The following is a 230,686-nucleotide window of genomic DNA, read 5'->3' as shown; positions in this document are numbered from 1 at the left end:
AAGATATTGATCAAAAGAATTAATCTCTGAAGTTAAAGGTTGGTTATTAGGTCCTGCATATTGATTGTAAAAAACTACGCCGTTAATTGCAATACCCATAGCTCCCAATGCTGTTGCCTCTTTTGTAGTGGCTTCTGCCGGATGTATCGGGACAGTGATGGTGATATTTTGTTCTGCAATTCTATTAGGATTTAGAGTAAAGTTCGTGTTACTACCTGTATAAGGTTCGTATAATTCTGTTTCCCATTCAGTATCCAGATAATACGGAGATTTATGATCGGGTAAGTTATTCGTAGTAAAGATCACATTATTTCCACTAATCTCATATGATAATCCTGCTGCATTAAACTTAGTTAATATCGGACTTATATCATAATCTGTAGAGGTTATGGTTCCTTCATCTCCATTATTACCTGCTATGGTATCATCATCATTAGAGCATGCAAGACATGCAAATACAAAAAGTGAAAAGAAAGTAAAAAAAATTGAAATTGATTGGGGCTTTTTCATAAATATGTAGTTTTAGTTCATTGTATTTCTCCTTTAGACTTTTATAATTACAAATAGTTTAATCGCCATATATATTGGATACATAAAGATAAGTTCATAGTAAATCAAATTGTTATGGAAACCCATAACAGTTGAAGGAATAAACTTCTAATTATTATCTGGTTCTTTTTAATATCTATTTTTATATTGCAAGTCAAATATTCACATTTATGAGTAGTACATATAAAGTTAATGTAAATACTATTTTTGATTTTGAATTTACCGAAGAAGACATTTCAAAAATAGATATCGTAAGCAATTCTAAATCAGCTCACCACATTCTTCAAAACAATAAATCTTTTCATACAGAAATTGTACAATCAGATTTCAATACCAAAAAGTATACTGTAAAGGTTAACAACAACAGCTACCAGGTTAATATTGCCAATGAACTGGATAGCCGGATTGCCGCAATGGGATTCTCTATAGGATCGTCTAAGCAGGTAAATGCGATTAAAGCTCCTATGCCAGGGCTTCTTCTTGATGTTCAGGTTGAAATAGGCCAGGAAGTAAAAGAAGATGATCCTTTACTTATTTTGGAAGCTATGAAAATGGAAAATATTATTCTATCTCCCAGAGATGGAGTTATTAAATCCATTTCTGCCACTACAGGTGATGCAGTAGATAAAGGACAATTATTAATTGAATTCGCTTAGCCTGTTATAGGCATTAAACAGAACCATGTGTTCTAATATAGTTTAATATGAAATGAGCCATAACAATTAAAGTTGATACCAACCGAGATGCTCAATGGCGAATTCCATCTGACAATTAAAAAACAACAAAAAAGAACAGATGAAAAAAATACTAGTAGCAAACAGAGGTGAGATTGCCATTAGAGTGATGACGACAGCTCGCAAAATGGGAATCAAAACCGTAGCAATCTACTCTACCGTAGACAGAAACGCTCCTCACGTAAAATTTGCAGACGAAGCTGTCTGTATTGGTGAAGCTCCTTCTAACCAATCCTACTTATTAGGATCCAAAATCATTGAAGTTGCTAAACAATTACATGTAGATGCTATACACCCGGGATATGGATTCCTTAGTGAAAATGCAGATTTTGCAGAAGAAGTAGAAAAAAATAATATCATCTTTATAGGTCCAAAATCAAAAGCCATTAAGGTTATGGGAAGCAAATTAGCAGCCAAAGATGCTGTTAAGGCCTATGATATTCCTATGGTACCCGGTATAGACGAAGCTATTACCGATGTTGCCAAAGCAAAAACTATCGCTTCAGAAATTGGGTTTCCTATTTTAATCAAAGCCTCTGCTGGTGGTGGTGGAAAAGGAATGCGAGTGGTAGAAGAAGAAAAAGATCTCGAATCACAAATGAATCGTGCCATTAGCGAAGCTACCTCGGCATTTGGAGATGGTTCTGTATTTATCGAAAAATATGTTGCTTCACCACGACACATCGAAATACAGGTAATGGCAGATAGCCATGGCAATGTAGTGCATTTATTCGAAAGAGAATGTAGTGTACAACGACGACATCAAAAAGTAGTTGAAGAAGCTCCTTCTGCTGTACTTTCTCCAGAATTACGATCCAAAATGGGGGAAGCAGCCGTAAAAGTAGCCAAAGCTTGTGACTACCTTGGTGCAGGAACTGTAGAATTTCTTTTAGATGAAAATCACAATTTCTACTTCCTCGAAATGAATACCCGACTACAAGTAGAACATCCTGTTACCGAACTCATAACAGGAACAGACCTTGTAGCATTACAAATAAAAGTAGCCCGAGGCGAAAAACTACCTATACAACAAGAAGACCTAAGCATACAAGGGCATGCCCTGGAGTTAAGAGTTTATGCAGAAGACCCGCTTAATGATTTCTTACCCAGTGTAGGACATTTAGACACCTATCAATTACCTGTTGGAGAAGGGATAAGAGTAGATAATGGTTTTGAAGAAGGTATGGATATTCCTATCTACTACGATCCCATGCTCTCTAAGCTAATTACCTACGGAAAAACTCGTGAAGAAGCGATACAGTTAATGATAAAAGCAATTGACAATTATATTATTAAAGGAGTACAAACGACATTGCCGTTTGGTAAATTCGTATGTGAGCATGAAGCTTTTAGGTCTGGTAATTTTGATACTCATTTTGTGAAGAAATATTTTATCCCAGACACCATACAATCTGCAATGGAAGAAGAAGCTAAAATTGCTGCCTTAATTGCTATGAAACAATACATCGAAGATCAAAAAACGTTACGCATACCAACACTCTAATATTATGGATTCAAAAATAAAAACATTACAAGATAAAATTGCTCAGGCAAAATTAGGTGGTGGTGAGCAACGTATTGAAAAACAACATCAAAAGAAAAAATTAACTGCCCGTGAGCGTGTAGACTATCTGCTTGATGAAGGTTCTTTTGAAGAAATTGGTATCCTGGTAACACATCGTACTACCGATTTTGGGATGGATAAAGAGATCTATTATGGCGATGGTGTAGTTACAGGATACGGAACCGTAAACGGACGATTAATCTATATTTTTGCACAAGACTTTACCGTTTTTGGTGGTGCTTTATCCGAAACTCATGCCGAGAAAATCTGTAAAGTGATGGATATGGCCGTAAAAATGGGAGCCCCAATTATAGGACTTAATGATTCTGGTGGTGCCCGAATCCAGGAAGGGGTTCGCTCTCTGGGTGGATACGCCGATATTTTTTATAAAAACGTACAAGCCTCTGGAGTAATCCCACAGATTTCTGCCATTATGGGCCCTTGTGCCGGTGGTGCTGTATATTCTCCTGCAATGACAGATTTTACAATGATGGTAGAAGATACAAGTTATATGTTTGTTACCGGGCCTAATGTTGTAAAAACAGTAACTAATGAAGAAGTAACCTCTGAAGAATTAGGAGGTGCCAGTACCCATTCTACAAAATCAGGAGTAGCACACATCACATCTTCTAATGACATAGAATGCCTCGAGGATGTAAAAAAATTACTAAGTTACCTGCCGCAAAGTAATAAAGAGCAACCTAAAAAATTAGAGTATACCCTAACCGACGAAGTAAGAGACAGCCTCTCTTCTATTGTACCTGATAATCCAAACAAACCTTATGATATGCACGAGGTAATTTCTGGGATTATTGATACAAACTCCTTCTATGAAATTCATAAAGACTATGCCGAAAATATCATAGTAGGTTTTGCCCGCCTGGGCGGAAGAAGTATTGGGATCGTAGCGAATCAACCTCAATTCCTGGCTGGAGTTTTGGATGTAAATAGTTCTAAAAAAGCTGCACGATTCACACGTTTCTGTGATTGCTTTAATATCCCTTTGTTAGTACTAGTAGATGTTCCTGGGTTCTTACCGGGAACTGATCAGGAATGGAATGGTATTATTGTACACGGAGCCAAATTGTTATATGCCTTAAGTGAAGCTACAGTACCTAAGGTAACAGTAATTACCCGTAAAGCCTATGGTGGTGCTTATGATGTGATGAATTCTAAGCATATTGGTGCCGATCTTAACTTTGCCTGGCCCTCTGCAGAAATTGCAGTAATGGGTGCCAAAGGGGCCAGTGAGATTATTTTTAGAAAAGAGATCAAAGCAGCAGATGATCCGGCAGCCAAACTTGCCGAAAAAGAAGCTGAATATGCAGAGAAATTCGCTAATCCATACCGAGCTGCACAACGTGGTTTTGTAGATGAAGTTATCTTACCTAAAAATACCCGAAGAAAACTAATTAAAGGATTCAGCATGCTCGAAAATAAAATTGTCGAGCGTCCTGATCGAAAACATGGGAATATTCCTTTGTAGATACATATACAAACCCTTCACAAGTTCAAGAACTTATGAAGGGTTTATTTTTTCTGGTATGTTTCGAATATGCAACAATATCGTCCTGATTACCCCATATTCGAAATCAGAAAAAATAAAATTATAAAGCATTCCTTCCTTATATAGATTTTTACACTTTTCTATACTAAAGACTACACTTTACCTGCTCTAATTTTAATAAAAATCTTCAAATTATCAAGCTTTTTTTCACTGAAAACAGGGGGTATTTTATGCATTAATTCATTTAATTTTACACTTTGTCCCTTTATTTTTTGTAAACAAATCTGTAGAAGAAAAAAGTTAGTTTCTACCGATTTAGTGACGTATCCCAACATTAAATGAAAAGCCAAATGAAAAAAACACTATTATTCTTACTACTTATTATCTCTATTTCTTTAACAGGCCAAACCACCTACTACGTAGCTACAAACGGAAATGATTCTAGTGGCAATGGTTCTAACGATACCCCCTGGGCAACCATCCAACATGCTCTTAATACGGTTACAGATGGCAGTACAATCTTGGTAAAACCCGGTACATACAATGGACGTGTTAGAGTTCGTGGAAGTTTTACTTCTGGTGTTTTGGTAAAATCACAAGTGTCATATATGGCAAAATTACGTAATAACACCACTGTTATTACCGCGTATAAAAGCCCTAATGGTTGCCATGGTATTACTTTTGATGGTTTTGATATAGCACATGATGCTCCCGGCGCTGCTCCTTTAGTTATTCACATTGATGGAGACGGGAATGGTGATGTGCATGATATCACATTTCAGAATTGTATTATACATGATAGTTACAATAATGATCTTGTAAAAGTAAATGCCGCCTCATACAATATCACTTTTCAGGGAAATTTATTTTTTAATCAAGCCGGATCTGATGAACATATCGATGGGAATAGCGTCGAAAACCTAATTATACAGGATAATATTTTCTTAAACGATTTTTCGAGTAGCGGCCGTACAAATAACAATGACACCAGTAGTTTTATTGTTATCAAAGATAGTGGTGGCAGTAATGATATCTACACCGGTTCGAGAAATGTTAAGATTCGTAGAAATGTATTTCTAAATTGGGAAGGAACAGTAGCTACAAACTTTGTTCTTATAGGTGAAGACAGTGAACCACATTACCAGGCCTTTGATATTATGATAGAAAATAACTTAATGCTGGGAAATAGTAGTAATCCTATGCGGGCACCTTTTGGTATTAAAGGCTGTAGAGATATTACATTTAGAAATAATACAGTAACAGGAGATTTACCTGCTAATGCGTATGCTTTTAGATTTAACAGAGAACCTACCAACCCTATTATCAACAATATTAATATTTATAATAATATATGGTCTGATCCTACCGGGACTATGAATGATTTTTCTGATTGTCCTATATCTCATACCGATACGTATACTCTAGACACTAACGTATATTGGAATAATGGTACTCCTATACCTCAGGATAGCAGTGATAAAATTAACAGTGCAGATGATGCAAATGGTATAACTGCTAATCCACTGTTAGGAGATCTAAACAATCTAATCATTCCTCATTATGATTCTTCCTTAAACCAATTTAAAGATGGTTCGGTTACGATTAGAGAAGCGTTCGAACGTATAGTAAACACATACGGAACACCCGAGACCAATAGCCCGGTCATTAATATGGCAAGGGCAGATCAGCTTCCTGCAGATGATATCTTAGGCAGGCTACGGGTAAATGCCGATATCGGTGCAGTAGCACCAGGTGCTGTAGAAAATAATGAATTAGCATTAATTCGACCAGATAATGGTTCAGAAAATATTTCCATTACTCCTACTTTAGAATGGTCAGGCTCCGCAAGTTCTTATACTTTAGAAATAACCGATTGTAGCCCTATAGATCCCCCTCCCCCTCCAAATCCTACAATCGGTTTGGGTCTGGATCAATTTAATCTTATTGAAGGTCCAAAAACGATTACGCAGATTCCTGATGATCTATCCGGATTAACTTACAACAGTACTACTAATACAATTTTTGCTGTGATTAACGATCCTCCCCGACTGTATGAATTGAACTTAGATGGTGATGTTATAAGAAGTATTCCGCTACAAGGTTTTAATGATACAGAAGGTTTGGTATGGGTTAATGGTACCGATTTTTTTGTTATTGAAGAAAAAAGAGGGCGAGCAGTTAAAATTACAGTAGAAAACACAACAACAACCATTGCTTATCCAACAGATTACATTCAACTTCCCGGTAATTGGGGAGCAAATAATGGACTGGAAGGAGTAGGCTACACCCCAGATACAAACGAATTAATCCTGGTGAAAGAAAAAAGTCCGTTGACTATATATTCTTTAGAAGTCCCCGCAGATTTATCAACCTCTCCTACTGTTACCAATCCATTCGATATTGCTACAAATAATTTTGGATTTAGAGATTTATCGGGTTTACATCATTTAGGAAACAATACAATAGGTCATAATACTCATTTTCTTGTATTAAGTCATGAATCCAGAGCATTAGTAGAAACCGATGTAACCGGAAAAGAATATAGTCGTTTAGATCTTGGCCCTAACGGTGCAAATGGTACCTTACCCGATAGAATTCGTCAGGCAGAAGGCATAACGGTAGATAACCAGGGGGCTATCTATATCGTAAGTGAACCCAATACTTTTTATAAATTTTCTAAATCAGCATCTGCAAACGCTACAAAAATGGCTCCTATATTTACGGCTTCTAATATACCTGAAGAATCGTTTGTGGTTCCAGAAAATACACTTACCCTAAATACAGAATATTGCTGGAGGATAAAAGACAATGATACAGGAGATTGGACTTCTTATTTTTCGTTTACGACAGGTAATAATGAAAATCCGCCTCCACCACCTCCTTTACCACCATTGCCTGTAGAAACGACCAATACTATCCAGGTTTTTCCTAATCCGGCAGATACCTTCCTTAGTGTTCTATTTGATTTTGAAGAGCTTCCGGAAAACATACAGGTTTTTATGTATGATATTTCGGGAAAAGAAATATTGAGGCAATCTTCTACTAGTATTGTAGATAATGCGTTGCATATTAATGTTAGTCGATTCTCTAAAGGTTGTTATTTCTTAAAAATCAAATATCCAAAAGAGGATATCGTTAAAAGTTTTATCAAAAAGTAATGTAAATAGACACTTTAAATTCGCATTTAAAAGATATCATCAACAGGTAATCTATTGCTATTACTGGTCCGCGCACAGAGTTGAGGTTTCCGCGCAGCGAGGGAGCCTTACCTTATTGCGGGGATTGGTTTTCCCCTTGCGGGGGAAGGTGCCGGTATACCGCTGGTCGATAAAAGGAGTGCGGGGAAGGGTATCCCTATTGCGCTGATCGATATACCTATACCGATGACCGATAAAAGGAGTGCGCAGAAAGGTATTCGTATTGCGAGGACTAATATACACATACCGATGATCGGTAAATATTCTGTGAGGAAGGGGGTTACTATATGAAAGAAGCGCCGCCTACTTATCCAAGTCGGTAAATTTATGGTATATATAACTCACCTGTTTCAAAAAATGAAACTCTTACCCCATAATATTGTGAATTAATACTATAAAAGAACGCTTGATATGAAAGGTTATATGTATATTTTAGAATGTAGTGATGGGAGTTACTATACCGGTAGTACAAAATATTTGGAAAGAAGAATACAGCAACATCAAAATGGAGAAGGTTCAAACCACACCAAAAAACGATTACCGGTAAAATTACTCTATTACGAACAATATAATCGTATTGACACTGCTTTCTATAGAGAAAAACAGGTACAAGGCTGGTCCAAAGCTAAGAAAAAAGCACTTATAAGAGGGGATTTGGAAGACTTACATAATCTGGCTAAATGTAAAAATGAAACGCATTATTCTGTGTATAGAGCACCGGACTTCGACTTCGCTCAGCCCTCTAATGATAACAGACATAACGATCACTAATCATAATCGAAGTGAGTGTAGTCAAAGTGAGTGCTAATTTAGTTTTCGCTCAGCCCTCTAACGATCACTCAGCAAAGTTAACGATCACTGAGCGAAGTCGAAGTGATCACATTCTTTACCCTTCTCCTATACCAAAACACCTCTACTCCTATCAACACTAGTACTATCAATGCTACCCAATACCACAGGGTGTTGCTCTCAAAAGCAATTGGTGACGAATCTCCTACCAGGTAAAACCCTCCCCAATAGAAGGGTTGTGTACGATTGATATTTGCCGTAGCCAGGTATTGCAATTTGGCCTGTTGCAATGCTTTTGCCTTATTCATCCCGGCTTTAAGGTTGGTATAGAAGTATTGCATCAATTTTGGAGTGGTTTGATCCGATACTTCCCAGCTGCTTAAGAGCAAACTTTTTGTACCCGCATATTGAAAAGCACTACCTAAACTCATAATACCTTCTCCCTTAGCAATCTTACCGGTACCCGTATAACAGGCGCTAAGTACAGTAAGTTCTGCCGGAATATCCAAAGCAAATAATTCGTGACTATATAACAGGTTATCCTCTATCGTATCTTTACTTTTGGTAAAATAGAGTCTTGAATTCTCTGGTCGCTCATTGTCTACATCCCCATGCAACGCCAGGTGAAGTATCGCATATCGTCCTGCGTTTTTCTTAAAATTAGCTTCTATGGCTTGTGATCCATAGTAATACTGCCCATCGATAATATTAGAGATCGCTTTGATCTCTTTTCGCGTTCCCGGAAGATCAATACCGGTACTTCTTAGCGCAGCCAAACTCATCGTATTGGTCGTTATCGTACTATCTGAAAACGAAAACGCCAGGCACTCTTGTCGTTGTTGTGGGGGTTGTTCACTTTTATCTTTGGCAAATAACAGGTTAGCCGCATTGGCATAGGTAATCGCATATTCTTTAAGCAAATATGATAAGTCTGCAGGGTTATTTGTTGTATCTTTTTGGGTTAGCAATAGCTCAAAATTTAAATGCCATAGCGGCCCATCGGGAATGATAATCAATTCATCACCTGCAAACGTGTCACCTTGTCGAAGAGTATTGGCAATCGGGGCCATTAATTGGTTATATAAAGCATATGCCGATGTTTTATAGGCTGCCAGATTTTGTGATGCAATCGCTTTTCGTAGTTGTTCTATAGTGATCGTAAGATTGGGAGTCGCTAATTCTTGTACTGCGATCTTATCTTTTGAAATCGTAAAAGCATAGGTAATACGCTCTGAAGTAAAAAACTCGAGTACTGTAGTATTATCGTTTAGATGACGCTGAATATCACGAACCGTAACAATAGCATTTTCATGTTTAAGCTGGTAATATTTTGGATAGTTCTGCTCTAATACTGCTGTTAGTGAATCTTGCCTATTGCTAATGTCAAATAGTGTATTCTCATAACGAACCATTTTTAGAGAATCTTTAGTACTCATCCTAGATCCACTGTAGAGTTCTGTGATTTTGGATTGATAAAACGCTTTATCAATCCTTAGTTCTTTTTCTAATGCCACAAGATCTGCTGGTAATCCTGTATAGGTCTTAGCATTGGCATCGGTAAGTAGTTCTTTTAAGGTATTGGCTTTACTTTTCTCGGCATAGTAAAACGCCTGTTCTAAAGAGGATTGCTCTTTTTTCGTATCGTATACTAGTAATTGTGCTGCTATGGCACCCTGGTAGACCGCTGCTGCTTTTTGAGCAAAACGCACCTTGTCCTGGTAGTTGGTATAGGTTTGTCTAATGGTGTTGATAAGGGCATCTGCTTTTTGGTACGTGTGGATTGCACCGTTAAGATCATCAATATCATTACTTTCTGTATATAAAGCAGTATAGGTTTTGGCTTTGCCTAATAAAGAAGTTAACAACACATCTAAGTTTAAGTAGTGATCTGTGGTAAAAGTTGCTTTGGTTTGGGCTTTAAGCTTAGTATTTGCCACTATAGATTGATCATAATGCGCTAAACTGCTTGCAAACTCTTTTTGTATAGCATATACTTTTGCAATTTTAGTATAGGATTGTGCAACTTTGGGGTGATGCTCACCAAATACATGTTGTCGTATAGCCAAGGCTTTTTGATAATGTTCTAAAGCTGTGTTATAATCTGTTTGGGCTTGATAGATATTACCAATACTTTCATAAGAATCTGCAACATCCGGATGGTTTTCTCCAAAAACAGCAATCCTGATTATTAAGGCTTTATTAGTATAGTGTAATGCTTTATCATATTCTCTTTTTAAAGCATACAACTCCCCGATATCGTTATGAGAATCAGCTATATGAGAGTTGTTTTGATAAAATAGTTGTGTTCGTATGGCTAAGGCTTTTTTATAATACAATAGAGATTGATCATACTCTTTTTTTAATCTATAGACATTACCGATATTATTATAGTTGAGGGCAACAAATAGATGGTTTTTCCCTCTAGCTTTTAAGTTCTCATGAAGTGCTTTTTTCAAATAATTCAAAGCTTTACTGTATGCTCCTTTATATTTATAAATAACACCAATATTATTATACATTGCTTGCATATATTTTTTATTATCATCAATATTCATTGCTTGATTATAATAATATAATGCTCTATCATATGCTCCTTTATTTTTATAACATATGCCTATGTGGTTGAGAGCAGTAACAATACTAGTTTTTTCATTTCTATTAACTGCGGAGGACAAATACTTTTCAAAATAAGGAAGTGCTTTATCATATGCTCCTTGATTTTTATAAACAAGGCCAATAACTCTATAACATATGGCTACATCTTTGTGATTTCTATCCAGTATATTGATTCGAATAGATAAAGCCTGATCAAAATATGGTAATGCTTTATCATAATCTTCTTTTCTATCATATGCAAGGCCAATACAAAAAATTGAATTAGCTATTGCAATATCATTTGATCCATTTATTTTTCTAATAATCAAGGATTTTTGGTAATAAAGTAATGCTTTATCATATTTACGTTGCATAAGAAAAATATTACCTATATCCAAATATGAATATGCAATATCAAGATGGTTTTCACCAAAAGCTTTAATTCGCATATCAAGAGCTTTCTCTTGATACTTCATTGCTTTGTTATAATCTTTTTTCACATAATACATATATCCTATTCGAGAATATGAATTTGCAATAGCAGGATGGTCTTTTGCATAAATTCTTGTTCTTATTTTCAACCCTTTTTCATAATAGCCTAAGGCAGTTTTATAGTCTGAATTATTAGTTTCATAATATTTCCCCATATTTTCATAAGCAATAGCCTTTTCTTCATTATGTTCCGGTAAATATGTAATACTAATTTCTAGTACTTTTTGTGCGTTTTTATAGGATTCATCATACTTTCTATTTCGCCTTTGGCTTTCAGCAATTTTATTATAACATCGGGCAACACGTTCCCAGGCGTTGGCCTTTTGGTAGATGGGTAAGGCTTTCTTAAAATATACTACAGCACTATCTAGTTTTCTTTCTGCCAGTAATACATCTGCTTTGGTAAAATGTTGTGAGGCAACTGTAGTGTCGGTTATGGTTTGGGTATAACCAAGGGTGGTGTATAAAAAGAGGATACCAATAACACAGTAAAGAAGTGCATTTTTGTATGGTATTGATTGTATAGTGATGGTCATTAAGTTTGTTTTTCAAAAACATCTCGATACACTACGCCCAAAAGCGCAGCACTCGATGTGACATTGCAATTATATTTGTTAATAACAAAGAACGTAAAAATGTTACCATTTAGATTCCACGGTTAAACTTAAATACACGATCTGTTAGTAAAATAATAGTAGTAAGGTAGACCTCACAGGTTTTAAAAACCTGTGAGGTCTCATGTCGTATAATGTTCTTATTTTCAAAAGACTATTGAATTCGTATACTGTATTACCCGATTACTCTTTATCAAAAAACCATCTTTATTTTGAATATCAAATTATAGATTTTACCTTACCCCCATAATTAATCGTATTAACCCCAAATTAAGAATAGTTGCCCTACTATGAGTAATCGACAAACTACCAAATATGCAATCTATACTGTGGCTGTCTTATCTGCTGCATTAATCAATGAGTTTATCCTAAAATATGTAAAGAAACATATCCATCAACAAGGATATCTTTTGGTACTAATAGATATGCTGGTTATCGTTTTAATTTTTGCACCTGCGTTTGCCCTGGTGACTAATTATGCAAAGAAGATTTCTAAGGCGTATCTTAAGACTTCTAAAAAATTGTCGAGTAGAAATAATGGAATCCTGTTAGGATTTATCGTTGCCATCATTATTTTGTTTATCCTTTATGCAAACATTAGACATAACATCAATGTAATCAATGATCTAAAAGCTTTGATTTCGTAATAATTATCTATTTTTTAAATCGTTAATAAGTAAACTATAACATTTATTCCCTTGTTATACTTTGGTTAATACTGTATTTTAGTACATACATTAATCAATATAAATTATGTACTCATGAAAAATTCTTTAGAAGCATTTAAAAAATTCAAAGTTTTATCCCGAGAAGAGCTAATATTAATAGGCGGAGTGGAAGAGATCAATGTACTGCAGAGCAGGTCAATAATTGCACATTTGTGCAATATTATCCAGAAGGTTCTGCAATGATGGATTGTGGAGTATATGAAGACTCTGACGGGAATGAAGAATGGATTTCGTGTGAAGCACATTTAGCGTAATCCCGGTTTAATCAAATTTCTATCCAAAACACTACATTACTCTGCATTTTTAATGTGGAGTTTTTTGATATATCATCTTACTATCCATAATTACATCATCTTCCTCTCTCATTAATTCTAAGGCCTACTATATCCCTAATCATAAAAAAGACAACCCCCAGTGGTTAACAACTCCTCTGGGGGTCTAGGCTGAAGCGAAAAAATCAAACTAACTCAACTTACACTCAATTAAATATACTTCAGCTTCTCTTCTATATCATTAAGATATGCCTTTTTATTAACATTTTCAATTTTTTATTTAAGAACTACAAACTAACCCTATAGACTAGCTTGTGTTCTCACATAATTCACATGATTTTAGAAAGTACTGTTCCCTCAAACTTCCTCTAATTTCTTTTTTATCTTGTTAAGACATAAATTATTAATACTACCACTATGGCTATGTTTTGTATTCTTTTCGGGTGTGTAACATCCCTTCTCAATATCTAATCCAATTTTTACATAGGCATCCCTAAAAGACATGCCCTGCATTACTAATTCGTTTAATGTATCTACACTAAACAGGTAATCATACTTATCATCATCTAATATATTTTTATTCACCTGTATATTCTTAAGTGCATACATAGTCATCTCCAGGGATGCTTTTAAATCCTGGATAGCAGGTACAACTCCTTCTTTAAGCAATTGTAAATCCCTGTGGTAACCACTTGGTAAATTATTGATTAGCAAATTTAATTCGTAAGGCAGTGCCTGAATTTTATTACATTTTCCTCTTATTAACTCAAAGACGTCTGGATTTTTCTTATGTGGCATAATACTGGATCCCGTTGTAAATTCTGACGGGATGCTCATAAAATCAAAATTCTGACTCATATACAAACATACATCCATTGCCAGTTTCGATAAAGTCGCAGCTACACTACTCATTGCAAAAGCAGTAGATTTTTCGGATTTCCCTCTGCTCATCTGTGCAGCAACTACATTATACTTAAGGGTTTCGAAACCTAATTCTCTTGTGGTAAATTCTCTATCTATCGGAAATGAACTACCATACCCTGCGGCGCTTCCCAATGGGTTTTGATCCACAACTTTTAAAGCAGCATTTACAAAATACAGATCATCAATAAAACTTTCTGCATAAGCAGAAAACCAAAGTCCAAATGAAGATGGCATTGCTATCTGCATATGTGTATACCCAGGAAGTAACACATCTTTATAGGTTTCTGCATGGGTAAGTAAATTCTGAGATAATTCGTTAACCAGAGATTTAATTTGAAGTAATTCTTCTTTCATATATAGATGCATCGCTACCAACACCTGATCATTACGTGATCTGGCGGTATGTATTCGCTTACCTGCATCTCCTATTCGTTGAGTTAATTCATACTCAATTTTAGAATGTATATCCTCAAACTGGTCCTCTATCACAAAAGTTCCTTTTTCTATTTCCCGCCCCAATATATTCAATTCTTTTTCAATTTCAGAAATTTCTTGGTCAGAAAGTAAATTAATCTTATACAACATCTTAGCATGAACCAAGGTTGCTTGCACATCATACCTGGCAATTACCATATCCAATTGCCTGTCATTACCGACGGTAAACCTATCTATTTTTTGATCTGTTGGTAACCCTTTATCCCAAAGTTTCATTAATTATTCTTTTGTTGAAGTGGTTTTAACTACTTCATTATTTATACTATACCTTCTAAAATTTTGATATACAATTCGATTCCTTCTTTGATTTCATCTACATAAATAAATTCATTTGCAGAATGCGACCTGGTCGAATCTCCCGGCCCCAGTTTTAATGAAGGGCAATTCAATACCGATTGATCTGACAAGGTTGGAGATCCATAGGTACTTCTTCCTAGTGCAATTCCTGATTTTACAACAGGGTGATCTATAGCAATCGACGAGGATCCTAAATCCAGGGATCTGGGTGTGACCTCAACATATTGAGGCATGTGTTGTTGTACAATATCGAGAACCTCTTCATTGGTATAGCAATCATTTACTCGTATATCTACCACCAGATCACAACTTGCGGGTACTACATTGTGTTGTTTCCCTGCATTGACCTGTGTCACTGTCGCTTTTACTTTACCCAGGTTTTCTGATGTTTTTTTAAATTCATATGTTTTAAACCATTCGATCACTTGCAACGCATTATAAATTGCATTATCATCATTAGGATGAGCAGCATGACTTGCGGTTCCTTTTACCGATATATCCAATACCAATAAGCCTTTTTCTGCCACGGCCAATTGCATTAATGTTGGTTCTCCTACAATGCCAAATGCTACATTCTTAAGGTATTTTAAGACACTTTTTAGTCCCAAAGGACCACTACTCTCTTCTTCTGCAGAAGCGACAATCACAAAGTTATATTGTAATCCTTCTCTACTGTAGAAATAGGTAAATGTAGCTAGTAAAGCAACCAGGCAACCGCCTGCATCATTACTCCCCAGGCCATATAGTTTCCCTTCTTCTACAAAAGCGTTAAAAGGATCATTTGTATAGTTTCCATTAGGTTTTACCGTATCATGATGAGAGTTTAATAAAATAGTAGGTTTAGATTCGTCAAAATACATATTGTATGCCCATATATTATTATTCTCTCTCTCAAAAGGAATATCATTTTGGATGAACCAATTCTCGATCAATTGCGCCGTTTTTTCCTCTTCAGACGAGAACGATGGTGTTTCTATTAGATGATGTAAAAGCTCAATCGCTTCACGTGTTAGTTTTTCCATTATTAGTTATAGACTCAAAGTCGTATGTTTAGTTGTGTTATCCTTTATAAAATCTGCATTAGCAATATGTACTGTACTTACTTTTTTTTGTAAAGCATCAAAGCAATTTTGAAGTTTTGGAAGCATTCCTTCTGTGATCACTTCTGCCTCTCTTAATGCTGTATATTTTTCTAAATCAATATGTTCGATTACAGAATCTTTATCTTCAATATTTTCAAGAACTCCTTTCAATTCGAAACAATAAAATAGCGATACCTCGTAATCAGCACTCATTTCAGAAGCTATTTCTGAAGCTATCGTATCGGCATTCGTATTAAACAATTGCCCTTGACTATCGTGTGTAACTGCGCAAAAAACTGGTATAATTCCCTGATTCAAAAATGCTGTTATGATATTGCCATTTACCTTAACAACATCACCAACATATCCATAATCAACAAATTGCACAGGTCTTTTCTCTGCCAAAATCACATTGGCATCTGCTCCTGTTAATCCCAAAGCATTACAATTGCGGTGCTGTAAACCTGCAACAATGGTTTTATTTAACAACCCCGCATAAGTCATCACAACGATATCCAGATTCTCTGCAGAAGTAATTCTTCGACCATCAATCATTTCGGTCTTTATTCCTAACTGATCTGCAAGTCGAGTAGCAGATTTTCCTCCGCCATGAACCAAAATCTTTGGTCCTTCTACTTTAGAAAAATCTTCTAAGAAAGAAGTCAATGCTTCTGGATCTTCTATTATATTTCCGCCAATCTTGGCTACCAACAATCTATTTTTCACATGTTCTCTCATCACATTAAGATTTTTCAAGTATTTTCTTTAAAACCAATTGTGCAGCGTATGTTCTATTATTTGCTTGTTCGATGACAATGGAGTTTTTACTATCCAGTACTGCATCATCTACAACTACATTTCTTCGTACCGGTAAGCAATGCATAAATTTTGCATCATTGGTTAGTTTCATCTTTTCGCTTGTAATTTTCCAAAAAGGGTCATTATCTATAACTTTACCGTAGTCTTGATAGGAACTCCAGTTTTTGACATACACAAAATCTGCATCTTTTAATGCATTTTCCTGGTTGTAATCAATGGGCACCTGTTTAGTAATCTGACTGGCTAACTCAAATCCCACAGGATGGGTAATTACAAAATCTGCGTCCATACGTTGCATCATCTCTACAAAAGAATTAGCAACTGCCTGTGGTAAGGCTTTTGGATGCGGTGCCCATGATAGTACAACCTTTGGTTTATCTGTTTTTTTATATTCTGAAATTGTGATAGCATCGGTTAACGCTTGTAAAGGATGTCTGGTCGCGCTTTCCATATTGATAACCGGTATTGAAGCATGATTTATAAATCCATGAAGTACTTTCTCACTGTAATCATCGTCTCTATCTTCTAATTTTGCAAAAGCTCGTATTGCAAGTACATCACAATATTGAGAAACTACCTGAGCTGCTTCTTTTACATGTTCAGAATTTCCCTGGTCCATTATGGTTCCGTCTTCATACTCGAGCGACCAGCCTTCTCCTGTAAAGTTCATGACCATGACATTCATTCCCAGGTTTAAGGCCGCTTTCTGGGTGCTCAAACGGGTACGAAGACTTGGATTAAAAAATAACAATCCTATCGTTTTATCTTTTCCCAAAGTCTTATGGGATAAAGGGTTTTTCTTTATTGCAATTGCTTCTTCTACCCAAATGGGTAAAGCGTCTATATCCTGTATCGAAAAGTAGTTATTCATTTTTATCTCTTAAATCATTGGTTTTTCTACCAATACATTTTGTAATGCTTCTATAAATTGATCTATCTGTTTTTTACTAATAGTTAGCGGGGGAAGAATTCGCAATAGTTTTTTATTCATTGCTCCTCCTGTAAAAATATGCTCCTCATAGATGAGTCTTTTTCTAAGTTCGCTAACCTCGAAATCGAACTCTAATCCTAGCATTAGTCCTTTTCCTTTTACCTTTTGTACTCCGGGAATTTGATGCGCTTTAGATTCAAAATATGCTCCTGTTATTTTTGCATTATCAATAAGGTGTTCGGTTTCAATTACTTCAAGAACCGATAATGCTGCAACGCAAGCCAGGTGATTGCCTCCAAACGTGGTTCCCAACATCCCGTAATCAGGTTTAATATGCGGGGCAATTAGTATCCCTCCTATCGGAAAACCATTTCCCATTCCTTTTGCTATAGAAATGATATCTGGTGTTATTTCATGATATTGATGTGCAAAAAATTTACCACTCCTGCCATAACCCGATTGCACCTCATCTGCAATTAAAACAACACCAAACTCATGACATAAGGTTTCTAAGGTTGTAAAAAAGGAAGTTGTCCCTTCATCAAGTCCTCCTACTCCCTGTATAGGTTCTATAATCACAGCACACACGTCACCTTTTTCTAATTCAGTTCTTACGAGCTCAATTTGGTTTAACGGCAAAAAAGTGACGTTTTGCTGAGTATTTAATGGAGCATTGATTTTGGCGTTATCTGTTGCAGCTACAGCTGCAGATGTTCGCCCGTGAAAACCATTATGAAATGCTACCACTCTTGATTTCCTTGTATAAAAAGAAGCTAATTTTAATGCATTTTCATTGGCTTCGGCACCAGAGTTACATAAAAACAGTTGATAGTCATCATATCCCGATAATGCTCCCAGTTTTTTCGCCAATTTCGTTTGCAGGCTATTTTGAACTGCATTAGAATAAAAGCCTATTTTCTCTATCTGTTCTTTTATACTTCGTACATAGTGAGGGTGCGAATGGCCTATTGAAATCACCGCATGTCCTCCGTACATATCCAAATATTCTATTCCATTTTTATCTATAACGGTAGCGTCGTAAGCTTTTACCGGCTCTACATCATATAAAGGATATACGTCAAATAATTTCATAATATTAATTGTTGGTTGTTTTTTCTATCTAAAAATTAACTTCAAGTTGTTTTGATAATAACTACTTATATTGGTTCTCGATACACCATACTATGGCATTGCACTCGAACAAACATCGGTTTCAGAATTCATACTTTGTGTTTTTACACTTTTCATTATTTAGTATTCATTATTCTTTACCAGTACATACTCATTAACTAATACCATTTGCACTTTAAACCTACTGGAATAAAATGCTCTTTTTTCATCTCAGTTTCAGAATAAAAATAAACCGTAGCCCTGCTATGCTTGATTTTTCTTCTTTACTGAAACAAAAAAATCTTAATTTTCTTTGCCAGTAAATTCAAAATACAAATGGTATAACAACCAAAAACGATCAACTATTTAATGGTATTTATTTTTTCATAAGAAGCCATCACTCCTTTTATTACCGATGAGCTTAGCCCTTGGTGCTCCATCTCATTTAAACCTTCTATAGTACATCCCTGTGGTGTTGTTACCTTATCGATCTCACGTTCGGGATGAGTTCCATTCTCTGCTACTAATGTTGCGGCTCCTATCGCAGTTTGCACTGCTATGATTTGAGCTTCATGCGGGTGAAATCCCATTTGAATCCCTCCTTGTATCATCGCTCTTAAAAATCTAAGAAAAAATGCTATTCCGCTAGCTCCCAAAACTGTAGCAGCCTGCATTAGACGCTCTTCTATAATTAGTGTTTTACCAATGGTATCAAACATCTTTTGTACTGTAGTTAATTCTTCTTTTACATCTTCATTAGCTGCAATACAGGTCATTGATAGTTTTTTGGCAGCTCCTGTATTTGGCATTACCCGTACTACTTTATTATTAGGAACTACTGCATTGATTTCGGCAATTGATGTACCAGTTACTGTAGAAATCAATATTTGATCTGCTGTTACTGTATCTTTTATTTCTTGTAGAACAGCATCCAGCTGTCTTGGCTGTACACAAAGAATTACCCATTTTGCATTTTTTATAGATGCTATTATATGTTGTGAGGTAGATACCCCTAGTTTTTCTTCAACTTCTTTTAGGTTATATTTTGATTTATCTACTACTGTAATATCTGTAGCTTCAAACAAATCACTATTAACTAATCCAGAAATTATTGATTTACCTAAGTTTCCTCCTCCTATAATTGTTATTGTATTCATATCATTTTTATACGTTTATTTCAGTATGAAATTCTTTTACTAAAACGCACTTGCTTTTAATTCTAATCCTGTTTTTTCTTTTAATCCCAACATTAAATTCATATTATGAATAGCTTGTCCAGATGCTCCCTTGATTAAGTTATCGATTACAGATGTGATGAGTAACATTCCGTTTTTCTTACTAATATGCAGTATACATTTATTAGTGTTTACCACTTGTTTTAAATGAATTTCCTCATCAGAAACCACAGTGAACTCAGCCTTTTTATAATAGGATGTATACAGTTCTTTGGCTTCTTCTTCACTACCTTCATATTGTGTATACATAGTGGCATAAATTCCTTTACTAAAATTTCCTCTATTGGGGATAAAGAAAATCGGAGCTTCAAAATCATGTTGTTCCTGTTTAAGGCTTTGTTTAATCTCTCCCAGGTGCTGGTGCGAGAATACTTTATAACTAGAAAAATTATTATCTCTCCAGCTAAAATGAGTAGTTCCTCCCGGCATCACACCTGCTCCTGTACTTCCTGTAGTAGCATTAATGTGTATTGTATCCTTAAGTTTTCCTGCAAATGCTAATGGCAGCAGCCCCAACTGGATCGCAGTAGCAAAACATCCCGGATTTGCAATATTTTTTGCCGATCTAATCTTTTCTTTTTCTAACTCTGGTAAACCATATACAAAATCTCTTCCCAGAAGCTCCTGATCATCGTTTAATCTAAAATCATTTCCCAAATCAATTACTTTGGTCATTTTTGAAAACGTATGGGTTTCTAAAAACGATCTCGACCTACCATGCCCCAGGCACAAAAACAACACATCTACATTTGGATTTATAGTATCTGTGAACTTAAGATCTATTTCTCCTATCAAATCTGGATGTTGTTTATGTATTGGTACACCAGCATTTGTTGTGCTATACACAAAATCCAGTTTTACTTCTGGGTGATGTACTAATAACCTTAAGAGTTCTCCTGCTGTATATCCCGATCCTCCTATTATTCCTACTTGTATCATGACTCACTTGGATTTACATTATGATATATCTTATTAGCATTACCGTAGATTTTTATGAAGCCTTTAGCATCATCAGAGGTCCATGAATTATTCATCTCACCATACTGTCCAAAATCTGATTTCATCATATCGAAATCTGATTCGATTCCTTCTAAAGTAAAATGATAAGGTTTCAATTTTACCTTTACCTCTCCCGTTACTGATTTTTGAGAATCTTCCATAAATACTTCTATATTTCTCATTACCGGATCCAGGTAATTTCCTTCGTGCAACAACATACCATACCAGTTGGCTAATTGTTCTTTCCAATATTGTTGCCACTTGGTTAAAACGTGTTTTTCTAAAAGGTGGTGAGCTTTAATGATTACCATTGGCGCAGCAGCTTCAAATCCTACCCTACCCTTAATACCAATAATTGTATCTCCGACATGAGTATCCCTGCCAATGGCAAAAGCACTCGCTAGTTCTTCCAGTTTTTGAATATTATTCACTGGGGTATCCTTAACTCCATCTAAACCAATGAGTTCTCCTTTTTCGAAGTGTAAAGTGATAACTTCTTCTTTTTCTTTTTGAAGTTGACTGGGGTATGCTGTATCTGGTAAAGCACTGTGAGAAGAAAGTGTTTCTTTTCCTCCTACACTAGTTCCCCAAATACCTTTATTAATAGAGTATTGTGCTTTTTCCCAACTGTAATAAACCCCATGCTTTTCTAAGTATTCTACTTCGGCCTGACGAGACAGTTTTAAATCCCTAATCGGAGTAATAATCTGGATCTCTGGAGCTAATGTCTGAAAAATCACATCAAACCTTATCTGATCGTTTCCGGCTCCTGTGCTTCCGTGTGCAATATATTTTGCTCCTACTTTTTTGGCATATTTAATCACTTCTATAGCCTGAAAAATTCGTTCTGCACTTACTGAAAGTGGATACGTGTTATTTTTTAATACATTACCATAAATCAGATACTTAATCGCTTTATCATAAAACTCGTTTAGAATAGTTTTATTTACATGAGATGAGCTTCCCAACTCATATGCTCTTTTTTCTGTCTCCTTTAGTTCTTTTTCAGAAAAACCACCTGTGTTTACCAAAATGGTATGTACATCCAAGTTTTTTTCGTGAATAAGATATTTTACGCAATACGAGGTATCCAGTCCTCCGCTATATGCTAATACTACTTTTTCCATAACAACAATTGTTTATTGCTTGCAAGCATTGTTTGTTTAATATTTTTTAATCGTTTTAGTACTTTTTTATCGTACCACTTTTCTTTTTTCTTTACTTCTTTCAAAGGATCGTACAGCATGCCGGTACACAAACACATTTTATGCTTTTTAGAAGTGAGGATATCATAATTTGTACACGTTTTGCAACCTGCCCAAAACTTAGGATCATCTGTTAATTCTGAAAAAGTAACGGGTTTATATCCCAAATCAGAATTGATTTTCATTACAGCTAATCCTGTTGTGATACCAAATACTTTGGCCATTGGGTATTTTTTTAAAGAATAATTGAATGTAAATTCTTTGATTTTTTTTGCCAGACCCTGATTTCTAAAATTGGGATGTACGATTAAACCAGAATGTGCCACGTATTTTTCGTGCCCCCAGATTTCGATATAACAAAACCCTGCAAACTGATTGCCTGATATAGCAATGACTGCATTTCTGTTTTGCATCTTTGTTTGTATATATTCTGGAGTACGTTTAGCGATACCTGTTCCTCTTACTTTGGCAGAGTCGGATATTACTTCGCATATTTCCTTTGCATAGCGAAAATGATTTTCGGTAGCAATTATTATTTTTACTTTTTCCATAAACGAATCCCGCTTATTAAAGAAGCTTTTCTATTAAAATTAGTGTTGATTTTTCTGAATCCAGGTAGGTGTGCGAATCGTATCTCGTTATGTAACGTGATACGAATTGCTACTAAATAGTTTAAATAAAGTACTAACTATTTAAAAATTCAGTTGTTCTAAAATGGATTCGATGTCTCTAGGGGAAGTAGGACGCACCTACTTCAAAAGAATATTAGACCCCCAAGGGGCGACGAAAGCGGCGTGCGGGAATAAATGTATTACCAAAATTGTTCAAATATTGAACTTTACTCTCTGTAGATATGTAATTTGCCGTTTTCATAATAGTAACTCTAAATCGTCGGCCGTAGCCCCTTTCGTTAACTAGATGGTACAATATTACATAAAATATTAATACAGAAAACAAATAAGTCGTAAAACTGATCAACTTTTATCATTTTTATAAAATTCTAAAGTTTTGACTGTTAAATTGATATTCTATATTATGAATCTCTAACAAAAAAAGACAATCTGAAAAGATTGTCTTTTTTAAATTTTTATTTCGAGTTGTTTTTATTTTCCTCCAAAAGTAAATAAAAGTCCTACATTAAATGCAAAATCACTTACTGTAGCTTTTCCATCACCTTCACCTATTTCTCCTGCATTTAGATAAGAGGCATTAACATTAAGAATACCATATTTAAAACCAAGTGCCGGGCGAAACGAAAAATTAGAAGTTCTTGCTGCAGCTGCAACTCTTGTTCCGTTTGTAGCTGCTTCGATCTGTGCAATATCAGTAATTCCTATTGCAAGACTACCATAAGGTCTAAATCCTTCTTTTTTAAAGTAGTAGCGCCCATTTACCATATAACTTCCAAAAGCGACGGTATCATAAGATAATAGACCTTTATCTGCCCCGGTTAAGAAATCTCCATGAACAAAAACAGAAACATCAATATCTTCTGTTATTCCGTATCCTAATTCAAGGTGTCCAGAAAAACCTCCGTCTGTTATATCGGCAATATCTCCAGATGGGATAGCGTAACCAACCCCAAAACCAAGTTTAACCTGTGCGTTTGTGGCCGTCAATCCTAATAAAGCGACTACAGTAAAAAGTAAAAGTTTTTTCATAATAGATTTAGTTTTCATCGTTTAAGTGTACGAATATATCGATAAAGAGCTAAATATTATGTGTTTTTGTCAAAAATAACGAAGAAAAACTATAACCTATTGACAACAAAGCTGTTGAAGATTATAAAAAACTAGACAACTTAAGAATAAGTAATGCTAATTGGATCAAATCATATTAAAAACTGAAAAAGATCGGGTTTATCATTAAGGTAATCCCCAAAGAAATTAAGGGCCTTCATCCTGGAGACCAAAGGTTCTAGATCGTTCTTGTCTTTTAGTTCAATCCCAACCACTGCCGGACCATTTTCTCTACTTGATTTTTTCGAATATTCGAAATGAGTGATATCATCATTAGGTCCCAACACTTCTCCTACAAATTGTTTTAATGCACCCGCTCGTTGCGGAAAACGAACAATGAAGTAGTGTTTTAAATCTGCATATAACAAGGCTCTTTCTTTAATCTCTGCAGTACGGGTAATGTCGTTATTACTACCACTAACAATACATACTACATTTTTACCTTTGATCTTATCTTTATAGAACTCCAGAGCTGCCAGAGTTAGTGCTCCGGCTGGTTCGACTACAATAGCATCTCTATTATATAAATCTAAAATAGTCTGGCATACCAATCCTTCGGGAACCGTATACATATCAGAAAGGTATTCTTTACAAATATCAAAATTAAGATCTCCTACTTTCTGAACTGCAGCACCATCGATAAACTTATCAATATTAAAAATTTCTGTATTCTTATTATTTTGGATAGATGACAACATAGAAGGTGCTCCCGCTGGTTCGACACCAATAATTTTTGTTTTTGGAGATAAGGCTTTCATTGCCCCGCATAATCCCGAGGCCAAACCACCGCCACCAATAGCTACAAAAATGTAATCGATTGGTACATCGGTTTGTTTAAAAATCTCAAGTCCGATTGTCCCCTGCCCTTCAATCGTTTTTGGATCCTCAAACGGGTGTACAAAGGTTTTTCCTTCAGAAGTACAGGTTTCCATCGCTGCTTTATACGAATCATCAAATGTATCGCCTTCGAGAACAATCTTTACATGATCTCCGCCAAACATCTGTGTTTGCGCTACCTTTTGTTTTGGGGTTACCGAAGGCATATACACTGTACCTTCTATTCCCAAATGATGGCAGGCAAATGCAACTCCCTGTGCATGATTACCAGCACTGGCGCAAACAACTCCCTTTTCTAGTTCTTCTTTGGTAAGTGAACTTATTTTATTAAAAGCACCTCTTATCTTATAGGAACGAACACGCTGAAGATCTTCTCGTTTCAACAAAATATTAGCATCGTATCTGCGAGAATACCGAATACTATTCATAAGAGGAGTAACCATAGCCACTTCTTTTATTGTCGAAGCTGCCTTCTGGATATCATCTAATTCAGGAAAATAGGTTGTGGTGGTTATGGTACTCATAATTTAAGTTTACGCTGGTCGTTTATTACTATTCTGCCGGCTCAGATCCATCAAAGGTTACACAATACACATCTCAAAACTCTAACAGACCTGGCCTGACAAAATTAAATGTATTATACTATAGGCTTCATTGCTGTCATCGATGCTCTTAATCGAGAACCCACAACTTCTATAGGGTGATTTCTTATTATTGCATTTACTTCTATTAGTTTAGCATTATCTACTCCGTTATCTTTTCCTTCATCGTATGCTTTTCCGATAACATCGGTATCTATTTTTTTCATAAAATCTGCTAATAAAGGTTTACAAGCATGATCAAATAAATAACAACCGTATTCTGCGGTATCAGAAATCACACGGTTCATTTCAAACAATTTCTTACGTGCAATCGTATTGGCAATAAGTGGAGTTTCGTGTAACGATTCGTAATATGCAGACTCTTCAATGATTCCAGAATCAGTCATGGCTTCAAAAGCCAATTCAACTCCTGCTCTTACCATAGCTACCATTAATACGCCATTATCATAGAATTCTTGCTCAGAAATTTCAATATCTCCTGCAGGAGTTTTCTCGAATGCAGTTTCTCCTGTTGCGGCTCGCCAGGATAATAAATTCTTATCATCATTAGCCCAGTCTTCCATCATAGTTTTAGAAAAATGCCCTTGCATGATATCATCCATATGTTTTCTAAATAACGGGCGCATGATATCTTTTAATTCTTCAGACAATTCGAATGCTTTAATCTTTGACAAATTTGATAATCGATCCATCATGTTAGTGATTCCTCCATACTTCATCCCTTCGGTAATAGTTTCCCAACCATATTGGATTAATTTAGAAGCATATCCAGCATCAATTCCTTTTTCTATCATTTTATCAAAACATAAAATAGATCCGGTCTGCAATAATCCGCAAAGGATAGTCTGCTCTCCCATAAGATCTGATTTTACTTCGGCCACAAAAGAAGATTCTAACACTCCTGCTCTATGGCCACCTGTTCCTGCTGCATAGGCTTTTGCCTGGTCTAAACCATGCCCCTGAGGGTCGTTCTCTGGGTGTACTGCTATTAATGTAGGTACTCCAAATCCTCTTTTATACTCCTCTCTCACTTCTGATCCCGGACATTTTGGTGCCACCATAATTACCGTAAGATCATCTCTTACTTCCATACCTTCTTCTACAATATTAAACCCATGTGAGTATGATAAAGTAGCTCCTTTTTTCATTAGTGGCATTACTGTATTTACCACTTGAGTATGTTGCTTATCGGGTGTCAAATTAATAACCACATCTGCATTAGGAATTAATTCTTCGTAGGTTCCAACATCGAATCCGTTATCAGATGCATTTTTGAAAGATTGTCTTTTTTCTTTGATCGCTGCTTCACGAAGCGCATACGAAATATCTAAACCAGAGTCTCTCATATTTAACCCCTGGTTAAGCCCCTGGGCTCCACACCCTACAATAACTAATTTTTTTCCTTTTAATGCATCTACACCTGCCGAAAATTCTTCAGCATCCATAAATCTGCATTTCCCTAGTTGTGTTAGTTGATCTCTTAATGATAGCGTATTAAAGTAATTTGCCATTTCTTTCTTAATTTGTTGTGATTTCCGTTAGGAAATTTGGTTTAATTTTGATTTTTAGTTGTTTTATTTTTTATGGTGTATCCCCGAGTCAAACTCAGGGCCGGGCTATTCGTTATATCTTTTATCTTCTGGATTCCTTCGAGAACCTCAGGGGTCCAGAAGATAAAAGGATGTCACTACTATCCCTTACACGGCTTCCATTCCAAAATTTTCTAATATTTTAGAGATGTGCATCTTTTCTTTGGTTATTGAGATTCTTCCAGAACGTACAAATTGCATTAAACCATACGGTTCTAATTGATCATACAATGTTTCTACATCTCTACGTCGCCCCGTTTTTTCTAATACAAAAAACTCTGGAGTTACCGTAACGATATTAGCATTACTATCCTTTATTACATTCTGGATTTTACGTTCCTCGAATAACAGTTTTGAAGCAATCTTAAACAAAGCAGTTTCCTGGTAAATCGTCTCATCATCTTTATGATAAAAAGCTTTAATCACTTCTATTTGTTTTTCAATCTGTCCGATAATCTTTTTTACCTGTTCTTCGGTTACGCTTACGACTATGGTAAAACGAAATACATCCTTAATTTCTGATACCGAAGCAGTAAAGCTCTCAAGATTGATATGACGTCTTAAAAATATTGCCGAAATCCTGTTCAACAATCCTATATTATTTTCGGTATACACCGATATGGTATAATTTTCTTTTTTCATTGTTAGTATATTGTATGATTGTATACATTCTGATTTAACATCTGTACTGATCCAGACAAACCAGAATAACAAAATCGTATTATTCTAATCTTACATCCGAAACTGATGCTCCTGTAGGAATCATCGGAAACACATTATTTTCTTTCTCTACACATACTTCTAAAAAGTAAGGTTCTTTACTTGCGATCATCTCTGCGATTGCCTCTTGTAAATTTTCTCTTTTGGTAACTCTTGTAGACTTGATATGATACCCTTCTGCTATTTTTATAAAATCTGGATTTACCATTTCTGTAGATGCATATCGTTTATCAAAAAACAGTTGTTGCCATTGGCGTACCATTCCGAGGAAGTCGTTATTTAACACTACAATCTTTACTGGTATTTTGGTCTGGAAAATCGTACCTAATTCCTGTATTGTCATTTGGTATCCACCATCTCCTATAATTGCTACGACCTCTCTCTCGGGAGCTCCCATTTTTGCTCCAATCGCTGCTGGTAATGCAAACCCCATTGTCCCTAAACCACCAGAAGTAATATTACTCTTAGACTTATTAAACTCTGCATATCGGCAAGCAATCATTTGATGCTGCCCCACATCAGATACAATAACTGCATCGCCTCCTGTTTCTTTGTTAATTCCTCTAAGTACTTCGCCCATAGAAAGCCCTTCCTTGCTAGGGAACAGTTCTTCTTTAATTACTTTATCATATTCTATGGCATCGTGATCTCTAAACGCCTGTAACCACGAATCATGAGAATTTGATTGTACCATCGGAAGTATCTGTGACAATGTATCTTTAACATCACCCATTACTGCGACATCTACTTTCACATTTTTATTTATTTCGGCCGGATCAATCTCAAAATGTACGATTTTGGCCTGCTTCGCATAGGTTTCTAAATTACCGGTAACCCGATCATCAAAACGCATTCCGATTGCTAGTAGTAAATCACATTCGTTAGTTAGCTTATTGGGTCCGTAATTACCATGCATACCAACCATTCCTACATTTAACGGGTGAGATGTTGGTAATGCAGAAAGTCCCAAAATGGTCCATGCAGATGGAGTTCCTGATTTCTCGATAAAGTTTTTCAACTCTTCCTCTGCTTCTCCCAGGATTACCCCCTGGCCAAAGACAACCATTGGTTTTTTTGCATTATTTATAAGCTTAGCCGCTTGTTCCAGGGTTTTTGGATCTGTTTTGGGTACTGGCTTATAACTACGTACTCCTTTACATGTTGAGTATGTAAAATCTAGCTCACCAAATTGCGCATCTTTTGTTATATCAATTAGTACGGGACCTGGTCGACCAGAGCGAGCAACATAAAAAGCTTTTGCCAATACTGCAGGAATATCTTCGGCTTTAGTAACCTGGTGATTCCATTTGGTGATGGGTGTAGAGATTCCTATAATATCTGTTTCCTGAAACGCATCTGATCCTAACAAATGTGATCCTACCTGGCCAGTAATACATACCATAGGTGTAGAATCTATCTGCGCATCTGCGATTCCTGTTACAAAATTAGTAGCTCCGGGCCCAGAAGTAGCAATTGCAACTCCAACTTTACCACTGGTTCTTGCATATCCTTGTGCCGCGTGGGTTGCTCCTTGTTCATGCCTGGTTAATACATGATGTAACTGATCTCTATATTTGTATAACTCATCATAGACCGGCATTATGGCTCCCCCGGGATATCCATAAATTAAATCTACTCCTTCTGCCAACAGACATCGAATTACTGCCTCTGCACCTGTCATACGCTCTGTTGATATTTTGGTTTCTTTTTTTAACGTTTGCGTTTGTGTTTCCATACACTCTTGTTTTAGAGGCTAGACTTTTAGAAACTAGAGTCTAGACTTTTTTTAGATTCTGATCTTCACCAGAATGATAATTTATCGTTTAACCAGCATCAAATGCTGTACTTTTTTAGATTTTAGCCTTTACCTGACACTTCATTTAAAACCAATGCTTTGCATTGAAATGCTTTTAGAATTCATCGGTTACGCATCCTTGTGATGCAGACGAAACTGTATGTGCATATTTGTACAATACTCCTTTATCAAACTTTAATGCCGGTTGAACCCAGGAAGCTTTTCTTTTTTCGATCTCAGCTTCACTAATATCTACAGTAATCGAATTGGTCTCTGCATCAATAGTAATGATATCTCCATCTTGTACCAAAGCAATCAAACCTCCTTCTTGTGCTTCTGGTGTGATATGTCCTACAACAAATCCATGTGTTCCTCCAGAAAACCTTCCATCTGTAATTAAGGCTACATCTTTACCTAAACCAGCTCCCATAATAGCGGCAGTAGGTTTTAACATTTCTGGCATTCCCGGTCCTCCTTTTGGGCCTTCGTATCGTATCACAACCACATCACCTTTTTCTACTTTTCCATCTCTAATACCATCATTGGCATCATATTCTCCATCAAAAACTTTGGCTTTTCCTTGAAAACGTAATCCTTCTTTACCTGTAATTTTTGCTACACATCCATCCTTAGACAGGTTACCAAACATAATTCTTAGGTGCCCTGTTGGTTTAATTGGATTTTCTATTGGTTTAATAACGTCCTGTCCTTCTGTAAGATCAGGAACATCCAATAGGTTTTCTGCAATTGTTTTTCCGGTAACGGTTAAACAATCTCCGTGTAGTAATCCTTTCTTTAAAAGGTATTTTAATACCGCAGGAATTCCTCCGACTTCATGCACATCTTCCATAAGGTATTTACCGCTTGGTTTAAGATCTGCCAAAAACGGGGTTTCGTCGCTAATTCTCTGAAAATCTGCTAATGTAAACTCTACGTCTGCAGCTCTGGCAATTGCCAGAAAGTGTAATACAGCATTCGTAGAACCACCAAGTACGGTAACTAAACGTATTGCATTTTCGAGTGATTTTCTGGTTACTATATCTTTAGGTTTGATATCCTTTTCTAATAGCGTTCGCATTGCACGACCTGCCTGGATACTTTCTTCTTCTTTATGTTTACTTATAGCCGGATTCGAAGAATTATATGGTAGAGACATCCCTAAAGCTTCGATGGCAGAGGCCATCGTATTGGCTGTATACATCCCACCGCAAGCTCCTGCTCCCGGGCATGCTTTTTCTATAACATTCTTATATTCAGATTGAGATATTGTACCGGCTACTTTTTCTCCCCAGGCTTCAAAAGCAGAAACTACATCCAGTTTTTTGCCTTCATGACATCCAGATGCTATGGTTCCTCCGTAGACTAAAACTGAAGGGCGATTTAATCGAAGCATTGCCATTAATGCCCCTGGCATATTTTTATCGCAACCAACAACAGTTACCATTCCATCATAAGACATTGCTTGTACCACGGTCTCCATAGAATCTGCAATCACATCACGAGACGGTAATGAAAAACGCATTCCTGGTGTTCCCATAGAAATCCCATCACTCACTCCGATAGTATTAAATATGAGCCCGACGACATCCTCTTCTATTGTTCCTTGTTTTACCAATTTAGCAAGATCATTAAGGTGCATGTTACATGGATTCCCTTCATAACCTGTACTGGCGATCCCGACTAAGGGTTTCTTAAAATCCTCATCGGTTAAACCAATTGCGTGAAGCATTGCCTGTGCGGCAGGTTGCGTGTCATCTTGAGTGACTTGTTTACTATACTTATTGATGCTCATTTCTTTTTTGAATATCAGTTTTTACGAATTATTTAAAATTTTAACTTTTACCCTATGATGTATGCATTAGATTGAATAAACCACAGTATAAAATTATTTTGTTGCGGCTAAACACATGTACATTATTCAATATCCTTACAATATCCAATAGTCTTTTTACACATGTTAACATTTGATTTACAACATTTTACGTTTTTACAATTTACAATCACTATTTGATCATTTTATTTAAATATTTTTTTCATATCAAAAAAAACTCCCTTCATTTCTGAAGGGAGTTTGTATTTATTTGTATACAATAATATCCCTTCATCATGGTGAAATAATCACAATAATGACAATGACATTACTAATTATGTTGCTAAATATTCTCATTTCTATTGTATAGACTTTATTTTAAATTCTAATCTTAAATCTTTTACACAAAAAAATCCCTTTACTCGAGTAAAGGGATTTTAATATCATATATATAGTATCAATACATCCCTTATCGAGGTGAAATAATCACCTCAATAATAATGACTGTATTAATATTTATGTTTCTGGTATTCATTTATGTGTCAAATATAGGAAAATATTTTTTTGAAATACAAATACTAAATTATTTTTTATGTAAGCTTTTCTTTATTTCATTAAAAACAAGACCTTTCATCAATAATGAAAGGTCCTATTTAAATCCTGATTTTTGACTACTTAGAATTCAATTTTATATTAAAACTTAACGAGCCTTAAGGTTTCTGTATGTTTATTGGCTTGTATTTTTATAAAATAATTTCCAGATGATTTCATTTGATCTCCTAATCGTATTGTACCTGGGTTTTTACTATACTTTTTATAGATCAATTCTTTTCCTAACAAATTATATACGGTTATTGTAAATGTATCACTTTCTAATCTCGATATGTCTATAGTAACGGTTTCTTCAAACGGATTAGGGTATATACTAACTATACTTTCTGAAGTTCTTTCTTTTTGTCTGGTTGGCCTTTTTGTAAGTAAACCTTGACCAGCTGTAGTATTGTATGCATAATCCTTGATTGTATATGACAATCCATCATTAGCTACTGCAGCATAAAACCATCCATAATGTGTATTTCCCCCTATTTTGAAGGTAAACCCTATATACCCCGATTTACCTCTCCAATCTGTATATGAAGATGAACTTATAACAAAACTATTAGCATTGGCTACAAAATTACTGGCTGCACCAATCTCTATGCCTTCTCCTATAAATGTAGCATTATTAGTTGTTCCTTCACAAACAAGATCTTTTCCATAAGTCACTAGTCGAAGTGAGTTATTGGTAAACCATCCTCCAAAATCATTATCATCACCAACTTCTATTCTAAAGAAATTCCAGGTACTTGAAGAGTTTGTTGTTTCATCACTCATATCTACATAGACCACAGTTCCATTAGTAGCACAAGGACTACAAGATCCTCCGCAATCAACTCCGGTTTCATTTCCATTCTGAATTCCATCATTACAGGTTGGTGTAGTTGTACCTCCAATTCTTATGGTATAATCTTCTACTTCACCCAAATAAGTATCAGTACCACAAGGTGTTATTTTTGCTTCAGATCCATATCCAACTCGAACTCTCATTCGCAACGAAGTATTAGAAACTGCACCAGAAGGAGGAGTAATATTAGCCGAATAAGGACCTGCACCATATCTGGAATACACTAACTCTCCAGTATCAGTAAAATCTCCATTATTATTCCAGTCAATCCATACACCTACCGCATTATATGTCCAGGTATTATTATTCGTGATTATCGTTAATGTCGTTGCTTGCCCGTTAGTAAGGTTTGTAGACTGGTTTGTAAAATCATTATATGCAGCATTTGCGGAACTATTATTTATAGATCCTAAGCTAACATTGGTAATGTGTAAGGTAGCATTTTGAGTAGTCGAAGCTGCACAGTAGTTTACATTTGTATTACAAGGATTACAATCAGGCCCACCACAATCAACTCCGGTTTCATTACCATTCTGAATGCCATCGTTGCATGTTGGGTCTACTGTACAAGGATCACAATCAGGCCCACCGCAATCTACACCAGTTTCATTACCATTCTGAATACCATCATTACAGGTTGGATTCGAACTTCCTCCTTTTATAAACAAAAAATAATCTTCTACCTCATCACCATTAGTTCTTGCTGTTCCGCAAGGGTTAGGGGCTGCATGTATTTTATAACGTACCCTTAACCTTGTTGCGCCACTTTTTGCAGTACTCGGAACTACAACTGTTTTTGTTATACCTCCGGCACCATTAGTTGCCAGTAAAACTTCTTCACCTGCATCTTCAAAATCCCCATCTTTATTCCAATCAATCCAAGCTCCAAAATAATTAGGGTCCCAAAAATCGATTCCTGGATTAACGGTTAAACTATAAGACTCTCCTTTAACAAGATTGGTTCCCAGATTCGTAAAATCAGAATACGAACCATTTTCACTTTTATTAATGATATCCCCAAAGATCACTTCGGCTATATAATTATTACCCTGATAACCCGCAGCACAATAATTTGTAGGCATAGGATCCAAATTTCCCTTGGTAATACTAAAATTAGCATTGGTAACATCGAAAAAGATATGATTGGTACCTCTTACCATAATTCTATTTACACCTCCTTCATTGTCAGGTATAGTAATTTGTTGAGAACCATCATTAGGTACTGCAGAAGCTAATGTTATTGGGTATGTATTTCCACCATCTGTAGATAATAAAATATCAACAGTCGCTGCATTTACCCCATTTCCTGTGGTTCCTGCTACGTCCCAGGTCACCGTTTGTGTAGAGCCTACGGGTGCATCAAACCTAGCATTTTGAGAAGTGATTACAAAAGGACCAGCAGTCCCACTTACCGTAATAACAGCATCCTTAGAATCTGTATTACCTCCTCCCGGATGGTTATCTCTTACAGTGAATCTAAAATTCATAGTTCTGGCCACAGAAGGTGTTACCTCCCATTCAGAAGAAGAATTTCCAGCTTTTATGGTAGAAAGGTCAGGCATATAACGATTTGGAGATGTTGAAGGTGGTTTATAACGGAATAAAGGACCACTAGTTGACGTAGCACGAGGAGGCATCGGAGCTATTTCTTTATCCATTTGGTTCCAGGTATATGTTAGTTGGTTGGAAGCAGTATTAGGATCAGTAGCTGATCCTTCTAATATAAATGGAGTAGATCTTGGAATCGTATAATTACCTCCTATACTAGCCACTGGCGCACTATTACCTATTGATCTTAGGGTAGCACAACTTTCAATGCTTAAAATATGATTCCACATTTCATCTATTTGTTTTGCATGAAAAAAAACATATTGCGTATTTTCTGTATTAGGAGCACAACCTGTATATGCCATGATAGTATTACCCCCTCCTGGTTCAACAGCACCTTCGTCAAGACGATTACCCCCACAGGAGTTGTTAAACGAATGGTTAGCACCAAATTGATGGCCTATTTCATGAACGAATGTGCGATAGAAATAATCTGCAACAGATGTAAAAGGATGTGCGCCAGTAGCTCCCTGGGCTTTTTTACTATCATCACACACAGCCCTTAAAGCTCCACGTCCAGTCCCATCTGAATCTAAAACATGCCCAATATCGTAGTTAGCGTTACCAATTGCGGCATCAAGAACACCTTGACCTTCATTTACCGATATTGAAGTATTGCCATGTGTAATACCATCAGTTGCTCCATCAAGAAAGATGGAATTCTCAATATTAGGTACTAATTCAAACGTAGTTCCAAGATCTCTTTCATAAACCGCATTCACTCTCGTCATCAGTGCATTCAACTCGGCAAGTACTGCGGCTTTCCTTTGTTGAGTCGAACCATTTGTAATACCTGCCTTATCAGTATAAATTTTAGACAATTCTCCTGTTACTGCTATAGCCATTCGGTAGACTCTAACACGACCATCATTAGCATCTTTTCTTGCTTTGTTTGATTTTTCAGCTTGTTTTGTACTTTTTTCTGAAAAAGTTTCGGCTGCATTATCAATTATTTGACAGTTAATTGGTTCTGATTCATCCGTTTTTGAAGTAACCATATACGTTTTACTAGTACTAGTAGAAGGTTTGATATTCGTTATTGTAGCATCAGGTTTCATAATCATAGCTCTAAAGCTATTATGCCCCAAACTAAAATGTACTACTTCGTTTTCTTCATTAACAGATGTACCTACATACGATTTAATATCTGGGAACTTTTTGGCTAAATCCGGATGTAAAACATTGGTTTCCTTTACACGGTATTCTTTAAATCTTCCGTCTTCAGTAGGAAGTATGATAATTACATTTGATTTTCCAAATGAATTGAACCTTTTTGGGCATTGAGATAAAACTTCTTTTAGTTTTTCAACACTAAGATGATATGTGTTTTGGTGTGAAGTTTCTGTATTATTCTTTATAGAAGAAATGTTTTCGTTTTCAATTGGGCTACTATTTTTTTTCCAAAAATTATGGGTTTGCGAAAATCCAAATTGGAAAACAAATAAGCCTACAAATAAGACAAGTTGATTTTTCATGATTTAATTTTTAATAGTTAATGAAGTTGTTGATAAATGGGAATCAACACCTTTTGCAGAAGCAAGCAATGAATTGGAAAACTCACTGCAACTTTTAGCAACAATACTTTCGTCGAATAGCACACATACTGCTATTCTTTACTAATGATTTTTGTGAATTCATAACCTAAACTTAATGGTGATTAAAAAATTGAAGAATTTTAACAACCTCTCTTGATTTGATTTCAAGGGGGATTGTATTAGATTAAAACCACTCGTTATGTTCTACACCTTACTGCTAAGGTCGAAAATAAACAGTCTATTTCAGTTAAGGATTATTAGACTATAATTCTTACCAAATCTATTCATTTTCCTAGCGTAACAGTTTCCAAATACAGTCCCGTATTTAATTGATTTGCATTAAACTGAACTGTTTTGGTTTGCTTCTTTTGATGTACTAAACTCTGCTGCTTTGCCAGGGTTTTGTTTTTTTTAGTAAGGCTTGTTTTTGAAGTATTTTTTCAAATTCTTTAGCTTTTTCAAAAGCCTCCGGGTTCTGTTCGTAGTATTCTTGCTGAGTTTCCTCGAATGAGCAACTCTTTTCTTTTTGGTGTTGACCCATAATCGGCCAAATTATCAACCCCATTAGAATCGATAAAAACATGTTTGTAGTTTTCATTAGATAGTTAAGTTTTGTGTTAGTGCACAAAATTAACGCTATTCTAAGCCACTGAAATATACTATACTAGCAACACTTAATACTATCTTACCAAGAATAGCGCATATTTCAATATTTTAACATTTTAACTCATTAAATACTCAATAATAACAACGTATAAATACATATTTTACATGAAAAATGTTAATTAACTCAATACTTAATATAGAATTTAAGAAGTTGAATTATTTTCTTATAAAAACCTAATCTCGATAGGTTCACTGAGCCTTTTGGTATACTCAAGACAAGCCTTGTCGAAGTGCATTTTTTTTCATTATCATTTCAAAAAATCACTCGATTTGACGTATCTAATAATCACACGGCTCTCAAATAAATACCGTAGATCAATTATAGAGTCCTTTCTATTAGTCAGCCTTTTTCATTTTCTTTGTTCGCCCAAAGAAAACGAAACAAAAGAAAAGGCGTTTTTTCCAAGGTATTTTTCAATTTTATTGAAAACCAAATTTCTTTTACTAAAACCTTTCCAAGGCTTCAAGGTTTTTTAACGCAAAATAAATCTTATACTGGTGGAAAAAAATTGAAAAGCACCGCTTTTAAACGTCAAATACCTGCGTTAGATAAAAATTATCAGGAGCATTGAAATCAGGTCTACACTAGAGTGGGTTCGACCTGCTATTTTGAATGCACTTTTCAAGCTTTTCAAAACAAAGATACCCTCTTCTCTACAATTGGATCCCAGTCTACACTGGGATTGGTTCAACCAACCATTTTGAATGCGCTTTACAAGCTTTTCAAAACAGGGTTTTACTCAATCTTAAAAAGTTTATTTTTCATGCAATAGATCACGAGACCTACCCTGGTTTTTACTTCTAGCTTCTTAAAAACCGTTTCTCTATAATTCTCTATCGTTTTAGGACTCAAGCCCATTTCTGCGGCGATACTCCTGTACGTAAGTTCTGAACATGCGTATTTTAAAAACACTCGTTCCTTATCGGTTAATTTTTCCTGTAGGTTTTTACTGCCTCCGGCTTCTTCAGAATTACGTAGTGCGGTTTCTATTTTACCCGAATAATAAAATCCTTGTTCTATCACCATCTTCATGGCAAATTCAAAATTTTCGGGGTGTATATCTTTTAGCAAGTATCCTTTGGCTCCCGCCCTAAGCATTCTAATAATGGTTTCTTCGTCATCCTCCATTGTTAGTGCCAGCACTTTTTGATCTGGTCGATTTTCTTTAAGCCATTGCATCGTTTGCACACCATCCATCACAGGCATTTTTACATCCAAAAGAATAAGATCTGGTGTCTTTCTTTTATGTAAATAATATTGAGTAAGCTCTTTTCCGTTTTTTAGAATAGCCAACACCTCATATTCTTCAAGTTTAGATATTAAACTTTCTAGTGATTGTGCAAATAAAAGATGATCATCGACAATAACTATAGTCTTCTTCTTCATCTGTTTTTTTTTATTGAAGCAATCTAAGCCTTTTTCAATTCGCTATAAAAATGCTTAAATCACTTCATTGTTTATTAATTGTCAGATCAAATTCGCCATTATACGCTTTGGATGGTATCGATATTAGTTAAGAATGGCTCCTTTTATCTGTATTACGTTTTGTACTAATTACCTATTTTTCAAATGTTTAAACTTTATAAGTATCTACATTGAAGCATTACTTCTTCTTAAGTACAAATGTATTAAATCAATCGTTAAGTTGTATAGGATATGACAAGGTAAGTATAACTCCTTTTCCTGGTGAAGAGGTATAGTCGAGTTTTGCATTTACCAAAGCCGCACGGCTTTTCATATTAAGCAAACCAGAATTTGCCTGAACCGACTTAGGATCAAACCCAACCCCATCATCCTGTACTCTAATATTGAGAGTTTCTGGAGTATACTCTAGTGCTACTTCGAGGTTTGAAGCCTCTGCATGCTTTATCGTATTAGAGAAAAATTCCTGAATGATACGATATAGGATAATCTCATCTTTGGGGTTTATATATACTTCTTCTCCTTTTACAGTAAGTGAAGGTGTTAAAAAATTAAGTTTCTCAAAACGCTTGAGCTCTACAGTAATCGATTTTTCTAACCCTACATTTTGAATCACCTCGTGATTTAAGGTTTTAGATAAGGTACGTATCTCTTGCAGGCTGTCTCCTACTAATTTTCTAACATCTTGTAGTGATTCTGATGCTGTACCCTCTATGGTGGCTCCCATAATATTAATCTGCATCACTGCCGTAGATAACAATTGCCCGATATTATCATGAAGCTCCCAGCTTACATTTTTAAGTGCCTGTTCCTGTATCTCTATACGGGACTTAAAAATCTCATCTTCAAAACGTTGCTCTGCTCTTAGTTTATCCAGCAGTAGTTTGTTTTTTCGACGTTGAAACGCTACAAAGAATATGATACCAAATACTACAAAAAACATAATAATAATGGTAAAATAGATTATTAATAAGATTTGTTCCTTCGCGAGCATACAATAAAACCAATAATATAACAAGTATACATAAAAATATTTGCTGCAGTAAGAATTATTCGATAAACCTGAACAAATTCTGGACTTTTGTCATTATTATAGTATTCCCCATATATAAAAACAGGATTAACTATAATATGAAATACCAAAGCCCCTACCGAAACATAAAACGGCATCATCTTATAAAAATCTAGAATTCTTTCACTTTGCAGTATCCTATAATAATAAATAATAATGAACAATATTAACAACAACGTTCCTGATATTAAATTATAAATCATAGGGGCTTCAAAAAATTTTCCCGAGAAAACCAAATTTAATAGTGAAGTTGTTATATATCCAATTAGTATATACACACCTGTTTTTTTTACTTTATAAGAATCAATAAAATGTATGAAAAATAATAAATAAAAAGAAAAATTAATTAAATCAAATACATTATAAGACCATTGATTATTTGAAAAAATGGTACCTTTCAAAAAGGAAAATTGCTCCGTGTAGTGAATAAGTGTTGGCAACCAACCAAATACAGTATCAACAAAAGCAGAAAACCAAAGAAAATAAACAAAGTATCGAAAAAAATGATCTTCTCGATACTTTGTTATATATATAGTTCCAACAATCGCAGCAGCGATTTCAAAAAAATTAATGACTATTAAGAACATATTAATATCCAATTGGCGGATGACCTGTCCCTCCTCTATTGTATGGTTCAATACCATAATTATTAGGTGCACTATCACCGCCTTTCCCCATCTCACCTGCTGGTGCTCCTGTTGGTGCTAAAAAGATCGTTGCATATCCTTTCTTAGTTTTACATTTAGACTCTGGGTACGCACCAAAATACATTCGAATCCCTGGATTATCAATCCCTTGTTTTTTAGATTTTTTCTTTACATACTTAAGATATTCCTGTAATTCTTCAACACTCCAATGAAATTCTCGAGCGTCCTCAAATCCTATACACTTATCTATTTCTGGTGTTCGGGTACAGCACCATACATGTTGTAGCTCTTTTGCTTCTTCTACGCTAATACATTTTTTAGGCTTTCCACCTTTTTTCCCTTTTTTTGGTAGTTCTTTTCCCATAACGTTATATAATTTTAGATTAAATTAGGTTAGACTTACGCTAATATATCCAAAAAACATACAGCAAAGCAAATACACCCTACCTTAAATTCAAAAACCACACATGCCCTAAACAGCATCAAACTCCTGTTTTTCAACACCCTAAAGCACTTAAAAAAAATATAAAAAATATTACAAGGGGCATTTACCCCTGCTACCAAAAGGGTGTTTTCCCCCTATTCACCTCGATTAATCTGAAATGCGTCAGTTTGAGTGAAATTCTGTTAAGAATTTTGTATCGACCTTTCGATAAACTCAAGATGGTAAGCATTTCAATACTAAAAACCTATTCTCGATACAAATTTTACTCATTCTAATCGTAAAATTCACTCGAATTGACGGTTTTTATACCCCTTGAAATATTAATCGAAACTCAGATTATTACTATTACTAGCCCGCGCACAGGGTTGAGCTCTCCCCACAGCGATGGAGCCTTATCTTGTTACGAGAAAAAGTATCCTTATGCTGATGATCGACAAAAAGAGTGCAGGGAAGTCTTTTCTTACTGCAAAGGGAAGGTATTCATATACTATACCTTATAAAAGATAGACTTTTACATGAAATATTCCTTCAACAGATAATCGTCAAATTGTGGATTCCAGCCTACGCTGGGATGACAAGTAACCGGAATGACAAGCTCTTCGACTCAGACTTACACTATAAAACCAAACAACATTACGAGTTAAGATGGTAGACGTTTTACTACTGTCTCGTATTTTTTCTTTTTCTCTGATACCAGAGTACACCTACACAGAATACTATCAATACTCCAAGCCCTATAACCCAATACAACATCGTATCATCTTTAAAAGGAATTGGAGACGAATCGCCAACCAAATAGAACCCTCCCCAATAAAAGGGACCTGTTCGATTGATATGTGCCGTATTGAGATATTGTATCTTAGCTTGCTGCAATGCTTTGGCTTTATGCATTCCTGCTTTAAGATTGGTATAAAAATATTTCATCAATTCGGGAGTGGTTTGATCAGATATTTCCCAACTACTCAATAATAAACTTTTAGTCCCTGCATACTGAAAAGCATTACCCAGGCTCATAATCCCTTCTCCCTTGGCTATTTTTCCCGATCCGGTATTGCAGGCACTAAGTACAGTGAGTTCTGCAGGGATATTCATAGCAAACAACTCATAGCTATACAGATAACTATCCTCTATACTATCATTACCTTTGGTAAACAGGAGTTTAGAATTTTCGGGATGTTCGTTATCTACATCACCATGCAATGCTAAATGCAGGATGTTATATTGACCGGCATTTTTCTTAAAGTTAGCTTCTATTGCTTGTGACCCGAAATAATATTGCCCATCGATAATATCTGAGATTGCTTTGATCTCTTTACGGGTTCCCGGTAAATCATAATTAGTAGCTCTTAGTGCAGCCAGGCTCATTGTATTTGTATCTATAATCTCACCATCAGAAAAAGAAAATGCAAGGCATTCTTGCCGTTTTTTGGATTGCAAATCACTTTTAAAAGGAGCAAACAACAAATTCGCAGAACTGGCGTAGCTTATAGCATATTCTCTAAGGAGGTATGATAGCGCTTTAGGATCGTATGATAAATCATTTTGAGTGAGCAACAAATCAAAATTAAGATGCCATAACGAACCATCTGGGACAACAATAAGTTGATCTCCTTTTATTTGATCTTTTACAGGAGCTATTAATTGATTGTACAACGCATAGGAAATCGTCTTAAACAGTATCGTGTTTTTAGCAACAATAGCAGCTCTTAGCGCTTCAATATCCTTGTTGAGTTCTGGGGTGTGTAGCGTCGATACTTTTATCTCTTTTTTAGAAATCGTAAATACATAGGTACTGCTATCTGACACAAAAAACTCTAACAGTGTAGTATTCTCATTTAATTTTTCCTGGATACCAACAACAGATATGATCCTGTTTTGATGTTTTAACTGGTAATATTTAGGATAGTTTTTTTCTATAACCTGGGTAAGAGAATCTTGTTTTCTATCAAGATCAAATAGTTTATTTTCATAAGTTGTTATTTTAGCAGTATCCACAATCTGTTTGGATCTTTCTTGTATCCTCTTTGAAATATAGAAAGAGCGTTCTGATTTTAGATGTTGCTCCAGATCGAGGATTGTTTTTGGTAAACCAGCAAAGCTCTTTGCATTAGAGTCTGCTAATAACTCTTTTAAGGTATTCGCCTTACTTTTTTCGGCATAATTAAAAGCCTGATGTAACGACTCTTGCTTTTGATCAATTTGATAACGTAACAATTGCACTTCTATAGCTCCTGCATATATTTTTTGAGTTTGTTTGGCAAAAGCAATTTTATCCTGATACGTATGCAATGATTCTCGTATACCCTGCATTAAATTATCTGCTTTCTGATAGACAACTATACTTTCCTTAAGATTATCTAGATTATTATCAACACTAAATCGTTCTTGCAACACCTTAGCTTTTCCATAAAAAGTACTCAACAAAATATTTAAATCCATATAATCTTCTGAATTTAAATCACCTGCATCCCTATTTTTCTTATCAGGATTAATGTTAGCAACAATGGCTTTTTCATAATATTCTATCGCCTTTTTATAATGTTTAGTTTGATGATACAGCTCTGCTATCTGGTTATACGATTTTGCAGTTCTGGGATGGTGATCGCCATCGGTTCGAAGCCTGATCACTATACTTTTTTGCAGATATTCCAGAGCCTTATCATATTTTTCTTGCTCTATATACAGGTTTGCAATTTTATCAAGAACATCACTGATATAGTAACGACTTTCTCTAAATAGTCGTTTTTGAACTCTTAACGTTTTTTGATAGAATCGTAATGCTGTTGTATAGTCTTTCTTTAAAACATAAAGATCTCCCATATCAAGATACGTATATGAGGTATCAGAATGATATTCTCCTTTTGTATCGATTCGTATAGTTAGTGCCTTTTGATAGTAACTTAACGCCAGATCGTATTCTGTTTTGGTTTTATAAACATTAGCTATGTTGTTATACGTACGAGCTACAGCACCATGGTTTTTCCCTAAGGTATCAATATAGTTGGTAATAGCCTTTTTATAATACTGTATAGCTATATTATATTCTCCTTTAGATTTATAAATGCTACCAATATTATTGTATGTTATTCCAATAAAAGGGTGTTCTTTCAGAAATACTTTTGTTATAATATCTAAGGTTTTATGGAAATAAACTAGAGATTGATCATACCATCCATTTATAAAATTAATAAGACCTATCTCAATATATATATATCTGCAACCGTAACATGCTTTTCTCCTTGTTTTTCGATAAGAATAGCTAATGCTTTATTAAAAAACTGTAAAGCCGTATCGTGCTTTCCCTTATATCTATAAATAACCCCTATACTCTCATAACAAAGCGCAACATTAGGATGATGTTTTCCAAAAACATCTGTCATAATAGCTAATGCTTTTTCCTGATTCTCTAAAGCATTATCATGTTTATCTTGATAGGCAAGAATATTCCCTATATGATTATAACAAAAAGCTGCTTCAGGGCTATTTTTCCCAAAAACAGGAGTTCTTATTGCTAAAGCACTTTGGTAGTTCTCTAACGCTACATTGTATTTTCCCAAATGATAATGAGTAGTCCCAATATCTATATAACTATCGGCTATTTTTTGGTGTTTGTCACCAAAAGTATTTATTCTAATTGTTAGCCCCTTGTTATACTGCTCCATTGCCTGATCATATTGTGCCAGTACATGATGAACAGTTCCTATATTATGATAACAATCGGCCACACGATGATCTTTATCCCCAAAAGCATCCCTCTGAATTACCGAAGCCTTTTGATAATACTCCATCGCCTCTTCGTATTGATCTTGCTGCTTAAGAATATGCCCGATACTATTATAAGAATATGCCACTTGGGGGTGGTTATCACCAAAAATTTTTAATCGTATAGCCAATGCCTTTTTAGCATATACCATCGCTTGATCAAAATTATAATTGGCCTGGTGAGCTTTTGAAATTTTATCACTACAATCTGCTACTCTTTGTTGAGTGTTTGATTGCTTATATATTGCTAATGCTTTCTCGAAATACACCAATGCACTATCTTGTTTTCTATCGACCAACCACTCTTCTCCTTTCGAGTAATACCGAGCAGCAATGATGGTATCTTGTGTAGATTGTGCATGAATAGTACCTCCGGAGATTAAACAAAGAATAAGAAAAACGATTTTGATAGAAAATAGGAATTTAAAAAAACGCATAAAAATACTCATGTTCAAGTAATTACAAAACAGAATTAGATATAACAAAATTCACATCGACTAAAGTAATTTTTGATAGAAATTTGTATTTCGAAAGGCTTGTACTGGGGCTACCGAAGGGCTCAGCAGAATTATCAAAAAACCCAATTTCGATACAATTTTTCTCCGTTTTACTACAAAAAATCACTCAATATGACGGTTTTTTTGAAATCAAACTCTTACATCAAATTCAGATCGCAAAGATCGCAAAAATGTTGTTTATGATAAACATCTGTCTTAATATTAAATCGACAAGTGTTAATACCTGTTCTTTGGTAGCTAATCTTGAAGTTGTGGATTATGGTTATTTGTCATCCCAGCGTAGGCTGGGATCCATTGTTACATTACCTATTATGGATTCTGGCCGAAGTCTATGCTAAACGTAGATGAAGTGTCGGAATGACAAACCCTTCGATTTGGCTCAGGGTGACATATTATCCTTTATAAATGTAAAACGTAGTTTACCTCAAAATTCGACTAATCTAAAAACACACTTTTCTTTCATTCGTTTTTGTGCAATTTGGTTTATGGCGGTTTCAGTTAGTTGTAAAACTCTTGGGTAGCCACCGGTAGTTTGACAGTCTCTCATCAACACAATTAAACTACCAGATGGAGTTAATTGTATTGTACCTGGTAAAACAGGTGATGTTATAATCGAAGGTAAAGTGTTAGGTATTTTTTCTTCTAACTGAATTGCCATTCGATTTATAGTATTTGAAATTGTAAAAACTGCATCTAATACTTTAGATTTTTGAACATCATTTAGCATGTCAAATTCGGGTCCTTTATACACCTCTAATGCATCTGAGTTTTCTAAAAATAAAGGTGGTGAAATTGCAGAAAAATGATCGGTATAATCACTAGTACTTTGATATGGTATTTTGTCATTTTTAGCTAATCGAAATCGAGGTGTAATTGACTTATAAAAAGATCTACTATGTAACACTTCTTCCGAAAGAAATCCATTCTTAATTCCTACATAACCATACACTCCTTTCCTACAAAAATTTATTTTAAGAATATCATTTTTTGAGACTTTAATCTCACGATACATTTCTATTTTTTCATCATTCAAAAATGCATCTGTCTCACCACCTGTTAATACAATAGTTGTGGTGTCATGAAATTTTAAAACGGGAGGTTGAATCGTCCATTCGATACATGCTGAATTTTTAGGATTACCTAATATTAAATTTGCAAACCCAAATGACACCTGATCCATTGCTCCACTTTTTGGGGCTCCATATTTTGAAAAACCAAAACGTCCTTCGTCCTGGATAGTTGTAAAAAGTCCCGGTTTAATTATTTCGACATTCGTAATCATAAGCACACAGATTCGGGTGTATAATTCTTGTTTTCAACTCTAGTTCTTATATCGTTATATTCATTTTCCTTAATCGATATAAATTGAATTTTATCTCCAGGCGAAATAAAGCAACAATCTTCTGTTTTCGGATTGAAAAAATCCAGAGGACACACACCAATCACATGCCAACCCCCAGGGCTATCTACAGGGTATATCCCTGTCTGACTTCCGCCAATTGCTACAGCACCTTTTTTGACATGTAATGAAGGGGTGATTTTTCGAGCTCTATGCAATTGATCATCGAGACCACCCAAGTACAAAAACCCAGGTAAAAAACCAATACCATATACTGTATAGAGTGGAGCAGTATGTAATCGAATTATTTCTTCTACAGTAAGTGATTTATCTTTTGCAAATACTTCTAAATCCTGCGCAAGAGAAGCAGCATAACAAACAGGAATTCTCCACAGTTTATTTTCGAGTCTTACATCTTCAAAATCTTTAGAATATAGCGATTTTAGCTCAAAAACCTCACTATAGAAATCCTCTATAGTAGACACATAATAAATTAATAACGAGTTATATGATGAGATTACTTCAACAATTAGTTTATCACAAAAAGAAAGTATCGATTTTTTAAAGGAAAGCAGGTCATGAAGGATATTTTCGTCAATTTTTGCAGGCCACTCTATTAAAATTGCTCTTTCAGAATATCTTTTGTATTGCAATTCATATTTCATAAGCTTTCTATTATAGTAAATTTAAAATCGAAAACTCTTTATATAAATACTTCAAAATCTGAACTGATTTTGGATTATCTCCATGCACACAAATCGTATCAAAAAAAATCGGAACTTCTACTCTATTTTTAGTTTTCACTTTCCCTTCAACAACCATTCTTTTTACATGACCAAAAATCTCTTTTGGATCTGTAAGCAAAGCTTCTTTTTCTTTTCTTGATACCAATGTCAAATCATCATTGTAATTCCTATCTGCAAAAGCTTCGTGTTTGACCTCAAAATCTCCTCTGGAAAGATACGATAATTTAGCATTTTTCAAAGTAATTATATATAAACTTTTATCGACATTTTTTATAGCTTCAATAATTGCCAAAGCCACTGATTCATTTTTCACTGCTTCGTTATAAAGTGCTCCATGTGGTTTTACATGGTGTAATTTCCCTCCTGCTTTTTCGGTCAAGGATTTTACCAATTGTATTTGTTCGGTTATTGTTTTTACCAAATCGCCATATGGCATCTCTATCCTTGTTCTTCCAAAATTTTCACGATCGGGGTATGATGGATGTGCTCCAATTTTTACATTATGCTGCATTGCCAATGCAATTGTTTTCTGGATTACTTCTGCACTCCCTGCATGGCTTCCGCATGCAATGTTACACCAGGAGATGTATTGCATAATTTCGGCATCAAAACCTGCCTCTTCTCCCACATCTGCATTAAGAATAACCTTATTCATATTCCTACATTTATTAGTAAAATTCCTACAAACTTTCAATCACTTTCCAAATTCCTCTAAATCCTAAAAAGCAAGTAATGATAAGAATGAAAAATCCAACCAGGTTTTGTTTCCATGAATTGGTATATTTTCCTAATATTTTTTGTTGATTCATTACCCATAAAAGGAAGATTGCAATTACAGGTAAAAGGAGTCCATTTGCGATCTGTGCAAATCGAATAATTACTATTGATTTTATCCCTAATGAAGAAAACAAAACTCCCAAAAAAAGGATGAACATCCATACTGCTCTGAAGGATTTACTTTTGAGTCCTTTTTGCCATCCCATACATCCTTTTACTACATAAGCTGCTGCAAGAGGTGCTGTAATTGCAGAAGTAATTCCAGCTGCAAATAACCCTACAGATAACACATATTTTGCCATCGAACCAAAAACCGGTTCCAGTCCTTTGGCCAGATCGGCAGCATTATTCACTTCTGCTTCTTGTATAGCTGCTCCTGCAATAATGATTGCCATTGACACAAACCCACCTAATACAATGGCCACTATAGTATCTTTTTTTGCTTCTGGCAGGTCTTCGGTAGATTTCCATTTTTCGCTAACAATAGATGCATGTAAAAAGAGGTTATAAGGCACTACTGTTGTTCCTATCAACCCTACAATAGTAAGCACGTTATCACTAGAAAAGTTAGGAACAAACCCTTTAAAGATCATAGAAATATCTGGTTTGGTAACTATTGCCGTTACTATAAAAGCTACACTCATTAATAAGACCAGAACGATTAAACTTCGTTCTAAGACTTTATAGTTACCTATGTACAATAGTATAAAGGCAATCACACCGATTACGATACTTAGGTAATTTTCTGAAACCCCGAGTGAGGATTCTAAGATTGTAGACAGCCCAAGTACTCCCCCACTGATATTACCAGCTTCGTATGCTGCATTTCCTATAAAAATTGCTGACAAGATTAATGCAATAAGGGCTCCTCTTACAATTTTGTTATCAAACTGAGACTTTAGTACTTCGCTTAATCCCTTTTGGGTGACTACACCTAATCTTGCTGCCATTTCCTGTAAAACAACACAAGCTACAATAGATAACACCAATGCCCATAGTAATGAAAATCCAAACTGTACTCCTGCTAATGTACATACAGTTACGGTACCTGGACCAATAAAAGCTGCAGTCACCCATGTTCCCGGGCCTATATTAAAAAATTTCTTCATTTATTTTGTATTAACATCTAATGTATAGATAGCAAATGATCCCAGCCAATGTCCTCCTTCATAACTATCTCCAACCAGATTTGGCAAAGAATAGTTTACATGTGTATTGGCTACCGAAAAAAGATGTTCATATTCTTTATATTGTTTGGCAAGCCCATATAACACCCAGGCTCTACTAAAATTAAGTCCATCTAAATGAACTAATTTGCCATCGGTACGATCAGACACCTCTCCCACTTTGATCGTAAAGTTTTTAACTTTAAGTTGTGGCATAAAATCAGAGATCCAGCGATCAAATTCTTCTTTGTTTAGCACTCTTCGCATTACATCAATTTCTTCAAAACAAGGCGATAGAAAATCATAACCACTGGGTTCCCAACCGATGGGACAGCCTTGATCATTAGTATAAAACTCTCTTGCTCTGGTTTCTATACTATTTTTTAGTTTTTGATCTCCAAGGGTATTTGCATAATCCAAGGCAAAGGATAATCCAAATGCAGTATTGGTATGTTCTCCTACTCGAATTGGATATTTAAGTTTTGGAAGGAAATCGATATACCGTTGTACAATAAGTGTGGTTAATGGCTGAAGGTTTTCTTCTAATTCTCTTGCCAATGGATCATCCCAGGTATGTAGCTCTTCGGCTAGTTTAAGTAACCAGGCCCAACCATAAGTTCTCTCGTATGATTTGTTATGCTTTCCTTCAAAATACTTGATTTCTTCCTCAATATTCTTCTTAGACATATTTTGAAGTAATTTGGTTTTTGCTTCCTCCTTTTTTTCCAGATCTGGAAATGTTTTTAATAACTTCACTAACGACCAATGCCCATGGACTGAAGAATGCCAATCAAAACAACCATAAAAAGTAGGATGTAATACATGAGGTTCTCCTATATTTTCTTTTCCTCCTAACGTTTGTCCCAGTTTATTGGGGTACTCTGTTTGCAAGCAAGCTAATGGCAATTCTACCAATGTATTGGCTTGTTTTAATGTGAGTTGTAAAGGTTCTTCTATTGAATTCTCTTGTAGTGGTTGTTCTTCGGTTTTTACATCCTCGGATGGTTGTTTTGATGTATCATTGTTTGTATTACACCCTAAAACAACAAGTAATGAAATCAGAAAAAATATTCGGTACATAATCAATATTTATAAGTTTAAAATATCTACTTTCTTAAAAATATCAATTTCCGGAATCATGTGTATGTGATTGTTGATAAGAACAGGAAATAGTTTATAAATTCTCATTCCAACAACATAAAGAGCATTGAAATTAATTAAGGTTAGTCATTGATATTTTACCTTTTATTTGATGCCCATCCTGAGCTTTAATAACGAAATTTGAAGACGAATGTGGTTTCATTTTCAATGTCGTCGACCTTCTTGCATATCCACTTATAAACCTTATTTCATTATATCTCACCTTACAATGGTAGCCAGAACACAAATCACATGTTTTATGACAACCCCAAATACTACTAAACAATTCAAGTTGAAGTTTACCTGAAATATAGTCATTGAGGTTTACTATAAAATCAACATTATGAGCATAATTATTCAGTTTGTTAATATTTCTTTTATGGTAATCCTTGTTTAAGGTTCCGTTAAACAATAACAAATTGGAGTTGTAATCCCCGACATAATTGACAGATGGAGCTAAAGTATTTTTTGTTGGATTATAATACTCTGAGTTATCTATGTTCTTGATTCGTACGATAAGAGAACCTTGCAACCTTGAGCAATCATTATTATGAAAGGATTCAAAAGACATATTAGAGACTCTTATTCGAATTAATTGATTTACCTTTTCTCCTTTCTCTATGGTTTTAAGTTTCCAGGCAGAGCCGTATCTTTTCCACATAACTATTCTAGTTCCATCAGTACGTTTTCCCCATTGGTTAATCATGTACGTTCCTTTCTTAGACTGAATGGAGTAGTAACCATCTCCTATATCATGAAACTTCCATTTTGTATTAGTATCTCCTTTCCCTTCCCAAAGAACAACTTTAGCATTAGAATTGGAGGAATTGTTTTCTATATGAACATATTTCTCAAGATCGGATTTGATATAAAAATATCCATTACCAGCATCCTCTAAATTAAATCGTTGAGTAATACCATTACTACCTCTACTTAGGTTTAATGGTGTACCATTTTTTGACGTATGCAATTCAACATCAAGGTATTTATCTTCGAATTCTGATTCTATATAATATTTCCCCTCAGATTGGGCATTCAAATTAGTTATAGATAGAATAAGTATTATTAACTGGACTATAAAAAGTGTTTTCATGATCTAGTAATTTACCTATATCATGCATTGAAATTTCGACTTGATCAAGAAATTTCAATGCACAATACTTAATTATAAGTTTTATTTATTTTCTGTTTTTTTTTAGAGTTTTCAACTTTATTGAAATTTCTTTTTGAGCAACCACAAGGTTTTCATTTAATTCACTCAAGACTTCTTCTACAATATTTTCTTTTTTTATTACATCAATAAGATTATAAGAATCATTCTTTCCTGGAGATTTGCTAATAAGATCATATATTCTATCATTTATTAAATCTTTGACCAGCGGACCAAATGGCCAAGGCCAAGGATTTATATCACCAGGAACAGGATAACCTATAGGATTATTATTAAATCTCCTTGAATGATTTATGCAAGGCTCTGGCCATGGAGGGCCTGACAAGCCTTCAATTCCAGATCTTACATAAAAATAATTCCTCCAACCAATGGGTCTTGGCCATGTTATTGGATAAGGCTCATCTGGATCTGGAGTATATCCTACCAGATTCCTGAGCTTTGACAGTTCTTGATTTTGTAAAAAATCCTTTAAATAAGTTCTTGCTATTGTGGTAAGTTGGTACGTACCTGGATTAAAAAAAGATTTTGGTAAATTCATTTTCTTATGTATTAAGTTAAACAATTGATAATTTTCTGACTCGATGCTAAACCATTAGAGATAATAGAAATAAATATTTGCCAGTAATTTGTATTCCAAATTTCGTGAAGCCTACTTTTTAAATCGATGACCCATTAACCCAAAACCAGGCAGTTTGTTAGCGTAAATTAATTGGGTCATTTAACCCTGTGGATTTAAGTTAGATCACCTTACTAGAAATCATCAGGTAATTGTTTCTTTGTGAGGCGTTTAAAAACAATTTTAGTAACTCAAAACACAGTATCATGAAAAAAAGAATCGTAGCTTTATCAGTATTTGTAGGAATAGTAGTTTTTATAATTTTTAGTGGTTGTAAAAAACAAAAAGTAGATCCAGCTTTTGACAAAACTATTTGTCTTAATTATACGGATGACCCAATCAGCAAAATACCAGTTGGATTGGTTCATGATATGGTAAATGGCTACAAAACTAGACAATTAGCTAAAATCAACGAAGAGTTGAAAATAGATGATGCTCGAGCTATTTGGTTTGATTTAGAAACACTTAAAAAATTTATATATCAGATTGAATCCATAACAATAGAAAATAATTCTTCGAAATCTAATGAAGATTTAGGAATTCGAATCTATTATGCAAGTTATCCATATAAAAATACCTGGGAGACAACGCCTAAATATCATGATCATTTAAAGGGGTTTAACAAACATCCAGAAACGATGCAATATGAAATAAAACATACTTTAGTAATGATACCGACCATAAAAATCGATAATATAGATGTAGATTTTAACCCATTGGACACAATAACCTATGACCATGGATTACAAGACATCACTAAATATGGTTCTACATCGGAGTTCCCTACTTTTGGTTTAAACCTAATGCCTGAATTAAAACCAAATGGTGGAGGTAGTATATTAGGTCGAAATCACGGAGGTTTGTTTCCTCCAAAAAAAGAAGAAGGTTTTGGTTTTTAATTTAAAAAAATGTTGAATTATTATCCAATCATGCACAAAATATTATTGGTATTGCAACTTTTCGCTGCCGTAGTAGGTTTTATATATATATTTAGATTGAGAAACTCGTATTGGAAATGGTTTTCGATATATTTAATTTTTATTTTTATTCAGGAATCATTTTGGACCCTTAATACTTATTCATTAGATAGTATAAACATAAAATATTATGCTTTTATCGGCATTCCTATTCAATACCTTTTTCTTTTTTGGTTGTATGCTTACAAATCTTTAAATAATAGAAAATTATTTTATATTTTTTCCTTTATTTATTTATCGACCTATCTACCAATAGAGCTTTATTTCGAAAAAATTAATTTAGTTTATTCTATAAATCTAACCGCAGGCACAATACTACTTACATTTCTTGTTGTTTTAGAATTTATTAAACAAATCAAGAACGATAATATTCTTGAGTTTACTAAAAATAAAATGTTTTATATTAATGTTGGGGTCATATTATTTTATATTGGAACATATCCATATTTTGCTTTTTATGATGTACTTTCAAAAGAGCCATATATAGAAATATGGAATGCATATTATCTGTATTTTTTAGTATCTAATTATGTCATATATTTATTATTTACAGCTTCTTTTATATGGGGGAAACATCATTTAAAATAATGTTAATCATTTTTAATGTAATTTTTATTGCCTTTATCGGGGCGATAGTCGTTTTCATTCGTGAATACCATAGAAAAAAGAAAGCACATATAAAACAAATGGAAACCATTGATATACTTCATAAAAAGGAGCTTTTAAAGACACAAATGGAAATACAGGTTCAAACAATGAAATCTATAGGTAGAGAAATACACGATAATGTAGGGCAAAAACTTACTTTATCTAGTTTGTATTTACAACAATTAACTTTTGAAAACAAAGCTCCTCAAATTAATGATAGCATTGCCAATATTAACACTATTATTAATGAGTCGCTCGATGAATTGAGGCTCCTTTCAAAATCTCTAATGGATGATACTATAGATAATAATTCAATTTCTGATTTAATAGAAAATGAATGTAGAAAAGCAAACAATTTAAAAAAATACAGAGTTCGTTTTAAGAATAACCTGGAACATATTCCTGAATTATATAAAGTTAAAAGCATTTTATTAAGAATAACACAGGAGTTTATTCAAAATAGCGTAAAACATGCCAATTGTAAAAATATAGATATCTCACTATATGAAAATGAAGGTAAATTACATTTAAAATTGCAAGATGATGGTAAAGGGTTTAATATAGAGAATTTAAAAACAAATGGTATCGGAATAAAAAATATGAAGAAGAGAACAGAAATGATTAATGGAATTTTTAAATTAGAGAGTAATATAAAAAATGGTACAGAATTAACGGTGGTAATTCCTATCTAGATGAAACATACTGTTGTAATAATTGACGATCATATTCTAATAGCCAATGCCTTAAGTGATTTTATTTCAAATTTCGATCAATTTGAAGTTTTATATGTGTGTGAAAATGGGAAAGATTTTCAGGATAAAATTAAAACAAAGCCTATTCCTGATATTGCTTTATTAGATATTAGTATGCCAATTATGGATGGTTTCGAAACATCAAAATGGCTAAAGCAAACATATCCTACAGTTCTAGTAATGGTTTTAAGTATGCAAAATGATGAGCAAAGTTTGATTAAAATGATACGGAATGGAGCTAAAGGATATATGCTTAAGAACATTCATCCTAGAGAATTGGAAAAAGCACTAAATGAATTAGTTAATAAAGGGTATTTTTTTCCAGACTGGGCTACCAGTAAAATACTTACTTCAATCAGTGACAATACAATAAGTGCTGATATAAAAACCAAGCTATCTGAGAGAGAAATAGAGTTTCTTAAATATACACCTACCGAAATGACTTATAAAGAAATTTCAGAGAAGATGTTTTGTAGTCCCAGAACCATAGAAAATTATAGAGATAGTTTATTTGAAAAATTAGAACTCAAAACCAGAGTAGGGCTTGCTGTTTATGCCTTAAAAAATGGTTACTCCAAATGAATACACACTTAAAACCAAAAAATTAACTTCAAAAAAAGTTTGTCATTTTTTTATACTATAAAACAAAAGTATTTACCCTAACCATCCATCGCGATCCAGGCTTCTATACTGTATCGCTTCAGAAATATGGTCTCCCAAGATTGATTCAGATTTTTCGAGGTCTGCAATAGTTCGGGATACTTTTAGAATACGATCGTATGCTCTGGCAGAAAGGTTTAATCGTTCCATTGCAGTTTTTAGTAATTCTTTAGAAGTACTATCCAAAACACAATATGCTCTAATTTGCTTAACTCCCATTTGCGCATTGTAATGAATGTTTTTTAGCTCTGCGAATCTTTGGGTTTGTATATTTCGCGCTTCAATTACTCGTTTTCTTATTTCAACACTAGATTCTCCTCGCCTTTCTTCACTAAGTTTATCAAAAGGTACTGGGGTTACTTCTATATGAATATCTATTCTGTCTAATAACGGACCCGAAATTTTACTAAGGTAGCGTTGCATTTCTGCAGGAGAAGAAGTTACAGGAGCATTTGGATCATTAAAATATCCTCCCGGACTAGGGTTCATACTTGCGACTAACATAAAACTTGAAGGATAGGTTACGGTAAATTTTGCTCTCGAAATAGTTACCTCTCTATCTTCAAGAGGCTGGCGCATTACTTCTAGTACTTCTCTTTTAAATTCTGGTAATTCATCTAAAAACAATACTCCATTATGGGATAGTGAGATTTCTCCGGGTTGAGGATAACTACCACCACCTACTAATGCTACATTTGATATGGTATGATGGGGACTACGAAAAGGTCGTTGCGCCATTAATCCTACGTTATCTTTAATACGTCCTACCACACTATGTATCTTGGTTGTTTCTAGCGCTTCTTGTAATGACATTGGTGGTAAAATACTAGGTAATCTTTTACTCAGCATCGTTTTACCACTTCCGGGAGGGCCTACTAATATAATATTATGTCCTCCTGCGGCAGCAATCTCCATACAACGTTTTATACTTTCCTGCCCTTTTACATCTGCAAAGTCAAACTCTGGATTATCTAGTGCTGTATAAAACTCTTTTCTGGTATCTACAATGGTTTGTTCAAGTTCTCCTTTTTCATCAAAATAGTCAATTACTTCTCTAATATTTTCTACTCCGTATACTTCTAAATGATCAACGATCGCTGCTTCTTTGGCATTTTGTTTCGGAAGTATAAACCCTTTAAACCCTTCTTCGCGCGCTTTGATTGCAATAGGTAGTGCTCCTTTAATAGGTTGCAAACTCCCATCCAAAGATAGTTCTCCCATAATCAGATATTCTGATATTGCACTTCCTTTGATTTGTGAACTTGCTGCAAGAATTCCTAAAGCCAGGGTAAGATCATATGCAGATCCTTCTTTTCTTAAGTCTGCAGGAGCCATATTAATGGTTATTTTCTTTCCTGGTAATTTGTACCCATTGTTTTGCAAAGCAGCGGCGATACGATAACTACTTTCTCGTATCGCATTGTCTGGTAACCCTACAAGGTGATACCCTATTCCTTTATCGATATTCACCTCGACTGTAATGGATGTTGCCTCAACTCCGAAAACAGCACTCCCAAAAACTTTTGTAAGCATATGTCATGTTTTACATACATGCAAACATACGTACGATGAGTTTTAAAAAATGAAACTGAGATTTTGTATTCGAAAATACTTTAGATACATATTTTATAGTCTACCATACTTAAGTAGTAAAAGATAAGAAATGAAAAGTAGGGCCCTCGCCTTACAAAGATATATTACGTATGATATAATATCCCAAGCTTATGCCCTACTTATTTTATGTATAAAATTACATAACAAACAATCATACAACTGCTTCTATCGTAGTTTGAAACAGCTTTTTATTTAAAAACTTTAGTGTCGGTATTTTGTCTTTGGTATCTACCAAAATAGATATATTATTATTGCTTCCTCCATAAGATACCATACGTACCGGAATGAAGTTTAATATTTCGAAAAGCTTATATGAATTCTTATCATTGATTACTGATTCTCCTACAATACATATGATACTATGATCTTGCTCTACAGTTATTTCTGCGTAAGTTTCTATTTCTTTTACGATTTCATCCAGGTTACTCGTATTATCAATTGTTAATGATATTGCAATCTCTGAAGTAGTGATCATATCAATTGAAGTATGATAGTTATCAAAAACTTCAAAAATTCTTCTTAAATATCCATGAGCCATCAACATTCGATTCGACTTGATTTTAATCGCTGTAATCCCATCTTTTGCAGAAATTGCTTTCAATCCTTTTTGATATGTTTTATTAGAAATTACTGTTCCCGGTGCTTCTGGATCAAACGTATTTTTAAGAAGTACTGGTATATCTTTACCTACAACAGGCGAAACGGTTTGAGGATGAAGTATTTTGGCACCAAAATATGCTAATTCTGCTGCTTCATTATACGTAAGATGAGAGATCGGGTGTGTTTCTTCTACATATCTTGGATCATTATTATGCAACCCATCGATATCGGTCCATATTTGTACTTCTGAAGCATTTAATGCTGCTCCGATAATTGTAGCAGTATAATCACTACCTCCTCTTTTTAGATGACTAATTTGCTCTACCTCGTTTCTACATACAAACCCTTGAGTTATGTATAAGGATGTATGAGGATTACACTCTATTACTTTAGTTAGTTTTTCTTCAACATTACTAATATTTGGATTTTCAACAGAACCCACATACATAAACTCTTTTGCATCTAGCAAAACATTAGATATGCCTTCAGCATTTAAGAATCCAGAAAATATATATGTCAAAATTGCTTCTCCAAAGGTAATAAGCTTAGAGTTGACAACTTCTGAATACTCCTGACTAGAGATCTCAAACATTTCTGTGATCATTGCAGACAAACCGTCTTTAAGAGTGTTTCTTATTCCCTGATCCTTAATTAATTCATCAATAACATCGCTATGTTTACTTTCTAATCGATGTAAATTTCTTGTAATGGCATCAACATCACTAAATTTCACATTTTCTACCAGACGAATTAATTGATCTGTAACACCAGACATTGCAGAACAAACTACCATTTTATCTTCTTGATCAGAGATCAAAATTTCCTTTACCTTAATAAGGTTTTCAACAGATCCTACAGAAGTTCCTCCAAACTTTAAAATTTTCATCAATCTTGCTTTTTCATTTGTTTTTAACAATGCATAGTTAATTAATAACTCACAAATAATAAATATTTTAAAAGAAAAAGCATAAATTTGCACAGAATGTTAAATATGTAACAATGAAAACAATTACAGATTGTGTACACAATATTTTAAGGCATCAGCCTTTTCTAGAGGACGCACTATCCAGGGATATCATTAATTTCAGTTCACTAGCTGTCGACCTATTACCTAAAGTGGAAAAAATTATGAAAAAACCAGTTAAACCTGGTTCTATTGTAATGGCATTAAGGCGTTATCACCCGCGAAAAATAAAACACATCGATAATTTAAGGAATCTTGGTGATATTATGGTAAGATCGGGGATAACCGAGTATACATTTTTAAACTCTAATAGTATTTTAACCAGCCAAAGTAATCTTTTAGAAAGTGTAAAAAACGAAACAAAAGCTTATTTTACATACTCTAGTAATTTTCAAGAAAGTAATATATTGGTATCTTCATCACTTAAATCTACTGTTGAGAAACATTTTAAAAATGAAGTATGTATCTCTGTTGCAGATGACTTATCTTCTATTTCTATTGCACTACCCGAAGACAATTCTAAAGTAATTGGTTTGTATTTTTATATTTTTAAGCTATTGGCTTATGAAGGCATTCCTGTTTTTGAAGTTATTTCTACTTCAAACTATTTCACCTTGTTTTTAGAAAAGGAATATGTTAATAAAGCATTTTTATTAATGAATGAAGTTAAAGAAGATCAATCTATGTAAACCAAAAAACCCTGCTCTATTGCAGGGTTTTTAACAAATTAGGTAATGTATTTTACCAAATATGTACTCGTTTTTCTGGTGCCAAATACATTTTATCTCCTTCTTTTATATCAAAAGCTTCATAAAAGGCTTTAACATTTAATAAAGGTTGGATCGCACGTGTTGTACCAGGTGAATGCGGATCTGTCTTAATTTGAGTTCTTAAAGCATCTTCGCGAATCTTTGTTCTCCATACAGTAGCCCAGGACATAAAGAAACGCTGTTCTGCAGTAAATCCATCAATATCTTCTGGTCTTCCATTTTCTGCAAAATACATCTGTAATCCATCATAAGCTCCTAATACACCTCCTAAATCTCCTATATTCTCTCCTAGTGTAAATTTACCATTTACAAACACACTATCTAACACTTCAATAGCGCTATATTGTTCTGCTAATGCATCTCCTCTTTCTGTAAAAGCTTTAAGATCATCTTCTGTCCACCAGTTTTTAAGATTTCCTTCTGCATCAAAACGAGCTCCAGAATCATCAAAAGCATGTGATATCTCATGCCCAATAACTGCTCCGATACCTCCGTAATTAACTGCTTCGTCTGCTGTATAATTATAGAACGGTGGCTGAAGTATAGCTGCCGGGAATACAATTTCATTAAGTAAAGGATTGAAATATGCATTTACGGTTTGAGGAGACATTCCCCACTCTGCTTTATCTACCGGCTTTCCTATTTCGTCGATTGACTTTTCGAATTGCCATTTTGATATTGCCATTGCATTATCAAAATTAGAATTTCCTTCTTTTACATCAAGTGCAGAGTAATCTTCCCATTTATTTGGATATCCAATCTTAACAGTAAACTTATCTAATTTTTCTATAGCTTTAGCTTTTGTGCTATCACTCATCCATTCTAATACTTCGATTCTTTTTTGATAAGCTTTGATTACATTCGCAATCATTTTCTCTGCCTTAGTTTTTGCTTCAGGAGGAAATTTAGCATCAACATACAATTGCCCAATAGCTTCTCCTACAGAACCATTTACTCTACCTAATGCACGTTCATCAAGTGGTCTTTGTTTTTTTGCACCTCTAAGTGTTTTGCTATAAAAATCCCAGTTTGCCTTTTCTATTTCTGTAGAAAGAGATCCAGTTGCGCTATTTAAAGTAGACCAACGCATTACCGTTTTAAGGTCTTCAATATCTGTTCCCGTAAGCACTCCTTGTAAAGCTTTCATATATTTTGGTTGTAAAACCATAACTGTATCCAGTTGTTGTTTAACTCCAAGATCTTTCAATAACTTATTCCAATCTACGGCTGGAGTCATTTCTGAAAGTTGAGCCATACTTCTTGGATTATTGAAGTTACGGGCATCACGACTTTGAACTTTATCTAATCTTGGTTCGGCCAATTTAGTTTCGATATCCAAAATCTTTTCTGCTGCTTTACGTGCCTGATCTTCTGTATCTCCAATAAACTGAAGCATTCTTGTAATATGATCTACATACTGCCCTCTAATTTCTTTAGATTTTTCATCCTGGTCTAAATAGTAATCGCGATCTGGTAATCCTAAACCACCAGTAGTTACATATGGAGCATTGATATCACTATTATTTAAATCTGGAAAAGAAGTAAATCCTAGAAACGGTGCAGAAGCAGCTGTTTCTGTTGCTAATACAGATTGTAAATCCTGGATATTTTTTATCGCAGCTATTTTATCTAGCGTTGGTTGTAATGGAGTTATACCTGCTTTATTTCTTGCTATTGTATCCATTATAGATTCGAAGATAACCAGAGCCTTATGCTGGTCAGTCCCTGCAGCATATTTACCACTGGATTTTGCTTCTTCCATAATCTTAAGCACATCATCATCTGTTTTCTTTCTTAAAACCCCAAAGCCTCCCCATCGTGTTCTGTCTTCAGGTATTTCAGTATTTTTCATCCAATTTCCATTAACATAACTATAGAAATCATCTTTAGGACTTATACTGGTGTCCATGTTTTCCAGAACTATGCCGGGAATCTTTTCTACTTCAGCTACTGCTTCGCTTTCGCTATCGCTTTTTTTGGTTTCGTTTTTACAACTCACGAAAGCAAAAATAAATGCAGCCAAAAAGTAAACATTTTTCATTTTTATACTCATTCTGTTATTAAATTAAGATTAGTTATTAGTAAGTATGACGTTTGAACCATAAATTCGTTACGCATATTAAGCTGGTAATTTATACAAAATGAAATATGTTGATGGATTTTGGATAGAGTTTTAACGAAAAAATAAGATTTACCCCAGGATTTTATTTTAATAACCTGGTATCAAAACAAAATGGTTCGACATCAATAAGCTTTACTTTATCAAATTTAGGATGCATTGGATTGACCAGAAGGTTTTTTTCTTTAGGAATTATAATACTAGGGACTTTAAGCCCTAAATATTGTTCTTCTGCGATCCATGGCATCGCAAAGTTTTGAATTTCGATAGGTACAGGGATTTGATTCCAATTATCTGGTATCTTTTCTATATCCATTGTGGTAATTAATGTATCAGGAACTTCTATAGTAGCAATCGACATATCATCGGGAAAATATGCTGCTGGCAAATGAGCCAGTACTTCGAGGGCAGAAAGTGCTGCTGTAGTACTAGTATACAAAACAGCAACTCCTTTAGGGTTCCATCTTCCTCCTACTGTTTTTGCTCCAATTCCGGTAAGGTCTTTTATATATTTTTGTTTAGCTATTCGATATACTCGCATTAGGCAAAAATTCCATGTTCTATTCTAACTAATTCTTCATTAAGTAACTGAAAACCAAACGTAGTATCTAATAATTCTTTTGGTTTTTTCATAGCTAATGCCACACTTGGATGTCCCATCCAATCTTTAAAACGAGAAAGGTCTCCAAAAATATTTTCTCCTTTTGCGTAAAGCTTAGCTAACTGTAATACTCTAGCGCTAGCTTCTGTTCCTAATTTTTTATTTAAATCATAACGCTGGATAGTGCGTTCTGACATATGAAGTATATGTGCCAGCTCTTTAAGATCGAAACCAATAGTTTTAGCAAGATGTAATAATGCTTTTTTATCTATCCCATTTCTTGATAGTTCAATAAAATCATACATATTACGTAAAGGGATATCTATATTTAGGTATCGTAATAAACCCTTATTTTCGAAACTATCAAAATCTAATGGAGATACTGCACTCATAGCTATATATTTTATGACAAAAATACGAAAAAAAATGACAACTGTCTTAGTTTACTGTTAAAATTGCGTCTAATTGTGGTTTTACCTTATTCAATCGTGCTTCCATAGATCTAACCGCTACAGTTGATAGGTATCGGCCTAGTGGTAAAACTGGTTTAATCATAAGAACTTCTTCTTCCTTATTTTCTGATTCTGAGAAAGAAAGCGGTATTGCTGTTGGTTGTAATTTTATGATATATTTACTCCCCAATTTTTTGATAATTTCCTGAGTATGCCCATATCTAACATTCTGCAAAGTTGTTAAAGGAGCTTTATATTGTGTTTGTGTTTTTATGATTTTACGCTCCTCACTATTAGCAATAATAATATGCTTGATATTGATCTTATCCTGTAACTCTGGAAAAGAATCTCGTAATACATTCCTAAAAACTTCTTCAACACCTTTAGACACTATCCCCCCTACATTATCATAATACCCTGCATCTGCATATTGATCAGAATATTGTTTACCTGAAACAGAAGTTGTTTTTACTTCTCCTACCGGCGTTATATAAGGAAATCCAGCATTTATGCGCATTGCAGTTGATAGTCCTATAGAACTATCGGGATAACTTTTTTGTAAATTTTCTATAAAATCTCTCATCCCCGTAAGTGGTCTTAGGTGCGCATATTTAACGGGGCTTATTACATTATAGTTTCCTGTCTGTGTATGTGTGGTATTAATAAGTAGAAGTGGCGCGGTTCTCTTTTTTTCTTTATGGGTACTATTATTATAAAAAGATAAAAACTCTTTCTGTAAGATATCTTCATCCAGCTCTTTAGAAAAGTATTTTTTGTACGTATGACTCCATTGTTCTTCTAGCAACTTTCCTCTATTTTTAAAACGAAATAAACTCGTTGTTTCTTTAAATAGGTCTCTACCTAATAGTGAAAGTAATGAAACCGATAAATAGTTTTCTTTATATACTGCACTTGCTTTATATTTTAAAGCCGGATACCCATCAGTCGACTTGGTTTTAAAACTTGCTTTTTTGTTATTATACATTGCAAGTTGTGCTTCTGCAAAAAACATAGCATTACCAACACTGCCTCCTGATGCTCCTGTTAAAGACAATAAATTTTCTTCAAAATACCTTCCATTAGACTTCTCGTATAAATAACTATGTATTAAAAAAGACCAAAGTCCAGCTCTGGACCCTCCTCCTTCTGATGAAACTAAAAGTGCGGGAAACTTTCCTTCTCTCTCTTCTATGATATCAATTCTATCTTTTATCCATTGATATAGATATTGTTCCATATTGGGTCTTTCTACTTCAGAAGGTTTTATAGTAAGCTGGTAATGATCCGAACTTTCTGAAAAAAGCCTCGAAGAAAATAAACATAAAACAACAATAATAGAAAACAAAGGTAGTTTTAGCTTTTTACCCAAAAGAATTAATACAAAACTTATCATGAATAAGCTTAATAACGATAATGTTAAAATTGATAATGGGTTTATTCTACTGGCCCATTCGGGAACAAAATTAAGCGCAAGAAAAGAAAACAATAAAATAAAGCCCGAAAAGAGAACAATCCCATAAAAGAGTTTTTGGGGAAATTCTTTTAAAAATCGATAGCTATTAAACGATAATGTAAAGAAAAACAAAGCCAGTGCGCAATTAGACAGAAAAAGATTTCCTAAATCTTTTTCTGTCTGAGTATTTAAAGTACCCAGAGATATAATAAAAACGATTAACCCTACAGATAGTAGAACGATAAAAGCATTAGTTTTGGGAATTTTATTAATAAATTCCTGCATATGACTATATATAGTAGGCTCTGATAATAGAAAAAGAAAAAAGATACAGTAGATAAGTGTATCTGTCGGTTCTAAAAAATTGGTATAGATATTATCAAGCTCAAAGAGTTCCATTGCATTAAGAATACTTAAAGCAGAAATAATTAGTAGTAAAAGTGCTAATATTCTAGGCAGCACTTTTCTCATATGTATTCTAACTAAATAATGATATCTAACCGATTTATTTCTTTCCTGAAATTTGTAATGTTGATTAGGAACAAAGCCAATTAGGTTAGAAAACGAAATATCCTTATAATTATAGTAATAGAAATACTTTGGAATATTCCAGATCAAAAACGCCGAAACCATAAGTAAGAAAAAATACAAAGGTACTTCGAACAAAAAGGCATCTGCTTGATTAAGGATTAACAATAAATCTATAGTTTGAGGAAAATGCCATAGAGCAAAATATAAAGCTAAAATAAGAAAGAGGCTAATTAGGTTATTAGATAACTCGCTTAACAGTATTTTAAACCATATACTAAATTGTTGAAAAAACAACAACAGTTTTACCATTTCTGAAATAATTTAGATTTTAAGAATAAGAATATAAATCTAATGAATAAAACGAATACTCATATCTAAAAGTATTTTAATTTAGTATTCATTAAAAACCAAACAAATATGGTGTTTGCTTTTAAAAATTGTTAAAAAAAACCAAAAAAATAATTTTATTGAACTACCCGTAATTAGAGGGGCATACGTGATTTTTAACTCCTAATCACAAATAAAAATCAATATTAAACCTAAAAAATTTACGTTTTTAGCATAAAATGTTGTATATTGTCGTTGATTTTGTGTTTTACAACGATAAAATATCATTTAAAGTAAGTTATTACTTACAAAATAGAAGTTCAACCCCAAAACCAAACTTTATGAAAAAATTTCTACCCTTATTAGCCTTGTTATTAACAAGCATGACATTTGCAAATACTAAAATTGACATTTCTTATAAGTTAATGTCGGTAACAGAAAACACTGTAGTTGATGGTTTGGACGAAAATTCTGAAGAAGGTGTTATTTTTATTACAGAAAGCCTACACCTTGAAGCTGGAGTACGTATTAAAGTAAGAAACGCTTGTTTAATAATTCTAGGTGATTTAACAGGTAATGGTATTATTGATATTGATGATACAGCTACCGTAACTCTAGAAGGAGAAGAGCAAGGAAGAATTACTTTTATCAATAGATTTTTGGCAGATGACACCTGTCAACAAACTACAGATCAAAAAACTTTTAAACATATAAAAGAGGTTCCGCAAGGACTTAAATATAGCCTATACAACATGTCTGGAAGATTACTAGACAAAGGAGAAGTAGATGATTATATTCAAAACTATATAGACCCAAAGACCTATTTAATTAAAATAGATGGATACAAATTAAAAAAGATAATTTTCAAAATGTGATTTAATCATTAAAAGTAAGGTTTAAAATCCACGGCAATCCCCTGTCGTGGATTTTTTTAAAAATACTCTAATCTCCTATGATATAAACCCATAAAACATTGCTTAATATTTCAAAAAAAAACTATATTTAGCAAGTATTCTCCCTAAGCTTCCCCCTAATACTGCCAGTTTTTTAAATAATAAAGAACGTAAGAGCTCAACCAAAATAATTATTATGGCACGAATATCATGGTTCAAATCTGAAGCTGCTAGATATACTTTTTATGGGATATCTTTTGGGTTTGCATTTCCTATTCTTGCCACAAGTATTGATATTGCAAGACTTGATCTTGAATTCTCATGGCAATCTATCACTTACGTACAAAGAAATTTTCCTATTCATTATATTATAGATACTGCTCCTCTATTTCTAGGTCTATTCGCTATGTTCGGAGGTAGAAATCTAGATAAATTAAAAGAAAAAAATCAACAAATCTTAAAAGCTTCAAAATTTAAACAAGAGTTCCTTGCTAATATGAGTCATGAAATTAGAACTCCTATGGTTGGAGTTATAGGTATGATTGATTTACTTTTTAATACTACAGAGCTTAATGATCTTCAGAAAGAATATGTTACTACAATTCATCAATCCTCTCATAATTTATTAGAAATCTTAAATCAAATTTTGGATCTATCAAAAATGGAAGAGGGAAAATTTAATTTATCCCCTACTCCCATTAATTTTAAAAAGTTAATACATCAAAATGTAGATCTCTTTTTGGCCACCGCTACAGCTAAAGAAATTAATTTAATTCCGAAATATTCTGAAGAATTACCCGAAAATATTATGGCAGATGGTAATCGTTTAACTCAGGTGATTTCTAATCTTATTGGTAATGCTATAAAATTTACTAATGGTGGAGAGATACATATACAAGTTTCTGCAGTATCTCAAAAAAATGATCTTTTAACCATTAAAGTAGAGGTGATCGACTCTGGTGTTGGTATTGGCAAAAAAGATCAGGAAGCACTTTTTAGTCGTTTCAGTCAATTTAACGAAGCATCAATTCTCTCGGGACAAGGAAGTGGACTAGGACTTTCTATATGTAAAAAACTAGTAGATCTAATGCAAGGCAAGCTTGGTGTAAAAAGTGAACTCGGAAAAGGCAGTAATTTTTGGTTTACTTTTAAAACAAATATCATCGACACATCAGTATCTATACAAGAAAATAAAGTACCTACCCGTGTAAAAAAATATAAGTATGATTTGCATGTACTGCTAGTAGAAGATTCTGAAACCAACATATTGGTATCTAAACAAATTCTGAAATATCTTGGTTGTACAGCAGATGTAGCAAAAAATGGCAGGCAGGCAGTCGACATATTTAAAGAAGATACTTATGATCTTATTTTAATGGATATCAATCTACCCGAACTTGATGGTGTTCAAACTTGTGATATAATTCGTAAAAATTACAAAAAAGTTCCCCCGGTAATTGCATTAACTTCTAATGCTCTACCAGGTGATGCAGAGCGCTTTATAGCCAAAGGTCTGGACGATTATATTACTAAGCCCTTTACTACAGAAATTTTAAATATTAAACTCAAAAACTGGTTTGGAGATCATTACAGGAATCATTAATCGTATTTGAGGTAACCAAAATTTAACAAAAGCTACTGTTTTAACGTATTGACATCGAATTTCTTCGGTAAAATTTCTTACCTTGTAATGTAGGATTAAGCTCTTTTAAAAAGAAATTACAACCAAAAAAACTCGAGCTATGAACAAAAAAAGTATTTTTTTTCACAATAGATATACCACCTTTCTATTGTTTATTTTGCTAACTATCTTATATTCTGCTCCTATACAAGCATTCACTTATTTTCAGGATAGTAGCCAAGATAATACCAATTATAATGAGTACAAAGGATATGTACTCGATAGTGAAAACAACCGGCCTCTTATATCGGCATCTATAGAGGTAAATGAAACGAATATTTCTACAGTTACAAATGATGAAGGAAAATTTTCGCTAAAGGTTCCTAAAGATATGGCTAATGGAAAAATAACAGTCTCTTATCTTGGGTATAGAGATAAAGTGATTATGTTATCTAAATTTAATGGGAAAGAGTTAAAAATAAAACTTAATATCTCTGTCACCGAATTATCCGAAGTTAATATCGATCCAAAGGATCCAAATGCTCTTATACGTGAAGTAATAAAGAGAAAAGGGAGCAATTATCTTAATGAAAACAGTATCATGACTGCTTTTTATCGAGAAACCATCAAAAAACGTAGAAGCTATGTATCGCTTTCAGAAGCTGTGGTAGATGTCTATAAAAACCCTTATGAATCAACAAAAACAGATATCATTAAGCTTTTTAAAGCTAGAAAAAGTGCCGACTACAAAAAATTAGACACATTAACATTAAAATTACAAGGAGGTCCAACCAGTACACTCTATATTGATGTGATGAAAAATCCTGAGATTCTTTTTACTGCAAATATGACCGATACTTATATTTTTAGTTTTGATAAGTCTACAAAAATTCATGATCAATATATTTATGTATTAAATTTTAAACAACGCCCATACATAAAAGAACCATTATATTATGGGAAACTGTATATAGATGCAGAAACACTGGCAATGACCAAAGCCGTCTTTAGTCTTAATATGGAAAATAAAGAAGAGGTTAGTAAAATGTTTGTTAGAAAAAAACCAAAAAAAGCAAAAGTATACCCTACCCAGGCATCTTATACAATTGATTATCGCCAAAAAGACGGAAAATGGTATTATAGCTATGGAAGAATTGACCTTGTTGTAAAAATTAACTGGAAGAAGAAGTTATTTAATTCGGTCTATAAATTAAATGTAGAAATGGCCGTGACCGATTGGAAAAAGAATATTAATAACGAAACCGTTAGGCCAAGAGATCAATTAAAATCTTCTGTGGTAATTAGTGATGAAGCATCTGGATTCTCTGATCCGGTATTCTGGGGTGAATATAATGTTATAGAACCCGAAAAATCTATAGAATCAGCAATCAAAAAAATAAAACGACAACTGCGAAAATTAAACTAAGAACAAAACAATTTACAATCTAAAAAGAGTATGTTTTTCATACTCTTTTTTTATTAAACTCATAGTCCTAAATCTAGTAACATATAAAATTCACTCAACAATTTTATTATTTTTACACCTGGGAAAACAAAAAGATTGCAACAATAAGCAATCAAAAGAAGTCAATTAAGTTATATCGTTAAAAGCATCTAATGAAAAAAATACAGTGTTTTGTACTTTTTTGCACATTCACTTGTGTACTTTATGCACAAAAACGCATGGACTCTCTTGCTGTAAGAGAAGATTTTAGGATTTTTGAAAATATTCTTAAAAAAGGGCACCCCAGTTTATATGAATATATTGATCAAGATTCTTTGGAGTATATTCTTGAAGCTACAAAAGAATCTTTGACGGCTACAGATTCTGATATAAAATTATATCAAAATATGCTGGATGTTACAGACAAAATAAAAGATGGACATCTTTCATTTTTTGCTCCTAATACTATAAAAACAGATCAATATTATTTTCCTTTGATTCTTAAATTAATAAATACAGAGTTTTATACCGATACCGATGATTTCGATATCCCTATAGGTTCAAAAATTAATCGAATTAACGGTAAAAAAGCTTACGAAATTTTACAACACTTGAAGAAATATGTACCAAGTGATGGCTATAATCTCACTCGAAAATATAGAGAAATAGAATTGAAATTTGGATTATACTTTGCCTACGAATATGGTATTGAGAAAAAATTTAGCATCGACTATACAGAACCAGATGGTACAGAAAAAAATAAAATATTATCGGCAGAATCTTTTGTAAACGTAAGACTTAGAAATACTAAACGTAATTCTTATTTTGCCAAATATCACGACCAGGAAAATGGCTTTGACTATTTTGATACATTTATTAATAACAAAAGCCCTTTTGTCTATTACAAAGAAGATCTAAATACGGCTGTTATAGTCGTCAATTCATTTAGAGGAGATCTTAGAATTTTTAAATCTAATCTAGTAAAAATCTTTAAAGAAATTAATAAAAAGAAAATTAGTAATCTTATCGTAGATGTTCGACAAAATGATGGAGGTTTTAGATCTAATGCAGTACATTTATTCTCATTCATCACCAATAGTGTATTTAAACAGATAACTAGTGAATATGTAGCTTCACTTACTATTCCCGAGAGAAAACACGTTACCAAGACTTATCTTAGTGAAAAACATTTTTTAAAAGATAAGTTTTACAACCACCCCATATATGATGGATGGAAACTGGTTTTTGATGATATGGAAGCTCTTATGGTTCCTGATAAAGATAGATTTCGAGGAAATGTATATGTACTTGCGGGGGGAACAACTTTTTCTGCTGGATCTACCTTTGCTTTAAATGTAAAAAATGACCCTAATATTATTTTGGTAGGAGAAGAAACCGGTGGTGGATATCACTTTTCTAATGGAGAGTTTCCTGTGTATTACGAATTTCCTAATTCTAAAATAATTATGGTAATGTATATGGAAAAAATCAACCATTATGTAATAGATAAAAGAGTTCCTAAAGGATCTGGTGTACTCCCAGACAGACAAACTATATTCTCTATTGATGATTTAATCTCTGGCAGAGATCCCGACCTGGATTATGTTTTAAAATTGATTCGGGGATAAGTATAATCACCCTATATATGTGTTTACACTAGTGACTAACTCACAAGAGTTATGCAACATTTGCTTAAATCTTAATGCAAGACGCTCATCGTCAAACTTCATCGCCTCGCTAATACTGTTAGACAATACCAGTTCACCGATAAGATATTCAACAAAATAACTTTGGTCATCTGTTAGAAGTACATATTCTGTCATACGATATTTATTTTCTGAACTATATGTTATGATGGCATCGCCTCATAAAGTTCGATGGTAAAAATAAGTTTAAAACCTACTCAAAAAGATAAAGGAGCAGAATACTTTTTCACATAAGTATTAACAATTTGACCCTACACCTAAGTCATAAATATATTGTACATTCTCATACAATCTTGATTGCTTATCAATTTTAAAAAATCTAAATGCTATTACTTACTACAAATATTTTAAATTTGTTACAGCACTAAAAAAAATCCTATATGTCAGTAGACAAACTAGCAAAAGCCTACATTAGTATTGATAAAGCAAATGCAGAAGACCCTAATAAGGAAAAAGTAAATGATGAATTTGTTCCCAAAGAATTAATCTATGGGCAACGAATGACAGCTACTATCGAAAAGTTTGAACCAAATGCTGCCGAAGCTCTTAAACTTGCTGCTCGATCGCAGCATATTTGCAGGTGGGAAATCCCTCGCAAAAATTATGCAATGGATCGCATTGGATATTTAAAATGGAGAGAAGAACTCAAAAAGTTTCATGCATCAAAAGCTTCAGAAATTCTCGAAGAGGTTGGTTATGATTTAGAAACGATTAACCGGGTATCTTTTTTAATTCAAAAGAAAAAATTAAAAAAAGATAAGGATACGCAAACCCTAGAAGATGTGATTTGTCTCGTTTTTCTTAATTTCTATTATGAAGATTTTCTGACTAAACATACCGATCAAAAAGTAATTGATATCCTTCAAAAAACCTGGCATAAAATGTCTGAAAAAGGCCACGAATCTGCGCTACAACTTTCCTATTCAGAAAAAGCTTTAGAGTTAATTAAACAAGCATTGAGTAAAGATTCCTGACCTATATATCAAATTTTAGCTTTTTTTTTAATGATTTCATTGCGATAGTAATCGATAATTCCATCAATTGGTCTTCTTACAATATTGCCAACTTTTAAGTGATACGGCCAGACTGCGGCTCTTATAATATCTTCGCTAAAATGAGCTATCGAACCAATAAAATGTATAGGTACATGTTGTGATTCTGGAAAACATAATACTCTGGTCTCTATAAACTCCTGAATACCTTCGGTAATAATTTTATAGAAATAACCATTGCGCTCACTGGTAAAAATAAATTCTGCAAAAGAAGCCAGATATGTATTAGGGTTTTCTCTTTTATATAGATTTTCCTTAATCGAATCTGAAGAAAGATCAAAACGTTTTTCAAACTCTGATGCTATTTCGGGAGGCATTCTTTTATAGTAATAATCACGTATCAGTTTTTTTCCAAAGTGATTTCCACTAGCCTCATCCATAAGAATATACCCCAGAGAATCTACAGACATATGAATATCTTCACCATCAAAATAGCAACTATTAGATCCTGTTCCCAGAATACATATAATCCCTGGTTCTGTCGTAGCGGCATACACTGCTGCCACCATATCTTCTTTAACGATAACTTCTGCGCCAACAAAAAAATCTTCAAAGATTTTTTTCAACATTACTGCTGGTTTTTTTGTACCGCACCCTGCTCCATAAAAATGAACAGTATCAATTTTATCTTGATAGGAAGAAAGTTTGTCGTTTTTTCTAACTCTTTCCTCTAGGAGAGATTTCTCGAATACAGCAGGATTTAACCCTTCTGTACGGGTTTTAAAAACGATTTCTCCTACATCATCCAGAAGAATCCAATCGCATTTAGTAGAACCGCCATCAGCTAATAAAATCATTTCAAAAATTTGTTATGTGGTTAGCAAATAGAATGAATACTAACATTATTCATTCTTATTGGTCTTAATATACTATCATCTCGAACGTAATCGAGAAATATTGATCTCTATTACTATTTTTCGATTACGCTCAATCGACAGTTAATACTATACTTTATAAGCTATATATTAATTTATAAATTACCTACATGCATTGATAAATCAACCAATTTCGTAGAATATCCAAATTCATTATCATACCAGGATACTAGTTTAAAGAAATTATCATTCAGTGCTATTCCTGCATTAGCATCAAACACAGAAGTTTGTGATTCTCCTACAAAATCCTGAGATACTACAGCTTCTTCTGTATATCCAAGAATGCCTTTTAATTCGTTCTCTGAAGCTTTCTTTACAACAGCTTTAAGTTCTTCGTAAGAAACTGATTTTTTAGTTTTTACAGTAAGGTCTACTACAGAAACATCTACTGTAGGTACTCTAAACGCCATACCCGTTAATTTTCCTTTTAAAGCAGGAATCACTTTGGTAACTGCTACCGCAGCTCCCGTAGTAGAAGGAATGATATTATTTAATGCGCTACGCCCTAATCTATAGTTTTTTCTAGAAGGAGAATCTACTGTAGACTGCGTAGCCGTAGAAGCGTGTACTGTGGTCATCAATCCTTCTTCTATACCAAAATTATCATCTATAACTTTTGCTAGCGGAGCTAAACAATTTGTAGTACATGAAGCATTAGAAACAATGGTATCTGAGGCTTTTACATCATTATGATTTACTCCCATTACAAACATTGGAGCATCTTTTGAAGGAGCAGAAATTACTACTTTCTTAGCTCCTGCTTTAAGATGAGCATCTGCTGTACCTAGTGTTGTGAAGATTCCTGTACAATCCATTACTACATCTACTCCTACAGCACCCCATTTTAGATCTTCTGGATTACGTTCGGCGGTTACTCGAATTTCTTTTCCATTGACTACTAGGTTACCATTTTTAACTTCGATTGTTCCATCAAATTTCCCATGTACTGAATCATATTCTAATAAATAAGCTAAATGCTCAACATCTAATAAGTCATTAATCGCTACTATCTCTACATTATCACGTTTAGAAGCAATTCTAAAAGCAATTCTCCCAATTCTACCAAAACCGTTAATTCCAATTTTTAACGTACTCATATCTAAAATTTTAGTTGTTTTATTAATTTATACTGACTGTGGTTATACTATTCAAAAAAATTATACAGAAGTGATATCTGCTACTTTTATTAATCCATCATGTTTATGAGGTCTTTTATCTAATGCAATTTTAAGAGGTACAATAGTGACTACTTTATGAACAATCCCGATCATAACTTCACTTTTACCATCTAATAGTGCTTCTACAGCTCCTACTCCAAGTTTACTGGCCAATACACGATCATAGCAACTTGGTGGTCCACCTCGTTGAATATGCCCTAATACAGATACTCTTACTTCGTAATCATTAAGATTTTCTTCGACATATTCTCCTAGTTCAAAAATATTCTTACCAGACTTATCTCCTTCTGCTACCACAATGATACTAGAGGTTTTTCCGGTTTTCTTACTTTTTCTTAGTGATTCTATAAGACGCTCTACGCCCATATCTTCTTCGGGAATTAAAATCTCCTCTGCTCCCGCTCCAATCCCTGCGTTTAAAGCAATATCCCCTGCATCGCGTCCCATTACTTCGATCAAAAACAATCGATTATGAGAACTCGCAGTATCTCTAATCTTATCAATGGCCTCTACTACTGTATTTAACGCGGTATCGTATCCTATTGTATAATCGGTACCGTTAATATCATTATCTATTGTTCCTGGGATACCAACTACCGGGAAATTATACTCTTCTGATAATTTTAAAGCTCCTGTAAAACTTCCATCACCACCAATTACAACAAGTGCGTCAATACTATTTTTAACCAGGTTGTCATATGCTTTCTTCCTACCTTCTACAGTTCTAAATTCTTTTGAACGAGCAGATTTAAGAAAAGTTCCTCCTTTATTTATAACATTACGAACAGATCGTGCATTTAATACTTCAACTTCGTTATTAATAAGGCCTTCATATCCTTTATAAATACCAAAACATTTTACATCATAATAACTACACGCCCGAACTACAGCACGGATTGCTGCATTCATTCCGGGAGCATCTCCTCCCGAAGTTAGTACGGCTATATTTTTAACTTTTTTTGTCATTGAGCCAAATCTATCGTTATTGATAGTAATAACCTAATTTGCCCAAAAACTAAAACGTTTTCGGTTAATAAATTCAGCTTTTACTGACAAAAAATGCAGTATTTTAACACATATTCCTACATTACATTAAAAATAAATTAATGTGCCTAAAATTGTAAAAAAATAAAAACGACTCGCAATAGCAAGTCGTTTTTGTAAATTAACACTACTGATTTTGATTATTCTTCAATCAAAATCTGATATTGCCATGCAGCAAATTCATATGCTGCATCAGACGATGCTTCTATGGTTTCTCCAGAAAGGTAATCTGTAAACTTACCTTCATATGCCAAAGTAAACGTTATGGGTTGTTTCGTCATATTTGCAATAAAGACTACTTTATGACCATCTTTTTCTCTTAAAAATGCTAATACATTAGTATCGTTAGAAGTTTTTATACGAGTATACGAAGCAGCATTTTTACCGCCATGCAATGCTGGGTTTGTATTTTTTAATGCTCCTAATTTTTCATATAACGGGAAAAACTTGCCTTGTTTTTTAATAATAGTATCTTTTTCAAAAAACAAAAGACGCTTATCCATATCATATTCCTGTCCAGAATAAATCAAAGGCATACCAGGTGCGAGATAGGTTAGTGCTGCAAACATTTCTTTTGCTTCTCCCATTCTTTCTTCTACAGTACCATTCCATGAGTTCTCATCATGGTTTGATGTAAAGTTCATTAAAATATCATCTTTTGCATACATGGTGTCTATCTGCGTCATTCTTTTATCCCATTCAGCAACATTAGCTTTTCCCTGGGCGATATCATTCATTTTATGATGAGTATCCCACCCATATCCTATATCAAAGGCATTTTCTAATAATTCTGGTTCCCAACCTTCTGCCAGCATAAATACAGGTTTAATCTTTTTAAACTCTGCTACGGTTCTATCCCAAAAATCTACAGGAACCATTCCCGCTACATCACATCTAAAACCATCTACACCTTCTTCTTTTAACCAATACAGCATATCATTTTTCATCTGCTCACGCATCTCCTGATTGTCATAATTAAGATCTGCCACATCGGTCCAATCTGTACCTTCGGTATGTGTGATAGCACCATTTTTATCTTTGGTATAATATTCGGGATGTTCTTTTAACCAAACATGATCCCAACCGGTGTGGTTAGCTACCCAATCCAAAATCACATAGATTCCGTTATCATGAGCTGTTTTTACCAATGCCCTAAAATCTTCGATTGTACCAAATTCTGGATTAACTTTTGTATAATCAGACACTGCATAATAACTACCTAATGATCCTTTACTTTTGGTGGTAGAGATAGGATATATAGGCATTATCCATAATACTTTAACTCCTAGCTTTTTAAGAACAGGGATATCTTTGGTAAATGCACTAAAGGTGCCTTCTTCAGAATATTGACGGATATTAGCTTCATAAATAACTGCATTTTCCATCATAACATCGTTAACTGGTGGAAGTACTTCTTCTATCACTACTTGAGTTTCAGTCTTGGTAGTGGTTTCTTCTTTTGTTGTCTTTCCGCAGGAAAATAGAATCCCAATTACTGCAAGACTTAAAATTATCTTTTTCATTTAATTAAATTTATAGGTGGTTATTTGTGGTTATATTTTATTTTAAATCCAGTATCATTGATGTTTTGGCTGGTATGCTAAAATCCTCGGTAATGTCTATATTAGAATCCGTAATAATATCGGTTCCTACACTATAGCTTTTTATCCCTTCTTTGAATCGAGTAACGTCTAATTTTTGGTCTTTTAAGCTATTATTAATAATAACCATAACACTTTTCTCTTCGTTATATCTAAAGTATACATATACATTATCAAAAGGAATAAATTGCAATAGTTTCCCGGTATGAATTACTTCTGCATGTTTTCTCCATTTTAATACTTTGCTGGTAAAAGCATGAAATGCTTCCTGGTCATTAGTTCTTCCATTTTTGATTGCTGAAGATAAAAAGGCATTTTTTGCATCTCCCGACCATCCGCCAGGAAAATCTCTGCGAATATCACCATCGCCTTTTTTATCACGATTACCCAACATACCTATTTCATCACCATAATAAATTTGAGGGATCCCACGAGTGGTAAATATCAAAGTCATTACCATTTTATAAGTATCGATATCGCCTTGATATATCTCATTAATGCGATTCGTATCATGGTTTCCGGCAAATAATAGAATATTGTTAATATCAGGATATAAAAAATCATTTGTAAAATTATCATACGCTTTGATCATTCCTTTATCCCAGGAGTTTTCGTCTTCGTTAAATAATACGGTAATAGCATCATGAAGCGTAAAATCCATTACAGATGGTAAATGAGAATTGTAGTTATCGATAGCTCCGATTTTACTATTTTTTTGCCAATACGCTATCTGTGCCTGATTGTGCATCCATACTTCTCCTACAATATTAAAGTTAGGATATTCGTCCATAATCGCTTTGGTCCATTTGGCGATCCCATCTTTATCATTATAAGAATACGTATCTACTCTAAAACCATCCAGGTCTGCATATTCTATCCACCAAATTGCATTCTGTGTAATATACGTAAGTAACAAAGGGTTACTTTGATTCATATCTGGCATGGTCGTATCAAACCACCCGTTCATACATCCTTTACTATCTATTTGTGAAGCATTATTATCAAATTGGGTAGTCATACGATAATTACTACGCCTAAAACCTTCTGGCCATTGGTGTATCCAATCTTTGGTTGGCAAATCCTGTATCATCCAATGTTTAGATCCCCAATGATTAGTTACATAATCCATAACCAATTTCATATCCTGTTTATGCATTTCTGAAGCTAATCGCTTATAATCTTCATTGGTTCCATACCTTGGATCTATCTTATACAAATCACTTTGCGCATAGGTATGATACGAATATGTTGGTTCATTATCTTCTAGCAAAGGAGTACTCCATAGCGTTGTAACTCCTAAATCTTTAAGATAATCCAAATGATCAATCACTCCCTGAATATCACCTCCATGGCGTCCGCCAGGATTAGAACGATCTGCTTTTTCTACCGTATCCTTATGAGAATCATTCTCTGGGTTGCCATTTGCAAATCGATCCGGCATGATTAAATACATCACATCACTACTATCAAAACCTTTTCTTTTTGCAGAATTTGCTCTCCTGGATTTAAATTGATAAGGTTGAGAAAAAACTACACTACCATTCTCTTTAAAATCAATTGAAACGGTACCAGTTTCAACCGCTTTGGTATCCAATGTTATAAACAGATAGTTTGGGTTTTCGGTTTTGGTAATATCGCTAATCGTTATGTCTTTACTTTCTACATTATATTTAGCAATCCCTTTTCCGTAGCACAGTATCTGAAGTTCGTCATGATGCATAGCACTCCACCAAAATGGAGGTTCTATTCTTTCTACCTGGGCTTGTGTTAAAGCAACCAGAAAAAAGAAAAACAGAACAATTAGTTTACTTTTCATTTTTATATATTTTATAGTTATAGAAATGTTTGTACAATCACTTTTTTGAAAACAATCGGTCTAGCAAAAAAGGCATTACTATTTCTATTAAGCAGAGTCGATAAAGTAGGTTTTATTCATATTAATATAGCTCGACTCTGCTCTCTAGAAAAGGTTGGGGGCAAAATTTATTACTAAAGTCTATTTCTAAGCAATAGTTTATACAGTGATCAGACTGTTGGGAGAAATTTTAAACTCCTTATTATCTACATAAATTAATAATTCCTTAGTACCTTCAAGAGTAAATGATGTTCCTTCCTGAGATACTTTTACTTTAAGAATTTGATTTCTGAAATTTACATTAAAGGTATACCCTTTCCATTCTTTAGGAATTTTAGGAGAAAAAGACAAGGTATCATTCTTAATTCTAAGTCCTCCAAATCCTTCGACAATACTCATCCATGTACCTGCCATACTAGTGATATGTAATCCTTCTTCAACTTCTTTATTATAATCATCCAGATCCAGCCTTGAAGTTCTTAAGTAAAAAGTATACGCTTGATCCATTCTATCTAATGCAGCTGCCTGAATACTATGAACGCATGGCGAAAGTGAAGATTCGTGTACTGTAAATGGTTCATAGAAATCAAAATGTCGTGTTAATTCTTCTTTGGTAAACTGATCCTCGAACATATAAAACCCCTGAAGCGTATCTGCTTGTTTTATATAAGGAGAACGCAATATTCGATCCCAACTCCACTTTTGATTAATAGGACGTTGTGACCTGTCTAAATTATCTACTGTAATCAATTCTTTATCCAAAAATCCATCTTGTTGCAAGTATACCTGGTATTTTTCTGAATACGGGAAATACATTTGATCAGCCACCTCTAACATGGCATTGATCTCTTCCTGATTTAAATTGGTTTTTTCTATAATCCATTGATAATCGCTCTTATATTGCGTTTTTATGGTATTAATATTTTCAATACAGTATTCGATACACCATTTTGCCAAGTAATTCGTATACCAATTGTTATTAACGTTGTTTTCGTATTCATTCGGTCCTGTGACACCAAGGATCACATATTTATTTTTTTCTGTAGAAAATGTTGCTCTTTGATGCCAGAAACGAGCAATCGCAATCATGACTTCTAATCCCTTTTCTGTAACATATGTATAATCACCAGTATACCTAACATAGTTATAGATAGCAAATGTCATTGCGCCATTACGATGTATTTCTTCAAAAGTGATTTCCCACTCATTATGGCATTCTTCACCATTCATAGTTACCATAGGATATAATGCAGCTCCATTGGTAAAACCAAGTTTTTCTGCATTCTCTATAGCTTTTTCGAGGTGATTATAACGATAGGTTAATAGATTACGTGCCACACCTTGATCTTTGGTAGCCATATAAAACGGAATACAATACGCCTCGGTATCCCAATATGTACTTCCGCCATACTTCTCACCTGTAAATCCTTTAGGTCCGATATTTAATCTTGCATCTTTGCCCAGGTATGTTTGGTTGAGTTGAAAAATATTAAATCGGATTCCTTGTTGTGCTTTTACATCTCCTTCGATTACAATATCGGCCATTTCCCATATGCTCGACCATGCCTTCTTTTGTAAATTCAAAAGTGTATTAAATCCAGATTCTGAAGCCTGCTTAAGTATCGCTTTACTTGTCGCTTGCAGATCTTCTTCTTTATGATTAAGAGATACTGTATAGCCTCCAAATTTTGTAAGGCCTGCTGTTTCTCCTTTACGAACCTGAAGCGTATATTTTAAATGTATATATGTGCCATTCGCTTCTACTTTGGGAGATACGTTTTTTTGTATACCATTAACAAATACCTGATTCATCATTCCTGTACACACATGATACTCTGTTTTCATGGTTTTAGATAAGATATATGCAGCATTTTCTTCGTGTGCCAGGTTATAGGTATCCCAAAACTTATCGTCCCAATTGGTATCTTCATTCATAATTCCCGAATCCAAATACGGTATTAATGCTATGGTCGCTTCCTGATTTACAGGAGTTATTTCATATTTAATTGCACCAACTTCATCCAGGTCCAGACTTAGAAAACGTGTAGAGGTAACAGATACTTCTATATTATTAGGTAAAACAGCATGAAACGAACGTTGATACCAACCTTCCTTCATATTTAATTCTCTTCTAAAATTGGTTACTGATTTACATGTATACAAATCTAATTTCTCTCCATCAACTTCTATATCGATACCGATCCAGTTTGGAGCATTAAGTACTTTGGCAAAATACTCTGGATATCCATTTTTCCACCACCCTACCCTGGTTTTATCTGGATAATATACTCCAGCGATATAACTTCCCTGAAAGGTAGGACCAGTATATGTTTCTTCAAAATTGGCTCGCTGCCCCATTGCTCCATTACCAATACTAAAAAGGCTTTCTGATGACTTAACTCGTTCTACATCAAACCCTTCTTCAATAATTGACCAGTTATCTGGTTTTATATAATCCTGATTCATCTATTCTTTTTTATTCGTTTTTAGTAATCAGACCTATACTGATATAGATCTGTCTAAAACATGCCATAAATTTTATGCTCTACATCCTTAGGACAAATTGCTATGGCTTTCTATTTTTTACTAAACTATTTTGGTCGCAACCAATTGATTTATAAATTCTTCTTTTATTTCTGTAAAATCGTTAAAAACGTAATCTGCTTCGTGTAGTACTTCTTGATTACCGATACCAATACTAATCATATTAGCAATATTTGCGGCCTTAATACCTGCAACAGAATCCTCGAATACGATACAGTTTTCTGGTGAGATCCCTAATGCTTTGGCTCCTAATAAAAATACTTCGGGATCTGGTTTGGCTTTAGAAACATTAGTACCATCTACAATAGTATTAAACTTATCATAGAGTTGTACTTTTTCTAAAATTGCCCTGGCATTCTTACTTGCAGAGCCCAAAGCTATTGCCTGGTTCTCTAAAATGAGATGTTCTAAAATTCTTGGTACATCGGGTAGGATTTCACCGGCATCCATCTTAGCTATATAAGAGAGATACTCCTCGTTTTTCTCAGACATTAGTCGACTAAATCTTTCTTCAGATATGGTTTTGTTTCCCCACTCCAGAATCTTTTCTAGCGATTGTACTCTGCTCACTCCTTTAAGCTGTTCATTCTGTTCTTCAGAAAAAGAAATCCCCAGGCTATGAGCTAATTTTTGCCAGGCCAAAAAATGATATTTTGCAGTATCAACAATAACACCATCGAGATCAAATATAAATGCTTTCTTCATTACTCTACCTCGCCTTTTGGGTTATACGTTATCGCATCTTTATTGACAATCAACAAATTACACATCCCTGCAATGATTAGACTTATTCCTGCCACCAGCATTGCATTAATGGTTTCATTTCCTATAAGTTTATAAGCAAAATTAACTCCGCCTACAGCAGCAATAATTTGAGGAATAACAATAAACATGTTAAATATCCCCATAATCACTCCCATTTTTTTAGGATCTACAGCACTTGATAACATCGCATATGGCATCGACAGAATACTTCCCCAGGCAAAGCCTACCAAAGTAAAAGAGAGAAATAACCATTCTGGCGAAGGGATAAAATACATCGATATAAAACCGAGACCTCCTAAAACCAGAGATCCCAGGTGAACCCATTTTCTATTAATTCTTTTTCTAGAAGTATAAAAAGTTAATATCAAAGCAAAAGCCATAGAGGACAATCCATAAGTTCCCATATAACGACCAACTTCGTTTGATGATTTTTGAAATGCGGTATTGGCCTTTTCGAATGCTGCAGCCGATTCTGGAACATCCATATTAAATGTGGATTCGATTGGTGCAGGAGTACTAAACACATGTTCTGTTAATGCCGGATTCGCAAGACTCCACATGGTGAAAAAAGCAAACCAACTAAAAAACTGGATAAGTCCTAGTTTTTTCATCGTAAGAGGCATACTACCGATATTGTTCAAAATATCAGGAATAAATTGGTTCTTCTTTTTCTTTTCTCGTTCAAACTCCTCCATATCTTCGGGAGGATATTCAGAAGTCGTAAAAACGGTATACAGAATACTAGCTAGAAAAACAAAAGCCCCAATAGCAAAAGCTATTTTTACCGACATGGGGATCACACCGTTTGGAGCGGCGTCACTTACCCCCATTTGAGAAATCATCCAAGGTAAATTACTAGCTACCCAGGTTCCTATACCTATAATAAGTGTTTGAGTAACAAACCCATATGACCGTTGAGATTCTGGTAACTTATCTGCTACCAAAGCTCTAAAGGGTTCCATAGAAATATTTATAGAAGCATCCAGAATCCATAAAAATCCTGCAGCTACCCACAACGCCGGAGAATGTGGTACCAAAAACAAAGCTATAGAACTTAGTACGGCTCCAATTAAGAAGTAAGGTCTGCGTCGACCCCATCTGGGGCTCCACGTACGATCACTTAAGTATCCTATAATAGGTTGAACCAAAAGACCTGTCAAAGGAGCTGCAATCCATAATAACGGGATTGCGTCTTTCTCTGCACCTAAGGTTTGGAAAATTCTAGACATAAATCCGCCTTGCAATGCAAAACCGAATTGAATTCCCAGAAAACCAAAACTCATGTTCCAAATTTCCCAGAAACTTAATTTACGCTTGTTCATCAAGTAAATGTTTAATTATTACTATGATAAGCGAAACTACTTATCAAAACTTATTTTAGTAGAAAGTGAAAATATAAGTCTTGATCGAGGTCAAAGATATTATAATTTTTTAATTAAAAGAGTCTCTCCTTATTTTTTTGTTGATTTTCTTTCAATCAGACTTGTATCAATAATTACTGTTCTATACTCCTCTGTTACAGCATCATCCCCTTCTAATTTATCGATAAGAAGTTTTGCTGCACGTATCCCCATATCCTCTCCATGTTGGCTTATCGTAGTTAAGCTGGGAATAAAATGTTTAGAAAGAATACCATCTGTAAAACCAATAATAGAAATATCATCGGGGATTTTTTTCCCCTGTCTATCAAGAACTTTGGCTGCTGTAACTGCAAACAATTCATTTACTGCAAAAACAGCATCAATATCCTTATCTAATAAAAAATCCGAAATTTCGGCTTCACAATTATCGATATCTTCTATTTTAAGAATAAGCTCTTCTTTTTCAGGAATATCATATGCTCTTAATGCTCTTAAATACCCATTAGTTCTTAGTTTACCCACACTTATATAATCTACCGTAGTAAGGATAGCTATTTTCTTACACCCTATAGAAAGCAAGTGATTCGTAGCAGTTTGAGCTCCTTTAGCGTCATCTATAATTACTTTATCACACACCACCTCATCAATAATTCTATCAAAAAGTACAACGGGCATACCCTGACTCATCGTCTCTTCGATATGATGATAATCTTTTTTAAGCTGTGTTTCTTTGGCCACAGACAGGATAAATCCGTCGGCACTACCACTGGCCAGCATTTCTAAATTAATAACCTCTTTATCAAAAGAGTTGTTAGACGAACATATGATTACATTGTATCCTTTTTCATTAGCTACCTTTTCTACCCCGCCAATTACCGTTGTAAAAAAATGATGCACAATTTCTGGAATAATAACACCAATAGTCTTTGTTTTCCTATTCTTAAGGCTTAGCGCTATATTATTAGGTTTGTAATTATACAGCTTGGCAAAAGCTTTTACCTTTTGCCTGGTATCTAAACTTATCTCTGCACTATCTTTTAATGCTTTAGATACTGTAGAAATAGAGACATCCAGCTCCTTTGCTATTTGTTTTAATGTAACTTTTCTCTTCATCTTTTTCTTGGTTATTGTTTTTATGATCAGATCTATCTGATATACACTTACATAAAATGTATTGTAAAAAACATGTTTAATACTTCTAAATCACAATGTATAGCCTTTTCATTATTCTTATCTTTTAACTAAAAACCAAATGTAAGCATCAAAATATGCCATATGACCAGAATTATACTTAAAATTTTGATAGAATTCTAAAAGTTTTCCACACGCAAACGTTTGCGTAAGGTTCGGACTACAACTTGACAAAAAATTAACACAAAATTTACATACTTTGGTTGCAGAAAGTGAAAATATAAGACGTAAAACAATCAAAAACTAATTTAATTTTTATGAAAACATTTACCAAAAGCGCATTGTTTTTATTATGGTTGATACCAATGAGCTTTTTTGCACAGTCAACTGTTAATGGGACAGTTACTGATGCTGGAAGTGGTCAGCCCATTCCTGGTGTAAATATCATTGTTCAAGGAACCACAAACGGAACAACTTCTGATTTTGATGGTCGCTATACTTTAAACAATGTTAACAATGAGGATATTATTGTATTCTCTTATGTTGGGTTTATACCTCAGGAAGTAGCATATAGTGGCCAGGCTACTATAGCTATCACATTAGAAGAAGATGCTGCAGAACTCGAGCAGGTAGTCCTGATTGGGTATGGTGCCACCAGAAAGAAAGATCTTACAGGATCTGTTGCTTTGGTTACATCAGAGGATTTTAATACGGGTAACAATGTTACTCCCGAAAACCTATTTAACGGTCGAGTTGCAGGTGTATCCATTAACACTAACGGTGGACCTGCCGCTAATTCTGAAATCAGAATCAGAGGGGGAGCTTCACTAAATGCATCTAATGATCCATTAATTGTTGTAGATGGCTTACCTCTAAATGATCCAGGAGATTTAGCCAATGGTTCAAGATCTATTCTTTCTTCAATCAACCCCAACGATATTGAATCTTTTTCTATCCTTAAAGATGCATCGGCAGCTGCTATCTATGGTAACCGTGGTGCAAATGGAGTGATCATTATCACTACCAAAAAAGGGAAAAAGAACTTACAGATCAGTTTAGATTCTAAAACCAGTGCTACTCGTGCACATGAAACAGTAGATGTTTTTTCTGCGGATGAGTATAGAGCATTTATCGCAGAAAACTTTCCTACTCGAGTTGCTGATTTAGGTACTGCAAACACAGATTGGCAGGATGAGATTTACAGAACTGCTTTTTCTACAGATCATAACTTATCTGTAAGTGGTTCTCTTATGCAAGTCTTACCTACAAGAGTTGCCATAGGAAGATCAGATCAGGAAGGGCTAAGAAAAACATCTAAATTTGAAAGAACAACTACCTCTCTTTCTTTAAACCCAAGATTATTTAATAATCACCTAAAAATAGACGTAAACGCTAACTTAAACTTTGAAAAAAACCGGTTCGCACCAGGTGTAGAAGAGGCGGCTATTACTTTTGATCCAACTCAGCCAGTCCTTGACTCAAGTTCTCCCTACGGAGGTTTTTTTGAATACCGAGATTCTAGTACTGGATTTGCCTCAAGCAACGTTCAGAGAAACCCTCTGGCTCAACTATTACAAACAAAAGAGATCGCTAATGTAAGACGGTACTTCGGAAATGTAAAACTCGATTACCAATTACACTTCTTTCCCGATATACGAGCTGTAGTAAACCTGGGAATAGATGATAGCGAAACAGACAGATTCCAGGAACGTTCTACCGAAAGTGCAACCGGTTTTAATGCTACACAAGGAGAGTTTTTAGGTTTCAAATCAGATACAGATCTATTAGTAAAAAACCGACTTCTGGATGCTTACCTTAAATATAACAAAACTCTTGGTCGATTAGACATCGAAGCTACAGGAGGATATTCATATCAAAAATTCGAACTAGATAAGTATGAAACAGGAGATCAGCGTGATCCGGGTAATGTCCCAGAGAGAACCATTGATCCAGACGAAGTATTACTGGCTTATTTCTTAAGAACTAATCTAAAATTTAATGACAGATACTTTTTAACAGCCTCTATACGTAGAGATGGTACTTCTCGATTCGGGAAAGATAACAGATGGGGATATTTTCCTTCGGCATCTTTTGGATGGCAAATAAGTGAAGAGAATTTCCTTAGAAATTCTTCTACAGTAAGTAACTTACGATTACGTTTGGGATATGGTATTACTGGTCAGCAGGATATCGATCAGGCTTATGCATATTTAGAGCGATATAGAAGAAGTAGTCCGCTTACACAATATATTCTTGATGGAGAGCTTATCAATATTGTACAGCCACAATTTAGAAATGAAGATATCGAATGGGAAAAAATAACCGAATATAACATTGGTTTAGATTACGGATTCTGGAACGATAGAATTAGTGGTGCCATCGATGTATTTAGAAAAGAATCTGATGATTTACTATCTCAAGCCCCTATCCCCGATGCAGCTAACTTTTCTAATCAAGGATTTCAGAACATCGGTAAGTTTATAACAGAAGGTATAGAGTTTTCTGTTAGTGCCGATGTTATTAGAAATAGTAATTTAAATTGGAATGTAAGCTATAATGCAACATTTATAGATAGAGAAATTGAAAGCTTGGCATTTGGTCAGGATATCTTAACCACTGGTATTGGTGGTGGTACAGGTAATACTATCCAGATACATAGACAAGGAGAGGCTCCGTTCTCGTTCTTTACCTATGCACAAATTTATGATACTAATGGTAAACCTATAGAAGGTGCATATGCAGATCTTAACGGTGATGGGATCATTAATAATAATGACCGATACATTTCTGGTAAAGGTACTCCAGATTTAATCATGGGACTTCAATCTAGTGTTAGTTATAAGAATTTTGATTTTAGTTTTAGTATGAGAGCTAATATCGGTAATGAAATATATAATAATGTTGCTTCTTCAAATGCACAACGAGGTAATATATTCAGAACTGTATTTAATAATACACCAACATCAATAGTAGATACTAATTTTCAGAATACATCAGATGTTATTCTTTCTGACTATTACGTAGAAGATGCTTCATTTCTTCGAATGGACAACATTACATTAGGATATACGATCAGAAATCTTATGAAAGGAGTATCCAGTCTTAGGTTATGGGCTGGAGTGCAAAACGCATTTGTTATTACCGATTATTCTGGGTTAGATCCAGAAATCCAAAATAATGGTGTAGACAATACTATTTTCCCTAGAGGAAGATCACTCCTACTAGGTTTAAATTATAAATACTAAAAAAACTAAGAAATGAAATGAGCCATTCAAATTGAGTTGATCCCAACCGACATGTTCAATGGCGAATTCCATCTGACAAATAAAAACAATTAAAAAAAAACAGATGAAATTATATAAGATTTTTTTATACGCATTTCTATCCATAGGTATCTTCACCTCTTGCGAAGGGGATTTGGATATCGAATTAGAAGATGATGATGATTTACTGGCGAGTGATGTATTTAATACTCGAGAAGATTACCTGAAGGCTCTTGGCGGAGTATATGCAAACTTATCATTAGTTGGTCTTGATGTAGATGCCAATGGTGACCCTAATCAATCCAACCTTGCTGGTATCGATGCCGGAACCAGTCAATATGTTCGTGGTTTGTTTAGTATGCAAGATGTATCTACAGATGAAGTAATATGGACCTACGAGAATGACCCTGGTATTCGTGAGATCCAGAGAAATACATGGGATGCCAATAATGTTATTGTTCTTGGTTTTTGGGCAAGAGCAACTTTTGAAATCTCTCTTGCAAACGAATTTTTGCGCCAAACCACAGACGCCAAATTAGATGAGAGAGGTGTATCTGCAACGCTTAGAACCGAAATTAAAACCTTTAGAGCAGAAGCCCGTGTATTAAGAGCATTAGCTTACTACCATCTTATGGACCTGTATGGCCGTGCTCCTTTTGCAACAGAAAATGATGCTGTAGGATTTATACGAGTTCAGGAAATTAAAGGTCAGGCTTTATTCGATTATATAGAAAAAGAACTTCTCGAAGCAAATGCAGATTTATTAGATGTAAACCCTGGTCAAAACTATGCACGTGCTGATAAAGGAGTGGCAAAAATGATTTTGGCTAAGATCTATCTCAATGCCGAAGTGTATTTGGGAGCAGGTAATGGTCGTTATGCAGAATGTTTACAGACAACACAGGAGATTATCAATAGTGGATATTCACTAACCCCTAATTACCTGTATAACTTTATTGCTGATAACGATGCTAATGGTGCTCAAAACGAAATCATATTTCCTATTGTTGGTGACGGTGCTAACGTAAGAAACTTTGGTGGTGCATCCATTATTATCCAGGGACAACAAAACGCAGATGGTTTTAAACCTACTCCTGCATCATTAGGAGTGCAAGGGTTTACTACACTATATAGAGCCAGAAGACAATTCTCTGAGCTATTTGTTACCGATCCGGTTTTTCAAAATGATAATAGAAATACTTTGGTGACCCAGGATATTAGTTCTGATCCTGCAAATACAGATCCTCCTGTAGACAGACCTATCGAAATAGGATCTGATTTTACAGATTTCTCTAAAGGCTATCTGGTTTCTAAATACTCTAACATAAAGTCAACCGGTGAAGCCGGACAAAGTGTAAGATTTGTTGATACCGATTTTCCTTTATTCAGGTTAGCCGATGCTTATTTAATGTATGCAGAAGCTCATCTTAGAAATGGTGGCGGTGATCGAGCTACTGCTCTGGGATATGTAAATGCGCTTAGAGAAAGAGCATTTGGAGATATGTCTGGAAATATTGCGGATGCTGAACTCACCCTGGATTTTATCCTTGACGAAAGAGCCCGGGAGTTATATTGGGAAGCTCACAGAAGACAAGATTTAATCCGATTTGGTAAGTATACCGGTGGGACGTATAACTGGAGATATAAAGGAGGAACACCTAACGGGTCTTCAATCTCAGATAATTTTAAACTATTTCCGGTTCCGGCATCCAGTAGAGCTGCTAATCCTAACCTAGGACAGAATACTGGATTCTAAAACAACGATTACAAATTTAATTTACTCAGTCATGAAAAAAATATCAATACTACTATTTGCATGCATCGCTGCACTTTGCTTCAATGCGTGTGTAGAAGATGAAGAACCAACATTTGTTATTCAAAACGAACAAACAGAAGGGCCATTAATTGTAACTGCTAATTCTACAGTTAGTCTTGTTAAAGATTTGGCAGATCAACGTGCATTTACTTTAGTTTGGGAAGATGCAGGATATAATATCAATACTCCTATCACGTATACTATAGAAGCCGGTTTGGGAGGTACAAATTTTGAAACAACCTTAGATCCTGCTGTTATTGCGACAACTACTGATCGTTTTTATAACTGGACCATCGCAGAACTTAACAACCTTGCTATCGGATTAGGAATAGAGCCTGATAAAGAAGGAGCCATAGATCTACGTGTAATCTCTTCTATCGGAACAAACGGTGGAAGCGCTATTACCTCTAATGTTACCTCTCTAACCGTTACTCCTTATGCCACTGTACTTCCTCAAAAAGATCTTTTCTTAGTGGGTAGTGCAACTGCAGCAGGATGGGATAACAATAATAACAACCCTGCATTAGTAAGAGATCCTAATAACCAGAATGTATTTAAATTCACTGGTAAATTTTTAGGTGGTGGTGATATCGCCTTCAAATTCTTAGAAGTATTAGGACAATGGCAACCACAATGGGGATTAAGCGGTGGTAGTTTGGCTAGTAGCGAAACTCTTGGTTCTGATCCCGATACATTCTCTGTTGCTGCAGAAGGTTATTATACACTCGATGTAAATATCCAGGATTTAACATATACTGTTAATGCATTTGATGCTAGTGGTGCAACTGATTATACCGCTCAGGGTATTGGTATTATCGGTGATTCTACTCCGGGAGGATGGGATAATGATACCGATCTTACACAATCTGCTTTTGATCCACACTTATGGTATATCAATGGGATTGTATTAACCAATGGTGAAGCCAAATTTAGAGCTAATAACGCCTGGGATGTAAACTGGGGTGCGGATACAGCAATAACCGGATATGCTACCGCTGGTGGGCCTAATATCCCGGTTGCTGCAGGAACCTATAACGTATGGTTCAATGATTTAGACGGAAGTTATGTTTTTATCATTCAATAATAAATTGGTATTCACTTAAAAAATTGAAATGAAGAAAATAACACAAATATCAACCAAAACCATCCTCCTTTTAGGAGGGTTGGTTCTTGGATTGACCGGTTGCTCTGATGATGACGATACTGCAAACAATGCAGCACCCATAATCACAAGTCAATCTCTAAAAATGGATTTGACAGTCCGCAAAAAAGAAAATGCTGGTGTATTTATGCAAGCTTTTTATTGGGATACAGAACCTGCAGGAGAATGGTATAATGAAGTAAGCAAAAGGATTGAAGACTATAAAGCTTCGGGAATTAACAGAATATGGCTTCCTGCACCAGGAAAAGGTGCTTCGGGAGGTTTATCTATGGGATATGACCCTTCTGATTATTTTGATGTTGGTGAGTTTGACCAGCATGGTACCATAAAAACTCGTTTTGGATCCAGGCAAGAATTAGAAGATCTTATACAAAAAGCGCATGCTAATGATATAGAGGTAATTGCCGATATCGTGATGGGACATAATTCTGGAGGAGGAAAACAAGCCAACCCATTTCGCGGGGGTACCGAAGTGTATTCCTTATTTAACGAATCAAACGGAAATGCCTCTGGTAAATTTAACCGCTCTAACGAGCATTTTCACCCTAATGATATTCATGATCATGATGAGCAGGCTTTGTTTTTTGCCGAAACAGATCTTTGCCATGATCAGCAGTATGTACAGGATTGGTTATGGGGTAGAGATGATTCTGTTGCAGAATTTTATAAAAAAACCCTTGGTTTTGATGGATGGCGTTTTGATTATGTAAAGAGTTTTGCTCCAAAATGGGTGAAATCCTGGAATGATAAAGTTGGTGGATTCTCTGTAGGAGAAAATTTTGATGGTAACCAACAGGTACTAAAAGACTGGGTAGATGCATCTGGATCACCTGCTTTTGATTTTGCATGTTTCTACAGATTAGACGAAACCCTCGACAGAGCCAATGACCTTACTGCTTTAGGCGAAGCTGATAATATGCTTAGAAAACTAGACCCAGCTAATGCTGTTACTTTTGTAGCGAATCATGATACCGAAAAAGATGTTAATCCCGAGAATAGAATAAGCTATAACAATAAGCTACTCGCCTACTCTTATATCCTTACTCATGATGGATATCCAACTATTTTTTATCTTGATTATGAAGCTTTTAAAGGGCAACTAAAAACCCTTATCCAGATCTATACTACATTAGCCGTTGGTGATGTCGAAATACTTGAAACCAATAAAGATGAATATATCATGAAAAGAAGTGGTAGCGGTGATAACCCGGGACTAATTCTATACATGAATATTAGTAAACAATCAAAACAACGCGTTGTAAAAACCAACTGGGCAAACAAAACCCTGGTTGACTATACCGATAATTCTAGAGCAACTCCTACTACAGATGCAGAAGGTAATGCCACACTACAGGCACCTGCAGGAGGATATGCTATATGGTCTGTGACCAAAGAATAATAGTACATCATTCTTTATAATTAGCCCATACATACCCATCAAAAGAGTGCTTTTCAGCACTCTTTTTTTATGTGTTTTTTTATCATCCCAATCTTCTATCACTCCAGCACTGTCATCCCGTTGAAGAACGGGATCCATACTAAAAATACAAATTGGTTCTCGATACACCACACCCAAAAGCGTGGCACTCGAACTGACGAGCGTTTGCCCTGTCATTCTGTTAAAAAACAGGGCCGGAATCCATACTAAAGTTGTTGTTTTACAATGGATCCCAGTCTTTACTCTAATTTACCTCAAATTAATGTGAGTTCAGCTTTAGAAAATTTACGTCAGTCAGAGTGATTTTCGATAGAAAATTGTATCGAAGACAAGTGAATTTTCAAGAAAAGCCTTATATCAAATTTACGTTAAGTAAGGTTAAATAACACATCAATCTATAGTATACATTCATAACCAAAACTACGCTTTACCCAATAATGGGTGATGTGTACCGTATCGTATTTCTCGTGTTTTTGCATTAATATACTGCATCCAATCTACTGGATTATCAGTTTTTCTCTTAGGGATATATGCACTTTTTAATAGTAATTTCTTTTTCATAACAATGTGTTTTTATTCAATTTTTTTGTTGTTGTTATGAATATATAACCAATCATGATGCCAAAAATGGTTTTCTCTGTTTATTGTAGTGTTTATAGGGCCTAATAGGTAGGTATTAGATCGCTATGATATAAGGGTGATATGATTCTTATGGTGTAATTTTTTGTGAATGACTTGGGGTCAAAAAAGCTATTCTCGATAGTTCTACAGAGCTTGTCGAAGTGCAATTTTTCTTCGTTTCACTATGAAAAATCACTCGAATTGACGCTTTTTTCATATTATTTGTTTTAAAATGTACAACGAGTTTCATACATAATTTTTTATCGATTATAAGGATATTCATTAATCCAATTAAAACCTCTTCCGGTAAGTAAAAAATCTTTTTTGTCTAATCTTTTTGTTTTACAATCAATCGTATCCTTCATAAAAACACCTTGGATATGCATTGTCGAATCTGTTCTACTATAGTTTAAAGTATATACTTTTGTAGAATCTTTACGATGTGCTAACTCTATTTTTTTGCGGATCGTATCGATTTTTGATTTATAATTTTTACCAGACATATCTGTTCTATATAACCGTATAGATTTTAACCATTCAATAGATACAAACCTCCATCGTATGGTATCTGTAAGAATAGGTGGTATCTCTCTAGAGTTGACTTTAAAATCGGTAACCTCATATAAGCCATACAAAGGCGGCTTAGGAGCACTAGGCCCATATTTTTTACTGGATTCTATAGCATCTGCAATAGTAGAATAAAGGAAAAAAACTACAGCGATCCATTTTACAGCATTTTTTATTTGTAGTCGTCTTTTTATCGTAAATGGCTCCTTATATTGAATAGGTATTGTTGGGGCGTTAAGAAGAATAACATTAAGTAATCGTTTTAAGTGAGGTGCCATAATAAGAAGTAGCATGATCAGTAATTCTGATGAATACAATTTTACAGGAACATCATAACAAAAATTGATCAACACAATATTTGTCAATACCGGTATTAATATCATTCCACCAAGTATCACCGTTTTTCTGTGAAAAAGCAATAGCCCTCCAATCATTTCAGCTAAACCACTAATTATAGTGTATCCTTTTGATGCTCCCATAAACGTCCAAACTAATCCCATAGGAGAAGATTCCCCATAGGGTAGTAAAAGCCTATAAAATGAAGGCTCTCGAAATTGTAAGGGAATTACTTTTACAATACCATAAGAAAGCATTACATATCCAACATAATATCGTAGAAATACCAAAAACCAATAATTAAGTTGCTCATAATCCCTTTCTTTTTTATCAAAAAATGACCATATAACGGTACCTATGGCTGCTACCACGATAAAAAATAATACTAATACATAATCATAGGTAGTATCTCCACTACCATTGGTAAACACAGTGATCTCATAATCTAATTGTAAGATATTCTTGCCTATCCAGGGAATTATAATATGATATAAATCAACAATAGGGTCTTGTACAACATCTAACTTAGGAATGATATTTATAGGAAACGGAAAGGTTAACAATCCAAAAAAGAGAAGTAAAAATCTAAGTAAAATTTTATTGTTGGTAATCATAGTTTTTATTTTTAGATAATTGCTTTGCCAATAATAGAGCATTATACGCATTTACCACTTTTTGAGAGCTCTGAGAAAGGGGCTAGTTCTTTGGCATCTTCTCTTAACACCATTTCACACCTTTTATATAGATCAGATCAAAATATAGAATCCACAAGAAAATGAGTATATACTAATTATTAAAAAGTCTTCATTATATAAATGAAGACTTTTCATAAAGTTTTTTGCTTTTTCAAAGTTACTAAACACCTTTATCCTAAACAGTTGGAGGTATACAAGAGATATCCGTATCTTCTGTAGGGGTTCCCGTAGTAGGTTCACTTCCTGCTTTTATGGAAATAAGATTATTTAATTTAGTTATATCCATTTTCTCTAGAACCAATTTTGTTTTACTTTTCTTCTTTTCTTTCATTAAAATAAAAATTATTGTTATACAAAAAATTAGTACTGTGAATTTATAAAATAATATTATGCATTTAACTTCTTAAATGAAAAACAATGTCTAAATTCATGAATTTAGACATAAAAACCTCAACACTAAAATTCTTTTATTTTTCATTTTCATTTTGGATTTTCTTTATAAAATAAGAAGGATAAATACCATTAATTTTATAGAAAGCTTTAGAAAAAGATTCAGCATTATTAAATCCTATTTCCTTACCTATTGCAGACAAAGTATAATTTCTTAGCTTTTGATTTTCTTTAAGTTTTTCAGTAATAAAATTAATCCTAAGTTCATTTATGTATACAGTAAAACTCTTTTGTTTATATACATTTACTATTTTAGATATATATCTTGAATTTGTTTTAAATTTTTTTGCTACATAACCTACCGTCACCTTTGTAGAAAGATAATCATGATTATCTTCAAATTCTTGAAGTTGTAACAAGATTGAATCTATAACCTCTTTTGATATCCCAATATCTCTCGAAAAACTTTCTCTTCTTATATTTTTTCTGCCTTCTAGCTGATTATTGGGTTGATTTGCCTTTATTAATTCCTTATATCTTCTTTTGTATTTACGATTTCTTAAATAAACTGATAGCGACACTAACAGAACTATGCAGATAATAACTATTAAAATTATTGATGTTGACTTTTTTTTATGATCCTCTTCCCTTAATTCATTTATTAATTCTTCTTTTGCTTTTAACAAATTTGGAGTATCATAATCATCTGTTATTTGTCTACTAATAGATTTAAAATTTTTAGTCAGAGTACTATCTATTTTTAAAAGTTTTTTTATATAAATAAGCTCTTTATTTTTGGTTCCATTTTCTCTATAAAACCTTACTAATTCCTTGTAACATTTTTGATATGTTATAGTGGGATATCTGCCTTTTTCAAATAAACTATCAATTTTATTCAGGTATTCCAGGAATTTTTCTTCCTTACTAATTTCTTTATAAATTTTTGCTTGATAGAAATATCCACTTATTAAAAATTCTTCAATACGTTTTTTATCATTTGCAACATAAGGCGTAGCTTTCTTTATACTATCTAATGCTTCATAATATCTTCCTTTATAATAAAGGTTTATCCCCTCATTTAGAACAAAAAAATTATATATACGGATATTTTCTTCTCTTGATAAAAGGATTCCTTTCTTGTTATAGAAAGATACGGAGTCATACATTTTCAACGATCTCAAAGTATTGGCAAAATTTAGAATAGAAAACAAATAGCTTTTGTTTGCATATTTATCCCTTTTCCTAATTGTTTCCTGATAACTTAGAACTTTCCTAAATATTTCTGCGGCCTGTTCATCTTCCCCTATTGTACGTTTAAGTAAAGCTATATTATTTTGTGTACTGTAATACAATCTTTGGTTGTCAAATTTTTCACAATATTCTATGGCTTTTAGATAACTTTGAAGTGTCTTATCCGAATCTCCTTGTCTTTTATATACTGCTGCTAAATTCAAATAAGTAATCGCAGGATAATTTTTATCTGTACTATTCTTACTTGCAGTAATTGAGCTATCAAGATAAGCAATCCTATAAGATAAGCTATCCATATAATTAAACGACATAAGTCTATATGCCTTAGCTTTTTCCAGCTTATTATGTTCTTTTTTAGACTTTTCAAGCAAGGCATTACTATATAATATTTTTTTGATTGAATCTCCTGATGATTTAACTAATAGATTTGTAATTTCTCTATAAGATTTATTTAAGATTGAGTCTGGGATTTCATCTCTTATAGTTAGTTGTGGGTACACCGAACTACAAAAAATTAAGAAGAAAAGAAAACTTAATAATTTTTGTTCTTTAATTTCATTAAACATCGAAAAACATCTGTATTTAAAAAGCATACTAAAACCTTTTTCTTTTCCATCTATTAATAATAGCACAAACCACGTAATCAGGTAAATGCGATTATCTTTATTTTTAGATGACTTATTGAGTATAAATATACTATATCATGTTTGCGCCTCTCACAAACCACACACAACAATCTTATTTATAAATAATTAAACTCTATTTATACCTCTCGACATTCATGAATATCGATACCTTCCTCTTGCACTAACGTAATTCTCCCTGTTATATTTGACTCAACAAAAAACAACCAACTATGGATTATTCAGTATATAACAGTAAATACCAGTTTATGTCTGATATCTTAAAAACGTTACACTTTACTATGGATACTTTTATATATAACCTGGCACATCATAGCCCATATGAGATGCTACTCTATCGATGGATTAATAAACTATATACCAAAGGGATATCTAGCGAAGAAGCCATACAATTGATTTATAAAGCACGCAATATACTATTGCTTAACCCCAAAAATAGTTGGTGTAGCCCCCCAATTTTATCATAAACCACCTACTTATGTTTATGCATTATGATCAACTATGTAGCACACAAAAAGCTTTGGTACATCGCAAATTAATAGCAAGAACAAAAGCTCCCCGAGAGGTCGTATATAAAGTACTTGCCCTTATTAACCCTAAGGTAAAAATAATAGACCAGGATGTGCTTATAATGTACTATATGATGAGTAAGATAGAACAGAGAATACTGGAAGAATTACGAATGAAGAATGAAGAATACTGAATAACGAATATCGAATAATGTCACACTGAGCCTGTCGAAGTGGATTGAAATATAAAAGTGAGAAGTCAGGAGTCCGAGGTTAGTTACAATCAAAACTTAGATTCTTTGAAACTTTGGAACTAAATGGAAAATGGAAAGTAAAAAATATTGAATAACGAATACTGAATAATGTCACACTGAGCCTGTCGAAGTGGATTGAAATGTGAAAGGAGTCAGAAGTCAGATGATGGGTGTTGGAAGCTAAGAAATAAAAAAGGAAAAGGTAGGAGTAATTTATATAGCTAAGCATAGTTGAGTTTGTGTAAATCCCATTTTTAATTGCTCCTACTTCTTTTTCTATAATGTAAAACTGCAAAATGATAAATGTAAAAGTTTGTGAGTCAATGAGCCAGTGAGTTTATAAGAATATCGAATACTCACATACTCAAATACTCAAGTACTATAAAAGTCGGGAGTCAGAAGTCAGGGGTCAGAAGTTAGAAATCAACACCTCGGACATCGGACATCAAACATCAGACTTAGGGCATCAGACTTCGGTCATCAAACACCGGACAACAAAAAACTATCAACAATCAACAAAATACAAACAACAAAATACAAACAACAAAACAATGAGAAACATCATTCAAGATTTATTAACACAAGAGGAAAGAGATCAGGCAGAACAATTAGTAGCACAACTAGAAGCTATGTTTACCAATAAACTAGCAGCCCTAACCGAAAAGGAACGAGGGAGCTATAAAGCCATTAATGAGACCAATAAATTATTTGTAAATAAGGTTTGGGACTACCGCCAAAACAGTAGTACGCTTAGTTCTCCAGATGTAGACTGGGAAGAGTTTGAAAAAGATTATAAAGCTCGTGTATTTGCAGAAAACTTATTGGGTCGTTTAGAAAGCCTGGCCTATCGATTAGAAAGTACAAAAATCCTGCATGATTATGATAATTACCAGGATGCACTTAATGATTATGCCTATTCGCAATATAGCAAAGGAGCAGGAAAACCCGGTTTTACCGAAAAAGTAGCTGAGCTGAAGCAGTTTTTTAATCGTACCAGAAGTATCCCAAAGTCAGACAATACAGAAGAATAGGTGAAAAAGACCTTCTGATGGGTCAAAAAGACGTTCCGTTAGGCTCGGACGTCTCAAATTTAGAGATTGGGGTCCCAAAATTGGGTGTCGTATCTCTAATTTTAGGGTACAGAGGCTCAAATTTAGACTTATGACACCCAACATTGAGCCTCGACAGTCTAAATTTTCATCAAAAAGATCCAACAGAAGGTCAAAAAGACCAAACCACTGATGAGCAGCATACAAATTTTAAGTAAAAGGGTTCAAATTTTAACCCGGGAGGTCGAAAATCCTACAGTAACCACCAAATTTTGACCTCGAGGGATTAAACAATTGCAAAAAAACAAAATAAAGGGAAAACACATTATGAACATCATTATCAAACAGATTGAACTTATAGAACGAGTTGATCAACTTATTCGCCTGCAAGCCACAGGATCACCAGATGATCTTGCGTATCGATTAGGAATCTCTAAAACCAAATTGTACCGTATTATTAATACCATGAAATCCCTGGGCGCCCCTATAGAATATGATATTGCCATACAAAGCTTTGTTTATGCAGAAGCAGTAGGGTTTACATTCGGGTTTTACCCAAGACAGCAAAAACATAAAAAGCTACATCCTTTTGTGAGCTAGAAAAATGACGCCTATAAAAGTAGAAAATATCGAATAAGGTCACACTGAGCCCTTCGGTAAACTCAGGACAGGCCTGTCGAAGTGGATTGATATATGAAAGTAAAAAACAGTAAAACGTTGATCTCAATACTAAATAAAAAATGTGAAAGCGAAAAATCAGGAGTCAGAAGCTAGAAATAACACCTCGGACATCAAACATCAGACAATAAACAACAAGACTAAAAAACACGTTGCGCAACGTATGGCGGAAACCGAAAAGCCTTTATTAGAGTAGGTATAAAATTAAAATTCTAAAAATCATGAAAAGTTTAGATGATAAATTTTTTGACTCAAAAAAAATCAACAACCTAAGAGCGATTATTGGAGGCGGAAACACTTGTTTAATGTGTAGCCACGATGGTCATATAATACATGATGGAGATCGATCTGATCCAGAAATGCAATAGTTTAATAATTCAGGCAGCATCCGAATAGCCTTTAACATAGTAGGAAAAACTAAAATTTTTAAAATCATGAAAAGTATAAATGATAAATTTTTTGATTCGCACAAAATTAATAATCTAAGAGCTATTATTGGTGGGGGAGCTACTTGTCAATATACACGTAAAGGTGATCATGTACTACATGATGGTGACATCTGTGATCCAGATCCAGTATAAACCTACATATTGTTTTTTAAACATAATAAGGTGCTGTTTTATAAGCAGCACCTTAAAAACAAAACATAAAACTATATACAAACTTTAGATCCTATCGAATATGGTTCTTATTTTAAGTAGAGAAAGCGCAGAAATAACTACAGATGTAGTCATGGACTGGTTACATTATTATGATGTGAAGTACTTTAGACTAAATGGAGAAGACTTAGTCAATGGTAAATGTATCATAAACTTTCATTTGGATGATACCAAGACAAAGTGGTATTTTACAGTTCAATATGAGGATATCTTTTTTGATAGTGATATGATCAATGCCGTATGGTTTAGAAGATCATTTGATTGGGACATCGAAAAAAGATTTTGGGAGCCTCCTTCAACTATCGAGCATTACAAATTTTTAGAAGAATTAAACAGACATCATCAATCAGAAATAAGGGCTGTTTATAATCTTATAGAAGAAGTACTAAAAGACAAATATTGGTTAAATCAACCTTCTAAGTCAGGTTCAGATAAATTTAAAGTTTTAAAAGTAGCCAAGCAAATCGGTTTTAAGATCCCTAATACACTAATAACTAACAATCTTAATCATTTAAGTGATTTTATCCACACCAACAAGAACTGTATTACAAAAGCTAGTAAAGAAGGTGGATTAATATTGGGGTCAGATTTTGGAATATCTACAATGACTAATAAGGTGACTCATGAAACTCTTCTTTCTTTATCCCAAGATTTTTTTACGCCATCACTTTTTCAAAAAGAGATTCGTAAAGAATTTGAAATCAGGGTTATTTATATTGAAAATCAAATATTTGCAACAGGCATTTTCTCTCAATCAAATGAAAAAACAAAGGTTGACTACAGACATTATGATGATGAAAAACCCAATAGATTACAATTAATTAGTTTGCCCGAAAATTTAGTACAAAAGATTATTCTATTAATGGAACGTTTACAATTGAATTTTGGTTCAATAGATATCATAAAAGATATTAACGGTCATTATTATTTTCTTGAGATTAATCCCGTAGGTCAATTTTTAGGTATTTCTGATGTTTTGGGGTTAAAAATTGAAAAAATAATTGCTCAAATTTTAAAAGAAAACGATGAAATTAAAAGAATACAAGAGGTTTAAAAATAGGAATAGTTTACTATTTGGTTTTTTAATATCTAATAAAGAAGCTATTGTAAATGTTAATAAGAATATCGAACCACCTATTGAAAGAAGATATGCAGATGAAGTAAAAAAATATAGGACTGCAAGGTTTAATTGCCAAAAAACCGGAACATTATTATCCAAATTAAAAATCAACTTATGAATTTGAATACCGATTTATATATTAATGTATATAGCACCTGTAAACTGGTTAAAGGAAAAAAAAGAGGAACTTTATCTGATTTACATAGAAGCAGAATTGAGCTTATCCCTAATGAATTAATAGATTTGGTCAATGAATTTAAAGGAAAAAAAGTATCAGATATTCTCAAAAAAAATTACGATTTCAAAGACCTAAAAGTTATAGAACAATATTTTGATTTTTTAATCGACAAAGAGGTTATTTTTTTGTCAGAAAAAATACTATCATTTATCTCTTCTGATGAAACTTATGAATCTCCAAAAAAGTTACTTTCTGCAATAATAGACATTGATACAAATTCTACTTACGATGTGCCTAACGCTATTTATAAAATCAATACTATAGGTTGTGACAATATTCAAATAAGACTATACGATTGTGATATGGATACTAATACATTAGAACATCTCGTTTCCTTATTTAAAAACACCTCATTTAGACATGTAGAAATCTTATTAAAATACAATAAAGCGTCTTTTAAAAGTTTTCATGAAATACTTAAGTATTCTAACCGCGTCTCTATGGTATATTTTCATAGTTATGATCAAAAGGATAAGGTCGAAGAGATCGATTCTATAACATACATATATACATCAGAGAAAATTGTATCTTCTGATTTTTGTGGTTATATTATGCCTTTCTATTTTGATGTTTCTCCTATAACTTATTACATAGGAGAAAATTATAATACATGTCTTTATAAAAAAATAGCAGTAGATGTTAACGGAAATATAAAAAATTGTCCCTCTATGGCTAATGATTTCGGAAAAATTGATTCTTCAGATCTTGATGAAATCTTAAGTACTCCCGACTTTAAAAAATATTGGAATATAACAAAAGATAAAATAAGTGTTTGCAAAACGTGTGAATTTAGAAAAGTCTGTACCGATTGTAGAGCTTACCTTAAAGAAAATGAACTCTATGAAAAACCTAAACATTGTGAATATGAACCCGATAGCCCGAATTGGTAAAAGAGATTGCATTACGCTACTTATAGTATGGTGTTTGTATACGCCTTCCTTTTCTCAATTAGAAGAGATCATGGCTTTATCTACAAAATCTAATAAAGAATTTGTTTCTAAAACAGGAGATATCAATTATATAGCGCCTTATCTATTACTAGAAAAGGATACTTTGGATCATCCGTTTAAGAAACAATTGCAAAATGAATATTATACTACTCTTCATTTGTTTAATAAAATAACCACCTCTCCTATCCCTAAAAAAAAGATTACCGATCTTAATGTAGTAGTAAAAGAAGCTAAGCAGGAAATTTTAAAACAGACGATCTCAAAAAAGGTAGTGATGTTTAATGAAGAACATCATAATCCATATCATAGAGTATATGTAGAAACGTTTCTTAAAGATCTAAAAAAACAAGGTTTTACTGTTTTAGCTCTAGAAACACTGGCATGGGAGGATCAAAAACTAAATAGCAGAAAATACCCTATAAGTAAATCAGGAACTTATACCAAAGAACCCTATTTTGCAAATCTGGTAAGAAAAGCACTCGAATTGGGTTATAAAGTACTCCCTTATGAAAGTAAGGAAATAGTAGATAATATGAGCATCGCTATTAGAGAAAAAAATCAGGCCGATAACCTTGTTAATATCATAACTAAAGAACCAGGTAATATATTGGTATTGGCTGGATATTCGCACATTGCAGAAAAACCGATAGCATCCGGTCATGGAGGAGCGAATGAGTGGATGGCTTCTATTCTTAAAACAAAATATGGTATAGATCCATTAACCATAGATCAAACAGAAATGATAAATGAAGAAAACCTAAATGCAGTTGCTCTACCCATGCTTGATGCTACATATTATATCCCTGAAGAGTTCAAAGGAGTCTATGACATGTGCCTGATTTACCCAAAAAAAGTAGAAGACCTGCATAATGAGTTAGGCAAAAAAAAGATTGATGTTATACTTAACAATGAATATGTAAATACAAATACATTAATTCAGTTTTATATAAAACAGGAGTATGAAAAACATAAAGATAAAGCCATTCCATATGAGCAATTTATGATCGAATCAACAAAAATGAGTCTTTACTTAGGTCCTGCAAAGAAATATATAATGCTCCTTAGAGATAAAAATTATAAAGTAATTACTAAAAAAGAAGTTTCTGATTTTAACTTAATTCAACTTTAGTCATCATAGAAAAGGTTATGTTTTTAGAACAGACACCATATTCTATGTGTAAAACAATAAAAAATGAAAAAAATAATATTCCTATTTGTTCTAGTTCTGGTATTTTCTTGTAAACAACCAAAAAAGGAAATTACAACCGAAGTTAGTGCCAAAGAGCTTACTGTTGAAGAGAAAGCCCAATACACGGTTTTAAAAAATGAAGCCTGGAAACTCTACCAATCCAAGAATTATTTACAATCTGCTAAGAAATACTCAGAAGCTTTTGGGATAAGTGAATATAATGGAAATACAACAGATATGTATAATGCTGCTTGCTCCTGGGCCCTGGCCAAAGAAGTAGATTCTGCATTTGTACACCTTTCACGAATTGCCGAGAGAGGAGAATACTCCAACTACAATCACATTACAACAGATAGCGACCTCTCTATCTTACATTCTGATAAACGATGGGACCAGGTTCTGGCATTGGTTAAAGCAAACAAAGAAAAAGCAGAGATCAATTTTGACAAACCACTAGTTGCATTACTCGATACCATACGTCAGGATGATCAAGGGCCAAGAAGACAAATAAATGAAATCATAGAAAAATACGGCAGGGATTCTGATGAACTAAAACAACATTGGAAAAAAATAGCCGCTAAAGATTCGATCAACCTGATAAAAGTAAAAAAAATACTGGAAGAAAGAGGCTGGCCTGGTAAAGATATCATCGGTAAAAGAGGGAATATGACCTTGTTTTTGGTCATACAACATGCAGACTTAAAAGTGCAGGAAAAATATTTACCCATGATAAAAGAAGCTGTAAAAAAAGGAAACATACGACCTGGCAGCTTAGCATTGCTAGAAGACAGAATCGCTATACGCAAAGGGAATCAACAAATTTATGGGAGTCAAATCGGGCGAGATGAAGAAACAGGTGCCTATTATATTTATCCACTACTAGATCCTGATCATGTAGACAAAAGAAGAGCAGAGGTTGGACTTGGACCACTACAGGATTATGTTTCTAGATGGGACATCACCTGGGATCCAGAAAAATATAAACAACAGCTACCAGATTTAGAAAAAAAACTAGAAAAGTAATTAGATAACTCGTTGTGCATTTTATAAAAAAAGCGTCAATTCGAGTGAATTTTACGATTAGAATGAGCAAAATTGTACTTCGACAAGGCCTGTCCTGAGTTTATCGAAGGGCTCTGTAGAACTATCGAGAATAGGTTTTTAGCATTGAAATGCACCACCTTGAGTTTATCGAAAGGTCGATACAAAATTCTTAACAGAATTTCACTCAAACTGATGCATTTCAGATTAATCGAGTTTCAGGTTATTAAGTTTATCTATAATTTTATGAGTAACAAAAAAGCAAGATATGACACTTGCTTATATAAAAACGAGATAGATTTGCGTGAAGGATAGAAGCGGCATCCTTTTTTTGTATTTGCTTCTTTTTTTGCTTTAGCAATATAGCTAAGGAGCAATAAAAAAGATATAGCGAATAGCCTGACCCCTCTAGGGTCACGCCCCAAAATATGGTATTAGTATTATAGAAAAGAATTACTTTACTTTGTAAATAGATATTATCACACAAAAAATCAATTTAATTTAAAAAAGCTTAATGCCTAAATTTCCATTTTACAAACAAGCAGAGTCGAAAGATTGTGGACCTACTTGTATTAAGATTATCGCAAAACATTATGGAAGAGTTCTCAATACTCAAAAACTTAGATCATTAAGTGAAACCACCAGAGAAGGAAGTTCTCTCTTGGGACTTAGTGATGCGGTAGAGGAAATAGGCTTTAGATCCCTGGGTGTAAAACTATCGCTAAGCAAATTAGACGAGGTACCTCTACCCTGTATTGTACACTGGAACAAGGTACACTATGTGGTTGTTTATAAAATCAAAACCTCCCGCAAAGGTGGTATGACCATTTATGTCTCTGATCCTGCTCATGGATTGATTACCTATACAAAAGACGAGTTTATAAAAGCGTGGATCGGTAATAACGCCGACGAAAACACAGAAGAAGGGGTTGCCTTACTGGTAGAACCTACTCCTAATTTTTATAGTGATAATCTGGATGAAGAGGATCAAAAATTTGGGTTCAAATTTATATCTAAATATATATTTAAATACAAAGCTTTTCTTTTTCAGCTGGCATTAGGCCTGGGGGCAGGAAGTTTACTACAACTCATTACTCCGTTTTTAACGCAAAGCATAGTCGATGTCGGAATTAAGAATCAAGATCTTAATTTTGTATATCTCGTACTGATCGCAATGCTTTCTCTGTTTATTGGGAGAACATTAATCGATGTACTTAGAAGTTGGATTTTACTTCATCTAAGTACACGTATTAATATATCACTGATATCAGATTTCTTTATTAAACTTATGAACCTGCCTATCTCCTATTTTGATGTAAAAATGACAGGTGATCTTTTACAAAGAATTAATGATCATAAACGAATCGAGCAGATACTTACCATGTCTTCTTTAAACGTGCTATTCTCGATGGTAAATCTTATCGTGTTTAGTATCGTTCTGATCTATTATAGCGTTCCTATTTTTGGTATTTTTGCGATAGGAAGTACGTTTTATTTTGCATGGATACTTATTTTCTTTAAAAAACGTAAAAAACTGGATTACAAACGCTTTTCGCAAATTAGTGAAGAGCAAAGTAAAGTTATCGAACTGGTAAATGGTATGCAGGAAATAAAACTGCATAATGCTGAAAAAAGAAAACGATGGAACTGGGAGTTTGTACAGGCAAAACTATTTAGAATTTCTATAGAAAATCTGGCGCTAGAACAATACCAAAGTGTAGGATCTGCTTTTATTAATGAGCTAAAAAATATCCTGATTACGGTTTTTTCTGCAAAACTGGTTATAGATGGTGATATCACATTAGGTATGATGCTGGCGATCACCGCCATTGTAGGGCAATTAAATGCTCCTATTACGCAATTAATTAATTTCTTAAGAGAGTTGCAGGATGCTCAAATTTCTTTAGAACGTTTAGGAGAGATTCATAATAAAGAAGATGAAGAACATTCTGGTGATGAAAAGATTAGAGAAATCTCGCCAAACTCTGGGTTTGAAATTAAAAATCTAAGCTTTAGATATGTAGGGGCCGATAAACCGGTTTTAGAAGACCTCAGCCTTTCTATTCCTGCAAATAAAATCACGGCTGTAGTTGGGGTTAGTGGTAGCGGAAAAACTACTCTTATGAAACTCCTTCTTAAGTTTTATGAGCCCGATGAAGGGCAGATTTTTATCGGTTCTCATGATTTACATAATGTATCCCAAAAAGCATGGAGAGATCAATTTGGGGTGGTTATGCAAGAAGGATATATTTTTAATGATACTATTGCTAATAATATTGCAGTAGGAGAAGATTATGTAGATAAGAAAAAATTGGCGCATGCCGTAGATGTGGCAAATATCAAAGAGTTTATCGAATCACTCCCGCTTTCTTATAATACCAAAATAGGAATGGAAGGTGTAGGATTAAGTACCGGGCAAAAACAAAGGCTGTTTATAGCACGATCGGTATATAAAAATCCTAAATATTTGTTCTTTGATGAAGCTACCTCTGCTCTTGATGCCAATAATGAAAAGGTGATCATGGAAAAACTGGATACCTTCTTTAAAGACAAAACCGTAATGGTGATAGCACATCGATTGAGTACCGTAAAAAATGCGCATCAGATTGTTGTGTTAGACAAAGGTAAGATTGTAGAAGTAGGAAATCATGAGTCCCTAATCAAAGAGAAAGGAAACTATTATCACCTGGTTAAAAATCAACTCGAATTAGGGAAATAATACTTGAATTAATAATTACAAATTGAGAATTACGAATTAGATGAAAAAAGAAAATGTTGTTCAAACCAAAAGTTATGAATTTGCATTATTATGTATTAAATTATATAAAAAGTTGATAAAAGAACAACAAGAATATGTTTTATCTAAACAAATTCTGAAAAGTGGAACCTCTATTGGAGCAAACATCGAAGAAGCTATAGGAGGGCAAAGCACGAGAGATTTTTTATCAAAAATGGCTATTTCATACAAAGAAACCAGAGAAACACATTATTGGTTAAGATTATTAAGAGATAGTAATTATATAACAGATCAAGAAAGTATAAACCTTATTAATAAATGTGAAGAATTACTTAAAATCATTGGCTCTATTCAAAAAACCACTAAACTAAAAATTCGTAATTCGTAATTCGTAATTCTTAATTCTTAATTTATAGCTATACATTATGCCAGACACTTTAGACGACATACAATTACGTAGTGAAGAAGTACAGGAAATTCTAACCCGGGTTCCGCATTGGATGATACGATGGGGAAATCTTTTGATTTTAGTATTAGTACTGCTGTTATTATTTCTTTCCTGGCTGGTTAAGTACCCCGATGTAATACCTGCAGAGGCGGTTATCACCACTCGAATACCGCCGCAAAAAGAATATGCCAAAACCAGTGGTAAAATAGAATCTCTATTCGTTAAAGACAATCAAATCGTACCCAAAAACACTCCTCTGGCGATATTAGAAAGCAGTGCCAATTATAAAGATGTGTTTTTGCTTAAATCTATCGTAGATACTATTAAAGTAAATACAAAATCATTTACATTTCCTATCGATGAGTTACCGGTTTTATTCCTGGGAGATATCGAAACCAGCTTTGCTTTATTCGAAAACAGTTATTCTGAGTATATTCTGAATAAAGAATTACAACCTTTTTCTAATGAAGCCATTGCAAATCAAACCTCCTTATCAGAACTCTACAGGCGTTTAGAAAGTTTAAAAGCGCAAAAAAGACTGGGTAAAGCAGAACTAGAGTTTAAACGAAAAGAGCTTCAGCGTCAAAAAAACCTATTCGAAAAAGGTGTGATCTCTGCACAAGAGTACGAAAGCAAAGAACTTGATTACCTGAGAACCAAACGTAATTATGAGAATAACGACGTACAGCTATCCCAGATTAACGAGAGTATTAGTAATGCTACCAAAACATCTAAAGGTACAGAGATCAATAAAAGAAAAGAAGAAATTAATCTATTTAAGAAGGTGTTACAATCCTTTGGGCAGCTAAAGAAAAGTATTAAAGACTGGGAGTTGCAATATGTGCTTAAATCAGATATCGAAGGTCGTGTCTCTTTCCTTAATTTTTGGACAGAAAACCAAACTGTAGCCCTGGGAGATCTTGTTTTTATTATTGTTCCTTCGGCATATTCTTCTTACCTCGCAAAAATAAAAGCTCCTTCTCAAAATTCGGGAAAAATAAAGGTCGGACAAACGGCTAATATTAGATTAGAAAACTTTCCTGATAATGAGTTCGGAACGCTAAAAGGTAAAGTAAAACACATATCCCTGTTACCAGATAAAGATGGATTATATCTTATTGATGTTGAACTGCCCGAAAAACTAGTTACCACATATGGCAAGGAAATTCCTTTTAAGCAGGAAATGAGAGGTGTCGTAGAAATTGTAACCGAAGATCTTCGACTTATCGAACGTTTCTTCTACCAGTTTAGAACATTGATGGATAAGTAAAAATTGTATTAAAAATTAGTTACTTACATCATCAAAAGTAAAATCGGGAATTTTATATCGAAAGGATCATACGGTTCTTCAAAACCTGATAGATTTGTATGAAACACATATGAATACATATATTGGCACCTATTCACTATTGTTGGCTACAACCTAACAGGAACTATTTTAATTTTTTCAGGCAACCATAGTCATTTTTTTGACGTCTTTAATAATGTTAACAACCATTAATCTTATTAAAAATGTTTGAAAATCCAAAAGTAAACATCCGAATTAAACTTGCAGCTTTGTGGACCTCATTAATGTTCTTATACATTTATGGCGACTACTTTGAATTGTATATCCCTAATAAAGTAGACAGTCTTTTAAAAGGAACAGAACTACTAGATACTCCTATAAAATTATTTATAGCATCGTTTTCATTAGTAATACCTGCGGCTATGATTTCTGCAAATGTTTTTCTAAAACCAAAAATTTGTAGAATACTCAATATCATCTTTGGTATTTTACTAACTATTATCGTTGTAATTGTTGGCAGTTTTTCTCTGACCAAATGGTATAGTTTCTATGCATTTTATGCTGCATTAGAAGCTATAATTACTTTGATAATTATAAAACTTGCCTGGAAGTGGCCAAAAGAGTTAAATTAATGACTATTAATTAAGTTACATATTTATAAATAGTAGCCAATAACTTATATAATTGAGTAAAATTGGAAAATAACGTTAAGCTCAGCAGAGCTATCGAAAACAAGTAAACTAGCTCGAGGCAAGCCCATGAGGCATTGGATTGAAAAATAATTTAGATTTCGAGGCAAGCCTCGGAGCATTTTAAATCTCGATTTATGTTAAGCTATAGAAATATGGATCATAAGCTATTGATTTTTTTGGATTATAACATATAAAGCAAAAAGGATTTTTATTTTCTGAAAATTATCTGCAATGTCAGATTGAGCCTGTCGAAATCCAATTAAAAATCAAGGGTTTATGAACTTCGACAGGCTCAGTTTGACATAAAAAGTTTCGAATGCTAATGAGGTAAATTATATATCTTCTAACTCTTCTGATATTTCTTCCTGAAAAGGATTACCTTCTTCTAGTACTTCTTCCTCAACGGCGTCAACTTCTTCTGAAACTTCTTCCTGAACAGGGCTACCTTCTTCTAGTAGTTTTTCTTCAACAGTATCGACCTCTTCTGACACCTCTTCTTGAGAAGAACTTGCTACTGCTATCGGTTGAGCTGTCTCAAATTGCTCTTCCTCGCCCGAGAAATAAGGAAACACATCCATAATCGGAGATTCTGAAATTGCAGGTACTGTATAATCACTAACAGAATCCTTCATCACACTAATAGTATTATCATACGCTTCTTTTACATCATTAGCTTGTACCAGCAAGTACATACTTGACTTTCTTTCTTTACCGCTTTCTTCATCATAAGAAACCAGGGCTACTTTTGATTTAAACCATCGATCAGAATTATCAAAAGGATGTATTTCTGCAAAATTTGCAATCTTAATATTGGTGATTTTAAATTCTTCACTAATATATGCTGACATTTCTTCGTTAATTCGGGTTTCAGCCTCTGTATAGGATAAAGCATCTACCAGATAAGGTTCTGTTGTAACTTTCTGTACTCCAGATTCATCTATTTTTCTATACTTTACTTTACATTCATACCAAGTTGTGCTCATATCTTTTTTTTAGGATGGCAAATATATATTTTTAAAAAAACGCTAACCACGAATGCCTATAATAGATATTCACAATTTGAAAATTCTATAATTTCTTGATATGTATATTCTGTTATTTAAGATCGAAAACAACAAACTAAAAAGACCTCACAGGTTTTAAAAACCTGTGAGGTCTAGATTATTATAAAATGGAAATTAAAATACTAAGAACCTACTTCTTCTTTAGGTGTATTTGTACTTTTACTTGCCACCCATTCTCCTACTAATTCTTCTAATATCGTAAGTGGTACAGCTCCATTGGTTAACACTACATCATGAAACTCTCTGATATCAAATGCATCTCCAAGAGTTTTCCTTGCATTTTTACGTAGCTCAAGAATCTTAATCATTCCTATTTTATAAGCTGTTGCCTGGCTTGGCATAACAATATGGCGTTCTACCATTTTTATCGCATCACTTTCTGCATTAGGAGTATTATCTACATAATACTTAATCCCTTCTTCTCTACTCCATTTTTTACTATGAATTCCTGTATCTACAACCAATCGACAAGCTCTCCAAAGCTCCATTGCCAGTCTACCAAAATCTGAATATGGATCACTATACATTCCTATTTCCTTTGGCAATAACTCTGTATATAATCCCCAACCTTCGGTATATGCAGTATACCCGCCAAATTTTCTAAATTTCGGGATATCCTGTAGCTCTTGCGCAATAGATCTCTGCATATGATGCCCGGGGATACCTTCGTGATACGCCAAAGCTTCCATCTGGTAGATAGGCATTGCTGTCATATCATATAAATTGGCATAATATGTTCCTGGTCTTGAGCCATCGGGAGTTCCACTTTGATAGAAGGCTTTTCCGGCGCTTTTTTCTCTAAAAGGCTCTACCGCTTTTACAATAATATCTGCCTTGGGTTTGGTAATAAAAAGTTCATCCAGTTTCGATTTCATCGTATCGATTAGTCCCACTGCTTGTTTAAGGTATGCTGCTTTTCCTTCTTCGGTATTTGCATAATAGAACTTTTCATCTTCTTTCATATACTTGAAAAAATCCTGTAATGTTCCTTCATATTTAACTTGCTTCATAATATCCCGCATCTCATTATGAATACGAGCCACTTCTTTTAATCCTAGCTCATGAATCTGATCTGCTGTCATCGTAGTGGTGGTCGTACGTTGTAGTGCATTATCATAAAACGCAGCTCCTTTAGGAAATTTCCAGCAGCCATCATCTGTAGTAGCTCTTTGTTGTTGCCCTTCTAATAATGTGATAAGATTATCATACGCCGGTTTTACACTTTCTACAAGTTCTTTTTCTGCTTTAGCCACTAATTCGCTCTGTTCTTCATCAGATAATTTAAGTGTAGAGATTTTATTTTTGAAATCGGCCAGTAATGTACTTTCCTGATTTGATTTATCAAATGGCTGCCCTACAATAATATTACGGCTATCATCAAGAACTTTGGCAAATACAAACTTAGGAGGAAGAATACCATTCTTTTCTCTAATCTTTATATTTTCTATCGCCTGAGCAAACATTTCATTGATACCATTTAATCTTGAAATATAAGCTTCTGCATCACTCTTATCTTTGATTTTATGCATATTGATAAGGAAAGCAGGAATTCTTGACTGCATTCCAAACATTTGATTTACAGGGTAATCATAAAATCTGTATTGAAAATCTGCAATCTCATTTTCGAGATCTTGTTTCATCAATTTATAACTTAGAGCAGTTGCATCGTTTAATTGAGATACATCTACAGAGTCTTTTAAGTAGGCAAGACGTTCTTTTGCTCTTTCTAAATCTTCTGCTTGCTGTTTAGATGAAATATCATCCCATTTACCGTAATCGTCTGTTTTAATTCCTAAATACGTTTGCGTCATTGGTGATTTATCAATTTCTTGCTGAAATTGTGCCTCGAACCAATCATTTAGTTTTTTTGATCGCTCTTCGATGATCTCTGCTTGCAAAGCAGCATCCTGTTCTGGTGCTTTTACTTCCTGTTTACAGCCGGTTAACGCCAGAACAGAAGAAAATAGCAATACACTGATTTTTATTTTGGTCATGATAGTATACTATATTAGGGTTAATTAGTTATTTTAAAATCATAACTTCTATTGCAGAATCATGATATACTTTGTGCGTTTGCTTGGTAAAATCAGAAGCAGCAGCTTTAAAGATATTAGGAACATACGTCTGAGGGTTTAAATCGATTAAAGGAAACCAGGTACTCTGCACCTGAATCTGTATTTTATGTCCTTTTTTAAACGTATGGTGTATATCCTGTAGTTTGATATTTACATCTGTTTTTTGATTAGCAACAAAAGGTTCGGGTTTACTAAAATCATTTCGAAAACGCCCTCTCATCACTTCGCTACGAACCATCATATGATAATTGGCCATTTTTAAATATTGCTGTGTTTCTTCTGTATCTTCGGCATCATTAGGATATACATCTATCAATTTTACTACCCAGTCTGCATCTGTACCTGTCGTAGCTACCTTTAGTTTTGCTAATACTTCTCCCGATAATGTCATGTCCTCGGTAAGAACAGGGGTTTCAAAAACTAATACATCGGGACGACGCGCTGCAAATCTTTGATCATCTGTCATATATTTTCTTGGCGTAAATACCATTTTAACATCTTCGGAATATGGAACTGGTTTTTTAGGGTCACTTATAAATTCTGAAGCACCCGCTCCACTCTTACCAGACAATTCATCATTGGCAGAAAGGTAGAATGTCTTTTTTTCTACATTTGCAGGAGGCCAACTTTCGTAAGAATTCCACTCCTTTTTTCCGGTATCAAAAATCTGAATTTCTGGTAACCCGGTTTTTCCATCTGCATCTCCTTTTAGGAAATGATTAAAAAAGGGGGTTTCAACATTTTTTTGAAAATTTAAAGAAAGGTCATCCCCAAAGTATACATTACCAATAGCTTGTCGCTTTTTGGTTCTTGCCCAATCCCCATGACTCCATGGCCCAAAAACCATAATGTTATAATTATCACTTTGCTTTTCGATATTTTCGTAAGTCTCGAAAGGGCCATATAAATCTTCGGCATCAAATAAACCTCCTACAGTCATTACTGCCGGTTTGATCTTTTGGTTTTTTAAGTGTTGAATTATCCCTCTTTTTTGCCAGAATTCATCATAATTGGGGTGTTCTTTTAATTGTGTCCAAAATACATTGTCTTCTTTATAATACCGGTCTAAAGTGCTTAAAGGCCCTGCATCCAGAAAGAATTGGTATTGATCTTTACTTTTCAGGTCAGGAAAAGTATACCAACTCTCTGTGGTAGGTTTAGTTTTTTCGTATCCAAAAACCGCTGTAGCTCTCCAATAGCTTAACAGATAGGCTCCATTATGATGAAAATCATCAAAAAAGAAATCACCAATACATGCTTGTGGCGATACTGCTTTTAAAGCCGGATGTGCATCTAATAAAGAATACGTTGCATAGAAACCAGGGTATGAGATCCCCCATATTCCTACTTTTTTGTTGGTATTGGATACATTCTTTACCAACCAGTCTATGGTATCATAGGTATCACTGGCTTCATCAAATTGTTTTCCTTTTTTACCAGGAATATAGGCTCTCATATTGTCATAAACTCCTTCGCTCATCCAACGCCCACGTACATCTTGATAGACAATAATATTTCCTTCTTTCATTAAAAATTCGTTTGGACCTATTTTAGATCTAAATTCATCTTTACCATATGGTCTCGAACTATACGGGGTTCGATGCATTAAAATCGGGTATTTTTTTGAAGTATCTTTTGGTGAATAAATAGTAGTGTGAAGTTTAACACCATCTCTCATTACAATATCAACTTCTTGTTTTGTGTAGTGTTCTTTTATAGTATAGGAATCTGCTTCCTGCGAGAACATAATACTTGTGTAAAGAAGTACTATACTTCTTAAAAGAATAAATCTGACTGATCGCATTGGTTTTAGTTTAGTTTATTGCTGAAGATAAAAAAATGGTACTGCGGGCTGGATAGATTTAAGGAGATTTTAACAACTTACGATCAATATGTACATATTACAATAGAGACAAAATGGTATAGTCATTTTATAGAAGAGTCAATTACGACAGTTAAGTTCAAAATCAAAATCCTGTATCTAAACAATACAATCAAAAAAATAGAAGTACTACTCCACAACTACTTATAGAAACATTCATTGCTAATTATTCGTGGTTTTAGTAGTCTTAATGTAAAGAATATTATTTTCTAAAATTTTTCAAACCTGTTTGTAACCATTTAAGATATTCGCTTGTATCTGGAGTATAAGCAGTGGTTTTGTTTAATAAATTCATATCTGCATCTAATAATGCATAATAAGGTTGTGAGTTATTTTTGAAGTTTAAGGTTTGAAATGTTGCCCACTTGTCTCCTATTGTTTTAATGGCTTTAATTCTTCCATCAGGTTTTAAGAACTTAAATTGATTATCCTCTGATAGCTTCTCGCGATCATCAACATACAAAGAAATTAAAACGTACTTGTTCTTAAGGATATCGATAATTTCTGGATGGCTCCATACTTGTTCTTCCATTTTACGACAATTCACACAAGCCCAGCCTGTAAAATCGAGCATAATAGGTTTGTTTTGGGCTTTGGCAGCTTGTACCCCCGATTCGAAATCGGTATATGCATTAAGCCCTAAGGGACCATGAGCTTCTTTTTCATAAATACTATAAAATAATGGTGGAGGAAACCCACTTAACAACTTAAGATTAGCATAAGCTGTATTGGTAAGACCAGGAATCAAATAAATAACAAATGCTAATGTAATAATACCTAAGGTTTTTCTTCCTTTACTTAATTTTTGTATTGGGCTATCGTGCGGAAAGCGTATTTTCCCGAAAAGGTATAAGACCATACCCAAACCAATTATTATCCAGACACCTATAAATATTTCTCTTTTTAGGATTCCCCAATGCTCAACAAGATCTGCATTTGAAAGGAATTTAAATGCTAATGCCAATTCGATAAAACCCAGAACTACTTTTACAGTATTTAACCATCCGCCACTTTTTGGTAAAGAATTTAACCAATTAGGAAATAATGCAAATAGTGCAAATGGTAATGCTAAGGCTAGTCCAAAACCTCCCATACCAAAACTTAATTGCATCGCTCCCCCATCACTACTTAGAGAACCTCCCAGTAATGATCCCAGTATGGGTCCTGTACATGAGAAGGATACCAAAGCTAATGTTAATGCCATAAAGAATATACCTATCACTCCTCCAATACTTGTAGCCTTACTATCAAGCTTGGTACTCCAGGAAGCTGGTAGGGTAATTTCGAAATAACCAAAAAAGGATATTGCAAATACAATAAAAATGATAAAGAAGACAATATTAAGCGTCACATTTGTCGAAATATTATTTAATATCTCTGGGTCTAATGAATCTAGCAAATGAAAAGGAAGGCTTAATAAAATATAAATAATGAATATAAAAAAACCATACAAAATAGCATTAAACAATCCTTTTTTACGATCCTTGGCTCCTTTGGTAAAAAAAGAAACCGTAAGAGGTATCATAGGAAATACACAAGGTGTTAATAAGGCTATTAATCCTCCTAAAAACCCTAAAAGGAAAATATTAAAATAACTTTTCTCCTCTACTTGTTCTGAAGGAAAAACATCTTTACCTTTTATATCAATATGTAGTGCTTCAGACTTTTTTTGATCCTCTGCTGTAATACTAGACAGATCTCCTTTATTTTCGATTGCTTCTCCAGAAAGATTAATGTCAAATTCTACGACCTCTGGAGCCAAACATTTCTCATCATCACAAACCGAAAAGAATACTTCTGCCTTAATCTGCTTCAGGTTTTTATCTATACGCTTGATCTTTTGAGAAAAAGTCACTTTATCTTCAAAATACTTCACATCCATCTCGAAGATATTATCAAACTTCTCGATACCTTTGGGCTCTATCGTTTCTCCTACAAGTTCATAACTCTCTGGAGTAGTATTATAAGTAAATTCTGTTGGTGTTGGAGCTATCTCATCACTATCTGCTTCATTTTGAGAATACAAATGCCATCCTTCATCAAGAGTCGCCTCAAAATATAGGATATAAGTATCATCCGTTTCTTTCTCTATAGTGGCTTTCCACTTAACAGGGTCTAGTGTTTGTGAAAAAAGCGTTGTAGAAAATAATATAGTGGTAAGTAGTACTAAGAGATATCGCATCAGGCTATTGTAATTTTAAGTATTTGTTTTGTTTGGGGTATTATTTTAAATCTATTATCTGCTCTATAGTTTATAATCCAAATTATTTCTTTTCCAGAACATAATAACCATACTCGTTCTTTGGCTAGTAAAGATAATTTTTCATCTTTAAAATATTTACTCAATTTCTTTTTTCCTTTCATTCCCAGAGGATAAAAATAGTCGCCTTCTTTCCATTTTCTTACAGTTAATGGATACTTTAACTTTTCTTTATCAACATAAATGGTCTTAAGATCAATATCCGATATTTCGGATGTCACTTTAAATTTCAGTGTTCCCGGAGGAATCATTAACATACTTTCTGCTTCGGGTATGCTGTAATTGCGATTCTCAATTTTTTCTGATATCAGACTCAATAATAAGTATTCTCTATTCTTTACCAAACGATGAGTTTCTGAAAAAATTTGTTTTCCGGATTGCCCCGTAATCATATGTTCTATATCATCCCATGCAGTAAACCCATATTCTTTTAATAAAAAATACAGGCTGGCTTTTGGGTCTCCGCAATCCATTAATCTATGAATAGATATTTTAATGATATCACTTTCTGAAACCTCGAACAACTCTTTTTTAAGTTGGGTTACCTGGTTTTTAATAAATTCACTACTCTGTTTTAAATACTCTAAGGTGGTACTAAAATTCTGTAAAAACTGGGAATTAACACCTTTTAACTCCGGAATTACATCTAAGCGAAGTTTATTTCTAAGATACTTTGTGCTTTTATTACTACTATCCTCTCTCCATTGCCAATCATTCTCTTTTGCGTATGCCAAAATTTGTGCCCTCGAAAAAGGTAATAACGGCCGTACAAAAATCCCATTAACTTCTGGTATACCTGTTAATCCTTCTATCCCTGTTCCTCTAGACAGGTTAATTAAAAAAGTTTCTAGGTTATCATCTGCATGATGAGCAGTAAGAATATAATCAAACTGATGCTCTAGAGCTAGTTTCTTAAACCAATCATACCGTAGCTCTCTAGCTGCCATCTGTATAGATAAATTATGATCTGCAGCATATGTATTGGTATCAAATTGTGTACTAAAAACCGAAGACTGAAGCTCATTAGACAATTGAGTAACGAAATTTGCGTCTTCATCACTTTCTTCTTCTCTTAATTTAAAATTGCAATGTGCGATACTATATTGAAAATGTAATGCCTGGCAAAGTCTTGCGAGTATAACACTATCTAACCCACCACTACAAGCAATTAGTAGTTTGCTTCCCGAAAGAAATGAAAGGTTTTTGCTAATATGATCTTTAAACTCTTGTAACAACAGATTCTGGATTGAAATTTTTCGATTTTTCAAATATACGATTTTGAATTGCGATAACCACCTCCTATCAAATTACATTTTGTATTCTGATTATCAGGTTTTTAACACTTTTTTCAATTTGTTTTTCTTATTTTTAGAAAGCAACTCTTAAATTACTGATAAATGAATAGGACACATGAATTACAAGAATTTTATGAGGCGGATGATCAAAGGGAATTTAGTAAAAAATTATTATCCATTGTACCACACTTACATCCCTATGTAAAACACAGGTTATATATTGCAGAAAGTGTTGGTATTTTACCTCAGAATATGTATTGCTCTAATGGTATTATAGACGACGCCATATTGAAACTTTATCATGATGATCTTGATGTCGAAATAGACACTTTATCTCTAGAACTTCAACTTTTTAAAATTGCTGATGAGCTTATTGATGAATTATACATTCGTGAGGGATGGCATCAAAAAAGCATTAGCACCAGTTATTTCCTTAAAGAAGAACTCGAAAAACTCGAAGAAAGCTATACTGTAGAAGCGAATAACGAACTTATCATGAAAGAAGAATTGGATGATATTTGCTATCACCAGAATTCTGAAGAAAAGCAGAATTTTATATACACTGATATGGATTCTGAAATTCTTAAGGTCATAGACTCTGAACCCTCTTCTGAGCATCGAAAACAGAAGCTATTAGGTAAATTCTATAGTTGGCTCCCTATAGAAACTTCTAAAATCATTGATCTTTTTGTTTTTGGAAAATTAAATTTTGAAGAAATTGCTAAAATTAAAGAGATAACCGCACAAGAAGTTAAAGAAATTATCATTGACGTACGAAAGAGTTTTAGAAGAAATCTTATTTAGTGAATTGAGTAGGAGTTTATAATTACCTGTATACTTTTAACTACACTCCTTCTAATACCTCTCGCATTGCTTTTGCCTTAAGCAAACATTCTTCATACTCTTTATCAGGATCTGACTTGGCAGTTATAGCTCCCCCAACAGTATATGATATATATTGTCGTTCCTGATTATAGAGGATACTTCTAATTACTACATTAAAGTCAAAATCTCCATCTGGGGTAAAATATCCCACAGCTCCGCTATATAAGCCCCTTTTAGACTTCTCTAGATTTTCTATGATCTGCATTGCAGAAATTTTAGGTGCTCCGGTCATACTCCCCATCGGAAAAGTTGTTTTGATAACATCGACAGGAGAAATAGTATCCTCGACTATTGATGTTACTGTAGATATCATTTGATGTACTTGTTTAAACGAATACACTTTACACAATTCCTCTACAGTAACCGACCCTTTGGTTGCGGTTCGTGATAAATCATTTCGTACCAGATCTACAATCATTACATTTTCTGATCGCTCTTTGGGATCTCCATAAAGCTCTGATACTAATCTCTTATCCTCCTCAATATCCTGTGATCTTTTTGCTGTTCCTTTTATGGGTTGTGAAATTATTTTTTGTCCTTCTTTTCTTAAATAGCGTTCTGGTGAAGCTGATAACAAATAGTAATCATTCATCCTAAAAAATGTAGCAAAAGGAGGTTTTGAAATATCGTTTAAGTGATAGTATGTCTGTAAAGGATCAATACAACTATTTTTTGCAAAAAACTCCTGGCAGAAATTTGCTTCATAAATATCTCCCCGATGTATATGAGCGAGCATTTCATTTACCTTCTCTTTATATTCATCTTTTGTGATACGAAGGCTTATTTTTACCTTACCACAAGGTTGTTCTGTAGTATTTTTTTTGAATAAAGAATGCGCTGAGATTTCCTTAAAATCTTCCTCCATTTCGTCATCCACCATTCGCAAATAGTGCATTTCAAGGATATTTCCTTTGAGCAGAAAAAGTTTTTTAGGTTGAAAAAAGTACAAATCAGGAAAACGTAGTTCGTCTCGATTTTCAGAAACCAGATCCTCTGTATCGTTCTTAAGATCATAGGACAGATAGCCAAAAATCCAATCCGAAGTTACGCTTTGATATTCTTTTAACGTATCAAAACCATTATAATAATCGGTTTTTATAGTCGTAAAAGCATCTACAGCCAATACAGCATCATAACTTGAATATTGCTGTGAATAGCTATTCGAATCCAGCCAAATAGCCTCTTCAAATTGCTGCCCCCAATGTAATAGCTTACTTTTAAATTCTGAAAAATCTTCTAAAGTATATTGTTGAACACTTCGCACTTACTCATTAGATTTGATGTGCAAAAGTACTGAGAACTTCGTTTAATCCCAATAAAAGAGTCTCATCTGTTACAGTATTGGATTCTACAGAAAAATTATCATAAAAAGAAGGAAAGCTAAAACTCTCCACAATTTCGGCACCAAATCTTGGTAAAACATTTTTACCAAATTCTAACGAGCTTAGTCCTCCTCTTTTTCCGGGAGAAGTACTCATTAATAAGATTTTCTTTCCTTCCAAAAAATTACGATCTAGTCGAGATAACCAATCTATAATATTTTTAAAAAAAGCACTCCAGCTCCCATTATGTTCATTTACCGAAATAATCAAGGCGTCAGCTTCAGAGATTTCCTGGTTTAACCCCATTGCCATTCCCGGAAAACCATTTTTTTCTTCATCTTCACTATACATTGGCATAGCATAATTTACCAGGTTAATTATTCTTATATCATGTCCCTTTATTTCTGAAACTACAAACTCTACGAGCTTATGATTAATAGAAGTGCTGCTATTAGAACCTGCAAAGGCGATGATTTTCTTCATTAGTATGATATTAGAAACCCAAAAATAACTAAAATCGGTATAATCTGTTTCTGGATTTTTAAATTTTATTACATCTACCCTATTGGTGTGTTACAAGGACCAGGAATAATACCGTCACCTCCTTCTAATGGTACTGGCAAGACTCCACATGTCCAGTAAGCACAACAAGCCCAATTCAAATTTGCTTTATTTATTTCTGCTATATATTTTTGTCTTGTTCTTATTCTGCATTGTCTTTCATTTTCTTTACCTTCATCAGTAAACAAATCGTATATTCTACATAATCTATCATACTCATTATCATACATTTCAAAATCTTCAACAAGTTTTTCGAAACATGGGGCTAAACATGAATCCTGTTTACTATTTTTAAGAGCATTACTACTATTTTTATTACTTAAATCAAGTACTATTTCTACATAAGCATCAACCATAACACTATTAATCAACGCTTTATCTTGATTTCCTAAATCAAAACGTTTATAAAGTTCTTGCCAGTTTTCTGATGTAACATTAAGGTTTTCTTCCATTTGATCCATCGTTTCAAACCCTAAGGCAATAACCAATTGTATGTTTTGTTCATCTGTAAGTTCTGTTTCTTCAAGGAGTTCTAATACCATATCAGCATTTTCAACCTTTAGTACAGAAGCTACCAATTGTTCCATATATTCAAGAAATTTTGGATCATCTTTAAAATTTGCAAAATCTTCTATTATTATTTCTTCAGGAATCTGCTCTTCGTCTGATGAATCGTCATCACATGAGATCAAACCTCCAAATAATAGAATACTCAATATGATTATTTTTGATATTTTTTTAATAAGTAACATGATGTATGATTTTTAAGTTGATACTCAAAATTAGATCGTAATCAGTAAAAAAAAGGCTCAATTTATAAAATGGTACTTCTACTTTCTCATATCTCTATAAAAAAAGACAACCATATCCCAATTGCTATATTGCTATATTTTGTAATAATTGAATCTCAAAAATAAGGCTACCTTTGTAGCATCAAAAAAATAGATCAATTGACTTTTCGAGATTTAAATCTAAATACACAACTTCTTAATGCCCTTGACGATTTAGGGTTTGAGACGCCTACACCTATTCAGGAAAAAGCTTTTGCTCCCGTAATGTCTGGAAAAGATGTTGTAGGTATTGCACAAACAGGTACTGGTAAAACATATGCCTATATGCTTCCGATTTTAAGGATGCTAAAATATTCTGTGCAACAAAACCCAAGAATATTGGTATTAGTTCCTACGCGAGAACTTGTTGTACAGGTAGTTGATGAAATCGAAAAACTTTCTACGTATATCAATGTGCGAATAACAGGTGTATACGGAGGTACAAATATCAATACACAAAAACAAGCCGTTTCGCAAGGATTAGATATTATCGTTGCTACTCCGGGACGTTTATATGATCTGGCAGTAAGTAGAGCTTTACAGCTTAAATCTATTCAGAAACTAGTGATCGATGAAGTTGATGTAATGTTAGATTTAGGGTTTAGACATCAATTGATGAATATTTTTGATATCCTTCCGCGGCAGCGACAAAATATTATGTTTTCGGCTACAATGACAGATGAAGTAGATCAAATGATTTCAGAAATATTTATCAAGCCACAAAGAATATCAATTGCCAAAAGCGGAACTCCCCTCGAAAACATCAAACAATATGGTTACAAAGTTCCTAATTTTTATACAAAAGTTAATCTGCTTGAGCAATTACTTTCTGATAAAGAAACCTATCACAAAACACTAATTTTTGTTGGTTTTAAAAAGATCGCAGATCGTTTGTTTGAACAACTAGAAAAAAAATACGCCGATGAGATTTGTATTATCCATTCTAACAAAACTCAAAATTATAGATTACGAAGTATAGAACAATTTAGAGAAGGAGAAAATCGAATATTGATTGCGACAGATGTAATGGCCAGAGGTTTGGATATAGAAAATATAAGCCAGGTAATTAATCTCGACACCCCAGAATATCCAGAAAATTATATGCATCGTATTGGTAGAACTGGTCGAGCCGAAAAAGAAGGAGTCTCGTTTGTTCTTACTACAGAAAAAGAACAAGAACACCTGGAGGCTATTGAAAGTTTGATGGAGATGAAAATCGAGCAATTAGATATTCCCTCTGGTGTAGAAATCTCTGATCAGCTTACTCCCGAAGAACAACCAAAGGTTAAAGAAATCAACAATCCACATAAACGACCGAATGATGAAGAGGTAGGGGCTGCTTTTCATGAAAAGAAAGAAAAAAACAAAAAAGTAAATTTGGGTGGGTCCTACCAACGGCAAATCAAGAAAAAATATAAAAAGCCTAAAACCAAAGGAGATAAAACCTTTAACTTGAAACATAAAAAACGAAAGAAAAGATAAGTCTTAAGCTCTAAATAAATATTCTTTCTTTTTACTATGAAATAATTAACAGTAACAAAAAACATAGACATGAAATCATTAGTATTAAAAGGAGGGGTACTTTTTATTATTCTACTATCTTTTCGGATAGAAGCTCAACAAGTTTATAAAGAAAAGTTTGCACATACTTTTTCTATTGTAGCCAGAGATAAATCTACGGGAGAAATGGCTGTAGGGGTACAAAGTCACTGGTTCTCTGTAGGATCCATCGTATCCTGGGGACAATCTGGTGTTGGTGTAGTAGCAACACAATCCTTTGTTAATCCAGCATACGGACCTAATGGGCTTACACTTATGTCTGAAGGTAAAAGTGCAAAAGAAGCACTCGATCTCCTGGTAGCAAAAGACGAAGGTAAAGATTTTAGACAGGTGGCTTTTCTGGATGTAAAAGGTAATACAGCTGCTTTTACTGGTGAAAAATGCATTGTTTCTGCACATCATATCATTGGCGATAATTATGCTGTACAAGCCAATATGATGCTTAATGACAAAGTAGTTCCTGCAATGGCTAAGGCTTTTGAAGAACATAAAGATCTACCCCTGGCCGATCGTGTAGTTAAAGTACTTATCGCCGCTCAGGAAGCAGGAGGAGATATTAGAGGTAAGCAATCTGCTGCACTGGTAGTGGTAAACGCAAAGCCTGCCAAAAACTCCTGGGAAGATAAAAAAGTAAACCTAAGAGTAGATGACCATGCAACGCCCTTAGTAGAATTACAACGCCTGTTGCAGGTACATAAAGCTTATGAATATATGAATAAGGGAGACCTGGCAGTAGAAGCCGGAGATATGGAGCTGGCACTTGCAGCCTATGGAGCTGCCGAACAATTGTTTCCCGAAAATTTAGAAATGAAATATTGGAAAGCAATAGCATTAGCCAATAATAAAAGATTGGATGAAGCACTGCCTATACTAAAGCAAATTTTTGATAAAGATGAGAACTGGAGAGAACTTACCAAAAGGCTTCCGAAATCTGGACTATTAACCGTATCAAAAACACAACTTGATCAAATTCTTGCATTGTAGAATACGCATTAAAATTTCAAATTTTCATTAACCGGTTATCCTTACTCATAAATTTACACTTCTTAATAAACACATCAAATCAATGAAAAGTAAATTATCGCTATTGTTTATCTTTTTTGCTCTGCTTATCGCATGTAAAGAATCAAAAAAGAATACTCCCAAAAATGAAAAAGTAGTATCCAAAGAAATAGTACTCGATGAAAATGACATCTATTCTGTATTGGTTTCTAAGAATAACCAAATTGTATTTGAAGAGTATTATAATGGAAAAACATCAGAGAATGTATCAAACGTTCAGTCTCTTACCAAAGGGATTATGAGTATTCTTATTGGAATTGCAATCGATAAAAAATTTATTACCAGTGAAAATGAAACCATTGACACATATTTTGTTGATGAATTCAAAACTATTAAAGACGAGAGAAAAAAGACAATTACTATTAAACACTTGCTAAATCAGACCTCTGGACTTTCCTGGAAAGGCTTCTTAGAGCATCAAAACTGGATAAATAGCGAAAACCCAATAGCATTTGTCTTACAAAAAAAATTAGAGCATACTCCCGGAGAAACATATAATTATAATACCGGCGCTACCCACTTATTATCTGCTATTCTAAATAAATCTACAGGAAAAACTACTCTTGAGTTTGCTAATGAAAATTTGTTCAATACGTTAGGTATTAGCACTGTAAATTGGGAAAAACGAAATGATGGTCATTATGATGGTGGTGGACTGGGATTAGAAATGAAGCCTGGTGATCTTTTAAAAATAGGTCAGCTATTAGAGAATCAGGGAACATATAGTAGTATTGAAATAGTTTCTAAATCATGGATAGAAAAACTATTTGATGTAAATGAAAAATTAGCTACCGATTGGGGGCTAAGAAATTCTAAACATGGTTTTTGCTGGTATGAAGCAGATCTTAATGGAGATCGTATTAATTATGGAATGGGATATGGCGGACAATTCATTATCATAGTTGAAGATAAAAACTTGGTGATCGTTACAACACATAATCACGATACACCAAACGGAATTAAACAGCAAATCAAATTCTTAAATAGAAAACTTCCGCTATTAATTGAAAAATACAGTAATTAGTACCTTCAATATTTTATAAATGGCCTCTATTTTTGCTCATGGATTTACAGCATATGCCTTTGGTAAAAGTTTTTCGAAAGAAATATATACCAAAAAGTTATGGCTATTAGGAATTATCTGTTCTATCCTACCTGATGCAGATGTCATAGGTTTTAAATTTGGTATAACATATGAAAGTTTTTGGGGGCATCGAGGGTTTTCGCATTCATTACTCTTTGCTTTACTTCTTGGGATTATAGTTACTTTTATTTTCTATTCTAAAAAAGCATATACCAAAACAGGAGTTGCGCTAATCTTATATTTTACTGTTTGCACAGCTTTTCATGGTGTTCTTGATGCCATGACTACAGGAGGGCTTGGGATTGCATTCTTCTCCCCTTTTGATACAACCCGATATTTTTTTCCGTGGCGACCGATCCAGGTATCTCCAATTGGTGCTAGTAAATTTTTTGGTGCCTGGGGCATTAAAGTATTGTTAAGTGAGTTGATCTGGGTCGCCATACCAATGAGTATTTATATCTTAGTGATTCGTTATTTCAGAAAACGAAAAGACTAACTTCAAAAAAACAATGAAAAACTCGGTTAAATCTCTATTTATTTTAATACTCCTATGCTAGACAGGAGTTATTAAAGTATACTATTTCTCTATTCAAAACTGAACAATAATATATGAGAGAATTTCAAAATAACACTTCACCAAAAAATAAAAGAAAACCTAAAGTAACTATAGGACAAGCTTTTAAAACCATCATATGGCCTCGAAGAAATCTTGTTTTTATTGGGTTATTATTAATTGTACTAAGTAGATTAGCTAGCCTGGTATTACCTATGGCCAGTAAATACCTAATGGATGATGTAATTGCCAAGAAAGACTATGAAATGCTAAAAATGCTTTTGATTGGTGTAGGTCTGGCAATTTTGGTACAAGCGGTAACATCATTTCTTTTAACTCGAATCCTAAGTGTACAGGCACAATTTCTAATTTCAGAATTAAGAGCACAGGTACAGAAAAAAGTGCTCTCTTTACCTATTAGTTTCTTCGACAACACAAAATCCGGAGCATTAGTATCTCGTATTATGAGTGATGTAGAAGGTGTTCGTAATCTTATTGGTACTGGATTAGTGCAATTGGTTGGAGGTACAATCACGGCTATTATCTCATTGGTATTGCTCATCAGAATTAGCCCTTCGATGACATTATTTGTACTGGTCCCTGTATCTGTATTTGGATTCGTGGCTTTAAAAGCATTCAAATATATTCGCCCAATCTTCAGGAAACGAGGAGTTATCAATGCAGAAGTTAAAGGCCGATTAACCGAAACTCTTGCCGGAGTGCGAGTTATAAAGGGATTTAATGCCGAAGCACAGGAAAACAAAACCTTCGAAGAAGGCGTAGATCGACTATTTCAAAATGTAAAAAAGAGTTTAACTGCTACAGCATTAATGACTAGTTCTTCTACATTTTTGTTAGGTATTGCCTCTACAGGAATTATGGGAATTGGTGGCTATAAAATTATGATTGATGAATTAACCATTGGTGATTTTCTTTCCTTCACACTACTATTAGGGTTTATGATCGCCCCCATCGTACAAATGAGTAACATCGGAAGCCAGTTAACCGAGGCATTGGCTGGCCTGGATCGAACCGAAGAGCTTATGAATATGACTCCGGAAGAAGAAATAGAGGATAGAAACATCACTTTAGAACATATAACAGGAGATATTGCCTTTGATAATGTTTCCTTTTCTTATGAAGAAGGAAAAGAGGTACTACACGGCATTAGCTTTAAAGCGCCCTCGGGATCTGTAACTGCTTTGGTAGGTAGCTCTGGTTCTGGTAAATCTACAATTGCCGGATTAGCGGCTACATTCTTAAACCCAAAATCAGGAACCATCACTATTGATGATAATGATATTTCTAAAGTAAAGTTACATAGCTACAGGCGTCATCTGGGAGTCGTATTACAAGATGAATTTTTGTTTGAAGGCTCTATTAGAGAAAATATTTTGTTTCCAAATCCAGATGCTACAGAAGCACAATTGCAACAAGCCGTAAAAGCTTCATACGTAAATGAGTTTACAGATCGTTTTGACGATGGATTAGATACACTAATAGGAGAACGAGGTGTAAAACTTTCTGGAGGGCAGCGACAGCGAATTGCCATTGCAAGAGCTATTCTAGCGAATCCTAAAATTATTATTCTTGATGAAGCAACGTCAAACCTGGATACAGAAAGCGAAGCTTTGATTCAAAAAAGTCTTGGCGAATTAATGAAAGGCAGAACCACTTTTGTTATTGCACATAGATTAAGTACCATCAAAAAAGCAGATCAAATTTTGGTTATCGAGTCTGGTAATATTGTCGAACACGGTAATCATGATGAACTTATCGCTGCAAAAGGCAGGTATTTTGATTTATATACGTACCAGGCAAGAATATAAATTAATAAAAAGAAGCCGAATTCTAAGTTAAAACGTAATTATTCGGCTTCTTAACTATCCTCTTATAAACTCTGATTATTTTCCTCTAAAGTCATTTTATTCTGATCATGATACTTTATTGATTGATTTTGATACGGTAGTATTAAAAAAAGATCTCACTACCCAGAATTAAAAATTGATATATAGTACTGCATCGTTTTTTTATTTTTGAATGAATGATTGTAATCTATTTTTATCTTTTAATATTACTTTGGAGTATTCTAAATCATTGCTTTGTTTAAAAACTCCTTCAGGGTTAACAATACAATGAAAAGGTATCTCTGAGAAATAAAATTGCTGCATGGTTTCGGGATCATAACCATTGGTGTTTAATTGAATTCCTTTTGGGCTTTTATTGGTTATATATTTTTCCCATCGTTTTGTATCTCGATCTATTGAAATATCAATAAATATAATATTCTCGTCTTTTTCGAATTCAGTTTTCATTTGTTCGAGTGCAGGTTTTTCTGCTATACAAGGAGAACACCAGGTTGCCCAAAAAGTTATATACAATGTTTTTCCTCTGTAAGTATTTAATGGAACCAAATTTCCTTCTGGATCAATATATTCTATATCTGGTAAGTAATTATCTGAACCTGTGTTAAAATCCCATACTGTCTGAGCATTTACTAAGTTTCCGTCCTGTGTCTCTTTAAATCCTTTTTGTAACAAAATCAGAGGTTGAGAAAGCAAAAAATAAATAAACACAAGAAACAAAATAAAGACAGAAGTTACTCTATACACTTTTTTCACTTCTTTTCTTGAAGCTATCAATGACAAAACTCCAATGATTATCAACACTATTATAAAAGGGAAATACAGAAACCTAAATGGTTTAAAAATCAAAAGTGGTAAAAACAGAAAAGGAAGATACCATACAGAGGTATTCTTATTAATCGTTCCACTTACATAAAACCCTAATATGCATATCAAAATAGGTATCCATTTTAGCAATGCTGGATTATAAATAGGGAGTACTTTAAGAAATAGAAAAAACAAAGCAAATAATAATATTGCGAAAGAAAGAATTCCTAAAAGAATTTTAAAAATAGGTTTCCTGATCATAGTTTTTACTCTTTTTCTTTAGTTATCCATGTAAAAATAATGGTAGCAATTCTTGAAACTATGAAAACAAAAAAACCAAAGATTGCAGGAAGTACAGATACTTTTAATCCACTTGCAAAAACATGAGTAGAGATTTCATCTATTCTTTCTACTTTGTCAAACATCCCTACAATACCGATTAACTGGCCTAATAATCCCCATACTAATGTTAAAAGTCCAATAGAATTGATTAGGTTAATGTATTTCTCTGAAGGAATACCTTTTTGTATAACTACCCATATGTTTTTTATAATGATAAATACTACTAACAGAAACAGAACAACTATTGGTATCATAAAAAACACTCCTCCCTCTTCTATCCTTTCACCCAGGTATGTAAAGATCGATGAAGTTTCATTTTGAAAAATAAATAGCTTCACAATATTTAGCATTAAATTGACCATTCTATAAATTCTATTTTAAAAAGTTATTTTTTGATAATTTCTATTTCTGGATACTCTTTTCTGATCAAAGCTTCTTTCATTTCTAATGACTGTTGTTTAACATACGTATTAAAAAAAGTAAGAATCAATTGATTGGTAATATAAGACATTCTATCTGGATCAATTTCTCCCGTTTCTGTAAGGGAATGGATTTTTGACCAATATCCCAAATCTCCAAAATTAGCATGACCTGTCGACTTTATGGTAACCAAATAGTAATCATTTTTTGCCACTTGATCGTATACATAAAAATTTGGAGTAAAGAATTTATCATAATTTCTGTCGGCATGCATTACCAGGAGTGGTGCTTGCAGCGTAGTATCAATTACTCTTCCAAATTGTGCTCCGTCCATATTAATTACTCCTTTAATCTTTTTATTTACCGATGCATTTTGCACTACTGCTGCCCCACCCCATGAATGTCCTAACAATCCAATTTGATTCATATTCAATTTTTGATATAAAAAACTACTCGAATCCTCGTTTAATACAGCTAATTGATCTATCACAAACGAGATATCATCCGACCATCTATCAAGGCTTTCAAAATACGGTAAATATTGTATGAGTTCATAGGCTGCTTTATTACCACGCTCATCTTTTGCATTGAGTGCCAAATCCATCTTTTTATGTACAAAACCAAAATCCACATCTGTATTCATGTCGTCAATATTTTTTTGACTCCATTTGATTCGTTTTCCCTGATATTCTGAAAGAAAAGATTCATATGTATGCTGTATGGCAAAGACCACATATCCCTGACTTACAATTTCTTCAATAATTGAAGTATACATTGTACTATTCCATAACAATCCATGAGATAAAACTATAACAGGTAACTGGTTCTTTTTTAGAATTGGAAGTGATTTTTGTGTATGAGTCTTTGTAAGGTCAAAATGTGTGGCAATGATAGAAGGCATACCTTTACTTTCTACAAAAGCCTCTGCATATCCGTGATCCATATACCGTATAGGTTTTGTAATTTCATGATCAGAAGGATAGTATACATCTATTGTTAACTTTCTGTAATCTCCTTTTTCTTTTGTAAGTGTTTCTTCTCGTGTTTTATCTTCTAGGTATAATGATTCTAACCCTACAGAAAAGGTACCGGATGGTTCTGGAAACTTAATTACGGGCATTACGATACAAAGAACAACACTAAGTAAGGCAATGCCTAATCCTAAACTAGCTAATGAAAGTCTTACTACTTTTTTAATATTAGAGACATAGTATAACGCTATACTTATCAAAAGTGCGGTATATCCTAAATACATCTGCCATCGAACTCCTTCTACTACCCCATGAAGTGCAAAAAAAACGATACTACTGTAAAAAAGCCATTTTTTAACCTTTACATATTGTGTAAAAAAACAGATTAAACATCCTATCAAAGAAAGAAGCAAAAAAAGTTCTAAGATTCGCATTGGATTCTTTTATAATTTATTTTGAATCAAAACTAACCACATTAGATTTACGTTACTGGGTATTTGCGACCAACTACCAAATTAGCTTTGCTTATACCTTAAATAGTACCAAAAATGTGGTTAACCTGTAAAAAACCATATCAATTTGGCTTTTTGTCTCGTTAACAATGCTGTTTAAAAAAATATATTGATATTACACTCTATTTTTATTTAATCCATGATTTCTAAAGAGTTTGTATTAAAAATCATTGTAGAATTATTACTTCATACCATCTTTTGGATTGTAGTATTGGTTTGCTATACCTATTTCTTTGGGCATAATACAGATAATATAAATTATGTTTTTTCTTTTTCATTATTCTTAATGCCGGTAACCATTGGGACTACCTACACTGTAATTAACCATCTCATTCCAAAATATCTATTAAAAGAGAAGTATTTACTTTTCTTATTATACTGCATATATACTATTATCATTTCTGCTTTTTTTATCACTATTTCATTTTTTTATGGATTGATTTTTTTATCCTCCTTAAAACTAGAAGGAATGGCTCCTATGACCAGAAGTCCTTTTTTTCTATTTATTGCAGTATATTTTGTCGTCTTTGTTGCCAGTGCTTTTAGTTTGGTACGACATAATTATAAATCAAACTCTGCAAACCGAGAATTGCAACACAAAGTCTTAGAAACTCAGCTTAAACTTAAAGAGCAGGAATTACATTATCTCAAAATGCAGATTCATCCTCATTTTTTATTCAATACATTAAATACAATGTATGGATTTGCACTAAAAAAATCTGAAGAAACTCCAGAAATGATCTTGAGGCTTTCGAACTTATTAGATTACCTCTTATATCAGGTAGATAAACCTCTGGTATCATTAAAGCAAGAATTAGATCATATTAAAGATTATGTTACCTTAGAAAAAATGCGATTTAATGATACGCTAGATGTAAATATGAATTTTGAAAATGTAGATGATTCTATTCACATTGCTCCTATGCTCTTAATTCCGTTTGTAGAAAATAGTTTTAAGCATGGTCAAATAAGAAATAAAAAACTCTCTGTTTATATGAAATTAAAGCATATAAATAACGTAGTACATTTTAGTATACAAAATTCAATTTATAACTCGTCTGAAAATGATTCTGATGGTATTGGTTTATCTAACATCAAAAAAAGACTTTCCTCATTATACGCCGATAATCATGAGTTACTAATTTCTAAAGATGAGCAATGGCATAGTGTCGAATTAAAACTAAACACTTCTAAAACCAGAAACCTATGAGCACCAAAATATCCTGTATCATAGTAGATGATGAACCTACAGCAAGAGAGATTATCTCTTCTCACCTGTCAAAAATTGATCGTATTGAGGTTATAGCAACATGTAGTAATGCTCTAGAAGCGTTTAATTGTATTAATACTCAAAAAGTAGATCTTATTTTTCTAGATATCAATATGCCTGAAATTTCGGGAATCTCTTTTGCAAAATCTATTAATAAGGATATCAAAATTATATTTACTACCGCTTATCGTGAATATGCTATCGATGGTTTTGATCTTCATGCTGTAGATTATTTATTAAAACCTATCGCTTATGAACGATTACTAAATGCGATACATAATTATTTTGAAGTATATCATAAAACCGAATCATCAAAGACTATCGAAACCAGCTCGAATGAATTTATTTTTGTTCGATCAGATCGAAGAATGAAAAAAGTTGATTTCTCTGAAATTATTTATATCGAAAGTTATAGCGACTATGTAAAAATTCATTGTTCATCGAATACTATTGTTACCAGAGAAACAATAAGTACAATCGAATCCAAATTACCCCAGCAATATTTTATGCGAACCCATCGATCTTATATTATCGCTATTTCGAGAATAAATTCTTTTTCTAATGAAGAAATTATAGTTGGTAAAAAATCTATCCCAATTAGCAGAAATTACAAAGCTGAAGTATTAGGGAGATTAGAAGGGATATAATCATACACCTTCAAGGTTTTAAAAACCTTGAAGGTGTAATCAAATTATGCATGTAATGCTCTATTATCTGTGGCAGCAAGTGCTGCTTCTTTTACTGCTTCTGTAAACGTAGGGTGCGCGTGAGACATACGAGAAATATCTTCGGCAGATGCTCTAAACTCCATTGCAGTAACTGCTTCGGCAATAATATCGGCACAACGTGCTCCAATCATATGAACGCCCAATACCTCATCTGTAACTTCGTCTGCAAGTATTTTCACAAAACCATCAAGATCACCACTAGCACGTGATCTACCAAGTGCTCTAAAAGAAAATTGTCCTGATTTATATTGTACTCCGGCTTCTTTTAATTCTTCTTCTGTTTTACCCACCGCTGCTACTTCTGGCCAGGTGTATACTACTCCCGGAATCAGATTGTAATCAATATGCGGTTTCTGTCCTGCTAGAGTCTCAGCTACAAAAACTCCTTCTTCTTCGGCTTTATGAGCTAACATAGCTCCTTTTATTACATCACCTATTGCATAAATATTAGAAGCACTCGTTTGTAAATGGTCATTAACCTCAACCTGTCCTCTATCATTAAGTTTTACTCCAGCTGCCTCAACATTTAAACCATCGGTATAAGGTCTACGACCAACAGATACCAAGCAGTAATCTCCTTTAAACTCTACCGGATTTCCTTTTTTATCATCTGCAGTCACCGTTACTTCATCTCCAGAAACCGATACTCCTGTTACCTTATGAGAAGTATAAATTTTGGACTTCTGTTTTTTCATTACTTTCTGTAATTCTCTAGATAACGCTTTATCCATTCCTGGAATAATTCGATCCATATATTCTATTACAGAAACTTCTGCTCCCAAACGGCGATATACTTGCCCTAATTCTAATCCAATTACTCCACCTCCAATAATAATTAGATGTTTTGGCACTTCTTTTAATTTAAGTGCTTCAGTAGATGTAATTACTCTTTTTTTATCAATCTTGATAAATGGTAATGTCGATGGCTTAGAACCGGTCGCAATTATCGTATTTTTAGCCTCGATTGTTTCTACAGCCCCATCTGTTTTTGTAATATCTATATGTGTAGCATCTTTAAATGATCCTACTCCTTCAAAAACATCAATCTTATTTTTTTTCATCAAAAAACTAACCCCGTCACAAGTCTGATCTACCACAGTTTGCTTACGGGCAATCATCTTTTCTAGATTGATTTTTATATCACCAGGAATCTCGATCCCATGATCTGCAAAATGCTTTACAGCATGCTCATAATGGTGAGAAGAATCTAACAATGCTTTACTGGGGATACATCCTACATTAAGACAAGTTCCTCCAAGTGTTGAATATTTTTCGATTATTGCGGTTTTCATTCCCAGTTGTGCGCATCGAATAGCGGCCACATATCCACCGGGTCCAGAGCCAATTACGGCTACATCATATGTACTCATAATAGATTATTATGTTGTGCGTGTTAATTATGAACAACAAATGTACAAATGTTTTGCTTCTTACAGAAGCACTGATCTTGTCAAATTTTCATTATAAAGCAATATTAGGGCAATCAAAAAGTTATACTTTAATTCATAGTAAAGAATTAATTAATGAAAGAATGGGATCTCGAAGCCATCAAAAACAAAAATCTTTGCTAATTTGCAGCTTCGATACTTTATTTACTCTTAATGACCTTTTGATATAATTATGCGATATCTATCAACTCTTTTTTTGCTTGCTGTACTTGTTTTATGGAGCTCGTGCCGTAATGATTTTGAGTCAAACCCCAGTACAGGAAATTTAAAATTCTCGACAGACACCTTATTTCTAGATACTATTTTTACTAATATAGGCTCTAGTACCTACAGTTTTAAAGTATATAACCATACTAGTGACGATTTTACTATTCCTGCAATCGCACTAGAGCGTGGTGAAAGTTCAAATTACAGACTTAATGTTGATGGTATTCCCGGAAAATCCTTTGAGAACATTCAGGTTTTAGCCAAGGATAGTATTTTTGTTTTTGTAGAAACAACAACAGATATCACTAATCAAACTGCAGATGTAGAGTTTTTATATACAGATCGAGTATTATTTGATACAGGAGGAAATCAACAGGATGTTGATCTTGTGACCCTAATAAAAGATGCTGTATTTTTATTCCCTTCTCGAGATGCCATGACAGGCGAGACAGAAACATTATTACTTGGTCTAGATAGTGAAAATAATGAAATTAGAATTGAAGGTTTCTTTCTGGAAGATGATCAACTAAACTTTACCAACGAAAAACCTTATGTCATTTATGGATATGCTGCTATACCTAGCGGAAAAACACTTACCATAGATGCAGGTGCAAGAATACATTTTCATGCTAATTCTGGTATTATAGCTTCAAATGGCGCTACTCTTATCGTAAATGGTGAATTAAGTACAGATCCAGAGCTTCTCGAAAACGAAGTAATTTTTGAAAGTGACCGTTTAGAGCCTGGTTTTAGTGATATCCCGGGGCAATGGGGAACGATCTGGCTTACTGCAGGAAGCACTGGTCACTCTATTAATCATACAACCATAAAAAATGCAACAGTAGGAGTACTAATGGATTCTAATGACGGAGGCACAGATCCTACACTTACTATTAAAAACACTCAGATCTATAATAGTTCTAATGTAGGGCTTCTGGCACGAACAGGTAATGTACTGGGAGAAAACCTGGTAATTAATAATGCAGGGCAAGTATCTCTTAATTGTTCGCTAGGCGGAACCTATAATTTTAACCACTGCACATTTGCAAATTATTCTAGTATAGGAACTGGATTTAGAGAGCTTCCGACAGTATTGATTGATAATAATCTACGAGTAAATCAAACCGATGTTGTTGTCGCAGATTTACTTGAAGCCAATTTTACAAACAGTATTATCTACGGAAATCAAGATCTAGAATTAATATTTAGTAAAATTGACGGTACAGCATTCAATTATAATTTCAAGAACTGTTTGATTAGGTTTAATGATTTTGGTGACCAGTTTGCCGGTAACCCATTATATGATTTTACCAATACTGCTCTATATGAAAATATTATTTTAAATGAAGAACCTGGTTTTAAAACTCCATCAGAAAACATGCTTAATATTGGTGAAAATTCTGCGGCTAATGGTAAAGCTTCTACTCCTACCTCGGGAACTGATATTTTAGGAACTCTTCGTAACACCACTGCTCCCGATATAGGTGCATACGAAAGTACTACCTTTGAAGAATAAAATTGATTTATAATATTATCATTCTTCATTAGTACCTTTTAACATCTTACATATAGAGATACTAAAAACCGTATTTTTACTTATAGGAAACAATTGCGATAAAAGTTAGATTTGAAATAGTAACTTTTTACTAACTAACACTTTGCACAAATGAAAACTAAATTTGCCAATCTAGCAAGTTCTTTATTAGTGGCTTGTCTTTTAATCTTCGTTATTGTTATTTCTTGCAAAACAGACAAAACAGACAAAAAAGAAAAGACTGATCAACAACCTGTTGCTTATGAAAATGTAGAGAAAAAAAATAACGATTGTAATTGCGAACCTACATGGTTTCCTCACACTCAAACACCTCCTCCAGAAGAAGGAAAAGGAAGTCCATTTGATACCACTAGTACAACAAATTGTATTTTTCAACAATGGTCCTGGCAAAAGTTCTTATGGTTAACCAAACCAGATAATGGAACAACTGTTTTCGAAAATAAGTTAATACAAGTTAGCGATTTAATGATTCCTGTAGAACCTCAATCAGGATTATCTTTAGTGCTTAAGGATATAGAACAAGCTGGTTCTGATGGTGTTTTAAAAACCAATCCTCAATTTAATTCGAGCATAAGTAAATCTGATACGGTTTATTACTCTATTCATATCAGCGATACCTTAAAAGTTGCTGCAGATCATTTTAAAACCGCTATTCTGGATGGATCCATTCCTCATAATAATACCGAAACATTTCCCATAGGCTCATTAGAGTTAAAAGTTTCGTGGGTAAAAACCAGTGCAATACCAACAGATAAGCTTTCGACATATTACCAAACCAAAGCAGCTATCTACGAAAATGGTACATATGTTAAAAGTGATGTTGCTTTATTAGGAATGCATGTCGTTGGGGTTGTCATAAATCATCCAGAATTTATATGGGCAACTTTTGAACATAATGATATGGCACCTTACTATGATTGGAATACCAATACAGTATCTTCTCCCGATGAAAAATTATTATATGGTAAAGGAACTACCTCATCTCTAGACGGAATTACATGGAGTGGTAATCAACCCAAAGAACCCAATAAAGCTTTTACACTTTTCGAATTTGGAGTTCCGAGAACACAGGGTAACGGTTTTATGGAAACCAGCCAGAAAGAGCCAGAAAATTATGATAATATAAAAAACCTTAATTCTTGTGTTGCTGCTAAGCTTAAAGATGTATGGAAAAACTATTTTTATAACGGAGGCATTTGGATCGACACCGATGGGCTTCCTCCTCAAAAACAAGCAGACACCATCCAAAAATTAGCTGGTAACATATCTCATGCTACAAAAGGATCTATTGCAAAAGGATCTTTAAATCTTTCTAACCTTACTATGGAAACCTATACACAAACTTTTCAGAGCGATGTACATGACATTACTGTAAATAACCTGGTTAATTGTTTTGTTTGTCACAACTCAGAGAATTTTAATGAAGATAAAGCTAAATCACCGTTATACTTAAGTCACATCTTTAATGCTTATCTGCAACATGGAGCAGGGAAAACTCATGATGAGATTAATACATTAAAAATCAAAGAATTTAACGAACAGTTTATGAAAAAAGGATAATTCTCATATTCAATTAAAACTGCTCTTATTTTATCATAGGCAAATACGAGCAGTTTTCTATTTCAGTACGTATTAAACTCAATTCATGCTAAGAATTTTCGAAACTTAAACAATAAAGGCAACAAATCATTACATTTGAATACGTTTATAAAAACGAAAATTTATAATCTATTTTCAGTTTATACAATGAATTCATACATTTTTACCTCTCAACGATTAGGTTTCCGTAATTGGACTCTCGATGACTTAGAAACATTAGCCAAAATCAATACCGATGATGATGTGATGGAGTTTTTTCCTTACCAACCATCAAAAGAAGATACCAAAGCATTTATTATGAGAATGCAGGAAATGTATGCAGAAAAAGGTTTTTGTTATTTTGCTGTGGATCTGTTGGATAATGCCGAGTGTATAGGATTTATAGGTTTGTGTGAACAAACTTATTTAGAAAAATTAGGCTCCTTTGTAGATATCGGTTGGCGACTCAAAAAAAGTATCTGGAACAAAGGATATGCTACAGAAGGTGCCAAAGCTTGTTTAGATTTTGGCTTTAATACAATTGAGCTAGACAAAATTTACTCTGTAGCACCGGCAATTAATGTAAAATCAGAATTAATTATGAAAAAGATTGGGATGCAACAAATCGAAACTTTTGAGCACCCAAAATTATTAGATGATGAGCGATTGAAATGTTGTGTGTTATATGAACGAAAAAGAGTGTTAGAATAATCAAAAAACCATTACCATGTCAAAATTTAAAATTATACCTATAGTACTAGTCGCCTTTCTGTCGTTTATACATGTAACCATTGCGCAAGAAGATGCTATACATAAAAAAATCAATGCAGATATGTATGGTAAATTCTCTAAAGCCTTTAAGACTTTAGATTATGACTTATTTGCTTCTATACATAGCAAAGAGATGATTCGAATTTCGGGAAATGGTGGCGAAATTAAAAAAGCAGGTACTTATTTAAAAGGGTATCAAAAACGATGGAGTGCTCCTTCCCAAAAACCTGCTCCAATTGATTTTAGATTATTTGAAAGAGTGTATTCTGATTCCCTTGTTTCTGATCGAGGAATTTACAGAGTTACTTATATTGATGACAATAATCAGACAAAATACTCCTATGGTCAATTTCATGTTGTATTAAAGATGGAAGATCAAAGCTGGAAAATATTGATCGATTATGATTCTGATGAAAATAAAACCATTACTAAGGATAATTATGATGCTGCATTTTCTATTTCTGAATATAAAAAATACTGGAAACACTAAGATAGTCTGAAGTTTCTATTACATTTGAAAAACACTTACTGCGATTGTACACATGAAGATTACAAGAAAAATAAGAATTATACTCATTCTTTCTCTGGTTTTATTAAACATTAGTTGTGATCAGATTTCAAAGAATGTTGTTCGGCAAACGATCGAGCCTTATGAGCGCATAGAGGTTTTTAAGAATAGTTTTGTATTAACAAAAGTCGAAAATACTGGTGCTGCTTATAGCTTGGGGGCAGATTTGGCTCCGATCTTAAAAGTACTTTTATTACAAATTCTTCCAATACTAGTGCTATTACTATTATTAAGGCAGATATTGATCAAGACAAATTATTCTAGAGAAACAATCATAGGTTTTGCTTTTATTATTGGTGGCGGAATCGGAAATCTTTTTGATCGTATTGTATATGGATCGGTAACTGATTTTTTGATTTTAGATTTAGGAATCATAAAAACCGAAATATTTAACCTTGCTGATGTTTCGATTTTTTTAGGTTCAATTTTGGTTTTAATCACTACTTTTTTTAATAAAAAAGGAACTATTTTTAAAGAAAAAATTCAATAACAATGAGTTGGATTAAAGAAATATCATATACCGATGCAACTGGTCAATTAAAAAAAATCTATGACCGTATTAAAGGCCCGGATAATAACGTAGATAATGTATTATCTATACATAGTTTACGACCACATACTCTGGTAGGTCATATGGGTTTATATAAAAATGTATTACACAACTCTAATAATACATTGCCCAAATGGTACTTAGAGACTCTTGGTGTATATGTAAGTAGTCTTAATCAATGTAGCTATTGTGTAGATCATCACTCGGCTGGATTAAAACGGCTATTGAATGATGATACCAAATTTCAGGAAATTTTATCCTGCTTATCCAAAGATGAATTGCAAAATCATTTTAAATATCAATATTTGGCAGGTCTTCAATATGCTAAGAAGTTAACGTTATCCCATCATACTATTACCGAATCAGATATTCATAATCTTAGGGATCAAAATTTATCTGATGGTGAGATTCTAGAAATCAACCAGGTGGTAAGTTATTTTAATTATGTAAACAGGACCGTAGTTGGTTTAGGAGTTAATACTGATGGAGATATTATTGGGCTTTCACCTAATGATAGTGATGACGCCCAGAACTGGAGTCATTCCTGAATATTATTACCTGTTTTTAAGACCATAAGAATTGTTAGTAGTATAATGTTTCCATTTCTTTTGAAATATAGAATCATTTTTGATATATCGTTTTCCCGATTCATAATAAATAAACTCTTCTCTTCCTGTTAACTCGGGATCATTAGATATCTTGTTATAAAAATTAGCATACTCTTCTTTTTCTCTCTGTAATGTTTTACGAAGAGATACATAAACATTTGACTTTGGATCAGATTTTTTCCAGATATCATATTCTGTCGCATTTGAAACATATCTAATAGTATGCAATAAACTATCCTTAATTTTTATATCCATACCATTTGTATAATATATTCTTTTGTTTGTATAGTCTATATTTTTCATATAAAACCGATCCTTATGGTACGATAAAATTCCATACTCCCCAACAGGACTAAGCCCATGTACTTTTCTTACTATAATAAAACCAAAATCTTGATCCGAAATTCTTTCTACCAGCAATATAGCCTTATATACAGGATGATTATGTACGGTATCCCGAAAAAAAGCATATCCATCTACAAGATCATAACGTCCTTCTATACTTGGAGTTTCACGAATATTTAGGGTATCTTTTATTTTTTCAACACCTTCAATCTCCTTTTCTACGTTTTCCTTTTGTTCACTTTCTTCTGATGGTTTGGACGTTAGATTACTACAACCAGATAATGTAAGTAATACATAGAATAAAATCTGGACATGACGTATATACATGATAATTCGGTAAATAAAAGTTTTATGATAACAATATAATCAAAAAGTGCACTGTCATATAGCATGGCAGTACACTTTCTTTTAATCTTGTATTTGAAACAAACTGGTTTACACTTTTTTTGATATTACAAAAAACTGAGTTAAAACCAATTTAATAAAGAATTATCCCACAAATAAAGGCTTATCTGCCATCATTGCATTTACATCATCTGCTATCGCATGTAGTTTTTCTTCATTTTCAACATTTTGGATTACCTGATCGATCAATTCTACAATAGCGATCATATCATCTTCTCTTAATCCTCGAGTAGTAACTGCTGCTACACCAATGCGAATTCCTGATGTTACAAAAGGGGACTTATCATCAAACGGAACCATATTTTTATTTACCGTAATTTCTGCAACACCCAATGCCTCTTCTGCCTGTTTACCTGTCACTCCTTTATTTCGTAAATCGATTAGCATCATATGATTATCGGTACCTCCAGAAATGACTTCATATCCTTTCTTCACAAATGCTTCGGCCATAACTGCTGCATTTTTCTTTACCTGTACGATATAATGCAAAAACTCATCTGTTAGCGCTTCTCCAAATGCGATTGCCTTTGCCGCAATAATATGCTCTAATGGTCCTCCTTGATTACCAGGAAATACAGCACTATCAAATATTGAGGACATCATTCGTTTTTTACCATTTTTTAAGGTAATTCCAAATGGGTTTTCAAAATCTTCTCCCATCAAAATAAGGCCTCCTCGTGGTCCTCGTAGTGTTTTATGAGTTGTCGTAGTCACTACATGGCAATGTGGTACAGGATCAGAGATTATTCCTTTAGCAATTAACCCGGCAGGATGAGCAATATCTGCAAAAAGAATGGCTCCTACACTATCTGCTATCTCTCTAAATCTTTTATAATCAATCTCTCGCGAATAAGCAGAAGCTCCTGCAATAATCAACTGTGGTTTTTCTGCTGTAGCGATTTCCTGAATCTTATCATAATTTAACCTTCCAGTTTCCTTCTCTACTCCATAAAAAACAGGATTATATAACTTACCAGAAAAGTTAACTGGTGAGCCATGAGTCAAATGTCCTCCATGAGAAAGATCAAAACCTAATATTTTATCACCTGGTTTAAGACATGCATGATATACTGCTGTATTAGCTTGTGAACCAGAATGAGGTTGCACATTAGCATATGCTGCGCCAAACAATTCTTTAGCTCTATCAATAGCAATCTGTTCTATAACGTCTACTACGGCACATCCCCCATAATAGCGTTTGCCTGGATATCCTTCGGCATATTTATTAGTCAGTACAGACCCAGCAGCTTCCATTACTTGTTCACTCACAAAGTTTTCTGAAGCAATAAGTTCTAATCCGTTGATTTGACGTTCTTTTTCGTCCTGAATTAAATCAAAAATTTGTTCGTCGCGTTGCATGAATTGATTATTTGTTAATAAAGGCGTAAAAATAGGAAATCCATTCCTTAAATCGATGTAAATAGCTTCTAATAAATAAGAACATCTTGTTCTTTTTTTAAATTCATGTTTCCTACCATAAATCACTGATAATTTTGCATTAATACCCATCAAATATTATGAAGTAAAACATTTCTGGGTTTCAAAAAACACAACAAATAAGTAATCTAACCTTGGTATTGTACTATTAATAACATATCTTATCATTATTTTAATTATTTTTCACATAATTAAAAACTTATAACCATTCGAAAATTATATATTTGATCATAAAAATTACCAACAACCTATAAAAGAACAATAATGCCCATAACTGCAAATTATCCAGATAGAAAGACATGGATTGAAACATTTCCTAATACGGATTTTCCTATACAAAATATTCCTTTTGGCGTATTTCTTACCCGAGATGATATTATTACTATAGGAACCAGAATTGGTGATACTGCTATTGACCTGGGAGCACTACATCAACTCGGTTATTTTGATGGAATCCCATTAACAGATGATATTTTTTTACAGGATTCTTTAAATGATTTTATTTCTGATGGTAAAAAGACATGGAGATTAGTTCGTAATAGAATTGCTGAAATTTTTGATGCCAAAAACAATTCCTTAAAAAATAATGAAAAACACAGGCAAGAGGTTTTGTTCTCTCTAGATGAAATCGAAATGCAATTACCTGTTAGGATTGGAGATTATACTGATTTTTATAGTAGTATCGAACATGCAACTAACGTAGGAAAAATGTTTAGAGATCCCGAGAATGCTTTGCTTCCTAATTGGCTACATATGCCTGTTGGATATCACGGTCGCAGCAGTTCGATTATTCCTTCTGGTATCCCAATACACCGACCACAAGGTCAAAAACTAACCAATGGCGCTAAAGAACCCATTTTTGGCCCTTCGAGATTAGTTGATTTCGAACTCGAAATGGCTTTTATTACTACCGATGCTAACCAATTAGGAGAACCAATTCCTATAGAAGAAGCCGAAGATTATATATTTGGGATGGTATTGTTTAATGACTGGAGCGCAAGAGATATTCAGAAATGGGAATATGTGCCGCTAGGTCCATTTTTGGGTAAAAACTTTGCTTCATCTATATCCCCATGGATTGTGACTCTTGATGCCTTAGAACCTTATAGAACAGACGGACCTAAACCTTTAAAAGAACAACTACCTTACCTTCAATATAAAGGAAAAAAGAGTTTTGACATCAATCTAGAAGTTGCCATTCAACCAGAAAAAGCAGTAGAAACTGTAGTTTCTAAAAGTAATTTTAAGCATATGTACTGGACAATGGCACAACAACTTACTCATCATACAGTAAATGGATGTCCTGTTAATTCTGGGGATCTTATGGGTAGCGGAACATTATCCGGGCCAACACCAGATTCATATGGATCAATGTTAGAATTAAGCTGGCGTGGAGAAAAACCTTTACAACTTAATGAAGGAGGCAGTCGTAAATTTATTGACGATAATGATACAGTGATCATGAGAGGGTATTGCGAAAAAGATGGAGTTCGAATTGGATTTGGTGAAGTCTCTACCAAGTTACTCCCCGTGTTTAAAAAATAAAGAAGCTACAAACCATTATATAACCTCGGAAAAATAATTTTCGAGGTTTTTTTATTATCTTTTGGCATCAAAGTTGTTTTCAATACCCAAATCAAAATATTATTGATATGAAAAAACTATTACTCCTACTACTTACAACTACAATTATTTTTTCATGTAGCAGTGTTAAGAAAACTGAAAAGGCACTTAACACAGGAAATTATGATCAAGCCATAAATATTGCTTTAAACAAGCTTAGGACAAACAAAGAAAAAAAAGGAAAACAACCTATTATCTTAATGCTTGAGCAGGCATATGCAAAAGCTCTTGATCGAGATAACGACGCTATTGCTTACTTAGAAAAAGAAGGAAATCCTGCAAACCTAGAGCGTATTTATAATACATACTTGTCACTCAAGAATAGACAAGAACGTATAAAACCACTGTTACCGTTATATCTTGTTGAAGAAGGTCGTAATGCTAACTTTATACTACATAACTATGACCAAAAGATTATAAATACAAAAGAAAAGCTTTCTCAATATTTATTTAATAATGCCAAAGCTTTATTAACCTCTGCCAAAAGAAAATCAGATTTTAGAGCAGTATATGAAGATTTGAATTACCTGGATAAAATCACTCCTAACTATAAGAATACGCGAGAGATGATTGATGAAGCTCACCAAAAAGGGACTGATTTTGTAAAAGTGACTATGAAGAATAGAACCAATGTTATTATCCCTAAGAGATTAGAAAGTGACTTACTCAATTTTGGCACATATGGTCTTAATGATCTATGGACAGTATATCACAGTCAGCCTCAAAAATCTATCCCATATGATTATGCTATGGAAGTAGAATTAAGAGAAATTAATATATCCCCAGAACAAGTTAAGGAGCGTCAATTACAAAAAGAAAAGTTGATTAAAGATGGTTGGGAGTATCTACTTGATGAAAATGACGAAATCGTAATTGATGATAAAGGTGAAAAGGTGAAAGTAGACAGAATGGTAAAAGTACATTGTGAGTATTATGAGTTTACACAGTTTAAAGCTACCAATGTTGTGGGTAATGTTCAATATCGAGATTTAAGAACTAGACAACTCCTAGATGCTTTTCCTATTGCAAGCGAATACATTTTTCAACATATTTATGCAAATTACAATGGAGATAAACGAGCTTTGGAAGATGGTTTGTTAGGATATTTAGGGTTAAAATCAGTACCATTCCCTTCTAATGAACAGATGGTATACGATTCTGGAGAAGATTTAAAAAATAAATTAAAGAATATCATTACTAATTATCGTTTTAAATAATACATTACACTATAATTACAATGTTATATGATCGTAATAGATCGACACTATATAATAGAGAATTGTAAGTATGATCGATCACACAAGTTTACTTAATTCGGGGGCGGTACTAAAAAAATATAAGCGGGGAGAGTTTCTTTTTAGAGAAGGTTCTATCGCCAGATATTATTATCAGGTACACCAGGGAGAGATTAAAATGAATAATTATAACCAGGAAGGGAAAGAATACATACAAGGTATTTTTACTAAAGAAAAAAGTTTTGGTGAACCTCCTTTATTTGCTGATTTTAAATATCCTGCCAATGCAGAAGCTATTGTAGATTCTGAAGTTTGGCAATTACCAAAAGAAAAGTTCTTAAAGCTTTTAGAAGAAAATCCTGACATTCATCATAAATTCACCAGTACACTAGCCTTGCGGTTATATTACAAAGCAATCATGGTCTCTGAAATATCTACTCAAGAGCCAGAACATCGTATTCTTAGAATTCTTGATTACTTCAAAAAAAACAGCAACCCAAACACATTAGAATCAAATACTTACAAAGTAGAACTAACCAGGCAACAACTTGCCGATCTAACTGGATTACGTGTAGAAACCGTTATACGAAGCATTAAAAAACTAGAGCAAAAAGGAGAACTCTTTATAAAAGACAGGAAAGTATATCGATAATTTTCACCTTCGATTTACTTTTTTATGATTAAGATCATAAAACCACGACACTTCTCTGAAATACCTTTGAATAACACTAAAAATAATTGTTATGTATTCGAAGTTATTAAAGGATTTTAAGGAAATGTATATGGCATATATTCCATTAATGATTATTCTTTCCAGTTGTTTAGGATCTGTTGCAGCAATGTATATCCTTATGCAGGAAAGATCTCTTTCGCAAGTTGTTCAACTATCACTGTGTGTAATTGTTTGTATGGCATTTAATGCATCTATTCTAGCCCAAATGAAAGCTAAATTTGTATTCAATCTATTAATTGCAAGTCTTGTAATTAATACGCTTTTAGTATTGCTTAATATCGCCTTTTATTAATTTGAATAAGAAACTACACGACTTCTTATAATAAGAAAGTAAATGAAAGTGATGCGCAAAAATGATATTAAAAATAGAGATGATGTAGCAATGTTGGTTTCTACATTTTATAAAAAAATCAAAAAAGAAGAGCATTTAGGTCCCATTTTTAATTATATGATAAAAGATTGGGACAAACATTTAGATAGACTAACCGATTTTTGGGAAACCAATCTCTTGTTTGTTTCAAAATTTAAAGGAAACCCAATTGAAGTTCATAAACAAGTAGATCGAACATTTAATCATAGCATTACAAATGTACATTTCGGGATATGGTTACAACTATGGATCACAACGATAGATGACCTTTTTGAAGGTGAACTCGCTACCCTAGCCAAAAACCGAGCAAGAAAAATGAGTACTACCTTATTCGTAAAAATGTTTCAGGATAGACCTTCAGAAAAAATGATTCCTAACAAATAAATTTATACAAACTCATGCAATACCTGAGGTGTAATCATACTATGTGAAGAATGATGCACAGTAACACCATTTCTAATAACAATAAATTGTGGTGACTCATGAAATACCTGAAATTTTGCAGCTATCTCTGCAGATACATCACGGTGATTCAACAAATCAAGATAATACAAATCTATTTGATCTTCTGTAACATCAAAACTGCTTTCAAAATTACGAATTACCATTCTGCTAATACCACAACGAGTCGAATGCTTAAAAATAGCCTGCGTTTTAGTTTTTGATGCCTCTGCAATTTCTTCTAGTTGTGAAATAGAATTGAGCACTTGCCACGGCAAAGCCTGTTTTTCTTGCTTAGACTCCTTCTCTTCTGATCCAAATAATTTACCAAATATTCCCATTTTTTTCTTTAATATGAATGACCACAAACATAGTCAATTGATTTTTAAAATTGACTATAATCATATATTGGTCGTAACAAAATTCGTAACTTTACATTACGTCAAAAAGTCAGCAAAATCAAGCGATAACAAGACATTTTGACACATTATTGAAGTAGGAATATTATTTGATTCTCTACTAGAAAACTCAAAATAAGAGACTATGAATTTTAATAATTTCACTATAAAATCACAAGAAGCCATACAACAAGCACAACAGCTTGCTCAAGGTTTTGGACATCAACAAATAGAAAACGAACATATTTTTAAAGCTATTTTTAATGTAGACGAAAATGTGCTTCCTTTTTTGCTAAAAAAGTTGAATGTAAACATTAATCTTTTACAACAAGTTCTTGATAGTACGCTAGAAAGTTTTCCTAAAGTTTCTGGCGGAGAATTACAATTATCAAGAGAGGCAGGAAAATCATTGAATGAAGCAAGTATTATTGCCAAAAAGATGAATGACGAGTATGTTTCTATTGAACACCTGGTGATTGCCATTTTTAAATCAAAAAGTAAGATTTCGCAAATCTTAAAAGATCAGGGAGTAACAGAAAAACATTTAACCGAAGCTATTAATGAGATTAGAAAAGGCGAACGAGTAACATCACAAAATGTCGAAGAGACCTACCAGGCGCTAAGCAAATATGCTAAGAATCTTAACGAAATGGCAGAAAGCGGAAAATTAGATCCTGTTATAGGTCGTGATGAAGAAATCCGAAGGATATTACAAATCCTTTCTCGTCGTACCAAAAATAATCCAATGTTGGTTGGTGAACCTGGGGTAGGTAAAACTGCTATTGCCGAAGGATTAGCTCATCGAATTATTGCAGGAGATATCCCCGAAAATCTAAAGAACAAACAAATTTTTTCTTTGGATATGGGAGCTTTAATTGCTGGTGCCAAATTTAAGGGTGAATTTGAAGAACGCCTTAAATCTGTCGTAAAAGAAGTTACTTCTAGCGACGGTGACATCGTATTATTTATCGACGAAATCCATACTCTTGTAGGCGCGGGTGGTGGCCAAGGCGCTATGGATGCTGCAAATATCCTTAAACCAGCTTTGGCAAGAGGAGAACTTCGTGCAATTGGAGCCACAACTCTGGATGAATATCAAAAGTATTTTGAAAAAGATAAAGCTCTGGAAAGACGTTTTCAAAAAGTTACCGTAGACGAACCAGATACAGAAAGTGCAATATCTATTCTTAGAGGAATTAAAGAAAAATACGAAACACACCATAAGGTACGTATAAAAGACGAAGCTATAATTGCTGCGGTAGAATTGTCACAACGTTATATCACAAATAGGTTTTTACCCGATAAGGCTATTGATTTAATGGATGAAGCTGCTTCTAAACTTCGAATGGAAATTAATTCTAAACCCGAAGAACTTGATGTACTGGATAGAAGAATTATGCAACTTGAAATCGAAATCGAAGCCATAAAACGCGAAAACGACGAAACTAAGCTAAAAGCGCTTAATGGTGATCTTGCGAATATTAAAGAAGAACGAAATGAGATTTTCTCAAAATGGCAAAGTGAGAAAGAAGTTGTAGACGCTATTCAAAATGCAAAAACAGATATTGAAGAATTTAAACTTGAAGCAGAACGTGCAGAGCGGAATGGAGATTACGGAAAAGTCGCCGAACTACGATATGGAAAAATAAAAGATGCTCAAGAACGACTGGATGAATTGCAAAAACAACTAAACGAACAACAAAGTAAATCTTCGCTTATTAAAGAAGAAGTGACCAATGATGATATTGCAGAAGTAATAGCAAAATGGACAGGAATACCAGTGACCAAAATGCTGCAAAGTGAACGTGAAAAATTATTGGTACTCGAAGAAGAATTACAGAAACGTGTAGTTGGACAAACCGAAGCCATACAAGCTGTTAGTGATGCTGTACGAAGAAGTCGTGCAGGTTTGCAAGATCAAAAAAAGCCTATCGGATCATTCTTATTTCTAGGTACTACCGGAGTTGGTAAAACAGAATTAGCAAAAGCACTGGCAGAATATCTCTTTAATGATGAAACTGCTATGACCCGAATAGACATGAGCGAATATCAGGAACGTCATGCAGTAAGCAGGTTAATGGGAGCACCTCCTGGATATGTAGGATACGATGAAGGTGGCCAATTAACCGAAGCTGTTCGAAGAAAACCATATTCTGTAGTCTTACTCGATGAGATAGAAAAAGCGCACCCAGATACGTTTAATGTATTATTACAAGTGTTAGATGAAGGTCGTTTAACAGATAATAAAGGTAGAGTTGCTGATTTTAGAAACACTATCATTATCATGACCAGCAATATGGGTAGTCACATTATACAAGAAAAATTCGAAGCTATCAAAGATATGGATACCGCTATGGAGACTGCCAAGGTTGAAATATTAGGGTTATTAAAACAATCTGTTCGTCCTGAGTTTTTAAACAGAATAGATGATATCATTATGTTTTCTCCGCTTACCAAAGCTAATATCAATGAAATTGTAAAGCTTCAGTTAAAGCACGTTTCTAAAATGCTAGCAGAGCAACACATAACTTTGGATGCTACAGAACAAGCTATAGCCTATCTTTCTGAAAGAGGTTTTCAACCAGAATTTGGTGCTAGACCAGTGAAACGTACAATTCAAAAAGAAGTTTTAAATAAGCTATCAAAAGAAATTCTAGCAGGTAAAATTTCTACAGAAAGTGTAATTTTGCTCGATGAATTTGATGATAATCTAGTATTTAGAAATCAGGAAAATTTGGTTTCTTAAATGAAGAGATAAAAATAAATTCACCTAAAAATAGAGCTATTGGTTTTAAAAAAATCAATAGCTCTATTAGTTTTAAACAAAAAAATCAACAATGTTATATTTTGTCGAACAGCATGAATTACGGTTTTACCGTAGATATTAACAAAATTATTCCTACAATGGTTAATAACTAAATAAAGAAAAAAACAAGGTTTTTGAGTACATTGCTTCCTCAATGAGACCAACCATATTATTTGCACTTCTATTAATTTCACACATCTCCCTGGGCCAAAGCAAAAAGGGAGCCTTATCTGATATTAGAAATAAATATCAATTAATCCGAGAATTAGTAGATACTAATACGCTTAGACAACACCATACCGACTATTCTTGTAATGAATCAACAGAAAAAGGGTCGCTTACCTTTTATTATAACGGCACAGAGTTAAAACATATCGTACACACCTATACTTTAGGACATGTAAAATTTAGGGATGAATTTTATATTTGGGATAATCAACTATTTTTTCAATATGCTATTCATAAAGTTTGGTATAAAGATTATGAAAAAAGTCGTTATGGTAAGCGCAGACTAGCAGATGTTGTATTAACACTTGAAGAACGCTTTTATTTTAAAGACAGAGATGTTATAAAATGTCAATTTAAAGATTTTGAAAACAGGAGTAGTAATCCAAAAAAAATTAAAACTAACAATATTAGAAACATCAACGTGGGATGTGACCAGGCTCAAGTTGCTCTCGAAAAATTTGACCTTTTACTCGATTTTCAAAAAATGAATATAGAAGATGCTTGCAATCTTCCAAAAAGTATTACCAATACAGAACCTTTGGATCATATTTATAGCAACATCCGCCAAAACTAAAGACTTCTTTTTTATTAAGTTTGTTTTTGTATATGTTAAAATAGAATATTCATTATGTTAAAAAATATACCGATTGGTATTTTTTAGTATATTTGATCATACATTTTAGTAAAACATGCTTACCAAAGCCGAACAAACAGCAGAATTTATAATTCAAACCGTTGCTCCCATTTTTAACAAAAATGGCTATGCCGCAACAAGTTTGAGTGATATCACCAAAGCCACCGGGCTCACTAAAGGTGCTATTTATGGTAATTTTAAAAATAAAGAAGAATTAGCCATAGCTGCGTTTAAGATGACCGAAGGAAATATGATTGGCCGTATAGCTGATCATCAATCTTTAAGCAAATCACCTCTAGAGAAATTGTTTTTGGTTACCGACTTTTATCGAAACTATTATAATTTTACTCAGGAGGTAGGCGGTTGCCCTGTACTTAATATGGGGGTTGATGCAAAATATCAGGTTCCCTCTCTTTTTAAACACGTAAAATCTGCAATCACTAAAATCCAAAACAATGTCGCTAAACTGATAGATGCCGGAAAAGAATGCAAAGAAATAAAAGAAGAAGTAGACTCGATGTTATATGCAAAACGATTATATAGTATGATCACGGGAGCTATTTTTATGACCCATACTATGGAAGATAACAGCTATTTACTTGAAACCATGGATCAGATAGATATGATGATCCATAAAAACCTTAAACGATAATTATCATTTTTTTTTAACCATAAATATACCGATTGGTATAAAAATAAATTAAATTATGACATTAACTAAAATACCAGAAAGCAAAGCGAAAATAAGATTTCAGGATTGTGACCCTTTTAACCATCTCAATAATGCTGCATATATTAATTATATGATCAACGCACGAGAAGATCAGATTGATCAATACTACAACCTTGATATTTTTAAACTAGCAAAAAACCAAGGAATTAGCTGGGTAGTAGGCACAAACCAGATTGCTTATTTAAAACCAGCCTTACTTATGGAGAATGTGGTTATCGATTCTCAATTGATACGATATACAGAAAATCAATTGCATGTAGAAATCAGAATGTGGAACCATGATAAAACTGAGCTTAAGGCTGTATTATGGAGTTCTTTTGTACACTTTAATTTATTACAACAAAAGCGCTGGAATCACGATCAAGAACTCCTGGAACTATTTAAAAACATAATAGAACCCATATCTGCTACTAGTTTTGAAGAAAGAATTTTACAATTAAAACCACAAAAAGTGTAACATTTCCATTTTTTATTCGTCTTAATATAGAACGTAACCATTTAAAACTGGCCATATGAAATCTTCTGGCGATTTAGGCTCTTCTAATAAAAGAAGAAGCTCCTATATTTATATAGGATTTTTTATCATTGCTATTCTATCCATGGGTATCGTTATTTGGCAAATGGGAATGTTAGAATAATAGAATCAGGTATAAAAAAGTTAATATTATTTTTATAATAGCTATTTTTATACCTGATATTATTTGGTTTTATGTCATGACTTAAAGTATAATCTAGAATTTCAGCACTTCCAGAATACCTATTATCAAGTCTTATCTGGCATCTAAACGATAAACATAAACAGATGAAACCTATATTCATTTTACTTATTTTTCTTTCTTCCTGGGTTAGTTCTTGTCAAAGTAATTCACCTCAACAACAAGTAACTACTACATATTTCTTGGTTAGACATGCCGAAAAAGATCTTAGCGATCCTGGTAATCGTAATCCAGACCTTACCGAAGCTGGAAAAATACGATCAGAGAATTGGGCAAAAATGCTTGTTGATGTACCAGTAGATATGGTATATACAACAGACTATATCAGAACCAGAAAAACAGCAGAACCAATTGCCAAAAGTAAAAATTTAGAACTCATCTTATATAATCCCAGAAATTTAAACGATACCGAATTTCAGGAAAAAACTAAAGGAAAAACTGTTGTAGTCGTTGGTCACAGTAATACAACACCTGCTTTTGTCAATAAAATTATTGGTAAGGAAAAGTATAGCGCTATTGATGAAAAAATCTATGGCAAACTATTTATTATAAAAGTTACTGGTGATATAATTACCGATACTGTACTCACTATCAACTAACAACAATCTCTTTCAATATAAACATAAATATCTTCTAGTTCTATTTTTGAAAGTAATTTTAATTGCTTCTTTTCAAATAGTTTGTCAAGGTTATATAGTGGCGTCGTTAAGTCTTCTGTTTTATAATTTTTATAATCCACAAAACGTATTCCGTTTATACTTCTTGGATTATAGGCTTCTCTAAACCGTATTCCTCCTCCGTTTACAGCATATTTATATGCCAGGTAATCTACAGTATAGTTCTCTTTGTGTATCCAGTACATAAACTCATCCTCGTAATCGGTTCCTCCTCCTTCTTGATCAAAAGTTACTTTAATTTTGTAATATGAAGATCCATTAATAACCGATTCGCCCATTAGTTTTTTATGCACCGCCGGAGCATTAAGTCCATACGGAAGGCTAGCAAAATAATGTACAGAATTCACTCCGTCACTTATTTTTGTAACCAAAGAATCTGCAACTACTACCGGGCAATTTTCTATAGTTCTTTTCAAACCAGTATTACTTATCACATCATGAGTTATCCCTTTAGGCCCCTTTACAAATCTCTCTAATTCATATATCCCTTCTCCCCTTTTACTTCGATATTGTTTCCCTCTAAAAACGAAATGTATAATGGCTCTATCATAATTGGTTCCTCCAGCTTCTTCTATTGTTTTATCTACTATTTCCTGAGCAGAAAACTGAGCAAAAACAGTAGTGACAGAAGAAAAAACAAATACTAATACTATAAAATAACGTTGCATAAAAATCGCTTTAAAAAACTAAATTAACCTTTCTCTTTTCAATAATTGTAACAATTTTGTTAAACTAAATAACAGATACAACTAATTGTTTTTTTTAGACGAAAAACCAGTTTTATACTTACTCTACTAAATATAAATTGAAGATTGTTTTTTTTAATTTTAACGAAAAGATAATTATTTTGCAGTTCCTAACCCCAAATTGAAAATATCATGAAATATTTAATCTTACTTTTTACTTGTTTTACTATCCAATATGGTGTAGCCCAGGATGCAAGTACTTATGAAAGTACTACAAAGACTTTTCTAGAAAATTTTAACGCACAAGATGTAAATGCAATTTTTGAGATGTATACCTTAGAAATGCAAGAAAGCATGACTAAAGAAGGCGTATCTAATTTTATAAATGGCTGTTACGGGCAATTCGGTAATATGAAAAATATAACTTTCGTTGAAACCGCCGAAGGGGTTTATAGTTATAAAGTAACATTTGATAAAGCAACTTTAGGAATGGACCTTCAACTTAATGCAGATGGCAAGATTTCAACAATACAATTTCAGGAGTTATAAAAAGTATTTAAAATATTCGTTTTTTGTTTAAAGCTTTCTTTCAAGAAAGCTTTGTACTTTTGTAGGCGTTTACAAAAGTATTTCGGAATACCATATGAATCCAAATAAAATCAACATATTAAACCGTAAGGCCAAATTTGAATATGAATTCCTGGATAAATATACTGCAGGAATTAAACTCGTTGGTACAGAGATAAAAGCTATAAGAGAAGGAAAAGCAAATATTGCAGAGAGTTTCTGTGAGTTTAACAACAATGAATTATTTGTTATTAATATGCATATAGAAGAGTATTCTCATGCCACTTATTTTAATCACAATCCCAAAAGTGAACGGAAACTATTACTTAACAAAAAGGAATTAAAAAAACTTGAAAAAGAAGTAAAAAATTCTGGATTAACCATTATACCTACTCGATTATTTATAAATGATCGTGGATTAGCAAAGCTTAACATTGTTCTTGCACGTGGTAAAAAGATGTATGACAAACGAGAAACAATTAAAGACAGGGATAACAAAAGAAACCTAGATCGTATCAAAAAAGAATATAAGTAATTAGAAACTTTCGAAAATAACAATTGATCCATGAACCAATCCGATATAACATTTTACAAAAAAATATATTTTCGACTCCTTTGTTTATAGTATTTCCCAATTAAATGACTAAATAATTAACCTTATATTCATCTTTTCGCAGATCACACATGGTATTTAGTAGCGCTTATTTTTTACTTCTTTTTTTCCCTTTAACATTACTATTATATTTTATTGTTCCTAAAAAGTATAGAAACCTGGTATTACTTATAGCTAGTATCTATTTTTATACCTACGGTGAAAAACTCTTGGTACTGGTGATGTTGTTTTCTACTTTGGTTGATTACAAGTGTGGTATTTTAATTGAAGAAGGGAAGCGAAAACTTGGTTTAAGAATCTCTATTCTCACAAATTTAGTAACACTTGGGATTTTTAAATACTTCAATTTTGCTATTGATAACTTATACGCTGTATTAGATTTACTACAAATAGATTCTAGTAGTTTACATAACATTCCTGAAGTTGTGTTACCATTAGGAATTAGTTTTTATGTTTTTCAAACCATGTCATACACTATAGACGTCTATAGAGGAAATATAAAGGCTAACAGAAGTTTACTAGAATTTGCTACTTATGTAACCATGTTCCCTCAATTAGTAGCAGGGCCTATTGTTCGGTATATTGATATTCAGCGAGAAATAGCCAATAGAGAAGTAAGTATTTTCAGTTTTGCCAAAGGTCTAGAACGTTTCATAATAGGGCTATTCAAGAAAATGATTATAGCCAATACTTTTGCCCGTATAGCAGATAGTATTTTTACAGAAAGCGGAGGTGACGTTTCGACATATTATGCCTGGTTAGGCGTTATTTCTTATGCATTTCAGATTTATTATGATTTTTCTGGCTATTCGGATATGGCAATTGGATTAGGCAAAATGTTTGGTTTCAATTTTTTAGAAAACTTCAACTATCCATATATATCAAAAAGTATTCAAGAATTTTGGAGACGATGGCACATATCTCTTTCTACCTGGTTCAAAGACTATTTATATATTCCTCTGGGAGGAAACAGAAAAGGCAAATATCGAACTTATGTAAACTTATTTATCGTATTCTTCATCACAGGTTTATGGCATGGTTCTGAATGGAATTTCGTAATATGGGGTCTGTTTCATGGGGTTTTTATAGTAATCGAAAGAATTGGTTTTAATAAAATTTTAGAAAAAGCCTGGAAACCTTTACGACACCTTTATACATTACTAATCATACTTGTTGGTTGGGTTTTATTTAGAGCTGATACTTTAGAGCAGGCTATTAAATACCTTAAGACAATGTTTATGTATAGCGAAGGGAATGCTTCTGTAAATGATTTTATAACCTATTTTAATTATAACACCGAACTTCTACTCACTTGTATATTAGCACTTATCTTTGCAATACCTACATATCCTTATTTTGAAAAAAGATTAAAAAACCCAAAGCTTCTACCTTTTAGGTATATTAATATTTTAATACTCCTTATATTATCTATAATATACATAGCTGCTGATTCTTATAATCCTTTTATTTATTTTAGATTTTAAAAAATGAAAAGAAAAATTACAATTTCCTTTATAATTATTTGTATCACTATCATTTCGATACCTTTTATCCTGGTTAACCTAAGGATAAAAGTTGATCCACTTAAGGAAAATGAAAAAAAAATCAGCTTAAATTTTAAACGAAACTTTCCTTTAAAATCTGATTTACTGAAAATTTATACCAATTTCAAAACCAATGTCCTGAATGTAAACCCAATTCCGAACAAAGTTATTGAAACAGAAAATGAGTGGAAATTTTTAGGAAATAATTTTAGTAATGCACTATCAGAATCAAAAGGTTTAGTGGTATTCACAAAAAAGGAATTAATCTCTTTGAAAAAACTTTTAATTCATAGGAAAGAGTGGCTTAAAGAAAGAAATGTTGCCTTTTATATTGCAATAGCACCTAATAAGCATACGATCCATAGTGATATGATCAAAATAAAAAAATATGAAAGAAACACAAAGCTTCAGCAATTAGACTCTTTATGTAAGACTATTGATGTTAACTTTATAAATTTAGGAGCAAATTTCCCTAAAGGAAATGATACGATTTTGTACCACAAAACAGACACGCATTGGAATGGTTATGCAGGATTTTATGCTTATCAATCCAGTATGAATTTTATAACTCAAGATTTTAAAAAAGATAGATTTAGCCAATACAAACTAGAAAACATGGAAGCATATGTAGAAGACAACAAAATTGGTGATCTAAACAACATGTTGATGAATAGTAAAACGGAAGATTTTATCCATCTAAAATTTAAAACTCCCGAAAAATCAATAGAGCAAACAGATCAATTAACGGTACCTATTGGTTACCATAATGCAGATAGACTCTATGAAAAACGTTTCCAAAACACATCTGCCAAAAACAATCTCAAAATATTAGTTTTTCACGATTCTTTCTTTCCATATTATGAAAAATATTTTAGCGAAACCTTCAATCACTCTGTTTTTATTTGGAATCACAAATTCGATAAAGATGTAATCGAAATAGAGCAACCTAATATTTTATATTATCAAATTGTAGAAAGAGATGTAGATGTTTTATTAAATCGATAGCCTGGCAACTAAAAGAGTCTATTTCATTCGGGTAACCAATTTTTTAGAATAAAAACTTTCTTTCTTAATTAAGTATCACTTAGCAGTTCTTCTATTATTTTCTTTATCCAAGTAGAATCGACTATGGACAATAGAGAGTAAATTTCGTCACATTTTTTAATATCATAATAGTCTGCCAGATATTTTATCAAATTTATGTCTTCTAATAAAACTGCTCGATGAAAAGCGGTAAAACCATCATTATCGACTGAGTATAAATTGGCTTTTTCTTCTATAAAAAATTCTATTAAACTTCTGTTTTCTTTACTTATACTTGAAATTAAAGGTGTCGATCCTCTATATTTTTCACTTCGAACATTAATATTTGCTCCCTTCTGCAGTAAAATTTTAGCCATTTCTACAGATTGTACCATAAGCAATATAGGATCTTCTTCTGCTATGGATTCAATACCATTATCGAATAATAATTCTACTAATTCAAAAAAATCGTTATTCACTGCATTCTGCAAAGGAGTTAGAGAAGAATTAGGTAAACCATTAGGGTTTGCTCCTCTATCTATCAAAAACTGAGCAATTGTTACTCCGGGTACAACATCATATTCTTTTTTTCTATCTCGTATTCGATATGGCTCTGTGCAATAATTTAGAAAAGGTACATCTGCCCCTTCGTGCATATCAAGATTAATACCTGTATCAATCAATATTTTTGCAATTTCGATATGCTCTCCTTCAATTGCTATTTTTAGGGTTGCCTGAAATCCTTCATCTGCTCCATTTTCTAATAAAAACTCAACTACTTTTTCATCTCCTTTTTGTGCTGCATGCTCGATTGGTAAAAAAATATCACACTCTACATTTACATCTACATTATATGACTGCAGAAGTTTTACAATCGCTAACCTTTCTTCTTTTTTCCAGGAAGAAATAACTCTGTAAAGTATAGTTTCAAAAGGATATTCGGGTTCCTGATAATTTACATCTGCCCCTTCTTTCAATAGCGTTTCAATTTTTGCTATATCAGAGGAGGTGTATTTCCGCTTATTTACAAGATCAAACAATTCTAATGTGAGTGACTTATTATCCATACCAAATTTTATATACTTTTATCTTGGATTATGCATTAAGAAAAGATTTTCTCAAAAATGTATTCCTTTTCTAATTCTTATCCTCTAGCAAAGGAACAAATCTAAACTCTCCGAATTCTCGTTTTTCGAACTCTGTTTCACTTTTACGAACAAAAAGCGTCATTATTTGCACGTCCTCTCCTACAGGGATTACCAAACGGCCATTAATTTGCAGTTGCCCTAATAATGGTTTTGGAACAAAAGGAGCTCCTGCTGTTACTATAATTCCATTGTACGGGGCATGTTCTTTTAAGCCTTTATACCCATCTCCAAACGACAAGTGTTTTGGTCTATATCCAAGTTTAGACAAAAATAATTTTGTTTTTTTAAACAATTCTTTTTGACGTTCTATACTATACACTTTTGCTCCTATTTCGCACAAAACTGCAGTCTGGTATCCCGATCCCGTACCAATTTCTAACACCTTATCTCCTTTTTCTATTTCTAATAATTCTGTTTGAAACGCTACAGTATAGGGCTGAGAAATGGTTTGATCTGCAGCAATCGGAAAAGCTTTATCCTGATATGCATGATCTTCAAAACTAGAATCCATAAACAAATGTCTGGGTATCTTCTCTATAGCAGATAGCACAGTTTTATTTTTGATTCCTTTTTTAATCAATACGTCTACTAATTGTTTTCTTTTTCCGGCATGTCTAAGGGTATCTTTCACTATTCTAAGGGTTATTTAGCAGGCTAAAATTACATAAAGATTTTAAAGATTTGCAAACTATTTCTTTCTTCGAACTAAAATTTTGCATTTTAGATATAATTAGGATTTAAAATTTATAAATAATACTATTTTTGTGTAAAATCAATATATTATGCTCAAAGCCGGAGTACTCGGTGCGGGACACCTTGGTAAAATCCATTTACGTCTTCTACAACAATCAGAAAATTATGACCTTATAGGTTTCTACGATGCTAGCGAAACTCAAGCTAAATCTATAGTAGAGGAATTTGGTTATCAACTTTTTAACTCTATCGAAGAATTAATTGATGCAGTAGATGTAGTTGATATTGTTACCCCAACTTTTGCTCATTTTGATGTAGCTAAGCAAGCAATAAAAGCGGGCAAACACGTCTTTATAGAAAAACCAATTACTAATACTGTAGCAGAAGCCCAACAACTTATTGATTTGGCAAATGCACACCATGTAAAAGGACAAGTAGGACACGTAGAACGTTTTAATCCTGCATACACTGCGGTAGCCAGTAAGATTGACAATCCAATGTTTATCGAATCGCACAGATTAGCAGAGTTTAATCCCAGAGGTACAGATGTTCCTGTAGTTCTTGATCTTATGATTCATGATATAGATGCAATACTAAGTGTAGTACACTCTGAAGTAAAACATATTAGTGCCAGTGGAGTATCTGTAATTAGTGAAACTCCTGATATTGCCAATGCTCGAATAGAATTTGAAAATGGTTGTGTAGCTAATCTTACGGCCAGTAGGATTTCTCTTAAGAATATGCGAAAATCCAGATTTTTTCAACGTGATGCCTATATCTCGGTTGATTTCTTTGAAAAAAAATGTGAGGTCGTAAAGATGAAAGATGCTCCTGAGACTCCAGATGATTTTGCTATGATATTGCAAAATGCTGAAGGTGTGAAAAAACAAATCTATTTTGACAACCCTAATGTTCCATCTAATAATGCAATATTAGATGAATTAGACACCTTTGCAGAAGCCATAAAAAATGATACTACACCTGTAGTATCTTTAGAGCAAGGAAAAAAGGCATTAGAAGTTGCTTTAAAAATCATTGATTGCTTTGCTCATTAAAAACAAAATTTACACATATACATCAAATAAACAATATACATATGAAAAACATTGCAGTAATCGGTGCAGGAACTATGGGGAATGGTATTGCACATACTTTTGCTCAAAAAGGATTTAAAGTACAGCTTATTGATATTTCTCAACAATCTTTGGATAAAGGCTTAGCCACAATCACAAAGAATTTAGACAGGATGATTGCTAAAGAAAAAATATCGGAAGCCGATAAAGAAGCTACACTTGCCAATATCTCTACTTATACCAATATCAAAGAAGGAGTAGAATATGCAGGTCTTGTCGTTGAAGCTGCTACAGAAAATGTAGACTTAAAGCTAAAAATTTTCAAAGAGCTTAGTGAGGCATGCCCAGAAGATACAATTTTAGCTTCTAACACTTCATCGATATCGATTACGCAAATTGCTGCTGTAACCAATCGTCCTGAGATGGTTATTGGTATGCATTTTATGAATCCCGTGCCTATTATGAAATTAGTTGAGATCATTAGAGGGTACAATACCTCTGACGAGGTGACTTCTACTATCATGGAATTGTCTAAAACATTAGGTAAAATCCCTGTAGAAGTAAATGATTATCCTGGATTTGTAGCAAATCGTATCCTTATGCCAATGATTAACGAATCCATAGAGACTTTATATAATGGTGTAGCAGGAGTATCAGAGATTGATACTGTTATGAAATTAGGAATGGCACATCCTATGGGTCCATTACAATTAGCCGATTTTATTGGTCTTGATGTTTGTCTTTCTATTCTTAATGTAATGTATGATGGTTTCAAAAATCCAAAATATGCTCCCTGTCCATTATTAGTTAATATGGTTATGGCTGGTAAACTCGGAGTAAAAAGTGGAGAAGGATTCTATGATTATTCTGAAAGTAGAAAAGCAGAAATCGTATCCAAACAGTTCGTATAGTTCGTAATTTAGTATTTACTTCCTGATCTTACGATGAACAAAATCCTGGTGCTGATTATAGTTTTAACCTTGATTTCCTGCAAAAACAGAAATGAGACCGTTAGCGCTGTTATAAATCGTAATCAAGATCCATATCAGATCTATACATCTCTTTTTAAGGAAAATCCAGAATTTATCGCTTCTGATTTTGATTATCCGATTGGTAAACCAAATGCTGAAGGCTATTATAATGCCCAAAAATTTAGAGAAAACAATCACTTAGGTGATGACTGGAATGGTGTTGGAGGAGGTAATACAGATCTAGGAGACCCCATATATACCATTGCTAATGGATATGTTTCTTTTGCTAAAGACATTAAAGGAGGCTGGGGTAATGTTATAAGAGTAATACATAGATACAAAGGAAAATATTATGAATCTGTATATGCGCATTGTGATTCTATACTTGTAAAAGAAGGAGATTTTGTTAAAAAAGGAGCTTTAATAGCAACTATAGGTAATGCAAATGGTATATATTTGGCTCATTTGCATCTAGAAATCAGAGACGATATTTTTATGGATATCGGTGGCGGATATGCAAATGACAGATCTGGATATCTGGATCCTACAAAATTTATAAATAATAATTAATGGCAAAAATTCATCCGTTTAAGGCTATACGACCAACAAGAGATAAAGTAAATCTGGTGGCTTCCAGATCATATCAAAGTTACACTTCTTTTGAGCGAGATTCAAGAATGGATTACAATCCTTATTCTTTTTTACATATTGTAAACCCTGGATATAAATACCATAAAGAAATATCGGGAGAAGAACGTTATAAGTTGGTTCGAAATCGATATCTGGAATTTAAAGAAGATGAAATTTTTATGCAAGAGGATAGTCCTTGTTATTATGTTTACAAAATTGTAAATCGTGAACAAGAATCATTTTGCGGTATTATAGCTGCGGCCAGTACAGAAGATTATCATAATGATGTTATCAAAAAACATGAAGATACGCTTCAAGATCGTGAAAGCACTTTTAAAGAGTATCTAAAAACAGTTGGCTTTAATGCAGAACCTGTATTACTAACTTATCCTGATAATGATTCTATTTCAAAAATTATTTCAGAAACTGTTGGAGCAAGAGCAGAATATGAATTTACAACTACAAATCGCGATACACATTATCTATGGAAAATAGAGGATCAAAAATCTATTAGCGAGATACAAGATGCCTTTTCTTCTATTAAAACCGTATATATAGCAGATGGCCATCATCGTTCTGCCTCATCTTACTTACTATCTCAGGATTTAAAAGAAAATAACCCCGAACATAACGGCAATGAAGCTTATAATTTTTTTATGAGTTATTTGATTCCTGAATCTGATTTAAAAATTTATGAATTTAATAGATTAGTAAAAGATCTAAATGGATTATCCAAAGAAGAGTTTCTAATCAAACTAGATGAATGGTTTCGTATTGAAAATAGAGGACCAGAAGTATACAGACCTTCAAAACCTCATCATTTTAGTATGTATATTGACGATGAGTTTTATTCATTGTATCTAAGAAAAACAACTTATGAATTTACAGATGCGCTAGAGGAATTAGATGCGCAGATTTTATATAAAACGGTATTAAAACCTATTTTAGGTATCGAAGATTTGCGCACAGATACTCGTATCGAATACTCACATGGTAAGAATGGAATTGTAAAGGTAAAAAGTGATGTTGACAATGGAGAATATAAAGTAGGATTTGGGCTTTTTCCTGCATCTGTAGAGCAAGTCAAAAAAATTGCGGACGAAGGATTAAAAATGCCTCCAAAAAGCACATATATAGAACCAAAATTAAGAAGTGGAATCACCATTTACGAATTTTAATTTTATACTTAATCAAGTAGTGACAATACATAATACAGAGGATGTTTGATATAAACATCCTTTTCTATTTATTTTTTAGTCAAGAAAACAATTAGCTAATTATTTGATATAAAAAAGATCAAAATTCGCCTTTGATTTATAAATAAATAACGGATAATCAATATCAATAAAAAAAATGATTTTAGATATCTTTGCAAACTATGAATGATATCGAAAAAAAACTTCATGAAATAAAAACATCAATTCCTGAAGGAGTTACTCTGGTAGCAGTATCCAAAACCAAACCTGTTTCTGATCTAATGAATGCCTATGATGCTGGTCAAAGAATTTTTGGTGAAAATAAGATTCAGGAAATGACCGAAAAGTGGGAAACCATGCCAAAGGATATTAGCTGGCATATGATTGGGCATGTACAAACTAACAAGGTTAAGTATATGGCTCCCTTTGTAGATCTCATTCATGCAGTAGATAGTTACAAATTACTTAAAGAAATCAATAAACAGGCAAAAAAACACAATAGAACTATTAATTGTCTATTACAAATCAAAATTGCTAAAGAAGAAAGTAAATTTGGTTTATCAGAACAGGATGCTATCGCCTTACTAAATAATGAAGAAGTTAAGAATTTAACTAATGTTAATATTCAGGGGCTTATGGGCATGGCGACTTTTACAAATGATGAACAGCAAATACAGGATGAGTTTAGAAAAATTGCAACTTTCTTTGAAAATATAAAAACAAAATACCCTCAACTAAAAACCTTATCGATAGGCATGAGTGGAGATTACAAAATGGCTATTGACTGCGGAAGTACTATGGTTAGAATAGGAAGCTCTATTTTTGGAGCCAGAAATTACCAACATTAGTAACTTGATTTACCAAATTGATAAATAAAATAATAATAATGCCCTTATTAAACTTAGCTTGAAAAAATAAAGATTACCAAATTATATGTATGCAATTTTAGATATTGAAACAACCGGAGGAAAATATAATGAAGAAGGAATTACTGAAATTGCTATTTATAAATTTGACGGACATGATGTAGTAGATCAGTTTATAAGCCTAGTTAACCCCGAACGTCCCATACAGCCATTTGTAGCTAATCTTACCGGGATAAATAATCAAATGCTTCGCAATGCACCCAAGTTTTATGAAATAGCCAAAAGAATTGTTGAAATTACCACCGACTGTGTTATCGTTGCACATAATTCTAGTTTTGACTATAGAATTTTAAGAACCGAATTCTCGAGATTAGGATTCGAATTCGAACGGCAATCTTTATGCACTGTAGAACTTTCTAAAAAATTAATCCCAGATCAACAATCTTATAGTTTAGGTAAACTTGTTCGTGGGCTTGGCATCCCTCTTTCTGATAGACACCGAGCCAATGGTGATGCCCTGGCTACGGTAAAGTTATTTAAACTCTTGCTCACAAAAGACATAGAGAAAAAAATAATTACAGAAACCGTTAGAACAGAGACTAAGCGACAGGTCGATGATAAGCTTCTTCGATTAATTGAAGATGCTCCTACAGCAACGGGAGTATATTATATGCATCGCGAAGATGGGACTATTATATATATTGGTAAAAGTAAAAACATAAAAAAACGCCTCAACCAACATTTCACAAACGACAATAGAAAATCTAAAAGAATACAGGAAGAGGTGGTTAGTGTTACGTATGAGAATACAGGAAGTGAACTTTTAGCTTTGCTAAAAGAAAGCGAAGAGATAAAGCGTAACAAACCAAAGTATAATAGAGCATTACGTAAAACAAAGTTTGATCAGGCACTATATCAATTTACAGATGACAATGGGTATATAAATTTCAAAGTTCAAAAAGCAGATCACCGTAAAATAAGTATCACTACTTTTTCTAATAAACAGCAAGCTAAGACTTATATGCATCGATGGACAGAAGAATATAATTTATGTCAAAAGTTGATGGGTCTGGATAATGGAGAAAGTAATTGCTTTAACTATACTATAAAACAGTGTAATGGTGCTTGTATTTATAATGAACCTGCAGAAGAATATAATATTAGGGCGCAAAAACTTATTTTCAATACCTCGTTTCAAAGTCAGGATATGATTATTGTAGATCGAGGAAGAGATATTGACGAGCAAAGTGTAATATTGGTCGAAGAAGGAAAATTTAAAGGTATAGGGTACTTCAATCTCAATCATCAGATCAATAATATAGAGATTTTACGCTCTATTATTACCCCAATGACCCACAATAGAGATGCTCAACACATTATTCAAAGTTATGTGCGCACACATAAAAGACTAAAGATTATCAAACTACAAAAAAATGTATAGAATTCTATTCTTTGTATTCCTAACCACCTTCTCTTTTCTAATAAGTGCTCAAGAAGCTTACAATGATAAAAACATGGTTGTAAGTATGATTGATTTACAGAGTACAACATATAAAAACGACAGCACAGCAAATGCCTTTTTTATCTACGAAAAAGGGTTTAGTAGAGTTGAAAATGGCGGTGGTTATAATTTGTTAACAGATTATGAAGCAAAAGTCAAAATATTAAACGAGCAAGGGTTTGATCATGCTACAATAAAAGTTCTTTTATATAGAAACAAAAGGAATAAAGAATCTTTTAACAACCTGGTGGCATATACTTATAATCTCGAACAAGGTAAAGTTATTAAGACCAAAGTAGAAAAAGACCAAATTTATTACGAAAAACATGATCAAAACTTCACTTCTGTAAAATTTACATTTTCTAATATAAAACCAGGATCTGTACTTACTTATAAATACCAGGTAGAATCCCCCTTTATGTATAATTTTAATGGCTGGGAGTTTCAGGATGACATACCTAAAATGTATAGTGAGTTTATAGCTGATTTACCTGGTAATTATGTTTACAATATAAAGCTTGTAGGAACTCTAAAACTAAGCACCAGCGAATCTACTATTAAAAAAAATTGTCTTCAAGCATCAGGTTTAGGATCTGCCGATTGTTCTCATAACACATATATCATGAAAGATATTCCTGCTTTCAAAGAAGAAAAATATATGACAGCAAAGAGTAATTATTTTTCTCGTATTGAGTATGAATTAAAAGAATTTAAAGGATTTGATGGAGTCAATACCAAATATACCGAAACCTGGAAAAATGTTGATCTTAAATTAAAAAAAGAAATAGCCATTGGGGGGCAACTCAAAAAAACAGGAATCACCAAAAACATTCTTCCCGATACTATACAATCAATGCCTAATGACGTGATCAAAGCAAAGGCAATATATCGTTATATTGCCGATCATTATAAATGGAACAAAAAGAATGACATTTTTAAAGGTACTTCTATTTCTGAAGTAATTAACTCTAAATCGGGTAATGTCTCTGGTATAAATATTTTATTACATAACACACTAAAACAACAACAATTTAAAGCTTACCCTGTATTACTATCCACAAGAAATAATGGCTACGCTACAACCATACACCCTGTAATCTCTGATTTTAATTACTTAATTACACAATTAACTATCGAAGATGAAACATTTCTTTTAGATGCTACAGAAAATAATTTAGCATTCGGAGAAGTACCTTTTAGATGCTTAAACGTACAGGGTAGGTTATTAGATTTTAAAAATGGTAGTTCATGGATAGATATAAAGCCCGTAAAGCGTTCTTTAATTTTTTATAAAGAAGAACTAAAACTAAACGAAGAATTAGAATTAGACGGTAAAGCAAAACACGTTTTCGCTGGTTACCATGGATACTACAAAAGAAAAGAACTAGATCAGGTAAACAAACAAAGTTATTTAGACATAAGGAAAAAGAAAAACCCGGAAGTAAAAATAACCAACATTAGTATTAAAGATGAGAAGAATTATGATAAACCATTTGAAGAAGAGTTTCAATTCACAAGAAGTACTGAAACAATAGACAATACGGTTTACATAAAACCATTTACCCTACCCTTTTTTAAAGAAACTCCTTTCAAACTTAATCAAAGAACATACCCTGTTGATTTTGGTTATTCAGATTCATATACATACCTGGTTTCTATCGAGTTACCCGAAAATTACGAATTTATTGATGTACCAAAAAATTCTTTGTATGCCATTCCTAATCATCTAGGTCAGGTAGGTGTCAATTTTCAAAAAAATGAAAAACAATTAATTATTACTCATAGAATAACATTTAATTCTTCATATTATCCTGTAGAATACTATAAAACACTTAAAGATTTCTTTAATCTTATTATCGAAATAGAAAATAATACTCTTATAGCAGTAAGAAGGGTACATTAGTTTTTTTAGTACTTTTATTCAAAATCAAGAAATTTGGACAATAATTCATCGCATAAGAACTGGAAAAACCAATTACACGACATCATTTATGAAGCCGATACTCCTATAGGAAAATTATTTGATGTAACTCTACTTATCTTAATAGTATTGAGCATCATCTTTGTAATGCTCGAAAGTGTAAAAGGACTATCTGCTGAAACCTATACGTTTTTGTATTATGCAGAATGGATCATCACTATATTCTTTACTTTTGAATATGTTGCCCGTATTATTTCTATAAAAAAACCAGCCTCCTATATTTTTAGTTTTTATGGGATCATTGATTTTTTATCTACCATACCATTATATTTATCATTTTTTATAACAGGTACCAGTGCATTATTGGCAGTTAGAGCATTAAGGTTACTTCGGGTTTTTAGAATTTTAAAAATCTCGAGATATATTGGCGAGTCAAACAGATTAGCCAAAGCTATAAAAGATAGTAGAGCCAAAATATTGGTATTTCTATTTGCTGTATTAGTGTTATGTATAATTATGGGTACGGTAATGTATATTATAGAAGGAGAAGAAAGTGGTTTTAAAAGCATTCCCATAAGCGTATATTGGTGTATTGTTACACTAACAACCGTTGGCTATGGTGATATTGCTCCTGTTACTCCGCTAGGGCAATTTCTTGCAGCCATTATTATGATTATGGGTTATGGTATTATTGCTGTTCCTACAGGTATTGTAAGTGCCGAATACACACATCATCAAGCTCGTAAAGTACATTTAAATACTCAATCCTGCAGTCACTGTAGTGAAAATGAGCATAATGACAATGCTAAATTCTGCCATAAATGCGGAAAAGACTTACACCATGACCATGAATAAAAATCTAATTGTGGTTGTTGGTCCGACGGCTATAGGTAAAACTAGCTTAAGTATTGCACTTGCAAAACATTTTAATTGCGAAATTGTCTCTGCAGATAGCAGGCAGTTTTATAAAGAAATGAGCATAGGTACTGCAGCCCCTTCTCCTGATGAATTAAAGCAAGCTAAACATCATTTTATTCAACACATAAGTATCAAAAATGAATATAGCGTAGGTGATTTTGAGAAAGATGCTTTAGATAAACTTAATGAGTTATTCAAAAATAACAACTATGCTATTCTTATTGGAGGCTCTGGACTCTATATCGATGCAGTAACCAAAGGGCTGGATCTTTTTCCTGAAATAGATATAAAGATTAGACAAGAACTTCAAAAAGAATATAAAAGCAAAGGAATCGAAAATTTGCAGCAACAACTAAAAGTTTTGGATCCATTATATTATGAGAAGGTAGACCTAAACAATACCCATAGAGTTATGAGAGCTCTAGAAGTATGTATTGGTAGTGGAGAACCTTATTCATCATTTCTTACTAAACCACGAAAGAAACGACCTTTTAATATAATCAAAATTGGAATTACTGCAGAAAGGCAAACTATTTATGACAGAATAAACCAACGCGTAGCACTAATGGTTGAAGCAGGTTTACTTGATGAAGTAAAAAGCCTTTACCCGTATAAATCATTAAATGCATTAAACACTGTTGGATATAAAGAAATATTTAAATACCTGGATGAAGAATGGGATTTGGATTTTGCTCTTTCTGAAATCAAAAAAAACACCAGACGTTTTGCCAAAAGACAACTTACCTGGTTTAAAAAAGATTTAGAAATTAGTTGGTATGACTACAAAGAAGATATTGAATCTATTATAATGCACATAAAAAAAAGCTCACTATGATACATTACACATAGTGAACTTTTAGAAGTTAGTTACCGTTACTATTCCTACGATTCTTCGTTTCTTACAACTAGTCTAAATCCTTCTCCGTGAATATTAAGAATTTCGACATTTTCGTCTTTCTTTAAATATTTTCTAAGTTTAGCTATATATACATCCATACTACGAGAGGTAAAATAATTATCATCTCTCCATATTTTTGTTAATGCTAATTCTCTAGGCATTAAATCATTAAGATGTAATGCTAGTAAGCGAAGTAATTCATTTTCTTTTGGAGAAAGTTTAATAGGATCTTCTTCTTTAAACGTTAAAAAACGAAGTTTTGAATTAAGATGAAAGCCTCCAACGTTAAACTCAAACTGTTTACTATCGGCAACAGATTCTGTGCTTTTACGCTGCATAATAGCTTGTATTTTCATTAATAACACTTCGCTATCAAAAGGTTTATTAAGATAATCATCTGCTCCTACTTTGTATCCTTTCAACACATCTTCTTTCATTGCTTTTGCAGTTAAAAAGATGATTGGTATTTCTTCATTTTTTTCTCTAATCTCCTTTGCTAATGTAAATCCATCTTTATAAGGCATCATGACATCAAGAATACACATATCATAATCATCCTTTTTGAATTTTTCGAAGCCTTCCATACCATTTTTAGCATGCACAACATCATAATCGTTCATTACTAGATAATCCTTTAATACTGTTCCAAAGTTTGGATCATCTTCTACAAGCAAAATCTTTTTGTTTTCTGTTTCCATATTTTAAGATATTAACGGTAATTTAATTATAAATGTGGAGCCTTTTCCCCTTTCACTCTCCACCCATATCTGACCATGATGATCATCTATAATTCTCTTCACATATGTTAGTCCTAATCCGTGTCCTTTTACATTATGAAGATCTCCGGTATGTTCTCTAAAGAACTTTTCAAAAATCTTTTTCTGTGCTACTTTACTCATTCCAATTCCTTGATCACGAACTTTAAGAACAATACTATTTTTTACATTTTCTGTATACACATCTATTTTAGGTTCATTTTCTGAATATTTTATTGCATTATCCAAAATATTCACAACTACATTAGTCAAATGACTATCATTAGCCAATACCGTAGTTTTAAGTGCTCCCAGATGCATTTTCACATACCCTTCTCTATTTTCTACAATTAGAGATACATGAGTAATTGCATCTTCAATAATATCATGCAACTCTTGTCTTTCTTTTTTAATGTTAAGTTCATTTTTCTCTAACTGAGATATTCTTAACACATTTTCTACCTGGGCATGCATTCTTTTATTTTCTTCACGTATCATACTCATATAACGCTGCACTTTCTCTGGATCTCCTCCTATTTTAGGGTTCTTTATAGAATCTAATGCCAAATTAATAGTAGCAATAGGAGTCTTAAGCTCATGCGTCATATTATTAATAAAATCTGTTTTAATCTGAGATATCTGCCGTTGCTGCATCAATTGTGATAAAGCACTGGAATATGCAACTACAATAATTAACGTAAATATTATAGATAATATGGCCATTCCTTTGATAGAGGAAAGTACATATTGCTTTTTTCCAGTAAAATTAACATATAGCTGATATTCACTTACACCTTCATCATTTACAAAAAGTGGTATTGCATATGTTGTTGGATAATCCAAACTAAAATCATCAGAACGTACTTTGGTTGCTAAAGCGTTACTATAAATAGCATATTCAAAGTCTACTTTTATATCTCTCTCTTCCAGTTCTTTCCTTAACAGATAATCTATTTCTCTTTTTTGAACTCTTCTATGTATTGGTATAAAACTGGCAATTTCTCCTATTACTATTTCATAATCCATTCTCTGCAGGTCTGTTAACCCACGTATTCTCTCTAGTTTGGATTTAGAATTTTGCCTTACAAAATCACTTTTATCATTTTGTATGGCAGCATCGGTATTACGATTTAATATATTTTTTAATCGAACCGTATCAATATTTAAATTTATAAAAGACGAAAACAACTTATAATCTTCTTCTAAAATACCATCTGTATGCGTAAACGACTTTGTCGTATTATCAATACTAATATTTAGAAGCTGACGTATAGTTTTGTTATCAGGCTCTTCTATGCTATCCAGAATCTCTTGTAATGGAAAAAACATTTCTTCAAACTCTCTGTATTGAATTCTATTAGATACAGATATCAGTATTTGTTTCGCATTAAAAGAAAACTGTTCTTCATTATTCTCTACAGTGTTGTTAATCCAATATCCCTGAACAAAAATAATCCCAATTAACGATAAACTCATTAGGATTATCAGCAACACGAATAACCTTTTATTCATAACTCAAAAGTAAGACTTTAACATTTAGCTACTTTAGGGTTTAACCAAATGTTAACAAAATGAAAGATTCGGATTACAAACATTTTATGAAGATATTTCTTTATGAATTATATGTACTTGATTTTCAGTATCTTTTATATTTTCATTATATATTATAAAATCGGCTAATGGGATTTTTCGAGCATCTTCCCACTGATTATTCATCCTAGAAAGGATATCTTCCCTGGTCGTTTTGTCTCTTTTTAGGACGCGTTCAATTCTTGTTTCTATTGGTGCCGACACAAGAATAGTATAATCACATTGTTTATGGCCTTCATTTTCAAAAAGTATAGCTGCCTCCTTTACGACATAATTTCCTTTTTGTTTACTTTTCCAACAATCAAAATGGTTTGCCACAGCGGGGTGAACAATTGCATTTAACTGAAGTAGTTTTGAAGAGTCATTAAACACTACATTTGCTATATAAGATCTGTTTAATTCTTCGTTTATATAAGAATCATTTCCTAATAAAGCAATAATTTGTTTTTTTACTAATTCATCCTCATTCATAAGCCTTTTAGCTTCAATGTCGGCTATATAAACTGCAACCCCTAGTTGTTCAAACATTTTGGCTACTGTAGATTTTCCACTACCTATCCCACCTGTTAGACCTACTACTTTCATATTCTAACTTATTTCAAAACTACAAATTGAACTTGTTTCACCTGTAACCGTACATCATGAATATAATCTGGTTTATTCACCAGCTCTAAAGTTAAAAACAAACTCTCTTCGGATGCTTTGGCATAATCAGCTACTACCATAAAATCTCTCGGGCTTATTTCATTATACTTATCCAATCCTACCCTGTATACAACAGAAATTTCTTTAGGAAAAATCTTAATTTCTGTACCTTCTGGTATATTATTTAGTGTTATAGGAATTTTTTGATCTCCTTCGGTAAATTTACTCACCAAAACGTGAGCTTCTACCTGCGCAGGAGTAACAGTAATGGTGGTTGGTAATTCTTCTATATTTATGTCCAATTTTGAAGTATAGTTAACATTTAACCCTTCTAAATTTAGATTTTCAGTTGTGATATATTGTATCGTATCTATAATTTGTGAAGGACCACTAATTGTTATAGAATCAGGAGAAACTACTAGTCCCTTATCACTACCATATCCAATAGCATACTGAATCTTTTCGGCAATTTTAACAGGGATCTTTTTTTCCAGATTATGATCTAATTTTAATCGTATGGTATCTTTTTGCACAGATAAAACCCTTCCTTTAAAGTCCAATTTATTTTTTAACACCGAAGATTCTTTATCAACACGAAAATAATATTGATCTCCGCTATTACTAACTGCATCTTCTACATTAAATTGTAATGTTGGTCTACTCCAATTATGATTCATTAATCTAAAACCATTTCCATTAAGAACCATTCTTAATGTTTGGTCACTCTGCTCATTAAAAATTTTGTCTTGTGGTATATTGGTATATCGTATAGCTACTTCTACTTCTTGGGTATAGTTTTTAGAGAATTGTATAAATAACCACAAGAGCGAAGTAAATATTAGAAAAAACAAAAAGGTTTTTACATTATTCCTTTTTAATGAAAATCTATTCTTTTTTCTAGCTGACATACAAATTACTTTGAAAAAAACAATTTCTTAAATTGCTTTTCGGGTACTTTTTTCAATAGATGAATATAATAATAAGATTTCAGGAATCCTTTTCCGTATCCATAAAATTGTATCAAAACTGCCAAAATAGATTGTACTCCTATAGACAGATTCTTATATTCTAGCGTAGCACCTAGAAAAATAATCCCTAAATACATTCCTAAAATAGCAATAAAATACCACCATCCTAAAAGTGCAGTCACTACAGAAAATACGATGTATAGCAAGAATAAGGTAGGGAACCAATATGTAATTTTGGCTGTATCAGGATGCCATCGATTTAAAATAGGTCGTACTAATCCAAACTTGTTCACCTGTATATAGAATTTTTGCCAGGAGATCCTTCTTTTGTGAAACACCTTAGCATCAGGAATTAATGTAGTGTCATATCCTAATTTCCATAATCTTATGGTAAGATCCGGGTCTTCTCCTGGGTGTATGTTTCCGAAGCCACCCGAAGCCTGAAAAGCTTCTTTTGACAATCCCATATTAAAACTACGAGGTTGAAATTTTCCTAATGTATTTTTACGTCCTCTAATTCCGCCAGTAGTTAAATACGAAGTCATACTATAACTTATCGCTTTCTGAAGGTTAGAAAAGCTTTGATGAGCATCATCGGGGCCTCCGTAACAATGTACAAAAGTATCGGATAAAAAACGTTCTGCTTTAGCCAAATACTCTTTTGGTAATATCACATCACTATCAAGAATAACAAAATAGTTACCTTTAGCCTTACGCATACCATAGTTACGAGAATCTCCCGGGCCGGTATTTGGCTTTTGGTAATAACTTATAGACAACCTATCTGCAAAAGTATCTATAACCTCTTTTGATGTATCAGACGATCCATCTTCGACAATTACAATCTCATATGGTTTGGCATAATCCATAACCACCATGCTATCCAGCAGCTCTTTAATCTCATTTGGCCTGTTATATACAGGCACAATAAAGGAGAAATATATTTCCATATTGCAAAGGTAAGTGGTCTAAATAAAAAATCCCATTACCAATTAAGAATGGGATTTTTCACTAATCTTATAGTAGTTTTTTTTTTAGAAAAACTTTATTCTTCTCCTACAAATTTATCCATAACTAACTGGCTTACTCCCATATTAGAAAAACCTCCGTCGTGGTATAAATTCTGAAGGGTTACTTTTTTGGTTAAATCAGAGAATAATGTAATGGTATAATCAGCGCACTCTGCAGCTGTAGCATTACCTAGAGGAGACATTTTATTTGCGTATTCTATAAATCCATCAAATCCTTTCACTCCTTTTCCTGCTGTTGTTGGGGTTGGAGATTGAGAAATTGTATTCACTCGTACATTACTCTCTCTACCAAAGAAATACCCAAAACTACGAGCAATAGATTCTAAATATGCTTTATTATCTGCCATATCATTATAATCAGGAAACACACGCTGCGCTGCCATGTATGTCAATCCAACTATACTCCCCCAGTCATTCATTGCCTTTTTCTTATATAGCGTTTGCATTGTCTTATGAAAAGAAAGTGCAGATACATCTAATCCTTTTTGCGTCCAGTCATAGTTCTGATCTGTATAGTGACGTCCTTTACGTACATTGATCGACATCCCTATAGAATGTAAAACAAAATCAAGTTTACCACCCAAAATTTCCATTGCTTTATCCACCAGATTTTCTAAATCCTCTAACGAAGTAGCATCTGCAGGTATAACTTGAGTGTTGGTTTTTTCTGCAAGAGTATTTATAGCCCCCATTCGCATTGCAACAGGAGCATTAGTAAGAACAAAACTTCCTCCCTCTTCATAAACACGTTCTGCGGTTTTCCAAGCGATCGAATTTTCGTCAAGCGCCCCAAAAATAATTCCTCTTTTACCTTTTAATAAATTGTATGACATTTAATTATAAATTAAAGTATGGTTATACGAGTGGTAAAGATAATAAAACGACCCAAACCACAACCAATCGAAATAGAATTTAGTTAAGTATATGAAAAATAATTAGAGACACATGACAATAAAATGCGAATCAAATCTCTGCATAATAAACCGGTAATGTTTCTATCTCGATAAGAAATAGAAACCTATAATTATGATAACTTATAAATTACGTTGGGAGTTTAAAAAAATTGACTTTCAAAATCTAATTAAAATAAAAATTAATTTATTATTAGTTGATTTTTATCAACATATACCTTATATTTGACTTATAGTTTTATTGATTTCTTTTTTAAAATATCATTGTATTTGATATGGTAAAATAATGATATAAAACACCCCCCATAGTGTATATTATTTCTCCCCTTAGAAAGAATATACTATTTCAATCCCCCCTTAGAATATTTGAAATAATTATAGAGTTATTTCTATAAAAGAATTTTTAGTTACATAAGATTATGTACCTATTCATGAAAAAACATTGTTTTTAGTAATACATGTAGGTAACTGGTTTTAGGTAATAAAAAATACAGTCAATTTTTATGTTGAAATAATTCCCTATATAACAATATTAACTAGTATTAAGAATATACGTTATGGAAAAAAATTACCAAGTTACTTATTACCATTGTCAGATGTTTTTATTTTTTGATTTTTAAAACACTAAAAAAAAACAGGGGCTTTTTTCTTAGAATAAATTAATAAAACGGGGCATATGAAAATTATTACGTTAACTCTTATACATAAGAGGATCACTACTCTTATTTGTCTTTTTGCACTACTATTCTCTTCGACTTGCATTTATGCACATTACTCTCATGAATATAAGTATACTTCTTTGATCTCAAAGGATACTACAACAACTAATACCAAGTATACCAATCCGCTAAGTCTTACAATACTTAAAATACAAGATGCCACAACTACAGGAATATGTTGTGATGGTAAGGCCAAAGCTATCGCTTCTGGTGGAAAACCTGGCTACACTTATCAATGGAGTGCTTCTGCTAATAATCAAACTACAGCAACAGCTAGCCTTCTTACCAATCGTACTCACAGTGTCACAGTAACCGATGCCAATGGAACTCAAATAACCAAAAGTATTGTCATTAAATGTCTAAATACTTGCGATATTAAAGCAACAAATACCGTAACTCATGTATCTTGTAATGGTGATGCTACGGGATCTGTTGATCTAACAGTCGAAAACGGTACTCCTCCATTTACCTTTGCCTGGAGTAACGGTTCTTCTGATGAAGATTTAACCAATGTAATCGCCGGAACATATTCGGTAACGATCACCGATGCTACAAACTGTACTACTACAAGCTCTGCTACAATAACCGAGCCTGCTAAAGCAGTATCTGCTTCTATAAAGGAACTAACCCATATTAGCTGTAACGGTTCTGGTCAAATTACTGTAGAAGGAGCCGGTGGGGTGCCACCTTACACATACTCTATTGATAATGGAGCCAATTATCAAACCAGTGATACATTTCTAGATCTTGCCCCAGGACGTTATACCATAAAGATACGTGATGCTAATTGCTGCACCTCTATTGTTTGCACCACAATTCTATTTAATTGCACAGATGCTGTAACAGATATTAATAACACTTTTATTAATACCCCCGTTTCTGGAAATGTATTAACTAACGATGAAGATCTTGAAGGAGACACGCAAACAGTAACCACTACTACTGCAACTACCACAGAAGGGGCTATTGTTAACATAGAACCTAATACAGGAGCTTATACTTACACTCCTCCTACTGATTTTACAGGAGAAGATTCTTTTAAATATACTATCTGTGATGATGGCACTCCAATTGCTTGTGATACTGCCACTGTATATATCGAAGTACTCCCCATTAATGATCCCAAAAACGAAGCGCCCATTGCAAATCCAGATACTGCAATTACCGAAATAAATACTACTGTAGATGGTAATGTACTAGTTAATGATTTTGATCCCGATGGCGATCCTATAATAGTAACAACACCTACGGTAACTACAAGAGAAGGAGTTACCGTAGCTATAAACCCAAATACGGGTACATATAAATATACACCTCCTCTTGATTTTACTGGCGATGACACTTTTGAGTATACGATATGTGATAATGGTAATCCTTCGTTATGCGACACCACTATTGTAGTAATTACCGTTATAAAAAACCAGGATAACAGTACTTTTGCCAATGATGACGCATATTTTACCGCATGTAAAAATATTCTAGGAAATGTGTTGGATAATGACTTTGATCCAGAAGGAGATACACAAACCATAAATATAGTTCCTGTAGATGATGTAGATAACGGAATCCTTACTCTTAATACCAATGGTTCTTTTACTTACATTCCTAATACTGGATATACAGGCACAGATAGTTTTATTTACACAGTATGCGACAATGGTTCTCCAGTTATTGCTTGTGATCAAGCTACTGTATACATTACCATCTCACCCATCACACCTCCTAGCATAACTAATTGTAATGTAACCGATGAAACCATCGAATGTAACGGAACAGATAATGAAACTATAGCCAACACATGGAATGCTAATAATATCACAGAGTTAGAATCCTGCGCTTCTGATGCTTGTAATACAGATTTTACTGGCCAAGTGACTTCAAATTACGATTTTAATAATTTAGTAAGTTCTTGTGGCCTGGGCGGAGCCATAGAAGTTACATACACTATTACAGGTGATAATGGAGATACAATAACTCTTACTGCAACTCTTACCCTGCATGATTCTACACCTCCAGACTTAACTAGCTGTACAATTACTGATTTAACATTAGAGTGTTCTACAACAAATATCGAAGAAATTGCTAACCAATGGAATAGTGATAATATTGCATTATTAGAAACTTGCGCAACCGATAATTGTAACGCGAGTACAACCGCATTGGTAACTTCGGATTATGACTTTAACAATATAACAGATGGAACCCTGGTAGTAGAATACACTATCACAGATGATTGTAACAACGCAACTACAGTACAAGCTAAAATAACATTCGAAAACAATGCTGTAATCGCAAATGACACTACATTATGTGCCTTGGATGAGATAGAATCGCAAATTTTTGATTTATTTGATTTATTAGAAGGTGAGTACAGTACTAGTGGAGCCTGGGAAGTTATATCAGAAAATGCATCTATAGTTGATGATCATTTTTTTGATCCGTTAAGCATAGAATTAGTTAGCGAAGATACCTCTGAAGAGATTGTATTTAGTTATACCGAAGATAATCTAGCTTGCCCAATATACCTTGAAACAACGATAGAAGTACATAATAGATGTGCCGTATTCTCTTGTGGAGAAGATACTATCAAAATTTCAAAGGTAATTACACCAAATGGAGATCCATACAATGAATATTTTGCAGTAAATGGTGTAGAAAATTGCGGTTACGTTGTAGATGTTAAAATCGTTAATCGTTGGGGAGCGATTATATACAAATCAAGTGATTATCAAAATGATTGGAATGGCACAACACATCGATCATCTTTAGGGTCAGCAAACCAAGTACCAAGTGGTACATATTATTGTATTGTAACACTCAATAATAGTGGTTTAAAACCTATTAGTACCCCATTATATATTGGAACAAAATAAAAAACAACTAATGGGCATTACAAAAAACAAAATAACAGTACTACTAGTGCTTTACATCAACACTATCGGATATACACAACAATTGCCGCAGTTCACGCAATATATGTTTAATACCATATCTATAAATCCAGCTTATGCAGGTAGTAGAGAAACATTAAGTATTGTAGGCTTACACAGAAGTCAATGGACAGGAATACAAGGTGGCCCTCAAACTCAGACATTATCTGCTCATTCTCCATTACGAAACGAAAAAGTAGGACTTGGGTTATCTGTAATACGAGATACTCCCGGTTTTGAAAACTACTTATATATTTATGGTGATTTCTCATATTCTATTAATATTACAGATAATTCGAAATTAGCTTTTGGATTTAAGGCCGGAGCTACTAATTATCACCTAGATCGAGAATTTTTGAATGATCCTGAAGTAACACAAGATCCTTTCTTTGGAAATTACTCAAACCGTTGGAATCCTAATATTGGTGCCGGGCTATATCTGCACTCAAACAGGTGGTATCTTGGGCTATCATCGCCAAGAATATTAAATACCGATAATAATCGCACCGCTGAAACATCTACGGTAGAATATGTAGCCCTAGAGCGTGTTAGTTATTACCTTACAGGCGGGTATGTATTTGATCTAACAACAAACACAAAATTAAAACCATCAGCTCTTCTTAAAGCTACTAATGGTGCGCCAATTTCTGTTGATCTAAATGCAAATTTTCTATTCTATGAAAAATTTTGGCTCGGAGGCTCATACAGATATAATGAACATACCGCTTCGATCGGAGCCTTAGCAGATTTTCAAGTAACCAAACAAATTAGAGTTGGTTATGCTTATGAACATTTTATTTCAGACATACGCCCCTATATTGGCGGCACTCATGAAATTTTACTGATGTACGAATTATTTAATGAAAAGCGTGTCAGGTCCCCCAGGTACTTTTAATACCACAAGTATGAAAAATAGAACATTTCTAATTTTAGCATTCCTGTTCAACACCTTTATTCATGCGCAAAAAATAAAGGTAGCAGATAAATATTTTAGAGATTTCGCATACTTAAAAGCTATTGAATTATACAAAGAAGCATTAAAAAAAGAAGATAGTAGTAAACATATTCTATCTAGAATAGGAGATTGCTATTATAACAATTCTAATTCAGAACAAGCTTATTTCTGGTACCACAAAGCAGTTAACAAATACAAAAAAATACACCCGCAATACATCTATAAATATATACAAACCTTACGAAGTTTAGGCAAATATGACGAAGCTAATCAGTGGCTTAAAAAATTTAAAACACTTCAACAAAATGGTAAATACACTAAAGGTTTTGAGAACGTCAGTCTTGAAAAATTTCAAGAATTATCTACTCCAAAAGATATTCATGTTCGTGTAATAAACCTAAACTCTAACAGCAAATACTCTGATTTTGGTGGATTTGAACAAAATGGAAACTTATATTTTTCGTCCTCTAGAGTAGATGACAATATCAAAGGCAAAAAGAAAATCTATAAATGGAATGGAGAACCTTATTTAAACATTTATCAATCTACAATTGATCGAATTGATTCGACCATTGCAGTAAACAACATTGCTCCTATTTCGTCAGACGTCATAAATCTAAAGAATGAACACGAAGGCACATTAACAATCACTAAGGATGGCAAAACACTCTTTTTTACCAGAAACAACATTAATAAAAGAAAAAGAACATCTTATGATAAAGAAGGCAACTCTAATCTAAAATTATATAGAGCCAAGCTTAAAGGAAATCAATGGACAACCATTGAAGAGCTACCATTTAATGACAAAACTTTTTCTACAGGACATCCCGCATTAAGCCCCGACGAAAAGACCTTATATTTTGTATCTGACAGAGAAGGAGGATACGGGCAATCAGATTTATACAAAGTTGCTATTAATGATGATGGCTCTTTTGGAGCTGTAAAAAATTTAGGCGATAAAATTAATACCGAAGGCCGGGAAGTATTTCCTTTTGTAGCAAAAGATTCTACATTATATTTTTCATCAGACAGCCATATAAACCTAGGGTTTTTAGACATTTACAAATCTAACATCCTTAAAAAAAGAGTCAACGAAGAGGTTGAAATTAAAAACCTAGGAGCCCCATACAATAGTGGTTATGATGATTTTGCTTTCTTTTTAAATGCGGATGGCGATTCTGGATATTTTTCTTCTAACAGAATTGGAGGCAAAGGTAGTGATGATATCTATATTTTTGACAAATATGAATGTAAGCAAGTTTTGACCGGTGTAACATATGATAAACTTACCTTAGAACCACTTCCTGAAGTTACTGTTAAAATCATTGATGAAACAGGTAAAATTATTAATACTACCCTGTCTGATAATAACGGTAACTATATTTTTGAAGAGATATCATGCGGTAAAACATACTCTATTCTTGCCTCCAAAGTAAATTATAGGCCAGATTCTAAACAATTTTCGACAACTACAACTAATGGAAGTGAAACAAAATTAGATCTATACTTAACCCCTTTAATCATAAAAAAAGAAATTGTAGTTAATCCTATTTTCTTTGATTTTGACAAATATGATATTCGTCCAGATGCAGCTTATGAATTAGAGAATATTGTTAATGTAATGCGAGAAAATCCAAAAATGATTATAAAAATTGAATCTCATACTGATAGCCGTGGTAGTGCCAAGTACAATATGAAACTTTCTAACAGACGTGCTAATGCTACCAGGGATTATATTTTATCCAGAGGAATTGCCGCAGATAGAATTCCGAGTGCTATAGGCTATGGAGAATCACGACTATTAAACAAGTGTGGTATTGATAACAGACCTCCCTGTACAGAAAAAGATCATGATCAAAACAGACGTTCAGCTTTTTTGATACTCAATGATTACGAATAATTGAAGTTGTTAAGAAGACTATTTTTTAATAAAAATATTAGTACAATACATCACACCATCTTCATTTTGTTCTATAGAAATATCAAAATCTGTAAAATCACCTTCTATGGTACTTCTATGACTATCACTTTTTATCCAGGCATTAACAATAGATTCTGCCGAAGAATAACCATATCCAACATTTTCGGCTACTTTACTTGCTCCAGCATTAGTAACAAGATATGATTTTCGTTCATAAAAATAATCGTGAGATATATTATTTTGCTTAATCATATAATCGGTATGACGATAGGCTTGTGATTTTATGATATCCAGAGCCCCAAGAGTATTTAAGTTTTTAGAAACTCTATAGCTATTTATAAGATCTAAAATTTCAATTTCTATTGATTTTACTTCAGGAACAATAAATTCCTTATTAGAAGAGTCTAAATTTTCTTCAACATTTTCTGCAGAACAGGAATATAACAACATTGCTACACAAGCAATATAGATTACTTTAATAGGTAATTTCATAATTTGGGGGCGTAGGTTTGGGGCTACTTGCACAAACTACGAAATAAAAGAAAACAATCTGGGATTAAAAATGTTAAAATCGACAAAAAACATCCTTTTAACGTATTATATTGCAAATAATCGATAAAATACACAATTTCAGCACCTTAACACTTGTTTTTAATCATTAAATTAAATGAAGTAAAAACCTACCTAATTAGGATAGTTTACAGCTTTGTTCTACTTAATTTGAAGCTGAGTTTAATAATGATTTTGCATGGGTTAATGCCGAATCAGAAATGTCTTTGCCGCCAATCATTTCGGCAATTTCTTTAATTCGTTCTTCATCGCTTAATAGTTTAAGCTGAGTAATAGTAGTATTTTGTATATCCTCTTTATACACTTTATAATGATTTTGACCATTAGCAGCGATCTGTGGTAAATGCGTTATACTAAAAACTTGTAGGTTTTTACTCATATTCATCATTAAATCTGCCATTTTATGAGCTACTTCGCCAGATACACCGGTATCTATTTCATCAAAAATAATTGTAGGTAGTTGTGTATATCTGGATAAAATAGATTTAATCGCAATCATAATTCTTGATAACTCTCCCCCCGAAGCCACTTTTTTAAGCTGCCCAAAAGCTCCTCCTTTATTAGCAGAGAACAGAAATGTTAGCACTTCTTTTCCATTAGATAGATATTTTTCCTGTAATTCTAAAGAAGCCTGAAATGTAGCATTTGGCATCCCCAGTGCTTTAAGAATATCCTCTAGCTCCTTTATAAGCAAAGGAAGTGCCTTATTTCGTTTCTTATGAATCTTTTCTGCTACTTCATCTAATTGAGACTGAATAGTAATTATTTCATTTTTAAGTTTTTCTATATCTTCTGACAGTGATTCTGTTTTAGAAACTTTTTGTCGCAGTGTGTCTGCTATCACAATCAATTCTTCTATATCTGATACCGCGTGTTTTACCTGTAGATTATGTAATAATTGCAATCGCTGGCTAATTTGTTCTAGTTTCTCAGGGTCAGCTTCTAGCTTTTCTAACTCATCATGTAAAGAACTACTTATATCATCTAGTTCAATATATACACTCTGAATTCTTTGAGAAAGTTCTTGCAAAGGTCCAGAATACGATTCTATCTTAGAGAGGTTGTTTTTGATAGTATTTAATTGATCAGATACCCCAATTTCTTCTGAAGACATTATAGCAACAGATCCCGATAATCTTTCCTGAATTTCTTCTATATTATTAAGTTGATCGTATTGTGCTTCTAATTCTTGTAATTCACCTGGTTTAAGCTTTGCTTCTTCTAATTCATTTAAAAGAAAAGCATTGTAATCATATTCTTTTGTGAAATTTTCTTGATCAGTTATAAGTGCATCTACTTCTTTTTGTTTTTGTTTTAAAAGCTCTAAACCTCTTTTGTAAGATTTTATTTCACGATCTGCATCAGCCAATGCATCTAATACCTCAAACTGAAAATCATTTGTAGTTACCTCTAATGTTTGATGTTGACTATGGATATCTATTAATCTAGTTCCCAGAGATACCAATGACTGTAAAGTGACCGGAGTATCATTTATAAAAGCCCTGGATTTACCAGATGGTAAAATCTCTCGTCTGATTATAGTTTGGTCTTCATAATCCAGCGCTTCTTCTTCAAAAAAAGAGGTAAGCCCATATTTTTTTACATCAAAAACTCCTTCTATTACACATTTTTGAGTATTATCTTTAACGCTACTAAGATCTGCTCTTTTTCCCAATAACAATCCCAAAGCGCCAAGTAATAAAGATTTACCCGCTCCAGTTTCTCCTGTAATTGTAATTAAACCAGAATCAAAAGCTACTTGTAGCTCTTCTATTAAGGCGAAGTTTTTTATAGAAAGACCTCTTAGCAAAGGATAGAAAAATTTTTGTTGTTTTTAAAAAAGTAAAGATACTATATTACAATAATTAATAATAAAGCATTTTTTAAAACTTTATAGTTTTCCAATTTTCTGAATATGTAGGTGCTACTTTATTAAGTATTTCAACAGTTTCGGCAATATTAACTGAAGGTCCTCCAGAAAGAACACTTGAAATCTCATCTGCTTTGGCATCGAAAAACACTCTCATTATATAAGAATTAGGCCTAGTATTATGCATTTCTTCTAGTGATTTCATAGATTCGGTAATTGTCTCTTTCCCTTGTTTCACATTATTATACATAACATCTAACCCTTCTCTATGATAAGTATACATGGCTTTTCTATATCCTTCATATGTTCCCGAAAGAAGATCATCATTAAGTCTAAATCTATTAGGGTTTTGTTCTCTGGCCCAACCAAGTGTATTACTACCCTGGGCATTACTAACAATATTTTTGGCTTCCTGATAATAACTTGTTCCACTATTTAGCTCAAAGGTATCTGCATCTATACCCAAAATAGTATATAAATAAAATGCAACTACAGAGATTAAATTAGACTCAAAATTATTTGGATTATAATTTAGTGGTTGAAATTCTAAGTAGTTAAAATTAAACTGCTTATCATTTATATTAAAGATGGTAGTACTATAACTAGATCCGTATACCGGACGAGATGCCTGTACTTGTACAGTAGCAGAAAAAAGATCATTATCGTAACTGTTTATAGTAACAAAAAAACTACAATTAATTCTTTCTTCTGTTCTATAATCTACAGAGGTCCACTTCGAATTATTAATAAATTCGGTTAATGCACGTTCTAAGGTTTTAAAAACTTGTAAATTAGGATTACCTGTTTGCTCTGCATTAACAGCAACGGTAGCATTAAATTCCTGAGCATTAACTCCTAAGCTAACTATAAATACGATAACAAGTAACAACCTATTCATTGTTCAATGTATTAATTTCATTAAATATATCTTGTGCAACTTCTGACTTTGTCTTTAAGTCAAACGCTTTAATCTCTAATTTATGATTAATCAATGTTACTTTATTCGTTTGCCCTTTAAAACCTGCTCCTTTATCATTAAGAGAGTTAAGAACAATTAAATCTAAGTTCTTATTTTTTAGTTTATTCTTCGCATTCTCCTCTTCATTTTCTGTTTCTAAAGCAAACCCAACGAGAAGTTGGTTTTTCTTCTCTGCTCCCATCCATTTAAGAATATCGGTGGTTCGCTCTAATTTAATAGAAAATTCTGTATCTTCCTTTTTTATTTTTTGATCTGACACCTGCTTAGGTCGATAATCTGCAACTGCTGCTGATGCAATTGCAATATCACAATCTTTGTATGCAGAAACCACTGCCTCATACATATCTTTGGCACTAATTACATTAATAACACGAATAAGACTGTGACTAATTTTAAGAGCAGAAGGCCCTAAAATAAGAGTTACTTGTGCTCCTAAATTAGCTGCTGTTTTAGCAAGTTCTATCCCCATTCTACCACTAGAGTGATTACCTATAAATCTTACAGGATCAATTGCTTCATATGTAGGACCTGCAGTGATCAAAACCTGCTTATCTTTTAAGGGAAGTTTATCTAGAATATCTTTTTCTACAAATTCAATAATAGTAGAAGGTTCTGCCATACGTCCTTGACCGATCAAACCGCTTGCTAATTCTCCCGATTCTGCAGGAATCATGATATTACCAAACTCTTGTAATTTTTTAAATGTTTGATGCGTAGAAGGGTGATTATACATATCCAAATCCATTGCCGGAGCAAAATAAACAGGACATTTTGCAGATAGATAGGTTGCCAATAGTAAGTTATCACTATTACCTGTCGCCATTTTGGATAATGTATTAGCAGTAGCTGGTGCTATGACCATAACATCTGCCCATAACCCTAAATCTACATGATTATTCCAAATTGCATTTTCATCTTCATCATCGAAAAAAGAGGAATGAACAGGATTTTTTGATAGTGTAGATAATGTAAGCGGAGTTACAAAATCCTTAGCAGCAGGGGTCATTATTACTTTTACCTCTGCTCCTGATTTGATAAATAAGCGCACTAAGTTTGCTGTCTTATAAGCAGCAATACCAGCGGTGACACCAATTAAAATCTTTTTACCGCTTATTATAGACATAAACTTATAGAGACCCTGAGTCTGCTTTTGTATTTCTGTGATAAATCTTACCTTCTAACCATTCTTGTACTGCCAAAGCATGTGGTTTTGGTAATCTTTCATAGAATTTAGAAACTTCTATTTGTTCTTTATTTTCAAAAATCTCTTCTAAACTATCATTATAAGTAGCAAACTCATCTAATTTTTCAAGAAGTTCTTTCTTGATATCGGTATTGATTTGAGTTGCTCTTTTTGATATTATCGAAATTGCCTCATAGATATTATCCGTTGGCTGATCGATACGATTTTTATCAATAGTAGTTGTATTTACCGGCGCATTACTTTTTTTCAAATCCATCTTCTACTTTATTTTCTATTTATATTGTTCTAATCTTGTCTTTATATCTTCTCCTAATTCTTCTGCTTTTTCTAGATACTCTCCTTCTGTTTTATAATATTTTTTATAACTATTATAATATCCTTGAGCAGTTTCTAAACGTTCTTTTACCAAAACTTCATAACTACCGATTGCTAAAAGATATTCTGATTCTAATTTGTAATATAATACTTTTTCTCTATAAGGAGATCCTGGGTGATCTATGAGAAAGTTATCAAAAGCTGAAATAGCAACTTTATAATTCTCTCTATGATGATATTGTTTAGCTACTTCATAAGCCTTTCTCTCTTTCTTATCTCTAAGTTCTGCAACTAGCTTATTTGCTTCTTTTAAATTCTCACTTTCTGGATATGCATTAATATATGCCTGAAGTTTTTCGAGTGCTTTATCTGTATCTTCCTGATCCAAGCTATATCTTGGTGACAAATCATAGTAACTTTTAGCTCCTTTATAATATGCTTCTTCCCTTTTTTGACTTTTGGGGTAAGATTTAGCAAATCTTTCAAATTGGTATCCTGCAAGATAATAATCTTCTAGCTGATAATAAGTATCTGCATAATAGAACATTATTCTTTCTGCTTGTGGCTTACCTCTATATTGAGGAACAATCTGTTCAAAAAGCTTTAAGGCTTTTTTGTACTTTCCTTCTTTGTACAAGTTCTCTGCAGCTTTATATTTAGCTGCTAAATCTTCGCCTCTTAGCACCTTTTGGTATTCACTACAAGATCCTAAAAATAACACACAAACAAGTAAATACAATAATCTCTTCATATCTTAAAAAAACATCTGGCAAAAGTATATATTTCTGCCGTATTACAAAAACTTTAATTCATCTATTCACCTGTTACTCTCTATTGTTTTTACAATTAAGCAGGCAGAATTGGCTAATAAACATTTCTGTTTATATCATTTTATTGATTTTAGCTCATTTCAATAACTACATAATTAAAGGTATGTTGCAGGATTAATGGTATTTAACACTCTAAAATATTTTCATAAAATTAAGTAGAACTATGCGGTAAGGTCTTATCTAGATTATCATGATCCAGAATTGTATAACCATCATCATCATAATAAAATGCAGGAATAAAACTTTGATCTTGTTTTAAATTTTTCAATACATAAGAATGAACCTGGTGAACTTCTTGTGCAAAAGATTCATCATAATAACTAGCTAATATTAAAATTTCTCCGTTTATTTCTTGTAATTGCTCTTTACTAAATTCTTTCAATGGGCTTAACTCATCAATAGGATGTACAATAGTCCAGGTGGTAGGCAAATATGTAATCGAATTTCTTTCTAGTTTTAGACTGTAAAAATTATTGACATATTTTTTGTCTTTACTTTCCTGAGACAATGAGAGTGTAGCTTCAATTTTGGGCCGAATCATTACATTAGCACTCCTACTCATTAATCTAAACATAATACAATCTACTCCGTTATGTTTTCTAAACACCATACTACTACTAAACCTAATATTTGCTCTTGGTCTAGAAAACCTACCATATAATAATCCAGTAATAAATGAAAAGCTTAATAATCCTACTAGGGCTTCAAAAGAAGAAATGATACCAAAAACAAGTCCTTTTGGTGCCATGGCTCCATATCCTACAGTTGTAATAGTCTGAGCTGAGAAAAAGAAAGCATTAAGAAAATCTTTTAAAACACTCCCTGTAGATTCTGTAATATTTGATATTCCTAAAAATGTATAGATCATAGCAAATAATGCATTGATCAAAATATATCCCAATACCACCCATAGGAAAAATTTGGTCCAACTAATACTAATCAAGTAGTTATAGCTCTCTGATAAAGAGCTTGGTCTATTGATGTGTTTTATATTAAAAGAGCCATCTGGATTGATAAATCGTTTAGCGTATTTATTAGAGGACTTACCTATACCTGGATCTTTTATTTTTTTAGCCATCACTTCATTTTTGAAAACGATTAATCTTCAACAAACTCTTCTATTCTTTTTGCTAAACCTTCTGAAACGGGTATTAGTGGTAAACGAACATTATCTTTACATACTCCTTTTACTTTAAGGATATTTTTTATTCCAGCAGGATTCCCTTCTTCAAAAGCATAATCTATTGCAGGTAATAATGCATATAGTTTTTCAAATGCTTTTTTTGTTTCTCCAGATAACCCTAATCGTATCATTTCTGAAAATGACGCCGGAAATCCTTGGCCAACTACACTTATTACTCCATCTCCGCCTGCTACAACAGCCGGTAATGCTAATGCATCATCGCCAGAAATCACAAGAAAATCAGAAGGTTTATTTTTGATAATTTGTAAAACCTGAGTAAAGTCTCCCACCGCTTCTTTAATTCCGATTATTTTATCTAATTGAGCAAGGCGTAAAGTTGTTTCTGCTGTCATATTAGTTGCTGTCCTAGATGGGACATTATACAGTATAACCGGTAAAGTAGTACTATCATTTATAGCTTTATAATGTCTATAAATACCTTCCTGACTAGGTCTATTATACATAGGAACAACAGAGAGAATCGCATCAAAATCAGACGAATTGATTTCTTTAATCTCATCAATAACTGCCAATGTATTATTTCCGCCTACACCAATTACCAAAGGGAGCCTCTTATTATTTACTTCTACTATATGCGCTGTTAAATTCTTCTTTTCCTCTTTAGAGAGTGTAGCCGACTCTGCAGTAGTTCCTAATACTACCAAATATTCTACATTCCCTTCTATACAAAAGTTAACTAATGATGTCACACCATCATAATCTATTGATCCATCTTTATTAAAAGGAGTCGCTAATGCTATACCTGTTCCTCTTAGAAAATCATTCATACTATATAATCTGTAAAATTTTTAAATATTTCTTAAGCTCTGATATAAAAAGATTGGTGTCATTTGTTGTTGATCCAATAATCAAATCGTTAATTCGATTATCTACTTCTGCAAAACCAACTTTAAACTTAGCTTTAGAAGCTGCTGCTACATAGTTTAGCTCTACAGAGTTTTTTTCATAGAAATTGATCAAAACATCAAAATCTTTATCTACAAAATCTTGTAAAGACTTACTTTTTATTGCACCGTTTACTCCAAAACTCTTATCATTATAATAAGCCGCATCTTTATCATCTATAATTTCTTTCTGATCTTCTTTATAGCCTATCACTTTTAGTTCTTCAGATTTCACTCCTAATTCATTAGCAAGTTTCAATAATGAAACGATATTAATCGATTGAGTTGCATCAATAAGAACTGCAAGGGTTTTTAAATTAGAAATGTTTTGAGATCTGGTTTCTCTTTCTTTGAGATATGCTTCAGCACTTTTCTTTATCGCATTTCTTTTAAGACCTTTTAAAATCATTTATTAAAAAAATTAATAAGCCACAAATGTAGCCATTTTACAAATTAAAATCATCTGGTATACTTCGAGAAAAAACAAAAACTCCCCAATTAACACAACTTAGTGATTTTTGTTAAATCTATAAATATTTATCTTCTAAACGCTTCTTTTTAACAAGTTTTGTTTCCACAAAAAAAATAGTAAAAAAATATAATCCCGCAATTTCTACTATATTGATCATTATGGTAAATAATCTACTGTAATAGTACAACTCATTTATTGCAAGAAACGCATCGACAAATAAGGTACAGCACGAAGCTATAAAAAGATAAATTGATTTCTCGTATCGATTAGCAACATAAATAAAAAAACAAACTGTAACAAATAAAAGAAGACTTACTACAATTAATATTACTGATCCTATAGAATTTATAATTTTGGGTAAAACTAACTTAGTAATAGAAAAAATAAGATACCCAATCAAAAATACACTAACTATAACCTGAGGAGATATTAATCTATTTAGCTTTATTTCTTGTATCGATATGAAATTCTTTAATAGAAATAAACACAAAGTATAGAATAAAGCAATTAGTATTGCAATAATCGAAAAATACCTCGCAAAGTCTAAATACACAAAAACATCGGTTGCTGCAATTACAAGCATACTTAAAGGAAATAGAAGGCTAGTTTTTTTTACAAACCTTTGATACAAAATAATTAATGATATAGGAACAATTGGCTTAACATATACCAACATCCATTTATCAAAAAAGACAGCTATACATATAACGATCAAAAAAGCAAAATAGGTTAGTAGATATGTAATATTTATTGTTCTCAAGAAGTTTTCTATCAGGTTACAAGATTCATATACGGTAATTAATTTAAGAAATATGGTATTTCTGTTTTCAACAGTTAGCACTTTGTTATTTAAAATCAAAACCCTTCAAACTCTTCAGATTTAAGGACTAACGATTTAGTTATCATATAATTTACCAAAAAAAGAAGTGCAATCGGGCTGCATATTAACATAAGAACATTAAGTTCTTTAGATCGTAGATAAAATCTATCGATTAAAAACATAAAGTCACTAAATGCAAAATTTAACATCGATAAAAAAAACCATAACGACTTCTCTGATCGTATGTTTATATAATGCATTGCTCCTACAATTAGTAAAACATAAATTAATAACAAATAAAGAAACCCCAATACTTGCATTTCTCCCATAGGGTCTTTAAGCTCCAGGTAAGCCATAAAAAATATAATGGTAAACAAAGAACTGCCTAACACCAATGTAAAAACATCTCTGTTATTATATACGAATGACTTATGATTATAATACAAGAAATAAAATAACAGAATATAGGCTGCTATATGTGCCTCAATCTGAAATTTTACAACATTATCAATAGTATAAAATACACCTAACTCTTTTATAAAGAAAATCAAAAGAACAATAACTTTAAACGTTCTTATTCGTTTAGAATTCACAAAATAAAGTGCGGTTATTAATACAACAAGAATCAGACTGGTATATGTGTTTAAAAAATCATTTTGAAATACATATCCTAATACTTGTATAATAATTAAAAAAGAAATTAAAAGCTTTAGTAGTTTTCCTTCATTCATTAATTTTTATTTGCATCCTAAAAAAATCAATACAATCCTCTATAAGACACTTTGTTACACAATCATAAATTTTTCCCTTACACAAGATACTAAATTTTGAGATAACTCAAAATAGCCATAAAAACGACTCTCTACAATTTATTTAATTTTAAAGAAGTCGAACTAGATATCTTAAACTGTACAAGAAAAAAAACAGCCAATAATTGGTAAATAGAATTAATAATTTCAAATTCGATTGAAGACACATAAAACTTGTTTAATGCAAAACAAGCATCACTAATAACAAAATTTAATACTGCAATCAAAAACCATAACGACTTGGTTGATCTAACATTTACATAATGAAAAACAGCTCCTATAAACAAAACATATAATATTAGTAAATACACCAACCCATAGTATTTAATATCCCCCATTCCTACATGTATTGCATCATAAATTTCATAAACGATGAGAGACCATACCACAAAGAAAATTGACACATAGGCGATATCTGTACCATCATAATCTATAGGCTTATGATTCTTATATAAGAAATAGAATAATAACAAATAACAGACACCATAACTTAACAATACATATATAAAACTATGCTCAAAATCTGTGAGCAGAAATATATCTCCCAGAAAACAAAGCAGCAAAACCAGCAAAAACGGAATACTTATACGTTTTGTATTAAACCAATACAACATAAAAAACAAAGGCACAGTAGTAGGCTTTATATACAACTCTAAGTCGGGCCAGTTCATGGCAGTACTCAATACACATAACCCTCCTGTAATGAGCAATAACACTTTAATAAGAGTTCTTATTCTCATGCTATTTTGCTAAGAAATTCGTCTTCACTAATAATAGGAATCTCTAGTGCTTTTGCTTTTTCTAACTTACTGGGCCCCATATTGGCACCAGCAACAATAAAAGAGGTTTTAGAAGAGATAGAACTAGATATTTTGCCTCCATTATCTTCTATCATTTTTTTAAGTTCGTTACGTGAAACTTTTTCAAAAACTCCTGAAACCACAAATGTCTGCCCTTGCAGGGTATCTGTTTGGTTTGCCAATTTTTCTGCAGAAATTTCTAACTGAACTCCGTATTGTTTTAACCTATTGATTAAATTTTTATTTTCTTCCGAAGCAAAAAACTCTACAACACTTTGAGCTATCTTTATCCCTATCTCATCTACATTTACCAGTTCTTCTTCTGAAGCTTCGATAATAGCATCAATAAATTTATAATGTTTTGCAAGCTTCTTTGCTACGGTTTCTCCCACATATCGAATTCCTAATGCAAATAAAACACGCTCAAAAGGGATTTCTTTAGACTTTTCTATTCCCGCAATAAGATTTTCTGCACTTTTTTCTGCCATCCTTTCTAAAGGAACAACTTGCTCTTTTTTTAATTCATAAAGATCTGCATAGTTTACAATCAGGTTTTCGTTAACCAGTAATGCTACGGTTTCTCCTCCTAACCCATCGATATCCATTGCTTTACGAGAAATATAATGCTGTATACGTCCAATTATCTGAGGCGGACATCCTTGATAATTAGGGCAATAATGCTGAGCCTCTCCTTCTTTGCGAATAAGATCGGTATGACATTCTGGACATTGTGTTATATATACTGTTGGTTGCGAATTGCCATCTCTTTTTTGAAAATCAACTGCTATTATTTTCGGGATAATCTCCCCTCCTTTTTCAACAAAAACTGTATCCCCAACACGTATATCCAATTTCTCAATCTGATCGGCGTTATGCAAAGAAGCTCGTTTTACTGTAGTTCCTGCAAGCAATACCGGTTCGAGGTTAGCTACCGGAGTAATTGCCCCTGTTCTACCTACCTGATATGTAATTTCATGAAGGGTTGTAAAAACCTGTTCGGCTTTAAATTTATAGGCCATAGCCCACCGGGGAGCTTTGGCTGTAAAACCTAGCTCCTCTTGTTGCTGAAGATCATTTACCTTAATCACCACACCATCTGTTTCATATGGTAGATTATGGCGATGCTCATCCCAGTATGTTACAAAATCCAACACTTCATCAATCGAATGTACTAATTTGGATTCTACAGGAACTTTAAACCCCCATTCTCTTGCCTTTTCTAAACTTTCAAATTGAGTTACAATTCCTAATCTATTTCCTACAATGCTATATAATAAACAATCTAGTGGTCGTTTAGCTGTTTCACTACTATCCTGTAATTTCAAACTACCAGAAGCTGTATTTCGAGGATTAGCATAAGGATCTTCTCCTGCCGCTATTCGTTCTTCATTCATTTTTGCAAAACCATCATACGGTAAAATAATTTCTCCCCGTATATCAAATTTTGGAGGAAATCCATCTTTCAGTTTTAACGGTACCGAATTAATGGTTTTTACATTTGTAGTAACATTATCTCCCTGAATACCATCTCCCCTGGTTACTGCTTTTACCAATATTCCATCCTCATAAGTAAGGCTTATTGATGCTCCATCATACTTAAGTTCACAGGTATAACTAACCTCTCCATCAACCAACTTTTTAATACGTTTTTCCCAATCTAATAGATCTTCTTTTGAATATGAATTATCAAGAGAGTACATTCTATGTTCATGCACTACCGTTTCAAAATTCTTGGTTACTTCACCCCCAACTCTAAGCGTCGGAGAATTTGGATCATAATACTCCGGGTGTTTCTCTTCTAATTCCTGTAGTGTTTTGAGTTTCATATCAAACTCATAATCACTTATTACAGCAGCATCCAATACGTAGTAGTTATAGTTATGCTGCCTTAGTTCTTCCCTTAATTGATTGATGTGTTGTTCTGTATTCATTGGTACTTATATGTCTTGTTTTTTTTAATGGTCAGACAGAATACCTACCATATAATGACAGGTGTTATGATTAAGACAATTATTCTTTATTATTTTTTTAATGTTATTATAAACAGTTTCTTTTTCATTTAGTTATTATGAATATCATGTTCTCTCTGGTTTTAACCATTTTGGCACTTGTATCGGCTTGAAGGTTCTCATTTTATTTAATAACCTATCGATATCATCATCGACAAGGAGTAACTCATAGTTTTCCATTTTTAAAAACCCTCTTCGCACCATGTTTTCTAACAGAGCTAACAGGTCATTGTAAAATCCTCCGGTATTTAAAAGTCCAATTGGTTTTTGATGCAAACCTAATTGAGACCATGTTATGATCTCAAACAATTCTTCTAATGTCCCAAATCCCCCCGGCATTGTAATAAAGCCATCGCTAAGTTCTTGCATTTTCATCTTTCGCTCATGCATATTAACCGTAGTAATTAGTTCATCTAATCCCTGGTGCACTACTTCTTTTCGCTTTAAAAACTCTGGAATCACTCCTATCACTTTTCCTTTTTGCTGCATCGCTCCCTGAGCAACCTTTCCCATTATGCCAATTTTTGCAGCACCATACACCAGAGTGATTTTTTGCTCTGCTAGTTTTTCTCCTAATAATAATGCTTCGGCAATAACCCTGGTATCATTTCCTTCACTGCTTCCACAAAATACACAAATAGAATTCAGACTGTTCATAGTAATAGACTTTTATTTTAAACGAGCTCTTATCATACGTTCATTATCATATATATCCTTACGCACTTCTACAGATTTAAATCCTTTGCTCTCGATCATACTTTTGGTTTCTACACTCAGGTACTGATTAATTTCAAAATACAAACTACCATTTTCCTTTAATTTTCTCTTAGTCAAATCTGTAATTTTCTCATAAAAGAGCAATGGTTCATCATCAGAAACAAACAAAGCCTGTTCTGGTTCATTATCAAGCACATTAGATTTCATTTCTTTTTTCTCTAACTCTCGTACATAAGGGGGATTAGAAACTATGATATCAAAATCCTGAAATAGATCTTCAATTTCCAAAACATTTGCCTTAATAAATGTGACCTCAACCTGATTTTTCCTGGCATTTTCTTTGGCCACCTGTATGGCTTCTTCAGATATATCCATTGCATATACTTTGGCTTCGGGTATTTTTTTTGCTAAAGAAATAGCTATACAACCACTTCCTGTACCAATATCTAATATTGTTATTGATGATTTCCCTTTTTTTTGGTCTTTTAAAATCCAATCTACCAACTCTTCGGTTTCTGGCCTCGGAATCAATACATGTTCATTAACCATAAACGGTATTCCATAAAAATAGGTTTCACCAATTATATATTGAATAGGTTCTTGTTTTTCGAGTCGTTTTATAGCAGTATCAAAACTCGCTTTTTCATTAACAGTGAGTATTTTATCGAGGCACATAGCTATATCTACTCTTTTAAGCCCCAAAATCTCTTCGGAAAGCATATAAAAAAAAGACAATACTTCTTCAGAATCATAGATCCCGGATAAAGAATTTGTAAAACTAACTCTAAGGTCTTTTATCTTCAATTTGAAGTGTATTTTAGATTATAGATCTTTTATCATCCATGCCTGACAACTATAATGCCCGGTATCTCCCAATGGCTCTTCTAAAGGAGTAAAACCTACTTTTTTATACAATTTCCTGGCAGACTCCATATAAGGCATTGTTTCTAAATAACATTTGGCATATCCTTGTTCTTTTGCAAAATCAAGGCATGTATTTATCATCTTATACCCAACTCCTTTGCCTCTTGCCTGTGGTAAGAAATACATTTTTTGTAACTCGCAAATATCTTTAACAACCTCTCCTTCTAATGGGGCAATACCTGCACCACCAATGATTCTACCTTCTTCTTCGACTACGTAATACTTCATTCTCGAATAGTTATAAGTTTCATACATACTATCCAAAGATTTATCTTCATATGCAGTACCTACTTTTGGCACTCCCATTTCTATTAAGACTTCTCGTATTACCGAAGCAATTACTGTATTATCTTTTGACTGTATTGCTCGTATTTTTATATCATTCATTACTTTTAAAATACTATTTTTGTGATATCACCAGAAGATTCTTCTAATCTTCATTTGAATAAAAAATTAGCTTCTTAATAAGGTTATTGAAATATACGTTAAATCTAACAAGGAATCAATGAATAAGTTTCTATTATTATCAACATTACTTATAGGCATTACCAGTTGTTCTATTTCTAAAAAACCTGAATTTAAATATGTCGATAATATCGAGGTTAAAAATGTCAGTATGCGCAATATAACACTTAAAGCAGATGCTGTTTTCAATAACCCAAATCACATAAAAGGAAAACTTTCTATAGACAGCATACACATTTTTGTTGATAACATAGATGTCGGAGCACTCTCTTCACAAGAGTTCGATGTTCCCTCAAAAAATGTATTCACCATTCCACTTGAAGGAACTTTTTCGCTTTCTAAAGTTTATAAGAAAAACAAAAATAGTATCCTTGGTAGTGTACTAAAAGTAATTCAAAGTGATTCGCTTAACATAGAATATAAAGGCGTAATCCGATATCATTTGGGAAATTTTTCTTACCCTTATACGATTAACAAACAACAAAAGGTGAAATTAAAATAAAAACAACAACTTTACATAATATAATTTGGTGGTTTTTCACTGAAAACAGTGACACTAAACCTACATTAAGTAACTATATTTGTGCTACACGTTCAATATTCTTAAGCGCAGTTTCTTTCTTGACAATTGCACTATCATAAACAAAAACCTATCAAGTCCCATATTAATTAATCTTGAAAATAAAATGATTAAGCAGATTAAAAACTTTATTTTAATTGTGATTTTTTTTCCAATCACAAACACTTTTAGCCAAGCTCAGAATACTTCTGAAAGTATTGAAATCACCCCAATAAAAACAGAACCATTTAAATATTATCAACTCGAAGCCAAAACAACAGAAGGTGTAGAAGGAAAAATCTATCTAAATGGCAAAAAATTACATGAATTTGAAAAATCAGCAAGCCAGATAAGCACCAATAAAGCTCAAAAGCTTATAAAAAATGGCATCAATGAGATTGAACTCAAAATATCTTCGGTTGCTGAGAATGTAGAGAAAGGCTATTTTTCTAAATGCGTTGTTTTTATAGCTATACATGGTGTTAATGACAAAGTCTTTCCTTCTAAGGAAACTCAAATAGTTCGTATCAAATGGAATCCTAAGAAAGATCAAAAAAAAGGGGTTATCAAGTATGTGTTTGAGCTAAAAAGATAATTAATCAATACTACAGGTCTACTATACCATATAAAACACATAGTTTTACTTATTTTTGCTATTTGCAAAAGTGAAAACACACGAAAAATACATAAAACGCTGCATACAGCTTGCCAAAAACGGACTAGGAACAACCTACTCAAACCCTTTGGTAGGTTGTGTAATTGTACATAACGACAGTATCATTGGTGAAGGATGGCATTATCAATCAGGTAAACCTCATGCCGAAGTAAATGCTATTGCTTCAGTAAAAGATCATTCTCTTTTAAAAGACGCCACCATCTATGTTAGTCTTGAACCTTGTAGTCACTTTGGAAAAACACCTCCTTGTAGTAATCTTATTATCGAAAAAGGAATCAAAAAGGTAGTTATTGGCACAATAGATACTTTTGCAAAAGTATCGGGTGCCGGAATTCAAAAGTTAATGAATGCTGGTTGTGATGTAATTGTTGGAGTTCTAGAAAACGAATGCTTAGCATTAAATAAAAGGTTTTTTACTTTTCATAACAAAAAACGGCCATATATCATCCTAAAATGGGCAGAAACTGCAGATGGTTATATTGCACCGGTTACTACAAACAAAAGAAAACCTATCTGGATTACAAACACATATTCCAGGCAAATTGTACACAAATGGCGAGCAGAAGAACAAGCCATTTTGGTTGGCAGTCAAACTGTTATTAAGGATAATCCAAAACTTACTATCAGAGATTGGGCTGGCCAACATCACCCTACCAGAATTGTAATTAACAGATCAGGAAAAATACCTAAAGATTCTGCCGTATTAGACCAATCGGTAAAGACAATTATAATTACTTCAGAAAAATTTAAACAAAAAAATAGCGATACCCTTATTTACGAAGTTATCGACACGCAAGAAAATCTTGCCAAAGAAATATGTAACATTCTCTATAAACACAACATCCAATCAGTGATCATAGAAGGGGGCTCCTATACAATACAATCCTTTATTGATAAAAATCTCTGGGATGAGGCTAGGGTTTTTGAAGGAAATACTACTTTTGGAACCGGAATAAAATCTCCTTTACTTAAAGGAAACTTAATTTCTGAACAAAAAATTATGACAGACACCCTAAAGACATATCAAAATGATTAAAACTATAATTTTTGATTTTGGAGACGTCTTTATCAATTTAGACAAGTCCGCAACAGAAAGAGAATTATACAACCTCAAAAATGAAAAGCTTACTACAGAGTTGCGAGAACTTAATATGTTGTATGAAGCAGGCAAAATTACTACACCAGAACTTATAGAAAGCTTTCAGAAGCTTATCCCCAATGCTTCAGAGAAACAACTTATCTATGCATGGAATGCTCTTTTACTAGATTTCCCTAAACATCGCCTAGAATTCATTCAAAAACTAGCTTCAGAACAACGCTACCAGTTGATCTTACTTAGTAATAATAACGAATTACACATTAATTGGATTAAGGAAAATATTAGCTTTTTCCCTGAATTTAGATCATGTTTTGATGCTTTTTACCTTTCTCACGAAATCAACTTACGAAAGCCAGAACCTTATATTTTTGAGTTTGTTCTAAAACAACATCAATTAAACCCAAGTGAAACACTTTTTATTGATGACACAAAAGATAATACAGATACTGCTGCCGCACTAGGAATGCATACCTGGAACAACAACCCTGTAACCGAAGATGTTACAGATTTATTTACTATAAAATCTGATTTATTTTGATCTATTTAGCTTTAAGTGTTTTAGCATCTACTCTGATTTTTATCATCTTTAAGTTGTTTTCTAAATATAATGTAGATACACTTCAGGCAATTGTTGTTAATTATATAGTAGCTTCTGTTTCAGGAATTATAGCATACTCAGAACCAATAGATTTATCTTCTGTATCAGGAAAAGGATGGTTTTTTGGAGCAATGATCCTGGGGATAATATTTATATCTGTATTTAATTTAATGGCAATTACTACACAGAGAAATGGTCTCTCTGTAGCCGCCGTAGCTACCAAAATGAGCTTAGTAATTCCTATTATATTTGGGGTTATTGCCTATCAAGAAAGCACAGGTATTATAAAAATCCTGGGCATTATAATTGCACTTATCGCGGTTTATCTCACTTCAATTAAAACCACTGTAGGAATCCCAATAACAAAAAAGAATCTTATTTTCCCAGTATTGGTTTTTATCGGAAGTGGAGTTATCGATACCAGCATTAAGTTTTTAGAAACACATTATGTGGCAAAAAATGATATTCCGGTCTTTTCTGCAACCGTTTTTGGATTTGCCGCCATTGTTGGAATTATCACACTAGTATATAAAGTGATAACAGGAACATTTAAAATTGCATTTAAAAACATCATTGCAGGAGTTATATTAGGTGTTCCTAATTATTTTTCGATTTATTTTCTAATTCAGGCATTACGTCATGATAGTATGGATAGCTCTACAGTATTTACTATTAATAATGTGGCAATACTTTTGGTTTCGACTTTTGCAGGGATTTTATTTTTTCAAGAAAAATTAACCTTTAAAAACTGGATAGGTATCATTCTGGCGATTATTAGCATTATCTTAGTTGCCTTTTCTATATAGCGCATACTCATTGGAAATAAAAGACACATATAAAACAATTGACACTCCCGGAGAAGAAGCTCTTTTTAAAGATAAAAATAGCAAGTTTTTTGGATACACATTTCCTATCACTACAGAAGAAGAGGCTAAACATATTATTGCTGATCTTAAGAAAAAACATCACGCTGCCCGACATTGGTGTTATGCATGGAAAATAGGGACAGAATCTGCCACATACCGTATTAATGATGATGGCGAACCTTCTAATTCTGCGGGTCAACCCATCTATGGTCAGATTCTATCTTTTGATGTAACCAATATACTAATTGTTGTAGTGCGTTATTTTGGAGGCGTCAAATTAGGAGTTGGCGGATTAATTAATGCTTATAGAACTGCAGCTCAATTAGCACTTGAAACTTCGGATATAGTTGAAAAGACAATTAACATTGATTTTGTACTTATTTTCGAATATAAAGACATGAATAAAGTGATGAGAATTATTAAAGAGCATAATCTAAAAATCACTAAACAAGATCATGAATTGAATTGCAAAATTCATATTTCGGTAAGAAAAAAGTTTGCAGATAAAATAAAAGATGTTTTTTCCCCGTTGTATGGTATAGAAATTAGAAAAACACAGGATTAATAGTTTTTTATTTTTTCAAGCAAGTAAGAGGGACATGGAATAGGCTTTCTTGTTTTACTATCAACAAAGACTAAAGTTGTAGATGCTGTTGTTAGTAATTCATTATTTTTATTAAAAATCTCAAAATCGAAAACGATTTTTGCTGTAGGAATTTTCGTCAACGAAGTTTTAACAATTAATTCATCGTCGAAAAAGGCAGATTTCTTAAATTTAAAGTCTAATGTAAACACAGGAAGCATAACGCCATTTTCTTCCATTGATTTATATGAAACCCCTAATCGGGATAACCAATCAATTCGTGCCAATTCTAAATACTGCGCGTAGTTACCATGATATACTACACCCATCTGATCGGTTTCAGAGTATCGCACTTTTAGTAAAGTTTCTGAAGTGATTAGCATATTTTAAAAATGAGGGGTTATTTAATTAAATTAAAAAGTAGTGTTGTCAAATTATGCAAAAAAAATAATTAATATTCAACCCCTAAATCGTTTTTTTTTTACATTTTTTGTTCACATATTTGTCAAGCAAAAACAGTAAGGAGTTTTTCAGCAATTTCTTTTTAGTACCTTAATATAACAAAAAGTAAACCTGACCACAAGAATGAATGTAACCGCGCAATCAGTTTGGGATAGTTGTTTGTCTTTCATAGAAGACAATATTACACCTCAAGCTTTTAAAACATGGTTTGAACCAATCAAAGCTGTAAAGCTTACAGATAGCGCTCTCAGTATTCAGGTTCCTAGTAAATTTTTTTACGAGTGGCTAGAAGAACATTACGTAAATCTACTTAAAGTATCTTTAACCCGAGAATTAGGAGAAAGTGCCAAGTTAGTTTATGTTATTAAAATGGAAAACACGTATGGCAACAAAAAGCCATTTACTGAAAAAATTCCAAGTTCTAACCGAACTCCTGTTAACTCACAAGAAGTTGACGTCCCTATTAAAAGTAAAAATCCCGAGTTAAAAAATCCATTCGTTATTCCTGGAATACGAAATGTGAAAATAGAATCCCAATTAAACCCAAGTTATAATTTTGAAAATTTCTTAGAAGGAGATTCTAACCGATTAGCTCGTTCTGCAGGTATGGCTGTAGCTAATAAACCTGGAGGCACCTCTTTTAATCCTTTACTTATTTTTGGAGGAGTTGGTTTAGGAAAAACTCACCTAGCTCATGCAATCGGTGTTAACATAAAAGACAATTATCCAGAAAAAACAGTATTATATATTTCTGCCGAAAAATTTACTCAGCAATATATTGAATCTGTAAAAAAGAATAACAGAAATGATTTTATTCATTTTTATCAGATTATCGATGTTTTGATTGTTGATGACATACAACTATTATCTGGTAAAGCAGGAACTCAAGATGTATTCTTTCATATTTTCAACCATTTACACCAAAACGGAAAGCAAGTAATCCTAACCAGTGATAAAGCTCCTGTAGATATGCAGGATATAGAACAACGATTACTTTCTCGTTTTAAATGGGGGTTATCTGCAGAATTACATCAACCTGATTTCGAAACCAGAATTTCGATCATCAAAAACAAACTATATCGTGATGGTGTAGAAATGCCTGAAGAAATAGTTGAGTTTCTGGCAAACAATATCAAAACCAATATCCGAGAATTAGAAGGCGCAATTATATCATTAATAGCTCATTCTTCTTTTAACAAAAAAGATATCACAATAGACCTTGCCAAAGCCATAGTAGATAACTATGTTAAAAACACAAAACGTGAGGTATCTATCGATTACATCCAAAAGGTAGTAAGTGATTATTTCCAGATGGATGTAGAAACACTACAATCAAAGACACGAAAACGTCATATTGTACAAGCAAGACAGCTAGCTATGTTTTTTGCAAAAAAGCTAACCAAAGCCTCTTTAGCCAGTATTGGCACACAAATAGGAAAAAGAGATCATGCTACTGTTCTACACGCTTGCAAAACAGTAGACAATCTATCATCTACAGATAAGCAATTTAGAAAATACGTAGAAGATTTAGGAAAGAAACTTACATTATAATTTTACATTGTTCACAAACAGATCAACACTAATAATTCAATTGCATTATTAGTAAAAACATGTGTACCACATCTAAAACAACAAAACAAACTATATGAAAGTTAAAATTCTAATGGTATGCTTAGGCAATATATGCAGATCCCCCTTAGCAGAAGGTATTTTAAAATCTAAACTAGACTCACGTTTTTACAACGTAGCATCTTGCGGAACCAGTAGTTATCATATCGGTAGCAAACCCGATCAACGCTCTATCGATATTGCAAGACAACATGATATTGATATCACAGATCAAAGAGCTGCTCAATTTAAAATTAGTGACTTTACAACATATGACCACATATATACCATGGATAGCTCTAACTATCAAAATATAATCAATCTAGCCAGCAATGACCATGAAAAAAGTAAAGTGAAACGCATCTTAAACGAATCACACCCCAATAACGATCTTGATGTTCCTGACCCATATTATGGAGGCGATCAAGGCTTTGAAGAGGTGTTTCAAATGCTTAATGAAGCATGTGACAATATCGCCAGAAAACTCGAAGACCTCAATCATTTATAGACCCTACATAACCAAATAACACAGTTAACATCAATATCATTTCCCATTACTATATACTATCATCACAAATAATAGCGTTACAATAGATAACAATAAAAAAAATAATACTATTTTAGTATACACCCTACCAAGGGCATAAACGTTCTTAAACCTTAAAGATTAATTTATTGATAATCCACAAAGCATACATCACAACAGCGCTATCAACAAAAAGATCTTTAAAAAACCAGTTATAAAATAACCTATGGAATTTAAACCCCTAGATCCCAAAGGAAAATTATACCTAATCCCAACACGATTAGGAGATGATGTCCCTTTAGAAGTACTTCCTATATCCATTAAAAAGGTATTAGAGCAAGTCAATCATTATATTGTAGAAAACGAGAAGCCTGCAAGAAGATTCATAAAAAAGGTAAGCCCCAGCAAGTCTCAACGTTCTATTGTTATACATACCGTTAACAAATACACAGACACCTCTGAGATACCAAGCTATCTTGCACCTTGCCTTAACGGAGAATCTATTGGTTTACTATCTGATGCCGGATGCCCTGGGATTGCTGATCCAGGAGCAGAAGTTGTTAAAATAGCTCACGAAAAAGGAATACCAGTAACACCTCTTGTAGGACCATCATCGATATTACTAGCTATGATGAGCAGCGGAATGAATGGTCAGAATTTCACCTTTAACGGTTATCTTCCCATTGATAAAAACGAAAGAAAATCAACTATAAAACATCTGGAAAAAATTTCTTTAGAAAAAAATCAAGCACAGATATTTATTGAAACCCCTTATCGAAACGACAAAATGTTTTCTGATCTCAAAACCATACTAAACAACAATACCAGATTATGCATTGCATGTGACATCACATTAACTTCTGAATTTATCGCCACCAAAACGGTCGAAGAATGGAAAAAAGAAGAGATAGACCTTCATAAAAGACCAACCATATATATCATACAAAGAGATTAAGCCTAGAAAAAAGAAACTAGATAGCTTTTGCTTTTTTATCAGGAACAACAAAAGAAGTGTCATATCCTCCAAATCGTTTCATATAATAACGAATTGTAGTACCAAAAGCATCTGCAAACCCCTCTACTCCTCCACTACGTAAATATTTTTTTACAGCACCCGGCCCAGATAGATGTGCAGCAGCCAGAATTCCTGATTCTGTCACCTCTACTCCATTGATCCTTCTACCAACATACCATTTTATATCTCTACGCAGCACCCATTTATTTCTAGACAGATTAGCATAAAATGCTTTTTCCTGAAGAGCAGGGTTACTAAGAAATTCATTTCTTTTTACATTTCTAATACCTATCAAATCAAGTGTTCCTTTACCAAATTGATATTTTCCCAAATAACCAAATTGATTAACTACACCATAATCCCCACGAGACTCTTTAAAAGCAACAGCCTCTTTAAACCCAATATAAGATTTACCAAGCTCTGGAGAGATAAATGTATTATCATCTTCTATTTCATTAAAATTAGGTGCAATGTAATACAGATCCAAACCTTCTGTACTATAAGAACTAAGATCTATACTTTCTTTTGTTTTAAAACTTAGCAAGAGTATTCCCCCAATTGTAAGTAACACAGATAATCCTACTATCTTCTTTATCATATAAAAAATTTCTAAGTAGCCATCATAAAATGACGTCCCCCACTACTTAAATTTTTGCCGTGCAAATATACAACTTTTTTCAAAACAAAAAAGAACTAAGTGTTAAAATAATTATAATACTGAAAAACAGTGATTTACAACAAAAAACAAGTTTAAAAACGGTTAAATTTCCCCAAAAAAACCTTAAAAACAACACTTAAACGTCAAACCTTGTGTTTTAATCGAGAAAAAATGAATCCCTTATTTAGTAGTAATTCACAAAAAAGAATACAATTTTGTTAATAAATTTGTGCTGTTTTTTATTCTAAAAGAAGAAATTACTGTTTTTTTTCCTACAAAAAACAGTCGATAATCATCGTTTCACCCCTTGTTTATTAATCCAATCAACATACTGTTTTTTATTACGATTATGCTGACTGATCGTCTTGGCGAATTTATGATATCCAAAGTTTTCTACATTAGCTACAAAAAAGTAATATTCATGCTTTTCATAATTAAGAACCGCATCAATTGATGAGATATCAGGCATTGCTATTGGCCCTGGAGGTATCGAAGCGTATTTATAAGTATTATAAGGACTATCCAACTCTAAATCTTTATATAATACACGTTTTATAATTGCATCCCAGTCATTGCGATGTTTTTTAATAGCATAGATTACGGTAGGATCTGCATCCAATTTCCAATTATTATTATACCTATTCATATAAACTCCTGCTACTCTTGGGCGCTCATCTACTTTTGCCGTTTCTTTTTGTACAATCGAAGCAATAGTAATCACCTGATTTTGGGTTAATCCAATTTGCTTTGCTTTTGATACGCGGGATTCGTTCCAAAATCGCTTATACTCTTTCAGCATTCTTTGTCTAAACTGTTCTGCAGAAGTATTCCAAAAGAATTCATATTTATTAGGAATATACATTGCTAAAGCGGTTTCTGGAGTAAAATCATTTGCTTCTAAAAAAGATTCTTCTTTAAAAGCTTTTAACAAAGAAATACTATCCGACTCGATTTGCGAAGCAATTCTACCTGCAAGATTCTCTAGCCTTTCCTGATTATTAAAACTTACGTGTATAGGTGAGTTTTTACTTCGTAAAGTATTTATGATATCATTATTATTAAGACCTTTTTGTAAAATATATCGTCCTGCCTTAATTTTATTAATATACCCTTTTCTTCTTGCAATCCTATCAAAACTATAAATATCATTAACTACAGGGCTAATCGTTTCAATAAGTTCTGTATAGGTAGCTCCTGTGGGAATGTAAATGGTTGTTGTCTCGGTTTCAAAACTGGTATTAGGAGCAAAAACTGCTTGATAGACATAGTATGCAAAAATCCCTCCCGCAATTAAACCCAATAATGCAATAACTAATAGTATTTTTTTAATGTACATATACTAATTGATATAAAAATTCGTCTTTATAAATATCTTTTACTCGATTCCACTCTTTCTTTACCCCAACTTTATTAAACCCTCTATTTTCGAATAATTTAATACTAGTTATATTATCTTCAGAAATGTTTGCATACAATTGATGTAAATGCAAGTGAGTAAAACCATAGTTTACAATGAGTTCTAAAGCTTCTGCTCCATAACCCATACCTCTATTTTCTTTTTCTGCTATCAAAACACCTACTCCCGCTCTATTATGCATAGGATTGAAATCAAACAAATCTATCAAACCTAGTGTAGCATGATCATTAGAACAAATAACCAGTCGTAACTGTTTTACTTCATAAATATCTTTATGCGAATTCTCTAAATACTCTTTAATCAAAAATCGAGAGTATGGAGTCTGGGTAGAGCTCATTTCCCAAATCTGTTCATCATTTTCTACAATATAAACAAAATCAAGATCTTCGGGTTCAAGAGCCCGTAAATAAATATTTTTCCCTTTTAGTGTTACCATGTAATCTCTCCTTTAAAAACCTGTTCTGCAGGCCCTATCAAAAAGATATTCTTATATCCATTTCCATTTTTTTGAAAAGTAACTTTTAATCTTCCTCCCTGGGTATGAATATCAATTTCCTGATCGTTTGTTAATTTGGTGGTATGCATAGAAAGAGCCACTGCAGTAACTCCTGTACCACATGATAGTGTTTCATTTTCTACTCCCCTTTCATAAGTACGCACAGCAAATTCATTATCGCTTTTCTTTTCTACAAAATTCACATTACTTCCAGCTTCAAAATAAGGAGCTCCTTTTCGTATAGCTCTTCCTTTATTTTCTACATCATAATTCGCTAAATCCTCAACCATTGCAACATGATGAGGAGAACCAGTATCCAAAAACAAATGAGTATCATACTTCTCTATCTCAGATACATTTTGCATTTGCAAATGCACTAAGCCATCTTTTATTTCAGCTTTATGCTTACCATCAATTGCTGTAAAGGTAGCCTTATCTTTTATTACCCCAAGAAAAGCTGCAAAAGCAACCAGGCATCTCCCACCATTACCACACATTGAGCTTTCGTTTCCATCTGCATTAAAATAAACCATTGTAAAGTCATCCTCTTCATCCCGAGGAAGCTCTAACAACATTAAACCATCGGCTCCTATACCAAATTTTCTGTCACAAAGTCTGGCAAATAATTTGGTATCATTTTTGGAGAGTATAGCATCTCTATTATCAATGATTACAAAATCATTCCCGGTACCCTGGTATTTATAAAATGTAAGCGTCATTATTCTTTCAATTATAAGAGCAAAGGTACAAAGAATGTTATCAAAAAACCGTTGTTAATTGTGAGTTAAATTTCATAAAAAAAGTATACTATAATTGTAATTTTAAGAGTTAATACAAGTCTATTAGATTAGTATTACTTAAATCAAACAAAAAAAGAGAAGAAAATGAAAAGATTTTTGAGTTTATTGGTTGTAGCTATCCTAGCAGGTATATTTACTTTAGGCACATATAAAATGTTTTTAGAACCTGAAGCTACTGTCGTTAATGAAAGTGAAGCCAAACCAAATCTAACCCCTGTAAATTACACCCTAACTAATACTAATGCCTCTGCCTCTGTTTCTGGTATTGATTTTACTACCGCCGCAGAAAAGACAGTAAATGCAGTAGTTCATGTTAAACAATATGGGATTACACGTACACCTAGAAATTTAATGGAATTTTTCAGAAATGGTGGAGCACAGGAAAGAAGAATTCAAGGTGCTGGGTCAGGAGTTATTATTACAGAAGATGGATATATTGTAACCAATAACCACGTAATTGATGGAGCTACTGATTTAGAAATTACATTAAATAATAATAAATCTTATAAAGCCAAAGTTGTTGGTACTGCTCCGCAGTCTGATATAGCACTTATCAAGATCGATGCCGAAGAAAAATTATCATACATCCCGTTTGGTGATTCTAATTCGGCCAAAATTGGAGAATGGGTACTTGCGGTAGGAAATCCGTTTAACCTTACTTCTACTGTTACTGCCGGTATTATTAGTGCAAAATCAAGAGATTTAGATGAATCTGATAATAAAGCTCAATCTTTTATACAAACGGATGCTGCTATCAATCCCGGAAATAGTGGTGGTGCATTGGTAAATGTAAGAGGAGAGTTAATAGGGATCAATACAGCCATAACTTCACAAACCGGAAGTTATGTAGGATATGCCTTTGCCGTACCATCAAATAATGCTAAGAAAATAATCGACGATATCATAGAATTTGGTGGTGTACAAAGAGGTATATTAGGAATCACTGGCGGAACTATAAATCCAAAAGCCATGGAAACCTATGGCATCTCTACCTCACAAGGAGTAGTTGTAGCATCTGTTGCTGATGATAGCGGAGCAAAAAAAGCAGGACTTTTAGAAGGGGATGTTATAAAAGAAATAGACGGACTACCTATAAGAAAATTTTCAGATTTAACAGGGTATGTAAACAGCAAGAGACCTAAAGATGTTATTAATGTACGTGTATTAAGAAAAAATAAAGAACTTGTTTTACCGGTTACCTTATCAAAATACGAGATTCAAAGATATAAAATAAATGATGTTGGTGTAGAAGTAGCTAACCCACGCAAAGACTATTTAAAGAAATTCGATCTTGATCATGGAGTTGTAATTAGTAAAGCATTGAGCTCGAGAATGAAAAGATATAACCTGGAAGGCCTTATTATTAGTGAAATAGATGGCAAAAAAGTAAAGAGTGTTATTGAAGTAAAAGAAATAATTGAGAGTAAATATAAAGATGAAGATATCACCATTAGCCTGGTAGACAGAAATGGTCAAAAAAGAGAATTTGTATTTCAATAAACGTCACAAAACACAACTATAATAGTACTTCCCATTACTTTTATAAAGTAATGGGATTTTTTTTCATAAAAGGTTTCACGAAAACGTTTGAAATATATACTTTTGCACGAAATTTCAAGACTTTAAAACACAACACATTATGAGCTCTAACGAAGTTTATGAAAAAGAATTAGCCTTTCAGGCAGACAGACGTCGCGCTACAGTAGCATTTATAAAGACTGTAAGTGATCTTTGGTACGACAATTCTATCGAGTTGGTACTTTTCCGCAATCAGTTAATTGATAAAAACGTAAGTGAAATTATCAATCTGCACGAATATGCTGGCGAGTTTGTACAAAAACCTATTTCAATTTTTGATTCTGTAGAAATTGCGCAAGCTATCAAATTAATGAATTTACCTCCATCAAAATTAGACATAGGTAAACTTACATATGAGTATCATTTGGCAAGTGATGAATACAGTTCGATAAACAGCTTTGTACAAAATAAGCTAAAAGATGCAAAGACATTCAAGCCAATTTCTCCAAAAAATGTAGTCCTTTATGGATTTGGACGAATTGGTCGTTTAGTAGCCAGAGAATTAATGACCATTACAGGTAAAGGAAGTCAATTAAGACTTAGAGCTATAGTAACGAGAGGAGCTATCACTCAAGAAGTATTAGAAAAAAGAGCCTCATTGCTTCGTAGCGATTCTGTGCATGGAGACTTTGCCGGTACTGTAGAAACAGATTTGGCTAATAGTGCTTTAATCATAAACGGTACCACTGTAAAAATTATTAGTGCCAATAACCCAGAAGATATAGATTATACATCTTACGGAATTCAGGATGCTCTGGTAATAGATAACACAGGTGCTTTTAGAGATAAAGAAGCGTTAAGCAGACACCTGGCAGCAAAAGGAGCTAGCAAAGTACTACTTACCGCTCCCGGAAAAGGAGTTCCTAATATTGTACACGGGGTTAATCATAAAGAACATGATCCAGACAAAGTAGATATTTTTTCTGCTGCCTCTTGTACTACCAATGCAATTACCCCAATACTACAAGCTGTAGATGAAAGTTTTGGTGTTGTTAATGGCCACCTAGAAACAATACATGCATATACTAATGACCAAAATCTGGTAGATAATATGCATAAAAAATACAGAAGAGGTCGCGCTGCTGCTCTAAACATGGTAATCACAGAAACTGGAGCAGGAAAAGCAGTTTCTAAAGCGCTTCCAAGTTTTGAAGGAAAATTAACCTCTAATGCGATACGAGTTCCTGTACCAAATGGATCATTAGCAATTCTTAATCTTAATTTAGAAAAAGAAGCTTCTAAAGAAAGTATGAATACGGTACTTAAAAAATATGCATTAGAAGGAGATTTGGTAGAGCAAATAAAATATTCGCTAGACAATGAATTAGTATCTAGTGATATTATTGGTTCTTCTGCCCCTTCTATATATGATAGCAATGCTACTATTGTAGATGCAAAAGGAAATAATGCTGTTTTATATGTATGGTATGATAATGAATATGGATATAGTCATCAAGTAATCAGGCTATCAAAATATATCGCCAAAGTAAGACGTTTTACTTATTATTAGTAGTCGTTTTATTAAAATTTCTAAAGTCGTTATTTACATAAATAACGACTTTTTTTATCTCCGTTCTTCAAAAAGAAAAAGCATAATTTCTAAAACTTGTTTTAAAATCATGTAAGATTTTAACTATCAATAATCTAGATTCAAAATCATCTCTATACGAATTCTTGCAAAAAAAACTTTATAATTACTCACAATATCGTACATTTATTACCGTTACAGAAGAAATTAATAACCAATAAAGAAACGACATATAAATATTCCCTATACCACAAAGTCATTAGTTATTTTATTCTCTAACTACACCTCTACTATAGGGATATCGTATCTAACCATTAAAAACACAAGAATAATAATATGAAATTACCACAGTATCTACTAGTTTTTATACTACTTCTATCTTTTTTTGAAACTACCTATGCACAAGAAGAAAATGCAACGGTTGCTGATGCTTTAAGGCAGGAAAAGATCGAAGGGCAATTTGATATGGTGATAAAAAAATCCGGAAAATTTCAAGAATATAAAGTAGTGAAACTAGTTTGGTTAAACAAACTTAAAAGCAACACTATAGACACACTTAAAACATTAGAATCAAAATTAAACACTACCAACCTTAAGATTGATGAGCAAAAATCTACAATAACCGGACTCGAAGAATCACTTGCCAAAACAAATGGAGATCTCGCAGCTGTTACTAAGGAAAAAGACAGCATTAACTTTTTTGGAGCAGCACTAACCAAATCTAGCTACAAAACCATTATGTGGGTTATTATTGGTGTGCTTATCGCCTTGCTTAGTTTTTTTATATATAAATTCAAAAACAGTAATACAATAACACTACAAGCCAAAAAGGCATTAGCCGAAACCGAAGCAGAGTTTGAGGATCACAGACGAAGAGCCCTGGAGAGAGAACAAAAAGTAATGCGTAAGCTTCAGGATGAAATCAATAAACAACGTAAAGCTGGTGCTAAGTAGTTTTAATTTCTAGATTTTCATCATATTCTTTTGCATCTTTGCACCCACAAATGAATTAGATAAAGATGCGCATAGATATCATCACCGTAGTACCTGATCTACTAAAAAGTCCTTTTGAAGCTTCTATAATGAAGCGATCAATAGAAAAAGGGTTGGTTGAAGTACAGTTTCATAATCTTAGAGATTATACCGATACAAATTATAAACAAGTTGATGATTATCAATTTGGTGGTGGCGCTGGTATGGTTATGATGATAGAGCCTATCGACAAATGTATCTCTAAATTAAAATCAGAAAGAGACTATGACGAAGTCATCTATATGACTCCAGATGGTGAAACTTTAAATCAAGGGATTGCAAACCAACTATCGTTAAAAGGAAATCTAATTATTCTTTGCGGTCATTACAAAGGAGTAGATCAACGTGTAAGAGATCATTTCATTACCAAAGAAATATCTGTAGGAGATTATGTGTTATCTGGCGGAGAACTAGGTGCGCTAATCTTATGCGATACAGTCATTAGACTTATTCCGGGAGTACTCGGTAATGAGACTTCTGCATTAACCGATTCTTTTCAGGATAACTTATTAGCCCCTCCTATTTACACAAGACCCGCAGAATATAAAGGTTGGAAAGTCCCAGAAGTTCTAACCTCTGGTAATTTTCCTAAAATAGAAACATGGCGAGAAGAACAAGCTTATCAAAGAACAAAAGACAGAAGACCTGATCTGTTAGATGAGTAAAATAACTATACAATATCAACTTAAATTAACTATTCAAAAGAACCTAAAGTTATTTATACTTTTATTTAATAGTCAAACATTGAAAGTGATAAATTTAATAGAGAACCAATAATAATCGCAAAACACTTGCAAATCATCAAATAATACTTATTTTTGCACCCTGATTAGATCAACCTCTGGCGAAAATCGTGAATGTTGCTTTAATAAAATCAAGAAACTATATCAAAAATGGAAGATTTAGTAAAATTCGTACAAGACGAATTTGTTGCAAAAAAAGAGATGCCTGAATTCTCTGCAGGTGATACAATCACTGTTTATTACGAAATTAAAGAAGGAAACAAAACACGTACACAGTTCTTTAGAGGAGTTGTAATCCAAAGAAGAGGTTCTGGATCTACTGAAACTTTTACAATCAGAAAGATGTCAGGAACTATTGGTGTAGAGCGTATTTTTCCAGTAAACTTACCAGCACTTCAAAAAATCGAAGTGAATAAAAGAGGTAAAGTTCGTAGAGCTCGTATATTCTACTTTAGAGGACTTACCGGTAAAAAAGCACGTATCAAAGAAAAAAGAAATTAATTCTTATTTCTTTTACAAATTAAAAAGACCGTTAATTAACGGTCTTTTTTTATGAACAAAAGTTAATAACACAAGTTCATAAAATGTTGATAATTAATCTAATAAGAATTAACAAACCGCAAATCAATTTTCCTTATATTTATAAGTAGAATACTATAGCACATGATGACACAAGGATTCTTGGCTATATATCTAAACAAACGTTCTTTGAACATATTAAGACCAGTTTAGAATTAAAATAAATATAGAACGAAAGTTATTTTTTTGAATACATCCTTGAAATCACTTTAAGGGCTTTACTTTAGGATCATTTCAAAATGAAATTCAGAAGAAAAAATTAAGTTTTGACACCTTTTTAATTGTAAATGGCATTTGACTATCCGGGTGAAAAACTGAAAAATTACAAAAGTAATTTAGAAACACAAACACACGTATTAGTCGTAAGAGTAGAAATAAACTGTACAAATCCTTATTTGACAAATTTAAATCTGCTCAAAATTGAAAATAAGTACTAATGTTATAAATAACGAAAGTTTTTATTTAATAGCGGGTAAAACAGCTAACATTATAATTATTTTCGATGAAGCCATATCAAAATATTCGTATTCTTGATATGGCTTTTTATTTTGAGAATACTTCTAAAAACAGGTCAAAATTTCAATATCTTACATTTTTTTCACTCTAATATTCAACAAACTATAATTCAACGCTCTCTAATTCAAAACTAATAACACACAGGTTGCATTTAGGTGACTAGATTTGTATCTTCGCGCTCGGAAATCATGACTACAAATATTGTAAATTCTAATAGTATCAATCCTAAAAAGATCAACCAATATTGTTTGTCTAAGAAAAATTAAACGACTAATTATTTCCTTACATAAATAGTATAATAAAATTAGGGTGTCTACTACTTTTCAGGTATTAAAAAACCTCTGGATCCCTAAATAAAAAAACCAAAAATATGGGAGTTGATAACTCAAAAATAGTGTACACCAAAACAGATGAAGCACCAGCTTTAGCTACCTATTCTTTTTTACCTATTGTTCAAAAATTTACCAAATCAGCAAATATCAATATTGAAACAAAAGATATATCTCTTGCTGCTCGAATTTTATCTAGTTTTCCCGAAAAATTAACCGATAAGCAAAAACAACCTGATGCATTAGCAGAATTAGGTTTGCTTGCTCAGAAACCAGAAGCAAACATTATTAAATTACCAAACATAAGTGCTTCTGTACCACAATTAAAAGCTGCTATTGCAGAATTACAATTACAAGGTTTTGATCTTCCAAACTATCCTGAAGAACCTGAGAACGATGTAGAAAAAGAAATTAAAAGTCGATACGACAAAATAAAAGGTAGTGCAGTAAACCCTGTACTAAGAGAAGGAAACTCTGATCGTAGAGCACCAAAACCTGTAAAACAATACGCTAGAAAAAACCCACACTCTATGGGGGCATGGAGTGCAGATTCTAAAACCCATGTAGCTACCATGTCTAGCGGAGATTTTTGTTCAAACGAAAAATCTGTTACTGTCGATAATGCCGGAGATGTAAAAATTGAGTTTGTAGACCAAAATGGAAGCGCAACCACTCTAAAAGAAAAAACAACCTTACTCGAAGGAGAAGTTATAGATGCTTCGGTAATGAGTAAAAAATCACTTATCGCTTTTCTAAAAGAACAGATAACCGATGCCAAAGAAAAAGATGTATTGTTTTCTTTACATATGAAAGCGACAATGATGAAAGTTTCTGATCCTATTATATTTGGCCATGCGGTAGAAGCTTTTTTTAAGGATGTATTCGAAAAACACGCTGCTACTCTTGAAGAAATAGGTGTTGAAGTAAACAATGGTTTTGGAGACCTTATTAATAAACTAAAAAGGTTACCAGATGCTAAAAAAGCCGAAATAGAAGCTGATATTGAAGCTTGTTATGAAAAAGGACCAAAACTGGCGATGGTAAATTCTGATCAGGGAATTACCAACCTACACGTACCAAGTGATGTGATTATCGATGCATCTATGCCAGCAATGATACGTAATTCTGGTCAGATGTGGGATGCACAAGGAAACACGCAAGATACCAAAGCAGTTATCCCAGATAGTAGTTATGCTGGCATATACCAGGAAACTATAGATTTTTGTAAAAAACACGGAGCTTTTGACCCCACTACTATGGGAACCGTTCCTAATGTTGGACTTATGGCCAAAAAAGCCGAAGAGTACGGCTCTCATGATAAAACATTCGAAATTCAAGGTAATGGTACTGTTCGTGTTATCGATACTTCTGGAAATATACTAATAGAGCACCCCGTAGAACAAGGTGATATCTGGAGAATGTGCCAAACTAAAGATGCTCCGATAAAAGACTGGGTAAAGCTTGCGGTAAACAGAGCAAAAGCAACAGCTACTCCCGCAATCTTCTGGTTAGATAAAAATAGAGCCCACGATGCCGAGTTAATCAAAAAAGTAAATACATATTTACCAGAACATGATACTACTGGATTAGATATTAGAATCATGTCTCCTGTTGAAGCGACTCGTTTTTCTCTAGAAAGAATTAAAGAGGGCAAAGACACAATTTCTGTAACAGGAAATGTCTTACGTGATTATAATACCGATCTCTTCCCTATTCTAGAATTGGGTACTAGTGCAAAGATGTTATCTATTGTGCCTTTAATGAATGGTGGTGGTTTATTCGAAACCGGTGCTGGAGGTTCTGCTCCAAAACATGTACAACAATTTAATAAGGAAGGTCACTTAAGATGGGATTCTTTAGGAGAATTTCTTGCTCTTGCAGTATCTCTAGAACATCTGGGAGAAACTAATAACAATACCAAAGCTTTGGTCATTGCAGAAGCACTTGATCAAGCTACTATCAAATTTCTCGATAATAAGAAATCTCCTTCCCGTAAGGTAAATGAACTGGATAACCGAGGAAGTCATTTTTATTTGGCGCTATACTGGGCACAAGAACTTGCAGAACAAACTCAAGACAAAGAATTACAAAATGAGTTTGCAGTAGTCGCCAAACAACTTGCTGATAATGAAACCAAAATTATCAACGAATTAAATGATGCACAAGGTAGTACTGTTGATATGGGAGGATATTATTGGCCAAATGCAGATAAAGTTTCTACTGCAATGCGTCCAAGTGAGACACTTAATGCTATTATTGAAAAATAATCTAAGTAGACTACATATACCCAAAAAAGCCTGTGAGATAGTAATCTCACAGGCTTTTTTGTAATACTCCCCTATTTCTTTATCAAAAATATTTATATTATTTTCTTATTACGTGCAACCCTTTGGTTTTTAAATTGTCAATGATAATAACCAAAAGAAAAGTACTTTTAAAGAAATTTACAATCAAGTAAAACTAGTTGGAAACCAATATTCTTTATACGCATAAAGATCTTGTAGAAAAAAGCAAGTCTGGTGATAGGAATTCGCAATACCGATTATATGAGCTCTATGTAGATGCTATGTATAATGTAAGTATGCGCATGCTAAGCATAAAAGAAGATGCAGAAGATGTTGTACAAGATAGTTTTGTAGAGGCTTTCAAAAATTTAAAATCTTTTAGATACGAAAGTACTTTTGGTTCCTGGTTAAAGAGAATAGTAATTAATAAAAGTTTAAATCATTTAAAATTAAAAAAAATACCAGTTACACCTCTTGACCAGCACGAATATCATATTAGTGAAGAAATAATTGATCCTGTTAAACCTAAAGATATTAACAAAATAAAAAAAGGAATCAAAATTCTTCCCGATGGATATAGACAAATCTTAAGCCTTTATTTAATCGAAGGATATGATCATATAGAAATTGCGGAGATACTAGGTATTACTATTTCGACTTCGAAATCGCAATATCACAGGGCAAAGAAAAAATTAATTGAAATTGTAAATACATTATAGTACAATGGATGATTTTGAAAAATATATAACAGAAAACAAGCACCTTTTTGATGAGCATAAAGCAGATAGATCAAAAATCTGGAATGAGATTGAATCTAACTTAGATACTTCAAAAACAATTCGTCTATGGAGGTCTCCTTTAATAAAAATAGCTGCAAGTATTTTAATCCTTATAGGAGCTTTTTCGATGGTAAATCTAGTCACATCAGGATTTAACAATAACACTCAAAATAATATTGTACATCAAGAATTACGAGATATCGACACCTATTATAAAGATCTGGTATCTTTTCAGGTTCAACTTGTAAAAAACAATTCAAAATTACAACCCGAAGACAAAAAGAAATTCTTGTCTTTTATGGACGAATTAGATGAAGAATATAATGCTCTTAAAACCGAAATGGCAAAAAACTTGAACAATGAATACATTTTAGAAGCCATTGTTAATAATTATAAAAAAAGAATTGAATTGATCGAAAACCTGTTGAAACAGATCAATGATTCTAAAAAATCGAATGAAAATGAAGGCTATATCTTATAAATATCTTTTACTGATGCCCATATTGCTATTCCTGGCAAATGGTATATGGGCACAGGAAAAAGTGTCAAAGAAAATTGAAAAAACGTTTCCGCTAACCAATGCAGGAGAATTACATTTAGACAATAAATATGGAAACGTAACTATTCAAGGATGGGAGAAAAAAATAATACAAATTGATATTGACATACAGGTTGTTAAAAAGAAAAAAGAGGATGCAAAAGAACTATTAAAACGTATTAATCCAGCAATTAATAACACCGAAGATTTTGTAAGTATTTCTTCTGTAATAGAAGAAAAGAATACAAGTATGATTTCTAGATTCTTGAACAAAGAACTCTTCAATAAAACAAGTTTCTTTGATTTTGACAAAGGTAATATCCAAATAAATTACACTGTTTATTTACCTTTTAATGCTGAAGTTAATATTATAAATAAATTTGGAGATATCATCATAAGTGAATGGAACGGAAAACTAAAAGCCAATGTACAACATGGTGATATGTGGATAAACAAAGATCTCAACAACGCAAGGATAGAAATGAAATTTGGAAAACTAAAAACCAAATCTATTACGTACGGAAACATACGATTTAAAAATGGAGAAATCGATATTGAATCTTCCAATGATCTTAAAATAAACAGTAGTGGGGCAATCGTAAAAATTGAAAATGTAGAATCATTAGAAATACACTCAAGCAAGGACCAGGTTGCCATTCAAAAACTAGGGAGTATTCAAGGCGAACTTATGTTTAGTACTATGAATATAGATGCAGTACACCAAAACATTAACCTTGTTACAGAAGTAGCAGACGTATGGGTTTCTAAAATTCAAAAAACCAATGCTAATGTAACCATCGACCAGGAATCTTCAGAACTAAGCATCAATGTTTCAGGAATGTCTATAGATTTTAATGCTTCTCTAGAGCAGGGGTTGTTAAGAATTCCTAAGTCGTTTTCAAATATAAAAACCGATGTGATCGATAAACGAAGAAAAATCAGAGAAATTAGTGCCACTTACGGCAATAGTGGTGTAAAAGGGAAGTTTCATATCACAGGTAGAAAAGGAGTGGTCATATTAAAAGAATGAGTACATACTTCTCTTTTTATTACCCTGGCGATTATTGATTATGATAAATTTAACAGTATAGAAACAAATTACATGCAACTATTATAAATTTAACTTGTCAATGATATAACAAATCAAGTATAATGAAAAACGTAAAAACTACATTACTTTTTGCTTTAACCTGTTGTATTTTTTCAAGTACAGCCCAAGAATCACAGAATTATATAGAGTTCAATGACCGAAAAAACATTGTACATGGTGTTTATCTAGGGATACATGCGGGTTATGGAGAAATTGAAGGTAAAGAAACCTATATTGGCGGGCTTAAGATAGCCTATGTTGCCAATCGTAAATTTGAAGTCGGTTTTGTAACAAAAGGACTCTTTTCTAATCAGAATATCCCAGGGATTTTCTCTCCAGACATTGCCGATCTGGCAGCAGTATATTCTGGAATCCACTTAGAACCTATATTATTTAGTAAAGCCAAAGTTAACCTTTCTTTTCCTGTGCTAGTAGGTGGTGGTGCAATGGGATACGTTAATACTAATTGGGATGATGAAGAAGCAGAACGATATCAAGAAGATCAATGGGATGCAATATTTGTTGTAGAACCAGGGGTGAATGTTTTGTATAATATTTCGAGATACGTTCAGCTAGAAATGGGAGTTAAGTACAGGTTTTCTAGCAAAGCAGAATTATCATCAGATGAAATTACCAGGATCAATGGCTTTTCTGCTGGATTCGGTGTAAAAATGGGAGTATTTAATCTTGGAAGAAATCGCTATAAAAAAAACATACCAAATCATGAATGAATTAAAAACAAACCGCAAAAAAAACATGGATGTCGTATATGTCTTTTCAGAAAACGACAAGGTTTATGTTAAAAACAGTACATGTTCTGAACTATCTAATCAAACTTCAATAATTTATGAAGAATGGTTTCCTATTAATTTTCAATGGAAATCATTAATGGATTTAAGAAAAAACATGAGACTACAAAATGCAGAAGAAAGCTATTAATTTAAGTACACATTCTTATATAATTTCTCTGTAACACCTACCCCAACAAAAAACATAAAAAATTAATAATCAGATTTTTAACTAAATCCGACACGTTGTCTATTGCCTAATACTTTTAAACATTCTAATTATCATTTTATAACCTTAAAAAATAAACAAATGAAAAAAGTAATCTCCTTACTCCTTCTTTTTGTAATTTTCTCTTGCGGAATAGATGATGATATTCTTCATACTCATATAGAATTGAAAGAATTATACGATGATTCTGAGCTAGCAGGACTTTCTGTAGCAATAGTTGACAATAGAAAAGTGCTTTATCAGAACTCTTTTGGATACTCTGATATCAATAAAAATAGAAGGTACACAAATCATACAATTCAAAATATTGGATCTATATCCAAAACTTTTATTGCACTGGCAGTAATGAAAGCTGTAGAGCAAGGTAAATTAGATTTGGATGCTAATATCAATACATACTTACCTTTTGATATAATACACCCTCTTCATCCAGAAAAACCAATTACCGTTCGACATCTGGCAACGCATACTTCTGGGATTACAGATAAAGAAGTGTATTTCAAAAGTTATGTGTTTGAAAATCCTGCTCAGGTAGATGCATCTATTTATCCCGAAGATTATCAACCTATTATAGAGTTAATTAAAAAAAATATAAAAATCGATGATTCTGTTTTTTTCGAAAATGTATTGTCTGTATCTGGCCCATGGTATTCTCAGGATACTTTTCTGGAAAATGCTCCTGGAGAAAAATATGAATACAGTAATATTGCAGCGGCATTAGCAGCTTTTGTAGTAGAAAGTGCAACAGGAATTTCTTATGAAGACTATACGCATAAATATATTTTTGATCCCTTGCATATGAATGCTACTGGATGGGGATTCGCAGATGTAAATATGCAAAGTCATGCAACTCTATACTACGCAAAAGATTTTGAAGTTCCTAGATACTCCTTGATTACAAAAGCAGACGGAGGTCTTATCACCAGTACTTCGGATTTCGGTAAATATTTGATAGAAATGATGAGAGGTTATCAAGGAAAAGGAAAATTATTATCTACAGCATCCTATAAAGAAATGTTTCGTCTTCAATCAAAACATGATGAAATTAAAGAAGCGATGGGTGGTATTTTTTGGGATATCAATAATAATAAAACCATAGGACACACAGGTGGAGATCCAGGTATAATAACAGCATGTATGTTTGATCCTGTAAAAAACAGAGGGTATTATTTAATGACAAATACAAGCGAAGAATTTAATATTAATATCGAAAGATCTATTGATAAAATCTGGAATGCATTAATTAACGAAAATTCTAATCGTAACTATTAAATCAATAATTTATCCCTAATTATATAATAAAATTTCGCCACAAAGTTTTATCATATAATTAGGGTTAACATAACCAGATCTAACCAAACTTCAAAACAAGTATAATTCAAAACACAAGAAAAAATCAGTACTAAAAACGATAATTAACAATAAATTAATTGTAGAACTCGTAACATATTTCTTCCTTTACAGTTCACATTAGTACGAATTGGTAAAATACTTTCTTTTGAAAAAACACATATTATCTGGTCTCATATTAGTATTATTATCATCATTCTCAATTCAAAGTCAGGAAAAATTTACATTAAGTGGGATTATTTCAGAAAAATCCAGTAACGAAACACTTATTGGTGTCAATGTTATATTTCCAGAAATAGCAAAAGGCATAGTTACCAATGAATATGGTTTTTATTCCATCACCTTACCTCGAGGAAAATATAAACTTCAGATCAGTTATTTAGGGTTCACAGATCGCATACTCGAAATTGATCTTGATGAAGATAAAAAACTTAATATTCAGCTTACCGAATCTTCAGAGGTTCTTGATGAAGTAATCATTACAGAAAAAACAGAAAAGTTAAGCATTAAGAACCCCCAGATGAGTATTAATAAACTCACCGCAGGAACTATTAAACAAATTCCTGTTGTTCTGGGAGAAGCCGATGTGATCAAATCAATTATTCTTTTACCAGGAGTGACTAGTGGTGGTGAAGGAGCTGCAGGATTTAATGTACGAGGGGGATCTACTGATCAAAACCTTATTTTATTAGATGAAGCTACTATTTTTAACTCTTCTCATCTTTTTGGCTTTTTCTCTGTCTTTAATCCTGATGCTATAAAAGATATCAAGCTATACAAAGGTGGTATTCCCGCTAGATATGGTGGTCGGGTATCATCGGTATTAGACATTTACCAAAAAGAAGGAAATAGTAAAAAATACAGAATTAATGGTGGCCTTGGGGCAGTTGCAAGTAGATTATTGGCAGAAGGTCCTATTGTAAAAGATCGAGGTGCATTTTTGGTAGGAGGAAGAGCTTCTTATGCTCATCTTTTTTTGCCACTTTTTGATAATGACAATGTTGCATATTTCTATGACCTCAATACAAAACTAAATTATAAAATTAACGATAATAATAATGTATACCTGTCTGGTTACTTTGGTCGAGATGTATTTGCTATAGATGGAGTTTTTAAAAACACTTATGGTAACACGGTACTCAACCTAAGGTGGAATCACCTGTTTTCAGATAAATTATTCTCTAATCTATCCCTTATATATTCTGATTATTTCTATGGGTTAGAACTCGATTTTGTAGGCTTCGAATGGGATTCTGGGATTAGGAATTTTAATCTAAAATATGATCTCAAACATTATATCAGTGATAATTTTCAGCTTAATTATGGTATTAATAGTATCTATTTTAGGTTTAATCCCGGTGAAATAAAACCTAATAGCGCAGATTCTGGAATCAACAGAGAAAAGCTTATCGATAAATATGCAAATGAATTTGGTGTCTACATCGATGCAGAACACAAAATCTCTAATCATCTAACTCTTCAATACGGACTTAGATTAAGCAATTTTATTAGATTAGGGCAAGATGAACTTAATATCTATGAAAATAACAACCCTCTTTTATTTAATCAAGAATTACAGATTTATGAAGATGCAAAACCAATAGGTACAGAAAATTTTAGAAGAAGCGATCAAATAAAAACATTTACCAATTTAGAACCCAGAGTAGCCCTGGCATATGCTTTTGATGATAATACTTCAATAAAAGCTAGTTATAACAGAATGGCGCAATATCTTCATTTATTATCAAATACCAGCTCCCCTACTCCATTAGATGTATGGACTCCTAGTGGTAAATACATAAAACCACAATTACTCAATCAATATGCATTAGGGTATTTTAAAAGTATTGATGACGATAAATACTCTTTAGAAACTGAAGTTTTTTATAAGGATATAAAAAATCGTATCGATTATATCGACGGTGCAGATCTAATTGCTAATAATGCTATCGAACGAGATATTTTAAATGGAGAAGCCCGTGCTTATGGTTTAGAATTTCTATTAAGAAAAAATGAAGGTAAATTTAAAGGTTGGCTCGCTTACACCCTATCAAAATCAGAACAAAGAACCCCTGGTAGAACATCACAAGAACCAGGGATCAACAATAGCAAATGGTATAGTACTCCATATGACAAAACCCATGATATATCCTTTAACGGAAGTTATGAATTAAACGAAAAATGGAAATTTGGCGCTAATTTCATATTCCAAACAGGGCAACCGACCAATTACCCTACCGGGCAGTTCGAATTTCAAGGCTTAGTAGTACCTGTGTTTGATGGACCACGAAATAGTGAACGATTACCAGCATATCATAGAATAGATATATCGGCTACGTTAACTCCTAGAAAAAACAAAACCAGAAAATGGCATGGAGAGTGGGTTTTTAGTATTTATAACATCTATAATCGTAAAAATGCTGCATCAATTACTTTTAGAAGAAATCAGGATTCCTATGTAAATGAAGCTGTAAGAACTTCTATATTTGGAATTATACCAGCTGTAACCTATAATTTTAAATTCTAATACATGAACATAATTATAAGGTTTATATAGCACTAATAAAACAGGAATGATGTAAATTTTAGTTTTGATCGCTGAAAAGAAAATTAGAAACAGAAACAATGAAAAAATTAATCTATATATTGATAATTCTAATAACATCGATTAGCTGTGAAGATGCAATTGATATAGAAGTTCCTAACGGGAAACAAAGGTTGGTTATTGATGCTTCTTTTGAGTATTATATGGACGAAAACCCAGTTGATATCGAAGGTGGAGTAAGACTAACATTATCGGCTCCATTCTTCGACAAAGAAACTCCTACTGTAAGTGATGCTACCGTTTTTATTACAGATCTTTCTAATAATTCGATTATCAATTTTACCGAATCAGCAGAGCCAGGTTTTTATACTCCGGACTCAACTACATTTACTCCAGAATTCAATACAACATATCAACTTACCGTTATCTACAACAGTGAAACTTTTATTGCCACTGCACAACTTATTCCCACGGTTCCTATTGATAATGTAGTGCAAGGTGATAATACTTTATTTGACGATGAGACCGAAATTATTATTTTCTTTACAGACGACGGGACCCGTGATGATTTTTACCTTTTTGATTTTGATTTCAGTTTATTTCTGGCAAGCGAAGATCGTTTTTATCAAGGCGAAGCATTCAACTTCTCTTATTTCTACGAGGATATGGTAAATGGTCGTAATGTAACCATCAAGATATTAGGAATTGACGAACGTTATTACAACTATGCAAACCTGCTTATTGAACAAAGTGAACAAGAAGGAGGAAATCCATTTCAAACACCTCCTGCACTACTAAGAGGCAATATTATTAACACAACCAATATTGATAATTTCGCTTTGGGGTATTTTAATATTTCTGAAGCTAATCGATTTGATTTTACTATAAAAGAATAACACCTTATTATTGAACTTGTTCTATTTTTTTGATTTTGCTGAAAACAGCTTTTTTGCTTAAAAAAAAGAAAGTTACTCTCATCTTCAAGTCAAAAATGAGTATTTTTGAAGCATGTCATTTACAAAAACTACAGAACAATCCTCAAAATATGACCATTTAGAAAAAATGAGCATTAATGAGTTGCTTTCAAACATAAACAAAGAAGATAAAACAGTTCCTGATGCTGTAGAAAAATCTATTCCACAGATTGAAGCCTTGATTGCTCAAATTGTACCAAAACTTAAAGACGGCGGTCGGATTTTCTATCTTGGAGCTGGAACAAGTGGTAGATTAGGAATTGTAGATGCTAGCGAATGCCCACCTACCTTTGGTGTTTCACCCGATTTGGTTATTGGATTAATCGCTGGTGGTGATACTGCAATTCGTAAATCTGTAGAGTATGCCGAAGATAGTACAGAGCAAAGCTGGAAAGATTTGCAAGAATATCAGATTTCAGAAAAAGATGTCGTTATTGGTATTGCAGCTTCGGGTACTACTCCATACGTCATAAGTGCATTACAAAAATGTAATGAGCATCATATTATTACAGGATGTATTACCTGTAATGAAGGTAGTCCTTTAGCGATCACTGCTCAATTTCCTATTGTTATTACTGTAGGTCCCGAATTTGTAACCGGAAGCTCTCGTATGAAAGCCGGTACTGCCCAGAAACTAGTTTTGAATATGATTTCTACAGCCACTATGATTCAATTAGGGCGAGTAAAAGGAAACAAAATGGTTGATATGCAACTTAGTAATAATAAATTAGTAGATCGTGGAATACGTATGATTATGGAAGAATTATCAATCGATCGTGCAAAGGCTTCTGCGATACTAGAACAGTACGGAAATGTACGTGATGCAATAAACCACTATGGAACCTCAAAGAACAAATAAAGAATTATTGGGTAAAGGAGTGCAGCGAATGGCTATAGCACTTATTTTTATGTTTATTAGCCCAGTTATTATTCACTCTGCTTTTAAAAATCAGGATCACCCGTTATATATCCCTATACTAATATTAGGAATACTTGGTGCAGGATTTGCAATATTTATGGCATTTAGAGGCTTAAGAACTATTATGGAATCAATGTTTGGTAAAAAATAAAATAATTTACAATCATTTTTTTACTAAATCCCTTCTCTTTTACTAACCGGTGTTGTAGGGTTATAACCAAATCCCGGAATTTTTATTTCTACTCCTAGCCGGTTAAGAATATACCCTATAGTTGCATAATGATGTACCGCATGACTATTGGCATGAGCAAGAATACTCTCTAACGTATAGTTTACAGTTACTTTTCCTTGTCCCAAATTATCAGTTACATGAATTAGGTAATCTGTATTTGTATCAATATAAGAAAGTAATGTTTCCTGAAGTTGATATATATGATGTATTGCAGACTCTTTATCTGTAGATAATATTTCATCCCGTTTACGAGCAGTTAGATCAATGTTATTAGAGTCTAACCCACTAATTATACAATCAAAAAAATCAAGAGTATGGCGTATATGTGAACCTATACTAGAATAATATGGCCCAACAGAACTATTTTGATATGTAGTAGAATCTATAGCGTTAAGTAAATCTATAGCGCTACTAAGATTATAATTTATTGAAGAGATAACTAATTGTTTCATGAGCCGTTTAGACGTAAGATACATAATTAACTTACAAATTTTATAGATAAGCCTATAAAATTAATTTTTAAAAAAGTGATATCGCAAATAATATTACGTACAAATCATCGTTTAGGTATTGATTTACAGTAACAATCACCCTATTTTCTCACACTCAGTAGGATATTTATCACTAAAAATAAGGTTTACCCGTAAAAACTAAGACAAAATGCGTATTTCGTCGATTAATGACTGTTTTTTTTGGATATTATATATAAAATATTGTATTATTGCTATGTGATTTAAAAGCCCCCAAAGAATGAAAAAAATTGCACTCATCCTGTTTTTGTTATGTTTTATCCCCAGAACTAACGCTCAAAATATATACGACGATGCCCTAACTGCTGCCAGTTATGCGTACTCTCACAGTAAAAAAGCACATGGGGCAAATAACGTCTTTCATACCCAAGAATATGCCGATAAAGCTATAGAAGCTTTTCAAAAAGTAGAAGACCTAGCAGATAAATGTGGCTGTAAAGAAGCTAACGAAACTGCATATAAAGCTAGAGTTGATATGGAAAGTTCGTTAGAACAAGATACCTACGAACGTAGTAGATATTTTGCAAAACGAGCTAAAGAATTAGGTCCCAAACTCCTAGAGCAATTAACTTTTTGCCAGGCTAATGGTGCTAATTACTCAGATGCAGATGTAGCCTCTACAGAAGGAGAAAACGAATTGGCAGAAGCTACTCAAGAAGTTGCCAGTAAACAAAAAGAATTAGAAGAAAAACGTCGTCAGTTAGAAATCGAACAACAAAAACTCGAGCAACAAATAGCTGAGCAAAATAAGATGAAAGCCGAATTTGAAGCTAAACGTGCTGCCGAATTAAAAGCGCAGTCGTTAATGAAATCAAAAGCTGAAATGGCATTACAAAAACTAGAAAGTGCACTACAAGAATTAAGTGTAGTTCTAAATGAAGAGTCTAAATTCGTATCACAAGCTGACTATGTACGAAGTGAAAATGACCTGAAAAACGAATCACTCGACGATACAAAAACATTCTATGTAAATAGAGCAAAAGAACTTACCCAAACCGCTATGCAACAATTTGCCGGTTATAATATGGTAGAAAATTAATTAATGCTGAATTTTATTTTGTAGCCCCAAAATAAAATTTTTACAAACGACATCTCTCCTCTTGCGAGATGTCGTTTTTTTTTACTCTGTTGTGAATAAAAAAATTGCTATAAATCACTAATTATGGAATTATTCCTTATTTTTGGAATAATTCCATAATTATTATTTTTGAGAACTATATTACATCTTGATCTGGACACCTTCTATGTATCTGTAGAACGTATGATCGACAGCACTTTAAAAGAAAAACCTCTCCTTGTTGGCGGAATCAGTGATCGTGGTGTTGTAGCTGCATGCAGTTATGAAACCAGACCCTATGGCATACATTCTGGTATGTCTATGAAAATTGCTAAAGAACTGTGCCCCGAGGCCATTATTATAAAAGGTAATGCCGGAACATATAGCAAATATTCTGATATGGTTACAGAAATCATCAAAGAAAATGTACCTGTATTCGAAAAATCAAGTATTGATGAATTCTATGCAGATCTTTCTGGGATGGATAAATTCTTCGGCACTTATAAATATTCTTTAGAATTACGCCAAAAAATTATTTCCGAAACAGGGCTTCCTATATCTTTTGGACTTTCTGGTAATAAAGTAGTATCTAAAGTAGCGACCAACGAAGCAAAACCAAATAACCAGTTAAAGATAGATTTTGGTACAGAAAAACCATTTCTGGCTCCATTATCGGTTAAAAAAATTCCAATGGTAGGTGATAAAACATATCAAACTTTACGAAACCTAGGAGTTCGCTATATAAAAACGATCCAGGATATGCCAGTAGATGTCATGAAAGGAGTACTTGGAGCAAACGGTCTCACCATCTGGAAAAGAGCAAACGGGATAGACAATAGCCCCGTTATTGCATTTTCTGAACGTAAATCAATCTCTACAGAAAGAACATTCGACAGAGATACTATAGACATCTACAAACTTAGAAACCTCCTTATAGCAATGACAGAAAACCTCTCCTATCAATTGCGTAGAGGAAACAAATTAACCGCCTGCGTTGCTGTAAAAATCAGATACTCTGATTTTAATACATATACTAAACAACTTAAAATACCATATACCAGCGCAGATCATATTCTTATCCCTAAAATTCTGGAACTATTCGAAAAACTATATCAAAAACGATTATTAATTCGATTAATAGGAATACGATTTACCCATTTGGTTGGTGGCAACTACCAGATCAATCTATTTGATGATAGTGAGAAACAGCTTAACCTGTATCAAGCATTAGATAACATTAGAATTCGATATGGAGACCGAAGTGTAACAAGAGCTGCTGCTATAGGATCAACAACTATAGGCAGAATGCAAAACCCATTTAATGGGCAGCCTCCTATTGTATTAGCTCATAGAAAACAATAGTTTTTTACCCATCGATATCACAATAATGGCATCCGGGCGGGTTATTCACTATATCTTTTTCTATGAATTTGTTTGAATTCACAGAAAAAGGATGTCGTTGCTACCCCTGATGCAAAACTCAAAACATAAAACTAAATGTATCTTAATTGTCACTCATATTATAGCCTACGTTTCGGAACTTTTTCTGAAATCGATCTCTTAGAGTTGGCCAAAGAAAATAATATAAACTGTCTTGCCCTAACAGATATTAACAATACTTCTGCCTGCCTAAATTTTGTTAGAAAAGCAAAAGAGTACGGGATCAAACCTATTGTAGGAATAGATTTTAGAAACAATCATCAGCCTTTATATACAGGACTGGCAAAAAATAATGAAGGGTATAAAGAACTAAATGATTTCTTATCATACCATTCGTATAAAAAAAGTGATTTCCCTAAAATAGTTCCTCCTGTAAAAAACTCTTATATCATATATCCTTTTGAATATATATTATCTATAAACAAAACCAATTTTACAGATAATGAATTGATAGGCATAGCCATAAAAGACATTCCTAAATTTCGTCTTTCTAATTTACAAAAACTGAAAGATAAATGTATAGTACTACAACCTGTTACCTTCAGAAATAAAAAAGATTTTAATGCTCACCGATTATTAAGAGCTATTGATAATAATATACTACTAAGTCGCTTACCCAATGATCAACAGGCTTGTTTTTCAGAACAAATGATCCCGGATCAGGAAATAAAAAATAAATTTTCAGAATTTGATTTCATTATCAAAAACACTCTTGCAATCCAGGAAGAATGCTCTATCAATTTTGATTTTTCTAAAAACAACCCTTCTTTAAACCAAAAAACATACACCAACAGTATACAAGAAGATAATAAATTACTTAAAAAACTCTGTCAGGAAGGCCTTGCCTATCGGTATCCTAATCCTCCAAAAAAAGTATTAGATCGACTAAAAAAAGAACTATCACTAATTATAAACATGGAATTTGTTTCCTATTTTTTGATTAACTGGAGAATTATTTCTTATGCACAAAGCAAAGGGTATTACTATGTAGGTCGTGGTAGTGGAGCAAATAGTATTGTAGCGTACTTACTTCGTATCACAGATGTCGACCCCATAGAATTAGATCTCTATTTCGAGCGGTTTATCAATACGCACCGTACCAGCCCTCCTGATTTTGATATTGATTTTTCATGGAAAGACAGACAAGATATCACTCGATTTATTTTCCAAGAATTCGACAATGTAGCATTACTAGGAACTTATATTACTTTTCATTATAAAGGAGCAATAAGAGAATTAGGTAAAGTATTCGGGCTTCCAAAATTTGAAATCGACAAGTTAAGTGAAGGAGATTACGATTATAATTCTCTTGATCAAATTCATAAGTTGGTAGTCATTTATAGTAATCTTATACAAGGTATCCCTAATTACCTTAGCGTACATGCTAGCGGAATATTGATTAGTGAACGCCCTTTGCACTATTATTCTGCCACAGATCTTCCGCCTAAAGGTTTTCCTACTGTACAATATGATATGATTATCGCAGAAGATCTGGGCTTATATAAGTTTGACATTTTAGGGCAACGTGGGTTAGCAAAAATTAAAGACGCAATCACTATCATAGAATACAATCAACCTACATTAGCTGATTTTGATATTCATGATATAAAAAGATTTAAGAAAGATAAAAAAATAAATGCTCTGATACGAGATGCAAAATGCCTGGCTTGTTTTTATGTAGAATCTCCTGCAATGCGTATGCTTTTAAGTAAACTAAAAACAGATAATTACTTAGGGCTAGTAGCAGCAAGCTCGATTATACGTCCCGGAGTGGCTAAAAGCGGAATGATGCGGGAGTATATTTTACGAGAACACGATATAGAAAGGAGAAAAAATTCGCACCCAATTATGCTTGATTTAATGAAGGAAACCTATGGTATTATGGTATATCAGGAAGATGTAATTAAAGTAGCACATTTTTTTGCAAAACTAACCTTAGACGAAGCAGATGTATTACGTAGAGGTATGAGTGGTAAATTTAGATCACGAAAAGAATTTAAGGATGTTAAAAATAAATTCATAAAGAACTGTAGAAATGAAGGTTATGCTGAATCTTTAATTTTTGAAATCTGGGATCAGATAGCAAGCTTTGCCGGGTATGCTTTTCCAAAAGGACATTCTGCTTCTTATGCCGTAGAAAGTTACCAAAGCTTATTTCTTAAAGCTTATTTTCCATTAGAATATCTGGTAGCTACATTAAACAATGGAGGTGGTTTCTATCGTCCAGAAATATATCTTCATGAAGCCAGAATATTAGGAGCTACCATAGTAACTCCTTGTATTAATACTAGTAGCTACGAGCACACCATAAAAGGAAAAAGTATATTTTTAGGATTAATGATACTAAGAAATCTAGAATATAAGGTTTCAGAAAACATTTTGAAGAATCGTGCTCTAAGAGGTCCATATACTTCTTTAGATAATTTTATTGATAGAGTACAAATAAGTATAGAGCAGATTAGTATTCTCATTAAGATTGATGCATTTAGATTTACGAATAAAAATAAACATGAATTATTATGGCAGGCTCATTTTAAAATAAATAATATACCTACAAATAATCAAAATCAATTTCTTTTATTTAGACAAAAGCGAGTAGTACATACACTTCCAGAATTAGAAGTATCAAAACTAGAAACTATGTTCGAGCAAATTGAAGCTTTCGGGTTTCCGCTTTGTGGTTACTTCAAAATATTAGCTACCACACCCCAAAATAGTAATAATGCGAATCAGCTATATGATCATCTAAATAAAAATATAGATATATACGGGTATCTTATAGCTATGAAAAACACTAAAACTCATACAGGAAAACGTATGGCTTTTGGCACATTTCTAGATCAATTTGGCAGTATCTTTGATACTGTACTATTTCCCAAGGTGCAAGAGAAATATCGATTAAGAGGAAAAGGTATTTATCGAATATATGGTAAGGTAGTCAAAGAGTTTGGCTTTTTGAGTATCGAGGTTATTAAAATCGTAAAACAAGATTATATCCAAGATCCCAGGTATGCATAAACGAGAGCAACTAAAAACAATACCATAACAATATTGTTTTTTAGAATACTTCCCATCTTTTAAGTGGTAGATAATTTAAATTTTATAACTTCATATCATCATAAAAGTTATTAACCTCTTAAATTAATCATTATGTACACAAAAATCTTAATCATGAAAGGTGTCAAAAAACTAAGTAAAACTGATCAATCTACAATTAGGGGAGCACATTTTGGTGATTGTAGGCCAGGTGGTGGGTATACAGGTCAAAGTTGTAGTACTTCAGATCAATGTAGACCTTTTGAACCAGGTTTCCCTGTCTTTTGTTCTCATGGTTGCTGTTATGGTGCTTTTTAACCAAAAACGTGTATGATAAGTACAAAACCTCTTTATTTTTATTAAGAGGTTTTTTTATTTAATATTTTCAA

The 230,686-nt window shown here is 33.2% G+C and carries 202 protein-coding genes (1 of these 202 cut by a window edge); 105 read left to right on the top strand and 97 right to left on the bottom strand.

The features are described 5' to 3' along the window. Positions 1-510: the 5' portion of a YHYH protein gene (locus ATO12_RS20375; RefSeq protein WP_034245841.1), read on the bottom strand. 288 nt of this gene lie to the left of the window's left edge; only the first 510 of its 798 coding nucleotides appear in the window; it begins with the start codon at positions 508-510; its stop codon lies beyond the left edge, outside the window. Positions 511-719: 209 nt separating this feature from the next. On the opposite strand from ATO12_RS20375, the gene ATO12_RS20370 reads away from it, so the two are divergent. The 5 genes from ATO12_RS20370 to ATO12_RS20345 all read left to right on the top strand — a co-directional run bounded on the left by ATO12_RS20370 (position 720) and on the right by ATO12_RS20345 (position 8,322). Continuing rightward, on the top strand, positions 720-1,205 hold the full coding sequence (locus ATO12_RS20370) for an acetyl-CoA carboxylase biotin carboxyl carrier protein subunit (RefSeq protein ID WP_034245839.1): 486 nt from the start codon (positions 720-722) through the stop codon (positions 1,203-1,205). Positions 1,206-1,344: 139 nt separating this feature from the next. Further along, positions 1,345-2,787: an acetyl-CoA carboxylase biotin carboxylase subunit gene (gene accC, locus ATO12_RS20365; protein WP_034245837.1), complete on the top strand. Its 1,443-nt coding sequence runs from the start codon at positions 1,345-1,347 to the stop codon at positions 2,785-2,787. A gap of 4 nt (positions 2,788-2,791) precedes the next feature. After that, the gene (locus ATO12_RS20360; RefSeq protein ID WP_034245835.1) at positions 2,792-4,333 is read left to right on the top strand and encodes an acyl-CoA carboxylase subunit beta; all 1,542 of its coding nucleotides are present in this window, start codon (positions 2,792-2,794) and stop codon (positions 4,331-4,333) included. Between the two features lie 371 nt (positions 4,334-4,704). Then, positions 4,705-7,512, top strand: coding sequence for an SdiA-regulated domain-containing protein (locus ATO12_RS20350; protein ID WP_165583424.1), 2,808 nt, complete (start codon positions 4,705-4,707; stop codon positions 7,510-7,512). 450 nt (positions 7,513-7,962) lie between these two features. Further along, complete coding sequence (locus ATO12_RS20345) at positions 7,963-8,322, top strand: GIY-YIG nuclease family protein (protein WP_051575980.1); 360 nt, start codon at positions 7,963-7,965, stop codon at positions 8,320-8,322. A 77-nt stretch (positions 8,323-8,399) separates the two neighbouring features. Here ATO12_RS20345 and ATO12_RS20340 read toward each other — a convergent pair whose 3' ends face one another. Then, positions 8,400-11,963, bottom strand: coding sequence for a CHAT domain-containing protein (locus tag ATO12_RS20340; protein ID WP_034245828.1), 3,564 nt, complete (start codon positions 11,961-11,963; stop codon positions 8,400-8,402). Between the two features lie 368 nt (positions 11,964-12,331). Here ATO12_RS20340 and ATO12_RS20335 point away from each other — a divergent pair, with 368 nt between their 5' ends. Beyond that, positions 12,332-12,688 carry a hypothetical protein gene (locus tag ATO12_RS20335; RefSeq protein ID WP_034245825.1) on the top strand — a complete coding sequence of 119 codons (357 nt, stop codon included), beginning with the start codon at positions 12,332-12,334 and terminating at the stop codon, positions 12,686-12,688. 710 nt (positions 12,689-13,398) lie between these two features. Here ATO12_RS20335 and argH read toward each other — a convergent pair. From argH to ATO12_RS20215, 22 genes are all read right to left on the bottom strand, one after another. Beyond that, positions 13,399-14,676: an argininosuccinate lyase gene (gene argH / locus ATO12_RS20330; protein ID WP_034245822.1), complete on the bottom strand. Its 1,278-nt coding sequence runs from the start codon at positions 14,674-14,676 to the stop codon at positions 13,399-13,401. A gap of 41 nt (positions 14,677-14,717) precedes the next feature. Next, entirely contained in the window at positions 14,718-15,779 is a 1,062-nt protein-coding gene (locus ATO12_RS20325) for a M20 family metallo-hydrolase (protein WP_034245819.1), read from the bottom strand. Between the two features lie 6 nt (positions 15,780-15,785). After that, positions 15,786-16,577, bottom strand: coding sequence for an acetylglutamate kinase (argB, locus tag ATO12_RS20320; RefSeq protein WP_034245985.1), 792 nt, complete (start codon positions 16,575-16,577; stop codon positions 15,786-15,788). A 4-nt stretch (positions 16,578-16,581) separates the two neighbouring features. After that, positions 16,582-17,529: an N-acetylornithine carbamoyltransferase gene (locus ATO12_RS20315; protein ID WP_034245816.1), complete on the bottom strand. Its 948-nt coding sequence runs from the start codon at positions 17,527-17,529 to the stop codon at positions 16,582-16,584. A gap of 9 nt (positions 17,530-17,538) precedes the next feature. Then, positions 17,539-18,681 (bottom strand): aspartate aminotransferase family protein, encoded by a 1,143-nt coding sequence (locus tag ATO12_RS20310; protein WP_034245812.1) that lies wholly within the window; start codon positions 18,679-18,681, stop codon positions 17,539-17,541. Positions 18,682-19,061: 380 nt separating this feature from the next. Next, entirely contained in the window at positions 19,062-19,856 is a 795-nt protein-coding gene (gene proC, locus ATO12_RS20305) for a pyrroline-5-carboxylate reductase (RefSeq protein ID WP_034245809.1), read from the bottom strand. Between the two features lie 39 nt (positions 19,857-19,895). Further along, on the bottom strand, positions 19,896-20,873 hold the full coding sequence (argC, locus tag ATO12_RS20300) for an N-acetyl-gamma-glutamyl-phosphate reductase (RefSeq protein WP_034245806.1): 978 nt from the start codon (positions 20,871-20,873) through the stop codon (positions 19,896-19,898). Continuing rightward, positions 20,870-22,060 carry an argininosuccinate synthase gene (locus ATO12_RS20295; protein ID WP_034245803.1) on the bottom strand — a complete coding sequence of 397 codons (1,191 nt, stop codon included), beginning with the start codon at positions 22,058-22,060 and terminating at the stop codon, positions 20,870-20,872. Before ATO12_RS20295 ends, argC begins: the two co-directional genes overlap by 4 nt. Beyond that, the gene (locus ATO12_RS20290) at positions 22,048-22,689 is read right to left on the bottom strand and encodes a GNAT family N-acetyltransferase (protein WP_034245801.1); all 642 of its coding nucleotides are present in this window, start codon (positions 22,687-22,689) and stop codon (positions 22,048-22,050) included. Before ATO12_RS20290 ends, ATO12_RS20295 begins: the two co-directional genes overlap by 13 nt. Positions 22,690-23,241: 552 nt before the next feature. Next, positions 23,242-23,799 (bottom strand): hypothetical protein, encoded by a 558-nt coding sequence (locus ATO12_RS20285; RefSeq protein ID WP_131248871.1) that lies wholly within the window; start codon positions 23,797-23,799, stop codon positions 23,242-23,244. Between the two features lie 170 nt (positions 23,800-23,969). After that, on the bottom strand, positions 23,970-25,238 hold the full coding sequence (ilvA, locus tag ATO12_RS20280) for a threonine ammonia-lyase IlvA (RefSeq protein ID WP_034245795.1): 1,269 nt from the start codon (positions 25,236-25,238) through the stop codon (positions 23,970-23,972). A gap of 113 nt (positions 25,239-25,351) precedes the next feature. Then, positions 25,352-26,827 (bottom strand): ketol-acid reductoisomerase, encoded by a 1,476-nt coding sequence (ilvC, locus tag ATO12_RS20275; protein WP_034245791.1) that lies wholly within the window; start codon positions 26,825-26,827, stop codon positions 25,352-25,354. Positions 26,828-27,013: 186 nt separating this feature from the next. After that, on the bottom strand, positions 27,014-27,547 hold the full coding sequence (gene ilvN, locus ATO12_RS20270) for an acetolactate synthase small subunit (RefSeq protein ID WP_034245788.1): 534 nt from the start codon (positions 27,545-27,547) through the stop codon (positions 27,014-27,016). A 79-nt stretch (positions 27,548-27,626) separates the two neighbouring features. Further along, positions 27,627-29,360: a biosynthetic-type acetolactate synthase large subunit gene (gene ilvB / locus ATO12_RS20265; RefSeq protein WP_034245785.1), complete on the bottom strand. Its 1,734-nt coding sequence runs from the start codon at positions 29,358-29,360 to the stop codon at positions 27,627-27,629. Between the two features lie 175 nt (positions 29,361-29,535). After that, on the bottom strand, positions 29,536-31,212 hold the full coding sequence (ilvD, locus tag ATO12_RS20260; RefSeq protein WP_034245782.1) for a dihydroxy-acid dehydratase: 1,677 nt from the start codon (positions 31,210-31,212) through the stop codon (positions 29,536-29,538). 711 nt (positions 31,213-31,923) lie between these two features. Then, positions 31,924-35,757, bottom strand: a complete 3,834-nt coding sequence (locus tag ATO12_RS25120) for a zinc-dependent metalloprotease (protein WP_051575979.1) — start codon at positions 35,755-35,757, stop codon at positions 31,924-31,926. Between the two features lie 436 nt (positions 35,758-36,193). After that, a complete protein-coding gene (locus ATO12_RS20250) occupies positions 36,194-36,415 on the bottom strand; it encodes a hypothetical protein (protein ID WP_034245779.1) in 222 nt (73 codons plus the stop codon). 804 nt (positions 36,416-37,219) lie between these two features. Then, positions 37,220-37,870: a response regulator transcription factor gene (locus ATO12_RS20240; RefSeq protein WP_034245773.1), complete on the bottom strand. Its 651-nt coding sequence runs from the start codon at positions 37,868-37,870 to the stop codon at positions 37,220-37,222. A 247-nt stretch (positions 37,871-38,117) separates the two neighbouring features. Next, positions 38,118-38,849: a sensor histidine kinase gene (locus ATO12_RS20235; RefSeq protein ID WP_240486158.1), complete on the bottom strand. Its 732-nt coding sequence runs from the start codon at positions 38,847-38,849 to the stop codon at positions 38,118-38,120. A gap of 717 nt (positions 38,850-39,566) precedes the next feature. Continuing rightward, entirely contained in the window at positions 39,567-39,989 is a 423-nt protein-coding gene (locus ATO12_RS20225) for a hypothetical protein (protein ID WP_051575978.1), read from the bottom strand. A 741-nt stretch (positions 39,990-40,730) separates the two neighbouring features. Next, positions 40,731-43,250, bottom strand: a complete 2,520-nt coding sequence (locus ATO12_RS20220) for a CHAT domain-containing protein (RefSeq protein WP_394331720.1) — start codon at positions 43,248-43,250, stop codon at positions 40,731-40,733. A gap of 14 nt (positions 43,251-43,264) precedes the next feature. Next, positions 43,265-44,281 (bottom strand): tetratricopeptide repeat protein, encoded by a 1,017-nt coding sequence (locus ATO12_RS20215; RefSeq protein ID WP_034245764.1) that lies wholly within the window; start codon positions 44,279-44,281, stop codon positions 43,265-43,267. Between the two features lie 248 nt (positions 44,282-44,529). On the opposite strand from ATO12_RS20215, the gene ATO12_RS26210 reads away from it, so the two are divergent. After that, positions 44,530-44,688, top strand: coding sequence for a hypothetical protein (locus ATO12_RS26210; protein ID WP_165583423.1), 159 nt, complete (start codon positions 44,530-44,532; stop codon positions 44,686-44,688). Positions 44,689-44,774: 86 nt separating this feature from the next. On the opposite strand, the gene ATO12_RS20210 is transcribed toward ATO12_RS26210, so the two are convergent. The 7 genes from ATO12_RS20210 to ATO12_RS20180 all read right to left on the bottom strand — a co-directional run bounded on the left by ATO12_RS20210 (position 44,775) and on the right by ATO12_RS20180 (position 51,227). Next, positions 44,775-45,632 (bottom strand): 5-oxoprolinase subunit C family protein, encoded by an 858-nt coding sequence (locus ATO12_RS20210; protein ID WP_034245761.1) that lies wholly within the window; start codon positions 45,630-45,632, stop codon positions 44,775-44,777. After that, the gene (pxpB, locus tag ATO12_RS20205; protein WP_034245758.1) at positions 45,629-46,354 is read right to left on the bottom strand and encodes a 5-oxoprolinase subunit PxpB; all 726 of its coding nucleotides are present in this window, start codon (positions 46,352-46,354) and stop codon (positions 45,629-45,631) included. The genes ATO12_RS20210 and pxpB overlap by 4 nt, the downstream gene beginning before the upstream one ends. 10 nt (positions 46,355-46,364) lie before the next feature. Continuing rightward, positions 46,365-47,090: a 5-oxoprolinase subunit PxpA gene (gene pxpA / locus ATO12_RS20200; protein ID WP_034245751.1), complete on the bottom strand. Its 726-nt coding sequence runs from the start codon at positions 47,088-47,090 to the stop codon at positions 46,365-46,367. A gap of 25 nt (positions 47,091-47,115) precedes the next feature. After that, positions 47,116-48,321 carry an Nramp family divalent metal transporter gene (locus ATO12_RS20195; protein ID WP_034245748.1) on the bottom strand — a complete coding sequence of 402 codons (1,206 nt, stop codon included), beginning with the start codon at positions 48,319-48,321 and terminating at the stop codon, positions 47,116-47,118. Further along, positions 48,322-49,458, bottom strand: a complete 1,137-nt coding sequence (locus tag ATO12_RS20190) for a DUF2891 domain-containing protein (RefSeq protein WP_034245745.1) — start codon at positions 49,456-49,458, stop codon at positions 48,322-48,324. Positions 49,459-49,591: 133 nt separating this feature from the next. Further along, positions 49,592-50,611, bottom strand: a complete 1,020-nt coding sequence (locus tag ATO12_RS20185) for an RICIN domain-containing protein (protein ID WP_034245742.1) — start codon at positions 50,609-50,611, stop codon at positions 49,592-49,594. Between the two features lie 85 nt (positions 50,612-50,696). After that, positions 50,697-51,227: a hypothetical protein gene (locus ATO12_RS20180; protein ID WP_034245739.1), complete on the bottom strand. Its 531-nt coding sequence runs from the start codon at positions 51,225-51,227 to the stop codon at positions 50,697-50,699. A 284-nt stretch (positions 51,228-51,511) separates the two neighbouring features. Between ATO12_RS20180 and ATO12_RS25115 the strand changes: the two genes are divergently transcribed. The 3 genes from ATO12_RS25115 (at position 51,512) to ATO12_RS20160 (ending at position 54,264) form a co-directional block, all read left to right on the top strand. Continuing rightward, the gene (locus ATO12_RS25115) at positions 51,512-52,204 is read left to right on the top strand and encodes a hypothetical protein (RefSeq protein WP_051575977.1); all 693 of its coding nucleotides are present in this window, start codon (positions 51,512-51,514) and stop codon (positions 52,202-52,204) included. A 665-nt stretch (positions 52,205-52,869) separates the two neighbouring features. Continuing rightward, entirely contained in the window at positions 52,870-53,622 is a 753-nt protein-coding gene (locus ATO12_RS20165) for a sensor histidine kinase (RefSeq protein ID WP_165583422.1), read from the top strand. Then, positions 53,623-54,264 carry a response regulator transcription factor gene (locus tag ATO12_RS20160; protein ID WP_034245729.1) on the top strand — a complete coding sequence of 214 codons (642 nt, stop codon included), beginning with the start codon at positions 53,623-53,625 and terminating at the stop codon, positions 54,262-54,264. 72 nt (positions 54,265-54,336) lie between these two features. Here the strand turns inward: ATO12_RS20160 and ATO12_RS20155 are convergent, their stop codons facing one another. Both ATO12_RS20155 and ATO12_RS20150 read right to left on the bottom strand, forming a co-directional pair. Further along, complete coding sequence (locus tag ATO12_RS20155) at positions 54,337-55,875, bottom strand: YifB family Mg chelatase-like AAA ATPase (RefSeq protein WP_034245726.1); 1,539 nt, start codon at positions 55,873-55,875, stop codon at positions 54,337-54,339. 232 nt (positions 55,876-56,107) lie between these two features. Then, positions 56,108-57,442 (bottom strand): aspartate kinase, encoded by a 1,335-nt coding sequence (locus ATO12_RS20150; protein ID WP_034245974.1) that lies wholly within the window; start codon positions 57,440-57,442, stop codon positions 56,108-56,110. A 113-nt stretch (positions 57,443-57,555) separates the two neighbouring features. Here ATO12_RS20150 and ATO12_RS20145 point away from each other — a divergent pair, with 113 nt between their 5' ends. Further along, entirely contained in the window at positions 57,556-58,209 is a 654-nt protein-coding gene (locus ATO12_RS20145; RefSeq protein ID WP_034245722.1) for a hypothetical protein, read from the top strand. Positions 58,210-58,261: 52 nt separating this feature from the next. On the opposite strand, the gene ATO12_RS20140 is transcribed toward ATO12_RS20145, so the two are convergent. The 4 genes from ATO12_RS20140 to ATO12_RS20125 all read right to left on the bottom strand — a co-directional run bounded on the left by ATO12_RS20140 (position 58,262) and on the right by ATO12_RS20125 (position 63,755). Further along, the gene (locus ATO12_RS20140) at positions 58,262-60,331 is read right to left on the bottom strand and encodes a M13 family metallopeptidase (RefSeq protein ID WP_034245720.1); all 2,070 of its coding nucleotides are present in this window, start codon (positions 60,329-60,331) and stop codon (positions 58,262-58,264) included. A gap of 163 nt (positions 60,332-60,494) precedes the next feature. Continuing rightward, positions 60,495-60,950, bottom strand: coding sequence for an RES family NAD+ phosphorylase (locus tag ATO12_RS20135; RefSeq protein ID WP_034245717.1), 456 nt, complete (start codon positions 60,948-60,950; stop codon positions 60,495-60,497). Next, a complete protein-coding gene (gene parS / locus ATO12_RS20130; RefSeq protein ID WP_025664116.1) occupies positions 60,950-61,402 on the bottom strand; it encodes a type II RES/Xre toxin-antitoxin system antitoxin in 453 nt (150 codons plus the stop codon). Before parS ends, ATO12_RS20135 begins: the two co-directional genes overlap by 1 nt. Positions 61,403-61,448: 46 nt before the next feature. Then, positions 61,449-63,755, bottom strand: a complete 2,307-nt coding sequence (locus ATO12_RS20125; protein WP_034245714.1) for a hypothetical protein — start codon at positions 63,753-63,755, stop codon at positions 61,449-61,451. Between the two features lie 359 nt (positions 63,756-64,114). Here ATO12_RS20125 and ATO12_RS20120 point away from each other — a divergent pair, with 359 nt between their 5' ends. The 4 genes from ATO12_RS20120 (at position 64,115) to ATO12_RS20105 (ending at position 69,359) form a co-directional block, all read left to right on the top strand. After that, positions 64,115-64,648, top strand: coding sequence for a hypothetical protein (locus ATO12_RS20120; RefSeq protein ID WP_131248870.1), 534 nt, complete (start codon positions 64,115-64,117; stop codon positions 64,646-64,648). Between the two features lie 214 nt (positions 64,649-64,862). Then, positions 64,863-66,269, top strand: a complete 1,407-nt coding sequence (locus ATO12_RS20115) for an ATP-binding protein (RefSeq protein WP_051575975.1) — start codon at positions 64,863-64,865, stop codon at positions 66,267-66,269. Between the two features lie 139 nt (positions 66,270-66,408). Next, positions 66,409-67,713, top strand: coding sequence for a carboxypeptidase-like regulatory domain-containing protein (locus ATO12_RS20110; RefSeq protein WP_051575974.1), 1,305 nt, complete (start codon positions 66,409-66,411; stop codon positions 67,711-67,713). A 191-nt stretch (positions 67,714-67,904) separates the two neighbouring features. Next, the gene (locus ATO12_RS20105; RefSeq protein ID WP_081802120.1) at positions 67,905-69,359 is read left to right on the top strand and encodes a S41 family peptidase; all 1,455 of its coding nucleotides are present in this window, start codon (positions 67,905-67,907) and stop codon (positions 69,357-69,359) included. Positions 69,360-69,365: 6 nt separating this feature from the next. Here ATO12_RS20105 and ATO12_RS25395 read toward each other — a convergent pair whose 3' ends face one another. Continuing rightward, positions 69,366-69,554 (bottom strand): hypothetical protein, encoded by a 189-nt coding sequence (locus ATO12_RS25395; protein WP_081802119.1) that lies wholly within the window; start codon positions 69,552-69,554, stop codon positions 69,366-69,368. Positions 69,555-69,817: 263 nt separating this feature from the next. On the opposite strand from ATO12_RS25395, the gene ATO12_RS20100 reads away from it, so the two are divergent. After that, positions 69,818-70,411 carry a DUF4202 domain-containing protein gene (locus tag ATO12_RS20100; protein WP_034245697.1) on the top strand — a complete coding sequence of 198 codons (594 nt, stop codon included), beginning with the start codon at positions 69,818-69,820 and terminating at the stop codon, positions 70,409-70,411. 8 nt (positions 70,412-70,419) lie between these two features. Here ATO12_RS20100 and ATO12_RS20095 read toward each other — a convergent pair whose 3' ends face one another. The 9 genes from ATO12_RS20095 to ATO12_RS20055 form a co-directional block, all read right to left on the bottom strand. Next, positions 70,420-71,286, bottom strand: coding sequence for an N-acetylglucosamine kinase (locus ATO12_RS20095; RefSeq protein ID WP_034245694.1), 867 nt, complete (start codon positions 71,284-71,286; stop codon positions 70,420-70,422). Positions 71,287-71,459: 173 nt separating this feature from the next. Beyond that, positions 71,460-72,461 (bottom strand): type I glyceraldehyde-3-phosphate dehydrogenase, encoded by a 1,002-nt coding sequence (gene gap / locus ATO12_RS20090; protein WP_034245692.1) that lies wholly within the window; start codon positions 72,459-72,461, stop codon positions 71,460-71,462. Positions 72,462-72,521: 60 nt separating this feature from the next. Then, a complete protein-coding gene (gene pfkA, locus ATO12_RS20085; protein WP_034245689.1) occupies positions 72,522-73,508 on the bottom strand; it encodes a 6-phosphofructokinase in 987 nt (328 codons plus the stop codon). A 218-nt stretch (positions 73,509-73,726) separates the two neighbouring features. After that, positions 73,727-75,109, bottom strand: a complete 1,383-nt coding sequence (locus tag ATO12_RS20080; protein WP_034245685.1) for an alpha-amylase family glycosyl hydrolase — start codon at positions 75,107-75,109, stop codon at positions 73,727-73,729. Positions 75,110-75,146: 37 nt separating this feature from the next. After that, complete coding sequence (locus tag ATO12_RS20075) at positions 75,147-77,003, bottom strand: glycoside hydrolase family 13 protein (protein WP_034245682.1); 1,857 nt, start codon at positions 77,001-77,003, stop codon at positions 75,147-75,149. Positions 77,004-77,201: 198 nt separating this feature from the next. Further along, a complete protein-coding gene (locus ATO12_RS20070; RefSeq protein WP_034245680.1) occupies positions 77,202-79,508 on the bottom strand; it encodes a glycoside hydrolase family 65 protein in 2,307 nt (768 codons plus the stop codon). A gap of 120 nt (positions 79,509-79,628) precedes the next feature. Continuing rightward, a complete protein-coding gene (pgmB, locus tag ATO12_RS20065) occupies positions 79,629-80,291 on the bottom strand; it encodes a beta-phosphoglucomutase (RefSeq protein WP_034245677.1) in 663 nt (220 codons plus the stop codon). Further along, positions 80,291-81,673 (bottom strand): MFS transporter, encoded by a 1,383-nt coding sequence (locus tag ATO12_RS20060; protein ID WP_034245674.1) that lies wholly within the window; start codon positions 81,671-81,673, stop codon positions 80,291-80,293. The genes pgmB and ATO12_RS20060 overlap by 1 nt, the downstream gene beginning before the upstream one ends. A 129-nt stretch (positions 81,674-81,802) precedes the next feature. Further along, on the bottom strand, positions 81,803-82,825 hold the full coding sequence (locus ATO12_RS20055) for a LacI family DNA-binding transcriptional regulator (protein WP_034245672.1): 1,023 nt from the start codon (positions 82,823-82,825) through the stop codon (positions 81,803-81,805). 335 nt (positions 82,826-83,160) lie between these two features. Between ATO12_RS20055 and ATO12_RS20050 the strand changes: the two genes are divergently transcribed. The 4 genes from ATO12_RS20050 to ATO12_RS20035 all read left to right on the top strand — a co-directional run bounded on the left by ATO12_RS20050 (position 83,161) and on the right by ATO12_RS20035 (position 90,483). Next, a complete protein-coding gene (locus ATO12_RS20050; protein ID WP_034245669.1) occupies positions 83,161-86,088 on the top strand; it encodes a SusC/RagA family TonB-linked outer membrane protein in 2,928 nt (975 codons plus the stop codon). A gap of 103 nt (positions 86,089-86,191) precedes the next feature. After that, on the top strand, positions 86,192-87,862 hold the full coding sequence (locus ATO12_RS20045) for a RagB/SusD family nutrient uptake outer membrane protein (protein WP_034245667.1): 1,671 nt from the start codon (positions 86,192-86,194) through the stop codon (positions 87,860-87,862). A 31-nt stretch (positions 87,863-87,893) separates the two neighbouring features. Next, positions 87,894-89,006 carry a SusF/SusE family outer membrane protein gene (locus tag ATO12_RS20040; RefSeq protein WP_034245666.1) on the top strand — a complete coding sequence of 371 codons (1,113 nt, stop codon included), beginning with the start codon at positions 87,894-87,896 and terminating at the stop codon, positions 89,004-89,006. A gap of 28 nt (positions 89,007-89,034) precedes the next feature. After that, complete coding sequence (locus tag ATO12_RS20035; RefSeq protein WP_051575973.1) at positions 89,035-90,483, top strand: alpha-amylase; 1,449 nt, start codon at positions 89,035-89,037, stop codon at positions 90,481-90,483. Positions 90,484-90,942: 459 nt separating this feature from the next. Here the strand turns inward: ATO12_RS20035 and ATO12_RS26205 are convergent, their stop codons facing one another. The 5 genes from ATO12_RS26205 to ATO12_RS20020 form a co-directional block, all read right to left on the bottom strand. Beyond that, positions 90,943-91,083, bottom strand: a complete 141-nt coding sequence (locus ATO12_RS26205; protein ID WP_160170052.1) for a hypothetical protein — start codon at positions 91,081-91,083, stop codon at positions 90,943-90,945. Between the two features lie 148 nt (positions 91,084-91,231). Further along, the gene (locus ATO12_RS26610; protein ID WP_262482604.1) at positions 91,232-91,360 is read right to left on the bottom strand and encodes a hypothetical protein; all 129 of its coding nucleotides are present in this window, start codon (positions 91,358-91,360) and stop codon (positions 91,232-91,234) included. A 43-nt stretch (positions 91,361-91,403) separates the two neighbouring features. Next, positions 91,404-92,660 carry a hypothetical protein gene (locus ATO12_RS20025; protein WP_051575972.1) on the bottom strand — a complete coding sequence of 419 codons (1,257 nt, stop codon included), beginning with the start codon at positions 92,658-92,660 and terminating at the stop codon, positions 91,404-91,406. Between the two features lie 256 nt (positions 92,661-92,916). Further along, positions 92,917-93,072 carry a hypothetical protein gene (locus tag ATO12_RS26200; RefSeq protein WP_165583421.1) on the bottom strand — a complete coding sequence of 52 codons (156 nt, stop codon included), beginning with the start codon at positions 93,070-93,072 and terminating at the stop codon, positions 92,917-92,919. Between the two features lie 136 nt (positions 93,073-93,208). Further along, a complete protein-coding gene (locus tag ATO12_RS20020) occupies positions 93,209-95,014 on the bottom strand; it encodes an AraC family transcriptional regulator (protein WP_034245661.1) in 1,806 nt (601 codons plus the stop codon). 224 nt (positions 95,015-95,238) lie between these two features. On the opposite strand from ATO12_RS20020, the gene ATO12_RS20015 reads away from it, so the two are divergent. From ATO12_RS20015 to ATO12_RS19955, 15 genes are all read left to right on the top strand, one after another. Next, on the top strand, positions 95,239-95,493 hold the full coding sequence (locus ATO12_RS20015) for a hypothetical protein (RefSeq protein WP_034245659.1): 255 nt from the start codon (positions 95,239-95,241) through the stop codon (positions 95,491-95,493). Between the two features lie 11 nt (positions 95,494-95,504). Further along, positions 95,505-95,729: a hypothetical protein gene (locus ATO12_RS20010; protein ID WP_034245657.1), complete on the top strand. Its 225-nt coding sequence runs from the start codon at positions 95,505-95,507 to the stop codon at positions 95,727-95,729. Between the two features lie 611 nt (positions 95,730-96,340). Further along, entirely contained in the window at positions 96,341-96,820 is a 480-nt protein-coding gene (locus tag ATO12_RS20005) for a hypothetical protein (RefSeq protein ID WP_034245654.1), read from the top strand. Between the two features lie 345 nt (positions 96,821-97,165). Further along, positions 97,166-97,438 carry a DNA-binding protein gene (locus tag ATO12_RS25110; RefSeq protein WP_131248869.1) on the top strand — a complete coding sequence of 91 codons (273 nt, stop codon included), beginning with the start codon at positions 97,166-97,168 and terminating at the stop codon, positions 97,436-97,438. A 299-nt stretch (positions 97,439-97,737) separates the two neighbouring features. Beyond that, positions 97,738-97,884 carry a hypothetical protein gene (locus tag ATO12_RS26195; RefSeq protein ID WP_165583420.1) on the top strand — a complete coding sequence of 49 codons (147 nt, stop codon included), beginning with the start codon at positions 97,738-97,740 and terminating at the stop codon, positions 97,882-97,884. 66 nt (positions 97,885-97,950) lie between these two features. Further along, positions 97,951-98,097 carry a hypothetical protein gene (locus tag ATO12_RS26190; RefSeq protein ID WP_160170050.1) on the top strand — a complete coding sequence of 49 codons (147 nt, stop codon included), beginning with the start codon at positions 97,951-97,953 and terminating at the stop codon, positions 98,095-98,097. A gap of 100 nt (positions 98,098-98,197) precedes the next feature. Further along, positions 98,198-99,229, top strand: coding sequence for an MvdC/MvdD family ATP grasp protein (locus ATO12_RS19995; protein ID WP_034245652.1), 1,032 nt, complete (start codon positions 98,198-98,200; stop codon positions 99,227-99,229). Beyond that, on the top strand, positions 99,201-99,413 hold the full coding sequence (locus ATO12_RS19990) for a hypothetical protein (RefSeq protein ID WP_034245648.1): 213 nt from the start codon (positions 99,201-99,203) through the stop codon (positions 99,411-99,413). The genes ATO12_RS19995 and ATO12_RS19990 overlap by 29 nt, the downstream gene beginning before the upstream one ends. Continuing rightward, entirely contained in the window at positions 99,410-100,423 is a 1,014-nt protein-coding gene (gene gwsS, locus ATO12_RS19985) for a grasp-with-spasm system SPASM domain peptide maturase (RefSeq protein ID WP_034245646.1), read from the top strand. The genes ATO12_RS19990 and gwsS overlap by 4 nt, the downstream gene beginning before the upstream one ends. Next, positions 100,398-101,612: a hypothetical protein gene (locus tag ATO12_RS19980; protein WP_131248868.1), complete on the top strand. Its 1,215-nt coding sequence runs from the start codon at positions 100,398-100,400 to the stop codon at positions 101,610-101,612. The genes gwsS and ATO12_RS19980 overlap by 26 nt, the downstream gene beginning before the upstream one ends. A 63-nt stretch (positions 101,613-101,675) precedes the next feature. Next, positions 101,676-102,695, top strand: a complete 1,020-nt coding sequence (locus ATO12_RS19975; protein WP_051575970.1) for a DUF6624 domain-containing protein — start codon at positions 101,676-101,678, stop codon at positions 102,693-102,695. A 532-nt stretch (positions 102,696-103,227) separates the two neighbouring features. Further along, the gene (locus ATO12_RS19970) at positions 103,228-105,432 is read left to right on the top strand and encodes a peptidase domain-containing ABC transporter (protein WP_034245632.1); all 2,205 of its coding nucleotides are present in this window, start codon (positions 103,228-103,230) and stop codon (positions 105,430-105,432) included. A 40-nt stretch (positions 105,433-105,472) separates the two neighbouring features. Then, positions 105,473-105,838 (top strand): four helix bundle protein, encoded by a 366-nt coding sequence (locus ATO12_RS19965; protein WP_034245629.1) that lies wholly within the window; start codon positions 105,473-105,475, stop codon positions 105,836-105,838. 37 nt (positions 105,839-105,875) lie between these two features. Further along, on the top strand, positions 105,876-107,168 hold the full coding sequence (locus tag ATO12_RS19960) for an HlyD family secretion protein (RefSeq protein ID WP_034245626.1): 1,293 nt from the start codon (positions 105,876-105,878) through the stop codon (positions 107,166-107,168). Positions 107,169-107,410: 242 nt separating this feature from the next. After that, positions 107,411-107,818: a DUF6326 family protein gene (locus ATO12_RS19955; RefSeq protein ID WP_034245623.1), complete on the top strand. Its 408-nt coding sequence runs from the start codon at positions 107,411-107,413 to the stop codon at positions 107,816-107,818. A 392-nt stretch (positions 107,819-108,210) separates the two neighbouring features. On the opposite strand, the gene ATO12_RS19950 is transcribed toward ATO12_RS19955, so the two are convergent. The 5 genes from ATO12_RS19950 to tilS form a co-directional block, all read right to left on the bottom strand. After that, positions 108,211-108,861, bottom strand: a complete 651-nt coding sequence (locus tag ATO12_RS19950; RefSeq protein WP_051575969.1) for a DUF4494 domain-containing protein — start codon at positions 108,859-108,861, stop codon at positions 108,211-108,213. 203 nt (positions 108,862-109,064) lie between these two features. Next, positions 109,065-110,936, bottom strand: a complete 1,872-nt coding sequence (locus tag ATO12_RS19945) for a DUF885 domain-containing protein (RefSeq protein ID WP_034245620.1) — start codon at positions 110,934-110,936, stop codon at positions 109,065-109,067. Between the two features lie 28 nt (positions 110,937-110,964). After that, positions 110,965-112,764 carry a CocE/NonD family hydrolase gene (locus tag ATO12_RS19940; protein WP_394331719.1) on the bottom strand — a complete coding sequence of 600 codons (1,800 nt, stop codon included), beginning with the start codon at positions 112,762-112,764 and terminating at the stop codon, positions 110,965-110,967. A 337-nt stretch (positions 112,765-113,101) separates the two neighbouring features. Further along, positions 113,102-115,081, bottom strand: coding sequence for a protein-disulfide reductase DsbD family protein (locus ATO12_RS19935; protein ID WP_117590078.1), 1,980 nt, complete (start codon positions 115,079-115,081; stop codon positions 113,102-113,104). Further along, the gene (gene tilS / locus ATO12_RS19930; protein ID WP_240486157.1) at positions 115,081-116,427 is read right to left on the bottom strand and encodes a tRNA lysidine(34) synthetase TilS; all 1,347 of its coding nucleotides are present in this window, start codon (positions 116,425-116,427) and stop codon (positions 115,081-115,083) included. The genes ATO12_RS19935 and tilS overlap by 1 nt, the downstream gene beginning before the upstream one ends. 129 nt (positions 116,428-116,556) lie before the next feature. Here tilS and ATO12_RS19925 point away from each other — a divergent pair, with 129 nt between their 5' ends. Next, positions 116,557-117,258 carry a hypothetical protein gene (locus ATO12_RS19925; protein WP_034245601.1) on the top strand — a complete coding sequence of 234 codons (702 nt, stop codon included), beginning with the start codon at positions 116,557-116,559 and terminating at the stop codon, positions 117,256-117,258. Positions 117,259-117,298: 40 nt separating this feature from the next. Here ATO12_RS19925 and pabB read toward each other — a convergent pair whose 3' ends face one another. From pabB to ATO12_RS19910, 3 genes are all read right to left on the bottom strand, one after another. Next, the gene (pabB, locus tag ATO12_RS19920) at positions 117,299-118,603 is read right to left on the bottom strand and encodes an aminodeoxychorismate synthase component I (RefSeq protein ID WP_034245599.1); all 1,305 of its coding nucleotides are present in this window, start codon (positions 118,601-118,603) and stop codon (positions 117,299-117,301) included. A gap of 7 nt (positions 118,604-118,610) precedes the next feature. Beyond that, complete coding sequence (locus ATO12_RS19915; RefSeq protein ID WP_034245596.1) at positions 118,611-119,144, bottom strand: NADPH-dependent FMN reductase; 534 nt, start codon at positions 119,142-119,144, stop codon at positions 118,611-118,613. A gap of 74 nt (positions 119,145-119,218) precedes the next feature. Beyond that, the gene (locus tag ATO12_RS19910) at positions 119,219-119,974 is read right to left on the bottom strand and encodes a hypothetical protein (protein WP_034245593.1); all 756 of its coding nucleotides are present in this window, start codon (positions 119,972-119,974) and stop codon (positions 119,219-119,221) included. Positions 119,975-120,172: 198 nt separating this feature from the next. Between ATO12_RS19910 and ATO12_RS19905 the strand changes: the two genes are divergently transcribed. The 5 genes from ATO12_RS19905 (at position 120,173) to ATO12_RS19885 (ending at position 126,140) form a co-directional block, all read left to right on the top strand. Next, complete coding sequence (locus tag ATO12_RS19905) at positions 120,173-121,534, top strand: DEAD/DEAH box helicase (protein WP_034245591.1); 1,362 nt, start codon at positions 120,173-120,175, stop codon at positions 121,532-121,534. Positions 121,535-121,603: 69 nt separating this feature from the next. Beyond that, complete coding sequence (locus tag ATO12_RS19900; protein WP_034245589.1) at positions 121,604-122,596, top strand: DUF1028 domain-containing protein; 993 nt, start codon at positions 121,604-121,606, stop codon at positions 122,594-122,596. Positions 122,597-122,678: 82 nt separating this feature from the next. Then, positions 122,679-123,698: a serine hydrolase domain-containing protein gene (locus ATO12_RS19895; protein WP_034245586.1), complete on the top strand. Its 1,020-nt coding sequence runs from the start codon at positions 122,679-122,681 to the stop codon at positions 123,696-123,698. Positions 123,699-123,717: 19 nt separating this feature from the next. After that, the gene (locus ATO12_RS19890; protein WP_034245583.1) at positions 123,718-124,254 is read left to right on the top strand and encodes a metal-dependent hydrolase; all 537 of its coding nucleotides are present in this window, start codon (positions 123,718-123,720) and stop codon (positions 124,252-124,254) included. A gap of 113 nt (positions 124,255-124,367) precedes the next feature. Beyond that, positions 124,368-126,140, top strand: a complete 1,773-nt coding sequence (locus ATO12_RS19885) for an ABC transporter ATP-binding protein (RefSeq protein WP_034245580.1) — start codon at positions 124,368-124,370, stop codon at positions 126,138-126,140. Between the two features lie 201 nt (positions 126,141-126,341). On the opposite strand, the gene ATO12_RS19880 is transcribed toward ATO12_RS19885, so the two are convergent. From ATO12_RS19880 to ATO12_RS19870, 3 genes are read right to left on the bottom strand one after another with little or no spacing between them, the layout of a single operon-like run. Further along, positions 126,342-127,244 (bottom strand): TlpA family protein disulfide reductase, encoded by a 903-nt coding sequence (locus tag ATO12_RS19880; protein WP_034245577.1) that lies wholly within the window; start codon positions 127,242-127,244, stop codon positions 126,342-126,344. Positions 127,245-127,249: 5 nt separating this feature from the next. Continuing rightward, positions 127,250-127,663, bottom strand: a complete 414-nt coding sequence (locus ATO12_RS19875; RefSeq protein ID WP_165583419.1) for a MotA/TolQ/ExbB proton channel family protein — start codon at positions 127,661-127,663, stop codon at positions 127,250-127,252. A 47-nt stretch (positions 127,664-127,710) separates the two neighbouring features. Then, entirely contained in the window at positions 127,711-129,150 is a 1,440-nt protein-coding gene (locus ATO12_RS19870; RefSeq protein WP_034245573.1) for an alpha/beta hydrolase family protein, read from the bottom strand. Positions 129,151-129,367: 217 nt separating this feature from the next. On the opposite strand from ATO12_RS19870, the gene ATO12_RS19865 reads away from it, so the two are divergent. Further along, positions 129,368-130,438 carry a sensor histidine kinase gene (locus tag ATO12_RS19865; RefSeq protein WP_034245570.1) on the top strand — a complete coding sequence of 357 codons (1,071 nt, stop codon included), beginning with the start codon at positions 129,368-129,370 and terminating at the stop codon, positions 130,436-130,438. Continuing rightward, positions 130,435-131,145 carry a LytR/AlgR family response regulator transcription factor gene (locus ATO12_RS19860; RefSeq protein WP_034245568.1) on the top strand — a complete coding sequence of 237 codons (711 nt, stop codon included), beginning with the start codon at positions 130,435-130,437 and terminating at the stop codon, positions 131,143-131,145. Before ATO12_RS19865 ends, ATO12_RS19860 begins: the two co-directional genes overlap by 4 nt. A gap of 44 nt (positions 131,146-131,189) precedes the next feature. Here the strand turns inward: ATO12_RS19860 and lpdA are convergent, their stop codons facing one another. Next, positions 131,190-132,596 (bottom strand): dihydrolipoyl dehydrogenase, encoded by a 1,407-nt coding sequence (gene lpdA / locus ATO12_RS19855; RefSeq protein ID WP_034245564.1) that lies wholly within the window; start codon positions 132,594-132,596, stop codon positions 131,190-131,192. Between the two features lie 250 nt (positions 132,597-132,846). Here lpdA and ATO12_RS19845 point away from each other — a divergent pair, with 250 nt between their 5' ends. The 6 genes from ATO12_RS19845 to ATO12_RS19820 all read left to right on the top strand — a co-directional run bounded on the left by ATO12_RS19845 (position 132,847) and on the right by ATO12_RS19820 (position 138,451). Beyond that, the gene (locus ATO12_RS19845; RefSeq protein ID WP_034245558.1) at positions 132,847-134,397 is read left to right on the top strand and encodes a hypothetical protein; all 1,551 of its coding nucleotides are present in this window, start codon (positions 132,847-132,849) and stop codon (positions 134,395-134,397) included. A 150-nt stretch (positions 134,398-134,547) separates the two neighbouring features. Next, entirely contained in the window at positions 134,548-135,996 is a 1,449-nt protein-coding gene (locus ATO12_RS19840) for a hypothetical protein (protein WP_051575968.1), read from the top strand. Between the two features lie 186 nt (positions 135,997-136,182). Next, the gene (locus ATO12_RS19835) at positions 136,183-136,725 is read left to right on the top strand and encodes a GNAT family N-acetyltransferase (protein WP_034245556.1); all 543 of its coding nucleotides are present in this window, start codon (positions 136,183-136,185) and stop codon (positions 136,723-136,725) included. A 16-nt stretch (positions 136,726-136,741) separates the two neighbouring features. After that, complete coding sequence (locus ATO12_RS19830; protein WP_034245554.1) at positions 136,742-137,275, top strand: Cif family virulence factor; 534 nt, start codon at positions 136,742-136,744, stop codon at positions 137,273-137,275. Positions 137,276-137,327: 52 nt separating this feature from the next. After that, entirely contained in the window at positions 137,328-137,843 is a 516-nt protein-coding gene (gene lspA, locus ATO12_RS19825) for a signal peptidase II (RefSeq protein ID WP_034245553.1), read from the top strand. Positions 137,844-137,845: 2 nt separating this feature from the next. Beyond that, positions 137,846-138,451, top strand: coding sequence for a carboxymuconolactone decarboxylase family protein (locus ATO12_RS19820; protein WP_034245551.1), 606 nt, complete (start codon positions 137,846-137,848; stop codon positions 138,449-138,451). A 6-nt stretch (positions 138,452-138,457) separates the two neighbouring features. Here the strand turns inward: ATO12_RS19820 and ATO12_RS19815 are convergent, their stop codons facing one another. Both ATO12_RS19815 and glyA read right to left on the bottom strand, forming a co-directional pair. Next, positions 138,458-139,183, bottom strand: coding sequence for a hypothetical protein (locus tag ATO12_RS19815; protein ID WP_034245549.1), 726 nt, complete (start codon positions 139,181-139,183; stop codon positions 138,458-138,460). Between the two features lie 162 nt (positions 139,184-139,345). Beyond that, complete coding sequence (glyA, locus tag ATO12_RS19810) at positions 139,346-140,620, bottom strand: serine hydroxymethyltransferase (protein WP_034245941.1); 1,275 nt, start codon at positions 140,618-140,620, stop codon at positions 139,346-139,348. A 342-nt stretch (positions 140,621-140,962) separates the two neighbouring features. Here glyA and fahA point away from each other — a divergent pair, with 342 nt between their 5' ends. The 5 genes from fahA (at position 140,963) to ATO12_RS19785 (ending at position 145,043) form a co-directional block, all read left to right on the top strand. Next, positions 140,963-142,243 carry a fumarylacetoacetase gene (fahA, locus tag ATO12_RS19805; protein WP_034245546.1) on the top strand — a complete coding sequence of 427 codons (1,281 nt, stop codon included), beginning with the start codon at positions 140,963-140,965 and terminating at the stop codon, positions 142,241-142,243. 107 nt (positions 142,244-142,350) lie between these two features. Continuing rightward, a complete protein-coding gene (locus ATO12_RS19800; protein WP_034245544.1) occupies positions 142,351-143,538 on the top strand; it encodes a hypothetical protein in 1,188 nt (395 codons plus the stop codon). 70 nt (positions 143,539-143,608) lie between these two features. Next, entirely contained in the window at positions 143,609-144,208 is a 600-nt protein-coding gene (locus tag ATO12_RS19795) for a Crp/Fnr family transcriptional regulator (RefSeq protein ID WP_034245541.1), read from the top strand. 91 nt (positions 144,209-144,299) lie between these two features. Beyond that, positions 144,300-144,581, top strand: a complete 282-nt coding sequence (locus ATO12_RS19790) for a hypothetical protein (RefSeq protein WP_034245539.1) — start codon at positions 144,300-144,302, stop codon at positions 144,579-144,581. Between the two features lie 42 nt (positions 144,582-144,623). After that, positions 144,624-145,043 carry a group III truncated hemoglobin gene (locus ATO12_RS19785; RefSeq protein WP_240486156.1) on the top strand — a complete coding sequence of 140 codons (420 nt, stop codon included), beginning with the start codon at positions 144,624-144,626 and terminating at the stop codon, positions 145,041-145,043. Between the two features lie 2 nt (positions 145,044-145,045). Here the strand turns inward: ATO12_RS19785 and ytxJ are convergent, their stop codons facing one another. Next, entirely contained in the window at positions 145,046-145,441 is a 396-nt protein-coding gene (ytxJ, locus tag ATO12_RS19780; RefSeq protein ID WP_034245537.1) for a bacillithiol system redox-active protein YtxJ, read from the bottom strand. 202 nt (positions 145,442-145,643) lie between these two features. Between ytxJ and clpB the strand changes: the two genes are divergently transcribed. The 6 genes from clpB to ATO12_RS19755 all read left to right on the top strand — a co-directional run bounded on the left by clpB (position 145,644) and on the right by ATO12_RS19755 (position 151,214). Next, positions 145,644-148,244, top strand: a complete 2,601-nt coding sequence (gene clpB, locus ATO12_RS19775; RefSeq protein WP_034245532.1) for an ATP-dependent chaperone ClpB — start codon at positions 145,644-145,646, stop codon at positions 148,242-148,244. Positions 148,245-148,458: 214 nt separating this feature from the next. Beyond that, positions 148,459-149,106: a hypothetical protein gene (locus tag ATO12_RS19770; protein WP_034245529.1), complete on the top strand. Its 648-nt coding sequence runs from the start codon at positions 148,459-148,461 to the stop codon at positions 149,104-149,106. A 115-nt stretch (positions 149,107-149,221) separates the two neighbouring features. Next, positions 149,222-149,818 carry a TetR/AcrR family transcriptional regulator gene (locus ATO12_RS19765; protein WP_034245525.1) on the top strand — a complete coding sequence of 199 codons (597 nt, stop codon included), beginning with the start codon at positions 149,222-149,224 and terminating at the stop codon, positions 149,816-149,818. 55 nt (positions 149,819-149,873) lie between these two features. Then, the gene (locus tag ATO12_RS19760; RefSeq protein ID WP_034245522.1) at positions 149,874-150,356 is read left to right on the top strand and encodes an acyl-CoA thioesterase; all 483 of its coding nucleotides are present in this window, start codon (positions 149,874-149,876) and stop codon (positions 150,354-150,356) included. A gap of 55 nt (positions 150,357-150,411) precedes the next feature. Beyond that, positions 150,412-150,537, top strand: a complete 126-nt coding sequence (locus tag ATO12_RS26605; protein ID WP_255409709.1) for a hypothetical protein — start codon at positions 150,412-150,414, stop codon at positions 150,535-150,537. Positions 150,538-150,701: 164 nt separating this feature from the next. Further along, the gene (locus tag ATO12_RS19755; RefSeq protein ID WP_034245519.1) at positions 150,702-151,214 is read left to right on the top strand and encodes a SixA phosphatase family protein; all 513 of its coding nucleotides are present in this window, start codon (positions 150,702-150,704) and stop codon (positions 151,212-151,214) included. On the opposite strand, the gene ATO12_RS19750 is transcribed toward ATO12_RS19755, so the two are convergent. Beyond that, on the bottom strand, positions 151,211-151,960 hold the full coding sequence (locus tag ATO12_RS19750; protein WP_034245515.1) for a DUF6503 family protein: 750 nt from the start codon (positions 151,958-151,960) through the stop codon (positions 151,211-151,213). The genes ATO12_RS19755 and ATO12_RS19750 overlap by 4 nt on opposite strands. A 210-nt stretch (positions 151,961-152,170) precedes the next feature. On the opposite strand from ATO12_RS19750, the gene ATO12_RS19745 reads away from it, so the two are divergent. The 4 genes from ATO12_RS19745 (at position 152,171) to ATO12_RS19730 (ending at position 155,707) form a co-directional block, all read left to right on the top strand. Beyond that, the gene (locus ATO12_RS19745; RefSeq protein ID WP_034245513.1) at positions 152,171-152,527 is read left to right on the top strand and encodes a DUF3887 domain-containing protein; all 357 of its coding nucleotides are present in this window, start codon (positions 152,171-152,173) and stop codon (positions 152,525-152,527) included. Between the two features lie 94 nt (positions 152,528-152,621). Next, positions 152,622-153,080 (top strand): SsrA-binding protein SmpB, encoded by a 459-nt coding sequence (smpB, locus tag ATO12_RS19740; protein WP_034245510.1) that lies wholly within the window; start codon positions 152,622-152,624, stop codon positions 153,078-153,080. Between the two features lie 149 nt (positions 153,081-153,229). Then, complete coding sequence (locus ATO12_RS19735) at positions 153,230-154,642, top strand: MBOAT family O-acyltransferase (protein WP_034245507.1); 1,413 nt, start codon at positions 153,230-153,232, stop codon at positions 154,640-154,642. A 3-nt stretch (positions 154,643-154,645) separates the two neighbouring features. Next, positions 154,646-155,707 (top strand): alginate O-acetyltransferase AlgX-related protein, encoded by a 1,062-nt coding sequence (locus ATO12_RS19730; protein WP_034245504.1) that lies wholly within the window; start codon positions 154,646-154,648, stop codon positions 155,705-155,707. A 68-nt stretch (positions 155,708-155,775) separates the two neighbouring features. Here the strand turns inward: ATO12_RS19730 and ATO12_RS19725 are convergent, their stop codons facing one another. After that, on the bottom strand, positions 155,776-156,792 hold the full coding sequence (locus tag ATO12_RS19725) for an ankyrin repeat domain-containing protein (RefSeq protein WP_034245501.1): 1,017 nt from the start codon (positions 156,790-156,792) through the stop codon (positions 155,776-155,778). Between the two features lie 70 nt (positions 156,793-156,862). Beyond that, on the bottom strand, positions 156,863-157,504 hold the full coding sequence (locus ATO12_RS19720) for a protein-L-isoaspartate(D-aspartate) O-methyltransferase (protein WP_034245497.1): 642 nt from the start codon (positions 157,502-157,504) through the stop codon (positions 156,863-156,865). Positions 157,505-157,655: 151 nt separating this feature from the next. Here ATO12_RS19720 and ATO12_RS19715 point away from each other — a divergent pair, with 151 nt between their 5' ends. From ATO12_RS19715 to miaA, 9 genes are all read left to right on the top strand, one after another. After that, positions 157,656-158,621 (top strand): Gfo/Idh/MocA family protein, encoded by a 966-nt coding sequence (locus ATO12_RS19715; RefSeq protein WP_034245494.1) that lies wholly within the window; start codon positions 157,656-157,658, stop codon positions 158,619-158,621. A 41-nt stretch (positions 158,622-158,662) separates the two neighbouring features. Beyond that, the gene (locus tag ATO12_RS19710; protein ID WP_034245491.1) at positions 158,663-159,550 is read left to right on the top strand and encodes a 3-hydroxybutyryl-CoA dehydrogenase; all 888 of its coding nucleotides are present in this window, start codon (positions 158,663-158,665) and stop codon (positions 159,548-159,550) included. Between the two features lie 33 nt (positions 159,551-159,583). Then, positions 159,584-160,180: a M23 family metallopeptidase gene (locus ATO12_RS19705; RefSeq protein WP_034245488.1), complete on the top strand. Its 597-nt coding sequence runs from the start codon at positions 159,584-159,586 to the stop codon at positions 160,178-160,180. Continuing rightward, the gene (locus tag ATO12_RS19700) at positions 160,180-161,418 is read left to right on the top strand and encodes a DUF1015 domain-containing protein (RefSeq protein WP_034245475.1); all 1,239 of its coding nucleotides are present in this window, start codon (positions 160,180-160,182) and stop codon (positions 161,416-161,418) included. The genes ATO12_RS19705 and ATO12_RS19700 overlap by 1 nt, the downstream gene beginning before the upstream one ends. A gap of 200 nt (positions 161,419-161,618) precedes the next feature. Further along, the gene (locus ATO12_RS19695; protein WP_034245472.1) at positions 161,619-162,284 is read left to right on the top strand and encodes a YggS family pyridoxal phosphate-dependent enzyme; all 666 of its coding nucleotides are present in this window, start codon (positions 161,619-161,621) and stop codon (positions 162,282-162,284) included. 85 nt (positions 162,285-162,369) lie between these two features. Continuing rightward, positions 162,370-163,743: an exonuclease domain-containing protein gene (locus ATO12_RS19690; RefSeq protein WP_034245469.1), complete on the top strand. Its 1,374-nt coding sequence runs from the start codon at positions 162,370-162,372 to the stop codon at positions 163,741-163,743. Further along, positions 163,736-165,706, top strand: coding sequence for a DUF3857 domain-containing protein (locus ATO12_RS19685; protein ID WP_034245467.1), 1,971 nt, complete (start codon positions 163,736-163,738; stop codon positions 165,704-165,706). Before ATO12_RS19690 ends, ATO12_RS19685 begins: the two co-directional genes overlap by 8 nt. Before the next feature lie 33 nt (positions 165,707-165,739). Beyond that, positions 165,740-166,579 (top strand): ion transporter, encoded by an 840-nt coding sequence (locus ATO12_RS19680; RefSeq protein ID WP_034245465.1) that lies wholly within the window; start codon positions 165,740-165,742, stop codon positions 166,577-166,579. Continuing rightward, positions 166,572-167,477 carry a tRNA (adenosine(37)-N6)-dimethylallyltransferase MiaA gene (gene miaA, locus ATO12_RS19675; protein ID WP_034245463.1) on the top strand — a complete coding sequence of 302 codons (906 nt, stop codon included), beginning with the start codon at positions 166,572-166,574 and terminating at the stop codon, positions 167,475-167,477. The genes ATO12_RS19680 and miaA overlap by 8 nt, the downstream gene beginning before the upstream one ends. Positions 167,478-167,524: 47 nt before the next feature. Here miaA and ATO12_RS19670 read toward each other — a convergent pair whose 3' ends face one another. The 6 genes from ATO12_RS19670 to ATO12_RS19645 form a co-directional block, all read right to left on the bottom strand. Further along, positions 167,525-168,238, bottom strand: coding sequence for a response regulator transcription factor (locus ATO12_RS19670; RefSeq protein ID WP_025664007.1), 714 nt, complete (start codon positions 168,236-168,238; stop codon positions 167,525-167,527). Positions 168,239-168,241: 3 nt separating this feature from the next. Beyond that, entirely contained in the window at positions 168,242-169,807 is a 1,566-nt protein-coding gene (locus tag ATO12_RS19665) for a sensor histidine kinase (RefSeq protein ID WP_034245460.1), read from the bottom strand. A gap of 84 nt (positions 169,808-169,891) precedes the next feature. Next, positions 169,892-170,470 (bottom strand): dephospho-CoA kinase, encoded by a 579-nt coding sequence (coaE, locus tag ATO12_RS19660; protein ID WP_034245457.1) that lies wholly within the window; start codon positions 170,468-170,470, stop codon positions 169,892-169,894. 8 nt (positions 170,471-170,478) lie between these two features. After that, positions 170,479-171,438 carry a CdaR family protein gene (locus ATO12_RS19655; RefSeq protein ID WP_034245454.1) on the bottom strand — a complete coding sequence of 320 codons (960 nt, stop codon included), beginning with the start codon at positions 171,436-171,438 and terminating at the stop codon, positions 170,479-170,481. 5 nt (positions 171,439-171,443) lie between these two features. Beyond that, entirely contained in the window at positions 171,444-172,448 is a 1,005-nt protein-coding gene (locus ATO12_RS19650; protein WP_034245451.1) for a glycosyltransferase, read from the bottom strand. 95 nt (positions 172,449-172,543) lie between these two features. Then, the gene (locus tag ATO12_RS19645) at positions 172,544-173,362 is read right to left on the bottom strand and encodes an enoyl-ACP reductase FabI (protein ID WP_034245448.1); all 819 of its coding nucleotides are present in this window, start codon (positions 173,360-173,362) and stop codon (positions 172,544-172,546) included. Between the two features lie 754 nt (positions 173,363-174,116). Between ATO12_RS19645 and ATO12_RS19640 the strand changes: the two genes are divergently transcribed. Genes ATO12_RS19640 through ATO12_RS19630 form a run of 3 tightly spaced genes read left to right on the top strand, consistent with a single transcriptional unit; the run spans position 174,117 to position 179,944 of the window. Then, positions 174,117-177,032 carry an Ig-like domain-containing protein gene (locus ATO12_RS19640; RefSeq protein WP_081802117.1) on the top strand — a complete coding sequence of 972 codons (2,916 nt, stop codon included), beginning with the start codon at positions 174,117-174,119 and terminating at the stop codon, positions 177,030-177,032. A 10-nt stretch (positions 177,033-177,042) separates the two neighbouring features. Continuing rightward, positions 177,043-177,984, top strand: coding sequence for a PorP/SprF family type IX secretion system membrane protein (locus ATO12_RS19635; protein ID WP_034245937.1), 942 nt, complete (start codon positions 177,043-177,045; stop codon positions 177,982-177,984). 10 nt (positions 177,985-177,994) lie between these two features. Continuing rightward, positions 177,995-179,944 carry an OmpA family protein gene (locus tag ATO12_RS19630; RefSeq protein WP_034245442.1) on the top strand — a complete coding sequence of 650 codons (1,950 nt, stop codon included), beginning with the start codon at positions 177,995-177,997 and terminating at the stop codon, positions 179,942-179,944. Between the two features lie 18 nt (positions 179,945-179,962). Here the strand turns inward: ATO12_RS19630 and ATO12_RS19625 are convergent, their stop codons facing one another. The 15 genes from ATO12_RS19625 to ATO12_RS19550 all read right to left on the bottom strand — a co-directional run bounded on the left by ATO12_RS19625 (position 179,963) and on the right by ATO12_RS19550 (position 194,759). Continuing rightward, positions 179,963-180,457 (bottom strand): CAP domain-containing protein, encoded by a 495-nt coding sequence (locus ATO12_RS19625; RefSeq protein ID WP_034245440.1) that lies wholly within the window; start codon positions 180,455-180,457, stop codon positions 179,963-179,965. A 223-nt stretch (positions 180,458-180,680) separates the two neighbouring features. Then, positions 180,681-182,345: a DNA repair protein RecN gene (gene recN / locus ATO12_RS19620; protein WP_034245437.1), complete on the bottom strand. Its 1,665-nt coding sequence runs from the start codon at positions 182,343-182,345 to the stop codon at positions 180,681-180,683. Between the two features lie 73 nt (positions 182,346-182,418). After that, positions 182,419-183,303, bottom strand: a complete 885-nt coding sequence (porD, locus tag ATO12_RS19615; RefSeq protein ID WP_034245434.1) for a type IX secretion system protein PorD — start codon at positions 183,301-183,303, stop codon at positions 182,419-182,421. Further along, the gene (gene coaBC, locus ATO12_RS19610; protein ID WP_034245431.1) at positions 183,296-184,507 is read right to left on the bottom strand and encodes a bifunctional phosphopantothenoylcysteine decarboxylase/phosphopantothenate--cysteine ligase CoaBC; all 1,212 of its coding nucleotides are present in this window, start codon (positions 184,505-184,507) and stop codon (positions 183,296-183,298) included. Before coaBC ends, porD begins: the two co-directional genes overlap by 8 nt. A gap of 4 nt (positions 184,508-184,511) precedes the next feature. After that, positions 184,512-184,844: a DNA-directed RNA polymerase subunit omega gene (locus ATO12_RS19605; RefSeq protein ID WP_025663994.1), complete on the bottom strand. Its 333-nt coding sequence runs from the start codon at positions 184,842-184,844 to the stop codon at positions 184,512-184,514. Positions 184,845-184,859: 15 nt separating this feature from the next. After that, positions 184,860-185,654 carry an outer membrane protein assembly factor BamD gene (locus ATO12_RS19600; protein ID WP_034245429.1) on the bottom strand — a complete coding sequence of 265 codons (795 nt, stop codon included), beginning with the start codon at positions 185,652-185,654 and terminating at the stop codon, positions 184,860-184,862. 230 nt (positions 185,655-185,884) lie between these two features. Then, positions 185,885-186,811, bottom strand: coding sequence for an ion channel (locus tag ATO12_RS19595; RefSeq protein WP_034245422.1), 927 nt, complete (start codon positions 186,809-186,811; stop codon positions 185,885-185,887). A 20-nt stretch (positions 186,812-186,831) separates the two neighbouring features. Continuing rightward, complete coding sequence (gene dapA, locus ATO12_RS19590) at positions 186,832-187,704, bottom strand: 4-hydroxy-tetrahydrodipicolinate synthase (RefSeq protein WP_034245420.1); 873 nt, start codon at positions 187,702-187,704, stop codon at positions 186,832-186,834. Position 187,705: 1 nt separating this feature from the next. Then, positions 187,706-188,230, bottom strand: a complete 525-nt coding sequence (locus ATO12_RS19585; RefSeq protein WP_231389225.1) for a DUF6913 domain-containing protein — start codon at positions 188,228-188,230, stop codon at positions 187,706-187,708. Positions 188,231-189,148: 918 nt separating this feature from the next. After that, positions 189,149-189,844, bottom strand: a complete 696-nt coding sequence (locus ATO12_RS19575; RefSeq protein ID WP_034245414.1) for a lysoplasmalogenase family protein — start codon at positions 189,842-189,844, stop codon at positions 189,149-189,151. A gap of 131 nt (positions 189,845-189,975) precedes the next feature. Then, entirely contained in the window at positions 189,976-190,662 is a 687-nt protein-coding gene (locus ATO12_RS19570) for a lysoplasmalogenase family protein (protein WP_034245411.1), read from the bottom strand. Then, positions 190,659-192,653 (bottom strand): NAD-dependent DNA ligase LigA, encoded by a 1,995-nt coding sequence (gene ligA, locus ATO12_RS19565; protein ID WP_034245408.1) that lies wholly within the window; start codon positions 192,651-192,653, stop codon positions 190,659-190,661. The genes ATO12_RS19570 and ligA overlap by 4 nt, the downstream gene beginning before the upstream one ends. A gap of 144 nt (positions 192,654-192,797) precedes the next feature. After that, positions 192,798-193,388, bottom strand: a complete 591-nt coding sequence (locus ATO12_RS19560) for an LOG family protein (protein ID WP_034245406.1) — start codon at positions 193,386-193,388, stop codon at positions 192,798-192,800. 12 nt (positions 193,389-193,400) lie between these two features. Next, entirely contained in the window at positions 193,401-194,252 is an 852-nt protein-coding gene (prmC, locus tag ATO12_RS19555) for a peptide chain release factor N(5)-glutamine methyltransferase (protein WP_034245403.1), read from the bottom strand. 18 nt (positions 194,253-194,270) lie between these two features. After that, the gene (locus ATO12_RS19550) at positions 194,271-194,759 is read right to left on the bottom strand and encodes a GNAT family N-acetyltransferase (protein ID WP_034245400.1); all 489 of its coding nucleotides are present in this window, start codon (positions 194,757-194,759) and stop codon (positions 194,271-194,273) included. 118 nt (positions 194,760-194,877) lie between these two features. Between ATO12_RS19550 and ATO12_RS19545 the strand changes: the two genes are divergently transcribed. From ATO12_RS19545 to ATO12_RS19520, 6 genes are all read left to right on the top strand, one after another. Continuing rightward, the gene (locus tag ATO12_RS19545) at positions 194,878-195,339 is read left to right on the top strand and encodes a hypothetical protein (protein ID WP_034245398.1); all 462 of its coding nucleotides are present in this window, start codon (positions 194,878-194,880) and stop codon (positions 195,337-195,339) included. A 184-nt stretch (positions 195,340-195,523) separates the two neighbouring features. After that, positions 195,524-195,991, top strand: a complete 468-nt coding sequence (locus ATO12_RS19540) for a hypothetical protein (protein ID WP_034245395.1) — start codon at positions 195,524-195,526, stop codon at positions 195,989-195,991. A gap of 70 nt (positions 195,992-196,061) precedes the next feature. Continuing rightward, positions 196,062-197,108 (top strand): bifunctional diaminohydroxyphosphoribosylaminopyrimidine deaminase/5-amino-6-(5-phosphoribosylamino)uracil reductase RibD, encoded by a 1,047-nt coding sequence (gene ribD / locus ATO12_RS19535; RefSeq protein WP_034245392.1) that lies wholly within the window; start codon positions 196,062-196,064, stop codon positions 197,106-197,108. After that, on the top strand, positions 197,101-197,709 hold the full coding sequence (locus tag ATO12_RS19530) for an HAD family hydrolase (RefSeq protein ID WP_034245389.1): 609 nt from the start codon (positions 197,101-197,103) through the stop codon (positions 197,707-197,709). Before ribD ends, ATO12_RS19530 begins: the two co-directional genes overlap by 8 nt. Further along, complete coding sequence (locus ATO12_RS19525) at positions 197,706-198,575, top strand: EamA family transporter (protein WP_034245387.1); 870 nt, start codon at positions 197,706-197,708, stop codon at positions 198,573-198,575. Before ATO12_RS19530 ends, ATO12_RS19525 begins: the two co-directional genes overlap by 4 nt. A 10-nt stretch (positions 198,576-198,585) precedes the next feature. After that, the gene (locus ATO12_RS19520) at positions 198,586-199,200 is read left to right on the top strand and encodes an IMPACT family protein (RefSeq protein ID WP_034245384.1); all 615 of its coding nucleotides are present in this window, start codon (positions 198,586-198,588) and stop codon (positions 199,198-199,200) included. On the opposite strand, the gene ATO12_RS19515 is transcribed toward ATO12_RS19520, so the two are convergent. After that, positions 199,197-199,601: an acyl-CoA thioesterase gene (locus ATO12_RS19515; protein WP_025663976.1), complete on the bottom strand. Its 405-nt coding sequence runs from the start codon at positions 199,599-199,601 to the stop codon at positions 199,197-199,199. The genes ATO12_RS19520 and ATO12_RS19515 overlap by 4 nt on opposite strands. Positions 199,602-199,803: 202 nt before the next feature. Between ATO12_RS19515 and dnaA the strand changes: the two genes are divergently transcribed. From dnaA to ATO12_RS19500, 3 genes are all read left to right on the top strand, one after another. Continuing rightward, positions 199,804-201,231 (top strand): chromosomal replication initiator protein DnaA, encoded by a 1,428-nt coding sequence (gene dnaA / locus ATO12_RS19510; RefSeq protein ID WP_034245380.1) that lies wholly within the window; start codon positions 199,804-199,806, stop codon positions 201,229-201,231. Positions 201,232-201,325: 94 nt separating this feature from the next. Next, the gene (locus ATO12_RS19505; protein WP_034245377.1) at positions 201,326-201,796 is read left to right on the top strand and encodes a low molecular weight protein-tyrosine-phosphatase; all 471 of its coding nucleotides are present in this window, start codon (positions 201,326-201,328) and stop codon (positions 201,794-201,796) included. Between the two features lie 244 nt (positions 201,797-202,040). After that, positions 202,041-202,769 carry an SAM-dependent methyltransferase gene (locus ATO12_RS19500; RefSeq protein WP_034245373.1) on the top strand — a complete coding sequence of 243 codons (729 nt, stop codon included), beginning with the start codon at positions 202,041-202,043 and terminating at the stop codon, positions 202,767-202,769. Between the two features lie 16 nt (positions 202,770-202,785). Here ATO12_RS19500 and ATO12_RS19495 read toward each other — a convergent pair whose 3' ends face one another. From ATO12_RS19495 to dapF, 4 genes are all read right to left on the bottom strand, one after another. Continuing rightward, positions 202,786-203,427: a hypothetical protein gene (locus tag ATO12_RS19495; protein ID WP_034245370.1), complete on the bottom strand. Its 642-nt coding sequence runs from the start codon at positions 203,425-203,427 to the stop codon at positions 202,786-202,788. A 352-nt stretch (positions 203,428-203,779) separates the two neighbouring features. Continuing rightward, positions 203,780-204,823 (bottom strand): endolytic transglycosylase MltG, encoded by a 1,044-nt coding sequence (gene mltG / locus ATO12_RS19490; protein ID WP_034245367.1) that lies wholly within the window; start codon positions 204,821-204,823, stop codon positions 203,780-203,782. Further along, the gene (locus tag ATO12_RS19485; RefSeq protein WP_034245364.1) at positions 204,813-205,340 is read right to left on the bottom strand and encodes a GNAT family N-acetyltransferase; all 528 of its coding nucleotides are present in this window, start codon (positions 205,338-205,340) and stop codon (positions 204,813-204,815) included. Before ATO12_RS19485 ends, mltG begins: the two co-directional genes overlap by 11 nt. Beyond that, positions 205,334-206,119 carry a diaminopimelate epimerase gene (dapF, locus tag ATO12_RS19480; protein ID WP_034245360.1) on the bottom strand — a complete coding sequence of 262 codons (786 nt, stop codon included), beginning with the start codon at positions 206,117-206,119 and terminating at the stop codon, positions 205,334-205,336. The genes ATO12_RS19485 and dapF overlap by 7 nt, the downstream gene beginning before the upstream one ends. 165 nt (positions 206,120-206,284) lie before the next feature. On the opposite strand from dapF, the gene ATO12_RS19475 reads away from it, so the two are divergent. The 16 genes from ATO12_RS19475 to ATO12_RS19400 all read left to right on the top strand — a co-directional run bounded on the left by ATO12_RS19475 (position 206,285) and on the right by ATO12_RS19400 (position 224,153). Beyond that, complete coding sequence (locus tag ATO12_RS19475) at positions 206,285-207,700, top strand: trypsin-like peptidase domain-containing protein (protein WP_034245357.1); 1,416 nt, start codon at positions 206,285-206,287, stop codon at positions 207,698-207,700. A 139-nt stretch (positions 207,701-207,839) separates the two neighbouring features. Next, positions 207,840-209,288: a glyceraldehyde-3-phosphate dehydrogenase gene (locus ATO12_RS19470; protein ID WP_034245355.1), complete on the top strand. Its 1,449-nt coding sequence runs from the start codon at positions 207,840-207,842 to the stop codon at positions 209,286-209,288. Between the two features lie 354 nt (positions 209,289-209,642). Further along, on the top strand, positions 209,643-210,260 hold the full coding sequence (locus ATO12_RS19465; protein ID WP_034245352.1) for a hypothetical protein: 618 nt from the start codon (positions 209,643-209,645) through the stop codon (positions 210,258-210,260). Positions 210,261-210,325: 65 nt separating this feature from the next. Further along, positions 210,326-211,003 carry a tRNA (guanosine(37)-N1)-methyltransferase TrmD gene (trmD, locus tag ATO12_RS19460; RefSeq protein WP_034245349.1) on the top strand — a complete coding sequence of 226 codons (678 nt, stop codon included), beginning with the start codon at positions 210,326-210,328 and terminating at the stop codon, positions 211,001-211,003. 228 nt (positions 211,004-211,231) lie between these two features. Next, complete coding sequence (gene rplS / locus ATO12_RS19455) at positions 211,232-211,582, top strand: 50S ribosomal protein L19 (protein WP_034245346.1); 351 nt, start codon at positions 211,232-211,234, stop codon at positions 211,580-211,582. Positions 211,583-212,546: 964 nt separating this feature from the next. Beyond that, positions 212,547-214,772 carry an NADP-dependent isocitrate dehydrogenase gene (locus ATO12_RS19450; RefSeq protein ID WP_034245344.1) on the top strand — a complete coding sequence of 742 codons (2,226 nt, stop codon included), beginning with the start codon at positions 212,547-212,549 and terminating at the stop codon, positions 214,770-214,772. 197 nt (positions 214,773-214,969) lie between these two features. Continuing rightward, on the top strand, positions 214,970-215,509 hold the full coding sequence (locus ATO12_RS19445) for an RNA polymerase sigma factor (protein ID WP_025663962.1): 540 nt from the start codon (positions 214,970-214,972) through the stop codon (positions 215,507-215,509). A 4-nt stretch (positions 215,510-215,513) separates the two neighbouring features. Further along, the gene (locus ATO12_RS19440; protein WP_034245341.1) at positions 215,514-216,050 is read left to right on the top strand and encodes a hypothetical protein; all 537 of its coding nucleotides are present in this window, start codon (positions 215,514-215,516) and stop codon (positions 216,048-216,050) included. After that, entirely contained in the window at positions 216,031-217,137 is a 1,107-nt protein-coding gene (locus ATO12_RS19435; RefSeq protein WP_131248867.1) for a hypothetical protein, read from the top strand. The genes ATO12_RS19440 and ATO12_RS19435 overlap by 20 nt, the downstream gene beginning before the upstream one ends. Positions 217,138-217,259: 122 nt before the next feature. Beyond that, positions 217,260-217,928: a hypothetical protein gene (locus ATO12_RS19430; RefSeq protein ID WP_034245331.1), complete on the top strand. Its 669-nt coding sequence runs from the start codon at positions 217,260-217,262 to the stop codon at positions 217,926-217,928. After that, entirely contained in the window at positions 217,921-218,136 is a 216-nt protein-coding gene (locus ATO12_RS19425) for a hypothetical protein (protein ID WP_034245330.1), read from the top strand. Before ATO12_RS19430 ends, ATO12_RS19425 begins: the two co-directional genes overlap by 8 nt. 159 nt (positions 218,137-218,295) lie before the next feature. Beyond that, on the top strand, positions 218,296-219,486 hold the full coding sequence (locus ATO12_RS19420) for a serine hydrolase domain-containing protein (RefSeq protein WP_034245934.1): 1,191 nt from the start codon (positions 218,296-218,298) through the stop codon (positions 219,484-219,486). 226 nt (positions 219,487-219,712) lie between these two features. Then, positions 219,713-222,091, top strand: coding sequence for a TonB-dependent receptor (locus ATO12_RS19415; RefSeq protein ID WP_034245931.1), 2,379 nt, complete (start codon positions 219,713-219,715; stop codon positions 222,089-222,091). A gap of 98 nt (positions 222,092-222,189) precedes the next feature. Further along, the gene (locus ATO12_RS19410; RefSeq protein ID WP_034245329.1) at positions 222,190-223,005 is read left to right on the top strand and encodes a DUF4249 family protein; all 816 of its coding nucleotides are present in this window, start codon (positions 222,190-222,192) and stop codon (positions 223,003-223,005) included. A gap of 112 nt (positions 223,006-223,117) precedes the next feature. Continuing rightward, entirely contained in the window at positions 223,118-223,942 is an 825-nt protein-coding gene (murQ, locus tag ATO12_RS19405; RefSeq protein WP_034245327.1) for an N-acetylmuramic acid 6-phosphate etherase, read from the top strand. After that, positions 223,920-224,153 carry a DUF6095 family protein gene (locus ATO12_RS19400; RefSeq protein ID WP_034245325.1) on the top strand — a complete coding sequence of 78 codons (234 nt, stop codon included), beginning with the start codon at positions 223,920-223,922 and terminating at the stop codon, positions 224,151-224,153. The genes murQ and ATO12_RS19400 overlap by 23 nt, the downstream gene beginning before the upstream one ends. Positions 224,154-224,176: 23 nt before the next feature. Here the strand turns inward: ATO12_RS19400 and ATO12_RS19395 are convergent, their stop codons facing one another. After that, positions 224,177-224,686, bottom strand: a complete 510-nt coding sequence (locus tag ATO12_RS19395; protein ID WP_034245323.1) for a DinB family protein — start codon at positions 224,684-224,686, stop codon at positions 224,177-224,179. A gap of 298 nt (positions 224,687-224,984) precedes the next feature. On the opposite strand from ATO12_RS19395, the gene ATO12_RS19390 reads away from it, so the two are divergent. The 4 genes from ATO12_RS19390 (at position 224,985) to ATO12_RS19375 (ending at position 230,615) form a co-directional block, all read left to right on the top strand. Further along, complete coding sequence (locus tag ATO12_RS19390; RefSeq protein WP_034245321.1) at positions 224,985-225,803, top strand: hypothetical protein; 819 nt, start codon at positions 224,985-224,987, stop codon at positions 225,801-225,803. 168 nt (positions 225,804-225,971) lie between these two features. After that, positions 225,972-227,183: a DNA polymerase Y family protein gene (locus ATO12_RS19385; protein WP_034245319.1), complete on the top strand. Its 1,212-nt coding sequence runs from the start codon at positions 225,972-225,974 to the stop codon at positions 227,181-227,183. 135 nt (positions 227,184-227,318) lie between these two features. Next, the gene (locus tag ATO12_RS19380; protein WP_034245316.1) at positions 227,319-230,279 is read left to right on the top strand and encodes a DNA polymerase III subunit alpha; all 2,961 of its coding nucleotides are present in this window, start codon (positions 227,319-227,321) and stop codon (positions 230,277-230,279) included. A gap of 153 nt (positions 230,280-230,432) precedes the next feature. After that, positions 230,433-230,615, top strand: coding sequence for a hypothetical protein (locus tag ATO12_RS19375; RefSeq protein WP_034245313.1), 183 nt, complete (start codon positions 230,433-230,435; stop codon positions 230,613-230,615). Positions 230,616-230,686 lie beyond the last annotated feature (71 nt).

Origin of the sequence: Aquimarina atlantica (assembly GCF_000626715.1) — a bacterium.
Taxonomy (GTDB): Bacteria; Bacteroidota; Bacteroidia; order Flavobacteriales; family Flavobacteriaceae; genus Aquimarina; species Aquimarina atlantica.
This window is presented reverse-complemented; position numbering and strand designations above follow the sequence as displayed.

What these genes read in the sequence shown, in the direction of transcription:
- ATO12_RS20370 (WP_034245839.1), top strand. Translation starts at nt 720, where the DNA reads ATGAGTAGTACATATAAAGTTAATGTAAATACTATTTTTGATTTTGAA.
- accC (WP_034245837.1), top strand. Translation starts at nt 1,345, where the DNA reads ATGAAAAAAATACTAGTAGCAAACAGAGGTGAGATTGCCATTAGAGTG.
- ATO12_RS20360 (WP_034245835.1), top strand. Translation starts at nt 2,792, where the DNA reads ATGGATTCAAAAATAAAAACATTACAAGATAAAATTGCTCAGGCAAAA.
- ATO12_RS20350 (WP_165583424.1), top strand. Translation starts at nt 4,705, where the DNA reads ATGAAAAAAACACTATTATTCTTACTACTTATTATCTCTATTTCTTTA.
- ATO12_RS20345 (WP_051575980.1), top strand. Translation starts at nt 7,963, where the DNA reads ATGAAAGGTTATATGTATATTTTAGAATGTAGTGATGGGAGTTACTAT.
- ATO12_RS20340 (WP_034245828.1), bottom strand. Translation starts at nt 11,963, where the DNA reads ATGACCATCACTATACAATCAATACCATACAAAAATGCACTTCTTTAC.
- ATO12_RS20335 (WP_034245825.1), top strand. Translation starts at nt 12,332, where the DNA reads ATGAGTAATCGACAAACTACCAAATATGCAATCTATACTGTGGCTGTC.
- argH (WP_034245822.1), bottom strand. Translation starts at nt 14,676, where the DNA reads ATGAAACTTTGGGATAAAGGGTTACCAACAGATCAAAAAATAGATAGG.
- ATO12_RS20325 (WP_034245819.1), bottom strand. Translation starts at nt 15,779, where the DNA reads ATGGAAAAACTAACACGTGAAGCGATTGAGCTTTTACATCATCTAATA.
- argB (WP_034245985.1), bottom strand. Translation starts at nt 16,577, where the DNA reads ATGAGAGAACATGTGAAAAATAGATTGTTGGTAGCCAAGATTGGCGGA.
- ATO12_RS20315 (WP_034245816.1), bottom strand. Translation starts at nt 17,529, where the DNA reads ATGAATAACTACTTTTCGATACAGGATATAGACGCTTTACCCATTTGG.
- ATO12_RS20310 (WP_034245812.1), bottom strand. Translation starts at nt 18,681, where the DNA reads ATGAAATTATTTGACGTATATCCTTTATATGATGTAGAGCCGGTAAAA.
- proC (WP_034245809.1), bottom strand. Translation starts at nt 19,856, where the DNA reads ATGAATACAATAACAATTATAGGAGGAGGAAACTTAGGTAAATCAATA.
- argC (WP_034245806.1), bottom strand. Translation starts at nt 20,873, where the DNA reads ATGATACAAGTAGGAATAATAGGAGGATCGGGATATACAGCAGGAGAA.
- ATO12_RS20295 (WP_034245803.1), bottom strand. Translation starts at nt 22,060, where the DNA reads ATGGAAAAAGTAGTATTAGCATATAGCGGAGGACTGGATACCTCGTAT.
- ATO12_RS20290 (WP_034245801.1), bottom strand. Translation starts at nt 22,689, where the DNA reads ATGGAAAAAGTAAAAATAATAATTGCTACCGAAAATCATTTTCGCTAT.
- ATO12_RS20285 (WP_131248871.1), bottom strand. Translation starts at nt 23,799, where the DNA reads ATGAAAAAACTTTTACTTTTTACTGTAGTCGCTTTATTAGGATTGACG.
- ilvA (WP_034245795.1), bottom strand. Translation starts at nt 25,238, where the DNA reads ATGAGTACCATAACCACCACAACCTATTTTCCTGAATTAGATGATATC.
- ilvC (WP_034245791.1), bottom strand. Translation starts at nt 26,827, where the DNA reads ATGGCAAATTACTTTAATACGCTATCATTAAGAGATCAACTAACACAA.
- ilvN (WP_034245788.1), bottom strand. Translation starts at nt 27,547, where the DNA reads ATGAAAAAAGAAAATTATACCATATCGGTGTATACCGAAAATAATATA.
- ilvB (WP_034245785.1), bottom strand. Translation starts at nt 29,360, where the DNA reads ATGGAAACACAAACGCAAACGTTAAAAAAAGAAACCAAAATATCAACA.
- ilvD (WP_034245782.1), bottom strand. Translation starts at nt 31,212, where the DNA reads ATGAGCATCAATAAGTATAGTAAACAAGTCACTCAAGATGACACGCAA.
- ATO12_RS25120 (WP_051575979.1), bottom strand. Translation starts at nt 35,757, where the DNA reads ATGAAAAATCAACTTGTCTTATTTGTAGGCTTATTTGTTTTCCAATTT.
- ATO12_RS20250 (WP_034245779.1), bottom strand. Translation starts at nt 36,415, where the DNA reads ATGAAAACTACAAACATGTTTTTATCGATTCTAATGGGGTTGATAATT.
- ATO12_RS20240 (WP_034245773.1), bottom strand. Translation starts at nt 37,870, where the DNA reads ATGAAGAAGAAGACTATAGTTATTGTCGATGATCATCTTTTATTTGCA.
- ATO12_RS20235 (WP_240486158.1), bottom strand. Translation starts at nt 38,849, where the DNA reads ATGTTTTTTGTAGTATTTGGTATCATATTCTTTGTAGCGTTTCAACGT.
- ATO12_RS20225 (WP_051575978.1), bottom strand. Translation starts at nt 39,989, where the DNA reads ATGGGAAAAGAACTACCAAAAAAAGGGAAAAAAGGTGGAAAGCCTAAA.
- ATO12_RS20215 (WP_034245764.1), bottom strand. Translation starts at nt 44,281, where the DNA reads ATGAGTATTTTTATGCGTTTTTTTAAATTCCTATTTTCTATCAAAATC.
- ATO12_RS26210 (WP_165583423.1), top strand. Translation starts at nt 44,530, where the DNA reads ATGATAAACATCTGTCTTAATATTAAATCGACAAGTGTTAATACCTGT.
- ATO12_RS20210 (WP_034245761.1), bottom strand. Translation starts at nt 45,632, where the DNA reads ATGATTACGAATGTCGAAATAATTAAACCGGGACTTTTTACAACTATC.
- pxpB (WP_034245758.1), bottom strand. Translation starts at nt 46,354, where the DNA reads ATGAAATATGAATTGCAATACAAAAGATATTCTGAAAGAGCAATTTTA.
- pxpA (WP_034245751.1), bottom strand. Translation starts at nt 47,090, where the DNA reads ATGAATAAGGTTATTCTTAATGCAGATGTGGGAGAAGAGGCAGGTTTT.
- ATO12_RS20195 (WP_034245748.1), bottom strand. Translation starts at nt 48,321, where the DNA reads ATGAAGAAATTTTTTAATATAGGCCCGGGAACATGGGTGACTGCAGCT.
- ATO12_RS20190 (WP_034245745.1), bottom strand. Translation starts at nt 49,458, where the DNA reads ATGTACCGAATATTTTTTCTGATTTCATTACTTGTTGTTTTAGGGTGT.
- ATO12_RS20185 (WP_034245742.1), bottom strand. Translation starts at nt 50,611, where the DNA reads ATGAAAACACTTTTTATAGTCCAGTTAATAATACTTATTCTATCTATA.
- ATO12_RS20180 (WP_034245739.1), bottom strand. Translation starts at nt 51,227, where the DNA reads ATGAATTTACCAAAATCTTTTTTTAATCCAGGTACGTACCAACTTACC.
- ATO12_RS25115 (WP_051575977.1), top strand. Translation starts at nt 51,512, where the DNA reads ATGAAAAAAAGAATCGTAGCTTTATCAGTATTTGTAGGAATAGTAGTT.
- ATO12_RS20165 (WP_165583422.1), top strand. Translation starts at nt 52,870, where the DNA reads ATGTTAATCATTTTTAATGTAATTTTTATTGCCTTTATCGGGGCGATA.
- ATO12_RS20160 (WP_034245729.1), top strand. Translation starts at nt 53,623, where the DNA reads ATGAAACATACTGTTGTAATAATTGACGATCATATTCTAATAGCCAAT.
- ATO12_RS20155 (WP_034245726.1), bottom strand. Translation starts at nt 55,875, where the DNA reads ATGCTTACAAAAGTTTTTGGGAGTGCTGTTTTCGGAGTTGAGGCAACA.
- ATO12_RS20150 (WP_034245974.1), bottom strand. Translation starts at nt 57,442, where the DNA reads ATGAAAATTTTAAAGTTTGGAGGAACTTCTGTAGGATCTGTTGAAAAC.
- ATO12_RS20145 (WP_034245722.1), top strand. Translation starts at nt 57,556, where the DNA reads ATGAAAACAATTACAGATTGTGTACACAATATTTTAAGGCATCAGCCT.
- ATO12_RS20140 (WP_034245720.1), bottom strand. Translation starts at nt 60,331, where the DNA reads ATGAAAAATGTTTACTTTTTGGCTGCATTTATTTTTGCTTTCGTGAGT.
- ATO12_RS20135 (WP_034245717.1), bottom strand. Translation starts at nt 60,950, where the DNA reads ATGCGAGTATATCGAATAGCTAAACAAAAATATATAAAAGACCTTACC.
- parS (WP_025664116.1), bottom strand. Translation starts at nt 61,402, where the DNA reads ATGAGTGCAGTATCTCCATTAGATTTTGATAGTTTCGAAAATAAGGGT.
- ATO12_RS20125 (WP_034245714.1), bottom strand. Translation starts at nt 63,755, where the DNA reads ATGGTAAAACTGTTGTTGTTTTTTCAACAATTTAGTATATGGTTTAAA.
- ATO12_RS20120 (WP_131248870.1), top strand. Translation starts at nt 64,115, where the DNA reads ATGAAAAAATTTCTACCCTTATTAGCCTTGTTATTAACAAGCATGACA.
- ATO12_RS20115 (WP_051575975.1), top strand. Translation starts at nt 64,863, where the DNA reads ATGGCACGAATATCATGGTTCAAATCTGAAGCTGCTAGATATACTTTT.
- ATO12_RS20110 (WP_051575974.1), top strand. Translation starts at nt 66,409, where the DNA reads ATGAACAAAAAAAGTATTTTTTTTCACAATAGATATACCACCTTTCTA.
- ATO12_RS20105 (WP_081802120.1), top strand. Translation starts at nt 67,905, where the DNA reads ATGAAAAAAATACAGTGTTTTGTACTTTTTTGCACATTCACTTGTGTA.
- ATO12_RS25395 (WP_081802119.1), bottom strand. Translation starts at nt 69,554, where the DNA reads ATGACAGAATATGTACTTCTAACAGATGACCAAAGTTATTTTGTTGAA.
- ATO12_RS20100 (WP_034245697.1), top strand. Translation starts at nt 69,818, where the DNA reads ATGTCAGTAGACAAACTAGCAAAAGCCTACATTAGTATTGATAAAGCA.
- ATO12_RS20095 (WP_034245694.1), bottom strand. Translation starts at nt 71,286, where the DNA reads ATGATTTTATTAGCTGATGGCGGTTCTACTAAATGCGATTGGATTCTT.
- gap (WP_034245692.1), bottom strand. Translation starts at nt 72,461, where the DNA reads ATGAGTACGTTAAAAATTGGAATTAACGGTTTTGGTAGAATTGGGAGA.
- pfkA (WP_034245689.1), bottom strand. Translation starts at nt 73,508, where the DNA reads ATGACAAAAAAAGTTAAAAATATAGCCGTACTAACTTCGGGAGGAGAT.
- ATO12_RS20080 (WP_034245685.1), bottom strand. Translation starts at nt 75,109, where the DNA reads ATGAAAAAGATAATTTTAAGTCTTGCAGTAATTGGGATTCTATTTTCC.
- ATO12_RS20075 (WP_034245682.1), bottom strand. Translation starts at nt 77,003, where the DNA reads ATGAAAAGTAAACTAATTGTTCTGTTTTTCTTTTTTCTGGTTGCTTTA.
- ATO12_RS20070 (WP_034245680.1), bottom strand. Translation starts at nt 79,508, where the DNA reads ATGAATCAGGATTATATAAAACCAGATAACTGGTCAATTATTGAAGAA.
- pgmB (WP_034245677.1), bottom strand. Translation starts at nt 80,291, where the DNA reads ATGAAGAAAGCATTTATATTTGATCTCGATGGTGTTATTGTTGATACT.
- ATO12_RS20060 (WP_034245674.1), bottom strand. Translation starts at nt 81,673, where the DNA reads ATGAACAAGCGTAAATTAAGTTTCTGGGAAATTTGGAACATGAGTTTT.
- ATO12_RS20055 (WP_034245672.1), bottom strand. Translation starts at nt 82,825, where the DNA reads ATGAAGAGAAAAGTTACATTAAAACAAATAGCAAAGGAGCTGGATGTC.
- ATO12_RS20050 (WP_034245669.1), top strand. Translation starts at nt 83,161, where the DNA reads ATGAAAACATTTACCAAAAGCGCATTGTTTTTATTATGGTTGATACCA.
- ATO12_RS20045 (WP_034245667.1), top strand. Translation starts at nt 86,192, where the DNA reads ATGAAATTATATAAGATTTTTTTATACGCATTTCTATCCATAGGTATC.
- ATO12_RS20040 (WP_034245666.1), top strand. Translation starts at nt 87,894, where the DNA reads ATGAAAAAAATATCAATACTACTATTTGCATGCATCGCTGCACTTTGC.
- ATO12_RS20035 (WP_051575973.1), top strand. Translation starts at nt 89,035, where the DNA reads ATGAAGAAAATAACACAAATATCAACCAAAACCATCCTCCTTTTAGGA.
- ATO12_RS26205 (WP_160170052.1), bottom strand. Translation starts at nt 91,083, where the DNA reads ATGAAAAAGAAATTACTATTAAAAAGTGCATATATCCCTAAGAGAAAA.
- ATO12_RS26610 (WP_262482604.1), bottom strand. Translation starts at nt 91,360, where the DNA reads ATGAAAAAAGCGTCAATTCGAGTGATTTTTCATAGTGAAACGAAGAAA.
- ATO12_RS20025 (WP_051575972.1), bottom strand. Translation starts at nt 92,660, where the DNA reads ATGATTACCAACAATAAAATTTTACTTAGATTTTTACTTCTCTTTTTT.
- ATO12_RS26200 (WP_165583421.1), bottom strand. Translation starts at nt 93,072, where the DNA reads ATGAAAGAAAAGAAGAAAAGTAAAACAAAATTGGTTCTAGAGAAAATG.
- ATO12_RS20015 (WP_034245659.1), top strand. Translation starts at nt 95,239, where the DNA reads ATGGATTATTCAGTATATAACAGTAAATACCAGTTTATGTCTGATATC.
- ATO12_RS20010 (WP_034245657.1), top strand. Translation starts at nt 95,505, where the DNA reads ATGTTTATGCATTATGATCAACTATGTAGCACACAAAAAGCTTTGGTA.
- ATO12_RS20005 (WP_034245654.1), top strand. Translation starts at nt 96,341, where the DNA reads ATGAGAAACATCATTCAAGATTTATTAACACAAGAGGAAAGAGATCAG.
- ATO12_RS25110 (WP_131248869.1), top strand. Translation starts at nt 97,166, where the DNA reads ATGAACATCATTATCAAACAGATTGAACTTATAGAACGAGTTGATCAA.
- ATO12_RS26195 (WP_165583420.1), top strand. Translation starts at nt 97,738, where the DNA reads ATGAAAAGTTTAGATGATAAATTTTTTGACTCAAAAAAAATCAACAAC.
- ATO12_RS26190 (WP_160170050.1), top strand. Translation starts at nt 97,951, where the DNA reads ATGAAAAGTATAAATGATAAATTTTTTGATTCGCACAAAATTAATAAT.
- ATO12_RS19995 (WP_034245652.1), top strand. Translation starts at nt 98,198, where the DNA reads ATGGTTCTTATTTTAAGTAGAGAAAGCGCAGAAATAACTACAGATGTA.
- ATO12_RS19990 (WP_034245648.1), top strand. Translation starts at nt 99,201, where the DNA reads ATGAAATTAAAAGAATACAAGAGGTTTAAAAATAGGAATAGTTTACTA.
- gwsS (WP_034245646.1), top strand. Translation starts at nt 99,410, where the DNA reads ATGAATTTGAATACCGATTTATATATTAATGTATATAGCACCTGTAAA.
- ATO12_RS19980 (WP_131248868.1), top strand. Translation starts at nt 100,398, where the DNA reads ATGAACCCGATAGCCCGAATTGGTAAAAGAGATTGCATTACGCTACTT.
- ATO12_RS19975 (WP_051575970.1), top strand. Translation starts at nt 101,676, where the DNA reads ATGAAAAAAATAATATTCCTATTTGTTCTAGTTCTGGTATTTTCTTGT.
- ATO12_RS19970 (WP_034245632.1), top strand. Translation starts at nt 103,228, where the DNA reads ATGCCTAAATTTCCATTTTACAAACAAGCAGAGTCGAAAGATTGTGGA.
- ATO12_RS19965 (WP_034245629.1), top strand. Translation starts at nt 105,473, where the DNA reads ATGAAAAAAGAAAATGTTGTTCAAACCAAAAGTTATGAATTTGCATTA.
- ATO12_RS19960 (WP_034245626.1), top strand. Translation starts at nt 105,876, where the DNA reads ATGCCAGACACTTTAGACGACATACAATTACGTAGTGAAGAAGTACAG.
- ATO12_RS19955 (WP_034245623.1), top strand. Translation starts at nt 107,411, where the DNA reads ATGTTTGAAAATCCAAAAGTAAACATCCGAATTAAACTTGCAGCTTTG.
- ATO12_RS19950 (WP_051575969.1), bottom strand. Translation starts at nt 108,861, where the DNA reads ATGAGCACAACTTGGTATGAATGTAAAGTAAAGTATAGAAAAATAGAT.
- ATO12_RS19945 (WP_034245620.1), bottom strand. Translation starts at nt 110,936, where the DNA reads ATGACCAAAATAAAAATCAGTGTATTGCTATTTTCTTCTGTTCTGGCG.
- ATO12_RS19940 (WP_394331719.1), bottom strand. Translation starts at nt 112,764, where the DNA reads ATGTTCTCGCAGGAAGCAGATTCCTATACTATAAAAGAACACTACACA.
- ATO12_RS19935 (WP_117590078.1), bottom strand. Translation starts at nt 115,081, where the DNA reads ATGCGATATCTCTTAGTACTACTTACCACTATATTATTTTCTACAACG.
- ATO12_RS19925 (WP_034245601.1), top strand. Translation starts at nt 116,557, where the DNA reads ATGAATAGGACACATGAATTACAAGAATTTTATGAGGCGGATGATCAA.
- ATO12_RS19915 (WP_034245596.1), bottom strand. Translation starts at nt 119,144, where the DNA reads ATGAAGAAAATCATCGCCTTTGCAGGTTCTAATAGCAGCACTTCTATT.
- ATO12_RS19910 (WP_034245593.1), bottom strand. Translation starts at nt 119,974, where the DNA reads ATGTTACTTATTAAAAAAATATCAAAAATAATCATATTGAGTATTCTA.
- ATO12_RS19900 (WP_034245589.1), top strand. Translation starts at nt 121,604, where the DNA reads ATGAAATCATTAGTATTAAAAGGAGGGGTACTTTTTATTATTCTACTA.
- ATO12_RS19895 (WP_034245586.1), top strand. Translation starts at nt 122,679, where the DNA reads ATGAAAAGTAAATTATCGCTATTGTTTATCTTTTTTGCTCTGCTTATC.
- ATO12_RS19890 (WP_034245583.1), top strand. Translation starts at nt 123,718, where the DNA reads ATGGCCTCTATTTTTGCTCATGGATTTACAGCATATGCCTTTGGTAAA.
- ATO12_RS19885 (WP_034245580.1), top strand. Translation starts at nt 124,368, where the DNA reads ATGAGAGAATTTCAAAATAACACTTCACCAAAAAATAAAAGAAAACCT.
- ATO12_RS19880 (WP_034245577.1), bottom strand. Translation starts at nt 127,244, where the DNA reads ATGATCAGGAAACCTATTTTTAAAATTCTTTTAGGAATTCTTTCTTTC.
- ATO12_RS19870 (WP_034245573.1), bottom strand. Translation starts at nt 129,150, where the DNA reads ATGCGAATCTTAGAACTTTTTTTGCTTCTTTCTTTGATAGGATGTTTA.
- ATO12_RS19865 (WP_034245570.1), top strand. Translation starts at nt 129,368, where the DNA reads ATGATTTCTAAAGAGTTTGTATTAAAAATCATTGTAGAATTATTACTT.
- ATO12_RS19860 (WP_034245568.1), top strand. Translation starts at nt 130,435, where the DNA reads ATGAGCACCAAAATATCCTGTATCATAGTAGATGATGAACCTACAGCA.
- lpdA (WP_034245564.1), bottom strand. Translation starts at nt 132,596, where the DNA reads ATGAGTACATATGATGTAGCCGTAATTGGCTCTGGACCCGGTGGATAT.
- ATO12_RS19845 (WP_034245558.1), top strand. Translation starts at nt 132,847, where the DNA reads ATGCGATATCTATCAACTCTTTTTTTGCTTGCTGTACTTGTTTTATGG.
- ATO12_RS19840 (WP_051575968.1), top strand. Translation starts at nt 134,548, where the DNA reads ATGAAAACTAAATTTGCCAATCTAGCAAGTTCTTTATTAGTGGCTTGT.
- ATO12_RS19835 (WP_034245556.1), top strand. Translation starts at nt 136,183, where the DNA reads ATGAATTCATACATTTTTACCTCTCAACGATTAGGTTTCCGTAATTGG.
- ATO12_RS19830 (WP_034245554.1), top strand. Translation starts at nt 136,742, where the DNA reads ATGTCAAAATTTAAAATTATACCTATAGTACTAGTCGCCTTTCTGTCG.
- lspA (WP_034245553.1), top strand. Translation starts at nt 137,328, where the DNA reads ATGAAGATTACAAGAAAAATAAGAATTATACTCATTCTTTCTCTGGTT.
- ATO12_RS19820 (WP_034245551.1), top strand. Translation starts at nt 137,846, where the DNA reads ATGAGTTGGATTAAAGAAATATCATATACCGATGCAACTGGTCAATTA.
- ATO12_RS19815 (WP_034245549.1), bottom strand. Translation starts at nt 139,183, where the DNA reads ATGTATATACGTCATGTCCAGATTTTATTCTATGTATTACTTACATTA.
- glyA (WP_034245941.1), bottom strand. Translation starts at nt 140,620, where the DNA reads ATGCAACGCGACGAACAAATTTTTGATTTAATTCAGGACGAAAAAGAA.
- fahA (WP_034245546.1), top strand. Translation starts at nt 140,963, where the DNA reads ATGCCCATAACTGCAAATTATCCAGATAGAAAGACATGGATTGAAACA.
- ATO12_RS19800 (WP_034245544.1), top strand. Translation starts at nt 142,351, where the DNA reads ATGAAAAAACTATTACTCCTACTACTTACAACTACAATTATTTTTTCA.
- ATO12_RS19795 (WP_034245541.1), top strand. Translation starts at nt 143,609, where the DNA reads ATGATCGATCACACAAGTTTACTTAATTCGGGGGCGGTACTAAAAAAA.
- ATO12_RS19790 (WP_034245539.1), top strand. Translation starts at nt 144,300, where the DNA reads ATGTATTCGAAGTTATTAAAGGATTTTAAGGAAATGTATATGGCATAT.
- ATO12_RS19785 (WP_240486156.1), top strand. Translation starts at nt 144,624, where the DNA reads ATGAAAGTGATGCGCAAAAATGATATTAAAAATAGAGATGATGTAGCA.
- ytxJ (WP_034245537.1), bottom strand. Translation starts at nt 145,441, where the DNA reads ATGGGAATATTTGGTAAATTATTTGGATCAGAAGAGAAGGAGTCTAAG.
- clpB (WP_034245532.1), top strand. Translation starts at nt 145,644, where the DNA reads ATGAATTTTAATAATTTCACTATAAAATCACAAGAAGCCATACAACAA.
- ATO12_RS19770 (WP_034245529.1), top strand. Translation starts at nt 148,459, where the DNA reads ATGAGACCAACCATATTATTTGCACTTCTATTAATTTCACACATCTCC.
- ATO12_RS19765 (WP_034245525.1), top strand. Translation starts at nt 149,222, where the DNA reads ATGCTTACCAAAGCCGAACAAACAGCAGAATTTATAATTCAAACCGTT.
- ATO12_RS19760 (WP_034245522.1), top strand. Translation starts at nt 149,874, where the DNA reads ATGACATTAACTAAAATACCAGAAAGCAAAGCGAAAATAAGATTTCAG.
- ATO12_RS26605 (WP_255409709.1), top strand. Translation starts at nt 150,412, where the DNA reads ATGAAATCTTCTGGCGATTTAGGCTCTTCTAATAAAAGAAGAAGCTCC.
- ATO12_RS19755 (WP_034245519.1), top strand. Translation starts at nt 150,702, where the DNA reads ATGAAACCTATATTCATTTTACTTATTTTTCTTTCTTCCTGGGTTAGT.
- ATO12_RS19750 (WP_034245515.1), bottom strand. Translation starts at nt 151,960, where the DNA reads ATGCAACGTTATTTTATAGTATTAGTATTTGTTTTTTCTTCTGTCACT.
- ATO12_RS19745 (WP_034245513.1), top strand. Translation starts at nt 152,171, where the DNA reads ATGAAATATTTAATCTTACTTTTTACTTGTTTTACTATCCAATATGGT.
- smpB (WP_034245510.1), top strand. Translation starts at nt 152,622, where the DNA reads ATGAATCCAAATAAAATCAACATATTAAACCGTAAGGCCAAATTTGAA.
- ATO12_RS19735 (WP_034245507.1), top strand. Translation starts at nt 153,230, where the DNA reads ATGGTATTTAGTAGCGCTTATTTTTTACTTCTTTTTTTCCCTTTAACA.
- ATO12_RS19730 (WP_034245504.1), top strand. Translation starts at nt 154,646, where the DNA reads ATGAAAAGAAAAATTACAATTTCCTTTATAATTATTTGTATCACTATC.
- ATO12_RS19725 (WP_034245501.1), bottom strand. Translation starts at nt 156,792, where the DNA reads ATGGATAATAAGTCACTCACATTAGAATTGTTTGATCTTGTAAATAAG.
- ATO12_RS19715 (WP_034245494.1), top strand. Translation starts at nt 157,656, where the DNA reads ATGCTCAAAGCCGGAGTACTCGGTGCGGGACACCTTGGTAAAATCCAT.
- ATO12_RS19710 (WP_034245491.1), top strand. Translation starts at nt 158,663, where the DNA reads ATGAAAAACATTGCAGTAATCGGTGCAGGAACTATGGGGAATGGTATT.
- ATO12_RS19705 (WP_034245488.1), top strand. Translation starts at nt 159,584, where the DNA reads ATGAACAAAATCCTGGTGCTGATTATAGTTTTAACCTTGATTTCCTGC.
- ATO12_RS19700 (WP_034245475.1), top strand. Translation starts at nt 160,180, where the DNA reads ATGGCAAAAATTCATCCGTTTAAGGCTATACGACCAACAAGAGATAAA.
- ATO12_RS19695 (WP_034245472.1), top strand. Translation starts at nt 161,619, where the DNA reads ATGAATGATATCGAAAAAAAACTTCATGAAATAAAAACATCAATTCCT.
- ATO12_RS19690 (WP_034245469.1), top strand. Translation starts at nt 162,370, where the DNA reads ATGTATGCAATTTTAGATATTGAAACAACCGGAGGAAAATATAATGAA.
- ATO12_RS19685 (WP_034245467.1), top strand. Translation starts at nt 163,736, where the DNA reads ATGTATAGAATTCTATTCTTTGTATTCCTAACCACCTTCTCTTTTCTA.
- miaA (WP_034245463.1), top strand. Translation starts at nt 166,572, where the DNA reads ATGAATAAAAATCTAATTGTGGTTGTTGGTCCGACGGCTATAGGTAAA.
- ATO12_RS19670 (WP_025664007.1), bottom strand. Translation starts at nt 168,238, where the DNA reads ATGGAAACAGAAAACAAAAAGATTTTGCTTGTAGAAGATGATCCAAAC.
- ATO12_RS19665 (WP_034245460.1), bottom strand. Translation starts at nt 169,807, where the DNA reads ATGAATAAAAGGTTATTCGTGTTGCTGATAATCCTAATGAGTTTATCG.
- coaE (WP_034245457.1), bottom strand. Translation starts at nt 170,470, where the DNA reads ATGAAAGTAGTAGGTCTAACAGGTGGGATAGGTAGTGGAAAATCTACA.
- ATO12_RS19655 (WP_034245454.1), bottom strand. Translation starts at nt 171,438, where the DNA reads ATGTCAGCTAGAAAAAAGAATAGATTTTCATTAAAAAGGAATAATGTA.
- ATO12_RS19650 (WP_034245451.1), bottom strand. Translation starts at nt 172,448, where the DNA reads ATGGAAATATATTTCTCCTTTATTGTGCCTGTATATAACAGGCCAAAT.
- ATO12_RS19645 (WP_034245448.1), bottom strand. Translation starts at nt 173,362, where the DNA reads ATGTCATACAATTTATTAAAAGGTAAAAGAGGAATTATTTTTGGGGCG.
- ATO12_RS19640 (WP_081802117.1), top strand. Translation starts at nt 174,117, where the DNA reads ATGAAAATTATTACGTTAACTCTTATACATAAGAGGATCACTACTCTT.
- ATO12_RS19635 (WP_034245937.1), top strand. Translation starts at nt 177,043, where the DNA reads ATGGGCATTACAAAAAACAAAATAACAGTACTACTAGTGCTTTACATC.
- ATO12_RS19630 (WP_034245442.1), top strand. Translation starts at nt 177,995, where the DNA reads ATGAAAAATAGAACATTTCTAATTTTAGCATTCCTGTTCAACACCTTT.
- ATO12_RS19625 (WP_034245440.1), bottom strand. Translation starts at nt 180,457, where the DNA reads ATGAAATTACCTATTAAAGTAATCTATATTGCTTGTGTAGCAATGTTG.
- porD (WP_034245434.1), bottom strand. Translation starts at nt 183,303, where the DNA reads ATGAATAGGTTGTTACTTGTTATCGTATTTATAGTTAGCTTAGGAGTT.
- coaBC (WP_034245431.1), bottom strand. Translation starts at nt 184,507, where the DNA reads ATGTCTATAATAAGCGGTAAAAAGATTTTAATTGGTGTCACCGCTGGT.
- ATO12_RS19605 (WP_025663994.1), bottom strand. Translation starts at nt 184,844, where the DNA reads ATGGATTTGAAAAAAAGTAATGCGCCGGTAAATACAACTACTATTGAT.
- ATO12_RS19600 (WP_034245429.1), bottom strand. Translation starts at nt 185,654, where the DNA reads ATGAAGAGATTATTGTATTTACTTGTTTGTGTGTTATTTTTAGGATCT.
- ATO12_RS19595 (WP_034245422.1), bottom strand. Translation starts at nt 186,811, where the DNA reads ATGGCTAAAAAAATAAAAGATCCAGGTATAGGTAAGTCCTCTAATAAA.
- dapA (WP_034245420.1), bottom strand. Translation starts at nt 187,704, where the DNA reads ATGAATGATTTTCTAAGAGGAACAGGTATAGCATTAGCGACTCCTTTT.
- ATO12_RS19585 (WP_231389225.1), bottom strand. Translation starts at nt 188,230, where the DNA reads ATGATTTTAAAAGGTCTTAAAAGAAATGCGATAAAGAAAAGTGCTGAA.
- ATO12_RS19575 (WP_034245414.1), bottom strand. Translation starts at nt 189,844, where the DNA reads ATGAATGAAGGAAAACTACTAAAGCTTTTAATTTCTTTTTTAATTATT.
- ATO12_RS19570 (WP_034245411.1), bottom strand. Translation starts at nt 190,662, where the DNA reads ATGAGAATAAGAACTCTTATTAAAGTGTTATTGCTCATTACAGGAGGG.
- ligA (WP_034245408.1), bottom strand. Translation starts at nt 192,653, where the DNA reads ATGAATACAGAACAACACATCAATCAATTAAGGGAAGAACTAAGGCAG.
- ATO12_RS19560 (WP_034245406.1), bottom strand. Translation starts at nt 193,388, where the DNA reads ATGAACAGTCTGAATTCTATTTGTGTATTTTGTGGAAGCAGTGAAGGA.
- ATO12_RS19550 (WP_034245400.1), bottom strand. Translation starts at nt 194,759, where the DNA reads ATGAATGATATAAAAATACGAGCAATACAGTCAAAAGATAATACAGTA.
- ATO12_RS19545 (WP_034245398.1), top strand. Translation starts at nt 194,878, where the DNA reads ATGAATAAGTTTCTATTATTATCAACATTACTTATAGGCATTACCAGT.
- ATO12_RS19540 (WP_034245395.1), top strand. Translation starts at nt 195,524, where the DNA reads ATGATTAAGCAGATTAAAAACTTTATTTTAATTGTGATTTTTTTTCCA.
- ATO12_RS19530 (WP_034245389.1), top strand. Translation starts at nt 197,101, where the DNA reads ATGATTAAAACTATAATTTTTGATTTTGGAGACGTCTTTATCAATTTA.
- ATO12_RS19515 (WP_025663976.1), bottom strand. Translation starts at nt 199,601, where the DNA reads ATGCTAATCACTTCAGAAACTTTACTAAAAGTGCGATACTCTGAAACC.
- dnaA (WP_034245380.1), top strand. Translation starts at nt 199,804, where the DNA reads ATGAATGTAACCGCGCAATCAGTTTGGGATAGTTGTTTGTCTTTCATA.
- ATO12_RS19505 (WP_034245377.1), top strand. Translation starts at nt 201,326, where the DNA reads ATGAAAGTTAAAATTCTAATGGTATGCTTAGGCAATATATGCAGATCC.
- ATO12_RS19500 (WP_034245373.1), top strand. Translation starts at nt 202,041, where the DNA reads ATGGAATTTAAACCCCTAGATCCCAAAGGAAAATTATACCTAATCCCA.
- ATO12_RS19495 (WP_034245370.1), bottom strand. Translation starts at nt 203,427, where the DNA reads ATGATAAAGAAGATAGTAGGATTATCTGTGTTACTTACAATTGGGGGA.
- mltG (WP_034245367.1), bottom strand. Translation starts at nt 204,823, where the DNA reads ATGTACATTAAAAAAATACTATTAGTTATTGCATTATTGGGTTTAATT.
- ATO12_RS19485 (WP_034245364.1), bottom strand. Translation starts at nt 205,340, where the DNA reads ATGGTAACACTAAAAGGGAAAAATATTTATTTACGGGCTCTTGAACCC.
- dapF (WP_034245360.1), bottom strand. Translation starts at nt 206,119, where the DNA reads ATGACGCTTACATTTTATAAATACCAGGGTACCGGGAATGATTTTGTA.
- ATO12_RS19475 (WP_034245357.1), top strand. Translation starts at nt 206,285, where the DNA reads ATGAAAAGATTTTTGAGTTTATTGGTTGTAGCTATCCTAGCAGGTATA.
- ATO12_RS19470 (WP_034245355.1), top strand. Translation starts at nt 207,840, where the DNA reads ATGAGCTCTAACGAAGTTTATGAAAAAGAATTAGCCTTTCAGGCAGAC.
- ATO12_RS19465 (WP_034245352.1), top strand. Translation starts at nt 209,643, where the DNA reads ATGAAATTACCACAGTATCTACTAGTTTTTATACTACTTCTATCTTTT.
- trmD (WP_034245349.1), top strand. Translation starts at nt 210,326, where the DNA reads ATGCGCATAGATATCATCACCGTAGTACCTGATCTACTAAAAAGTCCT.
- rplS (WP_034245346.1), top strand. Translation starts at nt 211,232, where the DNA reads ATGGAAGATTTAGTAAAATTCGTACAAGACGAATTTGTTGCAAAAAAA.
- ATO12_RS19450 (WP_034245344.1), top strand. Translation starts at nt 212,547, where the DNA reads ATGGGAGTTGATAACTCAAAAATAGTGTACACCAAAACAGATGAAGCA.
- ATO12_RS19440 (WP_034245341.1), top strand. Translation starts at nt 215,514, where the DNA reads ATGGATGATTTTGAAAAATATATAACAGAAAACAAGCACCTTTTTGAT.
- ATO12_RS19435 (WP_131248867.1), top strand. Translation starts at nt 216,031, where the DNA reads ATGAAGGCTATATCTTATAAATATCTTTTACTGATGCCCATATTGCTA.
- ATO12_RS19430 (WP_034245331.1), top strand. Translation starts at nt 217,260, where the DNA reads ATGAAAAACGTAAAAACTACATTACTTTTTGCTTTAACCTGTTGTATT.
- ATO12_RS19425 (WP_034245330.1), top strand. Translation starts at nt 217,921, where the DNA reads ATGAATGAATTAAAAACAAACCGCAAAAAAAACATGGATGTCGTATAT.
- ATO12_RS19420 (WP_034245934.1), top strand. Translation starts at nt 218,296, where the DNA reads ATGAAAAAAGTAATCTCCTTACTCCTTCTTTTTGTAATTTTCTCTTGC.
- ATO12_RS19410 (WP_034245329.1), top strand. Translation starts at nt 222,190, where the DNA reads ATGAAAAAATTAATCTATATATTGATAATTCTAATAACATCGATTAGC.
- murQ (WP_034245327.1), top strand. Translation starts at nt 223,118, where the DNA reads ATGTCATTTACAAAAACTACAGAACAATCCTCAAAATATGACCATTTA.
- ATO12_RS19400 (WP_034245325.1), top strand. Translation starts at nt 223,920, where the DNA reads ATGGAACCTCAAAGAACAAATAAAGAATTATTGGGTAAAGGAGTGCAG.
- ATO12_RS19395 (WP_034245323.1), bottom strand. Translation starts at nt 224,686, where the DNA reads ATGAAACAATTAGTTATCTCTTCAATAAATTATAATCTTAGTAGCGCT.
- ATO12_RS19390 (WP_034245321.1), top strand. Translation starts at nt 224,985, where the DNA reads ATGAAAAAAATTGCACTCATCCTGTTTTTGTTATGTTTTATCCCCAGA.
- ATO12_RS19380 (WP_034245316.1), top strand. Translation starts at nt 227,319, where the DNA reads ATGTATCTTAATTGTCACTCATATTATAGCCTACGTTTCGGAACTTTT.
- ATO12_RS19375 (WP_034245313.1), top strand. Translation starts at nt 230,433, where the DNA reads ATGAAAGGTGTCAAAAAACTAAGTAAAACTGATCAATCTACAATTAGG.